Origin of the sequence: Kaistia granuli DSM 23481, assembly GCF_000380505.1 — a bacterium.
GTDB lineage: Bacteria > Pseudomonadota > Alphaproteobacteria > Rhizobiales > Kaistiaceae > Kaistia > Kaistia granuli.
This window is the reverse complement of sequence record NZ_AQYH01000001.1, coordinates 1-230686: the sequence shown is the minus strand read 5'-3', so window position 1 is coordinate 230686 and position 230686 is coordinate 1. Positions and strand designations below refer to the sequence as shown.

The window sequence follows — 230686 nt, the reverse complement described above, 5'->3', positions numbered from 1 at the left end:
GAACCGCCCATGGTGAGCGCCGAATTGCCGTCGTTCACGACCACCTGACCGTCATCGGCGATGGTCAGAACGCCCGCGCCTCTGGTTCCCAGAGTCATCGTGTTCGCGCTAAGTTCCGACCCTTCGCCGGAAACAAGCACGCTGAAAGTGGGGAGATTGGGATTGCCCGTGGACGCAATACTCATCGTTGCGCCGGACACGACGCCACCATCCAGGACCGAGAGCGAGCCCTGATACATGGAAAACGCTGTACCGGTATCCCAGCGCGATCCTTCACCGGACACCTCAGCGGTCACCCGCGCGGTGAGATAGGTGGCATTTCCCACGCCGCCGAATGAGGTGGCACCACTGATGTCGACCACGCCACCATTGCTCACGTTGATGGTGGTCGTGCCGTTCGAGGAAATGAACGAGCTGGCCTCGAGTGTCGAACTGGCATCCCGGACATTGATGTTGGCAATGCCTTGGGAGCTCGTCGTATGAACCCTTATGGCGCCCGTCGTGCCGTAGATGGCGCCTCTTTCGATGGTCAGCGTCGACTGACTTCCCGCTCCAGCACTCAAATCCGTACCGTCGGAGCCGGTCGCGATTAGCCGCGTTCCTGCTCCGGAGAGCGTCAGGCTCGCGACCTGGCTTGCCCCACTTGCGATGTCCAGTTGAGCTACGGCGCCGTTGGTTGAAGTCCCGAAGGTGATCTCGCTGCCGCCGGTGATGAACGTGTCGCCATTGTCGAGGCCGATTCTGGTGACGCCCGATCCGGTCACGCCATCAAGGATGAGATCGCCCGCGCCCGCCTTGGTGATCGCGCCCGGATTCAGCGTGGTCGGGCCCTGGATCTGGCCGGAAAGCGTCAGGCTCGCGCCGCTGGCGACGTCGAAAAGCCGTGCCGTGCCATAGGAGAGTGTGTTGGCGCCCGTCTCGATGGAGATCGCCTTGCCGGCGATCGCGGGGAGCGCGGTGGTAAGCGCGAAGCTGCCAGTCAACGTGATCGTCGACGCCGCGTCGGGATGCGCCTGGGCATCGGTGATCGCCTGGGCGAGCTCGACCTCGTTCGAGGCGCTATAGTTTGCAGCCTGCGCCGCGGAGCCGAGGACGACCGCCAATCCGGCGCCGAGCGCAAGATGCGACGCGCCGGAGCGAACTACACTTCCGGCCGCGCGCAATCCGACCAGCCGCGCGCCGCGCCCTGCCATTCGATGTCATGGATACAAGCCCCGATGCCGCAAAAGTCAGCGCGGCACCGCCCCCGACAACAGAGTTGGTTCAATACTTGAACCCGCTCTCTGTCCTTGGGCAAATTCGGCCCCGTGCCCCAACTGCCTCCACCATATGTGCGCGTTTCAATCAGGTAAACTGACAAACTACATCTCGATGCAACCTAACTCTGCTGTTGCATCGGCGCTACATATGTCGGCAGGGCACCGCCAGACGGTGGTCCGACGGCCTCGGCAAAGCCCTTGCCCGTCGCTATCATGATGCGCTGAAGCGATCGGCGATCGAGCGCGAGGGAATGATGTCAGATGCTGCCAGCCGCGAGTTCATGACGCCGCGCGACGATCAACTGGGCCTCAGGACGCTTGCCAACGGCGCCGGCCTCACCATATCCGCGCTGCCGAACGGATCGATCTACGCCATCACGCACCGCGACGGCAACCATCAGACGATGATCAACCAGATCCTGGGCTCGCCGATCGAGGGCGGCGTCGGGCGGATCTGGCTCCGCGTCGGCGGCGAGACCCCGTTCATCACGCAGCTAGTCGGGCCCCGCGCCAGGGTGGATTTCGCCGCGAGCGAGAGCCGGTTCACCTGGAACGGCGAGACAGGCGGCATCGCGCATCGCGTCACGCTCCGCCTGGATCCGCAGGCGTCGTGCTGGTTCTGGCATGTCGAGCTCGAGAACCATGGCGAGGCGGCGCTCCCCTGCGACATCATCCTGGCGCAGGATCTCGGCCTCGGCGGCCGCGGCTTCCTGATGGGCAGTGAAGCCTATGCCTCGCAATATCTCGACCATCGCGTCGCGCAGCATCCTGCGTTCGGTCCGGTGGTAATGAGCCGGCAGAACTTGCAGCAGGCGGGGCGCTATCCCTGGCATGCGCTCGGCTGCGTCGAGGGCGCGACGGCGTTCTCGACCGATGCGATCCAGCTGTTCGGCACGCCGTTCCGCGTCCTCGACGAGATCGGGCTCGGCTTCGGCCAGGACCTCGCCAATATCGTCTGGCAGCACGAGCTCGCCTGTCCGGCGCTGCAATCGAAGCCGACGCGACTGGCACCGGGCGCCAGGACGGAAAGAACCTTCTTCAGCCATTTCGTCGCCGACCACCCGGCGGCTTCCGACAATAGCGATCTCGCGCGGCTCGACGACATGGCGCAATCCGCCGCCGCCGGTGTGCCGGAGCCGCTCGATCGGCTTCCTGCGGTTCGAGGTCTGTTGCAGGACGCGCCGCCGCTCACCGTGCTGCCGCTCGACGCGGCGCTGCTCGACCAACTCTATCCCTCGCGCGAGCTGGAGGAGGGAAACGAGGGTTCGCTGCTCTCCTTCTTCGTCGCCGACGGCGCGCTGAACCGCCATGTCGTGCTGGCCGAGAAGGAGCTGCTGGTCGCCCGCCGGCACGGCGCGATCCTCCGGAGCGGCCAGTCGATGATGCCAGACGAGGCGACGCTGGCGGCGACCTGCTGGATGCACGGCGTGTTCGCGGCCCAGCTGACGATCGGCAACACCTCGTTCCACAAGCTGTTTTCGGTCTCGCGCGATCCTTACAACATCACCCGCGCCAGCGGCCTGCGCATGCTGATCGACACCGGCGACGGCTGGCGCCTGCTGGCCGTCCCCTCCGCCTTCGACATGGGCTTGAGTGACTGCCGCTGGATCTACCGCCTCGCCGATCGCGTCGTCACGGTGAGCGCGACCGCCTCGGGCGGAGACGCCGCCATGCAATGGCGGGTGGAAGTCGAGGGACCGGCGGCGCGCTTCCTCGTTTTCGGCCAGATCGTGCTCGGCGAGCGCGAATACGAGCAGAGTGGCCGGATCGTCATCGACGCGGACGCCAAGCGCCTCAGCTTCCGGCCGGGGACGGACTGGCTGTGGGGCCAGCGCTTTCCGGACGCCGTCTATCACCTCGTCACCAGCACGCCGGGGGCCGTCGAGGCGATCGGCGGCGACGAGTTCCTCTACGAGGACGGCGTGGCGCGCGGCGGCGGTCATGTCGCGATCCGGAGCTTGGCGACGAAGCGGCTCGGTTTCGCCGTCGTCGGCTCGATGACGGACGCGGCCGAGGCGGCGCGGCTGGCGGATCTCTATGCCGGCGGCCTCGATGATGAGGCGCTGCTGGAACCGGCGCATCAATATTGGTGCCACGTCACGCGCGACCTTCGCGTTCCCGGCGGCGGCGACGGGCTGACGGCCGAGCAGGCGATCCTGCCCTGGCTGGCGCATGATGCGATGGTGCACCTGACGGTGCCGCACGGGCTCGAACAATATACCGGGGCGGCCTGGGGCACGCGCGACGTCTGCCAGGGGCCGCTCGAATTCATGCTGGCGCTGCGCCACGACGCAACGGCGCGCGCCATCCTGACGACCCTGTTCGCCGAGCAATACCGGACGCGGGGCGACTGGCCGCAATGGTTCATGCTGCCGCCCTATTCCAACATCCGCGCCGGCGAGGCGCATGGCGACATCATCGTCTGGCCGTTGAAGGCGCTCTGCGACTACATCGAGGCGACGGGAGATTTCGCCATCCTCGATGTCGCCCTGCCGTGGCGGCGTGACGACAATCTGGAAGCGACAGCCGAGCAGGGCTCGATCCGCCAGCATGTCGAACTACTGCTGGCGACGGTCCGCGAGCGTTTCATTCCCGGCACGCATCTGATCCGCTATGGCGATGGCGACTGGAACGATTCCCTGCAGCCGGCCGATCCGCATCTGCGTGACTGGATGGTCTCCTCCTGGACGGTGGCGCTGCTCTACGAGCAGGTCCGGCGCTATGCCGTCATTTTGGAGCGGACCGGCGCGAGCGACGAGGCGACGGCGCTCGCCTCGCTGGCGGAGGCGATCCGCGTCGACGTCAACCGCCATCTGATCCGCGACGGCGTCATCGCCGGCTACGGTCTGTTCGACCCCGGCCATGACCAGGTCGAACTGATGCTGCATCCGAACGACCGGCGGACCGGCCTCTCCTATTCGCTGATCCCGATGACGCAGTCGATCCTCGGCAAACTGTTCACGCCGGAGCAGACGCGCCGCCATCTCGACTTGATCGAGAAGCATCTGCTGCATCCGGACGGCGCCCGGCTGATGGACAGGCCCGTCGCTTATCATGGCGGCATCGAAACGCTGTTCCGCCGGGCCGAATCCGCCGCCTTCTTCGGCCGCGAGATCGGCCTGATGTATGTCCACGCCCATCTGCGTTATTGCGAAGCGTTGGCCGCCAGCGGCGATGTCGACGGCGCGCGGGTGGCGCTGGCCTTCGTCAATCCCATCGCCGTGACGGAGCTGCTGCCGCAGGCGTCGCTGCGCCAGCGCAACACCTATTTCAGCTCCAGCGACGCCGCCTTCTCAGACCGCTATCGCGCCAGCGCGGAGTGGGACCGGGTCCGCAACGGCGACATAGCGGTCGATGGAGGCTGGCGCATCTATTCGAGCGGCCCGGGCCTCTACACGCAGCTGTTCGTCCGCCAGATCCTCGGCATGCGGCGGGATTTCGGGGTCGAAGTCGGGCCGTCCTAGTCCAGCTTCAGCGCCGGCTTCAGCCAGGCGAGGATGGCGTCGAAATCGGTCGGCTGCGTCGTGTCGACGTCGAAGCGCGGTCCGCGGTCGATCGGCGCGGCGCGTTTGGCAAGTTCGATCAGTTCGGGAAGGAAGGCGGCGCCGGGGTGACCGGCATGGCGTTCGCCGAGCCGGTCGCCATAGCGTTTCGCGAGCAGCTCCGGCGGCGCGTGGCACCAGATCTCGGCGGTCGCGCCGACACCGGCGCGCTCGATATGCGCCTCCAGCACTTCGCTCGGCTGGAAGCCGAACCAGGCATCGATGAGGACCGTGGTGCCGTCGGGCGCATCGCGGACAATCGACCAGATCGCATGGTAGCTCGCCCGGCCGAGCGCCCGGTTGAACTCGCGGTCGCCGACGCCGAGCTGGTCGAAGAACGGCTCCTTGATCGTGTCGAGCGTCAGGATGATCCAGCCCATCCGTTCCGACAGGGCGCGGGCGACCGTGCTCTTTCCCGTGGCGGGAACACCGTTGACGAGGACAGCGCGCTTCATGAAATCAGGCAGGCCTCTCGAGTACCGGCAATTCGGCCGCGACCGGCGGCGGCATGACGGTCCGATGCTCGATCAGGGCGCAGACGGCAGCGCCGATCATACCGGCATCGTCGCCGAGCTCCGCCGCCTCGACCGGATACTGATACCACGGCGCCAGCGCCGGCACCTTGCGCAGCGCCCGCCAGGCGGCCTTGCCGAGGCCGCCGCCGAGCAACACCACATCGGGATCGAAAGCGGCCGAAGCGCTGTCGATGGCCGCGCGCAGGGGCCTTACCCAGAGATCTAGCACCCGACGGGCCGCCGCATCGCCCCTGCCGGCGCGGCGGACAATGTCGTCGATCGCTGTCCCGGCCGGCAGCCCCGCCTCGGCGACATGGCGGGCGAGCGCCATGCCCGAGCTGGTCGTCTCGACACAGCCGCGCCGCCCGCAGACGCAGGGCGCACCGTTGACGTCGACGGTGATGTGGCCGAGCTGGCCGGCGGTGCCGCGGCCGCGGACGATCTGGCCTTCCTGGACGATGGCGCCGCCTATGCCGGTGCCGATCGTGAACATGACGACGTTCTCGCGCCCTCGCCCGGCGCCGACCGCGATCTCGGCGACCAGCGCCATGTTGCAGTCATTGTCGATGACGACGGGCTTGCCCGTTATGCGTTCGACCCGCTCCGCCAGCGCCGTGCCGGCGAGGTTCAGATAGCCGCCCGACAGCACCGCGCGGCGGCGCGCGTCGACGCGGCCGGGCACGCCGATGCCAATCGCCGTCACATCCGGCCGGTCGAGCTGGCGCACCAGCTCGACGATGCGGCGGACGGCGCCGTCGGCGTCGCGGTCGATACGCTCGGAGACACGTTCAAGGATGCCCCCGACGCTGGAAACGCGGGCGGCGCGGAGATTGGTGCCGCCAATGTCGATGCCGATGGCCGTTGACGTCTCAGGCATGATGCACCGTCTCGCGGGCTGAGGGACTAGGCTGCCTTGCGGGCGCTGGCCGAATAACGCTGCAGCACCGCCTGGATCTGGCGCAGCCGCGGCACGGCGATGGTCGTCAGCCGCTCGCGCTGGATGTCGCGATCCAGGTGGATGCAGTCCTTCCAGAGCGCACGACCGGCGATGACGCCCGAGGCGCCGTTCTGCATGGCGATCTCGACCTGGCTGAGAAACGTCTCATGATCGACACCGGCGGAAAGCACCGCCCACGGGACTTCGCCCGCCATGGCGGAGATCCTGGCGCAGGATTCAGTCGTACCCGGATAGGGCAGCTTCAGCACCTTGGCGCCCAGTTCGAGCGAGATGCGCGTGCCCTCCTCGATCAGCCAGGGGGTCTTCGCCTTGTAATCTTCCTTGCTCTCGCCTTCGAGCGGATAGGTCAGGAACTCGACGACCAGCAACAGGTCCTCGCGCGAAAAATCCTCGATCGACCGGCGCAGGATCTCGATATTGGCAGTATTCGCCTCCGGCCTGTCGGCCCGGAGATAGACCATGATCTTGCCGCCCGTGCCGCCCAGTTCACGGACACGGCGCGCGGTGACGCCCGGTACCAGCTTCGACAGCCGGTAGCCTTCCGGCGACGTATCCCAGCCCGAGGCGTCGAGGCCGATCAGCAGGGCCGTATCGCGCGCCAGCGCGCCGTTCTCGATGACATGCGGCACGGCGCAGAGCGGATCGAGCAGCACGCAGGAGGCTTCGTTGGCGAGGAAGCGGGTGATGTCCGACTTGGTGTCGCCCAGCACGTCGTTGCTGATCTTCGCCTGCTCTTCCGGATCGGCAGCGAGGATGGTGCGCATGCCGCCGCGCTGGTCACAGGCGATCACCATCATGGCGCCGTCGCGCCCGCAGATCTGCTGGTAGCCCCGGAATTCCGACGTCGACATTCTGGTCATGCTGAACGGTCCGATCTGGCGCCGGACGAGGCCGGGCGCGGGCGAAGTTCCTCAAGCCACCGAAGCCGGCAATTCTACCGCAAACCGCGGAAGATTCCCGTTCCTTCATCGAGACCGTCGCTTTTATGGACCGCCACGGCCCGAATGATTTATGCACGGGAAGGCTGGCGGTTCGAGCACGCGGCGTCGCTGCGGTAGCTCCCTCAAGCTGATGCGTGTATGTGTATCATCTTTCAGAAAGGAATTTCAAGCTGTCCTCTTCCTCGTCCCAGGACACCGCCGCGACGCGCGCCATGCTGCACACCGTCGCCAAGCTGCACTACGAGGCCGACCTCTCGCAGGTCGAGATCGCCCGGCGGCTGAATGTCTCGGCGGCGACGATCTCGCGCCTGCTGCGGCGGGCGCGTGAGGAAGGCGTCGTGCGGATCGAGATCCCTGACATCGCGACGCCGGAGGCGCTGAACCAGCGCCTTGTCGAGACGCTCGGCCTGAAACACGCGGCCGTGGTGGATGCTCCCGAGGCCGGCGCCCTCGCGGCGCTGGCTGGCCCGGTCGGGCAGCTCCTGCGCGACGCCGGCCTCAAGCAGGATTCGGTGCTGGCGATCGGCTGGGGCCGCGCCGTGCGCGAGGTGATCCTGGCAGGACTGCCGCGCCTGCCTGGAATCATCACCGTGCCGGCGACCGGCGGCATGCAGCAATCGGCGCCGCATTTCCAGATCAACGAATTCGTCCGCCTGGCGGCCGAGCAACTGGGGGGCACCCCGCATTTCATCCACGCGCCCTACCTGCCCTCGCCCGAATCCCGCGACGCCTTCCTGAGCGACCCGATCATCCGCGAGAACGTCGCGCTCTGGGAGCGGCTCGATGCGGCACTGGTCGGCATCGGCCTCACTCACGCCGTCGACCCGGCGCAGGGCGCGTCGTCGGCGACGCCGGACGAGCAGGCGCTGGCGCATGCCGCCGGCGACGTCGTGCGGCACTATTTCGACGTTTCGGGCCATCTAGTGCCCTGGGACGGCGAGAGCCGGCTGATCGCTGTCTCGCCGGAACAGCTCCGCGCGACGCCGCTCGTCATCGGCGTGGCGATTTCGGCCGCCAAGGTGCCGGCCATCCTCGGCGCCATCCGCGCCGGCCTGGTCAACGCGCTGGCGACCGATGTCCGCACAGCGCAGGCAGTGCTGGAGGGCGCCTGAGCGCCCTCCTCAGAGTCGGCCTAGCCGCCGACCATCAGCTTGACGATCTCGTCCGGATTGGTCTCGGAGATCTTGCGTTCGCCGGCCAACGTGCCGCGTCGGAGCACGACGATGCGGTCGGCGACGGCGAAGATGTCCTGCAGATTGTGCGAGATAAAGATGATCGCCCGCCCCTGCGCCTTCAAATTCTGGATCAGCGAGACAACCTTGCGCTGCTCGGGCACGCCGAGCGCCGCTGTCGGCTCGTCCATGATCAGGACGCGGGCGTTCCAGTAGATCGCCCGGCCAATCGCCACCGCCTGGCGCTGGCCGCCCGAGAAGCGGCCGACAGGGGCGTCGAGCCGGTTCACATGGAAGTCGAGCCGCGCCATCGTCTCCTTGGCCGCCTTCGCCATCGCCGGCCGATCGAGCACCGGGATGAAGCCCAGCACCCGCTTCATCGGCTCCCGGCCGAGGAAGATATTGGCGCCGATCGACAGATTGTCGGCAAGCGCCAGGTCCTGGTAGATCGTCTCGATGCCATGGGCGCGGGCGGCTTCCGGCGAAGCGAAATGAACCGCTTCGCCGGCGAAGCGGATCTCGCCACCATCGGCGCCGTGAACGCCGGAAATGGTCTTGATCAGGGTCGACTTGCCGGCGCCATTGTCGCCGGCGAGCGCCACGACTTCGCCCGGATAGAGCGACATCGACACGTCCTTCAGAGCCTCGACGCCCCCGAAGCGTTTCGACACGGAACGAACGTCGAGGATCGGCTCCTGCGACTGCGGCTGGGATTGCACGGACATCACTGACGATCCCCACCGAGCTTGCGCTGCGTCTGGTCGACGAGCACGGAGATGATGATGACGACGCCGACGGCGACGAACTGCCAGAACGGCTCGACATTGATGAAGACGAGGCCGTACTGGATGACGGCGATGACCAGCGCGCCGGCGACGGTGCCGAGGATCGTGCCGGAACCACCGAACAGGCTAGCGCCGCCAATCACCACCGCGGCGATCGAGTCGAGCAGCAGGGGCTCGCCGGCCTGGGCGGCGCCGGCCGTGAAGCGGGCCGCATAGAGCACGCCGCCGAGACCCGCGCAAAGCGCCGAGAGCAGGTAGAGCCTGCGGATATGGCGCGGCACGTTGATGCCGGAGCGGATCGCCGCCTGCTCGTTGGCGCCGATGGCATAGGTATGCTGGCCGAAGCGCGTCTGCGACAGCACGTAGTGCATCAGCAGCACGAACAGCACCGTGATGATGACGATGATCGGAAAGCCGAAGACCCGGCCATTGCCGAGGGCGGCGAACCACGAATTCGAGACGGGGACCGTGGTGCCGCCGGCGAGCAGGAAGGCGACGCCGCGCGCCACGCCGAACATGCCGAGCGTGCCGATGAAGGGCGGAACCTTCAGCTTGGAGATCAGCACACCGTTGACGAAACCCGGCCCGAGCGCGACGACCAGGCCCGCCGTGATGCCGACCAGCATGGCGGCGAAGGGCGGCAGCGACTGGCCGGCGAGATTGGTGGCGTGGGCGGCAATGACGGCGGCGAGGCCCATAATGAATCCGACCGAAAGGTCGATGCCGCCTGAAATGATGACAAAGGTCGATCCGAGCGCCAGCAAGAGCGGCGCTACCGCGAAGATCGCGATCGACTGGGCATTGTAGCTCGAGAACAGGAAGGTCTGGCCATAGCTGACCCGCGACCAGGTCTCGAAGAAGATCAGCAGCAAAGCGAGAAACAGCCAGGCGCGCAGGGCCGCGATGCGAACGATCAGCTGACGTGACCGGGACTGGGTGGGGTCCGCGCGCGATTCCGTAGAGGTATGGGCGGACATGCGCCACTCCGTACAGGTATCGTTGAGGGTGGAGGCGCCGCCGGGCGCGAGGCTCGGCGGCGCTGGCGGATTAGTCCGTGTAGATGAACTGCGCGATTTCCGGCTTCGCGACGTTGTCCTTGTCCATCACGGTGAAGCCGGTGCCGATCGCCGTCGGGATCGACTGGCCGGTCAGATGGGCGAAGGCCGACATCACGCCGAAGAAGCCGATCTCGGCCGGATGCTGGGCAATGGCGATATCGACCAGGCCGGTCTTGAGGTTGTCGACGATCGAGGGCGGCGCGTCGAAGGCAACGACGCGGACCTTGCCGGTCTGGCCGGCCTGCTGGACGCCATTGGCGGCGCCGAGCGCGGAGAACAGGTTCGCGCCGAAGACCCCGGCGAGATCCGAGTTGCGGGCGAACACCGACTGCATCTGCGATGCAGCCTTGTTGGAATCATTGTCGTTGAACTGCGTTTCCAGGACTTCGATGCCCGGGAAGTTCTTCATCTCGGCCTTGAAGCCCTCTTCGCGCTGGTCGGTCGTCGAGATGCCCGGCTTGACGTTCGAGACATAGACCTTGCCCTTCTCGCCGATCGCCTTGGCCAGCGCACGAGCGGCCATGCGTCCGCCGAGCACGTTGTCGGAAGCGATGTAGGAGAGCGGGAAGTCGGCATCGCCGGCGCCCGTCTGGTAGTTGCCGGTGCCGATGAAAGTATCGACGGTGATGACCGGAATGCCGGCGGCGTGCGCCTTCTTCAGCGGTTCGACCAGCTGCACCTTGTCGGTCGGCGCGATCAGGATGGCGTCCGGCTTGCGGGCGATGATGGCGTCGAGCACCGGTACCTGCAGGACCGGGTTGAATTCCGGCGCGCCCTGGAAGACGAGCTCGGCTCCGACCGCCTTGGCGGCGGCCTCGGCGCCGCGGCGCATGGTGATGTAGAACCCGTCCGTGGTCAGGCCCGGGATCAGGGCGATGGTGAACTTCTTGTCCTGCGCCTGGGCGGCGACGGTGCCGGCTAGAACAGACACACCGACAGCCAAGGCTGCTAGTGCTTTGGCGACTTTCTTCATGGCGTTCCCTCGTTTTTACTTTGGATGTGTTGCGTGGCAACGGTGTCCACCCGTCGAGGCCCTTCTCTGGAGCTTTTCGAGCAGGTGCTCTCGGCCGGGTCCTGGCGCTTTGGGCTGCCGTCGCGGCCTAGATCGGATGCCGGCGCGCCAACGGGGCGCACCCAAGTCAAATTCGAGCGGAAACGGAGGCTTTAACAAGAAACGACGTCGCGAAACGCCAAATTCGACAAGTCACAAGCCATCGATCGCACCCGCGACGCGGGTAACGCAACATTTCCACCGGTACACCTGGCTGATGGCCCTGACGGACCAAGCCCTCCCATTTATTCTTGCTGATCGAAGCCTAGTTGCGGCCCCGGACAAGGTCAATCCGATATTTTACGCAAGCTAAGTTTGCTTTCGTACCCTTACGTAAGAATCGCGGAAAAGCGCTGTTTTTGGTTCCACAGCATAAGGTCAGGTGAAGTCCCGGATCCCCTGCGCGCAATGCGACGCGGCCGATCGAAACGTGGCTGCGCAGTCGGCGCGGGAGGCGGCGACGACCTATCCGACAGGACAGGACAGGGGTCCTTTGCCGACCACCCCGCCCCGAAGCGGACAAGCAAACGAGCCCCCTATTCTGCTGGCGCGAACGAAGGGACGCTCAGATGTCCTGGTTCTGCGGCAGGATCACGAGGTCGCGGATGGTGACATTGGCCGGCCGGGTCAGCATGAACAGCACCGCGTCGGCGACATCCTCCGACAGCAGACCCTCACGTGCCTCTGCCTTGGCGGCGATTGCCTCCGGATCGGAATAGCCCCAGAGCTCGTTCAGGACGACGCCCGGCGCAACGGCTCCTATGCGAATGCCGTGCGGCGCCGCCTGGCGGCGCATTCCATGGACGAATGCCTGCACCGCATGCTTGGTGGCGCTGTAGACCGGCTCCCATTGCAGGGCCTGGTGGCCGGCGATCGAACTGGTGACGATGATGTCGCCGGAGCGACGCTCCATCATCCCCGGCAACACGGCCCGCACGGCGCGGAACACGGCGTTGACGTTGACGCTGATCACCTCATCGAATCGATCGGCGTTGCAATCGACGAGATCGCCCGGAAGATAGAGGCCCGCATTGGCGAGCAGAATGTCGATCTGGCCGAAGCGGGCGATGGTCTCGGCAATGGTGCGCTCGACTTCGGCGGGCTTGTTCAGATCCGCCGCGATGACCAGCGCGTCGGTGACTGGAAACTCGGCCCGCACGGCCTCCAGCCGCTCGCCCGATCGACCGACCAGCGCCAGCCGCGCCCCCTGCCCTGCCAGCATGCGCGCCATGGCGCGACCGATGCCGGAACTCGCGCCCGTCACCAGCGCGACCTTGCCCTTGAGATCACGGCTCATGCATATCCTCCCCAGGATCGACCTCGCCGGCGTGCAGCAAAATGCTTCAGCGACTTCGCGATGCGATGATGAACACTTGTTGCTGACGGTCCGCGCGCGAATACCGGCATTTCGCCGCCTCGCGCGTCCTCCCGGCCCGCCCAGCCAATTCCTTTACGAAGGCTAGCACTCCGCCCGAGCGCGTCAACTTGGAAATTTGCACGCGTAAAGCACTGTGTTAGCTTGACGGGGTGGTTCGCTGCTGCCGAATTGACGATCGACTTGAAGAACATCCACCATGCCGCGACGGGAGCCGTATCCGGTCCGCCCTCACGACGGGAGCGGGTTCATCGCCAGATGGATCCCCGACAGGTTTGAAAGAGCACGATGGCGGATCGCACGATCAAGAACATGGCGGAATTCTCGGAGCTGAGCGGCATCTCGCGGCCGACTGTCTCCAAATATTTCAACGATCCCGGCAGCGTCCGCAAATCGACCCGCGCCCAGATCGAAAAGGCGTTGGCGCAGTATGAATACCGTCCCAACCTGTTCGCGGTGAACCTCAACAAGAAGCGGCCGAAGATCATCGGCGTCATCGTGCCGGATACGGGCGATACTTTCTTCTCCGAGCTGGTGCGGCGGATCGAGATCCGCTGCGTCGAAAGCGGCTATCTGGCAATCGTGCTGTCGTCGCGCGGCGACGCCCAGTTGGAGGCGCGCGCGATCGAGACGCTGCTGTCGCTGAAGATCGCCGGCGCCATCGTCGCGCCGCTCGGCGTGCATTCCGATCGCGCGCTGATGCGCAGCCTCCGGGCCCGAATTCCGATGGTGTTTCTCGATTCGAGCCTCGACGAGGAAACGCCCTTCGTCGGCACCGACAACTTCCAGAGCGTGCCGCTGATCACCGAATATCTGTGCCGCAGCGGCGAGCCACCGACCTATTTCGACATGCCGGCCGTCAACCACAACGCCTCCGAGCGGAAGCGCGCCTATGTGACGACGATGGAACGGCTTGGACTCACGCCGCAGGTGGTCGCCGTCACGCCGCAGAACGACTGGCGCTTCGAGGACATCGCCTTCGAAGCGGCCCGCCGCATGCTGGAGGGGCCTGGTTTCCCGACCCGCACCATCCTCTGCGCCAATGATCGCTGCGCCGTCGGCGTCATGGCGGCCGTCTATCAGCACGGCCTCAGGATCGGCCGCGAACCCGGCTGCGACATCCGCATCGCCGGCCATGACGACCAGCCGCACAGCCGCTATGGCTGCCCGCCGCTGACGACGGTGGCGCAGGATTTCGAACGGCTGGCGCAAGCTTCCGTCGCCATCCTGCTCGACAGGGTCGAGCGCGACGATCCCCTCGATGCGCAGGAGCCCGAGCAGGTCCGGCTGGAAGGCAAGCTGGTGATGCGCGCCTCGGCTTGAGGTGCGCGATGCCGCTACCGGGCCTCGGCCGTGGTGTCGATCGGATCGACATAGGCGTGCACGCGATTGCGCCCGGAAACCTTCGCCTGATAGAGCGCCTCGTCGGCGCGCCGGTAGAACTCGCTGAGCGTATCCTCGGCCCGGCTGGCGGTAAGACCGGCCGAAAAGGTGTACGAGAATTCCGGATACTGGGCGAGCGGGCACGACGCCCGGACTACGGACAGCATCCGCTCGAGGATCAGTTCGGCGTGTTCGAGCGAGGTCGCGGGAAGCGTCAGCGCGAATTCCTCGCCGCCCATGCGGCCGAACGAGTCCGAGCGGCGCAACAGGCTTTGGATCTGGTTGGCGAAGTCGCGCAGGACGAGATCACCGGTCTGGTGGCCGAAGCGGTCGTTGACCAGCTTGAAATGGTCGAGGTCGATGACGACGAGGCAGCCCGGGGCGCCGCCGGCGCGATGATCGGCCAGGATCTGCTCGATGCGCGCGGTGAGAAAGCGCCGGTTCGACACGCCGGTCAGGTCGTCCGTATAGGACGCCTTGATGGCGACGTCGCGATCCTGTCGGATGGCGCGCTCATCGGCGCGGATATGGCTAATGTCGCTGGCGATGCACAGCATCCAGCCATCGGCCTGCACCGTCTCCGTCATCCAGAGCCAGCGGCCGTCGCAAAGATCCGTCTCGAAGGCCCGAAAGCCGGTCTTTCCGCGCCGGGACTGGGTCGAGATCAGCCAGGCTTCGAGATCGTCGACCCGCAAGACGGTGCCGCGCCCGAAGGCGTGGTTGCGTCGCATGATCTCCGCCCAGGTTGGATCCTCGTCGGCGGCGACGAAATAGGCGTTGCGGAACGCCCGATTGGCATAGCGGATGCGGTCGAAGCCGTCATAGACCGCGACGAGGACATCCGACGCCTCATAGAGCTTGCCGATCCGCTCGCCGACATCGTCGTCCAAGCCAATGTCTCCATCGCTATTCGCCCTCGCCTCTGCCGGGCAGAGCGAAAGCGACCAAGGGAGACGAAGCTAGCCGAACCAGGCGCGTGATCCAATGATCGGCGTCCTTGCGCGACGGCAAAAATTGAGCTTGGCGACGTGCGCCGATCGGTTTGGCAAGCCGGGTCTTCCCCTACGGCACTCAGGCCTGGGCAAAAGCCGCGGTCAGCACGTCGTTTTCGGTCAGGCCCTGGTTGGCCGCGAGCATCGTCTGCCGCCCACGCGACAGCACCATGACCGTTGAGGCGAGCGCCAGGACCTCCGGCAGCTCGGACGAGACGAAGATGACGCTCATGCCCTTCTTCGCCAGGTCCTGGATCTGCTTGTAGATGTCGGCCTTGGTGCGGACATCGACGCCATGCGTCGGCTCGTCGAGGAACAGGATGTCGGGCTCCGAGGCGAGGCAGCGGGCGAAGATCACCTTCTGCTGGTTGCCGCCCGAAAGACGCCGGATCGGCTGATCGGGTCCGGACGAGACGATGCCAAGGGAATCCCGGAAGCGAGCAAAAAGCGACTTCTCCGCGCCCAGATCCAGGATTCCGCCGCTCTTCTGGCGTTTGGCGACGGCGACATTCTCGGCAAGCGACAGGCTGGGCAGGATGCCGTTGGTCTTGCGACCTTCGGGCAGCAAGGCCAGTCCGCTCTTCCAGGCCTCCGTCGAATTGCCCGGCACGACGCCATCCGGGCGCATGATGCTGCCGACGGCGAGCGGGCGGATGCCGCAAAGAAGCTCCAGCAGCTCGGTCCGGCCGGCGCCGACGAGACCGAAGATACCGAGAATCTCGCCCTTGCGAAGATCGAAGGAGACCGGGCCGACGCGCCCCTTGTCGGCGATCGCCTCGGCCTTCAGCCGGATCGGCGCGTCAGCGGAGATAGCGGGCCTGTCGAGCGCATCGAAGGTAAAGGCGCGACCGGTCATGTCGGCAATGATTCCGGCGCGCGTCGTCTCGGCCACCGGCCGATCGCCGACGACGCGTCCGTCGCGCAGCACCACGACGCGGTCCGAAATCGCGAACACCTCGTCGAAGCGGTGGCTGATGAAGATGATGGCGACGCCATTGGCACGCAGGTCGCGGACGATGGCGAACAGCGCCTCGGCCTCGTGCGGTGTCAGAGAGGCGGTCGGCTCGTCGAGGATCAGCAGGCGGGCATTGCGGGCGAGCGCCTTCGCGATCTCGACGATCTGCTGCTCCGCGGTCGAGAGCGAGCCGGCCTCGACGCGCGGATCGATATGCGCGGCGCCGACGCGGGCGAGCAGCTCGCGCGCCCTGGCGGCCAGAGCCTTGCGGTCGATAAAGCCGGACCTGCCGGTCATGTAGTCGCCGATGAACAGGTTCTCCATCACCGAAAGCGAGGAGATTAGCGACAGTTCCTGATGAATATGGATGATGCCGGCATCGAGCGCCGCGCGGGTATCCCGGAAGACCGTCTCCTCGCCGCTCCACCGGATCGTGCCGCCGTCGCGCGGCAATGCGCCCGATAGGATGTTGACGAAGGTCGACTTGCCGGCGCCGTTCTCGCCCAGAAGCGCAACAACCTCGCCGGCGGAGATGTCGAAATCGACACCATGCAGGACGCGGTTCTGGTCAAACGATTTCGCGATGCCGCGGGCGGAGAGAAGGCAGTCGGTCATGGGGCTCTCAAATCAGGAACAAGGCCCTCCCCCGCTTGCGGGAGAGGGTTTCGTAAGGGGCTCTTGGCGCCGGACTTAGGTCTTGGCGCCCTTGCCGAGCGCTACCGGCGCATCGACGGCGATATCGGCCGGATAGGTGGCGCCGAAGCCCAGCATGTTGTGCAGCATGACGATGCTGTCGAAGGCCTGGCGCGCCGGGGCCTGATCGATGAGCGCGAGGATCTCGCCGCCGTCCTTGTACTGCTGCTTCTCCGGCAGATCGTCATAGCCGACGACGCCGACCTTGCCCGTCGCCTTGGAATCGCGGACCGCCTTGGCCGCGGCCTCGGAACCGCCGGCCGTGACGTAGAGGATCGACAGGTCGGGGTTGGAGGTCATGACGTCGGTCGCCTGCGAATAGGCGGTGGCGTCGTCGTCCTTGCACTCGAACGGTCCGACGATGGTGATGTCGGGATAGTTCTTCTTCAGAAGATCGAGCGCGCCGTTCATGCGGGCGTCGTGCTGGGCAGCGCCGAGATAACCGGTGATGACGGCGATCTTGCCCTTGCCGCCGAGCTGCTTGGCCATGAACTCGCCCGCCTTGGCGCCGGCGTCATAGGCCAGCATGCCGATCGAAACGGTGCGGTTCGACTTCTCGGCCGAGTCGGCGATGAAGGAGACGAACGGGACGCCCTCGGCGACGACTTCGTTCACCTTGGCGACGGTGCCGTCGAAGATCGGCACGGCGGCAATGCCGTCATACTGCTTGGTCAGGGCGCCATCGATGCCGGCAACCATCACTTCGGCCGTCAGGCCGGTGCCGAGCTGGATATAATCGACCGTGGTGTTGAGCGGCTTCAGATAGTCGGCGGCGGCGGCGATGCCCTTGTCGGCGGCTTCCCAGAACGACGAGCCCTGGAACGAGAGCACGGCGATACGGAGCGGCTTCGGAGCGGCGCCCTGGGCGGCGACGGCGCCACCGACGGCCTTGGCGCCTTCCGACAGCGCAACCTCTTCGGCGAGCGCCAGGCCCGGCATCAGCGGCAGGGCCAGTCCTGCGGCCGACAGCATCAGGAAGCGGCGGCGATCGAATGTCGTAGTCATGGTTTCCTCCAGGTTTGGATCGGGATCGGTTGGGGAGACGGCTCGGCGAGCCGCCTCAATCTTCTTCGCTGCGCCGGTTCAGACTGTCCGCGCCGACGGCGAGGATGACGACGAGACCGATGGTGATGGTCTGCCAGTAGCCCGAGACGTTGAGCAGGACGAACGCGTTGCGGAGCAGGCCAATCAGCGCCGCGCCGATGACGACGCCGCCGATCGAGCCGCGGCCACCGGAGAGCGCGACGCCGCCGAGGATGACCGCGGCGATGACGTCGAGCTCGTAGCCGAGGCCGAGATTGGGGTTGGCGTTGGTCAGCATGCCGCCGAGCAGCAGGCCGCCGAGACCGGCGAGGCTGCCCGAGACGGTGAAGACGAGGATGCGGGTGCGCGCCACGTCGATGCCGGCGAGGCGTGCGGCGCGGGCATTGTCACCGACCGCGTAAACGTTGCGGCCCCAGCGCGTGCGGGTGGCGAACAGCCAGACCAGGATGGTGAGCGCGACGAGCAGGATGAACTGCACCGGCACCCCCGCTATCTTTCCATAGCCCAGATAGGCCGCCCAATTATCGAAGCGCTGCGGATTGCCGTTGGTGATCAGCAGCGCCGCGCCGCGCGCGATCGACAGGGTGCCGAGCGTCGTGATGAACGGATTGATACGCAACTTGGTGATCAGCACGCCATTGGCAAAGCCGATCGCCATGCCGATGCCGATCGCGCCGGCGATGCCGACCGATGGCATACCGGTCATGGCCGAAACAATGGCGGCGGTCACGGCGGAGAGGCCAATGACCGAGCCGACGGAGAGATCGATGCCGCCGGCGATGATCACCAGAGCCTGGCCGAGCGCCACGATGCCGACGACCGAGATCTGGCGGGCGACGTTCGACAGATTGCGTCCGGTCAGGAAGAACTCGCTGGCGAAGGTCAGGCCGATGAAGACAAGGATGAGCATCGCGAGGACAGTCGCCTCGCGGCGCGTCCGCACGAAGCGGACGACGGTGGAACCGGTCATACGTTAGCGTCTCTTGAAAATGGGCTGGCGCTTTTCCTTGAACGCGGCCCTGCCTTCGGCGGCGTCCTCGGTGGCGAAGCAGATGGTCTGCAGGTCGCGCTCGTATTCGATCGCCTGATCCTGCGGGACGGTGAAGGCGGCCTGAAGATTGAGCTTGGCCGTCTCGGCGGCGATCGGCGCACGGCTGGCGATCACGTCGGCGATGGCGCGGGCGCGGGCTAGAAGCTCGGCCTGCGGCACGACTTCCGAGACCAGCCCCCAGGCCAGCGCCTTTTCGGCAGGGATCGGATCGCCGGTCATGATCATCAGCGCCGCGTTGGACGGGCCGACGGAATGGGCGAGGAAGGTCGCCATGCCACCGCCGCCAATCCAGCCGAGCTTGATCTCGGGTGCCCCAAACTGCGCGTTGTCCGAGGCGATGCGGATGTCGCAGCTCATCGACGTCTCGAGCCCGCCGCCGAAGGCATAGCCGTTGACGGCCGCGATGGTCGGCTTCAGTAGCTTGCGGATCGCGTCGCAATAGTCGGCACGATTGCGGAACTGCCAGGGCGACGCATAGGTGTCGAGCTCCTTGATGTCGGAGCCGGCGCAGAAGGCGCGCTCGCCCGCGCCCGTCACGATGACAACGCGGATCGTGTCGCTGTCATTGCACTCTCGCACGGCGGCGACGATCGCCTTCGACATCTCCGGCGTGACCGCGTTGAGCTTCTGAGGCCGGTTCAGCGTGATCGTCGCGACGTGGCCGTCGACGGTGAAGAGGATATCGTCGGTCATTCCAGCGCCTCCTTGGCCGTGCCGTCCATGACGGCGCCCTTCGCGACGAGCGCGTCGATCGCGGCCTCGTCGAGGCCGGCTTCCCGAAGCACGTCGCGGGTGTGCTCGCCGGCGAGCGGCGCGCCGCGGTCGACCTTGGACGGCGTCTTCGAGAACTTGATGGCGAAGCCCGGCGTCTTCACGTGGCCCTCGGTCGGATGGTCATATTCGACGAAGGTGCCGTTGTGCTTGATCTGCTCGTCCTCGACGAGGTCGGCATAGCCATAGACGGGGCCGCACCAGATATCCGCCGCGCGCAGCAGTTCCAGCCATTCTGCCGAGGACTTGGTCTTCAGCTTCTCGCGCGTCTTGGCGAAGATCTCGTCGCGCTTCTCCCAGCTGTCGACCTCGTCGTCCATGGTGAGGAAGCTATCCTCGCCGATCACCTGGCCGAGCGTCGCAAGCTTCGGGAACGAGACGATGATGTAGCCGTCCGTCGTGGCGAACGCGCCGTAGGGGGCGCGGATATAGACATGGGCATGCGGCTCGACCGAGCGGGTCTGCGGCTTGCCGGCGACGGTGAAGACCGAGAGCTCCTGCATCTGGATCGTCGTGATCGCGTCCAGCATGTTGACCTGGACCAGCTGGCCCTCGCCAGTCCGCTCGCGATGCAGCAGCGCCGCCAGCGCGCCCTCGAACGCCGTATAGGCGGTGATGGCATCGACCAGATACTGGCCGGCGGCGTTCGGCGGCTCGCCCTCGCGGCCCGCCGACAGCATCGCGCCGGACATGCCCTGCAGGACCAGATCCTGGCCGGGACGGTTCAGATAGGGACCGTCCTCGCCATAGCCCGAGATCGAAACGTAGATCAGCTTCGGATTGATCTTCGACAGGCTCTCATAATCGACGCCGAGACGCTTGGCGACGCCGGGGCGATAGTTCTGCAGGAAGACGTCGGCGGTCTTCACCAGCTCGAGCAGCAGCGCCTTGCCCTCTGGATTCTTCAGGTCGATGGCGAGCGAGCGCTTGTTGCGGTTGAGCGACAGGAACGAGACGTTGACCTTGTTGCCGCGCGCGCCGCCGGCGGCGACATGGCGCTGCCACTCGCCATTCAGCGGCTCGACCTTGACGACGTCGGCACCGAGATCCCCCAGACGCTGGGCAGCGAAGGGGCCGGCCATGGCGATCGAGCAATCGAGCACGCGGTACCCGGAGAGAATGCCCATCATTCAGTATCCTTGTTTGGCAGACGGTCGCGAGACCGTTCGAAGAAGCAGCTGGCCGGTTCGGCCGACGAAAGGGCTGGCCGGGACGTCACGCCATCCACCAGCCGCCATCGACATTGAGCGTCTGGCCGGTCACGAAGCCGGAGCTGTCGGAGGCGAAGAAGATCAGCGCGTTGGCGATGTCGGCGGGCTCGCCGCGGCGCTTGACGGCCTGGCGGTCGAGGACGTGGCGATTGTAGCCCTCGGGATCGGGATGGATCTTCTCGGCATCGGTCGGGAAGGCGCCGGGGGAGATCGCGTTGACCGTGATGCCGTAGGGACCGAACTCGCGCGCCCAGGCCCGCGTCAGGCCGACCAACGCGCCCTTCGACTGGATATAGGGCGAGAGATTGGCCCAGCCGCCCGAGAGCGTCACGCTGGTGATGTTGATGATGCGGCCGAAGCCCTTTGCCCGCATCGACGGCAGCGCCACCTGGACGCAGACGATGCCAGCATCGACATTGATACGCTGGACGGCCTGATGCTCCTCGATCGTGTAATCCTCGAACGGCTTCGAGGGATAGATCGCGGCATTGTTGATGACGATGTCGAAGCCGCCGACCTCCGCCGACAGCGCCTCGAGCGCCGTCCGCAGCCCGGCGAGATCCGAAAGGTCGAGAGACTGGAAGACGAGCCGGTCGAAGCCGGCCGCGCGGGCCGCCGATTTCAGCGCCTCGCCCTTGGCCGGGTCATTGTCGATCGCCACGACGGTGGCGCCAGCCTCGAGGAACGCCAGCGTCGCCGGCAGGCCGAGCCCGCCGGCGGCGCCCGTGTAGAGGATGGTCTTGTTCTGGATGGTCATGGGAGGTCCAACTCGGAAACAGTTGCCCCGGGCCAGGGCCCGGAACAACGAAGCGGATTTCGGGCTCAGCGGCCGGTGATCGGCCGGTGGTTGCCGGTCGGCGTCGGGTATTCTTCCATCGGCTGCTGGGCGAGGCCGCGGATGCGCTGCTCCAGCGCCGCCGTCGCTTCCTTGCCGGCGTGGACGCGGAAGGTGGTGTCGTAGCGACGCTCGTCGCCATGCTCGAGCCAGATCAGCTCATCGTGCTCGCGCGCATAGGTCTGGCCGAGCACATGGTTGGTCGAGGGCTCGAGGCCGACCGCGTACTGGCCGGCCTGCAGGTTCTGCCATTCGAACTGGCAGGGGAACTGGTCCTGACGGGTCTCGACCTCGAAGGCGAGGCCGAGGCGGTCGTTGACGAGCGCCACCGGCACCAGCCCGTTGGCGTCGGCCTTCATCTGGTGCTGCCACACCTGCTCGTGGAAGTTCCGCTGCGGCGCCGGCATGGTGCGGTAGCCGACACCCTGCTTCTGGTAATCCGCGCCAGCATGCGCCGCCCAGACCACTTCCTCGATCGGCGCGACATAGCGGGCGCCCTGTTCGAGCAGCGGAGCGGCCGGATTGATGTGGTAGCAGTACATGTGCGGCGTCTTGTAGAATCCGTGGTTGACGACGCGGTCGACGAGCTTGATCTCGTTGCTGCCCACCTTCGCCTCGATCCGGCGGATCAGATGCAGGTCCTCACCGAAGACGGCCGACTGCTGGACGATGCCTTCCGCCCACAGCGTGCACTCGTCGCCGTCCCACGTCTCGCCATAGCCGGTGAGCCGGGCCGGGATCGTGCCGACGCGGCCATGCAGCGAATGCTTCACCGTCTGGCGCGGCCCGTAGACATAGCTGTCGGCCGGAGCCTCGTGCATGAACAGCACATGGTCGAGGCCGCAGGTGACGAGCATGCCGGAGAAGGAACGCAGCCAGGCCAGCCCGCCCTCGCCCTCATATTCGTGCAGGAACGCATTCTTGAAGCCGGCCGGCGAATGCCAGCCGATCGAGGTGCCCTGGTAGTCGAGGTCGCCGATATCCATCGCGCGGTCGACGAGGACGGTGAAACGCAGGCCGGTCCCGGTGCGGAACTCGAGCATGCGGATGCCGCGCTCGACGCCATCGCCCAGCGTCATCAGCCGGACGCCGGCGAATTGCGACAGCATCCCGGAATGTTCCGCCAGCTCGCGCCGCGAGAAGGTCCGCCCGAAAAGTTGCACCATGGTCGTATCCTGATTGTCCTGTTTCACTGAGGGCGAGGAAGCTCCCTGCCCCACCTCCCCCGCAGTCGGGAGAGGAGATTTCTTCCGGCGCTCTTGCATCAAGGCGAGCGCTCCCTCTCCCGCTTGCGGGAGAGGGTTGAGGTGACGGCCTCTTTACAGCCCGTTGGCGCGGAACTTGTCGTCGAGGAACTTCTTCGCCCGCGGAACATCGTCTTCCGACAGATGCTCGATGATGACCGGGATGTTCGGGTGCTTCTCGGCCAGGCGCTGCAGGTAGAGGTCGTAGTTGAGCGAACCGGTGCCCGGCGCGTTCAAGACCATCTCGCCGACGCCGCGGAAGGTGTGCGAGGCGAGCGCGTCGTCATCGCCGATATCGGCGTGCTTCTCGCTCTTGTCGTCGCCGGCGCGGGCGACGTCCTTGGCATGGGCGATCTTGATCTTGTCGGCCAGCGTGTCGAACACCTGGTTCAACACCTTGTCCATGTTGTCGATGTTGTGATCCTCGAAGTAGTTCGTCGGATCCATCAACAGGCCGAGACCCGGGTGATCGACCTGCGCGAACATCCGCACCGTCTCCTCGACCGAGCCGACGACGTTGTTCACATAGGTCTCGAGCAGGAACATCGAGCCATGGTCATAGGCTTCCTGCGCCAGCTCCGCGATCACGGCGCGGCACATCTCGAAGCCTTCTTCCGACTTGTTCTTCGGATCGCTCATCCACTCGCTCTCGGTATTGTAAGTACCGGTCTCGGAGATGACGTAGGGCGAGCCGAGATCCCGCGCGTTGCGGATGATTTCCTTCAGCCGCTCGACATTGGCTTCGCGGTGCGCCAGGTCGGGATGGATGATGTTGGTGTAGCCGGAGATGCAGCAGATCGGCAGGTCATGGTCGCGGAACGTGTCGCGGACGGTCTTCGCCTTCGCCTTGGTGATCTGGCCGGCGCCGAGGTCGATATCCTTGAAGTGAAGATCGAGCTGCACGGTGTTGAAGCCGTGGCCACGGATCTTCTTGGCCGTCTCTTCGAGGCCGTAGGGGAAATAGCCGGTGAAAATGCCGGACTGCATCATGATGAGTTCCTCCCTGGAATTCAGATGGCGATTTCGGAAAGCTTGACGGCGCGGCCCTCGGCGATCGAGCGGTAGCCCGCCTCGACCAGCGCCACGGTCTTGACGTTGTCGGCGACGGTGAGCGCAGGGGCCTCGCCCGTCTTCACCGCGTATTGCAGCTGCTCCATCACGCCCTTGAAGGCATGCGGGAACCACATCGTGTTCCATTCCGGCGTGACCCATTTGCCGCCGGTCGTGCGCTTGGAGGCATAGCTCAGCGTCGAGGCGACTCCGGTCGGCCAGCCGATCGTGCCCTGGGCGACGCCCTCCGTGCCCTCGACCCGCCATTTGATGTAGATGTCGCTGTCAAAGCCCTCTTCGCGCGGGCCGGACCAGACATCCTCCATCGACACCGCCATCACGCCGGACGGGAACTTGATCGTCGAGACGGTGATGCCGTCGGTATGCTCGAAGGTGGTGCGCGGATCGGTGCGGGCGGCCGTGTAGATCTCGTCCGGCTCGCCGAACAGGAAGCGCAGCACGTCGAGGTGGTGCACGCTCATGTTGGAGAGCGTCAGCCGGTCATATTGCTCGAGGAAGGTCTGCCAGTGCGGGATGGCGCGCATCTCGATGGTGGCGATGACAGGCGTGCCGAGTTCGCCCTTGTCGAGGATCTGCTTCAGCACGCGCATCGACTGGTCGTAGCGCATGTTCTGGTTGACGGAGAGGATCTTGCCAGCGGCCTTGGCCTCGTCGCGCAACGCGATGGCATCCTCCAAGGTCAGCGCCAGCGGCTTCTGCGCCAGTATGCCCTTGATATGCTTCTGCTTCAGCGCGTGACGGATCAGCGCCGGCTGCTGGTCGGGCGGAAAGGCGAGATCGACGATCTCGACGGTCTCGTCCTCGATCAGCGCTTCCGGCGTCTCGTGCACGGTCGGGATCGACCAGCGCGTCGCCACCTTGGCGGCGTTCGCCTTGGTGCGCGAGGCGATCGCCACGACCGGGAAGCCGGCCTCGTGATAGGCGGCGAGATGGCATTCGGCCATGATCATGCCGGCGCCGATGGCGCCGATTCTGAGATCGTTGACCCGGATCTCCGGATCGGGCGCGAAGCCCTTCGAGTCAGCCATGGTTTCCTCCGTCTTCTTATGGGTTCGCGCGGGTGACGGCCGAGCCGTCCGCCGCGAAGAAGTGAATGTCGGCCGGATCGACCGAGAGGGTGATCTTCTCGTCCGCCGCGAATTTCGGCTGGCCTCGCAGCAGCGCCCGCAGCCGCTCCTCCCCCGCCGTCAGCGTCACCACGGTGAAGCCGCCGAGCGGCTCGACCTCGAAGATGCGGGCGGCGGCCCCGTCGCCATCGCGCCAGGGCGCGAGCTTCAGGCTTTCCGGCCGGATGCCGAAGGCGGTCGCCCGCTCCGGTGCGGCGGCGAGGGGCAGGCGGATAACACCCTCCGCCGCTGTTAGCCTTCCGTTAACCGTATCGACCGTTCCGGTAAGCAGGTTGATCGTCGGCGCGCCGACCAGACCCGCGACATAGCGGCTGGCCGGCCGGTCATAGATGGCACGCGGCGTATCGACCTGGCGGATGGCGCCGCCATCGAGGATCGCCATCCGATCGGCGACCGACATCGCCTCTTCCTGGTCATGCGTGACATAGACCAGCGTGTGGCCGAGCTCCTGCTGCAGCCGCTTCAGCTCGACGCGGGTTTCCTCGCGCAGCCGGGCGTCCAGGGCCGAGATCGGGTCGTCCATCAGATAGGCGGCCGGATCGCGCACCAGGGCGCGTGCGATCGCCACGCGCTGGCGCTCGCCGCCCGACAATTGCGCAGGCGGCTTGTGCAGGATGTGGCCGATATGGAGCTTCTCGGCGACCGAGGCGAGCTTGGCCGCGATCTGCGCCTCCGGCACCTTCCGCTCGACCAGCGGAAAGCGGATGTTCTCCCGCGCCGTCATATGCGGGAACAGCGCCAGGTTCTGGAAAACCATGGCGACGTTGCGCGCCGCCGGCGACACCTCGTTTACCCGCTTTCCGCCGATCCGGATCTCGCCCTCGTCCGGCGTCTCCAGCCCGAGGATCAGGCGCAGGATCGTCGTCTTGCCGGAGGATGGCGGGCCGAAGAAGCAGAAGAACTCGTTGTCGCGGATGGTGAAGGAGGCGCGGTCGAGCGCCAGCACGTCGCCATAGCGCTTCGAGACGTTTTCGAAGGTGATCTCGGCCATGCTCAGGCTCCCCGGATCGCGGCGGTCGAGGCGGCGTCGAACAGGCGGACAGCCCCAGGCGCCGGCACGATCGTGACCGCGTCGCCGACCGCGAAGCCGACATCGTTCTCGGTGACGATCTTCACCGGCTGGCCGCTCTCGGCATGGACGATGGTGCGGGCGCCGATGCGCTCGACGAAGGTGACGCGGGCGCGCAGCCCCTGCCCTTCGGAGGCAAGCGTCGCCTCCTCCGGCCGGAAGCCGTACTGCACGGCCCGGCTGCCGGCTGCCCGCGCCGCGTTGGCGAGATCATCCGGCAACGGCGGCGAGAGGCCCCAGGGCCCGAGGTCGACGGCGAGGCCGCGATCGGTCTCCGCCAGTTCGCCGGCGATCAGGTTCATGCCCGGCGAACCGATGAACTTCGCCACGAAGATGTTGGCCGGGTTGTTGTAGACCTCGAGCGGTGTTCCGACCTGCTGCAGCACGCCATGGTCCATCACGGCGATACGGTCGGCCATGGTCATGGCCTCGAGCTGGTCATGCGTGACATAGACCATGGTCTGCTTGAACTGCTTCTGCAGATGCTTAAGCTCCGTCCGCATCACGGCGCGGAAGGCGGCGTCGACATTCGACAGCGGCTCGTCGAGCAGGAAGATCGCCGGCTCGACGATGGCCGAGCGGCCGATGGCGAGGCGCTGCAGGATGTTGACCGAGAGCTTGGCGCTCTTCTGGTCGAGCATCGGTGTCAGCTGCAGGAAGTCGGCGATGTTCTTGACCCGCCGGTCGATCTCCGACCGGCTCATGCCGCGCATCTTCGGGCCATAGGCGAGGTTCTGGCGAACCGTCATATGGGTGAAGATGGCGTAGTTCTGGAACACGAAGCCGACGCCCCGCTTGCCCATCGGCACGCCGTTCATGTCGCGGCCGTCGAACAGGATGCGGCCGCCGGAGGGTTCCTCCATGCCGGCGATCATGTTCATGGTCGTCGACTTGCCGCAGCCGGACGGCCCCAGCAGAGCCATGAACTCGCCGTCGCGGATCTCGAGATCCATCGTCTTCAGGGCGGTGAAGTCGCCGAAGCGCTTGACCAGGTTTTCAAGCCGGATCGTGGTCATGCCCGCGCTCCCTTCCGAGCGACGGCATCGCCATTCCTGGCCGCCTCCATCCGCTTCATGGCGAAGACGGCGACAACGGAGAGCGCGATCAGGATGACGAGGGCGATGGCCGCGACATAGCCCCAGATCAGGTCCTGGGTCGTGACCTTGTAGATGTAGACGGAGATCGTCTCGGTCGCGACGCCGGGGCCGCCGCCGGTCATGATGTAGAGCGTGTCGAAGATCTTGAAGATCTCGATGACGCGGATCGCCAGCGCGATCACCATGATCGTCTTGATGCGCGGCAGCATGATCGTAAAGAAGCGCTGCCGCCAGCTGGCGCCGAGCAGGGTCGCCGCCTTGAGCTGGTCCTCCGGCACGCCGACGAGGCCGGCGAGCAGGATCAGGAACATCAGGGGCGTCCATTGCCAGATGTCGGCGACCATGACGGCGACCAGCGCCAGAGTCGGATCGGAGAGCCAGGCGATCTTGATGTCCATGCCGGACAGCGCCGACAGGATGCCGTTCAGCGGTCCGCCGGACTGGAACAGCATGAAGAACATGTAGCCGGCGACGGCGGGCACCACCATCATCGGCATCAAGAGGATCGAGTAGAAGATCTGCTTGCCGGGGAAGTCGTCCATGAACAGCGTGGCGAGGCCGAGCGCGAGCAGGAACTCGGCCGGCACGCAGACGAGCATGATGATGAAGGTGCGCCAGAGCGCGCCCCACCAGCGCCGGTCCTCGAGCAGGTCGGTGTAATTGGCGAAATTGTTCCAGGACTGCCAGGCCTTCCACCAGCCGACGCCGTCGAGCGGCGACCAGTCGGTCAGGCTGATATAGAGCTGCATCAGCAGCGGGAAGACCGCGATGAACAGCACGAGGAGCTGGGTCGGCAGGGTCAGGCGGAAGCCGAGCCGGCGCGATTCCCGGTCGACGGGCGGCAGGGTGCGTGGCGCCGCCGCGGCGGTCGCGGCGATGGTTTCGGTGGCGCTCATTGCTTCAGCGCTCCGAAGGTCAGGCCGCGGACCAGATGCTTCTGGATGGCGATGCCGAGGATGACCGGCGGGATCGCCGCGAGCAGGCCGAGCGCCGCCTTGGCGCCATAGAGCTGGCCCGTCATCGAAGATGACAGCGACGCCATGTAGACCGGGATCGTCACCCAGTTCTTGGTCGTCAGCAGCAGCGCGATCAGATAGTCCGACCAGTTCAGGATGAAGACGAGCAGCGCCGAGGAGGCGAGCGGCGCCCGCATCACCGGCAAGGTGATCTTCATGAAGACGCGGAAGCGCGAACAGCCCTCGACCAGCGCCGCTTCCTCGATCTCGCGCGGCATCTCGTCGAAGAAGGTCTTCATCAGCCAGAAGGCGAAGGGCAACGTGACGATGCCGTAGATCAGCGCCAGGCCCCACCATGTATCGATCAGGCCGAGGAAGGCCCACATGATCATGACCGGGATCATCACCGCCATCGGCGGGAACAGGCGAAGCTGGATCAACGCCAGCGGCAGGTTCTTGCCGGAGCCGAAGCGCGACAGGCCATAGGCGGCAGCGGTGCCGCAGACCATGGCGATCAGCGTGCCGAACACGGCCGACAACAGCGACGACAGGATCGGCCGCCAGGCGGTGCGCTCGAGCGCGACGATCAGGTCGGACGTGCTCTCGCCGAAGACGAAGCGGAAATTGTCGAGCGTCGGGGCGCGCGGAATCCACGTCAGGTCAGCGCCGGTGGCGGACCATTCCGGGATCGGCTTGAAGGCCATCGACACCATCCAGAGGATGGGCAGCAGCGTCAGCGCGAGCGCAAGCGCGATCGCGGCATAACGGAAGGTTTCGAAGGCGGGTGAACGCCGCATGCTCATTCCTCTCACGACCCTGCGTCTTGTCGCCGGCCGTCCAACCAGCTCGCCGTCATCCCTGCGAAAGCAGCGCCCCCTTCGGCTTCCCCAGAACGGGGCCGAATGGATCCCGGCGTCGCCGGGGATGACGGAGCGCGCTGGCGCTCCGTTTCCTTGAACCAACCGAAAGACCCTCGCCCCACCCACCCATTGGGGGGTAAGCGACGGCATTTCGGATCCCCTCCTCCGTCATCCCCGCGAGGCATCCATTCAGCCGGTACACTTCACGGCTGAATGGATGCCGGGTCTTCGCCCGGGATGACGGCGGATGGGTTCGGCTACGTCACGACCGGATCGAGCACGGTCGGCCACGAGGCCTTGTTGCTGCGGATCGCGTCGAGGAGCTTGTCCTCGCCGATGCGGCGGGCAATCCGCTTCCATTCGCGTTCGGTGTCGGCCATCGCCTGCTCCGGCGTCTTCGACTTGGTGCAGGCGGCGACGAGATTCTCGTCGAGCGCGTTGTGGAAGGCGGTCGCGCCCGGATAGTTGATGGTCGGCACCGTGCGGGCGACGACCTCGCGCAGATTGTCCATGTGGTAGGCGTGATACGTCTCGCGGACGAGCGGATCGGAGAAGTTCGACAGCTGGAAGGGGTCGAAATAGCCACCCGGATTGGCCGTCATCCAGGAATAGATCCGGCTCGAACCGAGCCACTGCAGCAGCAGGTAGCACGCTTCCGGATGCTGGCTCTGGGCCGAGATCGAGGCAGAGAGGTTGAGCCACAGGACGGAACGGCGGACCAGCTTGTCGTCGATGACGCGGCCCGGCGGCAGCATCGAACCGATCTTGCCGGTGACCTTCGAGCCGTCATTCGCCTTGTTGTCGAGGAATTTCGGCAGGTTCGAGAAGGCGCAGGTCATCGCCGCGCCGCCATTGCCGAAATTGCCGTATTGCTCCGGCCAGCCCCAGGAGATCGCGTCCGGCGAATGATGGGCGAGGCTGTCGACATATTCCGTCGTCGCCAGGATGCCATTGGCCGAGTTGATCAGCGGCGCGCCGTTGTCGTCGAACAGGAACTGGTTGGGCGAGGCGGTCGAGACGAAGCGCTGGTACCAGTTGGTGTAGCCCCAACCCTGATTGCGCAGGTCGGTCGAGCCGAACAGGCCCTTGTCCGGGCGATGGAAGTGCGAGGCGATGTCACTGTGCTGCTTCCAGGTCGTGGGCGGCGCCAGGTCGTAGCCGAACTTGTCCTTGAAGGCCGACTGCTCGGCCGCATCGCCGAACAGATCCGTGCGGTAGACCCAGCACTGGTAATCGCCGTCGAGCGAGACGCCGTAGACGGAGCCGCGATAGCGGTTGAACAGGCTGACGCCGGCGTCGCCGCCCGGATAGCCGCGCTCGGGACTGTCCCATTCCGGCTTATACTGGGCGACGAAATCGTCCATCTTGACGAGGCCGTTGGTCTCGGCGAGGTCGCCGAGCCGGTTCCACTCGACGGCGTAGATGTCGAACGCGCCGCCCTGGGTGGAGATGTCCTGCATCGCCTTGGTGAATTCCTGACCGTTCGGCTGGCCGACGATCTCCAGCGTGATGCCGGTTTCCTTCTCCCAAAGGTCCTTGATCGACGGCGCCCCTTCCGGGAACGGCTTGGTCAGCTGGCCGATCGAGCCATCGGACAGGCCGAGCACGATCTTGGCCGGCGCCTTGCCGGCGGCCTTCAGCGCCTTGATGCCCTCGACGGCGCGGCCTTCCGGCGTATCGGCGCCATACTGGTAGCGCTCCGCACCCGGGAAGCCGGTCGGTCCGCCGATCATGCCGGGCGACAGCGCCGTGTCGGCGAAGGCCGGGCGCAAGAACTTCGGCGCGATGCCGACGGCGGCCGTCAACGCGAAAGCCGAACCGCCCGCCTTCAGCAGGCGACGGCGAGAGACGCCGGACGAACCGGCGGACGAACCGCGCATGGACATGTTTTCCCCTCCCAAGGACCAGCAGGTCTTTTTGACCCGTCACATCAGGCAGGATGATTGATATTGATTTGTTTCGATGTCAACAGGCGATGCAGCGCATCATTATTCACAGTATAAAATGATGCGTCGCAGCATGCCGTCGTGCGGCATCGTGCCGGTTTATCGCGCCGCAATGACTCAAACCCGTCACTTCGCACGCCGTTCGGGGCCTCCAAAGGCGAAGAGGATTGGTCGAGCTATCGATTCACACACAGGAATCAGTCAAACTGAACAATTCGATACCGACCTCATTGACATCATTTTACATCAAAGACATCATTTTCTGATGCGGCGGCGCGGACGCTTCCAGTCGACGGATCAATCGGCGTAGCGTGCGGCTTTCTTCGACCCTGGAACGACTCGGACAGACGGAATGCGGACGACGCTGACGGACATCGCAAGGGAGGCAGGCGTTTCGACCGCGACGGTCGATCGCGTGCTCAACAATCGCGACGGTGTCCGCGAGCGGACGCGCGAGCGCGTGCTGTCGATCGCCGCCAACCTGGGCTATCTGGAAGAGGCGATCCGCCCAGCCCTCCTGCCGACGGGCCAAGCCTTCCTGCCGGGCGGCATCGTCGACATCGACATCGTGCTGCCGGGCGGCACCAACACCTTCATCAACAATCTCGCCGACCGCTTCGCCGACATCGCGGCGATCCGGCCCGACGTCAATCTGCGCGTCCACTCGATCGAGGGCTTCGAGCCGGTGCTGCTGGCGGAAAAGCTCGAAGCGTTGCGGGGAAACAGCCAGGGCGTCGGGCTCATCGGGCTCGATCATCCCGTCGTGCGCGAGGCGATCCGCTCGCTGGCCGGCTCCGGCGTGCCGGTGATGACGCTGGTTTCCGACATCAGCCACGTGCCGCGCATCGGCTATGTCGGTATCGACAACCGCGCCGCCGGCCGCCTCGCCGGCTATCTGCTCGGCCGCTTCATGAAGGCCGAGACCGGCAAGGTGGCCCTGTTCGCCGGTTCGCTCTCCTATCGCGGCCACGAGGAGCGCGAGATGGGCTTCCGCCACATGCTGCGCGAGGAATATCCGGGCCTCTCCATCGTCGAACTGCGCGAGATCCGCGACGACACCGAGCGCGCCTACAGCGAGGCGGTGGCGCTGCTCGCCCGCCATCCCGATCTCGCCGGGATCTACAACATCGGCGCGGGAAATCGCGGCATATCGCGGGCGCTGCAGGAGGCGGGGCGCGAAAAATCCGTCGTCTTCGTCGGCCACGAGCTGACCGAGCACACGCGCCGCTTCCTGATCTCCGGCACGATGGACGCGGCGATCGACCAGAATCCGCGCGTCGAGGCGCGCGAGGCGGTCGACCGTCTCGCCCGCGCCGCCCGCGGCGAGGAGAACCCGACCGGACCGGCGACGCGGTTGCAGGCGATCTTCAAGGAAAACATCCCGGAGGTGTGAGCGCGCGATCGCCGCTCTCCATCCGGCCGGGGCGGCTCGCACCCCTTCGCGATGCGCAGTCGACTGTCAAAACCGTATCAGTCGGCTGGCGTTTCGGGATTGGCGTGGCGGGCGAACAGCCCCTATCCTCGCGGCCCTGATCCACGAAGCGGGCGCGTTCGGACGAGCTGCCCGCAATCCCTGCGGAGGCCCCGATGTTTCAATCGCGCACGATGACGGCGATCGTCTGCCACGGACCGAAGGACTATCGCGTCGAGGCGGTCGGCCGGCCGGAGCCGCGCCGGCGCGAGCTGGTGCTGAAGATCGACGCCTGCGGCATCTGCGCCAGCGACTGCAAGTGCTGGTCCGGCGCCAACATGTTCTGGGGCGGCCAGAACCCCTATGTGAAGCCGCCGGTGATCCCGGGCCACGAGTTTTTCGGCCGCGTCGACCAGATCGGCGAGGAAGCGGCCGAGCATTTCGGCGTCGCGGTCGGTGACCGCGTCATCGCCGAGCAGATCGTCCCCTGCGACAAGTGCCGCTACTGCCGCTCGGGCCAGTACTGGATGTGCGAGATCCACAACATCTTCGGCTTCCAGAAGCAGGTCGCCGATGGCGGCATGTGCGAATACATGCGCATCCCCGAGACGGCCCGCGTCCACAAGATCCCTGAAGAGATCTCGCTCGACGACGCGGCGATCATCGAGCCGCTCTCCTGCGCCATCCACACGGTCAATCGCGGCGACATCCAGCTCGATGACGTCGTGGTGATCGCCGGTGCCGGCCCGCTCGGCCTGTTCATGACGCAGGTCGCCCACCTGAAGACGCCGAAGAAGCTGGTCGTCGTCGACCTCGTGCCGGAACGACTCGCTCTCGCGAAGTCGTTCGGTGCCGACGTGGTGATCAACCCGCGCGAGGAAGACCCGATCGAGGTGGTGCGGGCCTTGACCGACGGCTATGGCTGCGACGTCTATATCGAGACGACGGGCGTGCCGGCCGGCGTGACGCAGGGGCTGGAGATGGTGCGCAAGCTCGGTCGCTTCGTCGAGTTCTCCGTCTTCGGCTCGGAGACCAGCGCCGACTGGTCGATCATCGGCGACCGCAAGGAACTCGATATCCGCGGCGCCCATCTCGGCCCCTATTGCTACCCCATCGCCATCGACCTGCTGCAGCGCGGCCTCGTCACCTCGAAGGGCATCGTCACCCATCACTACGGCCTGAAGGATTGGGACGTGGCGATCGACAAGGCCTATGGCCTCGACTCGATCAAGGTGCTGCTGCGCCCCGGCTATGGCGCCGACGCGGCCGGCTGACACCGAAACAGGGACCGTTTCATGAGCTTCTTCATCGGCATCGATGTCGGCACCGGCAGCGCACGGGCCGGCATCTTCGACGCGGACGGCGTGCTGAAGGCCTCGGCCAAGCGCGAGATCACGCTCTGGCACGAGCCCGGCGACGTGGTCGAGCAATCGTCCGAGAACATCTGGCAGGCGATCACCGCTTCGGTGCGCGAGGCGATGGCCTCGGCCGGCGTCGCGCCCGACGCCGTCGCCGGCCTCGGCTTCGACGCCACCTGCTCGCTGGTGCTGATCGATGCCGACGATGCGCCCGTCACCGTCAGCCAGTCCGGCGACCCCGCCCGCAACATCATCGTCTGGATGGACCACCGCGCCACCGAGCAGACGCGCCGGATCAACGCGACGAACCATCCCGTGCTCGCCTATGTCGGCGGCGTCATCTCGCCGGAGATGGAAACGCCGAAGCTGCTCTGGTTGTCCGAAAACCTGCCGGCAAGCTTCGCCAAGGCGAAGCATTTCTTCGACCTCTCCGACTGGCTCACCTATCGCGCTACCGGCAGCCTCGACCGTTCCGTCTGCACCGTCACCTGCAAATGGACCTATCTCGCGCATGAGAAGCGCTGGGACGAGGGCTATTTCCGCCAGATCGGCCTCGGGATCCTGGCCGACGAGGGCTTTGACCGCATCGGCACCCACGTCGTCGACCCCGGCACGCCGCTCGGCCGCGGCCTGACGCAGAAGGCGGCGGACGAACTGGGGCTGAAGGCTGGCATCCCGGTCGGCGCCGCCATGATCGACGCGCATGCCGGCGGCATCGGCTCGATCGGCGCCCGCGACACGGCGGACCGCGCCACCGACGCCAAGCGCCAGATGGCCTACATCTTCGGCACCTCGGCCTGTGCCATGACGACGACGGTCGAACCGCGCTTCGTGCCCGGGGTCTGGGGTCCGTATTTCTCGGCCATGCTGCCGGGCCTGTGGCTGAACGAGGGCGGCCAATCGGCGGCGGGCGCTGCGATCGACCATCTGGTCAAGCTGCACCCGGCCCATGCGGAAGCCAGCGCGAAGGCCAAGGCCGCCGGCAAATCGCTGCTCGGCGTGCTCGAAGCGCGCGTCGGCGCGCTGGCCTCGACGCCGGAAGCGCTCGCCCGCCTGGCCGCGACGATCCAGGTCGTGCCGGAATTTTTGGGCAACCGCTCGCCCAACGCCGATCCGCAGGCGCGCGCCGTGCTCGCCGGGCTTGACATGGACGAGGATCTCGACAGCCTGGCGCGGCTTTATCTCGCCGGCCTCTGCGGCCTCGGCTATGGCGCGCGGCAGATTGTCGAGGCGCTGGCCGAACAGGGGGCGGAACTCGACACCATCGTCGTCTCCGGCGGCGCCGGGCAAAGCCCGCTGGTGCGCCAGATCATGGCCGACGCCACCGGACTCACCATCGCCATTCCGGAAACCGGCGAGCCGGTGCTGCTCGGCGCGGCGATCCTTGGCGCTGTGGCGGCCGGCGCCTATCCGGACGCGGTGGCGGCGATCGACCGGATGTCCCGCCTCAGCGCCGAGCAGAAGCCCTCGGGCGGCAAGACGTCGGCAATCCACGACGCCAAATACAAGGTGTTCCTGGCTCTGCAACAGGCCGACCGCGCGGCGCGGAAGCTGGTGGCGGCGGCGCTCTGAAGGCGATGAAACCGGGCAAAGCCCTACTTCTCACCTCTCCCTGAGGGGATCTACGCGCAACACCGCCTTCATCGCGCGGGTCGGGTCTTGCCACCTCCCACCGTCATCCCGGCGAAGGCCGGGATCCAGACGCACCGGCCTGCGAAGGATGGGCTGCACCAAGCTTTCTCGCCAGTGTTCATGGGCCCTGGCCTCCGCCGGGGCGACGGAGCCTTGCCCACAAAGCGTGGGCCTTACGGCGACCTGAGTGTTCTGCAAAGGTCTCCTCACGGAGAGGTGAAGAAGAAGCCATTCCTGCCGTGAAGAGCCCGGGATCTCGCGATCCCGGGTCTTCTCTTGCCTCAGGCCGGCTCGAACAGCGTCTGGATCGCCATTTCCGGCACCAGCACCAGGCCCTTGTCGGTGATGCGGATTTCGGGGATCACCGAGAGCGGGATCAGGTTGAAGCCCATATAGGGGATCGAGCAACCGGCCTTCTCCCATTCGACTTTCAGCGCCCGCGTCTCCTCGGCCACCTCGGTGACGCGCTTGTCCGAAAGCAGACCGGCGATCGGCAGGTCGATCTTCGCCAGCACCTTGCCGTCGGCGACAACGCAGACGCCGCCCTGCGTTTCCGCCACCGTGTCGAGCGCCAGCTGCATGTCCGGTTCGTTGGTGCCGGCGACGATGATGTTGTGGCTGTCATGGCCGACCGACGAGGCGACGGCGCCGCGCAGCAGGCTGAAATTCGACAGAACGCCATGCGCGACATTGCCGGCCGATTTGCCGTGCCGCTCGACGACGGTAACGAAACAGAGGCCGTGCCGCTCGAACAGGGTCTGCCAGTCGTTCGCCGCCTCGATCTCGATTTTCTCGTGGCCGAGTGTGATGCCGGGAAGCTCGGTGCGGATCGCGTGCAGCGTGCCGGGGCCGGCCGGCAGCTCCGGGGTCAGCTTCAACCCTTTCGGCAGCTTGACCGTCTGGTAGGCGGCCTTCGGATACTGGTAGCGATCGGAAAGCGCCGCATCGAGGATCGGCGTGATCTTGGCGCCGTCGACGACCAGTTCGCCGCCATACCAGGTCGATTGCGGGTCGAGATCGTCGCCCATCAGCACCAGATCGGCGCGGCGGCCGCCGCCCATGCCGCCGATCTCGTTCTCCTGGCCGAAGCGTGTGGCGCCATGCAGCGAGCCCATCGACCAGGCCTGTTCGGGCGACATGCCGGCCTTGACCGCCTCGCGCACCACCCAGTCGAGGCCGAAATGCATCAAATCGTCGGCGTCGCGGTCGTCGGTGCACACCGCGATGCGCTTGTGCGAGGAACCGAGCTCGGTGATCGTCTTGATCGCTTCGGGGAGCGAATGCCACGGCGTCGTCGGCGGGCCACCGCGCAGGAACAGCCAGATGCCGGCCTCGAGCATGTCGTCGGCGATGTCGCGGTCGATCGCCTCATGCGTGTCGGTGACGCCGGAGGCGGCATAGGCCGCCACGAACTCGCGGCCATAGACGTGACCCGAAACCGGCCGTCCGCGCGATAGCGCCGCCGCGATGATGGCGTGGCTGCGTTCGTCGCCCATGGCGACGGGAACAAAATCCATCTTCTCGCCAAGCGCGACGGCTTCCGGCCATTTGTCGAACAGTGCCGCGATCTTGTCCGGCGTCAGGTCGCCGCCGGCCGTCTCCAGCTCCGGCGAGGTGGCCGGCACGGTCGATGGGACCGTCAGGAAGATCGAGAGCGGCGCGACGCGCGCATCCTCCAGCATCGCCTCGACGCCCGCGACGTCCATGACGTTGCCGATCTCGTGGCTGTCGCAGAAGATCGTCGTCGTCCCGTTCAGGAGCGCCGCCTCGGCATAGGCGCAGGCCGTCACCATCGACGATTCGATGTGGATATGCGGATCGACCAGGCCGGGAGCGATGATGCCCCCCTTCGCGTCATAGATCGCCCTGGCGCCGCCCTTGTGCGTGCCGGAGGGCTTCACCGCCGCGATGCGACCGCCGGAGATCCAGATCTCGCGCTCGGCCAAGATCCGCTCCGAATAGGTCGAGAGCACGCGCGCGCCCTTGATGACGAGGTCGGGCGCGGTGCGGCCGGAGGCCACGTCGGCGAGACGCCGTGTCATGGTCGCGAGCGGCGCGACGGAGAAGCGGGTGAGCCTGGTCATGCGATGTCTTCGCTCCTTGCGAAACGCGCCCCTGCGACGCGCTCTGCCAATCGGTGAATTCTGGTTGCGATCCCGGCGATTGTCACGCCTCGACGCCTTCGGCGGATCGACGCAGCGGGCCACCCGACCGCGCCACGGTCCGAAGCAACAAATGTCCCGAGTTTTGGCTTGAAATGAAAAGATGTTCCTTTATGCCCGACGCGAGAACGCTAGCTTGGCAACCAATTGTGACGGCGGGCATCACCGGTGCCTCTCGCGCCGTCGCAGAGTTCGATCCTTGAAACGGGGGTATGGGACATGGGCAAAAAAATTCTTTCGCTCGCGCTGGCCGCGGGCCTGACGGCGCTTTCTTCCGGCGCGTTCGCTGAAGGCATCGCCGGCGCACCGGCGCCGTTCGACAAGGGCGGCGTCAAGATCGCCGTCATCAGCTTCCTTGGCTCGGGCGACTGGCTGCAGGCCTTCGAGGCCGGCGTGAAGCGTCAGGCCGAAGCGCTCGGTGTCGAGGCCAATCTCTCGCAGGCGCGCAACGACATCAACGCGCAGCGCGAGCTGATCCAGCAGGCGATCAATCTCGGCGTGAAGGGCATCGTCATCAACAACGGCCAGCCCGAGGCCCTGAAGGACGTCGCCCAGGCGGCCCTCGACGCCGGCATCCCGGTCGTCGCCTATGACGTCAATCTCGACAACGAGAAGATCCCGCAGATCGAGCAGTCCGACGCCGACATGGCGCGCCTCGTGCTCGAGCAGGCGGTCAAGGAACAGGGCGAGACCTTCGACGGCGGCGCCGTCTATGTCGCCGGCTTCGCGCCGCTCGACCGCCGCTACGCCGTCTGGAAGGACTTCGGCAAGAAGTATCCGGGCATCAAGGAAGTCGCGACCTGGGGCGTCGTCAACGACAGCGTTCCGGCCTCCGTCGCCGACCAGACCAAGGCCGTGCTTGCCGCCAACCCGACGCTCTCCGTCGTCTTCACCCCCTGGGACGAATTCGCCCGCGGCGTGAAGCTCGCCATCGACGAGGCCGGCGTCGCCGACAAGGTCAAGATCTACGGCGTCGACATCTCGACCTCGGACATCCAGGCCATGCTCGAGCCGAACAGCCCCTGGGTCGCCACCGCCGCCACCAACCCGGCCGTCGTCGGCGAAGTCTCGGTGCGCGCCCTGGCGCAGCTGATCGCCGGCCAGGATCCCGGCCGCTCGGTGCTGATCCAGCCGACGCTCGTCACCAAGAAGGACCTCGTCGACAACAACATCAAGACGATCGAGGAACTGCAGGACAAGTTCCCGGCCTTCAAGGACAGCGACGCCGCCAAGGCCGACTGGATCCCGACCGCGAAGTAAGGCCTGCAGACGGTTTGACGTCATCCCGGGCCAGGCCCGGGATCCATTCAGCCGGGTTGGGTCTCGGCTGAATGGATCCCCGCCTTCGCGGGGATGACGGAGAGGGCTGTGAATGCCGAATTGCCGGGCCCGCGCCCGGCAATGCCATGATCGACCAACCGAAAAGCCATCGACGCCATGACGCTGCCGACGCCCGACTATGCCAAGAACATCCGCCTGATCGGCCATTCCGACCAGGGCGGCCGGCCGGATGCGCTGCAGGTCATGGTGCATCGCGGCTTCGCCTATGTGGCGCATCCCTGGTCGCAGGGCTTCTCCATCATCGACGTGCGCGATCCGAAGAACCCCGGCGAGACCGTGTTCGTGCCGGCGCCGCCGAACACCTGGACGATCCACCTGCAGACGCATGACGACCTGCTGCTCGTGATCCATGCGCGCGACCTTTTCGCCGACGCCGCCTTCGCCGTCGACGAGAAGGTCTACTACACGAAATCGGTCGGCGAGACGGTCGGTACCGCCGCCGGCAGGGTTTCGCGCAACTGGTCGGCCGGCATGGCGATCTACGACATCTCGAAGCCGACGGCGCCGCGCCAGATCGGCTTCTTTCCGGTCGAGGGCGTCGGCATCCATCGCATCTGGTATGTCGGCGGCCGCTACGCCTATGTCTCGGCGCTCCTTGACGGCTACAGCGACTACATCTTCCTGATCGTCGACCTGCAGGACCCGACCAAGCCGGTCGAGGCCGGCCGCTGGTGGATCCCCGGCATGCATCTCGCCGGCGGCGAGCAGCCGACATGGGGAGAGGGCCGGCGCTACGCGCTGCATCACGGCCTGGTCGAGGGCGACACGGCTTATGCCTGCTGGCGCGACGGCGGCCTCACCATCCTCGACATCGCCGACAAGTCGGCACCGAAGCTGATCACGCACCGGAACTGGTCGCCGCCCTTCGGTGGCGGCACGCATTCCGCCCTGCCCCTGCCGAAGCGCGACCTCCTGATCGTCGCCGACGAGGCCGTGCTCGACCACGAGGAAGACGGCCGCAAGCGGACCTGGATCTTCGACATCCAGGACAAGGCGAACCCGATCTCGATATCGACGCTGCCGACGCCGTCCGAAGCCGACTACACCGCCAAGGGCGGCCATTTCGGCCCGCATAACCTGCATGAGAACCGGCCGGGCAGTTTTGTCTCCGACACGCTCATCTTCGCCACCTACCAGAACGCCGGCGTGCGCGTGTTCGACATTTCCAATCCGTTCGAGCCGAAGGAGACCGGCGCGCTGGTGCCGGCGGCGCCGGAGCGCATGGTCGACAAGCGGGCCAATCGTCCGCAGGTGATCCAGTCGGCCGATCTGTTCGTCGACGCCAACGGCATCATCTATTCGACCGATTACAATGCCGGCCTCGCCATCATGGAATATGAGGGGTGAGCTGAGCCTGGGCGCGACACCTTCTTCCCCCCTCCCCCTTGCGGGGAGGGTCGGGGTGGGGGTACCAGCGCCGAAAAGAATGAACGCCAAGGGGTGGTGGCTCTCCGGAGAGACCGAGCCGGTACCCCCAACCCTAACCCTCCCCACAAGGGGGAGGGAATTCCGCCTTAGCCCGTCAACATCCAGCCAGCGCGAAGCCCAGCTACCTTGCCAGCCTCCCCTAACCAGATCGTCGTCTCCGTCAGGGCAATCGAAAAATCCTTCGGGCCGACGCGGGCGCTCGCCGGTGCGGATCTTGTCGTCGAGGCCGGCGAGATCGTCGCCCTGATGGGAGCGAACGGCGCCGGCAAGTCGACGCTGGTCAAGATCCTCTCCGGCTCGATCAGCGCCGATGCCGGCACCATCCTCTTGAACGGCAAAATCGTCTCTTTCGCCTCGCCGGGCGAAGCGCAGGCGGCCGGCATCGCCACCGTGCACCAGGCGACCGACCAGGCCGGCGCGGCGGGGCTGACGGTCGCCGAGAATCTGACGCTGAACGAGCTCTGCGGCACCGGCAGCTTCTTCGTCTCGCCGCGCTCGACCCGCAAGCGCGCCAAGGAAATCGCCGCGCTGATCGACCTCGACCTGCCGCTCGACCGCGACTTCATCGATCTCCGCCCGGCCGAACGCCAGCTGATCGCCATCGCCCGCGCCGTCGCCGCCAAGGCGTCGGTGCTGATCCTCGACGAGCCGACCTCGAGCCTCTCGGCCACAGAGGCGGATCGGCTGTTTGCCGTGCTGCGCCGGCTGAAGGAAAGCGGCATCGCCATCCTCTACATCTCGCACCGGACCGGCGATCTCGCCGCGATCGCCGACCGCGCGGTGGTGCTGCGCGGCGGCAAGGTTGTCGCCTCCTTCGCCAGGCCGATCGATTTTTCCGCAGCCATCGCCGCCATGATCGGCCGCACGCTGGATGCCAGTGCGCATGCCGGCACGCTCTCGACCGCGCCGATCCTCGCCTCGATCCGAAAGGCCCGCATCATTCCGGGCGCCCGGCCCTTCGACCTCGACCTCCGCTCCGGCGAGGTGGTGGCCATCACCGGCACGCTCGGCTCGGGCAAGAGCCGGCTGTTGCGCGCATTGTTCGGACTGGAGACCCTCGTCGAAGGCTCCTTCACGCTCGATGGCAAGCCGTGGCTCTCGAACGGGCCGGCCCGCTCGATCGAGAACGGCGTGTTCATGGTGGCCGAGGACCGCTGGGCCTCGTCGCTGCTGCCGCCCGAAATCCCCGGCGCGTCGATCGCCGGCACCATCGCGCTGCCGCATCTGCCGCGCTGGTTCCCGCTCGGCATCCTGCGCGAGACGCGCGAGCGGCTGGTGGCGTCGGAAGCGATCGGCCGGCTCGGCATCAAGGCGCAGAGCCCTGACGACACGCTCGACCAGCTTTCCGGCGGCAACCAGCAGAAGGTGGTGCTGGCGCGCTGGCAGGCCGCGCCCTGCCGGCTGCTCTTGCTCGACGAACCGTTCCAGGGCGTCGATGTCGGCGCCCGCGCCGATCTGATCGCCGCGATCCGCAACAGCCAGTCCGGCTCGGCGACGCTGATCGCCACCAGCGACACCGAAGAGGCGCTCGAGGTTGCCGACCGCATCCTCGTCATGCGCGACCATTCCCTCTACGAGGCCGACGGCAGCCAGGAAGGCGGCCTCGCCGCCGTCATCGGCAGCGTCGAAAGCGCCGAGACCCGGGCCGACGGCACAGGACCAACATCATGACTGATCACGCCGCATCCTCGTCGAAGCCAGCTTCGACCTTCGCCGAGACGGCGCGCAAATATGCGCTGTTCGTGCTGCTGGCGCTGATGCTGGTCGGCTTCTGGTACGCCCAGCCCGCCTTCATCAACTCGGCCAATCTGTTTTCCATCCTGCAGGCGGTCTCGGTCGTCGCCATCCTCGGCGTCGGCGTCTCGATCACCATGTCGGCCGGCGGCTTCGACTTGTCCGTCGGCAGCGTCGCCGCCTCCTCGGTGATGGCGGCGAGCTATGCCATGGTCGTGCTGCAGATGAACGCCTTCGAGACGCTCGGCCTCGTGCTGCTGATGGGGGCCTTCATCGGGCTCGTCAACGGCCTGCTGATCGTGCGCGTCGGTGTGCCCGACCTGTTGGCAACGCTCTCGACGATGTTCCTGCTCGCCGGCCTGCAGCTGATCCCGACCGGCGGCCGCTCGATCACCGCCGGCATGATGCTGCCGAATGGCACCACCGCGACCGGCGCCTATGACCCGGCCTTCCTCATCCTGGGCCGTGGCCGGCTGTTCGATACCGTCCCCTACCCCGTCATCGTCATGGCCGTCGTCGCGCTGCTGGCCTGGTTCCTGATGGAGCGGACGCGCTGGGGCCGGGTGTTCTACGCCATCGGCGGCAACGAGACGGCGGCGCATCTCGCCGGCGCGCCGACCAAGGCCTACCGCCTCTGGGCCTATGTGATCTCCGGCACGCTCGCCTCGCTGGGTGGCCTGATCGTCGCCTCGCGGGTTGGCCGCGGCGACGTCTCGGCCGGCAATTCGCTGTTGCTCGACGCCGTCGCCGCCGCGCTGATCGGCTTCGCCGTGCTCGACAAGCGCCGGCCGCATGTGCTTGGCACCGTGCTCGGCGCGATCTTCGTCGGCGTGCTGCTGAACGGCCTCACCATGCTGAACGCGCCCTATTACACGCAGGACTTCGTCAAGGGCGTCGTCCTCGTCGGCGCGCTGGCGCTGACCTTCGGGTTAGGCAAGAAGAAGCGGTAGTCCGGGCGCTTCATCGGCCTGGCGAACCCGCGGCAACGCGGGTCGCGCGCATTCTTAACGCAAATCGCTGGGCCGCCGCTGCAATCAGCACTAGCTCTGGCAGCAATGATTCGTTATGCAACCTATTGCAAACACTGGACAGTCAGGTCATCTCAGCGGATCTTGCCGTCCAGGCAGGCCTCCGTCGACGAGTGTCGGCGATAACATCGGAAAAATCGGACTGCCCCGGAATGATCATCGTCAGCGCAGGCGACAACAAATTCGTCCCGGGCATGATGGTGCTCATCTACTCGGCCTGGATCAACAACCGAGACGCGCAGTTCTATGTCGTCGATGCCGGAATCAGCCCTGAAGGTCGCGGCAGGCTGTTGGCCTTCTGCCGGGCTCACGGCATTTCTTGCAGCATCGTGCAAGTCGATCCACGCCTTCTCGCCCGACTGCCGGCAAGCGCGAACTGGTCTTCGGCCATGTATGCGCGGCTGTTCATTCCCGATCTTCTTTCCGAACACAGCCGAGCCATCTACATCGATGGCGACGCCGTGGTCAATTCGGACATCTCCGAGCTCTGGCATCTCGATCTGGGCAACAATCTCGTTGCCGGCGTCCTCGACGGACTGATGCGCCCGGCATTCCTGAACCAGATCGGACTTCGTGCCGAGCAATACATCAACTCGGGCGTTCTCGTCATGAATCTGGATCGCTGGCGCGCCGAACAGACCGGCAACAAGACGATCCAGCTTCTTCTGAGCCGGCCCAACCTGAAATTTCCAGATCAGACGGCGATCAACCTCGTCGCGCGCGACCGAATTCTCTACATCGACCGGAAGTTCAACTTCTTCGCGCGCGAATACACCCACTTCCCGAAAATGACCCCTCGCATCATCCACTACGCTGGCCCCGACAAGCCCTGGAACAACCAGAGATCGCCGCTGGCGGAAATCTTCGACGCCTATCGCGAGGTCTCGGGATCGGACATTCCCAAGCCGAGCCGCGGCTGGCAGTTCAAGACCTTCCGGCGGACCATCATGGGCCTGCTTTCGCTGCGGCCCAAATACTGGCGGCAGCTCGACTATCGACTTCACTATCAGTCGAAGTTCATCGTTCCGCATATCCGCGAGCTTCGCGCCCGCGCCGGCCGCATGCAGGGCACGGAGGCCAGCAGGGCCTGAGGCCCGGCCGAGCCGGGGCTGCTCAGATCGACTTCGCCGCCGCGACGATGTCTTCCGGCGTCCGGAAACTCTTTGGTTCAAGCAGGAACTGGCGGGCGAGCTCGGCCGTCTTGGTCTCGAGCGGCGCCCGGCGGGCCGGGTCGGCGATACGCTCGAAATCGGCATTGTGGGCGAAGCCGAGGATACGGCGGATCGTCTTGACGCCAGCATAGCCGATCGAATCCGCGAAGATCTGGTCGAGGAAAGCTTCGCGCCGCGCCGAAAGCGCCGCCTGGTCGGCCGGATTGGCGAACATCGTCGCCGGATAGGCGTCGCCACGCGCGCTGGTCTCCCAGAGCGCCAGGAAGCGCCGCTTGAACGTGTTCCAGAACACCGGCACCTGATCGAGCACCCAATCGGCATGCTCGCGCCGATCATCGGCGGCGCCAGCATGGCCGGGCTGCGCCAGATAGTTCATCACCAGATTGGCGAGGAACGCGCCGGTGTCATAGCCGATCGGCCCGACAAACGAGAATTCCGGGTCCATCACCCGCGTGTCGGTCTCGGTCACCATCACCGAGCCGGTATGCAAGTCGCCATGGATGAGCGCCTGGCCGCTGGTCAGGAAGCGCCAGCCGAAATCGGCGACGGCGCCCTTGAGCGCGGAATCGGCGCGGAAGCGCGCAGCGAGGCCGTCGAGCTCGGGGCTGGTCCAGCGATTGCGCGGGGATTCGCTCAGCGGATCGGAGAACACCACCTCCGCCGTGATGCGGATCAGCGAGGTGTTCCTGGCGAAGCTCGCCGTCCACTCCGCCTTCTCCTCGATGGTCGCGCCGATGTCGGAGGTGGCAAACGTCGAGCGCGCGGCGAACTCGCCGACATGCTCCGCGACATGCGGATAGCGGCGGCCCTCGATCAGGCCGCGCCGCAGGATGATATGCGGCGACAGCTTCTCCATCACGAAGGCGTAGAGCAGCGGGTCATAGTGGTAGAAGCGCGGCGCCAGCCCTTCGACATGCGCGCCGACCGCCCGGTAGTAGGACTGCTCGAAAAAGGCGCGGTCGAGCGGCAGCGGCCAGCTCTCGCCGGCGGCGCGCACATAGGGCAGTGACTGCTTTACGCAGACCGAACCATCCGGCCCGTCGACCAGGAAGACGAGGTTGAGATTACCGTCGCCGACCTCCTCGACCGTCCAGCTCTCCGGCGCGCCGCCGAGCTTGGCGCGCATCTCCGGCAGCCCGTCGAGGAATGCCAGGACCGAGTGGTTGTCGAGGGCCTTGTAGCCGGCGGGGGTGGGAAGCGACATGGAACCTGCTCTTCAAGTCTGGGAATGCGTTCGGCTGCTGGAAGGGGAACGGCTATTTCCAGCCGTAGCGCGTGGCGGCGGTGCCGACCAGCGCGGCATAGTCGACGCCGATGGCATCGAGCGTCTTGACGAGGTCGGAACCGGAGCCGCCGAGACGCGCGACATGGGCCTCGCCGGCCGGCTGCGACTTCCAGTCGTTCTCGATGAAACGGGCGACCGCCTTGCCATTGTTGGTGACGGTCGGCTTCAGCGGACCAAAATCCGCCGCCGCCTTGGTCAGGCCGGCGAGGAAGGCGGCGTGGTCGAGGCCGCTATAGGGCTTGCCCTCGCCATCCGCGACATTCAGGAAGATCTGGTTGTCGCCGAAGGCGGTGTATCCGCCGCCCAGCCCTGTCTCGACCGAGGCCGCCTTCTCGAAGAAGGCCTGCGCGACGGCGGAATCAAGCTTGTCGCGCGGGAACGATACGGTGACGAAATCGGTCTCGCCGGTGGGTTCGTCGAGGCGCGAGACCAGCACGCTCTGCTGGCGGAAAACATAGCCGAGCGCCGCGGCGAAGCGGTCGGCGGCGGCATCGTCGAGATCGGCCATGGTCTGCAGCGAGGCGTTGGTCTTCAGGAGATAGCCGCCCGGCGTCACCTCGCTGGCCATCTTGCGGTCGTCGACGCCGACGGCATCGGCGATCTTCGGCACGACATCGGCCAAAGCCTGCACGGCAAAGGCAGCGCGCACGGCATAGCTCGCCTTTTCGAGTTTCGGCAACTCGAAGCCCGATGACGGCGCCGCCTCATACGAGATCAGGACCGGCTCGGCCGCCTTGGCGGTCTCCAGGGCCATCACGACGAAAGCGGCCCCGAGGGCCGCTTTCGCGAACAGGCTGCGCATCGGCAGGCTCATGCGTCTGTTTCCATTCGTCTACTGTGTCGCGACGGGGATCCAGCTGGCGGTCGCCGCGTCGCTCTTGCCGAAGGCCGGCAGCTTCACGTTGAGATCCTCGACCGTCTTGATGGCGTTGTCGCGCAGATCCTTTTGCGTGATCAGCACCGGCTTCACAACAATGTTGTGGCCCGGATCCTCGCCGGCGATCAGTTTGGCGACGGCGCGGACGGAGACTTCGCCGACGACGGCCGGATTGGTGGCAGCGGTGGCGACCCAGGGGCTGCCCTCGGCGGCGATCTCGGTGATGTCGGCGGTCGAGACGTCGGCCGAGTAGATCTTCACCTTGTCGGAGATGCCGAGTTCGTCGGTCGCGAGCTTCACGCCGCGGGCGAACTCGTCATAGGGAGCGAAGACGACGGTGATGTCGGGATTGGCCTGGAAGGCGGCCTTGGTCTGGTCGGCGGTCGACGATGCGGTGGTGTCGTTCACCGCGCCCCAGCGTGCCTTCTCGACGATGCCGGGATTGGCCTTCTTCGTCTCTTCCCAGACCTCGTTGCGGCGGTCGAGCGGCGCGAAGCCGGCGACATAGACATAGCCGGCATTGAACGCCGTGCCGTGGTCGGCGATCGCCTGGCCGAGCGCCGCTTTGGCGAGCTCGTGGTCCGACTGCTCGACCTGCGGGATGGCGGGATTGCCGAGGTCGACGTCGAACGCCACCACCTTGATGCCGGCGTCGAGCGCCTTCTGCGCCACGTCTTTCAGCGATTCCGGCTGGCCGTGGTCGATGATGATGCCCTGGACGCCGAGATTGATAGCCTGTTCGACCTGCTCGCGCTGGGCGGCGGCGTCCTGGCGACCGGAGAAGATCTGCAGGTCGATGCCGAGGGCCTTCGCCTGCTTCTGGGCGCCGGCCTGGTAGGCCTGGAAGAAATCGCCAGCCGAGATGAAGGTGACCAGAGCCACCTTGACGCCGCCCTTGTCGAACGGCGCCGGCGCACCGGCGAGGCCCTCGCCATAGGCGGGAGCGCCGATGAGGCTGGTGGCCAGCAGGCCAGCGCCGGCCAGACCGAGTGCAAAACGCTTCATGTCAAACTCCCCAAGATGCCCATCCAGACCGGCTGCGACCCGACAACGCGCTGCAATCCGGCGGCTTAGCTGCAATATAATTCTGATAGCGCGCCGCCCGAGGAGGGCGGAACGAAGGATTTTCTCTTTCATCGGGCGGGATTGGGAAATTTGATCTCCCGCGCGCCTGTGCGCGTGTTTTAGCTAGTATGGTGGCGGTCCGGCGTGCCGGATGACCCAATTCGAGACGGAGAAGCGCGGTTGACGCAGACGATATCCCTGAAGGCCGAGACCGATGCGGCCGCCCATGAAAGCCGCGTCGCCCGCGCCGTCGAAGGCGTCATCACCGTCGGCCGGACCGCGGCGCTGCGCCACTGGGTGCCGGCGACCTCGGGCAATTTCTCCGTCCGCATCGATGCCGGCAGCATCGCGATCACGCGCTCCGGCGTCGACAAGGGCAATCTGATCGCCTCCGACATCCTGATCCAGCCGCTCGACCAGCCGCTGCTGCCCGGCTCTTCCGCCGAGGCGGAGCTGCACACCGCGCTCTACCGGCAACGGCCGGAACTGGGCGCGATCTTCCACGCCCACAGCCCGGCCGCGACCGTGCTGTCGCGCCTCGCTCTCGACGAAGGCACGTTGCGGCTGACCGGCTGGGAGCTGCAGAAGGCGCTCGCCGGCGTGCGCACGCATGAGGCGATTGTCGAAGTGCCTGTCTTCGCCAATGATCAGGACATTGCCGCCCTCTCGAAGCGGGTCGAGGCGCGCCTGGCGCAGCCAACGACCGTCTCGGGGGCCCTTTCCGCGCCCGGCTATCTCTTGGCCGGACACGGCGTCTATGCATGGGGCGCCACCGAAGGCGATGCCGCCCGTCATCTCGAAGCGCTCGAAACGCTGTTCGAATTCGAGCTTTCCTACAGGAGGTTCACGCCATGACCACGCTGACCATCTATCCGGACAAGGATCCGGCCAACCCCGTCACCGTCACGTCCGATCCGGCCGAGATCGCCGCCGAGCTAAACAAGATCGGCGTGCTGTTCGAGCGCTGGAAGGCCGGCGCGGAACTCGCCGCCAACGCCAGCCATGAAGACATCCTCGCCGCCTACAAGGCCGAGGTCGACCGGCTCTCCGCCGCCGAGGGCTACCAGACCATCGACGTGATGCGCATCACGCCGGACAATCCGAACAAGCAGGCGATCCGCACCAAGTTCCTTGACGAGCATACGCATGACGAGGACGAGGTCCGCTTCTTCGTCGAAGGCTCGGGCGCGTTCTACCTGCATCTCGGCGACAAGGTCTATCGCGTCGTCTGCACGCGCGATGATCTGCTCTCCGTGCCGGCCGGCACGCTGCACTGGTTCGACATGGGCCCGGAGCCGAACTTCACCTGCATCCGCCTGTTCATCTCGCCGGATGGCTGGGTCGCCAATTTCACCGGCGACAAGATTGCCTCGACCATCCCCGCCTTCGGCGAAGGCGTCGCGGCCTGAGGCCGGCGACGATCGAAACCAAAGACCCTCGCCCGCCGGGCGGGGGTCTTTTTGTTTCAGGGTCGGGGCGAAGTCACACCACCTGCCAGGCCACTCGCTTGAACTCTGCCTTCGGCGCCAGCGTCGCCAACAGATTGGGCAGATCGCGGGAATAGTCGACGGCGCCGCCCTCGACACCGCCGAGCACGGCCAGCTCGATCTCGTCATAGGCGCGGCCGGCGGCGATCCAGTTGACCAGCGCCACCTGCAACGGGCCGAGGCTCGGATTGAAGGCCGCATTCTCCAGCGCGGCGCCGGTGACGATGCTGCCATCGGCGGCGACTAAAGCCACCGCCGACGGCGCCCGGCTGTAGGGGACGTAAGCCCGCCTGCCGGCTGCGACCAACGCCTCCAGCGCATCGCCCACTTCCGAGCGCAGCACGGTCAGCTCCTGCCGGGCCGAGCCCGTTGCCAGCGGCGTCACGCCCGCCTCACCGAGATCGGCCGGCGAAAACGCCCAGGGCAGCAGGTCGCGTAGCCCGATGCGATGTCCCTTCAAGGTGAGGATGTCGAGGTCGAGCCCGTGCTGGAACTCGGCCAGGAACTGGCGGCAATGGCCGCAGGGCGGCGCGGCCTCGAGTGCGATCGCGGCGATCGAGGTGCCGCGCGAAAACACCCGCGCCGACAGGAATTGCTCGCCATGGATGGCTTCGCCGAGATTGGCGCCGGGAAACTCGACATTGCCGCCGATGACGAGAGCGCCGGTCTCGCGCTCCAGTGCCACGGCGCCGATGAAGAAGTTCGAGATCGGCGGACGCGCGACGGTGCGGGCGAACGGCACCAGCAGCAGCATCAGTTCGCTGATGTCGGCGAGGCCATGGCGCTCGACCAGTTCGGCGGCGATCGCGGCCGGAATGACGAGGCCGTCGCGCGGGTTGCGCCGGGGCGCGAGAATCGCCGCGACCTCGGCGGCGAGCGCCGGTTCGACCGCCTCGATCAAAGCGTCGCAACGAAGGCCGATGGCGGTATCCGGCTGGAACCGGTCGAGTAAAATCACGCTGTACTCCTGGAGCGGCGACGATCGTGCCGCAGTCTAGAGCGTTTTCGAGTGAAGTGGATACCGGCTCATGGGAAGAAGGCGCGATAGGACAAAGAGTTAGAGCTTGTGCCCCCGAAGCAAGTCGCCTCGATGCCGGCGCAAGGATTGCGTGCGAGATCGCCCTTTCCTTCATCCTTTTGACGAAGCCGCGCACTCCCGGTTGATTTGAGGGTCCGAACTAATTCATCCTGCGAAACGGACGTCGCTGCGGGATTTGCAACCCCCGCGCGCCGGCTGACGGAACGGGGTGCGATGAACGACAAGCAGGATCCTCGGAAGAACGCGACGCTGAAGGACGTGGCGGGGGCGTGTGGCCTCTCTGTGGCGACCGTCTCGCGCTATCTCAACCACTCGATCAAACTGCCCAAGGCGACGACCGACCGGATCGACGCCGCCATTGCCGCCTTGAGCTACCAGCCCAATCCGCATGCGCGCAGCCTGAGCCTCGGCCGCTCCGAGACCATCGGCCTGGTCGTGCCGGATATCTCCAACCCCTATTTCGCCCATCTCGCCGCGGCGGTCGAACGGGCGGCCTCCGAATTCGGTCTCGGACTGGTGCTCTGCCCGACCCTGAGCCGGACCGATCGCGAGCTGGATTATCTCGGCCGCCTGTCGCGCCGGCATGTCGACGGCCTGCTGTTCATTACCAACAATGGCGACGATCCGGCCTTAGCGCGGGCGCTGCAGGGCGCCACCACCGTCGTGCTGGTCGACGACGATATCGACGGCGCGATCGCACCGACCATCATGGCCGACAGCGAACAGGGCGGCTATCTCGCCACCGCGCATCTGATCGAGGCCGGACACCGCAAGCTCGCCTATGTCGGCGGTCCGGCCCGCCTTACCAGCAGCCGGAGCCGCGTCGGCGGCTTTCGCCGCGCCATCGCCGAATCCGGCCTGGAGATCTCGATCTCGGCCGAGCTCGCCGGCGACTATTCCTCGGCGCACGGACGCGCGGCGGCGAACCGAATCCTCAGCCTGGACGAGCCGCCGACCGCGATCTTCGCCGCCAGCGACGAGATCGTGCTCGGCATGCTGGCCGTCTTCAAGCAGCGCGGCGTCAAGGTCGGCGCCGATATCTCCGTCGTCGCCTTCGACGATGTGGGGCCGCTGGAGCTCTTCGATCCGCCGCTGACCGCCATTCGCCAGCCGGTGGCCGCCATGGGCCGGCGCGCGGTCGAGCGCGTGCTCGGCCTGATCAAGGGAGGCACGCGCGAACCGGAGACCGAGATCCTGCCGGTCGAACTGATCATCCGTGAATCCGTCAAGCCGCCACGCAATTGAGAGCGGCCTCCACAAGGGAAGAAGAATGTCCAAGAAGAAAGTCCTGCTCGTCGGCGAAAGCTGGATGTCGAGCGCCACCCACTACAAGGGCTTCGACCAGTTCGGCAGCGTCACCTTCCATCTCGGCGCCGAACCGCTGGTGAAGGCGCTGAAGGACAGCGAATTCGAGCTGACCTACATGCAGGCGCATCAGGTGCCGACCGAGCTGCCGCTGACGCTGGAAGGGCTCGACGCCTATGACGCGATCATCCTTTCCGATATCGGCTCCAACTCGATCCTGCTGCATCCCGACGTCTGGCTTCAGGGCAAGCCGATGCCGAACCGGGTCAAACTGCTGCGCGAATGGACGAGGAAGGGTGGCGGCCTCGTGATGATCGGCGGCTATCTGACCTTCCAGGGCATCGACGGGCGCGGGCGCTGGGCGCGCACGGCGGTCGAGGACGCGCTGCCGGTCACCTGCCTGCCGCATGACGATCGCATCGAGGTTCCCGAGGGCTTCCGCGCCGAGGTGGTCGGCGACCGCGCGCATCCGTTGCTCGCCGGGCTCGACGGCGAGTGGCCGATCCTGCTCGGCGCCAACGAGGTCCGGCTCCGCGACCGGCCGGACGTCGAGCTCCTGGCGCGCCTGCCCGATTCCGAAGGCGGCCATCCGCTGCTCGTCGCGGGCGAATTCGGCGAAGGCCGCAGCGTCGCCTGGACGTCGGATATCGGCCCGCACTGGCTGCCGAACAGCTTTGTGGAGTGGCCGGGCTATGCGCGCCTTTGGAAGAATGTCCTCGGCTGGGTCACCAAGGCGAGCTGAGACCTTTCTTCCCCTCCCCCCCTTGGAAGAGGGTGAAAAGAACAAGCCCCTCGCCCGACCCTCGCCCGCCTGCGGGAGAAGGACAGGGTGAGGGCTCTGTCGAGCTTCAGAAAATCCCGAGCGTCCGCTGCAGCGCGTTGGAGAAATGCGATTGCAGCGCCGCCTCGGCGCCGTCGGCGTCGCGCGCCTTGCAGGCGTCGAGCAGAACCAGATGCTCGCGCAGCGTACGCAGCACGATCGGCGTCGTCAGCGTACGGTCGAGACGGATCAGCTGCAGATAATTGTGGACGCGCTGATAGGTCGATCCGATCAACGGATTGCCCAGCGCGCCGATGATCTCGAAATGCAGGGCGGAGTCGATCGCCACCATCTCGGGCGCGACCTCCGGCGAGAAGCCAACGCTCTCCAACGTCGCGATACCGCGATGATGGCGCGCGATGATGGCGTCGAGTAATTCGACCGACGCCGTCTCGGCGAAGACCCGTACCGCCGGCCGCTCGAGTATGCCGCGCAGCTGATAGGTATTCCGCGCCAGTTCGAAATCCGCCTTCAGAAAGCGGATGCCCGAGCGCGGATGGATCGTCAGCAGCCCCTCGGTCTGCAGCACGCGCAGCGCATCGCGCAGCGGCGCCACCGGCACGCCGATCAGCTTGACCAGATCGTTCTGCGACACGAAGGCGCCGGCCGGCAATTCGCGTCCGAACAGCCGGTCCAGAATCCGCTCATAGGCGACCTCGCTCAACGAGACGGTGACGCTTTCCGCCTCACGCTCGGCTGCCTCGGAAGCGGCGCCGGCTTGCGGTGAAATCAGATCTGATCTATCAGATCGTCTACGTGACATATCAACACTCACTTTTGATCGATTAAGCGAGCATAGCATGCGTATCGTGGATTTCCGAATTGTCCGCTTCCAGTTCGCCCGCGACCGGGTCATCGGCGACAGCCAGGTCCGCATCGCGCATGCCCATGTCGCGACCGTGGAGCTGATCGCCGACAACGGCCTGGTCGGCCTCGGCTTCGTCGCCTCGCTGTTCAATCCGCTGCCGTCGCAGGCCGAGATCGAGCGCATCTTCCGCGCCGAGATCTGGCCGGGCCTCGAAGGTCAGGAGCCGGCGGCGCTGGTTCACAAGGTCCGTCGCCCGCGCGGCGGCAACATCCGCGGCGCCTCGCTTCCCTTCGGCGAAGGCATCGACCAGGCGCTCTGGGACCTGACGGCCAAGGACCTGAAGATGCCGCTCTGGAAGCTGCTCGGCGGCACCAAGCCGCGGGTCAAGGCCTATGCCAGCGGCCTCGACTTCCATCTTTCCGACGACGATTACTGCGCGTTGTTCGATCACGCCGCGTCGATCGGCTACAAGGCTTTCAAGATCAAGGTCGGCCATCCCGACATCGAGCGCGACCTGCACCGCCTTGACCTGCTGGTGAAGACGGTCGGCAAGCCCGAGGCGATCATGATCGACGCCAATGAGGGCTGGTCGCCGCAGCAGACCGTCCGCAACATGAACAAGATCAAGGATGCCGGCTTCGACATCCTCTGGATCGAGGATCCCTGCCTGCGCTACGATTTCGAAGGCCTGAAGATGATCCGGGCCGGCTGCCCGTTCACGCTGGTCAATTCGGGCGAGTATTTCGACGCGCACGGCAAGCGCCAGCTGATCGAAGCGCGCGGCACCGACATGATCAATGTGCACGGCTTCGTCTCGGAAGTGATGCGGATCGGCTGGCTCGCCGCCGAGCACGGCATTCCCGTCAGCCTCGGCAACTCCTTCCTGGAGATTGGCGTCAACATGGCGATCGCCCTGCCCGAGGTCGAATGGCTCGAATATTCGTTCCAGAATTTCGACCATCTGGTCGAGACGCCGTTCGAGATCCGCGATGGCTGGATCCATGCGCATGACCGCATCGGCCATGGCCTGGTGCTTTCGGACGCTGCCCGCAGCGAATGGGCCGTCCCCGAGGTGATGGCAAACGAGGACCTGCCGCCGGCACCGGTGAACACGCGCCTGCCGCACTAGGCGGGCGTCCAAACGAAAATGCCCGCCACCGCGCTCGCCGGCAGCGGGCAAGGGAGAGATATGCGAGGGAGGAGACTAGGATGAAGACGACCAAGAGGTTCCTGCGCACCGGCACGATGCTCGCCGCCGGGCTCGCCATCACCATCGGGTCCCTGGGCATGGCCCAGGCCGAGGACGCCACGCTCACCGTCTGGGACTGGAAGTCGGGCGATCCGACGACGGCGCCCTACTACGACAAGGTGAAGGCCGATTTCGAGGCCGCCCATCCCGGCGTGACGGTCAAGTTCGTCATGCAGCCGCATGATCAGTACTACACGCTGCTCGGGACGGCGATCGCCGCCAGCAAGGGCCCGGACGTCGTGCTGGTGCATGGCGGCTCGCAGGCCAAGGAGCGCATCGCCGCGCTGACCAACCTCAGCGACAAGGTCGCCGACATCAAGACGCGCGTCGCCGGCTGGGACGAGTTCGCCGGTCCCGACGGCAGCCCTTATGCCGTGCCGATCTCGATCCAGGGCCTCGCCGTCTACTACAACAAGGAACTCTACAAGAAGGCCGGCCTCGATCCGGAGAAGACGCCGCAGAACTGGGCCGAGCTCAAGGAGATCTGCGCCAAGCTGAAGGCCGCCGGCACGACCTGCTTCGCGCTCGGCAACAAGGAAGGCTACGGCGCCGACTTCTTCTATTCGTCCGCCGCCGCCAACGCGCTGACATCAGCGCAGCAGGCCGCCTGGACCGCCGGCGACCTGAAGTGGTCGAGCCCGGAGATCAAGGCGATCGTCCAGGCCTGGGTCGATACCCAGAAGGACGGCTGGTACGCGGAAGGCGCCAATTCGACCGCCAAGTTCATGGACGAATACCAGAGCTTCGAGCGCTCGGAGAACGCCAACACGATCGGCCTCCTGTCCGACGTGGCGCACTGGAAGGAATTCGACGAATTCCTCGAGCCGGAGAATGTCGGCGTCTTCGTCATGCCGCCGGTGACGGCCAGCGTGAACGAGAAGCTGCTCATGCCGCTCGCCGGCGGCATCGGCTACGGCGTGACCAAGTTCTCGCCGCACCAGGACCTCGCCATCGCGCTCGCCAAGAGCTTCGCCGACACGCCGGCGATGCAGATCTTCTTCGAGGCCGCCGGCGCGGTGCCGTCGGATACCGCCGTCGACACGTCGAAGGTCGAAAGCCCGTCGGCCAAGGTCGTGCTCGGCTCGCTCTCGAACGGCGCGGCGCTGCTGCACAACAACACCTCGACGGCCGAGACCGAGGAATGGCATCGCCAGAGCCAGATGCTGTTCACCGGCGAGACCACGGTCGACAAGGCCGTTGCCCGCCTCGACGAAGTCCAGGCCCAGGCCAAGAAGAAGTAGTCTTCGGCCCTGAAGCCGCAGAGTGCATCCACACGCTCGCCGTCATCCCGGGCTTGACCCGGGATCCATGCAGCCGGAGTCCCATCGGATTCGGCTGGATGGATCCCCGCTTTCGCGGGGATGACGGGAGCGCGATGTCCTGGCGGCTTCATCTCCCTTCACCTCTCCCTGAGGGAGAGGTCGACGGCCGGAGGCCGGCGGGTGAGGGTTTAGGGAACCATCCGGTGAGGCCGTAAACCCTCACCCGGCGCTTTGCGCCGACCTCTCCCTCAGGGAGAGGTAAGGAACTTCCCCGCCTTGATATCGAGTGTCGCCTGCGGCGGCGCTCTCTTTCACAAACCGGATGCACCGCTCCGCGCCGGAACGGAACCATCCTCTGCTAGAGGCCCTCGCATGACCGAGACCCTTCCCGCGACCGCCGCCAAGCGCCGCAAGGCGACTGCCGCCGCGCATGCCGATCCCGGCAGCCGCGGCATCGAACGCCTCGCCTATCTGTTCGTGCTGCCGGCGCTGGCGCTCGTGGTGGTGTTCCGCATCATTCCGCTGATCTGGGGCCTCGGCTATTCCTTCACCGATTATGACGGCATGTCGGCGCCGCGCTTCGTCGGGCTCGACAACTATATCGGCATCGCGCACGACCCCGTCTTCCTCGACAGCCTGGTCAACATGCTGATCCTGCTGGCGACGCTGCCGATCTGGATCGGCCTGCCGCTGGTGCTCGCCATCCTGATCCACCAGGGCGTGCCGGGCGGCAAGATCTTCCGCGCCGTCTATTTTTTCCCGGCCGTGCTCTCCTCCGTCATCGTCGGCGCCATCTTTAACGTGCTGCTGCGCTATGACGGCTCGTTCAACCTGTTCCTGAAGGCGCTCGGCTTCTCGGCCGTCGACTGGCTCGGCAATTCGTCGACGGCGCTGTTCAGCCTGATCGCCGTGCAGCTCTGGTCGACCTTCGGCATGAGCCTCCTGATCTTCATCGCCGGCCTCTCGACCGTTTCCTCCGAAATGCTGGAGGCGGCCAAGCTCGACGGCGCCAAGCTGATGCAGACCTGGTGGTATATCGTCATCCCGTCGATCCGGCCGATCATCGAATTCGCCGCCGTCGTCACCACGATCGGCATGCTGACCTCGATGTTCGGGTTGATCTACGTGCTGACGGCCGGCGGCCCCGGCACCTCGACCATCCTGCCGGAATTCCTGATCTGGCTTGAGCAGGGCAAGATGAACCGCCCCGGCTATGCCAGCGCGATCTCGATGGTGCTGTTCGTGATGATGGCCGGCCTCGCCGCCATCCAGATCCGCATCATGTCCCGCAACGCGGACATCTAGGAAAGTCGGCGTCATGGCTGAAGTCAAAACCCGCGAGAAGCGCATTCTCTGGATCGTCTCGATCCCGATGGCGCTGCTCGCCCTCTCCGCCGTCTATCCGGTCTTCTTCGCCATCAACGCGGCGCTGAAGACGCGAAAAGGCTATGTGCTCGACCGCTTCGGCCTGACGACCAATCCGACCTTCGTCAATTTCTCGCAGGCCTGGAACCAGTCACGGCTGTCCGAATATTTCACCAATTCGGTGGTGGTGACCGTCGGCGCGGTGCTGGTGCTGCTGGTCGTCGCCTCGATGGCCGGCTTCGCGCTCGCGGTCCTGCGCTTCCGCGGCCGCCGGGTGATCTTCATGATCATCCTGGTGTCGCTGATGATCCCGGTGCAGGTCGTGCTGGTGCCGTTCTACCGGACCATGATCGGCCTCAACCTGATCGACAGCCGGCCCGGCCTGATCATCGCCTATACGGCGTTCTTCCTGCCGTTCAGCGTCTATCTGATGACCGCCTTCTACGCCCGTCTGCCGCGCGAGCTGTTCGAGGCGGCGCAGATCGACGGCGCCAACCTGCTCCGGGTCTGGTGGCACATCATGCTGCCGATGGGCAAGCCGGCTCTTGTGACGCTCGGCATCCTGAACACGCTCTATTGCTGGAACGACGTACTGATCTCGCTGCTCGTGCTGCAGGACCAGCGCACCCTGATGGTCGGCATCGCGGCCTTGCGCGGCGAATACACCACCAACGTGCCGCTGCTCGCCGCCGGCATCTGCCTCGCCGCCGCGCCGATTGTCCTCATCTACGTCATCTTCCAGCGTCAGATCGTCAACGGCATCGCCGTCGGCGCGGTGAAGGGATGAGTTCCGGGGACCTGACCCCTATCTAGAACCTCCCCTTGAGGGAGGGTTCAAGTCGAGCGGCAGACATCAACGACCGAGCCAATCCGGAAGGAACGAAAATGCAGCGCATGGGCATGGTGATCGGCGTGAAGCCCGAGGCTATCGCCGAATACAGGCGGCTGCACGCCACCGGCTCGGCCGAGGTCAACGCGCTGCTCTCCGCCTGCGGCGTCAGAAACTATTCGATCTACCTGCGCGAGCCGGAAAACCTGCTGTTCGGCTATTGGGAATATCACGGCGCCGACTGGGCGGCGGATGCTGCCCGGCTGGACCAGGAACCGGCGATCCGGGCATGGCTCGGCCAGACCGATCCCTGCCAGCAACCGCTCGCCTCGGCCAAGGCCGGCGAGTGGTGGTCGGAGATGGAAGAGGTCTTCCATATCGACTGACGCCTCGGCCGCGCCACAGGACGAGAGCCGCCCCATTTGATCGCGGGGGTTGCAGTTTTGCACCCCGAAGCAAAAGCCGATGATTGCCGCGTCTTGTGGCGATCGCGTTTCTCCGACGCGTCAGAAAACGGCCCTGACCGTCTCCGGCGCGACTGAATGCACCCTTGATAAGGGGCATTGAACCGGATTTGATGCGCGTTTTGCGGCGGGCAGTCGCGGGGGCAGCGAATTTCGGGCAATGCCAACCTCTCCAAGACCGAGCGGGGCACCTGGCGGGATTTCATTCCGGCCGGGCTGCTTTTGCTCGTCAGCGTGTTTGCGATCTTCGTCGGCTCGATGACGGCGGACGCCGGGACCAAGGAGGTCGCCGTGCTGGCCCCGGTCTGGGCCAGCGCCGCGGAAACGGCCGAGATCGTGGCGCGCTCGGGCGGCAGCATCGTCGCCGGCGCCGGCGTCGCCAACGTGATCATCGCCCGATCCGACAATCCCGATTTCGTCTCGACGCTCTACAGCGCCGGCGCCTGGCTGGTCCTCGACGCCGTCAAGCTGCGCGGTTGCCTGTCTGTGTGAACGGCGCCGACGCGCCGCTGGTTGTTCAAGGAATGCATGATGGCCGAACTCGATAGGCTGCGACATCATTTCGGCCTGTTCCTGGTGGTCCTGACCTGGGTCCATGTTCCGTTCGTGGCGCTGGTAGCGTGGTCGATCGGCCGCGACGCCCTGGCGCCGACGCTGCTGGCGGTGGGACTGGCGACCGCTCTGCAGGCCTCCTGGCTGCTGCGCGGACCGGCGCCGGTGACGCGCTACGTCTCGGCCGTCGCGCTGATGGGTCAGCCGGCCCTGCTCGTCTACCTGTTCTCGGGACATCCGTGGCAGATGGACATGCACATGTACTTCTTCGCCACGCTGGCACTGGTCATCGGCTGGTGCGACTGGCGCCCGGTCGTGGTCGCGGCCGTCGCGGTCGCCGCGCACCATCTGATGCTGAATTTCGTCTTCCCCTACGCGGTGTTCCCGCTCGGGGCCGACCTGCCGCGCGTCTATCTGCATGCCTCGATCGTCGCCTTCCAGACGGCGGTCCTCGTGTGGCTGAGCATCACGCTCAGCGCCAGCTTCCGCCGCATCAAGGCGATGAGCGACGAGATCGTGCGCTACAACGGCACGCTGGAGGTGAAGTCCCGCGAAGCCAACGCCGCCAGCATCGCCAAGAGCCTGTTCCTGGCCAATATGAGCCATGAGATCCGCACGCCGATGAACGCGATCCTCGGCTTCAGCCATCTGGCGCTGCGGACCGACCTGACGCCGAAGCAGGCTGATTATGTCAGCAAGATCAAGGCGGCCAGCACCGCGCTGCTCGGCCTGATCAACGACATCCTCGACTTCTCCAAGGTCGAGGCCGGCATGCTGACGCTGGAAAACACCCATTTCGACATCCGCGAGACGATCGAGAACGCCACCGCCATCTCGGCCGTCAAGGCGGCCGAAAAGGGCGTCGACATCCGCATCGCCGTCGACGACAACGTGCCGGCGACGCTGCTCGGCGACGCGCTGCGGCTGAACCAGATCATCCTCAACCTCGTCTCGAACGCGGTGAAGTTCACCGAGCGCGGCGGCGTCATCCTGTCGATCCGCGCCCTCGAGCGCCACGACCCGGACCTCCTGCTCGAAGTATCGATCCGCGATACCGGCATCGGCATGACGGCGGAGCAGCAGAAGGGCCTGTTCCGCTCGTTCAGCCAGGCCGACAGCTCGATGACGCGCCGCTTCGGCGGCACCGGTCTCGGCCTCGCCATCAGCAAGCAGTTGGTCGAGCTGATGGGCGGCTCGATCCGCGTCGACAGCGTGCCGAACGCCGGCAGCACCTTCACCTTCACCGTGCGGATGCAGATCGGCGACGCGGCCCAACTCGCCAGCGCCGCCCATGTCGAGGAACTGCGCGGCCTTCGCGTGCTGATCGTCGACGACAACCCGGCCTCGCGCGAGATCCTGCACAATCTGTTCGAGAGCTGGTCGGTCCAGGCCGATCTCGTCGCCTCCGGCACCGAGGCGATCGCCTTCCTCGAGGCGGCCAACGCGCGCGGCACCAATTACGACCTGATGCTGATCGACTGGAAGATGCCCGGCATGGACGGCATCGAGGCCGTCGAGGCGATGCGGGCGAGCGAGAAGCTCGTCCGCCTGCCGACCATCATGATGGTGAGCGCCTATGCCCGCGAGGAGGCCATGGCCGACGCCCGCGAGGCCGGCATCTCCGCCTTCCTCGTCAAGCCGATCGATCCCGCGGTGCTCCTGTCGCAAATCACCCAGTTCATCAGCCTCGACCGCAAGCCGGACGCCGATTCCCCGGCGCTTCCCGCCGTGCCGATGGTGGCGCCCGAGCTGCGCGGCGCCAGCGTTCTCCTCGTCGAGGACAACGAGATCAACAGCGAGGTGGCGTTCGAGATCCTGCGCGACGGCGGTCTCAGCGTCGAACTGGCCGCCAATGGCCGCATCGCCTGCGAGCTGGTGCTGGATTCGGGCCGGCACTACGACGTGGTGCTGATGGACATCCAGATGCCGGAAATGGACGGCATCACCGCGACGCGCCGCATCCGCGAACGCGTGCCCTCGCAGGCCCTGCCGATCATCGCCATGACGGCGCATGCCTATGAGCAGGAGCGGCAGAACTGCCTCGACGCCGGCATGAACGACCATGTCGCCAAGCCGGTCGACCCGGCGCTGCTGATGCGCACGCTGGAACGCTGGCTGAAGCCTGGCGCCGGCGCGCCCGACGCGAAGCCGGCGGACAGCGCGACGCCGACGGCAGGGCTCTCGGCGACCGAATTGCCGGCGGACCTGCCGCCCTTCGACATCCCCGTCGCCCTCCATCGCGTCAACGGCAAGACCGCCCTGCTCCGCAAGCTGATCGTCAGTTTCGGCGTCAAGTATCGCGGCCTCGTCGCGACGCTGCGGGAGGACATCGACTCCGGCGCGCTGGACGAGGCGCGCCGCCTCGCCCATACGCTGAAGGGCGTCGCGGGGTCGCTGGAGCTGCGCAAGGTGGCCGAAGCCTCCCGCCAGCTGGAGGATGCCCTGGCGCATCGCGAGCTGATGAACATCGACGAGCTCGTCGAGCGGCTCGACCAGGCGCTGCAGCCGGCCCTCGCCGCGGCGCGCTCGCTGCAACCGGCCGAGGCCGTGGCTCCGGCAGCCGTCGAAGCAAGGCTCGACGACGCGGGCCGCGCCGAGGCGACGCGGCTGCTGGCCGAGCTCCGCCAGCAGCTCGCCGTGCGCAGCATGCGGGCCCGCAAGACCTTCGAGGCCCTGGAGGCGGCGCTCGCCGGTGCGAGCGAGGCGAAGCACCTCGACGCAATCCGCGACCCGATCGCCCGGCTCGATTTCGTGAACGCCCTGGCCGGGCTCGACGCCATAGAACGTCAGTTCGTCGATACCAAGGAAATACTGAATTGAATAAGCGGCCATCGATCCTCATCGTCGATGACGAAGTCAGCAACATCGAGATCCTGAGCGCCGTGCTCGAGGAGGATCACGATATCTATTTCGCCACCTCGGGCGATGAGGCGCTGGAAATCGCGCGGTCGGCCTTGCCCGATCTGATCCTGCTCGACGTGCTGATGCCCGGCACGGACGGCTACGAGGTCTGCGCCCGGCTGAAAGGCGATGCGCTGCTTGCCGACGTACCGGTGATCTTCACAACCGCGCTCGGCGACCAGGAGGCCGAGGTCAAAGGCCTGACGCTCGGCGCCATCGACTACATCCACAAGCCGATCTCGCCCGTCATCGTCCGTGCCCGCGTGCGCAACCACCTCGAGATGAAGCGCCTGCGCGACGACCTCGCCAAGATGGCGGTAACCGACGCGCTGACCGGCCTCGGCAATCGCCGCCGGCTGGAAAAGGCCCTCAACGTCGAGACCGCCCGCCTCGCCGCCAGCGGCGGGCTGCTGTCCGTCATCATCCTCGACATCGATTTCTTCAAGCGCTTCAACGACCTCTACGGCCATACCGCCGGCGACCGCTGCTTGACGATGGTCGCCGCTGCGCTGAACCGCGCCGTGCACCATGCCAGCGATCTGACCATCCGCTATGGCGGCGAGGAATTCGCCTGCGTCCTGCCGGAGACGCAGCATGAGGACGCCATGGTGATCGCCCAGGGCATCCGCGAGCGGGTCGAGGCGCTGAGCATCCCGCATTCCGGCTCCGACGTCGCGCCGACCGTCTCGGTCAGCGTCGGCGTCGCCACGGCGCCCTGCGTTCCCGGCGCTTCGCCGGAAGCCTGGATCCGCGCCGCCGACAAGCAGCTCTATCTCGCCAAGGCGGCCGGCCGCAACGTCGTCTCCGGCACGACCTTCGAGGCGCCGGTCGCCACGTCGGCCGAGAACCTCCGCCCGGTTTCGTCCTCCGCATGGACCGCCGGCTCAGAAGTCTGAAGACAATCCCGGCCGCCTGTGCTTCGATCATGACAGCCCGCACCGAATCCCAGAGACGGGCGTCATTTCGGGAGGATGATCGTGGGAATTGCACTCGTCACCGGCGCTTCACGCGGGCTTGGCGCAGCGATCGCAAAGGGGCTGGGCGCCGCCGGATGGACGGTCGCGGTCAACTTCGCGCATGACGATATCGGCGCCGGCAGCGTCGTCGACGCCATCACCAGCGCCGGCGGCCAGGCGGCCGCCTTCAAGTTCGACGTCACCGACAAGGCGAGCGTCCGCCATGGCATCGCCGAGATCAGCCGCCAACTCGGCCCCGTCGACGTCATCGTCAACAACGCCACCGGACCGCAGCCGCTGATCCCGATCGAGGACCAGACCTGGGACGATCACCTCGACCAGCTGCGCTTCTTCGTCAAGGCGCCGCTGCTGCTGCTGCAGGCGGTGCTGCCGGACTGGCGCACGCGCCGCGCCGGCCGCGTCATCAATATCGGCTCGGAAGTGGTCGACATGGGCAATCCGATCTTCGGCCACTATGTCGCCGCCAAGGCCGCCATGGTCGGACTGACGCGCTCCTGGGCGCGCGAGCTGGGTCCCGAGGCGATCACCGTCAACCTGGTGGCGCCGGGCTTCATCCCGGTCGAGCGCCATGCCGACACCACGGCCGACGAGCTCGAGGACTATCGCCGTCTGGTGCCACTCGGCCATCAGGGCGTGCCGGAGGATATTGCCGGCATCGTCACCTTCCTGGCCTCGCCGGCTGCCGATTTCATCACCGGCCAGACCTTCGCGGTGAATGGCGGGCGCACCCTCGCCTGATCGACGATTTCGAGCGCCCGGACGGCCGCCGCCCGGGCGTGACCTGCCATCGAATGGACTTTCCATGTCACTTCCGATCCGCGGCGACTTCCGGCTGCGAAAGGCCGATTTCGCCGATCTTCCGGCCGTCTACCGGGTCTGTCTCCAGACCGGCGATGCCGGCAAGGACGCCACCGCGCGCGAGGACGATCCCGACGCGCTCGGCCACATGTTCATCGGTCCCTATCTGGTGCTGGAGCCCGACTTCGCCTTCGTGCTCGAGGGCCCGCGCGGCGTCGCCGGCTATGTCATGGGCGCGCTCAACACGCCGGACTTCTACCTGCGCATGGAGCGTGACTGGCTGTCGGAAGTGCGCAAGCGGATCCCCGATCCGGGCCCGGACGAAAGCCGGTGGCGCGGCAGCGACTGGATCCGTCACCGCATCCACAATCCGCCCTACCTCTATCCGCCGGCCCTGCACGCCTTTCCCTCGCACGGCCATATCGACTTCCTGCCCGAGGCACGCGGTGTCGGCTGGGGCCGGCGCGGCTTCCAGCACCTGATGAACGCGCTGGCGGAGGCGGGATCGCCGGGCATGCATCTCGACGTCAGCCCGCAGAACGACCCGGCGATCGCCTTCTACGAAAAGCTCGGCTTCGCGCCGGTCCTCTCGGACGACATGCCGGCCGGCTCGCTCACCATGGCGCGACGGTTCTGAGCCGGCCTAGACCGACGCCCCGACCCGCAGGCTGCGCAGATAGGCCACCAATTCGCCGCCGGACTGCTCGATCGGGCGGTCGTTGACGATCGTGAGGTCGGGATCGACCTCGCGCGCGCAGACCGCCTCGCGCTCGAGCCGCGCGGCGACGCCTGCTTCCGTCTCGCGGCCGCGTGCGATCAGGCGGGCCGCCAGAACCGCATCCGGCGCGGAGATCGCCACCACGCGCACGGCGGCAAAGCGCTCGCGCGCTGCGGCAATGGCCCCGCGTGAAAAATTACAGATGACGACGGCGCCATTGTCGATCGCCTCGCTGGTCGCGGCCGGCAGCGCATAGCCGAGGCCATGCGCCCGCCAGGACACCGGGAAGCTGCCGGTCTCGACTCCTCTGGCGAACGCCGCCTCGTCCAGCGTGTCGTGATCCTCGAAGGCGTTCTCGTCCCGCGTGACGAGCCGGCGCACGAAGACGAAACCGTCATCCTGCGCCAGCGCCGCCTTGGCGTGGCCGATCAGCGTATCCTTGCCGACCCCGCTCGGGCCGACGACCGCCACCAGAACTCCGCTGCTCATCGCCGCCTCACGAGACCCGCTGCCCTTCGCGCCAGACCTGGCGCACGATCGGCGTCGGATTTCCCGAAGCCGCGCCGCTGACATGGACCCGGACCAGATCCGCGCGCAAGCCCGTTTCGAGCGCGCCGCGATCGGCAAGGCCGGTCGCCTGCGCCGGCGTCAGCGTGACGGTACGGATGGCGGCGGCCAGGTCGATGCCGGGAATCCGGCGCGGCAGTTCGAAGGCGGACATCAGCAGACTCGCAGGCACATAATCCGACGACAGAATATCCAGAACGCCGGCGCGTGCGAGGTCTTCGGCTGCGACATTTCCGGAATGCGAGCCGCCGCGCACGACATTCGGCCCGCCCATCATGACGCGGATGCCGGCCCGGTTGAGCGCCTCGGCCGCCTCGATCGTGGTCGGGAACTCGGCCAGGGCCACCCCATTGCCGACGGCTTCCGCCGCATGCGCCGCGGTGGCGTCGTCATGGCTCGCCAGAACCGCGCCCTTTTCGGCCGCGATGGCGACCAGCCGGAGACGATTCGGGCCGGCATTGTTGGCGTGCAGCTCGAGCCGGTTGGCGATGAAGCTGTTCGCCTCGGCATCCGACATCGGCTTCTTGCGCATGTAGTAGCGGCGCCAGGTCTCGAGATCCTTGAACTGGCGCTGGCCGGGCGTGTGGTCCATCAGCGACATCATGTCGACCGGGTACAGCGCGGCATAGGCTTCGACATGCTCGATGACGTCGTCGCAGGCGATCTCGCAGCGCAGGTGCGTCTTGTGCTCGACGCGGAGATGGCCGGTGGCGCGCGCCTCCTCGATCGCCGCCGCCAGCAGCGCAAGGTCGGTGCCGATCGAGGCCGAGTCGGCGTCGGAGCCGGCGCGGAGCGAGTCGAACACGGTGGTGATGCCGGCCGCCGCGATCTGCGCATCATACGCCATGACGGAGGAGAGCGCGTGCCAGCGCACATGCGGGCGCGGCGCGAAATGCGCCTCGAGGTGGTCCGTATGCAGCTCGACCAGGCCCGGCACGATGATATCGCCGGCCATGTCGAGGCCGCGCTCCGGCGCCTTGCCCTCGCCGATCTCGGCGATCTTGCCGTCGGCGATGGCGATCCAGCCCTGCTCCACCACCCGATCGGGCAGGACGAGGCTGGCATTCTCGATCAGGAATTCGGTCGGTTCGGTCATTTCGATCTCGTTTGCGGGAATGCGGTTGCGGTTCAGGCCGCCTTCGAAGCAGCGAATTCCGTCACGTCGACGATGCGATCAGCCACCTGCTGGCGCACATCCTCGTCATGGAAGATGCCGATGATGGCGGCGCCCGCCCGCTTCTTCTCCTCGATCAGCCGCACCACGACGGCGCGGTTGGCGGCGTCCAGCGAGGCGGTCGGCTCGTCGAGCAGCAGCACCGGCCGGTCGGCGGCAAGGCCGCGGGCGATATTGACGCGCTGCTGCTCGCCACCCGAGAAGGTCGCCGGCGGCAGACTCCAGAGCCGCTCCGGCACATTCAGGAGCGTCAAGAGCCGCTCGGCCCGCGCCCAGGCTTCCGCCTGCGCCACACCGCTGTCGGCGGCCGCGCCGGCGACGATGTCGAGCGAGGAGACGCGCGGGATCACGCGCAGGAACTGGCTGACATAGCCCATCACGGAGCCGCGCAGCGCCAGGATGCGGCGCGGCTCGGCGGTGGCGACGTCGATGTCCTCGTCGCCGTCGCGCACCAGGATGCGGCCGTGATCGCAGCGGTAGTTGCCGTAGATCATCTTGAGGATCGACGATTTGCCGGCGCCGGAAGGGCCACCGAGCACGACGCATTCGCCGGGCTTCACGGAAAAGGAGACGCTGTCGACGACGCTGATCTTCAGCCCGTCGCGCAGATGCAGGGTGAAGGCCTTCGAGACGCCTTCGAGGGTGACGAGGTTCTGGGTCATGCTGCGAGCACCGAAGAAACGAGAAGCTGCGTGTAGGCCTCGCGCGGGTCGTCCAGCACCTGGTCGGTGAGGCCGGTCTCGATCACCCTTCCCTGGCGCATCACCATGATGCGGTGCGACAGCAAGCGAGCGACGGCGAGGTCGTGGGTGACGATGATGACCGCGAGGCCGAGTTCCGAGACGAGGCCGCGGATCAGGTCGAGCAGGCGGGCCTGCACCGAGACGTCGAGGCTGGATGTCGGCTCGTCCATGAAGACGAGGCGCGGATGCGTGACCAGGTTGCGGGCGATCTGCAGGCGCTGCCGCATGCCGCCGGAAAAGCTTTTCGGCAGATCGTCGATCCGCTCGGGCTCGATCTCGACGCGGTTGAGCCAGTCGCTCGCCGTGTCGCGAATGCGGCCATAATGCCTGCCGCCGACCGCCATCAGCCGTTCGCCGACATTGCCGCCGGCGGAGACGCCCATGCGCAGTCCGTCGCGGGCATCCTGACGGACAAAGCCCCAGTCGGTGCGGAGCAGGAAGCGGCGCTCGGCCTCGGACAGGTCGAACAGGTTGCGCGTCTCACCGTCGCGCATCCGGTAGTTCACGGCGCCCGCCGTCGGCGAGAGTTCGGTCGCCAGCAGGCCAAGAAGGGTCGACTTGCCGGAGCCGGACTCGCCGACCACCGCCAGAACCTCGCCCTCATAGAGATCGAAATTCACATCGCGGCAACCGAGCCGCTGGCCGTAATGCTTGCCGAGATTGCGGGCGGAAAGCAGCGGCTTGTCGTTCAGCTTCGCCATCATGATGCGGCTCCGTCGATGAGTTCAACCTGCAGGGCGCGATCGCCGGAAACCGGCTCCAGCCGGAAGCTGAAGCCGTACTTCTCGAAGCCGAGGCTTTCGTAGAATGCGTGCGCCTTGGTCGACTTGATGTTGGAGGAGAGCGCCACCTTGTAGGCGCCCTTCGCTTCGGCCAGCCGGAACGCCTGCCGGATCATGGCGCGGCCGATGCCCCCGCCCTGATGGCCGTTCGCCACGACGACATTCTCGACCAGCGCCGACGACATGCCCCAATGGGCGAGATTGTCGATCACCATCAGCGAGAAGGTGCCGACGATCTCGCTATCGATCTCTGCGCAATAGGCGGCGAAATCGGGATAGGTCGCCATACGAGCGAGCGTCGCCTTCGCCGCGTCGAGCGTGGTGACGCGGCCATTGTTGAAGTCCGGCTGGGCATAGAGCGAAAGCAGGATCGGCAGGTCGGCTTCCGTCGCCTTGCGGACAGAAACGTCGGTCATCACGCCGCTCCCCCGACAAGGTGCGGCGCCTCGCCGGAAAGTTCGCCGCGATGGCCATCGGCCCGGCGTTCCTCGCAATAGTCCGAGTCCGAGCAGACGAACATCCGGCCGCCGCGGTCATCCAGCACGACCTCGTCGAGATAGACGTTGGTCGCCGCACAGAGCGCGCAGGGCTTGTCGAAGCGCTGCACCTCGAACGGATGATCCTCGAAATCGAGGCTGCGCACCTTGGTGAAGGGCGGCACGGCATAGATGCGCTTCTCGCGACCGGCGCCGAACAATTGCAGCGCCGGCGACATGTGCATCTTCGGATTGTCGAATTTCGGCGTCGGCGACGGGTTCATCACATAGCGATCCGCCACCTCGACCGGATAGTCGTAGGTCGTGGCGATATGGCCGTGGCGCGAGATGTCCTCGTAGAGCTTCACATGCATCAACCCGTAATCGGCCAGCGCATGCAGCTTGCGGGTCTCCGTCTCGCGCGGTTCGAGGAAGCGCAGCGGTTCCGGGATCGGCACCTGGAAGACGATCGTCTGCTTTTCCGTCAGCTGCCGCTCCGGGATGCGGTGGCGCGTCTGGATGATCGTCGCGTCCTTCGTCTCCGTCGTCGTCGCGACGCCGGCGGTCTTGGCGAAGAACTTGCGGATCGAGACGGCGTTGGTGGTGTCGTCCGAGCCCTGGTCGATCACCTTCAGAACGTCGGCCGGGCCGATGATCGCCGCCGTCACCTGCACGCCGCCGGTGCCCCAGCCATAGGGCATCGGCATTTCGCGGCTGGCAAACGGCACCTGGTAGCCGGGGATGGCGATCCCCTTCAGGATCGCGCGGCGGATCATCCGCTTGGTCTGCTCGTCGAGATAGGCGAAGTTGTAGCCGCTCGCCTGCGGCGCTGCCACGGCGCTCATTCGGCCGCCTCCTTCAGCTCTTGCTGACGCGCCGCATATTCGGAGCGCATCTGGCGGACGAGCCCGAGCTCGGCCTGGAAATCGACGTAGTGCGGCAGCTTCAGATGCTCGACGAAGCCGGTCGCCTGGACGTTGTCGCAATGCGACAGCACGAATTCCTCGTCCTGTGCCGGGGCGGTGACATCCTCGCCGAACTCGCGCGTGCGGAGCGCCCGGTCGACCAGCGACATCGACATCGCCTTGCGCTCGCTCTGGCCGAAGACGAGGCCGTAGCCCCTTGTGAACTGCGGCGGCAGCTCGGCCGAGCCGTGGAACTGGTTGACCATCTGGCATTCGGTCAGCGCCACGGGGCCGAGCGGCACGGCGAAGCCAAGCTCCTCCGGCACGAACTCGGCCATCACCTCTCCAAAGCGGATCTCGCCGACGAAGGGATGGGTGCGGCCATAGCCGCGCTGGGTCGAATAGCCGAGCGCCAGCAGGAAGCCTTCGTCGCCACGGGCAAGCGCCTGAAGGCGGAGATCCCGGTCGGCCGGGAAATCGAGCGGCGCGCGGGTGAGATCGCCCACCTCGACTGTGTCATCGCGCAGCTCCTGCTCGATCAGCCCTTCGCCGTCGAGCAGATCCGTCACGCGCGGTGTCGCCTCGTGCTCGGTCTCGACTTCGGCAGGCAGCGGCGGCGTGACGCCGGCGGCGAGCATGAAGTCGATCAGCCGGTGCGTATAGTCGAAGGTCGGCCCGAGCACCTGCCCGCCGGGCAGGTCCTTGAAGGTGGCCGAGATGCGGCGCTCGATCGCCATGGCGCCGGTCTCGACCGGCTCGCCATTGCCGAAGCGCGGCAGCGTGGTGCGGAAGGCGCGGACGAGGAAGATCGCCTCGATCAGATCGCCGCGCGCCTGCTTGATGGCGAGCGCCGCCAGCGCGGGATCATAGAGCGAGCCCTCGGCCATGACGCGGTCGACGGCGAGCGCCAGCTGGGTCTCGATCTGGTCGGGAGAAAGGTCGGGGATCGAGATGGGACCGCGCCGCTCATGGGCGAGCAGCCCATGCGCGTTGTCGATCGCTTCCTCGCCACCCTTGACGGCGACATACATGATCAGACCTCCGAAACGTGCGTCGTGCGCGGCAGCGCGGCGACCTGGCCGGCCGCGACAAGAACGAGATCGACGCCGCGCGGGAACTGGGCCCGGTTGGCGGCGAGCTGGGAAACGAAATCGCCCGGCCAGGGCTCGACGCCGAGCGAGGCGCGCGCCTCGATGCCGGGACCGGTCAGCTCGAGGCCACCGGAAGTGGCGAGCGCCGCGACCGCGATGACGATGGTGGTCGAGCGATCCGGATATTCGTCCGTGCCCTGGCCGAATTCGGCGAGGCGCGGCATGGCGCCAGCATCGGCGACCAGCGCGAAGGCGGCTTCGGCCGGGTCGGCGACAATGCGGGCGCCGGTGTGGAAGCGCAGATAGTCGAGGACCGGCTTCGATCCGGCGAGCGTGGCGTCGAGCCAGAGCGTCGCCTCGTGATCGACCAGCGTCAGGGCCAGGGCGGCCAGTTCCGGCGTCAGCGGCGCCGGCGCGTCGACGGCGGCCGGAAAGGCATGGACGGTGCCCGGACGCGCCAGCGCGTTCATCAGCGAATGGAAATGCGCCTGCGCCTCGATGACGGGATCGGCGAAACCGGCGGTGATAGCGAGGGCGGACATCAATCCTCTCCGCGGACCATGGTGAAGAAATTGACGCGGGTCGCGGCGACGCGGCGCGCCTTGGCGGCGGCCTCCCCGGCGATGCGGTCGCGGATCGGCGCCAGCGCCGCTTCGACGGCGGCACGCTCCGGGCCCTGCCAGAGCGCGTCGAGAATGGCGGCGGTGCGGGCCTTCGCCGCATCGCGACCGAGCTGGTAGGCGAAGCCGGTGCGGCCATCCGGCAGCCGGATGGCGGCGCGCGTCACGGTCGCCTCGCCGAGATTGAACGGGTTGCCGTCGCCGCCCATCCGGCCGCGCAGCATGACGAGACCCTGCTCCGTGCCGCGCAAATCGGTGGCGGCCGGAACGTCGCCGAGCCCGGCCAGCGCCTGCACGAGTTCCGCCGGGCTGGCGCCGGCGCAGGCCGCCATCACGGCCTGGCGAAGGGCGATACCGGGTGCTGGGGAAGTCGGCGGAGCGCCGGAAGCTTGGTGTCGCATGATCAGATCCATCAGTGGCTTCTCATTGGATTTGTCTAATGGTATAGACAACTACATGAACAGGTCCAGTGACGATTTGATGACAGAGACAATGCGCCCGGGTGACGACAGCAGCGTGACGGAGATCGCGCGCGGCCGCGGTATTGCCGCCTGGCGGCAGATCACCGACGAGATCGAGGCGGATATCGGCGCCGGACGGCTACGCCCCGGCATGCAGCTGCCGACCGAGGCGCAGCTCGCCGTCCGCTTCGCTGTCAACCGCCACACGGTGCGGCGAAGCCTCGCCGAATTGTCGGCGCGGGGCCTCGTTCGCACGACGCAGGGGCGCGGCACCTTCGTCGAGGAACGGCCGCTCGCCTATCCGATCGGCGCCCGCACGCGCTTTTCCGAAAACGTCTCCCGCGCCGGGCGCGAGGCCAGCGGCAAGCTGCTCGACGGCTACGAAACGCTGGCGGATCCGGTTGTCGCCCAGGCGCTTGGCCTCACAGAGGGCTCGCCGGTGGCAAGGCTGGATACGGTCCGCATGGCGGATGATACGCCGATCTCGCTCGGCAACGCCTATTTCCCCCTGCCCCGCTTCGCCGGTTTGATCGAGGCTTATCGATCGCTGGGTACCGTCACGCAGGCGCTGGAAGCCTGCGGCATCCCCGACTACCGGCGGCTGGAGACGCGGATCTCGGCCCGTCCCGCCGGCACGGAGGAAGCCGCGAAGCTCGATCTGGCGCCGGGCCGGCTGCTGCTCACCGTCGACAGCATCAATGTCGACCCCGACGGCGTGCCGATCCAGTTCACCCGGGCGATGTTCTCCGTCGACCGGGCCGAGATCGTGGTCGAGAGCTGAGGGCTCGAACGAAGCGCGCCGTCTTGAAGCGCGTAGGGCCAGAACCCTCCCCTTGAGGGAGGGGCTGCTTGGCTCGATGCCGGAGCGGCGCAGGCATCACCCCTCCCGAAAACGCCAGGGCGCTTCGACCTCCCCTCAAGCGGGAGGTTCAAGGAACTCACACCATCTTCGACTTGCCGATCACCGCCATGCGCAGCTTCGACGAGATGAAGTCGATCACGGCGACGGTGATGAGGATCATCAGGATCAGGAAGGCGACCTGCTTCAGTTCCAGCACGCGGATCAACTCGGTCAGATAAGCGCCGACGCCGCCGGCGCCGACAATGCCGATGATGGTCGCCGAGCGGACGTTCGACTCGAAGAAGTAGAGCACCTGGCTGGCGATCACCGGGAAGACCTGCGGCACGAGGCCGAAGCGGACCTGATGCGCCTTGCTGCCGCCCGAGGCGGCGATGCCCTCGGTCGCCTTTCCGTCTGTCGCCTCGATCGCCTCGGAGAACAGCTTGCCGAAAGCGCCGAAATCGGCGCAGGCGATCGCCAGCACGCCGGCGAACGGGCCGAGGCCGACGACATTGATCCACATCAGCGCCCAGATCAGCGTGTCGACCGAACGGAAGACATCGAAGGCCCGGCGCATGCCGAAATGCACGAAGATGTTCGGGATCACGTTCTTGGCCGCCAGGAAGGCGACCGGAAAGGCGAGGATGGCCGCCGTCAGCGTGCCGAGAAAGGCGATCGCCAGCGTCTCGCCGAGCGCGATCGAGAAGGCCATGAACCGGCCTTCCGGCGCCGGCGGGATCATCAGCACGGCGAACTGGCCGAGCCGATGCAGGCCGTTCCAGATCCGGACCAGCGAGAAATCGAGCCAGACCATGGCACCGAGCGCCAGAAGCGCCGCGGCGAGCGGCAGGCCGATGGCGAGCGCCCGCTTGGTGGCGGACGAGGCGAAGGCGGCGGGATGGCGGCGCTTCAGGCCATCGATGTCGGCGAGCGCGGTCGAGCGGATCGCCCGGGTGCCGGGGGAGACCGTTGCGGAGGCCGTGTTCATCGCATGCGCTCCATGCCGATCAGTCGGTGGCGGATTCGTTCGGTGCCGAGATCGATGAGGATCACGGTGACGATGATCATCAGGAGGATGGCGCTGACGTCGGTGTAGTAGAAATTGCGGATGGCGATCAGGAACTCCTGGCCGATGCCGCCGGCGCCGACGAAACCCATGACGCCGGCGCCGCGCACGTTGATCTCGAAGCGCAGCAGGCCGTAGGAGGCGAAGCCGGACGAGACTTGGGGCAGCACGCCGAAGCGGACGATCTGCAGCCAGGAGGCGCCGGTCGCCGAGAGCCCCTCGACCGGCTTCATGTCGATGTTCTCGACCACCTCTGCGAACAGCTTGCCGAGTGCGCCGACGGTGTGGATGGTCAGCGCCAGCACGCCCGCCATCGGTCCGAGCCCGAAGGCGATGACGAAGATCAGCGCGAAGACGATGTCGGGAACGGTGCGGCAGAACTCGAGGAAGCGCCGGGCGACAAAGCGCGTCGTCTTGTTGCGGACGAGATTGGCGGCGGCAAAGAAGCAGAGGCAGAAGGCGAGGATGCCGCCGAGGAAGGTGCCGAGATAGGCGATCAGGATCGTCTCGACCAGCAGGCGGAACCAGCCGCCGAAATTCCAGTACCAGGCGCGGATGTCGGCGAAGAAATTGTCGAAGGTGATGGTCGGCAGAGTGCGGACGATGTAGCTGCCGAAATTGCCGATATTGGCGACGAGCCTGGCCGGCCGGACATCGGCCATCTGCGCGCTGATGACGATCAGCACCGCCAGGATGGCGAGGACGGCGAGCGTTTTCATCCGCCTGGCCGAAACGGACTGGGCATAGGCGCGCCCGAGGGCGGCGGCCTGCTGGTCCGGAAGCTTTGCTATGGCGGTCGCCAAGAGACAATTCTCCGCTTGTTTCCTTCATTCCCGCAGGAATGAACCGCGACACGCGGCGGTTACGAAAAAGGCGGCCGGATCACCGGCCGCCTCTCGAAAGGCTGGAAGAGGCTCAGGAGCCCTTCTTGCGCTGCTCGTCGTTGAACTTGACCATATCGATGATCGGCTGCAGGGCGGCCGGCTCGACGGCGACGAATTCCGTGTCCTTGCCGTCCGACAGCGCGGCGAAGCCCTTGGCGTCGTTCTTCGGCATGTCGAGGAAGGCCTGCTTGATCTGGGTCTTCAGCTCGGCCGGCAGCGAGGAAAGGATCGAGTACGGGCCTTCCGGCAGGAAGTCGGACTTGAAGACGATGCGGAAGTCTTCCTTCGTCATCGGCTTGCCGTCGGCATTCTTGAGAATGCCCTTGGAGATCATGCGGGTCAGGTTGGAATCGTCTTCCGAGTTCCAAGAATTGGCGGCGGCGTCGACGGTGCCCTGGGCCAGCGCGAGGACGGCGTTGTCATGGCTGCCGGCGAAGATCGCCTTGCCGAAGAAGCTATCGACGTCCTTGCCGTCGCGATGCAGGAAGAAGCGCGGCGCGTTGTTGCCGGAGGTCGAGTTGGAATCGACCAGGGCCAGCGTCTTGCCCTTCAGGTCGTCGATCGTCTTGTAGGGGCCGTCGGCGAGCGTGTAGACGACCGAATAATAGCCTGTGGCGCCGTTCGAATGACGCGGCACGACGACCGGGTCGATCTCGACGCCGGTCAGCACGGCACGGGCATAGGAAGCCGGACCATACATGGCGATCTGGGCATTGCCGGCGCGCTGCGCCTCGATGACGGCGGCGTAGTCGGTGGCAACGGCCAGCTTGACCGGAACGCCGAGCTGCTTGCCGAGATAGTCGGCCAGCGGCTGGTAGCGGTCGGCGGTGGTCGAGGCGTTCTCGGCCGGGATGACGGCGATCGTCAGTTCCGGAAAATCGCCCTTCCAATCGGCGAAGGCGGGCGTTGCGACACCGGCAAGCGCGAGGCCTGCGACAGCGGCGCCGATCAGGGTGCGGCGGTTCAACATCGGTAGTCTCCAGCGGTTGGCAGCGCCGATGCGGCGCCATTTCGAATGCGGAAAGGCAGGCTTCAGGCCGCGGCGGCGATGGCGCCGGGCAGACGGTCCGGCAACGTGGCCGGCTCGAAATCGAGGACGTCCTCGGCCTCCAGGCCGTAGAGGTCGCGGGCGACGTCCTCGGTCAGCTCCGCCGGCACGCCGTCGAAGACGACACGGCCGGCCGACATGCCGATCAGCCGGTCGCAATAGGTGCGGGCGAGATCGAGCGAATGCAGATTGCACATGACCGTGATGCCGTAGTGCCGGTTGATGCGCAGAAGCGCATCCATCACGACCTTGGTGTTGCGCGGGTCGAGCGAGGCGATCGGCTCGTCGGCGAGGATGATCTCCGGCTCCTGCACAAGAGCGCGAGCGATGGCGACGCGCTGCTGCTGGCCGCCGGACAGGCTGTCGGCGCGCTGGGCGGCGAGCCCGGCGATGTCGAACTGCTCCAGCGCCGAGAGCGCCACGGCGCGGTCCTCGTCCTTCCAGAGCTGCAGCAGGGAGCGCGGCGTCGAAACGGTATTGAGGCGGCCCATCAGCACGTTGGTCAGCACATCGAGGCGGCCGACCAGGTTGAATTGCTGGAAGATCATGGCGCAGCGGGCGCGCCAGTCGCGCAGCGCCTTGCCCTTCAGCTTGGTGACGTCGACATCGCCGTAGCGGATCGCGCCGGAGGTCGGATCGACCAGGCGGTTGACCATGCGCAGCAGGGTCGACTTGCCGGCGCCGGATCGTCCGATCACGCCGACGAAGCTTCCCGAACCGATCGTCAGGCTGACGTCGCTGACCGCAGCCTTGTGGTTGAAATGTCGTGCGACGCCGTCCAGAACCAACATGTCATGATCTCCCGATTGGGCAGATCATGCAATTTCGAAGCAAAGCTTTTGTGACAGTCGAAGACCCCTGTGAATCACTGCGCGACTGCCGGGTTTTGCTGGCGTAATCTGGTTTGCCGGCTCAGTCATCGTTGTGTCATCAAGCATCTCGACGTTCGCCGACCCCGGAAAACGCTGGAGATTCCACCATGCCGCTCGGCCACGAGGCGTTGCTGGAGAAATACGAGGGCTGAGCCCTAGGAGAGCTGGGCGTCCTCGACCGCGCCGGCGATCGCGGCGGATATGTCCGTCGCGGCCTTGTTCGCCGCGACGCGCACGTCGGCGATCGGCCGCCGGCTGTAACTGGTCGCGACATAGGGAACGGTCAGCGCCGCGACGACGCGCCCATCGCGACTGAAGATCGGGAAGACGAGATCGGTGATGCCGGGCTGGAGGCCATCCGCCTCTTCCTCGTAGCCCTGCTCGCGCAGGACGGCGAGGCGCGCCGGCATCGTCGCCCGCACGGCGGCATCCGCGCCATCGAGCCAGGGCCGCACCTTTTCCTCCGGCTCGAACGCCATCAGAAGCCGCCCCGTCGCGCTCTCGAACAGCGGGAAGGTCGCACCGGCGCGCACCCGGAAGCCAAAGGCGCTGGGGCTGTCGATCTGCGCGATGACGACGACGCGGCCGGCATCATGGAGGCTCAGATTGCAGGATTGCCCGATCGCCTCGCTCAAAACCCGCATCGCCGGCAGCGCCATATCGATCAGGCCGCGCATCGGCTCCTGCCGGTGGGCCAGCTCGAACATCATCAGCGACAGGAAATAGAGCCCGGACGGACGCGCCCGGAACAGGTAGCCGCGCCGTTCGAGCGTCACCAGCGTGCGGTAGATCTGATTGATCGAGCGATCGACCGCCGCGGCGATCTCGCCGAGCGTCTTGCCCTCGCGACTGCCGGCCAGGAGTTCGAGGATGTCGAGCGCCTTGTCGAGCGCCGGCACGCCATAGTTCGGGCTCTCGCCAGTCGCCTCGACCCTCATCCGCTTGCTCCGCTCCTCGATCGCTCCGCGCGGCAACACGACGCCCGGAGCGATGGCTTTTAAAGATCGACGGTCATCTCGGCCACCATGCGGCGGGCGATCGTCTCGTTGATGTCGGCGGGAACGGGCTGGGCGCCCGGCACCAGCGCCGCGCGACCAGCGCCGGCCACCCGCGCCAGCGACAGCGCCTGCAGCATGAAGCCGATATCCATCGATTCGATCGAATTGCCCTTCGGCTCGCGGCCGGCGAGATTGAACATCCGCCCGTCCGCCACCAGCACGACATGCCGGCCGTCGGCGAGTTCGATCCGCTCGAGCGAATCGTCGACGAGCGCGGATCCGACGGCCGTCTGGCGCAGCGCCGCGACGTCGATCTCCCAGGGGAAATGGCCGGAATTGGCGAGGATGGCGCCGGAGCGCATCTTGGCGATCGCTGCCGCGCCGATCACGCCCGGCCGGCCGGTCGCGGTGATGAAGACCTCGCCCCAGGGCGCCAGCTGGTCGATCGTGCCGCCGCGATAGCCGTCGAGCGCCGCTTCCAGCGCCTTGATCGGATCTTTCTCGACCACCGCGACGCGGCCACCGAGCGCATCCAGATATTGCGCAATGCCGCGCCCGCACCAGCCATAGCCGACGACGACGAAACGGCGGCCGGGGATCATCAGATTGGTGATCCGCATGAAGCTCTCGACGATCGACTGGCCGACCGCGTGGCGATTCTCCGCGATCTGCTTCAGCGGACTGTCGTTGATGACGATGACCGGGAACGGCACCTTGCCGGCGAGTTCGTCGCGCAGCCGGTCGCCGCCCGAGGTGGTCTCCTCGGTGCCGCCCCGGATTGAGCCTTCCGTGCCCGCCTCGATCGCGAGCGCGGCGAGGTCGGCGCCATTGTCGAGCAGGATGTCGGGCTTCGCCGCGACGACGCTCCGGACATTCTTCAAGTGCTGCGTGAGATCGTCGTCGCGCTTGCCGTAAAGCCGCATGCCCTGCGCCTTCAGCACGGCGACGATGTCGTCCTGCGTCGAGCCGTGATTGCCGGTGCCGACGATATCAGCCCCGCCCGCCTGCAAGGTCTCGAGCAGCACGGCCGTCTTCGGTTCCAGATGCAGCGACACGCCGATCGTGAGGCCGGCGAAGGGCTTTTCCCGCTCGAAATCGGCGCGCACGCCGGCGAGCAGCCGCATCCGCGACCGGATCCAGTCGATCCGCTTGCCGCCCCGCTCGACCAGATCGCTTTCCACCAGGGTCGCCGTCGTCATGTCCCGATCTCCGATTTTCCTATGCAAAAATCTTTTTCATATTTGTGGAGATGGAGTCAAGACGGCCCTTGAGCGTCGCGATAGAGAACGCTTTCAGCCGGAGCGCGGACCAAAAAGGTCGATCGTTTCCAGCGTCCGGCTGCGGTTGAAGGTGTGCAGACCGAGATTGTCGCCCCAGGGCAGCGCCGTGACGGCGAGGGTTTGCGCATAGTCGGTCGGGGTCAGCGAACGGATCTCGGCGAAGCCGAGCGCCGCGCCATAGAGGCCGTCGCAATTCTGCACCGGCCGCATCAGCCGGCCGTCGACGTCGAGGATCCGGCCGGCCGGGCGGGCGGCGTGGAGATCGACCAGGACCGGATTGCCGGGATGGGCCTGCCATGGCCCGAAGGGCGACGGGGCATGGTAGAGCGACAGCGCGTCCCAGCTCGACGTCCAGCGCTCGCGCGAGCCGGCAAACATCCACCAACTGTCGCCGACCTTCTGCAAGGTCGCGTCGCCGAGATCGACGCCCTCGAGCAGCACCGAATGCAGCGTCCAGCTCTCCGGGAACGGGTCGGCGCGATAGAGCTCGACGGTGCGGCGGGACGAGGTTTCCGGAATCATCCAGATCGCCCCCTCATGCTCGAACAGGAATGGATAGGAGAGATGGCAATCCGTCTCGAAGATGACGCGCGGCGTCTCGACCTTGCCGGCCGCGTCGATCTCGGAAAGGGAAAGGACGCCCTTACCGGTCGCATAGGGAAATTCCTCGACGAAGAGGAAGCGCCGGCCGTCCTGCTCCCAGAGGAACGGATCGGCGTAGAAGCGCGCGCCGTCGTCGGCAAGGCGGCGAAATCCGCTCGGGCCGATCACCGGCAGCGCGTCGGAGGCATCCGTGCGATCGCGCCAGGCGACATACCAGTTGGGCGCCTTCCCAAGCTGGCGGGCGATCCGGCCCTTGATGCGGGAAGCCAGCGAGGCGGCGAGGAACCCGGCGGCGGAACGATGCGGCGCGGACGGAACGGGCGCGGCGGCGAGGCTGCCGGGCAGAATGCCCTCGGCGAGCCGGACGGCCTCCTGCACCAGCATATGGGCGGCGCGGCCGAGCAGCATGCCGAGCGCGGCGGTGGCGCTGCGCGGGTTCTCCACCGCCGGCCGCCAGGCCGACAGGATGCGGGTCCCCGTGTCGATCGCAAGCACCGTCTCGAAGACGGGCGCGCGCTCGTCGAGCACGGCCAGCAGCGCACCCGCCTCGATATCCCTGCCATCGCAGCGGAGCGTGAGTACCGGCGCCACTTTCGTGCCATCGCCGCAGAGATCGATCAACAGGTCCGGCGCGATGCCATCGGCCTCCGGTACGCGGAGGTCCGCCCAGGCGATGCCGCCCGCCAGCGCACCATGCTCGGCGTGGAACAGGGTGCGCTCCAGCATGAACAGCATGTCGGCGCCCTGTGGTAGACGGACCGCCGCCACTCCCCGCACGAGCCGGATCTCGCAACCCGGCAGCGTCGCCAGCCTCGTGACGATCTCCTTGTGCCAGCCGCGCAAGTTCGTCGGGTCGAGCCGGATATCGATCCGCATGGCATCTCTCTCCTTGGCGCGGAGCGCATCAGGCATTAGGGCTCGGAGGCGAACGACTCCGGGCGGGTGGATTCGAGGCTAATGGAAAAGCGTAAGTATCTGTTTTACACGCGATCGCTCGCCGGCGGCGGCGGCGCGGAGCGCGTCTGGGCGCTGCTCGCCTCGCATTTCGCTTCCAAGGGTGACGACGTCATCCTCGCCGTCGATGGCGCCGGCGACCAGGCTGGTCCGATCGATCCGGCGGTCCGGATCGAGGTGCTGCCGCAGGGCAATCGCGCGCAGATCGCGGCTCTCGCCCAATTGCTGCGACGGTTCCGACCCGATGTCGCGCTCTCGGCGCTTTCGGCCAACGCCACCAAGCTGGCGCTGGCCAGACTGTGGGCGCGTTCCTCCGTGCCGCTCGTCGTCTCGTTCCACGGCTTCGAGGAATACCGCACCGGGAAATTGAGCGCCGCCGCCTATTACGGCATGCCGATCCTGACCAAATTCTGCAGCCGGATCGTCTGCGTGTCCGACACGCTCCGGACGGTGATGGTCGACCGCTGGGGCGCCGAGGCCGACAAGACGGTGCGGATCTATAATCCGGTGCCGGTGCCGCTGCCGGATGTCGACCTCGACGCGGCGAGGCTGGCGGCCCGCCCACCCGAGATCGTCTCCGTTGGCCGGCTGTCGCGCGAAAAGGGCTTTGACGATCTGCTCGCCGCCTTCGCCCTCGTCACGCACCGCGACGCGACGCTGACGATTGCCGGCGACGGGCCGGATCGCGCCGCGCTCGAGGCGCAGGCCGGCGCGCTCGGCCTCGCCGGCCGTGTCCATTTCGCAGGCTTCACCGATCCGGCGCCGCTCTATGCCCGCGCAAGGCTCTGCGCGATCCCGTCGCGAACCGAGGCGTTCGGCATGGTGGCGGTCGAGGCGCTGGCAGCCGGCCTGCCCGTCGTCTCGACCCGCTGCGCCGGCCCGCGCGAGATCCTCGACGGCGGCCGCTTCGGCACGCTGGTTCCGATCGGCGATGCGGCGGCGATGGCGACGGGCATCGACGCCGCGCTGGCGGATCCCGGCGATCCTGCGCTGCGGATCGCCCGCGCCCGGCATTTTTCCAGCGAAGCAGGCTTCGCCGCCTGGGCGAGGCTGCTCGACGAGGTCGTGCGGAAGGGCTGAGAGCTTTTCGAGCGAAGCGGAGACCGGTTCGCGTCAAGAAAACGCGACCCGAAAAAGTCTACGCGCGCGCCAGTTCGCGGTGCCGCTCGAACAGCTTCGGCATCTGCACCTTGGTCGAATAAGGAACCGCTTTTGCGCGGATCGCCGCCGGGTCGAGGCGACCGGAGCGGACATCGTCAAAGAGTTTCAGGAAGGCCGCCGTCATCTGCTCGGCAGCCGCCGCCGGATCGGCCGGACGCTCTACCAGGAAGCCGCTCTCGCCATCGACGATTAATGGATCGAATTGCGGCAGGCGGATCGCGCCGATCGGGCGGCCGGTCGACAGCAATTCCAGGAGGTAGCAGGGCATGCCCTCGAAGAACGAGGTCAGCACGCCGGAATGGCACTGCCGCAGGATCGCCGCGACCCCGTCGGAATTCTGGAAGCCGTGCCGGATGGTGAAGGACTCGATGGCGGCGAATTCGGCGAAGCGGTGGGGGTCGCTGGTGCCGATATAGTGGAACTCGAAACGACCGTCGCGCGCCTGATGCAGGCGGCGCATCGTCTCGAACATCAGCGGCGGATCCTTGAAGGTGTCGAGGCGGCCGGCGAAGACGATGCGGAAGACATCGTCCTGCGGGAACGGCGCTAAGGCGAAGCGGTCCATGTCGACCGAGACGGTCAGGAGCTCCGACTTCGCCACGAATTGCGGCATCACCTTCTTGAAGCGCTCGATGATGTTCTGGTTGACGCAGACGATGCGGCTGGCGAGGCGGAGCGCGATCCGTTCGTTCATGGCGTTGATGTACCAGAAGCGCTTGATCAGCGAATCCATCTGGTCCTTGCGGCTGCCCTCGCCATGCACGAGCTGCACGACGGGCCGGCCAAGCATCCGGCCGATCGGCGCGAATTCAAAACGCTGCAGCTCCGTCGTCGCCAGCGGCGCGGCGCCGAGTTTGCGGATCGTCGGCAGGTAGCGCAGCGCGCCGAGCGCGAAGCGGAGCGTCACCGACTCCCAGAGCTTCTTGGCGGCGCCGTGGATCTCTTCGTCCGGGATGTGCACGACCGGCAGGAAGTCGATCGTATGGTCGCCGACCGGCAGCTTGACCACCTTGCCGAGCTCCAGATCGCCCCGCTCGTCGACGCCGACCAGCAGCACGGAGAAATCGGGCGGATGGCGCTCGAACATCAGGCGGACATGCGTTTCGATGCCGCCGACCTTGGAGCCGCGCGGATCGATCGGATGCAGCATGGTCAGCCGATGCGTCATGGATGAAACCCTCAGCCGCGCCCGTCGCGGGGCTTTTCGGGTCCTTTTATCAGGTAGCCGAGGTAATACGCCATCGAGCGCGCGTAGCGCATGCCGAGCCGGCGCGGCTCCTGGATGAAGCGCCAGACCCATTCGGTGCCGGTGCGGCGGAAGAGGACCGGCGCGCGCTTGCTGCGGCCGGAGATGAAATCGAGCGCCGCGCCGATGCAGACATAGGTGACGCCGCCCGGCTGCCTGGTGGCGGCATGGGCGAAGAGTTCCTGCTTCGGCGCGCCGAGCGCCACGAAGCAGATGCCCGCGCCCGATGCCTCGATCCGCCCGGCGGCTGCCTTCGCCGCCTCGCCTTCCGGATCGAAGCCGCGCGGCGGCGATTCCGAGCCGGCGATGACCAGTCCGGGAATGTCGGCGACGAGCTTCGCGGCCGCCTCGTCGCGAATGGCGTCCGAGGTACCGAACAGATGGATCGAGACGCCGGCGGCGGCGGCGGCCCTGCAAAGCGGCACGACGAGATCGGCCCCGGTCACCAGATCGACCGGCGCACCCTGCCGGCGCGCGATCTTGACCACGGGCGAGCCGTCGGCGCTGACATAGGTCGCCGCATCATAGGCGGTGCGGAAGCCGGCATCGCTGCGCAGCTTGACGAGATGATCGAGGTTGAGCGTGAAGACGGTTCCGCCCCGGCCGGCCTTCGCGTCGGCGATGATGCGGTCGATCAGATCGGCCTGGGTGCCGATGTTGACGCGTCCCTCGCCGATCCGCACCAGATCCTTCGGCACGTCGGTCCGGGAACTGTCAGGACTTGCCATCATCACGACCTCGCATTCCCATGATTCGTTGAGCGCATCCGACGCCTCCGCCCCGGCAGTCGCTCGCCTTGCCCGATACCGATATAGCTGAGAGGTTAAAAAGACCGGAACCAAAGCAGGGTTGGAGCCTCGTGAAGCCGTCTCGCCGCGATTTCCTTTGCGCCGGCGCCGGCCTGTCCGCCGCGCTGCTTCCGCTCGGCCTGCAGCCGGCGGCCGCGGCCGACGCCACGCTCGGCGGCGTCGCCGCCCGCGCCGGCGTCACCTTCGGCACCTCGATCGCCGCCGACACCCTGCGGATCCCGGCCCAGGCGGCTCTCTACCATCGCGAGGCGCGGATCTACACGGTCGACTGGGCTCTCACCTTCAGTCATTTGCGCCCGCGCGCCGATCAGTTCCACCCCGGCGACGCCGAGGCGATCCTCGCCTTCGCGACGCCGGCCGGAATTCCCGTGCACGGCCATGCGCTCGCCTGGAACGAAAGCCGGCCGGACTGGCTGATGAAGCTCTCCAACGCTGGCAAGCGAAAGGCGCTCGACCGCCATATTGACGAGACCGTCGCCCATTTCGCCGGCCGCCTGCCCTCCTGGAACGTCGTCAACGAGCCGTTCTGGCCAGGGCATGGATTGCCGGGCGATTTTCGCGACGGACCGTGGTTGCAGGCGTTCGGACCGGGCTATGTGACGCGCGCCTTCCAGCGGGCGCAGGCCGCCGACCCACGCGCCAGGCTTGTCCTCAACGAGGCGATGACCGAGGTCTGGACCGAGGACGGCGCGAAGATGCGGCGCGGCCTGCTGACGCTGGTCGACCGGCTGCAGGACGATGGCGTGCGGCTCGACGCGGTCGGCCTGCAGGGCCACCTGGACCCGGGCCGGCCCTTCGACGACGCCGGCTTCGCGGATTTCCTGCATCAACTCGGCGAGCGCCGGGTCGATATCTGGATCACCGAACTCGACGTCGACGACCGCGCCTTCCCGGATGACATCGCTTCGCGTGACGCCGCCGTCGCGGCCCGCTATCGCGATTTTCTCGATGCTGTGCTCGCCGTGCCGGCCGTCAAGACGGTGATCACCTGGCAGCTCGCCGATTCCGCCAGCTGGTACAACCATGCCGCGCGCCGGGCGGATCCGGATGCGAAACGGCTGCCCCGCCCCCTGCCCTTCGACGATGCCTTCGCGCCCAAGCCGGCTGTCGACGCCATCATCGCGGCGATGAAGAAGCGTATCGGCTAGCGCAGCGATGCCAGCCGGGCGCCGAGGCGGTCGATCAGCACCGCATGGTCCCGGTCGGCGGCGGCGTTCCAACGCTCGAGATTGGCCTTCGCCTGGGCGGCGGCGGCGACCAGCGCGTCCGGCTGCGCCAGCCGCTCGCGGATGATGGCGGCGCTCGCCACCGGGTCGGCCGGATCGATCATCCAGCCGGAGGGACCAAGCGCCTCGCGGAACACCTTGATGTCGGAAGCGATGGCGCCGAGGCCGCCATGCTGGACCTCGAGCGGCGTCAGGCCGAGGCCCTCGTCATGCGAGGTCGAGATCAGCGCGTGGGCGGCGCCGATCAGGGCGCGGACACGATCCGGCTCCTGATAGCCGTGCAGGGTCACATGGGGCGACGCCCGCAGCGCCTCCGCTTCGTCGCCCCAGCCGAGCCGGCCGACGACATCGAGATGCGCGTCGAGGCCGCCCGCCTGCAGCGCGTCAACGATCGCCGCCGCGGCGCGCAGGTTCTTGCGCGGCTCCACCGTGCCGATGGCGATCAGCCGCAGCGTCTCGCCGGGCGCCCAATGGCGCGGCCGGGACGCCTGCCCGGCAATGCCGAAGACATCGCGGACATGCGGCCGGTAGAGCGAGATCTCGGCATCAGGGCGGGCGAAGCCGGCGAGCTCGCCGCGCGTCGTTTCGGAATTGACCAGCAGCCAGGGCAGCCGCTTGAGCGCAAAGGCGAAGGCCGGGACCATGTAGCGGCGAGCGCGCCAGTTCAGGTCCTGCGGCCGGGTCAGGAGGAAGGTGTCATGGATATAGGGGATGACCCGATTGCCGAAATGCGACAGCGGGATCGAGGGCGGAAAGCCAGGGCAGAGCGCCAGGGCGCGGCGGTTAAGCGCCAGCCGCCACGGCAGCCGCACCGTCTGCGCGGTGATCATGCCGCGAATGCCCGAGGCCCGCACGCGCTCGACCGATAGCGGCGCCAGCGCCTTGGCCGAAAACAGCTCGAGCGTGATCCGCTCCAGCCCCGTCACATGGCGGCCGAGATGGCTTTCGTCGATGATGAGCACAGATGGACGCGCCATGGTCAGGCCTTCGCTGCGGTCTCTAGGAGGAAGTCGCCCGCACCGCTACCATGCCGCGCAGTTCCGGCACCAGTTCGCGCAGATCGCCATAGGCGGCGACGATCGCGTCCGTCCCCGCCTCTTCGGCATCGACCACCATGACGGCATCGTCGGCGATCGCCAAGAGCGCATTGAAAAGCGCCGGCGGGCAGGACGGCCCGAGATCCACCACCACCCGCTCGAAGCCGTCGGCCACGTCGTGGATGGTCTGGACCAGCCGGTCGCCGTGATCGCCGATCTCGTGCCGCCGCTGCGCGCTCGCCGCCGGCAGCAGCACGATCGAGGCATCCTTCAGCCTTGTGCCGATCGCCGCCGGATCCATGTCGCTGAGCGTGACGTCGAGAATGCCAGGTGCATCCTCGCCGATCAGCGCCGTGCCGGTCGTCGCCGCGCCGGTATTGGCGTCGATCAGCAGGGTCTCGACCGCACCCTCCGCCATGGCGCGGGCGAGGCCATAGGCGACCGAGGCGATGGCGCCGCTGGCGGCCGTGCCGAACAGGATGTGGACGGCGGGCCCCTCCGTCTCGGCCGGCGGGGTGAGCTTCGCGGCGAGCGCCCGGAACTCGGCCTGCGCGGCGTGGGCAACATTGCTGATCCGCGCGCCGGCGACGGTCTCGGTCAGCACTTCGCCACTCGCCAGCGAGCCTGGAACGGCGATCTCCGCGAGGATGTCTCCGGCCCGCGACGCGATCGACGTGGCGGCGGGGGCCAGCCTGGCTGCATGATCGACCGGCCCATCATCGGCAGGCGCGGCGGCGACGGTCACGGGGGCCGGCTCGGTGATCGGCCCAAACAGGGGTTCGACCGGCGCCACCTGCCGCGGCGGGACGAGCAGGCGCGAGCGGCCGCGATAGAGCGCCAGGGCGATGCCGACGCCAAGCCCGCCAATACCGGCCAGGCCCAGAATGATCTTCTTCTTCGGCGAGGACGGATAGAGCGGGATCTGCGCCGGGCTGATGATGCGGGCATCGGAGACCTGGAGGTTCTCCTGCAAGCCGGTTTCCTGGGCGCGCGCGACGAAGGCGCGATAGGCGTCCCGGCGAATCGCCGCCTCGCCCTCAAGCTCGCGCAGCGCCACGCTGGCATCGCTGGTGTCGTTCACCTTGTTGGTCGCGGCGGCCAGCGCCGTGGCCGTGCTGGCGACCTGCGACTTGGCCAGATCCGCCTCGACGCGCGCCTTCGCCGCCAGGGCATCCAGCTCCTGCGTGATCAGGCTGCGGCTGCGGGCCACGTCGGCCGCCGCCGTCTGCATGCGCGGATGACGGCCGCCGAGCGTCTCGGCGAGCTCGGTCTGCTGGCGCAGCGCGGCGGCATAGTCGAGCTTCAGGCGGGCCAGAACGGGCGAATCGATCGTCGACAGGGCGGAGGCGAGATCGCCGCCGCTGGTGCGCGCGATCGAATCGAGCTGCGCCAAGCGGGCCGAGGCTTCATCGGCCCGCAGCCGCGCCGTGACATTGGCCTCGTTCAGCTGGCGGAGCGTCTGCTCGTCGACAGGGCGGCCGTCGACCTGCACGAAGCCGAATTTCTTGCGATAGGCTTCGAGCCGTTCGTCGGCCTGGCGCGATTTCGCCTGCAGATCGTCGACCTGGCGCGCGATCAGCAGGTTGGCCTGCCGCGCGGCGTTCTGCTTCGCTTCCGTCTGGCTGACGACGAAGGCCTCGGCGACGGCGTTCGACAGCAGCGCCGCCTTTTCGGCCGAGGTCGAGGAGACGATGACGTCGATGACATAGGTCTCGGCGGCGCGCTCGGCGCGCACATGCTTGGCGAGGGAATTCAGGACCGTTTCGAGGTCGGCCCCCTCGCCGCCGCCGAATTCGGGATCGTTGATCAGGTTCTCGCTGTCGACCACCTTGCGAAGGGTCGCCGAGGCAGTGACGAGATCGACCTGCGTCTCGATCCAGGAGAGATCGACGCCCTGGGTCGGTCGGACCACCTCGGGACCGACGAGCTGCTTGTCGCGCGGATCGAGCAGGACGCGCGTCGTCGCCTGATAGACCCTGTCGGCGAAGGTGACATAGGCGAAGGCCGCGCCGAGGAACAGCGCGAGCGTCAACAGGATCAGCAGCCATTGCCGGAGCAGCAGCGCGAACAGGGCGGAGAGGTCGATCTGATCCGAGCCCGGATCAAACGCCGCCCCACGCTCGGCAACCGTTTCCGGTGGTCGCGTGATCGAAAAATTGGCCCTGGCCGCCATTGTCTTCCATGGACGAGATCGTGATGCGCATGACTCGAAAACGGCCGGTCCGCCCACCCGGCACCAAGGACTATGGTGCCCGCCAGATTAAGGATATGTAAACGATAATGATCACGCGTAAACTGAAAATCTAGAGAACACCCGGCATGACTTCCGGATAGAGATGCTTCGTTAATCCATCAGCATCACGGTGCAATTCTCGTCGCATTCCGGACTTTCTGTATTCATTACCTGTCGGAATGAATTGATTAACACTGTCGTCAAAAACTGGCACGCTGCAGCCGAAATGGCTCTATAGCTGCCGCGCGCATGCGTGTGCTGTGTGCGACCGAGCGAGTTGAGTGGCATGGCGACAAGTCCCGCGCGAAAAGACAAGCATCTCGAGACCTTGCGCGGAATGGCCTGCGTCCTGCTGGTCGCCTACCACGTCATCGGCAATGATCCCGCGCATGGCATGCACATCGACGCGCATGACAATTGGCGGCTCTTCACCGAGCTGTTCATCCACATCCGCATGCCGCTGTTCTCGTTCCTGTCCGGCTACGTGTTCTCGGCCATCGTCGCCGACCGGGCCGGTCTCGCAACAGCGATCGGCAAGAAGCTGCGCCGGCTCGGCATTCCGCTCGTCGTCGTCTCGACGCTGTTCTATCTCTGCTTCGGCCTGATCAACGGCGGTTTTGACGGACCGATCTGGCAGATCTACGTGCTGCCCTACCAGCATTACTGGTACTTGCAGGCAACGCTGCTGATCATGATCGGCGTGCTCGTCGGCTGCCATATCGCCGGCCGCCAGACGCGCATCTTCATGACGGCGCTGTTCCCGCTCGCCTGCGCCGTGTTCATTGCCGCGCCGGTGTTCGAGCCCGACGTCCTCGCCATCAGCTCGGCGTTCTATCTGCTGCCCTTCTTCCTGCTCGGCCAATTGCTGCGCGTCTGGTCGGCGGAGCGCGAGATCCGCGCCGTGCCAGCCCGCCGGGTGCCGCTCGTCCTGCTGTTCGGAGCGGTGGTCGCCATCCTGTTCGTGCTCGACCTGGCGCAATATGAGGGCTTCAACCAGCTCAATTTCGACCGGCAATCGGCACTCGGCCTGTTGTTCGGCGTGAGCGCCTGCCTGTTCCTCTATCTGTCGCGGATCGAATGGCGGCCGCTCGAATTCATCGGCGCCTACTCCTATTCGATCTATCTCTTCCACGTCTTCTTCACGGCCGCACTCAGGAGATCGCTCGGGGTCATATTCCCAGGCATCACGAGCGGCGTGTTCTTCGTGTCGGCGCTCGTCGCCGGCCTGTTCCTGCCGATCGTTGTCCACCAGGTGCTGATCCGCTGGCGCTGGACGGCGCTGCTGTTCCTCGGCATCAGCCGGCCGAAGCGGCCACCGACCGCGACGGGCGCGGAGAGTGAAAATGGCCACGCGGTGATGTCATGAGCCTGACCCACGCAGCCCCGGCCCGCCGGCCGATCCGGATCACCCGGCCGGTCGGCCTCGCCAGCGCGCTCACCGTGCTCTGCCTGATCGTGCTCTTCTTCGTCTCGTCCAAGGTGCTGGAAGCCGCCGGCATTCCCTATGGCTCGCCCGGCGGTTCGGCCCTGACCAAATTCCACCCCGCCACCTTCCTGGCGCTGGCGGCTCTCGGCGTCTGGGCGATCGCGATCGGTCCCGGACGGCTGCTGGCGACGCTGGCGGCCAAGCGGCCGGGCACGCTCATCTTCGCCCTTGCCATCCTGCTCCTGACCTTCCAGACGGCCGTTGTCCAGAAGCTGCCGATCTCGGCCGTGGTCGACACCTTCGTGCTGCCGCTGGCGCTGTTCGTCTCGATCTCGGCGCTGCGGGCGCCTCTGGCCGAACGGCTGCTGATTGGCCTGCACCTGTTCTTCCTGCTGAATTCGACGATCGGCTATCTCGAATATTTCACGCCCTGGCGTCTGACGCCGAACTATGAAGGCGGCGTCCACGTCACCTATGACTGGCGGGCCACGGCGCTGCTCGGCCATCCGCTCGTCAACGCGCTCTCGACCGGCATCTACCTGCTGATCCTGACCGGGCCGGGCGGACGACGCTTCGACGTGCCGATCCGCGCCTTCCTGCTGCTCTACAATCTCGGAGCAATGGTGGCCTTCGGCGGCCGCGCCGCCACCCTCGTCCTGCTCGGGCTGCTCGCCAGCCGCGCCGGCTTCGGCATCGTGAAGATCCTCGCCGGGCGGCCGTTTCGGCGACGCGACGCGCTCGTCATCATCGTGATCCTGACGGTGGTGGCGACCATCGGCTCGCTACTCGTCCAGGGCGGCGTTCTCGACAGCTTCATCGGTCGCTTCGAGGATGATTCCGGCAGCGCCGCCACCCGCGTCGCCATGTTCTCGATCTTCGACGGCATGGCGCTGCGCGACGTCTTCTTCGCGCCGGACCTCGCCCACATCGCCTCGAACCAGCGCCGGCTCGACCTCGGCATCGGCATTGAGAGCTTCGTGGTCGCCTTCTTCGCCTATTACGGCATCGTGACGACGGTGCTGTTCTTCGCCGGCCTGATCGCCTTCACCGCCGAGATCGTCCGCTCGGTCGGCAGCGCCGCGCTGCTGCCGCTCGGCTATTATTTCCTCGTGTCCTCGACCTCGACCGGCATCGCCAACAAGACCATCGACTTCGCCCTGGTCATGGCGATGATCCTGATCCTGCTCGACCCCCGCTTCATCCCGAAGCCGGCAGCCGGACCCACCGCATGCTGATCCGCCAGACGATCCGCTACCTGCCGGCGCAATTGCTGTCGCCGGCGTTCCAGCTGCTTTCGATGGTGGTGTGGACCTATTTCCTACCGCCGGCGGAAATGGGCTCCTACATGCTGATCACGGCGACGCAGGAATTCGCCTATCTGATCGCGCTGTCCTGGTTCTCCGTCTACGCGCTGCGCTTCATGCCGTTCGAGCGCGGCCGAGCGGAGCGCAGCGCCTTCCTGCACACGGAATCCGCCATTATCTGGGTGTCGCTGCCGATCAGCCTCGTCGCCGCGGTCGCCACGATCGCCATCATCGACGTCACCCATCTGACCTGGCAGACCGTGGCGGTGATCGCGTTCTTCTTCGCCACCCGCGGCATCAACACCCATTATTCGGAGCGCGCGCGGGCGCAGTCGAACATCCTCGCCTATACGATGCTGCAGATCCTCGGCCCCATCCTCGGCTTCGGCATCGGCCTGGCCCTGCTGACCTGGTGGCGGCCGACCAGCGAGGCGCTAATTCTCGCCTACGGCGTGGCCCAGATGATTGCCAATCTCGTCGCCGCGCCGATGATCGGCATTGCCCTGCTGCCGCGCCGGATCGATACTGCCATCCTGAAGGCGGCCTTCGCCTTCGGCGGACCGATGCTGATTCTCTACGGCCTTGGCTGGATCGCGGAGAACAATTTCCGCTATGTCGTCAGCCATGTCTCCGGCGCCGCCGTCTTCGGCCTGCTCGCCGTCGGCTGGGGGCTGGGGCGGCGCTGCGCCTCGTTCGGCGCCATGCTGGTGGCCGCCGCCGCCTTCCCGATCGCCGCCCGGCTGCTGAACGAGGGCAAGCGCGAGGAAGCGCTGCGACAGCTCTCCACCAATGCGGCACTTCTGATCGGCGTGATGGCGCCGACCGTCGTCGGCATCGCCATGATCAGCGCTCCGGCCACCGACCTGCTGATCGCCGAGCCCTATCGCGAGATGACCAAGGCCATTCTCGGCCTGTCGGCGCTGGCTGCCGCCATCCGCTTCTTCCACGTGCATGTCAGCGACCAGATCTTCGTCCTGGAAAAGCGGCTCCGCTATGCCGGCATCGTCGACGTCGTCGAGATCGTCGCCGCAGTGGGGCTGACGGCGGCGGGCCTGCTGCTCCACGGTCCCGTCGGCGCCGTGATCGGCACGGCGATCGGCTCGACGCTGGCGGCGATCGTTAGCCTCTATCTCGCAATGGGGAAGCTCGATTTCCGGCTGCCGCTCCGCGACATCGCCAAGGTAGCAGCGGCGACGGCCGCTATGGCGCTGGGCCTCGCCGTCATCCCGGTCGCCAGTAGCGCCACCGGGCTGGTCCTCACCATCCTGTTGGGCATGGTCGTCTATGCGGCGGCTATCACCATCGGCTATCGCGGCGAGGCGCGCGGCATTCTGGAGCGCCGGCTAAGCCGCCGGGCCCAGGCTTCCGCCTGATCCGGCCAGACTAGGCGGCGCGGCGCAGGACGCGGCGCGCCAGACGCTCCAGCCCGGGATGCCGCTTCACGAACGCCTTTGCGCCCTCATAGCCGATCGTCGGCCAGGCCCGCCAGGACGCGCCTTCATAGATGTTGACCAGCGGGATGTTGTCGACCTCGAAGCTGCGCTTGTGGCCGTAATCGCCGATGGTGAAATCGAAGGTGCGGAAGCCCTGGCGATAGAGCGCCTCCATCGTCCGCTCAATGACAAGGCGGCCGGGCGAGCAATTGGCCCAGGCCCCCCCTGCCGTGCTGATGCGCACCATCGAATAATGATCGCCCTTGGCGACGCCGTAGAGCCCCGCCACCAGTTCGTCGCCGGCCATCAGGGCGGTGAGGCGGGCCGATCCGTCCTGCAGTCCATCGAGGACCAGCGCCCGATAGAACGCGTCATAGTCGGGCTCGTCCAGCAGATAGGGCAGGCCGAGCGACGCGATCCGTTCGCTCTGCTGGGCGGTCAATCCGGCATAGATGGTCTCGACCATGGCGGGTGTCTCGGCGAGGACGAAGGTTGCCCGCTCGTCGCGCGTGAAGACGCGCCAGAAGCGGCCGAGCTCCTTGCGGTTTTCCTTGGAAAGGCTGCGCAGCCAGCCTTCGTAATCCGTGTCGATCCGGAGATAGTTGCCGAACAGGTTCGACACCTCGCCGCCGAGCGCCAGCACGATCGGATTGGGCCGTTCGCCGATCGCGCGCACCACCTTGGTGAATTCGAACAGGTCAGCGGCCGGCAGGGCGGCGCGAATGGCGCGCCAGAGCGCCCGCGAACCGGCCTCGTCCATCGGCGCCAAAGGGCCGAGCAGCGGCGCGTTGTAGTCCGTGATGCCGAGATCGGCGAATTCGATCACGCGCAGACGGTCGCGCCGCAGGATCAGCGGCAGCGCCATCACATCGACGCCGTTCTGGTCGGCGACATGCACCAGCAGCGGCTCGATATCCGGACGGACGCCGAAGCGCTGATACCAGTGCGACAACCAGGAGGCACCCTGGAAGGGCGAGAAAACCGGGCCGTCGAGAAGCGCCTGCCAGCGTGGCAGGGCGGCGTCCCAGGACCGGTCGATGGTAACACGGTAACGCATCGGCGCGGTCCCTGCCCTGTCGGAGCGGCTCACCGCGTATAAGCGGGAATGTCGACGATCGCGCCCGGGTTCTCGCGCGACAGGCGGAAATCGATCGGCCGGCGGTTGCGGCGCGCGCGCTTCATCCACGGGCTGCGGCGCCATCCCGCCTGCAGGGCGGCCTTGGCCCAGAAGCCCGGACCATCGAGCGAGCGACTCTTCGGCGTGACGCCGAAATGCTGGCGCAGGATGCCGTTGGCCACCGTCACCATCTGCGAGCGGCGGATGTCGTCGGTCCAGTGTTCGGTGGTGACGGAAACATTCAGCACGTCGTAGTTCTCGACGCGGTGCGGGCCGTTCAGCGGCCAGGTCAGCATCTGCCCGGGTTCGAGATCGAAGACCAGCGCGTCGCGGTCGTAGACCGGGTCGTAGCGCATGTCGACCTCGACACCGTAGAGGGCGATCTTCTCGAGCTCGTCCTGCGGTAGATAGGGCTCCTCGGTCGGATAGATGTAGATCCGCTTGCGCCCCATGATCTGCCAGAGCGACTGGCCCGGCAGATCGCAATGATAATAGACCTGCGCGCCGGGCGAAGAGACGAGAATGCCCATGCCGCGATTGAAGGTCTCGAAGCCGGGAACCTTCTCGGAGAATTCGTCGAAGATCTTGTCGAGCAGCGCGCCATAGCGATCGTCGACCATCTTCACGTTGCGCATGTTGAGCCACATGCGGCCGGCGCTGATCGCATCGATCACTTCCTGGCCGGAGAAATCACCGACCTCGCCTTCGCGCCAGGTCTTCTTGCTCTCGCCGCGCTTGCCGGTATGGACGAGGGCGTAGTGCTCGACAGGATAGCGCTCGATCAGGCCGGCGAGCGCCTCGCGTGAAAAGAGCGGGTTCTGATGCAGCGTATGCTCGATCAGCAGCGGCTCGTTGCCCCAACGAGCCGCATTCCCCTTGTCCCAATTCCTGAGAACCGCATCAGACATTTCGCGCGCCCCTTGGTTCGCTCTCGCCCTGTGCGCGGAAACTAGGCGACTTCGCTTGCGAATACCAACAGTTCGACAGGTTAGGGTAAACCGCCCAGAGCCCAGACTTCCTGAAAAGGGGTTAACGCAAATTAACCCTGCGCGACGCCTTCAGCCGTCCACCGTCTCGACCAGCAGAACGGCCGAGCGCGACGGCATCGTGAGCCCTTCCTCCGACATCTCGATCTCGGTGCTCTCGGCCGCCTTGCGCCAATGCCGGCCCGGTCGCGGCGCGGGCAGTTGGATTTCGACGACAGCGGCGCCACCGCCGTTCAGCATCAGGCAGACACGATCGTCTGAATTCGGCTCGAACAGCACCATGCCCAGCGTTCGATTCGACGGGGCGGTCCACCCTTCCGGCGTCAGCGCATCCCCCTCGCGACCAATCCAGACGACGTCGGGAACACCGCCTTCGCCGACCGGCAGCCCGGTCAACGGGCGTGGATCCCGCAGGGCCGGATGAGCCGCCCGCAGGGCCAGCAATTGCGCGGTGAAGTCGATCCGTTCGGCGTTGGCGGTCGCCCAGTCGAGCCAGGTGGCGGCATTGTCCTGCGCATAGGCGTTGTTGTTGCCCTGCTGACTGCGACCGAGCTCATCACCCATCGAGAGCATCGGCGTGCCGCGCGAGAGGATCAGCGTCATCAGCAGTGCGCGGACATCCGCCGCGCGCCGGGCCTGAATAACCGGATCGGTGGTCTCGCCCTCGACGCCGTTGTTCCACGACTTGTTATCGTCGGTGCCGTCGCGGTTCGCCTCGCCATTGGCGTCATTGTGCTTGCGCTCGAAGGCGACGAGATCGGCGAGGGTGAAGCCGTCATGCGCGGTGACGAAATTGACGCTTCGGCTGACGTCTCGATGGCGTGGCGCGAAGACATCTGCCGAGCCGGCCAGCCGGGTGGCGAGCTCGCCGATCATGCCGGCGTCGCCGCGGAAGAAGCGCCGGACCGTGTCGCGGTAACGGTCGTTCCACTCGCCCCAGGCCGGCGGAAATTGGCCGAGCTGATAGCCACCCGGCCCGATGTCCCACGGCTCGGCGATCCGGACGAGATCGCGCAGCAACGGATCCTGCTCGATGGCGGCCAGGAAGGGCGCCGCCGAATCGAAGCCGTCGGCGCGCCGCGCCAGCGTGGTGGCGAGGTCGAAGCGGAAACCGTCGACGCCGGTCCGCTCGACCCAGGTCCGCAGCGCATCCATGACGAGGCGCATGACCGGGGGCCGGTCGCAGGCGAGGATGTTGCCGGTGCCGGCGTCGTTGACATAGCGCGACGCATCGCCCAGCTCGAGCCGATAGTAGCTCGCATTGTCGAGCCCGCGCATCGAGACCGTGGGCCCCAGATGGTCGCTCTCGCCGGAATGGTTGAAGACTACGTCGAGGACGACGGCGATGCCGGCATCGTGCAGCGCGGCGACGGATGCCGCCACCTCGGCGAAACCGCCCGGCGCCAGGCGCGGGTCCGGTGCCATCCAGGCGATCGGGTTGTAGCCCCAGTAATTGGAGAGGCCGAGCGGCGGCAGATGGCGCTCGTCCAGCCAGGCGGCGACCGGCAGCAGCTCCACCGTCGTCACGCCGAGCCGCTTCAGATGCGCGATCGAGGCGGGATGGCCGAGCCCGGCGAAGGTGCCACGAAGGGCCTCCGGCACGGCGGGATTGAGTTTCGAGAACCCGCGCACCGGCAGCTCGTAGATCACCTGCCGGTCCCACGGGATTGGCGGATCGAGAGGCGGCGCCGGGCGATCCGCCGCCGCCATGACAATCGCCTTCGGCACGACGGGCGCGCTGTCGCGATCGTCCCGCGCTTCCCCCAGCCGACGCGCGTCGAACATCGCGTCGGTCAAAGTGAAAGGTCGGTCGAGCGCCAGCGCATAGGGGTCGACAAGAAGCTTGGCGACATTGAAGCGCTGGCCCTTGTCAGGCTGCCACAGCCCTTCGGCGCGCAGGCCGTAGCGGTCGCCCGGCATGATGCCGTCGATATGGCCGTGATGGACATCGCCGGAGCGCGCCGGCAGGCGGATGCGGCGAAGCTCGACCTCACCCGCCGCGTTGAATAGACAGAAGTAGATCGCCTCGGCATGGGCGGAAAAGACAGCGACGTTGACGCCCGTCGCCGTGGTTGTGACGCCAAGCGGCTCTGGCGAGCCGTCGCCCGGCCGCGCGCCGACCGTCATCCAGCGCGTCCGGACGCGAGATCCCGATAGAGCCGCGCATAGGCGGCAGCCGGCCGCGTCCACGAAACATCCGTCTTCATCGCGTTCTTCTGCAGCTTCTTCCAGCTCGGCCGGTCGCGCCAGAGATCGAAGGTCCGCAGCAAGGCACCTTCGAGCGCATCGCCGGAAACCGGGCTGAACTGGAGGCCGGTGCCGACGCCGGCGGCGAGCGCCACCTCGTTGGCGTCGATCACCGTATCGGCAAGGCCGCCGACGCGGGCGACCAGCGGCAGCGCGCCATAGCGCAACGCGCAGAGCTGGGTCAGGCCGCAGGGCTCAAAGCGCGACGGCACCAGGATGACGTCGGAGCCGGCCTGGATCAGATGGGCGAGCGCCTCGTCATAGCCGTTGACCATGCCGACCTTGCCGCCATGCACGACGGTTGCGCCAGCGAAGCCGTTGGCGAGCCCCGGCTCGCCGGAGCCGAGCAGCGCCAACTGGCCGCCGCCGGCGACCAGCGACGGCAGGCGCTCGAGCAGCAGGTCGAGGCCCTTCTGCCAGGAGAGCCGGCTGACGACGCCGAAGACCAGCGCGTTCGGATCGACGTCGAGGCCGAGCTTCTGCTGCAGCGCCTTCTTGTTGGCCGCGCGCGCGGAGACATGCGCCACATCGTAGGGCGCGGCGATCATCGGGTCGGTGGCCGGGTTCCAGACGCCGGTGTCGATGCCGTTCAGGATGCCGGAAACGGCGGCGCCGCGGCTCCGGAGCAGGCCGTCCATCCCCATGCCGCCCTCCGGCGTGCGGATCTCGGCCGCGTAGGTCGGAGAGACCGTTGTCACGCGGTCGGACAGCTGCAATCCGGCCTTCAGGAAGCCGATCGTGCCGTAATATTCGACGCCGTCGATGGCATAGGCGCGCGCCGGCAGGCCGAGCGCCGGCAGCAGATCGCGGCCATACTGGCCCTGGAAGGCCATATTGTGCACCGTCATCACCGTCGGCACGGCCTGACGATCCGAATAGCGCAGATAGGCGGCGACCAGCCCGGTCTGCCAGTCATGCGCATGGATGACGTCCGGCGTCAGCTTCGGCACCAGCCCCTGCCCCAGCTCGGCGGCGACACGGGAGAGGGCGGCGAAGCGGAGCGGGTTGTCGATCCAATCTTTGCCGTTGGCGTCGACATAGGGATTGCCGGGCCGGTTGTAGAGATGCGGCGCGTCGAGCACGAGCAGATCGAGCCCCTTCGCCTGCGCCTTCAGAAGCCGCGCGTCATGGCCGAACAGCCCCGCGAAACTGTGCACCACTTCCGGTTTCTTCAGCGCTGCCATCACGGCCGGATAGCCTGGCACCAGCGTCGTCACGGCGACGTCCTCGGCCACGAGCGCCCCCGGCAGCGCGCCGGCGACGTCGGCGAGGCCGCCCGTCTTCACCAACGGATAGATCTCGGAGACGACAGCGAGGATTTTCAGGGTCATGCGGCACGCTCTCGAAGGGAAGTGAAGACCCTCACCCCAACCCTCTCCCGCAAGCGGGAGAGGGAGCGCCAATCACAGGCCTCGCAGCCGATGAAGGGAAAGTCGCGGAGCCCTCGCCCGCTTGCGGGAGAGGGCTGGGTGAGCGTTCTTGTCGGCATCACGTATTCAGCGCGTCGATCATCGGCTGGGTGATCAGGCAGATGCCGTTGGCCGAGCGGTGGAAGCGCTTGGCATCCAGCTCGGGATCCTCGCCGACGATTAGACCTTCCGGGATCTGCACGCGCGCGTCGACCACGACATTGGAAAGCCGGGCGGCGCGGCCGACCTCGACATAGGGCAGGATGACGCTGTTCTCGACATGCGAGAACGAATTGCAGCGGACACCGGTGAACAGCAGCGCCCGTTCGAGCGACGCGCCGGAGACGATGCAGCCGCCGGAGACCAGCGAAGACAGGGCATAGCCGCGGCGATGATCCTCGTTGTGAACGAACTTCGCCGGTGGCGTCACCTCGCTATAGGTCCAGATCGGCCAGTTGCGGTCGAACAGGTCGAGATCGGGGACGATGCTGGTCAGGTCGATATTCGCTTCCCAATAGGCATCGACAGTCCCGACATCGCGCCAGTAGCTGATCGATTCCTGGCTCGAGCGCACACAGGAATCCTCGAAGTGATGGGCGACCGCCTTCCCGTTCTTGACGATATTCGGGATGATGTCCTTGCCGAAATCGCGGCTGGAATTGGGATCGTTGGCGTCGCGCTCCAGTTCCTCGATCAGGAACTTGGTGTCGAAGACATAGATGCCCATCGAGGCCAGTGCCATGTCCGGCTTGCCCGGCATCGCCGGCGGATCCTTCGGCTTCTCGACGAATTGCAGGATGCGATCCTTGTCGTCGACATGCATGACGCCGAAGCCGGTCGCTTCCATGCGCGGCACTTCCAGACAGCCGATCGTCACGTCGGCGCCTGAGTCGACGTGCTGCTGCAGCATCAACTCATAGTCCATCTTGTAGATATGATCGCCGGCCAGGATGACGAAATACTTGGCGTCGTAGTCCTTGAGGATGTCGAGGTTCTGATAGACCGCATCGGCCGTGCCGCGATACCAGGCGTCCTCGGAAACGCGCTGGCTGGCCGGAAAGACGTCGAAGATCTCGTTGCGCTCGGGGCGGAAGAAGTTCCAGCCGCGGTTGAGATGGCGGATCAGGCTGTGCGCCTTGTACTGGGTCGCGACGCCGATCTTGCGGATGCCGGAATTGACGGCATTGGAGAGCGCGAAATCGATGATGCGCGACTTGCCGCCGAAATAGACGGCCGGCTTGGCGCGCCGGTCCGTCAATTCCATCAAGCGGCTGCCGCGTCCACCCGCCAGCACGAAGGCCATGGCATTACGCGCCAGCGGCGCATTGGTCTGCGGCCGTTCCATCCTCAGTCCCTCCCGAAACGCTCGTTGCCCTGCAGTGTTTTTCTCAAACCAGCCCCCGCCAGCGATGCCGTCACGGTTCGAACTCGAAGAACACCGTCGAGAGCGGGGGTAGAACGATCGCGGCCGAGGCCGGAAAACCATGTGCTGACACGGCTGTCGCCTCGACGGCGCCGAGATTGCCGACGCCCGAGCCGCCATAGATCGCCGCGTCCGAATTCAGGATCTCGCGCCAGCGTCCTACCTCGGGCAGGCCGATGCGGTAGCCGTCGCGGACCACGGGGGTGAAGTTCGAGACGACGAGGACCGGCTTGTCGCCCGGCGTGCCGAAGCGCAGGAAGGCGAAGACAGACTGGTCCTTGTCGTCGGCCACCACCCAGCGGAAGCCCTCGCCCTCGCAGTCCCGCGCATGCAGCGCCGGGTGGTCGCGATAGGCGCGGTTCAGATCGCGGACGAAATCCTTGACGCCGGCATGCGCCGGCTCGCCGGTCAGGTGCCAGTCCAGGCTCTGGTTGAAGTTCCACTCGCTGCGCTGGCCGAACTCCTGGCCCATGAACAGCAGCTTCTTGCCGGGATGGCCCCACATGTAGCCGTAATAGGCGCGCAGATTGGCGAATTGCTGCCAGCTGTCGCCCGGCATGCGGCCGAGCACAGAGCGCTTGCCATGCACCACCTCGTCATGGCTGAGCGGCAGGACGAAATTCTCCGAGAAGGCGTAGAGCAGGCCGAAGGTCAGCTTGTCGTGGTGATAGCGGCGATGGATCGGCTCGAGCGACATGTAGTCGAGCGTGTCGTTCATCCAGCCCATGTTCCACTTGAAGCCGAAGCCGAGTCCGCCCTCATGCACCGGCTGCGAGACGCCAGGCCAGGAGGTCGATTCCTCGGCGATCGTCGCCGTGCCCGGATGCTCGCCATAGCAGAGCTGGTTGACCCGGCGCAGAAAGGCCACCGCGTCCTTGTTGTCGTTCGAGCCATCCGGATTGGGCAGCCACTCGCCGGCTTTTCGCGAGTAGTCGAGATAGAGCATCGAGGCGACGGCATCGACGCGCAGGCCGTCGACATGGAAGCGGTCGAGCCAGTAGAGCGCGCTGGCAGCAAGGAAATTCGCCACCTCGGCGCGGCCGAAATCGTAGATCGCCGTGTTCCAGTCCGGGTGGAAACCGCGGCGCGGATCGGCATGCTCGTAAAGCGGCTTGCCGTCGAAATGGGCGAGGCCGTGCCGGTCGGTCGGGAAATGCGCCGGCACCCAGTCGAGGATGATGCCGAGGCCGGCCTGGTGGGCGCGGTCGACGAAGCGGGCGAAGCCGGCCGGTTCGCCGTGCCGGCGGGTCGGCGCGAACAACCCGATCGGCTGGTAGCCCCAGCTATCGTCGAGCGGATGCTCGCTGACCGGCAGCAGTTCGAGATGGGTGAAGCCCATCTCGACTGCATAGGGGATCAGCCGGTCGGCCAACTCGTCATAGGAAAGGAACGAATTGCCGTCGCCGCGCTGCCAGGAGCCGAGATGCACCTCGTAGATCGCCATCGGGCGGCGGCGCGCCTCGCCCTCGCCGCGCTGGGCGAGATAGGCCTGGTCCGCCCAGGTGAAATTGTCGGTACGCGCCACGACCGAGGCGGTGGAGGGACGCATTTCGCCGGCAAAGCCGACCGGGTCGGCCTTGAGCGGCTGCACGATTCCGTCAGCGCCGACGATCTCGTATTTGTAGATCGCGCCCTCGCGAAGGTCCGGTGCAAAGATTTCCCAGAGGCCGCTATCGACGCGCTTGCGCATCTGGTGACGGCGGCCATCCCAGCCGTTGAAATCGCCGACCACCGAGACGCGCAGTGCATCCGGCGCCCAGACGGCGAAATGCACGCCCTCGACGCCCTCATGCCGCATCAGATGCGCGCCGAGCTTCTCGTAGAGCTGGCGGTGCGTCCCCTCGACCAGCAGATAATCGTCGGTGGCGCCGAGCACGCCGACGAAGGAGTAGGGATCGTGGAAGGTCCAGCCGCCGCCGGCGTTTTCCGCCCGCAGGCGATAGCCGAAGCGGGACTTGCGGCCCGGGATCAGGCCCTCGAAGAAATCGGTACCCGGCCGCCGCTCTAGCGGCGCCACGCGCTTGCCGTCGAGATCCTCGACGGCAAGCGTTTCCGCGTGGGGCATGAAGGCGCGGATGGACAGGCCATCCTTGGTTTCATGCGGCCCGAGAAGCGCGAAGGGATCGCCATGGCGCGCGGCAATCAGGGATTCGACATCCGATTCGCTGGCCCGCCACCCCGTCATTCCAACTCCCTGTCCGCGTCGCCTATCCGGCCGGTCTGACGGGTACATCCCAGATCTCCCCGGCATATTCCGCGATGGTGCGGTCCGAGGAAAACCAGCCGACCCGAGCCGTGTTAAGGAGGCTCGCTTTCCACCATGCTGCTCTGTCCAGCCACAGGGCGTCAACGTCTCGTTGCGCGGCATAGTAAGAATCGAAGTCGGCGGTCACGAGGAAGTAGTCGTGATGGCGCAGCGCCGTGGTCAGGGCTGCGAAGCGCGCCGGCTCGCCGGGCGAGAAGATGCCCGTCTCGATCGCCTCCAGAACGTCGGCCAGCATCCGCGATTTCGCGATCGTCTCCTGCGCGTCGATGCCGGCGCGGCGACGCGCAGCGACCTCGTCGGTGGTCAGGCCGAAGATGAAGATGTTGTCGTCGCCGACGCGCTCCTTGATCTCGACATTGGCGCCGTCGAGCGTGCCGATGGTGAGCGCGCCGTTCAGCGCCAGCTTCATGTTGCCGGTGCCCGACGCTTCCATGCCGGCGGTCGAGATCTGCTCCGAGAGGTCGGCGGCCGGGATAATCATCTCCGCCAGGCTGACATTGTAGTTCGGCAGAAACACAACCTTCAGAAGATCGCGCACCGTCGGGTCGCTGTTCACCACCTGCGCCACGTCATTGGCGAGCTTGATGATCAGCTTGGCCTGATGGTAGCTCGCCGCCGCCTTACCGGCGAAGATCTTGACGCGCGGCACCCATTCCTTGTGCGGCTGGGCGCGCATCGCCTGATAGAGCGCGATCGTCTCCAGTATGTTGAGCAGCTGGCGCTTATATTCGTGGATGCGCTTGATCTGCACGTCGAACAGCGCGTTCGGATTGACGCGGATGTCGAGCCGGTCCCGGATCAGCTTGGCCAGCGCCACCTTGTTGGCGCGGCGGACGGCGCCAAACTGCTCATGCAGGCCGGTGTCGCCGACACGCGGCTCGAGCTTGGACAGCACCTCGGCATTGTCGAGGATCGCCGGTCCGCAGGTATCGACCAGAATGCGGGTCAGGCCGGGATTGGCCTCGTGCAGCCAGCGGCGGAAGGTGATGCCGTTGGTCTTGTTGTTGAGCCGGTTGGGATAGACCCGGTCGAGATCATGGAAGATCGTCTTCTGGATAAGCTCGGAATGCAGCGCCGAGACGCCGTTGATCGAGTGCGAGCCGATGAAGGCGAGATGGCCCATGCGAACGCGGCGGCCATTGTTCTCGTCGATCAGCGACACCGAGGAGAAGAAGCCGTCATCCGCGCCCTGGAGCTTCTTCGCCTTCTCGAGATGGATCGCGTTGATCAGGTAGATGATCTGCATCTGGCGCGGCAGCAGCCGCTCCAGAAGCGGCACCGGCCAGGTCTCCAGCGCCTCGGGCAATAGGGTGTGGTTGGTGTAGCCGAGCGTGCGGGTGGTGATGTCCCAGGCTTCCTCCCACGGGATTTCGCGCAGGTCGACGAGGATGCGCATCAGCTCGGCGACGCTGATCGCCGGATGAGTGTCGTTCAGCTGGATCGCCACCTTGTCCGGCAGCGAGCGGATGTCGCCATAGGTGCGGGTGTGGCGATGGATCAGGTCCTGCAGCGAGGCGGAGACAAAGAAATACTCCTGCCGAAGGCGCAATTCCTGGCCGGCCGCGCTCTCGTCGCTCGGATAGAGGATCTTCGAGATCGCCTCGGCCCGCACCTGCTCGACCAGCGCGCCGATGTGATCGCCGGAATTGAAGGCGTCGAGGCGGAGCGGATCGACGGCGCGCGCCGACCAGAGGCGGAGCGTGTTGACATGACGACCGCGCCAGCCGGGGATCGGCGTGTCGTAGGGCACAGCCTCGATCGTCTCGGAAGGATGCCAGACATAGCGGGTGACGCCGGAAGGCGTCATCATCGCCTCGACCGTGCCGCCGAACTGGATGTCGTAGACGACTTCGGGCCGCTCGAACTGCCAGGGGTTGCCGAAGGAGAGCCAGGTCTCCGGATATTCCTGCTGCCAGCCGTTCTTCACCACCTGGCGGAACAGGCCGTGGTCATAGCGGATGCCGTAGCCATAGGCCGGGATCGACAGCGAGGCCATACTGTCCATGAAGCAGGCGGCGAGGCGGCCGAGGCCGCCATTGCCGAGCGCTGCGTCCGGTTCGACGGTGCGCAGCCGCTCCATGTCGACGCCGAGATCCCCCAGAGCGGCGCGAAAACTCTCGGTCAGGCCGAGATTGTTCATCGCGTCGAACAGAAGCCGGCCAATCAGGAATTCGAGCGACAGATAGTAGACGCGCTTGCGGCTCTCGGCATAGGTCGCCTTGGACGAGGCGATCCACGGATCGACCATGCGGTCGCGCACGGCGAGCGCGGTGGCGACGAACCAGTCGCGGTCGCTGGCAGTGACGGCGTTCTTGCCGACGGCGTAGGTCAGCTTGGCATTGATCGCGTCGCGCGCGGCGGCGACATCGTCAGCGGAGACGGGCGCCGCCGACGGGCGCGCCGGCTTGCCGATCTTGCCATCCCCGACCCTGGCTTCTGCACCCTTGGCATCCTCGATCTTGGCATCCCCGCTCGGTGTCGGCTTGACGGCATCATGCATCGAAATGGCCTTGTCCTGGCTCGCCGCGCGTTCTTCCGTCCCCGGCCCCACGGCGATCGCTCGGGCCGGCTCCTGATCCATGCAACAAAGATGCCGGAGCGTCAGCGGATCGCGGACCGGGTCCGGAACCGCCCAACGCGGCGCTTCATCACGAAGGCACCTTATGCCACAGAGCGTTTCGATACGACGACAGCCTATTTTTTCGGCGATCCGGCGCGCCCTCGCGCGCGGCCACAGAGGCAAGCGGCCGGCCGGACTTTGACGACCGGCCGGCCGCTCGATCAGGCAACCTCCGCAAGAGTGCCGAAACGATCGAGTACCTCGGCAAGCGGCAGATGCCCGCGACACGCTCCCGACCCGGCCGGCTGCTCGCCGGCTTCGATGGCGGTCGCGAAGATCACCGCCGGATCCTGCTCGATGCGTCGCCTAAGCGCCGCCAGCCTCGGCCAGCGCGCCGGCGTGTCGACCTCGTGAAACTCCAGCCAGCGGGCAACGCCCACCAGCACGCCGTCGGCAAGGCTCGGACGGTCTCCCACCAGGAAGGCCGTATCGCCGACGATGCCCTCCAGCGCGTCATGGCGCTCGATGACGGCCGCCCGGCCCCAGCGGCGCAGTGAATTCTGCAGGAGGGGATCCGGCGGATCCATCTCGAGCGCCGACCAGAGAGGGGAGAAGGCACCCGTGAAACCGGTATTCAGGAACGCCATGAGCTGGTGCATGCGGTCCGCTTCCGGTGAGCCGGGATCGAAGCTGATGCGGCGCTCCGGATCCCGCGCCTCCAGCCAGGCGGCGATCGCCATGGTCTCGGTCAGCGGGCGGCCCGCCTCCGTGATGAAGGCCGGTGTCTCGTGCCGGGCATTGATGCGAGCATAGGCAGGGTCGCGCATCTCGCCGAGCATGTCGACGCGGCAGAGCCGGTATGGGCGCCCGAGCCACTCAAGCGCGGCCACGAGGCCCATGGAACTACCCAGCGGGTAGCCATAGATAAGGATCGGTTCCAAGTTTCATCTCCGTAGTCGAGAATGGATCGCCGCGCAGCGAAACTGGAACTTAGGCGATGCTCCGCCGGAGTAAATTACGCACATTTTTGTAACCATCGGCGGCACAGGACCGTGCGTTTCGGGAGTCTGACGAATGAAGGATCTGGTTTCCACCTGCCCGATCGAGGACGTTATGCGCGTGCTCGGCGGTCGTTGGCCGACGCTTCTGCTCTATTATCTCAAGGATGGCACAAAGCGCTTCAGCGACCTGCAGCGTGACAATCCGACCGTGTCGCAGCGGATCCTCACGCTTGAGCTGCGCAAGCTCGAAAGCGCGGGTCTCGTGCAAAGGACGGTGTTCGACGGTTATCCGCTGCGCGTCGAATATGCACTGACCGCAACGGGACGCGAGCTCTTCCCCATGGTCGACGCATTGGGGGACTGGTGGGAGCAGGTTGCGACCGCCCGAACAAGAGGCGATGCGCGCCCTACCCGCGATTCGGCGCGCGCGAAATCGGCGCCGTCCCCGACGAAGGGCGAACCCTCTTTCCCGCGAAACGGATCCGCCCGTCCGCTTCAGGTGGGGCGGGCGGCCAGCGGCCGCCCGATCGGCTGACGCCCGTCTCAGGCGTTGGCGAAGCTGTCGCGGAACAGCAGGTTCAGCTCGGCGACCAGCACCTCGCCCGGCTCGCCGGCCTGCAGCGCGACGTTGATGCGCTTCGCGGCCGCGTCCTGGAACGCCATGTAGCCGTTGTGGCGCGGGCGCAGCCAGGCGCCTTCCAGCGTCGGCCGTGTGTTCTCGTAGAAGCCGTGCGTCGGCGCGTTGACGGCCGGATCTTCCCAGGCGACCGCATGGCCGGGCTGACCACCATTCGAGGCGTAGATGCCGCGCTGGATGTCGGCGCTGGCGAGCCAGTACGCGAAGTCGATCGCCGCGTCGCGGTTTTCGGAATAGGCCGAGACCGCGATGCCGGTGCCGCCGAGCGCCGAGCCGACCGGGCCGTTGGTGCCGAGCACCGGCATGTCGGCGAAGGCGAGCCGGTTCGGGCGGAAGCCGTCCGTGGCGTAGCTGACATAGCCGTAGAGCAGCGGCGCGACGGCAATGGTCGAGCCTTCCGCCGCCAGCTTCTCGAAGACCTGGATTGGGTCGCTGTCGAAATCGGCCATGCCGTTCGCCGCGAGCTTGGCCAGAAGGTCATAGACGCGGACGCCGACGGTCGGATCGATCAGATCGCCGTCGCCGGAGACGTCGCAGGGACGGCCGAGATTGGCGGCGAGCGTATAGAAGCTCATCAGCGAATGCGGCGCGCGGAACGGCACCAGCGCCTTGCCCGCGCCAAGTGCCAGCACCTCGTCCCAGTTCGTCGGCGGCGTCTCGATCAGATCCGGCCGATAGGCCAGCACCGGCGTCGCCGCATCGATCGGGAAAGCCCACTGATGGCCCTGCCAGGCGTAGCTCTTGTAGGAAGCGCCGACGGAGCCGGCAGCCAGCGCCTCGCGGTCCGCCTCGCGGCCCGGCACGTCGAGCGGCGCCAGGCAGCCTTCCTTAGTGATCTGGCCGACATGCGGATGATCGATGACGATCATGTCATAGGCGCGCGCCAGTTCCTCGACCGGGAAGCTCTCGAAATCCTGCAGCGAGCGCTTGTCCCATTCGACCCGGACACCCGTCTCCTTCAGATAGAGTTCGGCGCAGGCGACGACCGGGTCGTAGCCGCGCGGATGGCTCCAGGTCATGCCCTTCAGCGTGATTGGCTTGGTCACTGTCTTTCTTCCCCCTCGGACAGGATCGCCCGCTTCGTTGCGCGGATCCTGGCTGGCAATGAACATCTCGGCCGGTGGAGCGGCCACCCCCGCGCCGCCCTCGCCTCTCCGTCCGGGAGGCGGGGCGAAAGCGCGGGTGCTAGAGGCCGAACTCGGCCCGGATCGCGTCGGTGTGCTCGCCGATGCGCGGCGCGGCGACCGAGTTGGGCGGCCGCTTGCCGTCGACGCGGATCGGCGACCGCGTGGTGACGACGCGGACATTGTCGGCCCGCTCGACCGTCTGCAGCATGTCGAGCGCGGTGAAGCCCTCGCTCTTCAGGAGCTCCGGCCATTCCAGCACCTTGGCGCACCAGATATCGGCCGGCTCGAGGATCGACAGCCAGTGGTCCGTCGTCTCGGTGGCGAGCTTGGCGGCGATCAGGCGCTTGATCGCGTCACGCTCCGAGAACCAGCTCTTCGGCTGATCGCGATAGGGTTCGAGCTCCGGCATGCTGAGCAGGTCGCCGAGCTTCGGCACCGGCATCATGGCGACGGCGAGGAAGCCGTCCTGCGTCGGATAGATGCCGTAGGGCGCCGAGAGATAGGCATGCGCGCTGCGGAAGCTGGCGCGCGTCGGCTTGCGGCCGCCATCGTTCAGGTGCGTCGTCAGCACCTCGAACTGGAAGTCGACCAGCGCCTCCATCAGGCTGGTCTCGACATGCGAACCCTTGCCCGAAATGCCGCGCCGGACCAGCGCCGCGAGGATGCCCTGGCAGAGGGCTGCGCCCGCCAGCATGTCGGCGATGGCGAGACCGAACGGCACCGGACCCTGGCCCTCGTCGCCGTTCAACCAGGTCACGCCGGAGCGCGCCTGCGCCAGCAGATCCTGGCCCGGCCGCGTCACCCACGGCCCCTCGTCGCCATAGCCGGTGATCGAGCCGTAGACGATGTCCGGATTGATCGCCTTCACCGTCTCGTAGCCAAGGCCGAGGCGGTCGATGACGCCGGGGCGGAAGTTCTGCATGACGACGTCGGCCTTGGCGAGCAGCGTCTTCAGGCTCTCCAGCTCGGCCGGGTTCTTCATGTCGACGGCAAAGCTCTCCTTGTTGCGATTGATCGCATGGAAGAGCGTCGAATCCCCGCCGATCTCGGTGTCGGTCAGATAGAGGCGGCGGCAGAGATCACCACCATCCGGGCGCTCAATCTTGATGACGCGCGCACCGAGATCGCGCAGCCGCAGCGCGCAATAGGGGCCGGACAGGAACTGGCTGAGATCGACGACGAGCAGGCCGTCGAGCGGCAAATCGGACTGGGACATACTGGACCTATTTCTTCTCGACCAGACCGGCAAAGGCGGCGGGATCGCGGTAGGCGACGGTCTGCAGATGCTCGCAATAGAGCACCAGCTCGCCCTCGCCCTTGTAGACTTCGTAGGAGGCGCGGATCAGGCCCATCTTCTCGTATTTCGGCCGCTTATCCAGATTGGTGCGGACCGTGTAGATGGTGTCGCCGATGAAGACCGGCTTGATGAAGCGCAGCTTGTCATAGCCATAGGAAAAGGCGTTGACGCAGTTGGTCGCGACCAGGCCGAGGCCGGCCGAGAAGACGAAGGCGCCCGCCACCAGCCGGCGGCCGAACACACCCTCGCTCTCGGCGAACATCTGGTCCTGCACATAGGGATGGATGTCGGTGACGAGGGTGTTGAAGAGGTGGGATTCACCCTCGCCGATGGTGCGGCGGAGCGAGCGGATCTTCTGGCCGACCGGCCAATCCTCATAGAGCCAGTTCTCGGCGTTCCAGACCGGCAGGTCGGCATGATCCTTGGGCATGTCCTTCGGATGCGTCGATTCCACACCGACGGTCGGCGCAAATGTCTGGGCTGCCATGGCTCATCCTCCCTCAATACAGCATTCATATATCAATCATTCGCTCATCCACAAATCAAGTTTCGATCTGCCAGACGCATTGATTGATTTGATCAGGCCGCCTATTCGGGCAGCTGCGGCACCAGCGTCGCCGGTGCGGCGGCGGATCGGAACGCCGCCTCGACCAGCGCCATCGTATGCCAGGCGTCCTCGACCGCGGTGACGAGGGTAGCGTCCTCGCCGGCCGCCACGCGCTGCAGGTTTGACATCACGCCGGCGAAAGCGTGCGGGAACCAGCCGCCGGCGAGCGGCACCTGTTGCCATTCGGCGTCCGCCCCGCGGCCCGCGGTGATCCAGAGCTCGTCCGGCTCCCCCGCCGGATAGTTCAGGAGCAGGCCGAGCTTGACCGACGCCGCGCCCTGATCGCCCTCGAAGCGGAACGTCGCGTCCTGGAACCGGCGGCCGAAATCATGGTCGTGGTTGATCGACAGCGTGCAGCGGACATCGGGCGCGAAATCGAGCATCGCCGTGGTGCGGGTCTGCGCCAGCTCGTTGCCCGGATGACCGAGCGTGCGGGCATGCACGCCGGTCGGGTTGCCGAGCATCCCGCGGATCAGGTCGAGATAGTGGATCGAGTGGACGGCTATCTCGACCCGCTCCATGCCCTTCAGGAACGGGAACAGATGCCAGGGCGTGACGAGGTTCAGGTGCATCTCGACATCGACCAGCCGACCGAGCAGTCCCCGTTCCAGGGCGTCGCGAACGGCCAGCATCATCGGCGAGAAGCGGAGCTGGAAATTGACGGCCGCCGTGAACTGGCGCTCGCGGCAGAGCTTCAGGATCGTGGTCGCCTCGTCGAGGTCGCGCCCCATCGGCTTCTGGATCAGCACCGTCGCGCCCTTGGGCAGGCGGCGCAGGATTTCGAGATGTGCCACGGGCGGTGTCGCCAGGTCGAACACGCCGTCCCGCACCGCCACCGCCTCGTCGAGCGTGCGGAAGAACGGCACGCTCCACTGCTCGGCCAGCGCCTTGGCGCGTCCGACGTAGCGATCGAAGATGCCGGCGACCGGGAAACCGGCCAGCGCATAGGCCGGCAGATGGGCGTCATTGACGATGCCGCCGGCGCCGATGATGACGATCGGGCGCGGCGCCGTCGGAAGCGGCCAGGCCTGGGCAAGCGATGCGGGATCGAAGGACGTCATGCAGAACCTCGGTTGGATCGGTCCGGGGCGTGCCCCGGACTTTTGTGCGGATGGAACGTGACGGCGCAGCCTCAGTCGGTGTGGAAGACTTCTTCCATCTCGGCCCACCACTCGCCTTCCTTGCGGCTTTCCAGCGGCTCCTGCATCGGCCCGCAGACCTTCCACCAGTCCTGCGTCGTCGGATCCGCCGCCATCTTGGCGCTGTCGGCGGCGAAATCGGTGCCGTGATATTCGAAATAGGCGAAGAGGAGGTTTTCCGGCTCCTTCAGGAAGATCGAGTAGTTCCGAATGTTGCAGTCGGCGATCTTGGCCAGCACGCCGGGCCAGACGGCCGCGTGCAGGCGCTTGTATTCGGCGATGTCGGCCGGCTTCAGCCCGATGACCGATCCCATGCGCTGCATGACATTTGCTCCCGTTCGATTTCTGTAAGGCTCTTGCCGCGGTTTTCTTGCCGTCATCCCAACGAAGGTGGGGATCCGTTCAGCATCCGGCGGCAAGCGGCTGCATGGATCCCGGGTGTCCGCTTCGCCCGGGATGACGACCCAGTACTGGAAATCAATCCAGCCGGTAGATCCGCTCGGCGTTGCGGTGCAGCAGCTTCGCCTTCTCGTCGTCGCTGGCACCCCGGATGATCTCGTGCGTCGCCGCGACCCAGCGGCCGAGATCGGCCGTCAGCGTGCAGACCGGCCAGTCCGAGCCCCAGACGACGCGGTCCCAGCCGAAGGCGCCGATCGTGTGCTCGACGAAGGGGCGGAGATCGTCGACCGTCCAGTTGACGGGATCGCCATAGGCGATGACGCCCGACACCTTGGCGGCGACGTTCGGCAATTCGGCGATCGCCGACATGTTGGCGCGCCAGGGCTCGAAGGCCTTGTCCTTGACGTTCGGCACGCCGCAATGGTCGACCACGAACTGCACGTCCGGCGCCGCCTTGGCGATCGCAAGGGCGATAGGGATCTGGTGCGGCAGCACGCAGAAGTCGAAATTCAGCTTGTGCGCCGCGAGCCGCTTGATGTTCTCGGCGAAGATCGGCCGCTGGCCGAGCTCGTCCGACGACTGGTGCAGGATGCGGCGCAGGCCCTTCACCTTCGGGTTGGCGGCGAGACGCTCGAGCTGGCCGGCAAACTCGGCGCTCTCCGGCCGGCAGGCGGCGATGGCGCCGATGACGCCCCGGCCGAGGCCAGTGACGAATTCGGTCTCGGCCTCGATATCCTTCTCGGCGACATCGACCTCCATGTGGATCATGTCGGTGATGCCGGCGGCCCTCGCCTGCGGAAGGTAGTCATCGAGGGTGAAATTGCGGTTGAGCGCCGGTGCGCCGCCGAGCCATGGATAGGAGAACCGCTCCTGATAGACCAGGTGCAAGTGGGTATCGATCATCCGCATGGCATCTCTCTCCCTCGGACCGGATCGCCGTCCGGCTCATTCATATGCGAGCGCATCATTCACAGTGTACGGGGACTGGCAAGCGTCGACTTGCCTCGCCTGGTCGCTCAATCCTCGGCGCCGCCGCGCCCCACGACATGCGACAGGTCGCGGCTGGCGGCGATCAGGATCGCCAGCGCCTCCTGCAGATCGGGGACGTTCGGCCGGTCGATCCGGGGCAGGAACGGACAGGTCAACGCGGCCAGCGCCGTATCGTTGGCGCCCAGCACCGGCACCGACAGATTGTAGACCGATTGCGACTGCGCGCTCGGCGTCGATTCATAGCCACGCCGACGGATCTGGATGAGGCGCTCGTCGAGATTGTCGGGACGCGACTTGTCCTCGTCTTGCTCCTCGCGTTCGGCCTCCATCATCACGCGCTCTTCCGGCGTCGCGAAGGCGAGCAGCACATGGCCCGAACCAGTGTTGTACAGACTGACCCGCGCGCCGACACGAATCGAATAACTCCAATAACTTGGCGCATCCATCTGGGCGACGACGACGATCCGGCCGCGGTCGTAGACGGCGAGATGGCAGGCCTGCTCCGAATCGCGCGAGAACTGCCGCATCACCGGCAGCGCCTGGCTGACGAGCCGGCGGACGGGGGCATGTTGATGCGCCAGCGCGAACAGCCGGAGCGTCAGCTCATAGCGATCGCCATGCACGCGGGCGACATAGCTGCGCCGTACCAGACGGTCGAGCATGCGGTAAATCTCGTTCGGCGAACGATTGAGCGCCTTGGCGATCTCCGCCTGGGTCATGCTCTCGTCGGTGGCGGCGAGCAGCTCGAGAATGTCCAGCCCCTTGTCGAGGGCGGGCGCCCGGTACCGGTCATTGGCGTCATCAGTCATGCAGTGGCTCCCCCCGGCCCACCTCCGGGCTGTGACAAGTTAGACATTGACTCGATCCAGTCAATTTAGCTTATATACGAATACTCCATTCAGTGGTGGAGAATGTGGCGTCCTTGAATCAGTGCGGTTCGGGCGCTCTCTGGGAGGAATCAGACACATGAATTTTGTGCGCGGCATCCAGGCCGCTCTTTTTTCGTGCGCGGCCCTTGGCGCGCTGACCGCTGTCGCCTCGGCTGAAGACGCTGCCAACTGGGGTTCGTTCCCCGGCTACACCCTGAAGGTGAAGCTCGTCGGCGGCACCCAGTACGAGAAGCTCTACACGCGCATTCCCGAATGGGAGAAGGCGACGGGCGCCAAGGTCGAGATCGTCTCGTCCAAGAACCATTTCGAGCTAGACCGCGAGATCAAGCAGGACATCGCGTCCGGCACGATCACCTGGTGCGTCGGCTCCAACCACACCAGCTTCGCGCCGCAATACGGCGACCTTTATGTCGACCTGAAGACGCTGATCCCTCAGGCGACGCTGGACGAATTCGTCCCCGGCACGCTCGCCGCCTCGATGGTCGACGGCCGTCTCGTGCAGCTGCCGCGCGTCACCGACGTGTCGAACCTGTACTACCTCAAGGACCTGTACGAGAACGCCGACAACAAGGCGAAGTACAAGGAGAAGTTCGGCACCGAGCTCGCTCCGCCGACCACCTATGACGAGCTGAAGCAGCAGGTCATCTTCTTCGCCAGCCCGCCGAACCTGTACGGCACCGCTTTTGCCGGCAAGGACGAGGGCATGACCGGCCGGTTCATGGAAATCGTGCGCGCCAATGGCGGCGACATGTTCGACGAGAACTGGAACCCGATCTTCAACTCGCAGGCCGGCATCGACGCCCTGCAGTGGTTCATCGACATCTACAACGCCAAGGCCGTTCCGGCCGGCACGGTGAACTATACCTGGGACGACATCGGCCAGGCGTTTGCCGCCGGCACGCTGGCGGTCGACCTCGACTGGCCGGGCTTCGCAGCTTTCTACAACGACCCGGCCAAGTCCAAGGTCGCCGGCAAGGTCGGTTTCGCCCTGTCGCCGCTCGGCACCGCCGGCAAGCGCGGCGGCTGGTCCGGCTCCCACTCCTTCTCCGTCACCGAAGCCTGTGACAACAAGGAGGCCGCCGCCAGCCTCGTCAACTTCCTGACCGACTACGACTCCGCCATGATGGAAGCCCGCGCCGGCAATCTGCCGACCCGCACCAAGGCCTTCACCGACGTCGTCGAGGAATTCAAGAAGAGCGACACGCCGTACATGGCCGAGATGTTCGCGGTCTGGGGCCAGTCGCTCGCCGACGCCCGCACGCCGCCGCTCGTTCCGCAGTGGATCGAAGTGTCGAACGTGATCTGGCCCGAGCTGCAGGCCGCCATCGTCGGCCAGAAGACGGCGAAGGAAGCCCTCGACACCGCCGCCAAGAAGGCGACGCAGATCATGGAGGACGCCGGCGTCCTCCAGTAGGACCCGCGCCTCCCGCGACAAGCAATGTCCTCACCCGTTCGCGGGTGAGGATCGGGTGAGGGTCTCGCGCCATCGATGCCGGATGCCCTCGCCCAGCCCTCTTCCGCCATCGGGAGGGGAGACGGATAGCCCTCGCTGTCCCAGCCAATCAACGGCTCACGGAATCCCTTCATGCGTTTCTTCCGAAGCCGGCTTTCGCCTCCGATCCTGCTCCTGATGCCGGCCTTCGTCATCATCGCGCTGGTGGTGGCGGTGCCGCTCCTCTTCTCGCTCTATACGAGCTTCACCGGCTATCGCCTGGTCAAGCCGGACTCGCTCTGGCAGTGGGTCGGCCTGCGCAACTACCAGCGCCTGCTTTCCGACGTCGACTTCTGGTGGGCCTTCGGCCGCACCTTGGTCTTCCTGACGGTCGCGCTCAATCTGGAACTGGTTCTCGGCCTCTGCATCGCGCTCCTGATCGACAAGCTGACCGCCGGCCAGCGCGTCATCCGCACGATCATGATGTTCCCGATGATGTTCTCGCCGATCCTCGTCGGTTTCCAGTTCAAGTACATCTTCAACGACAATGTCGGCCTGGTGAACAACGCCATCCAGTCGCTCGGCTGGTCGGATGTCACCATTCCCTGGCTCGTCAATCCGGTCACCGCCAACCTCGCCATCCTGATGGCAGAGGTCTGGATGTCGACGCCGATCTTCGCGATCCTGCTGCTGGCGGGCCTGATGGCCATGCCGCGCGATCCGATCGAGGCGGCCAAGGTCGACGGCTGCAATCCGTGGCAGGTGTTCCGCCACATCACGCTGCCCTACCTGATGCCCTTCGTCTACATCGCCATGGCGATCCGCTCGCTCGACGTCGCGCGCGCCTATGACATGGTCAAGATCATGACCAATGGCGGCCCGGCGGGACGCACCGAACTGCTGTGGACGCTGATCGCCCGCACCGGCTACCAGGACGCCCGCATGGGCATGGCCAACGCCATGTCCTACGCCTCGATCCTGCTGTCGGTCTATTTCACCGTCTATTTCTTCCGGAAGCTCGCCGCCGCGCGACGCACCATGGGCGGAGTCGCTTAAATGGAACGCTCCTGGCAACGCTGGCTCATCCGCTTCGCCGTCTTCATCGTCATGGCGATCATCTGCATTCCGGGCCTCTGGATCGTGATGACGGCCTTCCGCGACAATGTCGAGGTGATGGCCCGTCCCCCGGTCTGGATCCCCGAACGCTGGACGCTCGACAATTTCCGCGCCATCCTCGGCATGTCCGAGAGCCAGCAGGGCATCCCGGTCGCCCGCTACTTCCTGAACTCGGTCATCATCTCGGTGACGAGCACGGTTCTGGCGGTGCTGATCGGCATGATGGGCGGCTATGCCTTCGCCCGCTACCGCTTCAAGGGCAAGAACGTCGCCTTCCTCTGGCTGATGCTGTCGCGCACCGTGCCGGGCATCTCGCTGTCGCTGCCGGTCTTCATGATCTGGAGCCGCGTCGGGCTGATCGACACTGATTTCGGCGTCATCCTGGTCTATCTGGCGCTCAACATCCCGTTCACGATCTGGCTGATCGACGGCTTCTTCCGGCAGATCCCGCTGTCGCTCTCGGAAGCGGCGCAGGTCGACGGCTGCACGCGCTGGCAGGCGTTCTGGAAGATCGAGTTCCCGCTCGCGAAGTCCGGCATCGCCTCCGCCGGCATCTTCGCCTTCCTCACCTCGTGGAACGAATTCGCCCTCGCCTCCCAGCTCACCCGGACCACGGCGTCGAAGACGCTGCCGGTCGGGCTGATGGATTTCACCGCACAGTTCACGGTCGACTGGACCGGCATGTGCGCCATGGCCGTGATCATCATCGTGCCGGCGCTCATCCTGACCTTCATCGTGCAGAAACATCTGATCGCCGGTCTCACCTTCGGCGGCGTCAAAGGATAATTCGATATGGCAGAGGTCAGACTCGAAAAGCTCGTCAAGAGCTACGGCAATGTCGGCGTCGTCCACGGCATCGATTTGACGATCGCGCATAATGAATTCGTCGTGCTGGTCGGCCCGTCCGGCTGCGGCAAGTCGACGACGCTGCGCATGATCGCCGGTCTCGAGGACATCACCGGCGGCACCATCTCGATCGGCGACCGGGTGGTCAACGACCTGCCGCCGCGCGCCCGCAACATCTCGATGGTGTTCCAGAACTACGCGCTCTACCCCCACATGACGGTCAAGGAGAACCTCGGTTTCTCCTTGAAGATCGCCAAGCAGGACGAGGCGACCATCGAGAAGCGCGTCGCCGAGGCGGCCGAGATCCTCGGCCTGACGCCGCTGCTCGCCCGCACGCCGGGCGAACTCTCCGGCGGCCAGCGCCAGCGCGTCGCCATGGGCCGCGCCATCGTGCGTCACCCGGACGTCTTCCTGTTCGACGAGCCGCTCTCCAACCTCGACGCCAAGCTGCGCGGCCAGATGCGCGTCGAGATCAAGAAGCTGCACCAGAAGGTGAAGACGACAATCGTCTACGTGACGCACGACCAGGTCGAGGCGATGACACTCGCCGACCGCATCGTCATCATGAAGGACGGCCATATCGAGCAGGTCGGCACGCCGGCCGAGGTGTTCGAGCAGCCGAAGAACACCTTCGTGGCCTCCTTCATCGGCTCGCCGCCGATGAACCTGCTCGACGCGACGGTGGCGACCGAGGCCGGCCGCAAGGTCGCCAGGCTCACTGACGGCGTGACGCTCGCGCTCCCTGCTCCGGCGGCGGAGAAGGTCACCGACGGCCAGGCCATCACCATCGGCTTCCGCGCCGAGGCGTTCTCGCCGGTCGGCTATGGCCTCTATGGCGACAATGAAGTGGCGACGATCGAACGCACGGTGATCCTGCCGGAGCCGCTTGGCACCGAAACCTTGCTTTACACCGAGCTCGGCGGCAAGGAAGTTCAGGGCAAGATGCTCAACCCGCGCTTCGTCAAGCCGGGCGAGCAGCTGACCTTCAATCTCGACCTCTCGCGCCTGCATGTCTTCGACAAGGCATCGGGCAAGAGCGTGCTGGTCTAAAAAGAGAGCCCCGGGGGAGAAAATGGCAAAGATCGTACGTGTCGAAGGCCTGATGGTCGACCTGAAGCCGAAGGTGAAGCGGGTCGACGCGATCCAGTCCTTCGTCAGCCAGGAAACGCCGATCATCCGCATCACCGATTCCGACGGCGTCGTCGGCACCGGCTACAGCTACACGATCGGCACCGGCGGTCCGGCGATCATGTCGCTGATCGAGAAGACGCTGGCGCCGGCCCTGATCGGCCGCGAGGCCGGCATGATCGAGCAGATCTGGCGCGACCTCCTGTTCATGACGCATGCGACCTCGGTCGGCGCCATCACCTCGCTGGCGCTCGCCGCCATCGACACGGCGCTCTGGGATCTGAAGGCGCGCAAGGCCGACCTGCCGGTCCACATCCTGGCCGGCGGCGCGCAGGAGAAGATCCGCCTCTACACCACCGAAGGCGGCTGGCTGCATCTGCCGGTCGAATCGATCATCGAGGATACGCTGCGGGCCAAGGAGAACGGCTTCGGCGGCGCCAAGATGAAGGTCGGCCGGCCGATCCACGAGGACGTCGCCCGCTTGACCGCTGTGCGCGACGCCGTTGGCCCCGGTTTCGAGCTGTTCACCGACGCCAACCAGGCCTTCTCGGTCGACGAGGCGATCCGCCGCGCGCGCCACTATGAGGCGGCCGATATCGGCTGGCTCGAGGAGCCGCTGACCGCCGATGATGTCGACGGCCACATCCGGCTCTGCGAATCGACCTCGATCCCGATCGCGGTCGGCGAGAGCCTCTATTCGAGCCTGCATTTCCGAGACTACCTGCAGCGCCGCGCCTGCTCGATCGTCCAGGTCGACGTCGCCCGCATCGGCGGCATCACGCCCTGGCTCAAGGTCGCGCACCTGGCCGAGACCTTCAACGTCGTCGTCTGCCCGCATTTCCTGATGGAACTGCATGTCGCGCTCTGCGCCGCCGTGCCGAATGCGCGCTGGGTCGAATACATCCCGCAATTGGACAGCCTGACGACAAAGGGCATGACGATCGCGGACGGATATGCCATTCCCAGCGCCGAGGCCGGACTCGGCATCGCGTGGGACTTCGACGCCATCGGCCGCCAGACGGTCGAGGGCTCGAATTTCCTGACCACATGATTTGACGACGAACTGAAGGGACTGACGACAATGGGCGGCAAGCTCGCAGGCAAGGTCGCGCTGGTCACGGCAGCGGCACAGGGTATCGGACGTGCGGTCGCCGAACAGGCCGCGGCTGAAGGCGCCATCGTCTGGGCGACCGACATCAACGAGACGGTGCTGGCCGAACTCGATGGCGTCCCGAACATCACCACACGCAAGCTGAACGTGCTGTCGAACGACGACGTCAAGGCGCTGATCGCCGAGATCGGCACCATCGACGTGCTGTTCAACTGCGCCGGCATCGTCCATGCCGGCACGCTGGAAGAGGCCACAGAAGCCGATCTCGACTTCGCCTACGATTTGAACGTCAAGTCGATGTGGCGCACGATCTCGGCAGCGCTTCCGGGCATGCTGGCGCAGAAGGACGGCTCGATTGTCAACGTCTGCTCCGTCGCCGGCTCGATCAAGGGCGTGCCGAACCGCTTCGCCTATGCCGTGACCAAGGCGGCGACCGTCGGCCTCACCAAGTCGATCGCGGCCGACTACGTCACCAAGGGCATCCGCTGCAATGGCATCTGCCCCGGCACGGTCGAGAGCCCGTCGCTGCAGCAGCGCCTGCGCGACCAGGGCGACTATGAGGCTGCCCGCAAGGCCTTCATCGCCCGCCAGCCGATCGGCCGCATCGGCCAGCCGAGCGAGATCGCCGACCTCGCCATCTACCTGGCGACCGCGACCTACACGACCGGCCAGATGCACATCATCGACGGCGGCTGGGTCAACTAAGACACTTACCCTGCCCTCTCCCGCACCTAGCCGATCGCTGCTGCTGCGGGCGAGGATTCTTCGACCGGCGGAGGCGGATATCCCTGCCCCCGCCGTCACCCCCGCGACAGCGGGGATCCACCAGCCGAGGCCCTATCCGTTCCCGCTTCGGCTGAAGGGATCCCGGGCCTTCGCCCCGGGATGACGCAGCAATTTCCGGCGCCCACGTTGCGACCGGCTGCCAAGGACCAGACCCATGATCGTCGAGCAGTTCTTCGAAGACTACGAGATCGGCTTCAGCCGCCACACCATGGGCCGCACGATCACGGAGGCCGACATCGTCATCCATGCCGGCCAGACCGGCGACTTCTTCCCGCACCACATGGACGCCGAATGGTGCGCGACGCAGGACTTCAAGCAGCGCGTCGCCCATGGCACGCTGATCCTCTCGGTCGCGGTCGGCATGACGGCGACGACGATCAACCCGCACGCCATGTCCTATGGCTACGACAAGGTGCGGTTCGTGAAGCCCGTCTTCATCAACGACACCATCACGGTCGAGGCGAAGATCGTCGACAAGCGCGATCACCCGAAGCGAGCAACCCACGGCATTGTTTCCGAACTGGTGACGGTGACGAAGCAGACTGGCGAGACGGTTCTGGCCTGCGAGCACATCTACCTGGTCGCCAGGAAACCGGCGACCGCCTGAGCCGCAACCGGACGCGCACAGCGCGGAACCAAGCTCCAGCTTCGACGTTGACCTTGCATGAGTTCGACATCATGGAGGAAGACGATGGAACATACGCACGTTTCCAACTCGCTGATCGGCGCCACCAAGGTTGATGGAACCGCAGTTTACAATACTGCGGGCGATCGCCTCGGCGATATTCATGACATAATGATCGACAAGCAGACCGGAAGGGTCGCTTATGCGATCATGTCCTTCGGCGGCTTCCTGGGCATGGGCGAGAAATACCATCCGCTGCCGTGGAACACCTTGAAGTACGACACCGCCCAGGGTGGCTATGTCGTCGGCCTGACCAAGGAGCAGCTCGAGGGCGGCCCCGCCTATGACGAGGGCGACGAGCCGGCCTGGGGCGACCGCGACTACGAGAAGCGCGTGCACGACTATTACGGCATGCCGCCCTACTGGATGATGTGATCCGGCATAGCGGCCGTTCACGAGAAAGGCCCCGGAGCAATCCGGGGCCTTTTGTCATTTCGGTAGCGCTCCCCCGTGGGAGAAACAAAGCAGGACGATCAGAGCGTGATCTGCAGCTTGACGTCGTTCGGGTTGGCGGAAGCGGCGCGCTCGAAAGCGGCGATCGAATCCTCGAAATCATAGACGCCTGTGATCAGCGGCTTCAGGTCGACCTTGCCAGAGGCGATCAGGGCGAGCGCGCGATCGAAGACGTTGGCATAGCGGAACACCGTCTCCATCTTCACCTCCTTGGCCGAGGCCGAGACGATGTCGAGGGCGATCGGCTCGACCGGCAGGCCGACGAAGACGATCGTGCCGCCGGGGCGGACAAAGTTGAAGATGCCGTCATAGGCACGCGGGCTGCCCGAGGCCTCGAAGACGATGTCGACACCCCAGTTCTCCGTCTCCGTGGCAATCTTCGCCTTCAGGTCGGTCTCGCGGACATTGACGGGAATGACGCCGTCATAGCGGCCGGCGATGGCAAGCTTCTCGTTGACGAGATCGGAAATGTAGACGCGGCTGCAGCCACCCGCGAGCGCTGCCAGCGCCACCATGATGCCGATCGGGCCGGCGCCGATGACCAGCGCCGTATCGCCGGGCACGATCTTCGCCTTGGTCGCCGCCTGCATGCCGATGGCGAAGGGCTCGACCATGGCCCCTTCGGCGAACGAGACATTATCGGGCAGCTTGTAGGTGAAGGATTCCGGGAAGACGACTTCCGGCGTCAGGCAGCCATGGACCGGCGGCGTTGCCCAGAAGGTGACGCTCGGATCGACATTGTAGATGCCGAGCTTCGAGGCCTTCGAGGTCAGGTCCGGGATGCCCGGCTCCATGCAGACGCGGTCGCCGACCTTCAGGGACTTCACCTCGGAACCGATCTCGACGACCGTGCCGGCGGCCTCGTGGCCGAGCACCATGGGCTCCTTGACGATGAACGGGCCGATGGCGCCATGCGTGTAGTAGTGCACGTCCGAGCCGCAGACGCCGACCGTGTGGATGGCGATGCGGACGTCGCGCGGGCCCACCTCCAGCGGCAGATCGATGTCACGGAGCGAGAGCTTCAGCTTTTCTTCGAGGACGAGGGCGCGCATGGCAGCAATCCAGATTGGCGTCGGGACTGCCGTTCTAGCCGAGGGGCGCCCCTCACGCTACGAGTCCGACGCCGCCGACCTCACACTTCTTTGCAAGCTGGCCCTACCCTTCCCCGTCCACGACCTGAAATCCGGCCCAGAACGGGTCGCGATCGTCGACGAAAATGGTGTTGTAGCCGGTGACGCGGGCCCAGCCCTCGATGGTCGGGACGATGGCCGGCAGCCGGCCGACCGTGGTGGTGCGGGCGACGCGGCCGGTGAAGGTCGAGCCGATGATGCTCTCATGCACGAAGGCCTCGCCCTCCTTGAGGCGGCCCGTCGCATGGAGTTGGGCGACGCGGGCCGAGGTGCCGGTGCCGCAGGGCGAGCGATCGATCGCCTTGTCGCCGTAGAAGACGGCGTTGCGCGCCGAGGAGCCGGCGTTCTTCGGCCTGCCGGTCCACAGCACATGGGTGAGCTTGTCCAGCGCCGGGTTTTCCGGATGTACGATGGCATGACGCGCATTGAAGGCGGCGCGCAGTTTTGGCGACAGGCGGACGATGTCGGACGGCTCCAAATTCGAGAGATCCGCATAGTTCGGCTGCGGCTCGACGATCGCATAGAAATTGCCGCCATAGGCGACGTCGACGGTGAGCGCGCCGATGCCGTCGACCACGACCTCGTAGCCGCGCCCGAGCAGGAAGGAGGGCACGTTGGTCAACGTCACGCTGTCGACATAGGGCCCGTTCTGGACATAGCGCGCCTCGACCAGGCCGGCCGGCGTCTCCAGCCGCAGCAGGCCGGGCGTCTTCGGCGTGACGAGACCGTGCTCGATGATCGTCGTCACCGTACCGATCGTGCCATGGCCACACATCGGCAGACAGCCCGAGGTCTCGATGAACAGGATCGCCACGTCGTAGTCGTCGCTCGACGGCGGATAGAGGATCGAGCCCGACATCATGTCGTGGCCGCGTGGCTCGAAGCAGAGCGATTTGCGGATCCAGTCGAACTCCGCCAGGAAATGCTGGCGCTTGTCGAACATGGTGGCGCCCTTCAGCACCGGGATCGAACCGCCGGTGACGACGCGGACCGGATTGCCGCAGGTGTGGCCGTCGATGCAGACGAAGGTATGCCGCGCCATGTTCCGTGCCTCTTGCTCAGTGCTTCTTGCCAAAACGTTGCGGAGAATAGGGGGCGAGATCGATCGGCGGCCGTCGATCGGCGATGAGCGCCGCAACCAGCTCTGCCGTCGCTGCGGCCTGGGTCAGGCCGTGATGGGCGTGGCCGAAGGCATAGACGACACGCGGATCGCCGCTCGCCGTCCCGATCACCGGCAGGGAATCCGGGATCGACGGGCGGAACCCCATCCAGCGGTCGCCACCGGTCAGGTCGGCCTCCGGCAGGAAGCGCCGCAACCGGCCGAGAATGGCGTCGACCCGCTTGAAATTCGGCGCCGCCTCGAGGCCGGCGAATTCGACGCTGCCGCCGACGCGGTCGCCGCTGTCGAGCGGCGTGGTGACGAAGCCCTCGCCTTCGAACATGACGGGGCGGGTCAGGCCGAGCCGGCCGGACGGCAGGGTGACGTTGTAGCCGCGCTCGGTATCGAGCGGGATCGCGTCGCCAAGCGCCGCCGCCAGCGGCTTCGACCAGGCGCCAGTGGCAATGACAACGCGGTCATAGAGCGCCAACGTGTCGAAGCTGGTGCGGATGGCGATCTCGCCGCCGCGACCGCTGACGCCGATGATCTCGAATTTGCGCAGATGGGCGCCGCGCTGCAGCGCCGCTTCGCCGAGCGCGCGGGTGAATTGGAGCGGATCGGAGACATGCCGGCCCGAGGGATAGAGCGCCCCGGCGACGGCGCGCGGACCAAGCGCCGGCTCGAGTGCCCTGAGCGAGCGCGCATCGAGCGTCTCGACCGGAATACCCAGCGCCCGCTGGCGCTCGATCAGCTCTCCGGCGGCGCGAAAGGCGCGTTCGTCCGCCCAGACGGAGAGCAGGCCCCTGTCGCGGAGATGGTTACCGAGGCCGAGCGAGGCGAGCCTCGTTTCCCAGGCCGCCAGCGCGCGTCCGTTCAGCGTCGCGATCGCCCGGATCGAGGCTTCGATGCGGGAGGGCTGGCTCGCCGCGACGAAACGGGCGAGCCAGGGCAGCAGGGCCGGCAGATAGGCCGGGCGGATCGCCAGCGGCCCGAGCGGATCGAAGGCCCAGCGCGGCAGGTTGCGCCAGACCTTCGGCGAGGCGAGCGGGAGGATGTCGAGATGGGCGATCCAGCCGGCATTGCCGGCCGACGTGCCCGCCGCGATCCCCTCGCGGTCGATCAGGTCGACCTCATGCCCTTCGTCGAGCAACGCATGCGCGGTCGCGACACCAACGATTCCGGCTCCGATGATGCCGACACGCATGCGTTCTCCCTCAGGCTGCCAGCGGCAACCCCACATCCGGAAGGTTCGGGCGCGTCGCCAGAGCCTTCTTCATGATCGCCTCGATCTCGGCCGTCTCGGCCGCATCGAGCCCGAGGCGCGGCGGACGGCAGAGATCCGTACCACGACCCGCGATCTTCTCGCACAGCTTGATCGCCTGGACGAGATCGGTGCGGGCGTCGAGATGCAGGAGCGGCATGTACCAGTCGTAGATCGCCATCGCTTCCTCGTAGCGGCCGGCCTTGGCCAGGCGGAACAAGGTCTCCCCTTCGCGCGGGAAGATGTTGGACATGCCGGAGACCCAGCCGACGGCGCCGAGCATGACGCATTCGAGCACGACGTCGTCGAGGCCGCAGAAGGGAATGAAGCGATCGCCCGTCATGTTGCGGACGTCGACGATGCGGCGCGTGTCGCCGGACGAGTCCTTGAAGGCGACGATCGTCTCGAACTCGGCCAGCTCCGCCAGCATGGCCGGGGTCACGTCGGTCCGGTAGGAGGGCGGATTGTTGTAGATCATGATCGGCAGATCGGTCGCCTTGGCGATCGTCGCGAAATGATCGCGCGTCTCGCGCGGCTTGGCCGGATAGACCATCGCCGGCATCACCATCAGCCCGTCAATGCCGGCCCGCGCCGCGTCGCGCGCATAATCCGAGCCGAAGGCGCTGGTATATTCGGCGACGCCCGAGATGACCGGCACCCGCCCCTTCGCTGTCGCCGTCGCCATTTCCAGCAGCGAGATCTTTTCGGCGCGCGTCAGGGCCGGATTCTCACCGACCGTGCCGCACATGACGAGGCCGGAGATACCGTCGCGGATCAACGCCTCGATGACCTTGGCGGTCGCCTCGAGATCGACCGAATAGTCGGCGCGCAACTGCGTCGTAACGGCGGGGAAAACGCCGCTCCAGTTCACCTTCGGGTTCGCCATCGCATCCTCGCATCGGGTCGCAGTGTTAATGTGTACAATCTGTATACATTCAACGTGACAGCAGCGCAAGCGAAGCTGACGCGGACGTCAACGGCCGTCGCGCAGCCAGACCAGCATGGCGCCGGGCTCCCGATTGGCCCAGGCGAAATAGGGAATGGCGGTGATCGTCCCGGCGACGGTCGCGGTCGGCTCGGGCCGGTAGAGCGTCTCGCTCCAGTCGGCCGTCTGGTCGATCGTGCCGGGGACGGCGAGCGTCACCACGCCGCCAAGAAGCTCGGGCTCGAACTGCGCCGTCGCCGCCTCGGGCAGCAGCCGAAGGCGCTGCGGCGGCGCCGCATTATCCGCCTCTTCGACGCAATAGATCACCGGGCCGCGCCGCAGCGCGACGCGGTCGGCATCCATGCCGACATCGGGATGGGCGCGGAGCCGCTCGACCGGCATGGCGAACGCCAGGCGGATCTCGTCGCCGGCGGCCCAGTCGCGCTCGATGCCGCAATAGCCCTTGCGGGTCAGCCGGGCGACATCAACCGGCGCCCCATTGACGGTGATCGTCGCGCCGCGGCACCAGCCAGGAATGCGCAGCCAGAGCGTCGCCGGCACGGGCTCGGCAGCCTCGACCTGAATGCGGATATCGCCGTCCCAGGGATAGGCGGTCTGCTGGGTCAGCCGCAGCGCCCTGCCCGCGACCTCCAGATCGATCGTCGACGCCGCATAGAGATGGATCGCGACATTCGCATCGTCATGGCTCGCGACATAGCCACCGAGCGAGGCGACGAGGCGCGCGAGATTGGTCGGGCAGCACGGACAATAGTGCCAGAGCCAACGCCGGTGCTGGCCGTGGCTCTCAAGTGGATTCTCGTAGAAATAGCGGTCGCCAGCCAGCGAGACGCCGGAGAGCGCGCCATTGTGGAGCGCCAGCTCCATGTGGTCGGCATAGCGGCCGTCGAGATCGATCTCGGCCATGCGATGCGCCCAGAACACCAGCGAGACGGCGGCGCAGGTCTCGGCATAGGCCGTCTCGTTCGGCAGGTCGAACGACCGCGTAAACCCCTCGTTCTCGACTGCCGGTCCCATGCCGCCGGTGACATAGAGCTGGCGGCTGGTCAGGTGCTTCCAGAGCTTGTCGAGCGCCGCCTTCAGCGCCGCGTCGCCGTTCTCGGCGGCGAGATCGGCCATGGCGCTGTAGAGATACATGGCGCGGACGGCGTGGCCGACGACCTCGTCCTGCTCGCGCACCGGCTTGTGCGACTGGCTGTATTCGTAGGTGCCGAAATTGAACGGCTTGCCGCCCGGATGGGCCTTGGCCTCCTCGTCGAAGAAATGCGGATCCTGCGTCCCGCGCTCGTCGACGAAATAGCGGGCGAGATCAAGGAAACGGCGCTCCCCGGTGGCGCGAAAAAGCTTCACCAGCGCCAGCTCGATCTCCTCATGCGCGTCGTAGCCGCGCAGCTTGCCCGGCTCGCGGCCGAAGCGGCTGGCGATATGGTCGACGCAGCGGATCATCACGTCGAGGAAGCGGCGCTTGCCCGTCGCCTGGAAATAGGCGACGGCGCCCTCGACGAGATGCCCCATCGAGTACATCTCGTGCCAGTCGCGCAGATTGGTCCAGCGCTTGTCGAGATCGCGGCGGATGAACCAGGTGTTCAAATAGCCGTCGGCGAGCTGGGCATGGTCGAGCTTCTCGACCAGAAAATCGATCTTCGCCTCGATCGCCGCATCGGGATGAGTGGCGAGGCTGTAGCTCGCCGCCTCGATCCATTTGCCGAAATCGGAATCGAAGAACATCTGCATGGAGAGGCCGTATTCGTTGATCGGCCGGACCAGCGGCTTCGGCGGCTGGTCGACGTCGAGCACCTCGATGAAGCCCTCCTCCTCCAGCCGCTGGAACTGGGTCGGAATGGTCACCTCGCGGTTGATGCGGGTGCGCTCGGCCCAGAAGCCGTCGCCAAAGACGACGCTGGTGTGCGGGACCGGCTTCAGGCGGCGGAAGGCGCTCTTGTCGGCAGGCATCTCGGTCATTTCCCTCGCAGCCTCGCCCCGGCGCGACGGTCCCAACCCACATCCGGCGAGACCATTCAGCCTGAGAAAAGCTTTTCTCAATGGATCCGGATGCAATCTGGACGATTTGTCGACATACTGCACGCAGAAAATCGCGTGCGCTGGGATCGGGGTGCGCGTCGGGCCGCTGCTGGTCGCAACGCGACCGTCGACAGCCGAAGCCGGCGAGCCCTATAAGGCTCGGACCTTGCGAGACAAAGGGGCGGATCGTGGCGAAGGACGGAAAGCGACAGCCGGGCGATCCGGCAGGCGAAACGGCGCGTCGGCGCGGCTTCGGCGTGTCGACAGTCTATGACGCGCTGAAGCGGGACATCCTCGACATGGCGATCGCCCCGGGCGACCCGCTCGACGAGGTGGGATTGTCCGCCCGCTTCGGGCTGTCGCGGACGCCGGTGCGCGAGGCGCTGGTCAAGCTGGTCGCCGAGGGGCTGGCGACGACGCTGCCCAACCGCAACACGATCGTGTCGATCATCGACTATGCCGGGCTGCCGGACTATCTCGACGCGCTGATGCTGATGTACCGGGTGACGGCGCGGCTGGCGGCGGAGCGGCGCGACGATGCCGATCTCGATACGCTTCGGCAGTGCCAGCGCGATTTCGTCGCCGCCGTCGCCGGTTCCGACGCCATCGGCATGATCGAGACCAACCGCGCCTTCCACCTCGCCATCGCCGAGGCTGGCGGAAATCGCTACTACACCGACCTGTTCGCCCGCCTGCTCAACGAGGGCACGCGCCTGCTCCGGCTCTACTACCTCACCTATGAGGACCACCTGCCGCAGGAATTCGTCGACGAGCACGAGGCGCTGATCGCCGCCATCGAGACGCGCGACCGCGACCGGGCGGAATCGCTCGGCCGCGACCACGCCGCCCAGATCGTCCGGCAGATCCAGACCTTCCTGGCACCGACGGCCGGGGCCGAGATCGGGCTTTAGGGGGCCGAACCCCCACAAACAAAAAAGGCCGGCCACCCATCGGGCGACCGGCCTTTGTCTTCAGACTGCGTTCGATCAGGCCGGGACGCCGGCCTCGAGGCGCTTGGCGATCAGGGCGCGGAGCGCGCGCAGGTCCTTGGCGAACAGGCGGATGCCTTCCGAGAGCTTCTCGGTCGCCATCTGGTCCTCGTTCATCGCCCAGCGGAAGCTCTTCTCGTCCGACGCGACCGTCGCGATCTTCTCGCCGGTATTGGCCGGGTCGAGCTTGCGCACCAGCGTGCCGTTGTCGGCGGCGAGCTTCTCAAGCAGCGCCGGCGCGATGGTCAGGCGGTCACAGCCGGCCAGAGCCTCGATTTCGCCGGTCGAGCGGAACGACGCGCCCATGACGACGGTCTCGATACCGCGCTGCTTGTAGTAGCTGTAGATCTGGCGGACCGAGAGGACGCCCGGATCCTCTTCCGGCTCGAACGTCTTGCCCGAAGCCTTGACGTGCCAGTCGAGGATACGACCGACGAAGGGCGAGATCAGGAACACGCCGGCCTCGGCGCAGGCAGCGGCCTGGGCGAGCGAGAACAGCAGCGTCAGATTGCAGTCGATGCCTTCCTTCTGGAGGATCGCCGCAGCGCGGATACCCTCCCAGGTCGAGGCCAGCTTGACGAGGATTTTTTCACGCGGAACGCCGAGAGCATCGTATTCGGCGATGATGTCGCGCGCCCGCTTCACGGACGCTTCCACGTCGAAAGAGAGATCGGCGTCAACTTCGGTCGAGATGCGGCCGGGGACGAGCTTCGACATCTCGGCGCCGAAAGCGACGGCGAGACGATCGGCGACATGCGCCGCGACCGCGTCCTGCGTGCCGCCCTGCTTGCGGCCCCAGGCGATGGCGCTTTCGATGACGTCCTGGTAGGCGGGCAGCTCGGCCGCCTTGAGCACCAGAGACGGGTTGGTCGTGCAATCGACCGGACGATAGGTCTTGATGGCCTCGAGATCGCCGGTGTCGGCAACGACAACGGTCATGGCTTTGAGCTGATCAAGTTTCGAGGTCATCGGACACTCCTCCAATCTGACTGCCGCGCATTCGCACGTTTGTACCTGGCATATGAGCATCCCGGCCGACAAATGGAAGCTCGAATTTATGTTCGTAACTCGAAATCAGAGCCCGATCGCGGTTGCCACAAAGTCAGCCGTTGCAATCGCGGCCGATAGCCGTGACGCTCCGCAACCCTGATCGCCTGCGCTAAGGATCTGCCTTGATGTCGAAACTCTCGCTCGCCGGTTCCTGGATGCTCTCCAACGGTGACATAGATGCGCTGGGACCATCAGAGGTTCCCGGCGACGTGCATTCGGCCCTCGTCGCGCTCGGCCGGATCGAAAGCCCCTATGCCGGCATGAACGAAGCGGACCTGCAATGGGTCGGCGAGACGAGCTGGGAGATCCGCCGCGACTTCGAGGTCGCAGGCTCCGATCTCGCCGATCGCTGGGCCGTGCTGGAGCTGGAATTCGTCGATACCTTCGCCGAGGTCTTTCTCAACGGCGCCGCCGTGGCGACGCTCGGAAGCTGCTTCCTGCGCCATCGCATCGACGTCACCGACGCGCTGAGGCCCGGCAGCAACGAAATCCGCATCCGCTTCTCACCCGCCGGGGCCGAGGCGATCGCGCGGGCGAAGAAACAGCCCTTTCCGATTCCCTGGAGCGTCTCCAACAACCGCGTTCCCGACCTGAACATGATCCGCAAGCCGCAATGCCATGGCGGCTGGGATTGGGGTCCCTGCCTGATGGTCGCCGGCATCTATGCCGAGCCGATCCTGCATCTCTATGACGCGGCGCGAATCGAGGCGGTGCAGATCCGCCAGCGTCACCATGCCGACGGCACGGTGACGGCGATCGCCGAGATCGAGCTTCTGACGCAGGCCGACGTCACGGTTCCCGTCACCTTCGAGCTCGCCGGCGAAACCATCCGACAGACCGTCAAGGTCTCGGCCGAGCATGGCGGCAAGGCGGAGCTGGCGCTCGATATCGGCAAGCCCGAGCTCTGGTGGCCGGCAGGCCATGGCGAACAGCCACTCTATGAGGCTGTCGTCGGTATTCCTGGTGACAGCGTCCGCCGCCGGATCGGCTTTCGGACGCTGGAGGTGGTGACGGAAAAGGACGAAGTCGGCGCCTCGATGTTCTTCCGCGTCAACGGTGTCGACATCTTCGCCAAGGGCGCCAACTGGATCCCGGCCGACGCACTGCCCTCAGCCATCACCGCCGAACGGATCGACGCGCTGCTTTCCGCCGCCGTCGAGGCCAACATGAACATGATCCGCGTCTGGGGCGGCGGCTTCTACGAGTTCGACGCCTTCTACGACGCCTGCGACCGGCTCGGCCTGCTGGTCTGGCAGGACATGATGTTCTCCTGCTCGCAATACCCCTCGACGCCCGATTTCCTGGCCGAGATCGACGCGGAGCTGCGCTACCAGATCAAGCGGCTCTCCAGCCGGCCTTCGATCGCGCTCTGGTGCGGCGACAACGAGGTGATCGGCTCGCTCAACTGGTTCGAGATCTCGCGCAACAATCGCGACCGCTACCTCGTCAACTATGACCGCTTCAACCGCGTCATCGACAAGGCCGTGCAGGACACCGATCCCGATCGCCGTTTCTGGCCGTCCAGCCCGTGCAACGGCGACATGGACTATGGCGACGCCTGGCACGACGACCGCTCGGGCGACCTGCACTTCTGGGACGTCTGGCACTCGAACAAGAATTTCGAACACTACTACACGGTGAAGCCGCGCTTCTGTTCCGAGTTCGGCTTCCAGTCCTTCCCGTCCATGACCGGCATCCGCGCCTTTGCCGGCGGCCGCGAGAACTGGAACGCGACCGCACCGGTGATGGAATTCCACCAGCGCGACGGTGCCGGCAATTCGCGCATCATCGACACCATGGCGCGCTATTTCCGCGTGCCGGGCGACTTCGAGAGCTTCGTCTACCTGTCGCAGTTGCAGCAGGCCCTCGCGATCGAGACGGCGGTGCGCTACTGGCGCAGCCTGAAGCCCCACTCAATGGGCGCGCTCTACTGGCAGCTGAACGATGTCTGGCCGGCCGTCTCCTGGTCGTCGATCGACCACTCGCTCGCCTGGAAGACGCTGCACTATCACGCCAAGCGCTTCTTCGATCCGGTGGCGCTGGCCGCCCGGCTCCTCGACGGCGAGCTAGTTGTCCGCGCCATCAACGACCGTCATCAGGCCGTGGTGATCGAGACCCGGTTGCGCAGCTTCGAGCTCGACGGCACGCTGATCGACGAGCGCCACGCCAGGACCAGCGTTCCCCCGGACCGCGCCGTCGAGATCATGACGATCGCGGCGCCGACGGCGCAGGATCGCTTCTACGTCATCGACGCCAAAGTCGACGGCGTCGCCGCGCCGGAGCGGCAGATCGTCGTGCTGCCCGACATGCCGAAGCGATTCGATCTGCCGGCAGCGGAAATCAGCATCGACGAAGAAGGCCCCGGGCGCTTCACCCTGTCCGCCAATGCTCCCGCCTTCCATGTCCGCGCCGAGGCAGAGGGCATTCCCGGCCATTTCGACGATGCGAGCTTCCTGCTGCTGCCCGGCGAGCCGCGCAGCGTCACGTTCAAGGCGGAAGCCGGAGGCCGCCGGCCTACCACCGCGGACCTGACCATTCACCACCTGCGCGCGACGTATCGATAGTTCGCCTCGCCAAAAGAAAACGGCGCGGAAATCCGCGCCGTTCGAGCCTGAAATCAGGAAGCTGCTCAGCGGTGCCAGCCGCCCGGGACATAGACCCAGCGGCCGTTGCGCCAGACCCACTGCGAATTGCGGTGATGCCAGCCCGGACGCGCGCGCACCCAGCGGCCGCTCATCCAGACATAGCGGCCACGGCGCCACTCCCAATGACCGGGCACCCAGACATAGCCACGGCGCGGCGGCGGCCGGCGCTCATGGCGCGGCGGCGGCGGCCGGCGATTGGGGCCAGGCCCGGGGCCTCCCCACGATTGCGCTTCAGCCTCTCCCGGGGCGATCGTCGCGAGCGGCGCCGCAACGGCCGCGGCCAGAAGTCCGGCCAATAGAGAACGTCGAGAAAGCATAGTCATCCATCCCATCACTTGTGGACGCGAAACCGCACCCGAATGCCACCCGCATGGGCTTTAACGCACGACGTTCGCGATTCCGTCGCTCGGCCATAAAATAAAATCAGAACGTGTAACCATTCTGGTCGAGAAACAGCTTCAGCCGTTCGGGGAACTTCAGAACTTTCAGGTCCTGCTTGCGGCAGGCGTCAATATCTGGCCCGGTCAGGCAGACCTCCTCGCCCTCATCCGTCTTGCTGTCCCACCGCTTCTGCAGTGCCAGGAACGCCTGCTCGCCCTCGCCAGCGCGAATGCTCTGTGCCACCCAGCCGGCCAGGAAGCCCGGCGACTTCCAGCGCTGGTCGGGATCGGCGCCCTCCTCCAGCTGCTTCAGCCAGTCGCGATGCGCGCTGGCGAAGCGCGGTTCCTTCGTCAAGTCGACGACCGCGCCGTCGCGCACCGTCTGGATCACCAGCGGTGCCGCGCTGCAGGCATAGCAGTCGAAGGCGTAGAGGAACTTGTTGTCGACGGTGACGATCTCGGCGACGCCGTCATTGTCGAGATCCTGCAGATAGTCGCCATCGCCGTCGAAAGCGCCGACCGGCACGGCGACCCAGCCCTTGGCGGTCTTCTCGGCGACGACGATCTCCGAGCAGCAATGTGCACCGCCGGTATAGTTGCTCAGATAAACTTCCTTACTGTCATTTGTCGGGTCGATCTCGACGATCGAGGCGCTCATGCCCGGCATCGACATGCCGGAGGCGGAGCCGACATGCTCAAGCACCAGCTTGCCGTCGACGCTGACCTGAAACACCGGCACGTCATCATCGGGATCGATCTTCGGCCGTCGTTCCTGGAACACCCGGACGGTGATGCCGCCGTCGCTGACGGTCGCTTCCCTGGCGCCTTCGGCATATTCGGTCGTCGGATAGGGCGAGAGCGTCGCGGCGGAGTCCTCTGACTCGTCCTGCGCGAAGACCATGCCGGCCGAAGCCGCCATCGCCGCCGCCGCCACCATGCCGACAATCGCCGACGACCCGAAAACTGATCCGCTGCGCACTTTTTTATTCCTAGACCTGGCCCCGACGCCGTCAGTCTAGCGGCACCGGCTTCCGCCGAACAGAAGTTGATGCCACCATCCCCTTCCAACAATGCGCCCGGTTCGGCGCAATCCCTTCCGCCATCGCCTTACGCAAGGATCTCCCTATGTCCGACGTCGTTTCGCCCCGCACCGGCGGCCGCCTCCTCGTCGAGGCCCTGGAAGCCAATGGCGTCGAGCGGGTGTTCTGCGTGCCCGGCGAGAGCTTTCTGGCCGTGCTCGACGCGCTGCATGATTCGCCCATCCCCGTCACCGTCGCCCGCCACGAGGGCGGCGCGGCGATGATGGCGGAGGCCTGGGGCAAGATGACGGGCCGTCCCGGCATCTGCTTCGTCACGCGCGGACCGGGCGCCACCAACGCCGCCTCGGGCCTGCATGTCGCCATGCAGGATTCGACGCCGATGATCCTGTTCATCGGCCAGGTCGGCCGCTCGATGCGCGAGCGCGAGGCGTTCCAGGAGATCGACTACCGGCGCATGTTCGGCGACGTCGTCAAATGGGTGGCCGAGATCGACGAAGCGGCGCGGATTCCGGAATTCCTGTCGCGCGCGTTCCATGTCGCGACCTCTGGCCGCCCCGGCCCGGTCGTGCTGGCGCTGCCGGAGGACATGCTGCGCGAGTTGGCCGCCGTCGCCGCGGTCGGTGCGTCCGAGCCGATCGAGACCTATCCGGGCCTGACGCAGACGGCGCAGTTGCAGAAGCTGCTCTGGAAGGCGGAGCGGCCGCTGCTGGTGCTCGGCGGATCGCGCTGGAGCGATCCGGCGATCGCCTCGATGCAGCGCTTCGCCGAGCGCTTCGACCTGCCGGTCGGTGTCTCGCTGCGCCGGCAGGGCCTGTTCGACCACGAGCATCCGAATTTCGCCGGCGAGGTCGGCATCGCCATCAATCCGGCGCTGGCGAAGCGGGTCAAGGAAGCGGACCTGCTGATCCTCGTCGGCGGGCGGATGAGCGAGATGCCCTCCTCTGGCTACACGCTGCTCGACATTCCCGAGCCGAAGCAGACGCTGGTGCATGTGCATGGCGGCGCGGAGGAACTCGGCCGCGTCTATCGCCCGGCGCTCGCCATCAACGCGACGCCGAACGGTTTCGCAGCCCAGCTCGAAGCCGTGCACCCGCCGGCGACCATTCCCTGGAGCGCCGAAACACGCGCTGCCAACGCGGCCTATCGCGCCTGGTCCGACCCGAAACCGCGCGAAGTCGGCGGCGTCGAGATGGGCGCCGTCATGCTGACCTTGCGCGATGTGCTGCCGAAGGATGCCGTGCTGACCAACGGCGCCGGCAATTATTCCAACTGGGTGCATCGCTATCATCGCTTCCGGGGATCGAGGACACAGCTTGCCCCGACCTCGGGCTCGATGGGCTACGGGGTACCGGCGGCCGTCGCCGCCAAGCTGCGCTTTCCCGAGCGCACGGTCGTCGCCTTCGCCGGCGACGGCTGCTTCCAGATGACGGGACAGGAATTCGGCACCGCCGCGCAGGAGGGGGCGGCGATCCTCGTCATCGTCGTCGACAACGGCATGTACGGCACCATCCGCGCCCATCAGGAGCGCAATTATCCCGACCGCATCGAGGCGACGAAATTGGTCAATCCCGACTTCGCCGCCTTCGCGCGCGCCTATGGCGGCCATGGCGAGACGGTGGAGCGGACGGAGGATTTCCTGCCGGCCTTCGAACGAGCCGAGGCGAACGGCAAGCCGGCGATCCTGCATCTGAAGGTCGACCCGCAGGCGATCTCCCCCGGTTCGACCATCGCCGAAATCAAGGGCAAGCGGCTGAAGGAATAGGATCGGTCTGCGGCGATCCGATTCGAGCGTCACCGCCCGGCAAGGCGAAATAGTGGACCCCGAGTCAGTAGCGCGGAAAGGACGAAGTCCTAGAACAGGCTTTCCTGCGTCGGCGGCTTTGGCTTGGCGGCACGCTTCGGGCGCGGTTCGGCGGCGCCGCCGGCGGCGATGGCGCCAATCTTGCCGTCCTGGAACTCGATCGTCAGCGCCTCGCCGCTCGCGACTTTCGCTGCGGCGCGGACCGTCCTGCCCTCGGCATCCGTCACCAGCGCGAAGCCGCGCGCCAGCACGCTGCGATAAGAGAGCGTCTCGGCCAGCCGCCAGGCGCGGTCGAGACGGTCGCGGTTTCGCTCGACGATGCGGATGAAGGCGCGGCCGCCGCGGCCGTCGATATCGGCGATCTGCACGGCGCCGCGCGCAACACGCTGCGACAGCGGCTCGATCCGAAGACGGCCGGCGACGCGGGCGAAGAGCGCGCGCTTGCGCTCGGCATGCACCTCCAGCGCCCGCCCCTGCCGCTCGCCGAGCGCGTTTAGGCGGTCGCGAGCGCGAAGGGTGAGGCGGTCCAGGGAAGACAGCGACAGGCGGCCGGCGGTCCGCTCCAGCTTGCCGCGATGCGCCAGCGTGTTAGCCCCGAGCGCGCGGCCGATGCGAGCCGACAGCTCGTCGAAGGAGCGGCGCGGTATCGCGAGCAGATCGTCGAGGCGCGGCAAGGCCCGGGCGGCGGCGCGAAGCTCGCGCCGGCGTGCCTCGACCAGGCGCAGCATGGCGCCGTCGAGCCGGCGGCCGAGATCGCTGACCGTGCCCAGCAGCTCCGAGCGCACCGGCACAGCCATTTCGGCAGCACCCGTCGGCGTCGGCGCGCGCAAATCGGCGGCGAAATCGATCAGCGTCGTGTCGGTCTCGTGGCCGACGGCGGAGATCAACGGAATCGACGAGGCGGCGGCCGCGCGGACGACGATCTCCTCGTTGAAGCCCCAGAGGTCCTCGAGGCTGCCGCCGCCGCGCGCGACGATCAGCACGTCGGGACGCGGGATGGCGCCGCCAACGGGGAGCGCGTTGAAGCCGGCGATCGCCGCAGCCACTTCCGCCGCCGACGTCTCGCCCTGCACGCGCACCGGCCAGACGAGCACGCGGACCGGAAAGCGGTCGTCGAGGCGATGCAGGATGTCGCGGATGACGGCGCCGGTCGGCGAGGTGACGACGCCGATCACGCGGGGCAGGTAGGGGATCGGCCGCTTGCGCCCCGAATCGAACAGACCTTCGGCCGCGAGCTTGCGCCGGCGCTCCTCGAGCAGCGCCATCAGCGCGCCGACGCCGGCCGGCTCCAGTGCCTCGATGACGATCTGGTATTTGGACGAGCCCGGGAAGGTGGTCAGCTTGCCGGTGGCGATGACCTCCATGCCCTCTTCGGGCCGGAAGCGCAGCTTGCCGAAATTGCCCTTCCAGATCACCGCCTCGATCTTGGCGCGGTCGTCCTTCAGCGCGAAATAGGCGTGGCCCGAGGAATGCGGCCCGCGATAGCCCGATATTTCGCCCCGCACGCGGACAAAACCGAACGCGTCCTCGACGGTGCGCTTCAGCGCCATCGAGATTTCGGAGACGGAATATTCGCCGGCGTTATGGACGGGATCGGTCAAGTCGGTCGCGGCCCTTCTTCATGCCGCCGAGACGTGCCGACGGGAATTGCCGGTCCTGAATGCCCCCGCCGCCCGTCCCGGTCAAGCCGGCAGCCGCGCCACCTTGCGGCCTGGCCGGGCTCCGCGCTATCGAGACGCATGTCGCGCTATGATTTCACCACCCAACGCCTGTTCATCGATGCCCCGCTCAACGCGGGCGCCCGCATCGTCATGGACAAGGGCCAGACCAACTATCTCGTCAACGTGCTCCGCATGCGCGAGGGCGACCCGGTGCTGATCTTCAACGGTCGCGACGGCGAATGGCGCGCCACGCTCGCCGAGGCCGGCCGCAAGGGCGCCGTGCTGACGGCCGACGCGCTGTCGCGCGAGCAGACACCGCCCTCGACGCTCCACTATCTGTTCGCGCCGATCAAGCAGGCGCGGCTCGACTACATGGTGCAGAAGGCGGTCGAGATGGGCGCCGGGCTGATCCGGCCGGTGATCACCCGCCGCACTCAGGTTTCGCGCCTGAACGACGACCGCCTCGTCGCCAACGCGATCGAGGCGGCGGAGCAATGCGGCGTGCTGTCGATCCCCGAGATCGCGTCGGCCGAACCGCTCGCCGCCCTGCTCGCGCGCTGGCCGAAGGACGAGCCCGAGCGGCGGATCATCTTCTGCGACGAGGACGAGACCGGCGCCGATCCGCTGTCGATCCTGCGGGCACTTCCAAAGGGCCCGCTCGCCGTGCTGATCGGCCCCGAAGGCGGCTTCTCGCCGGAAGAGCGCGAGATGCTGCACGCGCTCCCCTTCGTCACAGCGATCCCGCTCGGGCCCCGCATCCTGCGCGCCGATACCGCCGCCGTCGCGGCGCTGGCGCTGGTCCAGGCAGTCGCCGGCGACTGGGTCGAGACTTAGTCCACCGGGGCAACGGTATTTCTCGGGATACGCTGTTCACAGAAACGTGAGGTCACTTGATCGCAGCCCGGCGTCAGTCCGGTCTCTTTCATTCCAAGAGGAAGCGAGATGATCTAGAGTCATTCCATTCTAGAACATCGAGATCGGGCCGAGTTGTCGCGCCGACTTCTATTGACCTCTACTCGCGATGATGGGATGCAGCCGGCGTTAGTCGCCGTGATCCACGGCGGCCAGGGTTCCGCCCCCTCGATGAACGGAGATCACGACGATGCTTAGCCTCGCCCGCCTTGCCGCCGCCGCCGCGCTGCTGGCAACCACCGCGCTGCCCGCCCTCGCCGAGGGTGAAGTCAACGTCTACACGACGCGCGAACCCGGCCTGATCCAGCCGCTGCTCGACAGCTTCAGCAAAGAGACCGGCATCAAGGCGAATGTGATCTTCGTCAAGGAAGGCCTTGCCGAGCGCGTCGCCACCGAAGGCGCCAATTCGCCGGCCGATCTGCTCTCCGTCGTCGATTTCGGCAATCTGATCGAACTCTCCGATCGCGGCCTGACCCAGCCGATCAAGTCGGCGGCGCTGGAAGAGGCGATCCCCGCCAATCTGCGCGACGCGGACGGCCAGTGGTTCGGCCTCTCGATGCGCGCCCGCGTCATCTATGCCTCAAAGGACCGGGTCAAGGACGAGACGCTGACCTATGAGGACCTGGCCGATCCCCGCTTCAAGGGCAAGATCTGCATCCGCTCGGGCCAGCATCCCTATAACACGTCGCTGATCGCGGCCGTCATCGCCAAGGACGGAGCCGATGCCGCCAAGGGCTGGCTGACAAGCGTCAAGGACAATCTGGCCCGCAAGGCCGGCGGCGGCGACCGCGACGTCGCGCGCGATATCCTCGCCAATCTCTGCGATGTCGGCATCGCCAATTCCTACTATGTCGGCCTGATGCGGTCCGGCAAGGGCGGCCCCGAGCAGGTCGAATGGGGCAACGCGATCCGCGTCATCCTGCCGACCTTCACTGACAAGGCCGGCACGCATGTGAACGTTTCGGGCGCCGCCGTCGCCAAGAACGCCCCGAACAAGGAAAACGCCGTCAGGCTGCTGGAATACCTGGCCTCCGAGCCGGCCCAGGAGATCTACGCCAAGGCGAATTTCGAATATCCGGTCCGCGCCGGTGTAGCCGCCGACCCGATCATCGCCGAACTCGGCACGCTGACGGTCGATCCGACGCCGCTGACGGCGATCGCCAAGGAACGCAAGCAGGCGAGCGAGCTGGTCGACGTCGTCGGCTTCGACGGCTGATCCTGCCGATGCGCCGCCCAAACGGCATCCCACGCTGTTTCTCATGCCCCGGATCTTCCGGGGCATGACCGTTTCCATGGCGCCCGCGGGGCGGCTCCGGGCGGCTCCCGCCCGCTCCGACAGGCTCTGGCTGGTCGGCGGCGCGCTGATCGCGCTGCTGGCACTGGCGCCGATCGTCGGCCTCGTCTTCTTCGCCTCCCGCGGTTCCGGCGAGCTCTGGCCGCACCTCATCGCCAACGTCCTGCCGGTCGCGGCCCGCACGACGGCGCTTCTCCTCCTCGGCGTCGGGCTGATGGTCGCCGTCATTGGGATCGGCACAGCCTGGCTGGTCACGGCCTACCGCTTTCCCGGCCGCCGCCTGTTCGAATGGGCCCTGCTCCTGCCGCTCGCCATGCCGAGTTATGTCATGGCCTATGCCTATCTCGACGTGGTGCATCCGGTCGGACCGCTGCAGACCAGCCTGCGCAGCCTGTTCGGCATCACCGATCCGCGCGGCCTGCCCTTCCCCGACATCCGGTCGCTCGGCGGCGCCATCCTCCTGCTCGGCCTCATCCTCTATCCCTATGTCTACCTGCCGGTGCGGGCGCTGTTCGTGATGCAGTCGGCCTCGATGCTCGAGGCTTCGCGGACCCTCGGCGCCGGCCGCTTCCGCGCCTTCCGCACCGTGGCGCTGCCGCTGGCGCGCCCGGCGGTCGCCGTCGGCGTCAGCCTCGCGCTGATGGAGGCGCTGAACGACATCGGTGCGTCGGAATTCCTCGGCGTCCGTACACTGACGGTGGCGATCTACACCACCTGGGTGACGCGCTCCTCGATCGAGGGCGCGGCGCAGATCGCGCTCGTCATGCTGGCCATCGTCTTCGCGCTGGTGCTGCTCGAACGGCTCGGTCGGCGTGGCATGAACTATTCCGGCCCGCGCGGCGGTGCCCAGGCGATGGCGCAACCGCTCGCCGGCGGCCCCGCTCTGCTCGCAATCCTCGCCTGCGCGCTGCCGATCCTGCTCGGTTTCCTCGTGCCGGCGAGCTATCTGGTCGTCCAGGCGACGCGGCGGATCCGGCTCGGCGGATTACCGGCCGACCTCTGGAGCTGGACCGGCAACAGCGTGCTGTTCGCGACTGTCGCCGCCATCCTCACCGTCGCCATCGGCCTGTTCCTGGCGACCGCCGGCCGCATGTCGCGGCGAAAGTCGCTGCACGGCATGATCCGGCTTTCCGGCATCGGCTACGCCATTCCCGGCACCGTGCTCGCCGTCGGGCTACTGGTGCCGATCGCCGGCCTCGACAACTGGATCGCCGACGCGGTGAAGAGTGTCGTTGGACGCTCACCCGGCCTGATCCTGATGAGCTCCGGCGCCGCGCTGGTGCTGGCCTATTGCCTGCGATTCCTGGCGATCTCGATCGGCGGCATCGAGGCAGGCTTCACCCGCATATCGCCGTCGATCGACATGGCGGCGCACAGTCTCGGCGCCGGCACCGGCCGGCTGATGGCCGGCATCCACGTACCGCTGCTGTCGCCGGCGCTGGCGGCGGCCGGACTGCTCGTCTTCGTCGACTGCATGAAGGAATTGCCGGCGACGCTTCTGCTGCGGCCTTTCAACTTCGAGACGCTTGCCACCTATGTCTATGGCGAGGCGGCGCGCGGCACCTATGAGGACGGCGCCGTGGCGGCGCTCGTCATCGTCATCGTCGGCATGCTGCCGGTAGCCCTGCTGGCCCGGGCCGGAACGCGGGAGCGGCGCGGACCGACGATCGGATAGGGCCCTCTAGACCGCCAGTTCCGGCAAGTCGCGGAACAACGCCAGCGCCTCGGGGTTTGCCAGGGCCTCCTGGTTCTTCACCGGCCGGCCATGCACGACCTCGCGAACGGCCAGCTCGACGATCTTGCCCGACTTGGTGCGCGGGATATCGGCGACGGCGACAATCCTGGCCGGGACATGGCGTGGCGACGCCCCGGTGCGGATGCGACCGCGGATCACCTTCTCCAGCGCCTCGTCCAGCACGACGCCGGCCCGCAGCCGCACGAACAGCACGACGCGGACGTCGTTGTCCCAGTCCTGTCCGATCGCCAGCGCCTCCAGAACGTCGGGGATTGGCTCGACCTGGTTGTAGATCTCGGCCGTGCCGATCCGCACGCCGCCCGGATTGAGCGTCGCGTCCGAGCGGCCATGGATGACCAGCCCGCCATGCACCGTCCATTCGGCGAAATCGCCATGGCACCAGACATTGTCGAAGCGGTCGAAATATGCGGCGTGATAGCGGCTGCCGTCGGCATCGTTCCAGAAGCCGAGCGGCATCGACGGAAAGGCCAGGCTGCAGACCAGTTCGCCCTTGCCGCGCGGCATCGGCTTACCGTCCTCGTCCCAGACGTCGACGGCGAGGCCGAGCCCCGGCCCCTGGATCTCGCCCTTCCACACCGGCTTCCCCGGAATGCCGAGCACGAAGCAGGAGACGATGTCGGTGCCACCCGAGATCGAGGCCAGATGGATGTCGTGCTTGATGCCGTCATAGACGAAGGTGAAGCTCTCCGGCGCCAGCGGCGAGCCGGTCGAGGTCATCATCTCAAGCGTCGACAGGTCGTGCGTCTCGATCGGGCGCAGGCCTGACTTGTGGACGGCATCGAGGAACTTGGCCGAGGTACCGAACAGCGTCATCCGCTCGGCATCGGCATAGTCGAACAGGATGTTGCCGTCGGGATGAAAGGGCGAGCCGTCATAGAGCAACAGAGTTGCTCCGGTAGCGAGGCCGGAGGCCAGCCAGTTCCACATCATCCAGCCGCAGGTGGTGAAATAGAACAGCCGGTCGTTCTCGCCGATGCCGGAATGGAGATGGATCTCCTTGATGTGCTGCAGCAGCGTGCCACCGGCCGAATGGACGATGCATTTCGGCACGCCGGTCGTGCCGGACGAGAACATCACATAGAGGGGCGCGCCGAAGGCCATCGGCGTGAACGCGACCGGCTGGTCTTCGAACGGCGCGATGAAATCCTCCAGCGCGAAGCCATGCGGGAGCTTCGCTGCGGTGGCATTGGCGGTGCCGATATACGGCACAATCACCGTCGCCCGGACCGAGTGCAGGCTCGGCACGATCTCGGCGAGCTTGGCGGCGATGTCGATCGTCTTGCCGCCGTAGAAGTAGCCGTCGCAGGCGAAGAACACGGTCGGCTCGATCTGGCCGAAGCGGTCGAGCACGCCGCGCGGGCCGAAATCCGGGGAGCAGGATGACCACACCGCGCCGATCGAGGCGGTCGCCAGCATCGCGGCAACGGTCTCCGGCATGTTCGGCATCATGGCAGCGACGCGGTCGCCGGGCCCGACGCCGGCCGCGACGAGCGCCTGCTGCAGCCTCGAGACCAGCGCGTGCAGCGCGTCCCAGGAAAGGCGACGCTTCACCCGCTCCTCGCCCCAGAACACCAGCGCGTCGCCGTCGCCCGTCTTCCGCAACAGGTTTTCGGCGAAGTTCAGCGTCGCGTCCGGAAAGAAGCGCGCGCCCGGCATGCGGTCGCCATCGACGAGCCGCCGTTCGCCCTTGTCGCCGACAACACCGCCAAAATCCCAGACCAGATCCCAGAAGGCGGCGCGGTCTTCGATCGACCAGCGATGCAGGGCGTCATGGTCAGCGAGCTCCCGCCCGGCCCGCTCCGCCGCCGCCGCACGAAAACGCGTCATCGGATGCCCGGCCATGCGGGCAGCGGACGGTGTCCAGAGAGGCGTCTCGGCAGAGTTCACGGCAGTGTCGAGCGTCATGGCGGCAACGGTCCTCCCCGGAATGGTTGCAGTGCGGCAAAAATGCGCCGACAGGCCATGGATATCCGCAGCATCCCGCCAAGTCACGCCCGAAACGTCACCGGAAACAACGAGAAAAGCCTTGCGAAATCACGGAATTCTGCCTATCGGGAAGCCATTCGGTCGTAGCACCTTCCGAAACGTTAGGGGCAGTCGTCACCGGGTCATATGAAAAAAATCCTGCTAGCCATCCTGGCGATTCTGGTGATCTGCGTCGGCTTCGTGCTGATCGCGCCCAAGCTCGTCACCATCGAGGCCGTCCGCCGGTCCATCACGCGCGAAGTCGCGGGCTGGAGCGGACGGGCGCTGACCTATGACGGCACGCCGACCGTCGCCTTCACGCCCTACCCGACAGTCACCTTCGAAAAGGTGCAGATCGGCTCGGGCACGGGCGCGCAACCGCTCGTCGTGATGGAGTCGCTGCAGGCCGAACTGAGCCTGGTGTCGCTCCTGGTCGGCCACGTCCGACCCTCGCTGCTGGAGCTTGAGAAGCCGGTCTTCCATTTCACCGTCGACGATAAGGGAACGCCGAACTGGACACTGCCGCGATCGCTGCGCGGCGGCTCCGAGCTCGGTCGGCTGATCGTCCACGCCGGCACCGTCCACTATGCCGCCAGGGGCAGGCCCGAAATCGTGCTGTCCGGCGTCAATGCCGACATCAACTGGCCCGACCCGTCCGCGACCGCCAGCCTCAAGGGCAGCGCCACCTGGCAGGACGAGAACATCGATTTCAACGGCTCGATCGGCACGCCGCTCGACCTCGTCGCCGGCAATTCAACCGCGCTGCGGTTCGCCATCGCCTCGACGCCGCTGCGCGCCTCGTTCAACGGCATGGTGCGCAACCTCGTGCAGCCGGAGGCCGAGGGCAAGCTTTCGGTCACGACACCGTCGATCCGCCGCCTCGCCGGCTTCTTCGACGTGACGATGGGCGAAGGCTCGACGCTCGGCAGCGCCTCGATCGAATCCCAGGCGAGCCTGGCGCTCAACACGCTCACCTTCTCGGACGCCAAGATCAGCGTCGACGGCAATGAGGGTGAAGGCGTGCTGTCGCTCGGCTTCAACAAGGGCCGTCCGGCGATCCAGGGCACGCTCGCCTTCGACAGCCTTGACCTGTCCGCCTATGCGGAAAGCCTGGCGAGCGCGGTCGCGGCGGCGCGGGCAGCGCCCGACCAGCCCTTCCCGGTCAGCGCGCTCAACGAGGGCGATGTCGATCTTCGCGTCTCTGCCTCGCAGGTCCTGCTCGGCAGCGCCCGGCTCGGCCGCACGGCGGCGTCGGCGACCATCCGCGACGAAAGGCTGACGCTGTCGGTCGGCGAGGCGCAGCTTTATGGCGGCCGCCTGTCCGCCAGCCTCTCCGCCTCGCTGCAGGACGAGACGGCGTCAACCTCGCTGCAGGGCCGCGTCGACGGGCTGCCGGTGCGGGCAGCGCTGTCCGACCTCTTCGGCATCGGCCATATCGACGGCACCGGCAGCGGGACGGTCAACCTCTCGGCGCATGGCACGAGTTGGAACGGTATGATGGCCTCGCTGTCGGGCAGTGGCCGCGCCACCATCGCCGACGGCTCGTTCGACGGCGTCAACATCGGCGCGCTGTCGCAGAAGATCACGGCCGACGGCACGATCAGCGGCAATCTGCTGGGCGGCTCGACCAAGTTCGCCCAGGCGGACGGCAACTTCACCATCGATGCCGACCAGGTCACCGCCTCGTCGATCGTCGTAAAGGGCACCGGCTACACGATCGAGCTGTCGGGCGAGGCGCCGCTGCAGGCCCCCACCCTCAGCGCGCGCGGCGATCTCGTCATCGAGCGCAGCACCACCGGCACGGCCAGCACGTCGATCAATGTGCCCTTCGTCGTCGGCGGCAGCTGGGACCATCCGACCCTGGTGCCGGATTTCAGCGGCCTGTCGCGCCGCAGCGGCGGCACCGACCTCAAGCCCGCCATGGGTCCGATCCGCAAGTTCGCCCGCTCGATCCTGCCGACCCTGCGCTGACGGCAGCGGGCAGCTTCCGCCGCCCGTCAGCCACTGTCTCAGACCATCCGCCGGATCGTCTTCTTGCGCCAGACGAACTGGTAGTAGCTCGCCTGCAGCATCAGCATGACGAGGTAGGCGATCGGATAGGCCATCCAAACGCCGTTGATGCCGTAGAGCCCCGATAGAAAATAGGCGACCGGCACCTCGACGACGACAATCGCGACGATCGAGATCAGGGTCGGCACCAGCACCGTGCCGCTCGCCCGCATCACGCCGGCGAGCACGCTCGACATGCCGAAGAGAATGTAGCCCCACAGCACGATGTGCAGCAGCGTCTGCGCCAGCTCGATCACCGGTTCCGAGGTGATGAAGAAGCCGATCAGGGTGCGCGAGAACAGGTAGCAGATCGCCACCAGGCCGCCGGTGATCATCAGGGTGAGCTGCAGGCCGGTCTTGGTGATGACGCCGAGCGTCTCGACCCGGCCGGCGCCGATCGCCTGGGCGCCGAGGATCGACACGGTGATGGCGACCGAGATCGCCGGGAACTGCACGTAGTTGATCACCATGTTGACGGTGCCATAGGCGGCGGTCGCGTCGGAGCCGAAGGAATTGACCAGCGCCAGCACGGCGATCTCCGCCAGCGAGACGAGGATCAGCTGAACCCCGGAAGGAATGCCGATCTTCAGCACCGAGCGCAGCAGCTTCCAGTCGATGCGCAGGTGACGAAGCAGCACCGTATCCGGCGCCAGAGGATGATTGCGCCGCCGCATGTAGAAGGCGAGCCAGGCGAGCGCCACCAGGAAGGACAGGATCGACGCGTAGGCGCCGCTGACGACGCCGAGTTGCGGCAGCCCGAACCAGCCTCGGATCAGCGCCGGCGTGACCAGGAGGCCGGTTACCGTCGAAAGCGTGAGCGCGTAGAGCGGCGTCACCGTATCGCCGACGCCGCGCATCATGGACGTCATCAGCAGGAAGACGAACAGGCCCGGCATGGCGATCAGCATGATGCGGGCATAGGCGGTGGCATCCGGCAGGATGTCCGCCGGCGTACCGACCAGCTTCAGGACCGGCGCGGTGAAGGCGCCGCCGAATACGGCGACCAGGGCGCCGAACAGGATCGAGACGGTCAGGGTGGTTCCGGCGACGGCCTTGACGGTCTCCAACTTCTGCGCGCCGTAGGCCTGGCCGATCAGCACCGAGGCGCCAGCGCCAAGGCCGATGGTGAAGGAGATGAACAGGAACAGGATCGGGAAGAAGGCGGCGACGGCGGCGAGCGCGCCGACGCCGAGCATCTGGCCGAGATAGATGTTGTTGAGCGTGCCCGACAGCGCCTGCAGCACATTGCTGAGGATCATCGGCCCGAGGAAGACGAGGAACGTCCTCCAGAGGGGCGGCAGCGACATGGAATTCTCCGAGGAACGGATCAGGCAGCTTCGAAGGCGGGACCGGCGAGCTTTTCGATATGGTCCCGGACGTCAACCGGCCAGCCCTCGATCAGTTGCCCGAAGCGGGTCCGATCGCCGGCGAACAGCGCCCGTGTGGCGTCCTCATAGCGGGGCAGGTCGCCGGCCATCGCCGTCATGAAGCGAAGCGTCGCCTCCTGCGCCTGCCGGACACGGTCCTGGCCCTCCGAGGCGCGCCGGGCCTCGTCGACCAGTCGGCGCAGCGTGACGGAGGCGCCGCCGGGCTGGCGGGTCAGCCACTCCCAATGACGCGGCAACAGCGTGACCTCGCGCGCCACGACGCCGAGTTTCGGCCGACCGGGACCGCGCGCGGGGGAGGCAGCCTCCGCCGGCTGGGTGGATTCCGCCGAAGCCTCCTGCAGGCGCGCCAGCACATCGCTGGACGAACCGCGAAAATCGACCTCGATCGGCCGGCTGGTCTCGTCGTCGAACAGCAGGATCGGCTCGCCGCCCTGCTCCATGGCTTGCTTGCTCTTCAGCGCCACCTCCGGCAGCACGCCGGAGGCAATCCGCGTCAGGCCCTGGAAGGCCGTGCAATAGATGGTCCTGGCGACGCTCATTTTCATACCCTCTGAATGACAGGGGCAGAATTTACCCGGATATAATCAAATCGTCAATATTACCCGGGCAAAATAGTTGGCGGTGCGTCAACCGATCTGCAAGGCGAGGCGTTCGGCCCGCTGGCGCTCGACTTCGCGGCGCTTGGTGACGATCGAGGCGATGATGACGCCGGTGGCGACGATGCCGATCAGGATCGAACAGATGGCATTGATCTCCGGCGTCACGCCGAGCCGGACCTGACTGTAGATCTTCATCGGCAGCGTCGTGGCGCCTGGTCCCGTCGTGAAGCTCGAGATGACGAGGTCGTCAAGCGACAGGGTAAAGGCGAGCATCCAGCCCGCCACCACGGCCGGGAGGATCAGCGGCAGCGTGATGGTGAAGAAGGTCTTGAACGGCGGGCAGCCGAGATCGAGCGCCGCCTCTTCCAGGCTGCGGTCGAAGGTGATCAGGCGCGACTGCACCACCACGGCGACGAAACACATGGAAAAGGTGATGTGGGCCAGCGTCAGGGTCCAGAACCCGCGCGCAAAGCCGATGGCGACGAACAGCAGCAGCATGGCGAGGCCGGTGATCACCTCGGGCATCACCAGCGGCGCATAGACCATGCCCGAGAACAACGTGCCACCGGGAAAGCGGCCAAAGCGCACCAGCGCGATCGCCGCCAGCGTGCCGAGGACGGTCGCCAGCGTCGCCGACAGGAGCGCCACGCGGATCGTCACCCAGGCGGCGTCGAGCAGCCCCTGGTTCGACAGCAGCGAGACGTACCACTTAGTCGAGAAGCCACCCCAGACCGTCACCAGCTTGGAGGCGTTAAAGGAATAGATCACCAGGAGGACGATCGGCAGATAGAGGAAGGCGAAGCCGAGCGTGATCGCCGTGATGTTGAACCAGGACGGGCCGCGCCTCATCGCGTCTCTCCCCGCCAGTTCGGTCCCGGAAGACCGGACGAAAGCGAACTTGTCAGCATGGGCCTACTCCGACGCTTTCTTCTGGGCATTCTGGAACAGCATGATCGGCACCACCAGGATCGCCAGCAGCACGACAGCGACGGCGGACGACACCGGCCAGTCACGATTGGAGAAGAACTCGGCCCAAAGCGTCTTGCCGATCATCAGCGTATCGGAGCCGCCGAGCAGATCCGGAATGACGAACTCGCCGACGGCCGGGATGAAGACCAGGAAGCAGCCGGCGACGACGCCTGGGATCGAGAGCGGGAAGGTGATCTTCCAGAACGCCTGGATGGGCGGGCAGCCGAGGTCGGCGGCGGCCTCCAGCAGCGTCTCGTCGAGCTTCTCCAGCGTGGCGTAGAGCGGCAGGATCATGAAGGGCAGGTAGGAGTAGACGATGCCGATATAGACGGCGAGCGTCGACGGCAGGATGTTGAGCGGCTCGCTGATGACGCCGAGGCCGAGCAGCATCTGGTTGAGCAGGCCCTCCGGCTTCAGGATGCCGATCCACGCATAGACGCGGATCAGGAACGAGGTCCAGAACGGCAGGATCACCAGCATCAGCAGGGTTGGTCGCCACTCGCGCCTGGCCCGCGCCATGCCATAGGCGATCGGATAGCCGACGAGCAGGATCAGGAAAGTCGAGATCGCCGCGATCTTCAGGCTCGACAGGTAGGACTGGAGGTAGAGCGAATCTTCGGTCAGGAAGATGTAGTTGTCGAAGGTGAATTCCTGGATCTGCTCCCAGAGCGCTCCCAGCCCGGCCGAAAGGTCGAGCGCCGGCGTATAGGGCGGCATGGCGATTGCCGTCGTCGAGAACGAGATCTTCAGGACGATCAGGAACGGCGCCAGGAACAGCACGATCAGCCAGAGATACGGAATCGCGACGACCAGCCATCGGAGCCAGCCGCGTCCCGGAGCGCCCGTCGTCGTCATTGCCATCCCATCACCTCGTCAGCACGACGCCGCCGTCACGCGACCATGTCAGCCAGACCTTGTCCTCCCACGTAATCGGCCGCGAGACGAGGCGGGTGGTGTTGGTGATCGTCGACTTGACCGTCGCGCCGGTGGCGAGGCGGATATGGTAGATCGAGACATCGCCCAGATAGCCGATGTCCCACACCTCGCCGGAGACGGCGTTGACGGAGGGGTCCTCCGGCGGTGTCAGCGAGATGCTGACCTTCTCCGGCCGGATCGCGAACCAGGCCTCGTCGCCCAACTTGGCGCCGCCATCCTGGGTCACCTGCACCTTGGCGCCGGTGCCGATGCAGTCGAGCGTCGCGACGCCACCCTCGGTCGAGGTGACCTTGCCTTCGAGGATGTTAATGTCACCAATGAAATCCGCGACATAGCGCGAATTCGGCTGCTCGTAGATCTCGCCGGGCGTCGCGATCTGGACGATCTTGCCCTGGTCCATGAGGGCGATGCGGTCGGCGACGGTCATCGCCTCTTCCTGGTCGTGCGTGACGATGACGAAGGTCATGCCGAGCCGGACCTGCAGGTCGATCAGCTCGAACTGGGTCTCCTCGCGCAGTTTCTTGTCGAGCGCGCCGAGCGGCTCGTCGAGCAGCAGGACCTTCGGCTTTTTGGCCAGCGAGCGGGCGAGCGCGACGCGCTGCTTCTGGCCGCCGGAGAGTTGGTGCGGCTTGCGCCGGGCAAATTTCTCGAGCTTGACCAGCGCCAGCATCTCGTCGACGCGGGTCGCGATATCGGCCTTCGCCATGCCGTCCTGCTTCAGGCCGAAGGCGATGTTGTCCCAGACGTTCATGTGCGGGAACAGCGCGTAGGACTGGAACATCATGTTGGTCGGCCGCCGGTAGGGCGGCACGCCGACGAGATCCTGTCCGTCGAGCATGACATGGCCGCTGGTCGGCTCCTCGAAGCCGGCGATCATGCGCATCAGGGTGGTCTTGCCGCAGCCCGACGGCCCGAGCAGCGCGAAAAACTCGCGCTCGTAGATGTTGAGCGAGAGATCGTCGACGGCGGTGAAATCACCGAATGTCTTGGTGACGTTCTGGAACTGGATGAAGGGCTTGGCCGCCGGATCGTTCCAGGGCGCAAACGCCCGCCGGACAGGTCCGAGCGATTTGCCGGCCGTTAGCGACTTCCCTGCCATGAGGCCTCCAGCTCGCGTTCCATTCCTATCGTGAAGAGGCCCGGTACTAGACCGGGCCTCTTTTGTCCACTGGGTCAGGTGCCGCTCTTGATCTTGGTCCAGAGCCGGGTGACCACCCGCTGGACCTTCGGGTCGTTCGGCGTCGTGGTGTAGAGCTTCTTCATCACGGCTTCATCCGGGTAGATCGTCTTGTCGTCGAGGATCTCCTTGCTGATGAAGGCCTGGGAATCCTTGTTGCCGTTCGCATAGGAGACGTAGTTCGTCGCCTTGGCGATCACTTCCGGCTTCTGGATGTAGTTGATGAAAGCGAGCGCCGCCTCGGGGTTCGGGGCGTCCTTCGGGATGGCCATCGAATCCATCCAGAGCAACGCGCCTTCCTTGGGGATCGAATAGGCGATCTCGACCTTGTTGTCGGCTTCCGCGGCGCGGTCGCGGGCCTGGATGACATCGCCGGAATAGCCGAAGGCCAGGCAGATATCGCCATTGGCGAGGCCCTGGATGAATTCCGACGAATGGAACTTGCGGATATAGGGACGGATCGACATCAGCAGCTCGCCTGCCTTCTCGATCTCGGCCGGATCCTTGGAATCCGGTGGCAGGCCCAGATAGCTGAGGGCGGCCGGGATCACGTCATCCGGCGAATCCAGCATGTAGACGCCGCAATCCTTGAACTTCGACACCACTTCCGGCTTGAAGAACATGTCCATGGAGTCGACCGGCGCGTCCGGCATGATCTCCTTGATCTTGTTCACATTATAGCCGGTGCCCGTCGTGCCCCACATGTAGTTCACGGCGATCTCGTTGCCGGGATCGTAGGTGGCGAGACGGTTCGTGATCTCGTCCCACATGTGGGAGAGGTTCGGGATCTTCGACTTGTCGAGCGGCTGGAAAACGCCGACGTCGATCAGGCGCTTCAGATTGCGATCGGTCGGCACGACGATGTCGTAGCCCGAACCGCCGGCCAGCATCTTCGTTTCGAGGATTTCCATCGAATCGTAGACGTCATAGACGACCTTGATGCCGGTTTCCTTGGTGAAATCCTCGATGATCGACGTGTCGATATAGTCGGACCAGTTGAAGATATGGAGTTCCTTGTCAGCGGCCTGCGCGACGTTTGAAACTCCGACTGCCAGCATCGCTGAAAGAGCGACGCCACTAAGGGCATGCTTGATCATTGACTTCCCCAAGACGGACCGGGCAGCACCAACGAGCCGGCCACAAAACCATTCTAAGATTCAGACGTTAGAAGGCTTTTTCCGCTACCTCAACCGTTTATCGCGTCCGTCCGCAACGACCTGAAGCCGCATGTCAAACCGTGGCGAGTTGACTAAGCTTCAGCCGTGGCGACACTCCATCGACGGTCGCATGAGAGCCGAGGGAATATCGTGGCAAAACGGAAGAAGGGCGCCAAGGCGGCCGATGGCAGTGTCCGCGGCGTCAAATCGCTGGACGAGGCACGGGACTGGCTCAAGGCGCGCGGCATCGAGGACATCGAATGCGTCGTCCCGGATCAGGCCGGCGTCGCCCGCGGCAAGATGATGCCGGTGCAGAAGTTCCTGGCCGGGCCGACCATGTCGATGCCGGGCTCGATCCTGAACCAGACCATCACCGGCGACTATCCGGACGACGATGACCGCTTCCAGAGCGACGCAGCCGATCAAGACGTGATGTTCGAGCCGGACCTGTCGACGCTCTGTGTCGTGCCGTGGGAGACCGATCCGACGGCGCAGGTGATCCATGACGGTTATCATCGCGACGGCCGTTCGGTCGAGACGGCGCCGCGCCAGGTGCTGCGCCGCATCGTCGAGCTCTATGCCCATCAGGGCTGGCAGCCCGTGGTGGCGCCGGAGCTCGAATTCTACCTGGTCAAGCCGAACACCGACCCGGACTACCAGCTCGAGCCGCCGACCGGCCGCTCCGGCCGGCCCGAGGCGGCACGGCAGTCCTATTCGATCGCCGCGATCAACGAATTCGACGATTTGTTCGACGATATCTACGATTTCTCCGAAGCCCAGGGCCTCGAGATCGACACGCTGATCCACGAGGAAGGCGCGGCCCAGATGGAGATCAATCTCCTGCATGGCGACCCCCTAGCACTCGCCGACCAGGTCTTCCTGTTCAAGCGCACGATCCGCGAGGCGGCGCTGCGGCACGACATGTACGCCACCTTCATGGCGAAGCCGATGTCGCGCGAGCCGGGCTCGGCCATGCACATCCACCAGTCCGTCATCGACGTGGCGACCGGGCAGAACATCTTCTCCGACGAGGAAGGCAACCCGACCTCGAAGTTCTTCGCCTTCATCGGCGGCTCGCAGAAATATCTGCCGGCCGTGCTCTGCATGCTGGCGCCCTATGTGAATTCCTACCGCCGCCTGGTGCGCTCGTCGTCGGCGCCGGTCAACACGCAATGGGGCTACGACAACCGCACCGTCGGCCTGCGGGTACCGAACTCCAACCCGGCCGGACGGCGTCTCGAAAACCGACTTCCCTCCTCCGACGCCAACCCCTATCTCGCCATCGCCGCGTCGCTCGCCTGCGGCTATCTCGGCCTGATGGAAGGACTGAAGGTCGGCGACCCGGTCACCGGTTCGGCCAATTCCGACGAGATCGACCTGCCGCGTGGTCTGCTCGAGGCGGTGGCGCTGTTCGAGGAGCAGGAAGAGCTGGCGGAGATCTTCGGCGAGCGCTTCGTCGCCACCTATGGCGCGATCAAGCGCGCCGAATACGAGACCTTCATGCAGGTCATCAGTCCGTGGGAACGCGAATTCCTGCTGCTGAACGTCTGAGGGCGCCCGCGCCAACCCAGACTCTGCCGTTGCCGGCCGCTGCCGGCAACGGATCGGGATTTCCGCAACCGGACCGACCCACATGACGCAATCGAACGTCACCGCCGACTACCGCGCCCGCGACGCAGCGCACCACATCCACGCCTTTTCCGACATGAAGAGCTTGAACGCCGAGGGCAGCCGCGTCGTCGTGCGGGCCGAAGGCTCCTGGATCTGGGATTCCGAGGGCAACCGCATCCTGGACGGCATGGCCGGGCTCTGGTGCGTCAATATCGGCCACGGCCGCAAGGAGATCGCCGACGCCGTGCAGCGGCAGATGAGCGAGCTCTCCTTCTACAACACCTTCTTCAAATCGACCCATCCGCCGGCGATCGCGCTCAGCGAGAAGCTCGCCCAGATCACGCCGCCGCAGTTCAACCATGTCTTCTTTGTCGGCTCCGGCTCCGAGGCGAACGACACGGTGATCCGCATGGTCCGCCACTACTGGGCGAGCCTCGGCAGGCCCGACAAGACGGTGCTGATCGCCCGCCACAACGCCTATCACGGCTCGACGATGGGCGGCGGCAGCCTCGGCGGCATGACGTCGATCCACAGCCAGGGCGGCCTGCCGATTCCCGGCATCCACCACATCGCCCAGCCCTATTGGTTCGGCGAGGGCGGCGAGATGAGCCCCGACGAATTCGGCCTCTTCGCCGCACGCGAGCTGGAGAAGGCGATCGACGAAATCGGCGAGGATAGGATCGCTGCCTTCGTCGCCGAGCCGATCCAGGGCGCCGGCGGCGTCATCATCCCGCCCGCAACCTACTGGCCGGAAGTGAAGCGCATCCTCGCGGAGCGAGCGATCCTGCTGGTCGCCGACGAGGTCATCACCGGCTTCGGCCGCACCGGCAACTGGTTCGGCTCCGAGACCTTCGGTATCGAGCCGGACCTGATGCCGATCGCCAAGGGCCTCTCCTCCGGCTACCTGCCGATTGGCGGCGTCATGGTCGCCGACAAGGTGGCGGATGTCCTCTACGCGGCGGGCGAATTCCACCACGGCTTCACCTATTCCGCCCATCCCGTCACCGCCGCGGCGGCGCTGGAAAACCTCAGGATTTTGGAAGACGAGAAGCTGGTCGAGCGGGTGCGCGACGACATCGGCCCGTATCTCCAGAGCCGTTGGCTCACGCTCGCCCATCACCCGTTGGTCGGCGAAGCGCGCATGACCGGGCTGATGGGCGCCTTGGAGTTGGTGCCCAGCAAGCCGTCGCGAACGCAGAAATTCGCGGATACCGGCAAGGTCGGCACCATCGCGCGGGACATCTCGCTCAGGAACGGTCTGGTGATGCGGGCGGTGCGGGATTCGCTGATCATCGCCCCGCCGCTCACTCTCTCGCACGAGGAGGCGGAGATCCTGATCGCCTCGGCGCGCAAGACGCTGGACGACACGCAGACGGAACTGAAGCGGCTGGGACTGGTATGATGGCGGCGGCAACCCCGCCCGACGGACAACGCGCATGAACCACCCCCACGCCCCGTCCTGGTATGCCGAGACGGCGGACAAGGCGCTCGCCTTCGCGCCGCTCGACGGCGACACGCGCGCCGATGTCGCCATCATCGGCGGCGGCTATACCGGGCTGTCGGCGGCCTTGCATCTCGCCGAGGCGGGCATCGACGTCGTGTTGATCGAGGCGGAAAAGGTCGGCTGGGGCGCGTCGGGCCGCAATGGTGGCCAGTTGCATTCCGGCCAGCGCCGCGACCAGGACTGGCTGGAGCGGCGGCTCGGCAAGCCCGCCGCGCACGATCTCTGGCAGCTAGCCGAGGAAGCGAAGACGCTGGTCCACCAGCTGACCGAGAAGCACGGCATCGATGCCGAATGGCGGCCGGGCCTGATCGAGGCGGTGCACAAGGCGCGCCTCGTCGACGAGGAACGGCACTATGTCGACAAGCTGAACCGTGACTACGGATACGCGCCAGCGGAATGGATCGACCGCCGGCGGCTGGCGCCGATGATCGGTTCCGACGCCTATTTCGGCGGACGGCTCGACCGCACGGCCGGCCACCTGCACCCGCTGAAATTCGCGCAAGGGCTGGCAAAGGCCGCGGCGAAAGCCGGCGCCCGCATCCATGAGCAGACGGCGGCGAAGAAGCTCGTCGACGGCGAGTCGCCTGTGATCGAGACGCTGCGCGGACGGATCAAGGCCGAGATCGTCATTCTGGCCGGCAACGGCCTGCTCGACGGCATCGACCAGGAGACCGAGACCCGCGCCATGCCGATCAAGAACTTCATCCTGACGACGGAGCCGATCGGCGCCGGCGGCCCGGGTGGCCTGATCCCCGGCGGCGAGGCGGTCTCGGATTCGCGCTTCGTCGTCTATTACTGGCGCCCCACCCCGGACGGCCGTATCCTGTTCGGCGGCGGCGAGACCTATACGCGCTCGGACCCGGCCGATGTCGCCGCCTTCGTGCGGCGCCATCTCGTCAAGATCTATCCGGCGCTCGACAAGGCCCGCATCGACCATGCCTGGGGCGGCACGCTGGCCGTCACGGTCAACCGGCTGCCCTTCCTGCGCAAAGTCCGCAGCGGCGTCTATGCGGCGTCGGGCTATTCCGGTCAGGGCGTGGCGCTGGCGCCGTTCGGCGGCAAGATCATCGCCGACGCGATCCTCGGCGACCCGGCGAAGCTCGACGCCTTCGCCGCCCTGCCCTGCCCGCGCTTCCCGGGCGGCAAGCTGTTGCGCTGGCCGGCGCTGGTCGCCGGCATGAGCTGGTACGCGCTCCGCGACCGGCTTTGACATGACGCCGCGTCCCGAAGACCTTTCTGGACGCTTCCCTTGCGTCCTACCGGCGACCATCTGTCGCAGTTCCAGTTGAGCACGGCGGCCGGTTGTGCCACTCTCCGGTCGGACCGCAGCCGCGACGGATCGGAAGACACCTCCGACCGGGCGACCTGCGCGCCGCTCACAGGCGGCGGAACGGCAGGATAGCCGTGGTCATGGGGCGACAAGATCCATTGGGAGGACTCATGTTCAAGAAGCTTGCGATACTTCTGTCAGGCGCAATGCTAGCGCTAGCAATTCCCGCGGTGGCACAGGCCAAGACGTTCTACTGGATCTCGCACGGCACGTCGGCCGATCCGGTCTGGACCTACTTCCTCGCCGGCGCGCAGCAATGGGCGAAGGATACCGGCAACACGGTCAACACCTCCTTCCACCAGGGCAATGTCGCCTCGCACCAGGAAGCTGTGCGCGCGGCGATCGCGGCCAAGGCGGATGGCATCGTGACGACCAGCCCCGACCCGGGCAGCCTCGTCGAGGTGGCGAAGGAAGCCAATGCGGCGAAGATCCCGATCATCAACTTCAACACGCCCGATCCGTCGGCCAGCTTCGACGCCTATGTCGGCGGCGACAACGTCGTGTTCGGCCGCGCCTGGGCGCAGTACCTGGTCGACAAGGGCCTTGTGAAGAAGGGCGACTTCGTCTGGATGCCGGTCGAGATCCCGGGCGCCACCTATGGGGTGCAGGAAGAGGAAGGCATCAAGAGCGTGTTCGGGCCGCTCGGCATCAACTACGAGGTGACCGAGGCGACGCTCGACCAGGCCGAGGTCATCACCCGCATGGTCGACTACCTCACTGCCAACCGCGCCAAGGTCACGGCGATCATCGGTCTCGGCGACCTCGTCACCGGCTCGATCAAGCGCGTGTTCGACCAGGTCGGCGTCAAGCCGGGTGAAATCCCGGTCGTCGGCTGGGGCAATTCGCTCGACACCACCCAGGAAGTCCTGACCGGCTACGTCAATGCCGGCCAGTGGCAGGACCCGCAGGCGACCAGCTATGTCGCCCTTTCGCTGGCCAACATGGCGGCGAGCGGTATCCCGCCGGGCTTCAACGTCATCACGGGTGCCCTGTACGAGAAGGACACCGCCCAGCTCTACGACGACATTCTCTCGGGCAAGTAGGCCCTTCCGAGCGGACATCCGCGGCCCTGGCCGCGGATGTCCGACCCATCGACGGCGAGACCGCCCATGCGCGCGGCGCCGGCCTGCCTGTCCTCATGCCATTTCGGTCTGCTCGTGGAACAACGCTCGCTCATTCAGCGCTTCGTCGCGAAGCCCGAGTTCGGTCCCCTCGTCCTGCTGGTCGCGGAAATCGTGGTCTTCTGGTCGATCAACCCGGACTTTCTCTCGGCGCTCAACATCTCCAACACGCTGTCCTTCACCGTCGAACTGGGCCTGATCGCGCTCGCCATGACGCTGCTGATGACGGCAGGCGAATTCGACCTGTCCGTCGGCTCGGTCTTCGGCTTTGCGCCGGTGCTGATGTGGACCCTGTTCAATTCCGGCATCACGTCCCTCGAGGTCGCCTTCGTGATCGCGCTCGTCGTGGCGGCGCTGATCGGGCTCGCCAACGGCCTGTTCGTGACGCGGATCAAGATCTCCTCCTTCCTCGTCACGCTCGGCATGCTGCTGGTGGTGCGCGGCGTCGCGCTGTTCATCTCCGATGGCTTCCCGCAGCGGACCTGGAGCGCCGGCCAGCATTGGCTCGCCCAGGCGCTTGTCGGCGATTTCTATGTCGGACCCTTCCGCATCTACATGTCGCTGTTCTGGTTCATCGGCGTGGCACTGGTGCTCGGCTACGTGCTGACACAGACCAAGGCCGGCAACTGGATTCAGGCGACCGGTGGTAATCCCGGCGCGGCGCGGGCGCGCGGCGTCAACGTCAACCGTACCAAGGTGGCGCTGTTCATGCTGTCGGCGACGATGGCGTCCTTCGCCGGCGTGATCAGCTCGATCCGCACCTCCGCCGCCAATCCGAACAGCGGCGCCGGCTATGAGCTGGAGGTCATCGCCATGGTGGTGATCGGCGGCACGGCGCTTATGGGCGGTCGCGGCACCATCATCGGCACCGTGCTCGGCGTGTTCATCCTGCGCGTCATGCGCAACGGCATCGTCCTGATCGGCGTGCCCGGCCTCGCTTACAACATCTTCATCGGTGCGATCATCCTCGGCATGATGACGCTGCACTCCATCCTCGAGCGCCGCCACCACGCAGGAACCTGATCCATGACCGACCTCATCCGCATGGAGCGCGTTTCCAAGGCCTATGGCAGGATCCAGGCGCTCAAGGACGTCGACTTCACCGTCCAGGAGAACGAGATCGTCGGCCTGCTCGGCGACAATGGCGCCGGCAAGTCGACGCTGATCAAGGTGCTGTCCGGCGCCGTTCCGTCGACCAGCGGCGACATCTATGTCCGCGGCCAGAAGGTGAGCATCCGCTCGACGACGGACGCCATCGCCAACGGCATCGAGACGATCTACCAGGACTCGGCGCTGGTCACGCAGCTGTCGATCGCCCGCAACCTGTTCCTCGGGCGCGAGCCGGTCAAAGGCCCGCGCTTCCTGAACCGGCTCGATCATGCGGCAATGGATGCGGTAACCCGCGATCTGCTGAAACGCGTCGGCATCAGCAAGAACATCCCGCCCTCGACTCCGGTCGGCTCGCTGTCCGGCGGCGAGCGGCAGGCGGTGGCGATCGCGCGAGCCATGTATTTCGAGAGCGACCTGATCATCCTCGACGAGCCGACCAACAATCTCGGCGTCGCCGAGACCCAAGGCGTGCTCCGCTTCGTGCGCAATGCGCGCAAATCCGGACATTCCTGCATCTTCATCGCGCATAACATCCATCACGTGTTCCAGGTCGTGGACCGGATCGTGGTCATGCGCGGCGGCCGTGTCGTCGCCGACGACATCAATCCGAAGCAGTCCAGCGTCGAGGATGTCGAACGCATCATCACCGGCATGTCGGACGAAGAACTGGAGCGCGCGCTCGGCGCCAACGAGCACTGAGGTCTGGGCCCCTCCCCTCTGAGGCAGGGTCAAGACCGCCTCCACGGGCTCGGGAAGAGGTTCCTCGTCGGGCTTGTCGCGCGGCGTGGCCCTCGCCTCCTCGGCGACGACGGCGAGGTTGCGACAGGCGCTTTTGTTGGATCAGGCCCTTCGCATGTCGGCCATGAGGGAGCTGTGTCCCCAAGCTCTCCCTCAGGTAAGCGTGAGAGTTCTCCCGCCTCACCCCAGCTTCGCTAGGGCCTCGGCCGCCAGTTTTCGCACCAGTTCCCCCGCCGGCATGGGGCGGGCGAGCCGCGCCGCCTGTCCTGACCAGAGCGGCATGAAATCGCGCGATCCAACCGGTTCGGTCTCGGCCCGCAGCGGCGCCAGAGCGCCGCCGGCCAGCGGGAATTGCGGGGCATCCGAGGAAAACCGTCCGAGTTCGCGCATCAGCCGGTTGACGACGCCCCGCGCCGGACGGCCGGTAAAGACATTGGTGATCGCCGTCTCGTCGGCCTCGGCGGTCTCGAGTGCGCGGCGATGCTGCGGTGCAATCCTGGCCTCGGGCGACAGCAGGAAGGCGGTGCCGATCTGCACGGCCGAGGCGCCGAGTGCCAGGGCGGCGACGACGCCGCGCGCATCGGCGATCCCGCCCGCCGCGATCACCGGCAGACCGACGGCGTCCACCACCTGCGGCACCAGCGCGAAAGTACCGATCTGGCCGGAGATGTCCGAGGTCAGGAACATGCCGCGATGGCCGCCCGCCTCCGCCCCCTGGGCGATGATCGCATCGCACCCCTCCCCCTCCAGCCGGCGCGCTTCCGGCACCGTCGTGGCCGAGGCGATCACCCTGGCGCCGGTCGCCTTGACACGGTCGAGCAGCCGCCGTTCCGGCAGGCCGAAATGGAAGCTGACGATCTCCGGACGATGCGCCTCCACCACCGCGCAGAACGCGTCGTTGAACGGCTCGCGGTTCGACGGGGCGACCGGCATCGCCGGATCGAGGCCGAGCTCCCGATAATAGGGCGCGAGCCGCGCCCGCCAGGCCGCCTCGCGGGCGGGATCGGCGACCGGCGGCTGGTGGCAGAAGAAGTTGAGATTGACCGGTTTTTTCGTCGCCGCGCGAAAGCTGGCGAGGTCCTGTCCCGCCTGCTCCGGCGTGATCGTGGCCGAGGCCAGCGCGGCGAGGCCGCCGGCTTCGGCCACCGTGATCGCCAGCGCCGGCGTTCCGAAGCCGGCCATCGGCGCCAGCAGAATGGGATGCAGGATCCCGAACAGATCGAGGATGCGGCGATCCGGCCAGTTCGTCATGACGTGTTCTCTCCAGAGCCCGCGGTGCCAACAAGGAAGCATAGCATCGGGTCGCGGACCAGAAACATGCTCGAAGGTCACTCGAAATCCACCGCTACTCTGGTTTGGCCGGGCGCTTGCGCTAACATCGGCGCAAAGCAATTCGGGGGAAATGACGATGACGCGCGTGGTGGTGATCGGAGGCAGCGGCCATGTCGGTACCTATCTGGTGCCGAGGCTAGTCGAGGCCGGTTTCGAGGTGGTGAACGTGACCCGCGGCGCCCGCGCGCCCTATCAGCCGCATGCGGCGTGGCAGCAGGTCGAGACGGTCACGATCGATCGCGAAGCCCTGGACCGGGCGGGAACCTTCGGCGCGACGATCGCCGACCTGAAGCCCGACATCGTCATCGACATGATCTGCTTCACCATGCGAAGCGCGGAGCTGCTCGCCGACGCGCTCCGGGGGCGCGTACAGCATTTCCTGCATACCGGCACGATCTGGGTGCACGGACCCAGTGTCAGCGTGCCGACCACGGAGACGGCGAAGCGCCGCCCGTTCGGCGACTATGGGACGCAGAAGGCGGAAATCGAAGCCTATCTGCTGCAGGAGGCGCAGCGGAACGGCTTTCCGGTGACCATCGTGCATCCCGGCCATATCGTCGGCCGCGGCTGGGCGCCGCTCAATCCCGCCGGCCATTTCGACCCGGCGGTCTTTTCCGCGCTGGCGCGGGGCGACCAACTCCTGCTGCCGAATTTCGGCCTGGAGACGGTGCATCACGTCCACGCCGACGACGTGGCGCAGATGTTCATGAAGGCGATCGCCCATTGGAGCCAGGCGGTCGGCGAAGCCTTCCATACCGTCTCGCCCCAGGCCGTGACGCTGCGCGGCTATGCGGAGACAGTCTCCTCCTGGTTCGGCCACGAGGCGAACCTCGCCTATCTGCCCTGGGAGGAATGGAAGCTGCAGCACAGCGCGGAGATCGTCGAACAGACCTACGACCACATCGCCCATAGCCCCAGCTGCTCGATCGACAAGGCCCGCCACCACCTCGGCTACCAGCCGCGCTTCAGCTCGTTCGAAGCCGTGCGCGATTCGCTCGACTGGCTGATCGAACAGGGCATCGTCACCACCGGATGACCGGAAAGTGCATTACAGATGGCTCAGCTGGCATTTTGTATGCCGGCTAAGCATCAGCGCATGCGCTAAATAGTTGATTCAACACACCATAAGGTCAACATATCGACCAGAAGGGCGACGACTGCGAGACAGCCCTACCCCGAAGAGGCAGATTCGCTTGGGGATTCAAGGAACGCAGCGCAAGTGCCCTACGAAGAATTTTAGTCCTGCATAAATTCAGTCATTCGATTGACGCCGTCGCGACTTTGAACAATCTTGCCGCGTGGAGGCCGGGGAGTGAAACGCATGACGACAGGATGGCGGACACAATGAACCTTGAGCAACCGAACCTGGAGGCTGCCTCCTTCGACGACGCCATCGCCGTCGAGACGTCGCAACTGCCCGCATCCCGGCATTACCGTCGCGCCCGCCAGGATCGTGGCGCCGAAACGCGGCAGAAGCTGCTACTCGCCGCGCTCGATGTGTTCGGCCGCTACGGCTTCGAAGGCGCGGCGACGCGTGACATCGCCAAGCGGGCCGAAGCCAATCTCGCTGCCATCGTCTATCACTTCGGCAGCAAGGATGCGCTGCATCGCGCCGTCGCCGAATATGTTGTCGAGCAGATGTCGTCGCGGATGAGCGGCAGCATCGATCTGGCGGCCAAGGCGCTGGAAGGCGATGTCGATCGCCCGACCGCCCGCCGCCTGCTCCAGCAGATCGTCGATGCCAATATCAGCTCGATGCTGGGCGAGGCCGAGGCCGAGCTCTGGGGCCGCTTCATCATGCGCGAGCAGATGGAACCGTCCTCCGCCTTCGACGTCATCTATGACTACATGATGCGGGGCCAGGCCACGACTACGCACCTGGTCGCCATTTTGCTCGGGCTCGATCCGCGCTCGGAGGAAGCTTCGTTGCGCGCCTTCGCGATCAGCGGCCAGTTCGTCATCTTCTGCGTCGCTCGCCCGATGGTGGTGAAAAAGCTCGGACGGGATACGCTGGTCGAAGCGGACCACGAGGAGATCCGGCGGATCGTTGCCGGCAATATCGACAATCTGGTCGGAGAGACGCTGCAGCGCGAGGGATGACATGACGGCCGGCCGGGCGTTTCCGATCGTCGCGTTGTTGCTGCTGGCCGGATGCGGCAAGGGTGGCGACGCGGCGGTGTTGCACGGCTATGTCGATGCCGACTATGTGTTGGCCGGTGCCGAGAGTGGCGGCCGGCTGACAGGGCTTTCGGTCAAGCGCGGCGATCCGGTCACGGCAGGTGCCCTGCTCTTCACGCTCGACGACCGCGACGAGCAGGCGGCGCTGGCCGAGGCAAGGGCGCAACTGGAGCAGGGCAAGGCAAGCCTCGCCGATCTCCAGACCGGCAAGCGACCCGAGGAAATCCGCGTGCTGGATGCGCAGCTGGCCGACGCCGAGGCGTCGCTGACCGTGGCGCAGAAGACCTATGATCGCAATCGCGACCTTTCCACCCGCGCCGTCGTCGCCATCGCCACGCTCGACCAGTCAAAGGCGGATCTCGATTCGGCCGCAGCCCGCGTCCGGGCGGCGCAGGAAAACCGCGCTGTCGCCAATCTGGCGGCGCGGCCGGACCAGATCGCCGCCGCCGAACAGCAGGTCGAGGCGCTCGCGGCCGCTGTCCGATCGGCCGAGACGAAGCTGGCGCGTCGGACCCAGTCCGCCAGCGCCGGCGGCCGGATCGAGGAAGTCTTCTACCAGGTGGGCGAAGTAGTCCCCGCGGGCCAGGCGGTCGTCTCCCTGCTTCCGGACGGCGCGCGAAAAATCCTGTTCTTCGTGCCGGAGGCGACCCGCTCGACCGTCCGCCCCGGTCAGCGCGTCGGCATCGCCTGCGACAGCTGTGCCGCCGGCCTGGCGGCAACGGTCGCCAGCATCGCCACCGAAGCCGAATTCACGCCGCCGGTGATCTATTCGAAAGAAAGCCGCGCCAAGCTGGTCTATCGCGTCGAGGCGCGGCCGGAGGGCGAGGCCGCGAGGCTCGATCCGGGCCAGCCCGTCGACGTCCGGCTCGGGGCGGAGTAGCGCGGAAATGGCGGATGGCAGGCCCGAAAACGTCGTCATCGACATTCACGGCCTGACCAAGCGCTTCGGCGACAAGACCGTCGTCGATGACGTCTCGCTTGACGTGAGGCGCGGCGAGATCGTCGGCTTCCTCGGCCCCAACGGCTCCGGCAAGACCACGACCATCCGGATGATCTGCGGCCTGCTCCGGCCCGATGGCGGCAGCGGCACCTGCCTCGGCCTTGACATCCTGAGGGATGCCGACCGGATCAAGCGCCAGGTCGGCTACATGACTCAGCGCTTTTCCTACTATGAAGACCTGACGATCCGCGAGAACCTCGACTTCGTGGCACGGATCTATGACCTGCCCGACCGGGTGGCGGTGGTGAAGCGCACGCTCGAGCGGCTCGGCCTCTATCAGCGCCGTGACCAGCTGGCCGGTGCGCTGTCGGGCGGCTGGAAACAGCGGCTGGCGCTCGCCGCCTCGGTCATGCACCAGCCGAAGCTGCTGCTCCTCGACGAACCGACCGCCGGCGTCGACCCGCAGGCGCGGCGCGAGTTCTGGGACGAGATCCATGATCTCGCCACCGACGGCCTGACCGTGCTGGTCTCGACCCACTACATGGACGAGGCCGAGCGCTGCCACCGCATCATCTACATCGCCTATGGCAAGATCGTCGCCCGCGGCACGGTCGACGAGGTGATCCAAAGCTCCAGCCTCTCCACCATGATCGTCAGCGGTCGCGATGTCGGCGCCATCGCCAAGGCGGTGCGCGACCAGCCGGGCGTCGAGCAGGTGGCGCCGTTCGGCAATGACCTGCATGTCGTCGGCCCCGACCCGGCCCTGCTGAAGACGGCGGTCGAGGCGGCGCTGGCCGCGTCCGGATCGGACGCCGTCGCGACGGCAGGCGAGACCAGCCTGGAGGACGTGTTCATCCGTCTGATGCAGACCGCACAGGCCGCCGACCAGCCGGGGAATGGCAAAGCCAAGGGTGAAGCGTCACCATGAGCGCCGGCTTCTCGCTCTCCCGCGTCGCGGCGCTGATGGTGAAGGAATTCATCCAGATGCGGCGCGACCGGCTGACCTTCGCCATGATCATCGGCATTCCGATCATCCAGCTGGTGCTGTTCGGCTATGCGATCAATCTCGACCCGAAGCGGCTGCCGACGCTGATCGTCGCCGCCGACAGCGGGCCCGCCTCGCGCGCCATCGTCGCGGCGATGGAGGCTTCCGGCTATTTCCAGATCGCCCCGGGGCTCGCCAGCGAGGCAGAGGCGAACGAGGCTCTGATCGACGGTTCGGCGAGCTATGTCGTCACCGTGCCGGCCGGCTTCGAGCGCGATCTGGTGCGCGGCACGCGGCCGCAACTGCTCGTTGAGGCCGACGCCACCGATCCCGCTGCCACCACCAACGCGCTGGGCGCCCTGCCCCAGATCCTGGCGAGCGCGCTGAAGCGCGAACTCACAGGGCCGCTGACGACCCAGCAGAGCGTCCCGGCCGCCGTCGAGCTGGTGATCCAGCGCCGCTACAATCCGGAGGGCATCACCGCCTACAACATCGTGCCGGGCCTGCTCGGCACCATCCTGACCATGACGACCATCCTGATGACGGCCTTGGCGCTCACGCGCGAGATCGAGCGCGGCACGATGGAAAACCTGATGGCGATGCCGGCGACGCCGTTCGAGATCATGATCGGCAAGATCGTGCCCTACATCGGCTTCGGTCTCGTGCAGGTCGCCGTCATCCTCGTCTGCGCGCAGATCCTGTTCCATGTGCCGATGATGGGATCGTTCGCCGTGCTGCTCGGCGTTACCTTCCTGTTCATCGGCTGCAACGTGACGCTCGGCTATACGTTCTCGACGATCGCCCGCAACCAGATGCAGGCGATGCAGATGACCTTCTTCTGGTTCCTGCCGTCGATCCTGCTGTCAGGCTTCATGTTCCCGTTCCGCGGCATGCCGGACTGGGCGCAGGTGATCGGCAGCGCCCTGCCGATCACGCATTACATCCGCTCCGTGCGCGGCATCATGCTGAAGGGTAGCGGCCCGGCCGACCTCGTCGGCGAGATCTGGCCGCTCGTCGCCTTCTGGCTGGCGGTAGGCACGCTGGCGCTGTTCCGCTATCGTCGGACGCTCGACTGACGGGGCTGGGCCGCCGGCCTCAGGCCGCCAGTTCTTCCGGCTCGCTGCCGGGGGCGAGGCGCAGCCGGAGACCGTCGAGCTCGTCGGACATCAGCAGCTGGCAGGACAGGCGCGAGTTCGACTTGACGGCCATGGCGTCGTCGAGCCGCTCTTCCTCTTCATCCGTCATCGGGATCAGCCGGTCGATCCAGTCGGCATCGACATAGACATGACAGGTGGCGCAGGCGCAGGCGCCGCCGCATTCGGCCTTGATGCCGACATTCCAGTCGCGAATGACTTCCATCACCCGCCAGCCCTCGAGGGCTTCGAGCTCGTGCTCCTCGCCGGCATGGTCCGTGACGAAGATCTTCATGACGCTATCCCTATTCAACCGGCCTTGCCGTCGGCCGCCGCGCCCAGGGGCGCGTTCCGGCCGGCACTTCGCCATTGTCGGCGACGGGCTGCAAATATTCGGTCACTTCCGGCCAGCGACCATCCCGCAAACCCTTTAGCACAAGCGGATCGTCCGTCGAAAAGGCGTCGAAGCCGACCCGCTTCAGGAAGGGGATCTGGTCGAGGAAAAAGGCGCCGACGGCGCGCAGCTCGCCCTGAAATCCGTCCCGGTCGCGCAACAGCCGGCCGATCGAAAAAGCGCGGCCATCGGCGAACTTCGGCAGGTCCGCGGCCACCACGGCGAGGCGCGGCAAATCAGCGACGATGTCCGACCAGTCGGCGCCCGGCTCGATCACCACGCCGAGCGGCGCGTTGCGAGCGACCAGAACGTCGCGCTCGGCGCGGAAACGCGCGAGGCTGACGATCACGGCATCCGTGTCGGCGATCGGCTCGTCGTCGGCCACCCGCCGGAAGGCGTCGTCGACAAAGGATCCATTTTTCCAGAGGCTCATGTCAGATGCCGCTTCCGTCGTTCTCGAGACCTAGATGGATGCCGCATTCGGTCTTGTCCAGACCTCGCCAGCGGCCGGCCCGGGCATCCTCGCCCGGCTTCACCTTGGATGTGCAGGGCACGCAGCCGATCGAGGGATAGCCGGCGGCGACCAGAGGGTGCGGCGGCAGATCATGCTCAACCACATAGGCCTTGAGGTCGTCGACCGACCAGGTGGCGAGCGGATTGACCTTGATGCGGACCCCATCCTGCTCGAAGGACTGGATCGCCGCCCGGGTCGACGCCTGAAAGCGCTTGCGGCCGGTGAACCAGGCGTCGAAGCCCTCCATGGCGCGGGCCAACGGCTCCGTCTTGCGGATGCGGCAGCACGCGTCGGCATCCGTCATCCAGAGCGCCTTGTGCGGATCGGCGGCGGCGAGCTTCTCGGCATCCGGCTGGATCGTGCGCAGATCGGTCAGGCCGAGGCGATCGGCCAGCGCATCGCGATAAGCGAGTGTTTCTGGAAACAGACGCAGCGTATCCATGAACACGACCGGGATGGTGCGGTCGATCGAGGCGACGAGATGCAGCAGCACCGCCGATTCAGCGCCGAAGCTTGATACCAGCGCGATCCGGCCGGGAAAGATCTCGGTCAGCGCGCGCCGCACCAGCTCGCGGGCCGGCAGTCCGGCGAAGCGGGCATTGAGAACCGCCGCCTCCTGCAGGCCGGCGCTTTCGTGGTCGAAGCCGAAGGCGACCGGGTCAAGCCGTGCCATAGAGAGCTTCCTTGAAGGGTGCCTGGCCAAGGCGGCGATAGGCGGCAAGGAAGGTTTCGTCAGGGGTCTCACGGCGGGAAATGTAGGTATCGACCAGCGTCTCGACGGCATCGACGATTTCGTCGGTGGAGAAGCCGCGGCCGATGATCTCGCCGATTGACGAGTTCTCGTCGCCGGAGCCGCCGAGCGAGATCTGGTAGAATTCCTCGCCCTTCTTCTCGACGCCCAAGATGCCGATATGGCCGACATGGTGATGGCCGCAGGCGTTGATGCAGCCGGAGATCTTGATCTTCAGATCGCCGATGTCGCGTTGGCGGGCGATGTCGCCGAAGCGCTGCGAGATGCGCTGCGCGACCGGAATCGAGCGGGCATTGGCGAGCGCGCAATAGTCGAGGCCCGGGCAGGCGATGATGTCGGTGACGAGGCCGGCATTGGCGGTGGCGAGGCCCGACACCAGCAATTCGTCATAGATCGCCCTTAGGTCGCTCTTGGCTACATGCGGCAGGATCAGGTTCTGCTCGTGGCTGACGCGGATCTCGTCGAAGGCGAGACGCTCGGCGAGGTCTGCCACGAGGTCCATCTGCTCGGCCGTGGCGTCGCCCGGCGTGCCGCCGATCGGCTTCAGCGATATCGTCACCGAGACATGGCCCGGAACGCGGTGCGGATGCGTATTGCGCTGGACCCAGGCGTCGAATTCCGGATCCTTGGCCCGCTCGACCGCCAGCGCCGGGCTGGGCGGCAGCGGCTGCAGCGTATCGGGCGCCGCGAAATATTCGCGGATGCGCTCGACCTCGCCCTGCGGCAGCTTGAGCGCGCCGTGGCGAATGCGCTCCCACTCCTCTTCGACCTGGCGCGAGATCTCGTCGGCGCCCGTCTCGTGCACCAGGATCTTGATGCGGGCCTTGTACTTGTTGTCGCGACGGCCGTTCAGATTGTAGACGCGCAGGATCGCCTCCGAATAGGAGAGCAAGTCCTCCTCGGGGAGGAAGTCGCGAATCTTCTTGGCGATCATCGGCGTGCGGCCCTGACCGCCGCCGATATAGACGGCGAAACCGAGCCGGCCCGCGGCATCCTTCTTCAGATGCAGCCCGATGTCGTGCACCTGGATCGCGGCGCGGTCGCGCTCGGCGCCGGTGACGGCGACCTTGAACTTCCTCGGCAGGAAGACGAACTCCGGATGCAGCGACGACCATTGCCGCAGGATTTCGGCATAGGGGCGCGGATCGGCGACCTCGTCCTCGGCGGCGCCGGCGAAATGGTCCGCCGTCACGTTGCGGATGCAATTGCCCGAGGTCTGGATCGCGTGCATCTCGACCGAGGCGAGCTCGGCCAGCGCGTCGGGAATTTCGGAAAGCTTCGGCCAGTTGAACTGGATGTTCTGACGCGTGGTGAAATGGCCGTAGCCGCGATCATACTTCCGCGCCACATGCGCCAGCATCCGCATCTGCGCGCTGTTCAGCGTGCCATAGGGCACGGCGACGCGCAGCATGTAGGCGTGCAGCTGCAGATAGACGCCGTTCATCAGCCGCAGCGGCTTGAACTGGTCTTCCGTCAACTCGCCGGAGACACGGCGGCCGACCTGGTCGCGGAACTGGGCGACGCGGGCGGTCACGAACTCATGGTCGAACTCGTCGTAGCGATACATCACTCAACCTGCATACTTCGAAGGGCGGCGCGCTCGGCGATCTCGGCCACGCCATAGGTCACGGTCGGGCCGCCGGCGGCCCGGATCTTTTCGCGCAGGCGGACCGGCACGGGGACGCCAGCCTCGACCGTCGCCTCGATCTCGTAGGGATCAACGACGATCTGCGCCTCGTGCTGCGCCTTGGCGTGACGCAGAGCGTCCTCGAGCTCGGCATCCGGAATGACGCGCGCGTCGGCGAGCTGGTAGGACCAGCCGCCCTCGGCGGTCAGGAAAACGACGAGCCCGTCGCCGAGATGGTTCGCCGTGATGAGCTTGTCGGTCATTGCAATTCCCTCACGCCGCCATGGCCATGAGCGGCAGCGGCGAGACGCCGAGCGCGCTTTCGGCGACCACGCGGCCGACAATGATGACGACCGGGCCGTCGAGTTCGGGCCGGTCGGCGATTTCAGCCAGTTCGTCGAGCCGGCCGGCAAAGGCGCGGCGATCGGCACGCGAGGCGTTCTCGATGACGGCGACCGGCGTCGACGGCGCCAGGCCGTTGTCGATCAGCCGACCCGCGACCTTGGTGGCGACGCTGCGGCCCATATAGACGGCGACCGTCGCGCCGGAGAGCGCCAGGCCCGCCCAATCCGGCAGCGTGTCGCCGCGCATGTCGTGGCCGGTGGCGACGACCAACGTCGAGGCGACGTCGCGCAAGGTCAGCGGGATCTCGTTCTCGGCAGCGGCAGCGATCGCGGCGGTGATGCCGGGCACGATGTCGAACGGCACACCAGCAGCACGCAACGTCGCCATTTCCTCGCCGGCCCGGCCGAAGATCAGCGGATCGCCGGATTTCAGGCGGACGACGCGGCGGCCATCCTGCGCTTCGCGGACCAGGATGGCGTTGATCTCGTCCTGGCTCGCCGCGTGCGCGCCCTTGGCCTTGCCGACATAGATACGCAGTGCGTCGCGACGGCCCATGGCGACGATCGCTTCCGGCACCAGCTTGTCATAGACGATCACGTCGGCTTCCTGCAGCAGGCGCTGGGCGCGCAGCGTCAGGAGATCCTCCGCGCCCGGACCGGCGCCGACCAGGCTGACATGGCCGACGCTGGCGACGCGCGATGTCTCGGCGGCGCGGTCGATCGCAGCGACCGCGTCGATCTCGCCTTCCTCGATCTGGCCGGCGAGCACCTTGGCGGCGGTTGGCCCGGTGAAGAAATGCGCCCAGAAGCGGCGCGCCTCGCCCTTGCCGATCTTGGCGGCGACCTGCGCCCTGAGCCGCTCGGCCAAATCGGCGAGATCGCCGAGACGAGGGGCGAACATCGCCTCGATGCGAGCGCGGACATGGCGGGCAAGCACCGGCGCAGCACCCTCGGTCGAGATCGCGATCGATAGCGGGGCGCGATTGACCAGCGCCGGGGTGAAGAAATCGCAGAGATCGGGGCGGTCGACGACATTGATCGGCACGCCGGCGGCCTTGGCGAGATCACGCACGGCGCGGTCGGCATCCAGGTCACCCGTCGCGGCGAAAACGAGCGCGGCGTCGGCGAGGTCGGCCACGACAGGGAAACGGGCTTGCAGCGTCGCGCCGGCCGCGTCGAGATCCCGGCGCGCCTCCGGCTCCAGATCGGAAGCGAAGACGACGAGTGCGGCGCTGGTCTCGGCCAGCAGCCGGATTTTCGCGGCAGCTTCGTCGCCACCGCCGACGATCACGACCTTTCGCCCCTCTACCCTGTGGAAGGCGGGAAACGTGCCAAGCTTGCGATGCGCGCTGCGTGTGGCCGGGGCCATCCGTCTCTCCTCGGGCACGATCAAAAAAAGGACCGTGCGAAGTCTGGAACGATTGCAGACTTTCTAGAGACTTAACCGGCCTCGTACGACGTCGGCCGTTCCAATCTCGCGAAGAGGCATGGAAAAACATTCCACGCAGGGCGACGAACGTGACGAAGCTGCGTATTGCCCGTACGCCTGTTCGTTGCATCCCGATGTTTGGGCGAGCCTTGATCACCCTCTTCTTGGCCTCGCCGCCGGCGAGACCAAGAAGAACAGGTAATACACGACCTATTATATCGTATTTATCGTGATATTGACGGCGCGCCTAGAAAACGCCCGCGCCCAGCTCGGCCGGGGCGGCACTCGCGCGGAACATCGCGAACAACTCGCGGCCGAGACCGAACTCATTGCCGGAGAGGTCTTCCTCGACGAGCGGCCGGGCGGCGAAGGTCGCCGCGTCAACCAGCACTTCGAGCGTGCCGTTGACCGCGTCGACACGGATCCGGTCACCGTCGCGCACCTTGCCGATGGCGCCGCCCGCCGCCGCTTCCGGCGTGACATGGATGGCGGCCGGAACCTTACCCGACGCGCCCGACATGCGCCCGTCGGTGACGAGCGCCACCTTGAGGCCGCGGTCCTGCAGCACGGCGAGTGTCGGCGTCAGCTTGTGCAGTTCCGGCATGCCGTTGGCCCGGGGACCCTGGAAGCGGATGACGGCGATGAAATCTTCCGTCAGCTCGCCGGCCTTGAACGCGGCGATCAGCGCGTCCTGGGTGTGGAACACGCGCGCCGGCGCCTCGACGACGTGGCGTTCGGCCTTCACCGCCGAAACCTTGATGACGGCGCGACCGAGATTGCCGGAGAGCAGCTTGAGGCCACCGGTCGGCTGGAACGCTTTTTCCACCGGCGCCAGGACCTTCTCGTCGAGGCTCTCGTTCGCCGCCTCATGCCAGTGCACGGCGCCGTCCTCGCCGAGTTTCGGCTCGACCGTATAGCCGGAAAGGCCCGTGCCCCAGACGGTGGAGACGTCCTCGTGCAGCAGGCCCGCCTGCAGCAGCTGGCGGATGAGGAAACCCATGCCGCCGGCGGCATGGAAATGGTTCACATCGGCGATGCCGTTCGGATAGACGCGGGTCAGGAGCGGCACGACATCGGAAATGTCCGAGAAATCGTCCCAGGTCAGCTGGATGCCTGCCGCCTTCGCCATGGCGACGAGGTGCAGCGTGTGGTTGGTCGAACCGCCGGTGGCGTTGAGGCCGACGACGCCGTTCACCACGGCCTTCTCGTCGATGATCTCGCCGATCGGCGTAAACTCGTTGCCGAGCGCCGTAATGGCGAGCGCCCGCTTGGCGGCGGCGCGGGTCAGCGCCTCACGCAAAGGCGTGTTCGGATTGACGAAGGACGAGCCCGGCAGGTGCAGGCCCATGATCTCCATCAGCATCTGGTTGGTGTTGGCGGTGCCGTAGAACGTGCAGGTTCCGGGGCCGTGATAGGAGGCGCTCTCGGCTTCCAGGAGATCGGCGCGGCTCGCCTTGCCCTCGGCGAAGAGCTGGCGGATGCGGGCCTTCTCGTCGTTCGGCAGGCCGGAGGTCATCGGGCCGGCCGGGATGAAGACGGCCGGCAGATGGCCGAAGGTCAGCGCCGCGATCAGCAGGCCGGGCACGATCTTGTCGCAGATACCGAGGAAGACGGCGGCATCGAAGGTGTTGTGCGACAGGCCGATCGCCGCCGACATGGCAATGGCGTCGCGCGAGAACAGCGACAGCTCCATGCCGGTCTGGCCCTGGGTAACGCCGTCGCACATCGCCGGCACGCCACCGGCGACCTGTGCCACGCCGCCGACCTCGCGCGCTGCCTGGCGGATGAGCTCCGGATAGGTCTCGTAGGGCTGGTGGGCGGACAGCATGTCGTTATAGGCGGTGATGATGCCGAGATTGGGCACCACGTCGCCCTTCAGGGCCGCCTTGTCGGCCGGGCCGCAGGCGGCGAAGCCGTGGGCCTGGTTGCCGCAGGCGAGCGCCGCGCGGCGGGGGCCAGCGTCGCGGGAAGCGGCGAGACGATCGAGATAGAGGCCGCGCGATTTCTCGCTGCGAGCCCGGATCCGATCCGTCACTTCGAGGATCTTCGGATGGATGGACATGACGTGGTGTCTCCTGGGCAACCGTAACCTGCGGGAGAAGCAGGATGGCGCCTGCCCTCTTCGAACCCCTCTCCCACGCCCTCCCGTGGACGGGAGAGGGTTTTCCGTCCGGTGGTCATTCGTTGGCAGCGGCGCTGCTTCGCCTTCGGCCTGAAGGCAGCCGAGGTTTCTCCTCAGGCGCCTTCTTCGTGCCAGGTGCGACCGTCGCGTTCGATCAGGGCGATCGACGAGGACGGGCCCCAGGTGCCGGCGGTATACGTCTTCGGCGCCTCGCGCGAAGCCGCCCAGCCGTCCAGGATCGGATCGATCCACTTCCACGCCGCCTCGACCTCGTCGCGGCGCATGAACAGCGTGGCGTTGCCGCGGATCACGTCCATGATCAGCCGCTCATACGCCTCGGGGCTGCGCACCTTGAAGGTCTCGGCGAAGCTCATGTCGAGCGGCACATGGCGCAGACGCATGCCGCCCGGGCCCGGATCCTTGATCATGAGCCACAGCCGCACGCCCTCGTCCGGCTGCAGGCGCATGATCAGCTGGTTGGAAGCGAGCTGGCCGACGGCGTCGCCGAAGATCGAGTGAGGGATCGTCTTGAAGTTGACGACGATTTCGGAGAGGCGCGTCGGCAGGCGCTTGCCGGTGCGGATGTAGAACGGCACGCCGGCCCAGCGCCAGTTCTCGATCTCGGCCTTGATGGCGACGAAAGTCTCGGTGGTAGAATCGTCGCGACCGAGCTCTTCCAGATAGCCCGGAACCGGCCCGCCGGCCGAGGCGCCGGCCTTGTACTGGCCGCGCACGGTGACCGTGTCGACTTCGCCGTCGACGATCGGCTTCAGCGCGCGCAGCACCTTCAGCTTCTCGTCGCGCAGCGCATCGGCGTCGAAGCGGCCGGGCGGCTCCATGGCGACGAGGCAGAGCAGCTGCAGAATGTGGTTCTGCACCATGTCGCGCAACGCGCCGGCGGTGTCGTAATAGCCGGCACGCCCCTCGACGCCAAGGCTCTCGGCGACGGTGATCTGCACGTTGTCGATGTGGCCGGCGTTCCAGATTGGCTCGAACAGCGCATTGGCGAAGCGCAGCGCCATCAGGTTCTGCACCGTCTCCTTACCGAGGTAGTGATCGATGCGGTAGATCTGGCTTTCCTTGAACACCTTGCCGATCGAATCGTTCAGCTCGTTGGCGGAGGCGAGGCTCTTGCCAATCGGCTTCTCGATGATGACGCGGGTCTTCGGCGTCACGAGGTGGTGCGCGCCGAGGCCTTCGCAGATGATGCCGAAGAGGTCGGGCGCCACGGCGAGATAGAAGGCACGGATGCGATCCTTGCCGCCCTCGAGCGCCTTGGCGAGTTCGGGCCAGCCGGCCTTCTCGGCGGTGGCATCGACGGCGACGTAAGAAATCCGCTTCAGGAAGGAGGCGACCATCTCCGGCTCGCGCTCGTCCGCCGGCACGAACTTCTCCAGCGCCGCTTCCGTCAGCTTCTGATAGGCCTCGTCGCTCATCGGGCGGCGCGAGGCGCCGATGATGCGGGCGACCGGAGGGATCTGGCCGTCGCGATGGCGATGATACAGCGCCGGCATCAGCTTGCGGTAGGCGAGATCGCCGGTGGCGCCGAAGACGACGAGATCGAAGGGGTCGACGGCGATGATACGACTGGTCATGAAATCCCTCTTTCCGGTCTCAGCCGGACCTCAACTGGTCTGCCCTGTGTCCTAATCAAGTCCGCGTCATAAGTTGAGGGAAAAAATTAGAGCACCGAAATAAAATCTTTGCGACAAGATTCGCGTGAGATTGCGTTTGGCGCACGCTAAGCGAATTCAGCCATTTGGACGAGACCCGTCGTCGACGGGCAAGGGGGAAATCACAATGACCGATCCAGTTTGCGTTGTACCGGCCGGCGATCGCTGTGGAGAAGGCGTCCTCTGGAACGCTGCCGAGCAGGCCGTCTACTGGACCGACATCAACCGCTACCTCATCCATCGCTACGATCCGGCGACGAAGTCGACGCATCACTGGCTGTTCGACGAACCGGTGACGACGCTGGGCCTGACCGACCGGCCCGGTACACTGGTCGCGGCGCTCGGCTCGAAGGTCATCCTGTGGCAGCCGGCAAGCGACACGCGCACTGATTTCGCGACGCCGGAGCCAAACTGGCCGAAGGTCCGCTCCAATGACGGCCGGCCCGATCCCTTCGGCAACCTCATCCTCGGAACGATGTTCAACAACGTGGCCCCGGATGGGTCCGGCGTCGACATCACCGACAACCAGGCCGGCAGCTTGTACCGTGTCGACGGCAACGGCGCCGTGACCACGATCAAGTCGGCGATCGGCATTACCAACACCATGTGCTGGGACGTCGTGCGCAAGCGCTTCTACACCGGCGACACGATGAAGAACGAGATCTGGCAGTTCGACTACGATCCCTCGACCGGCGCCGTCTCGAACGACCGGCCCTGGTTCTCGGGCTTCGAGCGCGGCTCGCCGGACGGTTCGCAGATCGACAGCGAAGGCCATGTCTGGAACTGCCGCTATCATGGCGGCTGCGTCGTTCGCGTCTCGCCCGATGGCAAGGTCGCCAGCGTCCTCGACATGCCGGTCTCGAACATCACCAACTGCACCTTCGGCGGCGCCGATCTGAAGACGCTCTACATCACCACCGCCCAGGGTGGCGACGGCCCGCTCGAGCGCCTCGCCGGCGGCCTGTTCGCCGTTCGGACGGACGTGCCGGGCGTGGCGGAGAACGTGTTCCGGCTCGATCGCTGAACCCTTTCGACCCGGAGTGCGGGGCTCGTCGAGCCCCGCCATTGCCGACAGGGAGGCGGGAATGACGATCGTCGACATCGACCATGTCCAGCTCGCCATGCCGGAGGGCCGCGAGGAAGCGGCGCGCCGCTTCTACGGCATGGTGCTCGGGCTGCCCGAAGTCCCCAAGCCCGCCAATCTCGCCAAGCGCGGCGGTGTCTGGTTTCAGGCCGGCGCGCGCCGGCTGCATCTCGGCATCGAGGCCGAGTTTCGGCCTGCCCGCAAAGCCCATCCGGCCTTTCGGGTCGTCGACCTCCCGGCGCTGCGGAAGCAGCTCGTCGCCAGCGGCTACGTCCCCAAAGCCGACGAACCGCTGGCCGGCTATGACCGCTTCTACGTCGATGACCCGTTCGGAAACCGGCTGGAGTTTCTGGAGCCCGAACGCGAGAGCGGCCGAGAATAGCGATCGGGGATTCGAGCGAGCCTCGCGCCGAGAACAAGCGGCAAGCGTGGTTCGCAGCGACGCAGATTACGCAACGTCACGACTCGCGTAGAGTGACAGGCGGGTCGCCGCCCGGTGCGGCGCTCTTCACGTTCATGACGGGAGAGATCGTATGTCGACCATCCGCCTGCCTCGCCTCCACATCGCCGCGCTTCATGGAGCCGCCGCGCTTGCCGCCATCCTCACGGTCTGTCTGTCGAATGGCGCCCTCGCCCAGACGCCGACCAAGGCCCAGCAATCGGCCATCCGCTCGGCTTGCTCCACCGACTATCGTAGCTATTGCGCCAGCGTGCCGCCGGGCGGCAAGCCCGCGCTCGACTGCCTGCAGCAGAACGCCGCCAAGCTCTCCGACGCCTGCCGTGGCGCCGTGCAGGCGGCGGGTGGCAGCGCAGCGGCGACACCCGATGCCGCCACGCCAGCGGCCGGGAAGCCCGCCGCCGATAGCGCGAAGAGCACGTCCGCCCCGGCAGCCAAATCCGCGCCGGCGGCCCCGGCCGCTCCCGCCGCGGCCGCGCTTTCACCGCGTCAGGAACTGGCGCTCGTGCGGCAGTCCTGCGCCGCCGATGTCCGGGCGCACTGCCGCGGCGTCCCGATCGGCGGCGGCAATGTCGTCGCCTGCCTGAAAGCGAACGCCGCCTCGCTCTCGTCGCGCTGCCAGAGCGCGCTGGCTCCGTTCGCGCGCTGATCCACACCGGGCGTGCCCGCCCGCCGATCCTGACGGCCCTAGGTGCGCTGGTAGGCGACACCCTTGGCGTCGAAAACCTGCAGGTGCTTCAACGGCGAGGTGAGCGCGATCGGCTGCCCTTTCACGAAGGGAATGTCGTTTTCGAGCTTGGCGACGATCGGCTCTTCCGTGCCGATGTCGACATAGATCAGCGTCACCTCGCCGAGATGCTCGATGATGTCGATCGTGCCGCGGAAGATGGCGTCGTCGCCGGTGGTGACTTCGAGATCCTCGGGGCGGACGCCGAACGTGCCCTTGCTGCCGACCGCGCTGTCCGGGATCGTCGCTTGCACCGTGATCGGCGAGCAGCCGGCCGGCGTAACGCGCGGATTGGCGCCGCCGGCGTCGATCACGCAGGGGATGGTGTTCATAGAGGGAGAACCAAGGAACTTCGCCACGAAGAGATTGTCCGGGTGGTGATAGAGCTCCATCGGCGCGCCGACCTGTTCGACCCGGCCGGCATTCAGCACGACGATACGGTCGGCAAGCGTCATCGCCTCGACTTGGTCATGCGTGACATAGATCATCGTCACGCCTTCCATCCGCTCATGCAGCTTGTTGATCTCGATGCGGGTCTGCACGCGCAGAGCCGCGTCGAGGTTGGACAGCGGCTCGTCGAACAGGAACACCTTGGGATCGCGCACGATGGCGCGGCCGATGGCGACGCGCTGGCGTTGGCCACCGGAAAGCTGCTTGGGCAGGCGATCGAGATAGGGCGTGATCTGCAGGATGTCGGCCGCCTCGCGCACGCGCCGATCGACCTCTTCCTTGCCGCCGCCGCCGAGCTTCATGCCGAAGGCCATGTTGTCGTAGACGGTCATGTGCGGATAGAGCGCGTAGCTCTGGAACACCATGGCGATGCCGCGCTTCGACGGCGCCAGCTGGTTCACAACCTTGCCGTCGATCTGCAGCGTGCCGGAGGTGATGTCCTCGAGCCCGGCGATCAGGCGCAGCAGCGTGGACTTGCCGCAGCCGGACGGACCGACGAAGACAATGAACTCGCCCGACTTGATGTCGAGGTCGATGCCGTGCAGCACCTTCACATTGCCATAGGCTTTCTTGATGTCACGTAGCAGCAAGCCGGCCATGTCTGTTCCCTTCCCGTGCCCGTTACTTTTCAGGCAATCTTGCCGAAGAATGCGTCGCGCCCGCCCAGGGTGACGATGCGCCCTGCCGTATCGAGCGACGCAGCGAAACCGTGGCCGTCGAGCGCTGCGACCTTCAGCCCCGCCGGAAGCGCGAAACGCACGCCCGAGCCGGCCAGATTGAAGGCGCAGAGGATCTTCTCGCCGCCCTGCTCCCGAAGGAAGGCGAGCACGCCATCGGGTGAATCGACGAAAGCGATCGATCCGTCCCGCAGCGCCGGATGGGTCTTGCGAAAGGCGATCATCTGGCGGTAGTGCGCCAGTACCGAGGACCGGTCCGCCGTCTCGCGGTTGACGGCCCTGGCGATATGCTCCTGCGGCACCGGCAACCACGGCTTGGCCGACGAGAAGCCGGCATGGGCGCCGTTCGATTCCCAGACCATCGGCGTGCGGCAGCCGTCACGGCCCTTGTATTCGGGCCAGAAGCGGATGCCGTAGGGATCCTGCAGATCCTCATAGGCGATATCCGCTTCGGTGAGGCCGAGCTCCTCGCCCTGGTAGAGACAGACCGAACCGCGCAGCGACAGCAGGATGCCGGCGGCGATCCTGGCGACGCCGTCGTAATCGCCATCGGTCGTCCAGCGCGAGACATGGCGGACGATATCGTGGTTGGAGAAGGCCCAGCACGGCCAGCCGTCGCCGACGATCGCCTCGAACGCCTTGATCCGGTTGACGAAGTGCTCCTTCGTGAAGATCGGGCTCAGGAAGTCGAACGTGTAGCACATGTGCAGCTTGTCGCCGCCGGCGGTATAGGCCGCCATCGTCTTCAGCGAGCGCGGACCATCACCGATCTCGCCCACCGTCGTCTGGCCGGGATAGCGATCGAGCAGCGCGCGCAGGCGCTTCAGGAATTCGAGATTTTCCGGCTGGCTCTTGTCGTGGATATGGTCCTGCCAGTTGTACGGATTGACCGCCGGCGCCTCGGGCGAGTTGCGGTCCTCCGGCTTCGACGGCGGATTGTCCTCGAGCCCCTGCGAGTGGACGTAGAAGTTCACCGTATCGAGGCGGAAGCCGTCGACGCCACGCTTCAGCCAGAACTCGACGCTGTCGAGCAGCGCGTCCTGGGCGGCCATCGAATGGAAGTTGATGTCCGGCTGCGTGGTCAGGAAATTGTGCAGATAGTACTGGCAGCGGGTCGTGTCCCACTCCCAGGCTGAGCCACCGAAGATCGACAGCCAGTTGTTGGGCGGCGTGCCGTCCGGCTTGGCGTCGGCCCAGACGAACCAGTCGGCCTTGGCATTGGTCTTCGACGAACGGCTCTCCTTGAACCAGGCATGCTGGTCGGAGGTGTGCGACAGCACCTGGTCGATGGTGACCTTGATGTTTCTCGCATGTGCCTCGGCGATCAGGTGGTCAAAATCCTCGAGCGTGCCGAACAGCGGATCGACGGCGCAGTAGTCCGAGACGTCGTAGCCGAAATCCTTCATCGGCGACTTGAAGAAGGGCGAGATCCAGATCGCATCGACACCGAGCGAGGCAATGTGGTCGAGCCGGCCGGCAATGCCCTTGAGATCGCCGACGCCGTCGCCGTCCGTATCCTGGAAGGAGCGCGGATAGATCTGGTAGATCACCGCGCCGCGCCACCAGTCGGCATCGGCGGCACGCGTCGGGGATGTCGCGCCGCCGGAAACTGTTTCGGTCATCGTCAGCCCTTTACGCCGCCGGCGGTCAGGCCGGAAATGATCTTGCGTTGGAAGATGAGCACCAGCACGACCAGCGGCACGGTGACGATCACCGACGCGGCCATGATATTGCCCCAGGGAATCTCGTACTGGCTGCTGCCCGAGAGCAACGCGATCGCGACTGGCACGGTGCGGGTCGCGTTGGACGAGGTGAAGGTCAGCGCGAACAGGAACTCGTTCCAGGCGGCGATGAAGGCGAGCAGGCCCGTCGTCACCAGCGCCGGCCACATCAGCGGCATGAACACCTTGGTGATGATCACCCAGGGCGAGGCGCCGTCGACGATCGCCGCCTCCTCGATCTCGATCGGCAGGTCGCGCATGAATGTCGTTAGCACCCAGACCGTGAAGGGCAGCGTGAAGATCATGTAGGCGAAGATCAGCGCGAAGGGCGTGTTGAAGATGCCGAAGAAGCGGACGATCTCGAACAGGCCGGCGAGCACCGCGATCTGCGGGAACATCGACACCGACAGGATGGTGAAGAGCAGCAGCGAGCGGCCGCGGAAGCGGACGCGCGCCAGCGCGAAGGAGGCCGTGATCGCCAGGAGCAGCGAGATGGCGACGACGACGGTCGAGACCAGCAGCGAGTTGCCGAGATTGCGGACGAAACTGCCCGTGGTCAGCACCGCGATGTAGTTGTCGAGCGCGAAGGATTTCGGCCAGTAGTCGATCCGGAACAGATCCGTGCCCGATTTGAACGAGGTCAGGATCGCGTAATAGAACGGAAAGACCGAGATGAAGACGATGAGGATGACCAGCGCGTAGAAGGCGGTCCGCTTGGCGAGGGTCCAGAGCATCAGCGGCCTCCGTCGAAATTGACGCGTCCGACGACGATGTAGACCACCGTGATCACCGCGAGGATCAGGAACAGGAAGGTCGCGGCGGCCGAGCCATAGGCGAACTTGTCGAAATCGAACAGGTTCTCGCGGGCATAGACCGACATCGTCTTGGTCTGGGAGTTGTTCGGCGTCAACACGTAGATCAGATCGAAGATGCGCAGCGCGTCGAGCATGCGGAAGATCACCGCGACCATCAGGGCCGGGCGGATCAGCGGCAGCGTCACCTTGAAGAACACCTTGACCGGATGCACGCCATCGATCTTGGCGGCCTCGTAGATATCGCCCGGCACCATCTGCAGGCCGGCGAGGATCAGGAGGGCCATGAACGGCGTCGTCTTCCAGATGTCGACCAAAAGCACCGCGAACATCGCCGTGTCCGGATTGGCCGTCCAGGCGATCTTCTGGCTGATGATGCCGAGATTCATCAGGATGTCGTTGATGATGCCGAACTGGTCGTTCAGCATCCAGCTCCACATCTTGGCGGAGACGACGGTCGGGATCGCCCAAGGAATGAGGATGGCGGCGCGGACGATGCCGCGGCCCTTGAATTCGGCGTTGAGAACGAGCGCGACGATCGTGCCGAAAATCGTCTCCAGCGTCACCGAGACAATGGTGAACTTGACGGTGTTCCAGACGGCGCGCCACCAGATCGGATCGACCAGCAGTCCGTCATAGAGGACCTTGCCGCTCTTCAGCGTCGTCATCGACAGGTAGTTGTCGAAGCCGACCCATTGCGCCGCCTCGATATTCGCCAGCGACGCGTCGGTGAACGAGAAATAGATGCTTCGCACCAGCGGCCAGCCGGCGACCAGCGCCAGCACCGCCAGCATCGGGGCGAGGAAGATCCAGGCCGAACGGATGCGCTGGCGCATCAGGTCCGATCGCATACCCTCGACCGGCGCGGCAATTGTTTCGGCTACCGCCATGTTCTCGGCTCTCGCTGGTTGGACCGATGCCTCGGCCGACGCTGGATCGTGATGGCGGCAACAAGCCTATCCGCCACGCGAAAGAATCCGATGGCCCTGCCGGTATCCACACGGATACCGGCAGGGCCTGTCGATGCTACCAGTTGGCGCCCTTGAGCTTGGTCAGCTTGGCCTCGAGCATTTCGAGGTTGTCGGCTGCCGAGCCATTGCCGCTCAGCGTGTCATGCGTGGCGGTCCAGAAGTTGGACGACACTTCGTTGTACTTGACCTTGGCCGGAGCCGACGGACGCGGCACAGCGTTCTGGAAGACGTCCTTCCAGCGCGGGATGATCGACTGCTCCTTGGCGATGTCTGCATCGTCATAGAGAGCCTGGACGGTCGGCAGGTTGGAGGCCTTGAGGGCCTTGAACTTCTGCATCTCCGGCGAAGCGAGGAACTTGACCAGATCGATCGCCTCGGTCGGGCTCTTGGAGTATTTCGAGACAGCGAGGTTCCAGCCGCCCAGCGTTGCCGCCGACTTGGCGCCTTCGCCCGAGCCTGCCGGCAGCGGCACGACGTCGAACTTGTCCTTCACCGCCGAGTCGGCACCGTTGCCGAGACCGTAGGCATAGGGCCAGTTGCGCATGAACACGGCATTGCCGGTCTGCCAGACGCCGCGCGCCTCCTCTTCCTGATAGGCGAGCACGCCCGGCGGGGAGATGGTGTTGACCCAGCCCTTGGCACGATCGATCGCCGCGGCCGCCTGCGGATTGTTGATAGAGATCGAGCCGTCGGCCTCGATGATCTGGCCGCCGCCGTTCGACTTGACCCATTCGAGCGCGTTGCAGGTCAGGCCTTCATAGGAATTGCCCTGCCAGACGAAGCCCCAGATATCCTTGGAGCCGGCTTCGCGTTCCTTGTCCTGGATTTCCTTCGCGGTGGCCGCGAGTTCGTCCCAGGTCTTCGGCGGCGTCTTGCCGTACTTTTCGAGCAGGTCCTTGCGGTAGTAGAGCGCCGGCGCGTCGGTGAAGAGCGGCATGGCGACCAGCTTGCCGTTCACCGTCTGCGATTCGACGATCGACGGGAAATGGGCGCCGATCACGTCCTTGGTGGCGTCGGTCAGGTCGAGCAGCTGGTCGGCCAGCTGCGGCGCCCAGATGACGTCGGTCTGGTAGACGTCGATGTCGGAATTGCCGGCGGCGAGCCAGAGCTTGTACTGGCCGAACTGATCGCTGGTCGACGACGGCATCGGCACGATCGTGACCTTGTTGCCGGTCGCCTTCTCGAAGGCGTCGAGCTGCTCGCGCAGCACGGCAAGGCCGTTGCCGGTATCGCCGGAAACGATCGACAGATTGGCGGCGTTGGCGGCCCCGCCCATGAGGACGAGCCCGGCCCCGAAGGCCAAAAGCGCAGAGCGCAAGTTCATTACGAAAACCTCCCTGAGAGACGATCCGTGACGGAAGCTCAAGGCCGCGCGGCCCGCCGGTGCAACGCACCCGGGCCATCTGGCCTCCCGCCTCCTCCAAGCGCCCCCGGCGAAGGCCCTGCCTCCGCACTGTCCTCAAAGCGCTTTGAAGGCAATCTCATCAGCAAGCCCGGCCCCTGTCAACCCCGCCGCCGATCGGTCCAAATGTGCACTGCAATATGATAATCTTTCAATTTCATACGATAAATCAGGGTAGTTTCTTGATTTATCGGCCTGTTTGCTGCCATGGACATTTGCCGCATCGCAGCAGACCCGTCATGCCGGGACAGGCTCGACGACAGCGCGCTTGCAAGGTCGATTGAAAGCGCTTTGAATGATTTCGGGAGGATGCGTTTCCACATGAGACTCAAGGAACTGGCGTCGCATCTCGGACTGTCGCAAACGACGGTGAGCCGGGCGCTGAACGGATACCCCGAAGTCAACGAGGAGACGCGCCAGCGCGTGCTGGACGCGGCGCGGCGCTATGACTATCGCCCCAACGCCAGCGCCCGCCGCCTCGCGACCGGCAGGTCCGGCGCCATCGGAATCGTCCTGCCGACCGACCGCAACCTGCTGCTCGACCCACACTACGTGGAATTCCAGGCCGGGCTCGGCGAAAGGCTGATGAAGGACGAGATCGACATCGTGCTGTCGCCGTCCCGGGCCGGCGACGAAATGGCGACCTATCGGCGCATGGCGGTCAGCTCGCGGGTCGATGCCGTCATCCTGTCGAGCCCGACGGTCGGCGACCCGCGCGTCGCGCTGCTGACGGAGCTCGGCCTGCCTTTCGTCGTGCATGGACGCGCCGACAGCCCGATCGACCATGCCTGGCTGGACATCGACAATGAGGGCGCCTTCCGCCACGCCACCAAGCATCTGCTCGACCTTGGCCACCGGCGCATCGGCCTGATCAACGGCGAGACCCGCCAGACCTTCGCGATCGACCGCGAGCGCGGCTTCCGCAACGCGCTGGCCGCCCACGGCGTCGCCGCCGACGAACGGCTGATCGCCGAAGGCATCATGACGGACGAGACGGGATATCGCCTGACGGCGCGTTTTCTGGCAGAGGCCCCGCGTCCCACCGCGCTGCTCGTCTCCTCGATGATGATGTCGCTCGGCGCGCTGCGCGCCATCCGCTCTGCCGGGCTCGTGCTCGGCCGCGACGTCTCGATGATCGCCCATGACGACGTCATTCCCTTCCTCAATCCGGACGCCATGGTGCCGACTATGTCGACGACCCGCTCCTCGATCCGCGCGGCAGGCACGCGCGTGGCGGAACTCTTGATGGAGATCGTCGCCGACGGCCGCGCCCCGGACAGCATCCACGAACTCTGGCCGGTGGATCTCGTCATCCGCGGTTCGACCGGGCCGGCGCCGCGGGATTGACCGCGACACCCGATCGGGTGGAAATCACGGACGGTGATTTGCCCGAGCGGAGTTGAACGCGATGCGCCCCATCTTGGCTGGACTGCTGCTTCTGGCGGCGAGCGTCCTGTCGACACCAGCTCCGGCGCAGGAGGGCGAGGATAAGCCCGACCCGATCGACGCGGCGCTGGCGAAATGCCTCGATCAGCCCGATTCCAGCTCCACCGTCGGCATGGTCGCCTGCTTCGATACCGCGCGCGATGCCTGGGAACGGGAAGTGGTTCGCGCCTACACGGCCCTGTCCGCAACGCTCGATGCGCGCTCGCGCGGGATCCTGCGCGGCACGCAGAAGCAATGGGAAGCCTATGCCGCCGGCGAACGCCGTTTCCAGACGGGCCCCTGGACCCGCGACCGCGGCACGCTGATCGCGGTCACCATCGCTTCGCAAAATGTCGACCTGTTCAAGAACCGTGCGCTGACGCTGCGCCACTACCTGGCGAACTAGCTAGCCGCGCCCTCGGGCCGCCTTGACAGCGCCGCCCGATCGTCGAACAACCGTTCCATCTTACCCGAAATTAGAACTTACGGACCGAGAGAAGAATGCCCGCCGCTCCCTTCGCCAATGCTGCCCTCATCGCCGTCGACTGGGGCACCACCCGCTGTCGCGCCATGCTGCTCGACAAGGACGGCGCCGTTCTGGCCGAGGCGGACAGCGCGGACGGCATCGGCGCGCTCGGGGGCGTCGGTCACGAGGAGGCCTTCCAGTCGCTGGTCGCCCACTGGCCGAAGGTGCCCACCATCATGGCCGGCATGGTCGGCAGCCGCCAGGGCTGGCACGAAGCCGCCTATGTCGCCGTGCCCACCTCGCCGGACGGCCTCGCCAGCGGGCTGCTCGAGTTCCAGACCAGCGACCATCGCCCGATGGCGATCGTGCCGGGATTGGTGCTGCGGTCGGAGGCGCGCGACGGCGACGTCATCCGCGGCGAGGAGACCCAGCTGGTCGGCCTGATGGAGGAAGAGCCCGATTTCAACGGCATCGCCATCCTGCCCGGCACCCATTCCAAATGGGCCGCCATCGCCGACGGCAAGATCACCACGTTCCAGACCTTCCTGACCGGCGAAGTCTTCGATCTACTGGCCCGCAAGTCGCTGCTGCGCCACTCGGTCGCCGAGGATTCCGACGACATCGCCGGCTCCGCGCACTTCGCGCTCGCCGTCCGGCGCAGCGTCGTCGAAGGCCTGCCCTTCCTCGGTGCGATCTTCTCCGTCCGCGTGCGCCAGCTGCTGGACGGCGTCTCCGGCGATGACAATCTCGCCTATCTCTCCGGCCTCGTCATCGGCGGCGAGATCGCCGCGGCGCGCCAGATCGGCCTGCTCGACGCGGAACGACCGATCCGCGTCATCGGCTCGCGCACGCTCGCCCGCTCCTACGACGCCGCCTTCCGCGTCGCCGGCCACAAGGCCGAGACCCGTGACGGCTCCGCCCTGGTCCGCCGGGGCCTCGTCCGCCTCGCCCGCGCCAACGGCCTCCTCTGAACGACACCGGAAATGAACACCATGACCCATCCCCTGTTCGGCTCGAGCATCCCGATCATCGCCATCCTGCGCGGCATCACGCCGCCGGAGGCCAATGATGTCTTCGACGCGCTGATCGATGCCGGCATCACGCTGATCGAGGTTCCGCTCAACTCGCCCGATCCCTTCGTCTCGATCGCCGCGATGATCAAGCGCGCCGACGGCCGCGCCAAGATCGGTGCCGGCACGGTCCTGACCGAGGAGCAGGTCGTCGCGGTCAAGGACATCGGCGGCACGCTCATCGTCTCCCCGAATGCCGATCTGGCGGTCATCCGCAAGACCAAGGCGCTAGGCATGGAGTCCTATCCGGGCGTGTTCACCCCGAGCGAAGCGTTTGCCGCGCTGGGCGCCGGCGCCGACGCGCTGAAGTTCTTCCCGGCCGAGTTGATCGGCACCTCCGGCATCAAGGCGATGAAGGCGGTGCTGCCGAAGCACGTTCCGGTCCTCGCGGTCGGCGGCGCCAACGAAACCAATTTCGGCGATTTCATACAGGCCGGCTGCGCCGGCTTCGGCATCGGCTCGAACATCTACAAGCCCGGCATGACGGCGGCCGAAGTCGGCGAGCGCGCCCGCAAACTGGTCGCGGCCTTCAAGGAAGCAACTCGCGTCGCGTAAGCTTACCTTCTCATTGGTATAATGAAAAAACATATTTGTTTTCAATGACTTGATTCGAATCTATACCGCCCGGCAGACCATGCCGGGCGATTTGTTTCAAATCCCGGCGCATTTCGTAACCGGGGTTTCCGACCATGCGATCCTCCATGATCGCGGCGCTTCTCTGCGCTGCCTCTTCCCTCGCTATCACCGCCGCCGCCAAGGCCGACGCCATCGGGCCGACGGTCGAAATCACGCTTGGAGGCGGCCAGGAAAACGGCGCCGTCGGCGGCTTCGACATCTTCCTGCCCTTCGCTCTCGGCGAGGGCTCGATCGGCTTCGGCGACCTGCGCGGCCACATGAACAACGACCAGATGACGCAGGCGTCGCTCGGTCTCGGCTGGCGCATGAACCTCGACGGCGTCTGGACCGTCGGCGCCTATGGCTACTACGATTATCTGCGCACCGGCCGGGACAATGATTTCCACCAGATTTCGGCCGGCGCCGAGCTGATCTCGCGCGACATGGTCTTCCGCATGAACGGCTACCTGCCATTCGGCGACGCCTATGGCTCGGCCAGCGACGCCAACGCCGCGATGATCGAAGCGGGACGACTGGTGTTCCGCGCCGGCCAGGAGCACGCGCTGGCCGGTGTCGACGCCGAGGCCGGATTCCGCCTGCCGATGTTCGACGCCAAGTCCGCCACCCAGATGATGCTCTATGGCGGCGGCTACTGGTACGACGGCGACAAGCTGGACGACATCACCGGCATCAGCGCCCGGGCCGAACTGTCCTTCGCCGACCTGCCCGGCTTCACGCAGGGCTCCACTTTCAGCCTGTCCGCCGGCTTCACCTATGACAATGAGGACAAGGCCGAGGCGCAGTTCCTGGCGCGCCTGCGCATTCCGCTCGGCAAGGCTGGGCCTGCCCTCGCGGCGCGCGATCCGCTGATGCAGCGCGTCGAGCGCGCCAATTTCATTCGCACGGCCGTCGGCGCCACCGGCGACGCCGAAGCGGCGATCTACGCCGATACCGGCCGGGAAGTCGGCGCCGTCGTCCATATCGCGCCCGGATCCGCCGGCTCGCCGACAGGGCGAGGCGCCCTCCCCGGCGATTCCGCCCTGATCAATGCTGCCCTCGAGGCCGCTGGCGAGAACGCCCTGATCATCGCGGACGGTGTTTTCCAGATCGACCAGACCGTCCTGCTGCAAACGGGCCAGTTCATCGTCGGCAACCAGGGCGGGCTCGAGATCGTCGGCGCGCGCAGTGGCGGCAGCGCCATCTTCACGGCCGGCTCGACGGCGACGCTCTCCGGCACCAATTCCAATGCGGACGTGCTCGCCATGGCCGATGACAGCGGCGCGGTCGGCCTGTCGATACGCGGCGGTCGCGACGGCGTCGCGGCGAAGGGTGTCGAGAACGTCACGCTGCGCGGCCTCGACATCGCCGAGACGGCCAGCCACGGCATCTTCCTGAGCGAAGTCGACGGCGCGCTGATCGAGAACACGAGCATCCACGACCTCGCGATCTGCGCCAACAACACCACCTGCGAATTCTCGATCTTCAATCCCGACCGGAGCGTTCCCAATACGGCGATTTCGCTGTTCTCGGCCCGGGATGTGACGATCCGCGACGTCGAGATCCGGGACGTCACCTATGGCATCTTCGCCAATGCGGCCTTCGAGGACGATGACGACTGGAAGTCCTATGCCCCGAACCCGAGCAGCGGGCTGACGATCGAGAACGTTTCGATCACCAATACCCGGCGCGAGGCCATCCAGTTCGTCGGCGTCCAGGGCGCCACCATCCAGGATCTCACGATCGACAATTCGACGGTCGGCCGCACGATGGATCTGATGGTCATCATGTCATCGAGCGGCATCAGCATGGACGGGCTGACCCTGCTCGGCGGCGTCAACGCCCTGCAGTTCATCGGCCCCTCCGGCTTTGCCGACCCGGCCAGCGACATCCACGTCTCGAATGTCGTCATCGACGGACCGAGCCGCAGCGGTATCATGCTCAACATGGGCGCGAGCGACATCCACTTTTCGAACATCGTGATCCGCAATGCGGAGGACCACGGCGTCTATCTCTACGGACCGTCGATGAGCTTCTTCATGCCGACCGAAAACGTCAGCTTCGACAATGTCGTGGTGGAGAGCTCGGGCCTGGAGGCGGTTCACCTGAGCGGCATCCTCGGCAACATCACCGGCAATATCGAGGTTCGTCAGGCGGCCGGCGACTGCGTGGCAGATACCGGCCAGTGGACGCCGACCAAGCTGGAGCAGGATTCCGGCTCAAGCTTCGCCGTCGCGGGCACAGTGATCTCGCCCGGCACATTGGCTGCCAGCTGCCGGTAAGCTTCGACGGCAAAGCAACAAGTAGGGTTCACGACGGTGTCGTCCCGTCGCCTCAAGCGAAAGTGAACCCTGCTTGTGACCTCCGTCATAAAATCCGCACAGAGATCAGCTTAGTATGCGGACTATGAAGCGAGATCAGGAGAACCGTCATGGACGTTTCCACCGCCTGCTTCCCACGGGAGGCTTCACTGAACGAACTGCTGCATGAACCCATCATCGCGATGCTGATGGCAAGCGACGGCGTGCATTCGGACGATATCCGCGCGCTCTATCACAAGATGGAACGCCGGACCGAGACGCGGCACAATCGCGCCCGTGATCTCGAGGCGATGGAGCGTTGCTTCATACGGTGAGATGGGCGCGGACTTGTTCCGAGCCCATTTCGGATTGCGTGCCCGAGACCACGATCTCGCCGCGATCCATCACAGCGAAACGATCGGCCAGTTCATGTGCGAAATCGAAATATTGCTCGACCAGAAGGATCGCCATGGTCCCCTGCGCGCGCAGCCATTCGATCGCACGGCCGATGTCCTTGATGATCGACGGCTGGATGCCCTCCGTCGGCTCATCGAGGACCAGGAGTCGGGGCCGCATCACCAGCGCGCGCCCGATGGCCAATTGCTGCTGCTGACCGCCTGACAGGTCGCCGCCGCGCCGGCGAAGCATGTCCTTCAGCACCGGAAACAGATCGAACACATAATCGGGAATGTTGCGCTCGCGACGCGCGAGCGGCGCATAACCCGTTTCGAGATTTTCCTTCACCGATAGGAGCGGGAAGATTTCCCGCCCCTGCGGCACATAGGCGATGCCGGCCTTGGCGCGCTCGTGCGGCGCCATGCGGCCGAGTGGCTTGCCCTCCCACAGGATCTCACCGCCCGAGATCGGCTTCTGGCCGACGATGGCGCGCAACAGGCTCGTCTTGCCGACGCCGTTCCGGCCCATCAGGCAGGTCACCTTGCCGGTTTCGGCCGAAAGCGAGACATGGCGCAGCGCCTGCGCGGCTCCGTAAAAAAGATCGACGTTCTTCGCTTCGAGCATGATCAGCCCCTCTCGCGGTCTGGTTTGTTCGCTTGCGCCATGCGCGCCATCGCCTGGTTCCAGGCGGCCGACCGGCGCGACCCGCGCAGCCCGGACGGCGTTTCCTGCGGCGCCTCCGGCAGCGGGCACGCGTCGTCAGCGGCGGATTTGACGGGTTTCCTCATCGCCCCAGATAGACCTCGATCACCTTCGGATCGGCCGAGACGACGTCGAGCGAGCCCTCCGAGAGCACCGAGCCCTCGTGCAGGACGGTCACCTTGACGCCGAGGTCGCGCACGAAGGTCATGTCGTGCTCGACCACTACCACCGATTTGGTCTTGGCGATCTCCTTCAGCAGGATCGCTGTCTCAGCCGTCTCGGAATCGGTCATGCCCGCCGCCGGCTCGTCGACGAGCAGCAGCTTCGGCTCCTGCGCCAGCAGCATGCCGATCTCCAGCCACTGCTTCTGGCCGTGCGAGAGGTTGGCGGCGAGCCAGTCGCGCTTGTCGGAAAGGCGTATGGTTTCGAGGATCTCCTCCACCCTCGCAATCTCCGCCTTCGAGGTGCGGTGGAACAGCGTCGCGAACGGCTTGCGGTCGCCTGCCAGCGCCAGGTCGATATTGTCCCAGACCGTGTGGCTCTCGAAGACGGTCGGCTTCTGGAACTTGCGGCCGATGCCGAGCGAGGCGATCGCCGCCTCGTCGAGGCGGGTCAGGTCGGTGTCGCCTGCGAAATAGACGTCGCCCGAATCCGGCTTGGTCTTGCCGGTGATGACGTCCATCATCGTGGTCTTGCCGGCGCCGTTCGGGCCAATGATCGCGCGCATCTCGCCGGGCTCGATCACCAGCGACAGCCCCCGCAGCGCCTTGAAGCCGTCGAAGGAAACGCTGACGCCGTCGAGATAGAGCAGCGAATCCTTGGCCTTGGCGTTCGCAATCTGTGCATTTGCCGTGTTCATGGGGCTCACTCCGCTGCCTGGCCGACGGCGCCCGGCGCCACGACGTCCTCGATCGGCTTCTCCACCGGCTTCTTCCGGTCCCGGGCCAGAAGCGTGCCGACAACGCCCTTGGGCAGGAACAGGGTGACGAGCACGAACAGGCCGCCGAGCACGAACAGCCAGTATTCGGCCAGCATGCCGCTGGTGAACCAGGTCTTGCCGAAATTGACGAGCAGCGCACCGACGATCGGGCCGATCAGCGTGCCGCGGCCGCCGACCGCCACCCAGATCACCGCCTCGATCGAATTGGCCGGCGCGAATTCGCCGGGATTGATGATGCCGATCTGGGGCACGTAGAGCGCGCCGGCGACGCCGGCCATCATGGCCGACAGCGTCCAGACGACCAGCTTGTAGCCCTCGACCCGGTAGCCAATGAAACGAGTCCGGCCCTCGGCGTCGCGGACGGCGACCAGCACCTTGCCGAACTTCGAGGCAATGACCGCGCGGCAGATCCAGAAGCCGGCGGCGAGCGCCAGCGCCGAGGCGAAGAACAGCGCACCGCGCGTCGCGTCCGCCTGGATGTCGAAGCCCAGAATGTCCTTGAAGTCCGTTAGCCCGTTGTTACCTCCGAAGCCCATGTCGTTGCGGAAGAAGGCGAGCAGCAGCGCATAGGTCATCGCCTGGGTGATGATCGACAGATAGACGCCGGTGACGCGAGAGCGGAAGGCGAACCAGCCGAAGACGAAGGCGAGCAGGCCCGGCACCAGCAGCACCATGATCGCGGCGAACCAGAAATGGTCGAAGCCGGTCCAGAACCAGGGCAGTTCCTTCCAGTTCAGGAAGACCATGAAGTCGGGAAGGAGCGGATTACCGTAGGTGCCGCGGTCGCCGATCTGGCGCATCAGGTACATGCCCATGGCGTAGCCGCCGAGCGCGAAGAAGGCGGCGTGGCCGAGCGAGAGGATGCCGCAGAAGCCCCAGACCAGGTCGACCGCGAGCGCCAGCAGCGCATAGGTCAGATACTTGCCGAGCAGCGTCAGCACATAGGTCGGCACATGGAACGGGCTTGAGGGATCCATCGTCAGGTTGAGCACCGGCAGCAGGATGCCGACGCCGAGGATCGCGATAAGGACGATCGCGGTGCGACGGTCGAGCGCGCGCAGGAGGAAGGCGGTCACCATGTCTGGAGCCCTTTCTTCGCCTCTCCCTGAGGGAAAGGTCGGCTCGAAGAGCCGGGTGAGGGTTTGGCGGCTGCCGCCGCAATCGCAAGCATCCGGGCGATCATGCCTCCACCGCCCGGCCCTTCAGCGCGAACAGGCCGCGCGGGCGCTTCTGGATGAACAGGATGATGAAGACGAGAACCAGGATCTTGCCGAGCACGGCGCCGGCATAGGGCTCGAGGAACTTATTGGCGATGCCGAGCGTGAAGGCGCCGACCAGCGTGCCCCAGAGATTGCCGACGCCGCCGAACACCACGACCATGAAACTGTCGATGATGTAGCCCTGGCCGAGATTGGGGCTGACATTGTCGATCTGGCTGAGCGCGACGCCGGCAATGCCGGCAATGCCGGAGCCGAGGCCGAAGGTGAGCGCGTCGACCCAGGGCGTGCGGATGCCCATGGAGGACGCCATCGGCCGGTTCTGCGTCACCGCGCGGGTCTGCAGGCCGAAGGCGGTGCGCTTCAGCACCAGCATCAGCGCCGCGAACACCACCAGCGCGAAGACGACGATCCACATGCGGTTGTAGGTGATGGTGAGGTTGCCGAGCTCGAAGGCGCCCGACATCCAGGAGGGATTGCCGACCTCGCGATTGTTAGGGCCGAACCAGGTGCGGACGGCCTGCTGCAGGATCAGCGACACGCCCCAGGTGGCGAGCAGCGTCTCGAGCGGCCGGCCGTAGAGATAGCGGATCACCATGCGCTCGATCAGGACGCCGACCAGGCCGGCGACGAGAAAGGCGAGCGGCAGCGAGATGGCGAGCGACCAGTCGAACAGCCACGGCATGTTGTTGCGGATGAGTTCCTGCACGACGAAAGTCGTGTAGGCGCCGAGCATGACCATCTCGCCATGCGCCATGTTGATGACGCCCATGACGCCGAAGGTAATGGCGAGCCCGATGGCCGCGAGCAGCAGCACCGAGCCGAGCGAGATGCCGTAGAGGATGTTCTGCGCGCCGTCCCAGAGTTGGAGCGTTCCCTGGATCGAGGTCAGCGCGCTCTGCGCCGCGGCCTTGACCGGACCGTCCGCCGAGGCGGCCTCGATCGTCGTCAGTTGGGCGAGCACGTCGCGGCCGCCCTTCGCCTGCAGCACGCCGATCGCCGCGATCTTGTCGGCGTCGGAGGCTTCCGATTTGAGCACGGCGGCGGCGCGCGCCATCTGCAGAGTCGTCGCGATGCCGGGATCGGTCTCCTTGGCGATCGCCTCGTCGAGCAGCGGAATCTGGGCCGGGTCGCCGTTCCTGAACATGTCGGCCGCCGCGGCGCGACGCTTGGCGATATCGGGACTCATCAGCGTCAGCGAGCCGAGCGCGGTGGTGACCGCCTCGCGGATCGCATTGTTGACCCTGATCTTCTCGACGTCGCGCGAACCGGCCGTGCCGGCATCGGCGCCGGTCAGCGGATCCCTGAGGCTGAAGCCGCCATCCGCCTTTACCGCCGCGAAGACGGCGCGATCGGACTTGCGCACATAGAGATCGCCGGCGCCGAGCGCCTGCAGCACGGGCGCCACGGCCGGATCGCCGGTTGCCGCCAGCGCGCCGACGGCCTCGCGCAGCGCCGCATAGCCATTCTTGCCGAGCCCGTCGACCAGCGGCTTCAGATCATCCGCGCGGGCCGGCATGGCAGCAACGAGGACGAGAGCCAGGATGGCGAAAAGGGCCTTGCAGCGTTGGATCATGTCGACCACGGATTTGTCCTCGGTAGCTGGACAGGAGTTGGCGGGCCGCCCGTCGGTCGGGGCCCGCGCAAACGCGGCGGAGAGTTCGTCCTTGCCCGACCCCTCCCCGAAAACGCGAAGGGCGTTTTCGACCCTCCCTCAAGGGGAGGGTTCAAGCGGAGCCCAACCCGGCGATCCGGTCTCGCGATTCACCAGCCTCGCGAAATCGCTCCGCCCTGAACCCTCCCCTTGAGGGAGGGTCAAAACCGACATGGCCGGTTTTGGGGAGGGGGCATTTCCGCTGATGAAGCCAGTCCGGGAGGCGGACGCGCCGCCTCCCGACTTCTTGGGACGTGAGGATCGGGTCAGGAACCCTTGCCGCCGCACTTGCCGGTCGCGACGTTGAAGTTGCCGCAGGCCATCGGAGCGCGCCAATCCGCGATCAGGTCCTTCGAGTCCGGCAGGTAGTCGGACCATTCGTCGCCGACCACGAGGCCGGGGGTCTGCCAGACGACATCGAGCTGGCCGTCTTCCTGGATTTCGCCGATATAGACGGGCTTGGTGATGTGGTGGTTCGGCATGATGGTCGAGAAGCCGCCGGTCAGGTTCGGCACGGAGACGCCGATCAGGCCGTCGATCACGGCGTCAGGCTCGGTGGTGCCGGCCTTCTCGACCGCCTTCACCCAGGCGTTGAAGCCGATGACGGTCGCTTCCATCGGGTCGTTGGTGGTGCGCTTCTCGTTGCCGATGAAGGCGCGCCACTTCTTGATGAACGCCTCGTTCTCCGGCGTGTCGACGGACTGGAAGTAGTTCCAGGCGGCGAGATGGCCGACCAGCGGCTTGGTGTCGATACCGGCCAGTTCTTCCTCGCCGACCGAGAAGGCGACGACCGGAATGTCGGTCGCCTTGATGCCCTGGTTGCCGAGCTCCTTGTAGAACGGCACGTTGGCGTCGCCGTTGACGGTGGAGACGACGGCGGTCTTCTTGCCGGCGGAGCCGAACTTCTTGATCGCGGCGACTTCGGTCTGCCAGTCGGAGAAGCCGAACGGCGTGTAGTTGACCATGATGTCCTCGGCGGCGACGCCCTTCGACTTCAGATACGCCTCGAGGATCTTGTTGGTGGTGCGCGGGTAGACGTAGTCGGTGCCTTCGAGCACCCAGCGCTTCACGGCGCCGCCGTCCTCGCTCATCAGATAGTCGACGGCGGGGATCGCCTGCTGGTTCGGCGCGGCGCCGGTATAGAAGACGTTCCGCTCGCTCTCCTCGCCCTCATACTGGACGGGATAGAACAGGATCGAGTTCAGCTCTTTGAATACCGGCAGCACCGACTTGCGGGAAACCGAGGTCCAGCAGCCGAACACGACCGAGACACCGTTCTGGCTGATCAGCTCGCGCGCCTTCTCGGCGAAGAGCGGCCAGTTCGAGGCCGGGTCGACGACGACCGCCTCGAGCTTCTTGCCGAGCACGCCGCCCTTCTTGTTTTGCTCGTCGATCAGGAAGAGGACGGTGTCCTTGAGCGTGGTTTCGGAAATCGCCATCGTGCCCGACAGCGAATGGAGGACGCCGACCTTGATGGTCTCCTCCGCGGCGACGGCGCTGGTCACGCCGGCGCCGATCATGGCTGCCGTCGCGAGCGCGCCGATGGTCCGGCTGATGTAGCTCATCGGTATCAATTCCCCCTGTTCGGCCCTTGGTCCGGCGGGTCGCGCCGGATGGAGCGGTTTCTGTTCGAACATCGTGGAACGGGATCGGCGGGATTTCGAAAGCGGGCCGATCCCGTTCTTGGGGGCAAGTGTCGGCAGTTTTGGCAGTGCAGCATATACGTCGATTGACGTAGGTGGGCGCGGGCAGAGAGGCTGGGCTGGACGGATGCGTCCCACCCTCGGCCGTCATCCCGGCGAAGGCCGGGATCCAGACGCGCCGGCCGGCAGCCAGAAGGCTGGGCCAAGGCTTCTCTGGCCCAAGACTTCCTGGCCGGTGTTCATGGGCCCGGCCTTCGCCGGAGCGACGGTGCCTTGCCCATGGGCCCCGGCCGCATGGCGACCCTTCGGTGTTGCGCGAAGGTCAGCAAAAACGTGAAAGGCCTGGCAACCCGGTGGAATGGGCCCCGCCTCGGGGCCGGGGTTACGGCGGAGGAACGCCTCCAATTTCGCCACCTTCCACCTTGCGCCGCCCCACGGGATCGCGCATCTTCGCTTAATTCCTAGGCACGCCCAGAAGATGAGCAGAGACGCGATGGCCGGACGACAGCGGATCCTCCCCGTCCGCCGCGACTACAACCGCTGGGTCGCGAACCAGACGCTGGAGGACTACGCGCTCCGCTTCACCGCGAAGAGCGCCCGCCGCTGGACCACGCCGCGTGTCGCGCAGACGGCGATCGGCGCCATCTCCTTCCTGGCGCTGGAGGCGATCGGCGGCGCCATCACCTTGTCGCACGGCACGGTCACCACCCTCTACGCTACCGCGATCGTCGGCATCGTCCTGCTGCTGACCGGCCTGCCGATTGCCCGCTACGCCTCGCGCTACGGTGTCGACATCGACCTTCTGACGCGAGGCGCAGGCTTCGGCTATATCGGTTCGACCGTCACCTCGCTGATCTACGCCACCTTCACCTTCATCCTGTTCGCGATCGAAGCCTCGATCATGACAACGGCGCTGGAGATCGCCTTCGGCATCCCGATCTGGCTCGGCTACATATTGAGCGCCGTCATCGTCATTCCGCTGGTGACGCACGGCATCACCTGGATCAGCCGCTTTCAGATCGTCACCCAGCCGCTCTGGATCATCCTCAACATCCTGCCGGTCGGCTTCATTCTCTGGCAGGAGCCGGGCGCCGTCGCCGCATGGCTCGCCTTCGAGGGACCGGCGCCGACCGAGGCGAGCCCGGCCTTCGGGCTGATCTCGCTCGGCGCCGCCTGCTCGGTCATCCTCGGCCTGATGCCGCAGATCGGCGAACAGGTGGACATCCTGCGCTTCCTGCCGGCCCAGGGCCTGGAAGGAAAACGCGGCCGCATCGCGACGCTCTTGGCCGGCGCCGGCTGGATTCTCGTCGGCGCGCCGAAGCTGCTGTTCGGCTCGTTCCTCGCCGTGCTGGCGCTGCGGCACGGGGTGCCGGCCGAGCACGCCGCCGAGCCGGCGCGGATGTATGTCGTCGCCTTCGGCTATGTGCTGCCCTGGCAAGATGCGGCCCTCTTCCTGACCGCCGCCTTCGTCGTCGTCTCGCAATTGAAGATCAACGTGATGAATGCCTATGCGGGCTCGCTCGCCTGGTCGAATTTCTTCTCGCGTCTGACGCACAGCCATCCCGGCCGTGTCGTCTGGCTGATCTTCAACGTCGCCATCGCGCTGCTCCTGATGGAGCTCGGCATCTATCGGGCCTTGGAGCAGACGCTCGGCCTGTTCTCCGTAGTCGCCGTCGCCTGGCTCGGCACGATCGTAGCCGACCTCGCCATCAACAAGCCGCTCGGCCTGTCGCCACCGGGGATCGAATTCAAGCGCGCCCATCTCTACGACATCAACCCGGTCGGCGTCGGCGCGATGGCGATCGCCACCGCGCTCGGCCTGATGGCGGCAGTCGGTCTCGCCGGGGCGGTGGCGCAGGCCTTCGCCCCGTTCATCGCGCTCGGCGTGGCGCTCGTGGCGGCCCCCCTGATCGCCTGGGGAACGGGCGGCCGCTACTATCTCGCGCGAAAACCGCGCGCGCATTGGCACGCGATGAAGGAGATCCGCTGCACGGTCTGCGAACACTATTTCGAGCCGGAGGACAGCGCCTATTGCCCGGCCTATTCCGGGCCGATCTGCTCGCTCTGCTGTTCGCTCGACGCCCGCTGCCATGACCTCTGCAAGCCGCATGCGCGGCTGCAGAACCAAGTCAGCATCGCCGTGGCCAAGGTATTGCCGACCGAGGTCGCGGCTCGCGTCGGCCCGCGCGTCGTGCAATATGCCGGCGTGCTGATCTTGTTCATGACGGTGATCAGCCTGGTGCTTCTGCTGATCCACGTGCAGGCGACGTCCTATCAGAACGTGCACGAGAGCGGCTTTGGCGACATCATCGGCCAGACGCTCTGGGCGGCGTTCTTCATCCTCTTGATCGTCTCCGGCATCGTCGCCTGGTTCCTGGTGCTCGCCAACGAGAGCCGGCATGTGGCGCAGGAGGAATCGGCGCGGCAGACGACACTGCTGCTGCGCGAAATCGAGGCGCACCGGAAGACGGACGCCGAATTGCAGCGCGCCAAGGAAGTCGCCGAATCCGCCAACCAGGCGAAGAGCCGTTACCTCGTGGGCCTCAGCCACGAACTGCGCACGCCGCTCAACGCCGTCTTCGGCTATGCCCAGATCCTGGAGCGCGACGAGGCGATCCCGCCGACGCGCCAGGGCAATATCAGCGTCATTCGCCGCAGCGCCGAGCACCTCTCTGGCCTCATCGACGGCCTCCTGGAGATCTCGCGCATCGAGACGGGGCGGCTACGGCTGCAGCGCGACGAGATCCGGCTCGGCGACTTCCTCAACCAGCTCGTCGACATGTTCCGCTTCCAGGCCGAGACGAAGGGCCTCGCCTTCCGCTTTGAACGACCGGAGCAGCTGCCGGAGGTAGTGGCGACCGACGAAAAGCGGTTGCGCCAGATCCTGGTCAATCTGCTCTCCAACGCGATCAAGTTCACCGATCAGGGCGGCGTCACCTTCCGCGTCGCCTATCGCAGTCAGATCGCGACCCTGACCGTCGAGGACACCGGCCCGGGCATCGCCGCCGAGGATCTCGACCGCATCTTCGAGCCGTTCGAGCGCGGCAGCGGCGCGCAGGCGCTGGCAGCCCCCGGCACCGGGCTCGGGCTCACCATCACCAAGATGCTGGCGCAGCTGATGGGCGGCGACATCCGGCTCACCAGCCGCCCCGGCGCCGGCAGCCGGTTCGAGGTGCGCGTCATGCTCACCGCCATCGACCGGCCGGCGCCGCTGCCGTCGCCGGCCAAGCGGGTCTTCGGCTATCAGGGCCCGCGCCGCGTCATCCTCGTCGCCGACGACGACCCCGATCATCGCGAGTTGGTGCGGCAGATCCTGGAGCCGCTCGGATTCACCGTGCTTGCCGTCGCTGACGGCCCCGCCTGCCTCGCGCTGACCGCCGACATAAGGCCCGACCTCTTCCTGCTCGACATCTCGATGCCGGGCATGACCGGCTTCGAGCTGGCACGGAAGCTCCGGGACAACGGTCACGCCGCGCCGATCGTCATGCTGTCGGCGAGCCTCGGCGAGATGCAGCCGGAGCCGGCCGAGGACGCGGCGCATGACGCGGCGCTGCCGAAGCCATTCGACATGCGCCAGCTGCTCGACCGGATTCAGGTGCTCCTGCAGCTTGACTGGATCGACGAGCCGCCGGCGCCGAATCCCGAACCGCAAGCGGCGCCGCTCAGGAGCCCCGGCGCCGACCATGTACGCGAGCTTCTCGACCTCGGCCAGATCGGCTATGTCCGCGGCATCGAGGCGAAGCTCGACGCCCTTGCCAGCGAGGCGGACAACCAGCCCTTCGTGGCGGCATTGCGCGCGCATCTCCGCGATTTCGATTTCGACGGATACCAGGCGACGCTGGAAGAGGTGAGCGAGCATGAGTGAGACGACGCACGGCCGCGACATCGTCCTCGTCGTCGACGATTCGCCGGAGACGCTGAGTTTTCTCACCGAGGCGCTGGAGCGCTCTGGCGCCACCGTGCTGGTCGCGACCTCGGGCACGCGGGCGCTGACGCTGGTCGAGCGGATCACGCCGGACATCGTGCTGATGGACGCCGTCATGCCCGGCATGGACGGCTTCGAGGCCTGCCGGCGGCTGAAGGCGAACACGGCGCTGGCGCATGTGCCTGTTATCTTCATGACCGGCCTGTCGGAGACCGAGCACGTTCTCGAGGGGCTGGAGGCGGGCGGCGTCGACTATGTCACCAAGCCGATCGTGCTCGATGTGCTGCTCGCCCGCATCCGCGTCCACCTCGCCAATGCCCGCACGGCACAGAGCGCCCGCCTGGCGCTCGACACGGCAGGGCGCTATCTGCTCGCCGCCAATCGCGAGGGCGAGATCCGCTGGTGCACGCCGCAGGCGGTGAAGCTGCTCGAAACCACTCTGCCGAGCTCGGACGGCCATATCCGCCTGCCCGAGAGCATCCGCATCTGGCTGCGCGTCTCGGCCGGCGAGCGCGGCAGCGGCACCAGCCAGCCCGGCCCGATCCCGGTCGAGGGCGGACGGCAGTTGCAGCTCGCCTTCGTTGGCAAGACCGGCGAGGACGAGTTCCTGTTCCGCCTGTCGAGCGAGGACGACAACGGCCAGGAGGCGCTGCTGCGCCGCCAGTTCACCGTCACCCAGCGCGAGGCCGAGGTTCTGCTCTGGATCGCGCGCGGCAAATCGAACCGCGACATCGCCGAGATCCTCGGCCTGTCGCCGCGCACCGTGAACAAGCACCTCGAGCAGGTCTACCAGAAGCTCGGCGTCGAGAACCGCGCCTCGGCCGCTGTCACCGCGCTCGCCGCACTCGGCGAACGCTAGATCGCGCGATCCCAACTCTGTGATCGCCATCACACGGCACGGCTTTCGTGGCTAATTTCCATTGTTTCCAAAATACTTAGCGTTGTGATCTGGCGTCCGCCGCCGCTTTACGGCGAGGGACGCGCCCCGTAGACTGCCGCGCTAATCGAGACGGCGGCGAACGGAGACGATCATGCGCGGTGTTGGCGGGATACTGGGGCTCGTGCTCGGCCTGACCCTCTCCCTCGGCGGCCTGGCGACACCAGCCAGCGCGCAGGAGAGCGGACCCCGACGCGTCATCATCAGCCGCGACGCCGATTATCCGGGCTTCGATTACCAGACGCTGAAGGACGTCGAGCAGAAGGCCTGCGCCACGGCTTGCGCCGACGACCAAAGCTGTAAGGCGTTCACCTACAACACCAAGGCGAAGTGGTGCTTCCTGAAGAGCGATTTCGGCGCGCTCGCGGTCGCCTCCGGCGCGAATGCCGGCCGCATCGTCACCGCCAAGGCGCTCGACAAGAGCATCGAGGAGAAGCGCATCGAGGAACTCTCGTTCCTCGGCCCCTCGCCCTTCGACGAAGCGAAGCGCCAGCTCGGCGCTCTCCCCAGCGACTATCCCTCGCACGGCGTCGGCTACGACACGATCCGCCAGGGCGCGGAACGCTCGCGCCAGACCGGCAACGTCACCGAGCTGGCGCGCGATCTCGGCGCCATGCTCGCCATCGCCCCGGACGACCCGGCGCTCTGGCGCGCCTTCGCCGCGGCGCAGCTACAGCGCAATCCCGACGATTATGGCCAGCGCCAGCAGGCGATGACCGCCGCCTCGTCGGCCGCGATCAACGCTTATCTCCGCGCCGACGGCGCCGGCGAACAGGCGCAGGCCCTCGCCCTGCTCGGCCAGGCGCTGGAAAAACGGGAGATGTGGAAGGCGGCGATCAAGGCCTATCGCCTGAGTCTCGAATACAAGCAGGATCCGCAGCTGCGCGCCGCCTTCGACAAGCTCATCGCCGAGCGCGGCTTCCGCATCGTCTCCAACACGGTCGACGCCGACGCCACCTCGCCGCGCATGTGCGTCGTTTTCTCTGACCCCCTCCCCGTTTCCGATCCGACGCTCTCCGACTTCGTCGTCGTCGAGGGCGGCAAGGGTCTCGCGGTCGAGCCGCAGGACAACCAGATCTGCATCGACGGGCTGAAGCACGGCCAGCGCTACACCATGCGCTTCCGCGCCGGTCTGCCTTCCGCCGACGGCGAGAAGCTGCAGCAGATGGCCGAGGTGACGAGCTATATCCGCGACCGCGCGCCGTGGGTCGGCTTTGCCGGCAATGCCTATGTGCTGCCGGCCGGCCAGGGCGCCTCGATCCCGATCGATAGCGTCAACACCGATCTGATCGACGCCGAGGTCTACCGCATCGGCGACCGCGCGCTCGCCATCGCCGTGCGCGATGGCAATTTCCTGCGCCAGCTCGACAGCTACTCCGCCAGCCAGATCGCCGGCCAGTCCGGCATCTCTGTCTGGAAGGGCCAGATCGAGGTCGCGAACAAGAAGCTGAACGAGAGCATCACCACGGCGATCCCGATCGGCGACGCGGTCAAGACGATCGAACCCGGCGTCTATGTCATCACCGCCAAGGCGGCGACCAAGGGCTCCAGCGACGGCGGCTACGATTCCTCGCTCGCGACCCAGTGGTTCATCGTCTCCGACCTCGGCCTTTCGGCGCTTTCGGGCAATGATGGCGTCCATGCCGTCATCCGCTCGCTGAACACCGCCAAGGCGCTGGCCGGCGTCAAGGTGAAGCTGGTCGCGACCAATGACGAGATCCTCGGCGAGGCGACCACCAACGCCGACGGCTACGTCCATTTCGAGCCGGGCCTCGCGCGCGGCACGGGCGGCATGGCGCCCCAGCTTCTGGTCGCGCAGACGGAAGCCGGCGACTACGCCTTCCTCGACATGAAGAAGACGGCGTTCGACCTGACCGATCGCGGCGTCGACGGCCGTCCGGCGCCGGGCGCGCTCGACACGTTCTTCACCTCCGAGCGCGGCATTTATCGCCCCGGCGAGACCGTGCATCTGACGGCGCTCTTGCGCGACAGCCAGGCCAAGGCCGTCGCCGGCCTGCCGCTGACGCTCGTCGTCGACCGCCCGGACGGCGTCGAGTTCCTGCGCACCAAGCTCGATGACGAGGGCCAGGGCGGCTACAGCCAGGACGTCGCCATCCCCGATGGCGCCCAGCGCGGCGCCTGGCGCTTCCAGCTCTATGCCGATCCCGATGGCGCGGCGCTGACCGAGATCTCGGCGCTGATCGACGATTTCGAGCCGGAGCGGGTCGCCTTCGAACTGAAGACCACCGCCGAGCGGTTGACCTCGGGCGGCACCTTCCCGATCGAGCTCACCGCGAAATATCTCTACGGCGCCAACGCGATCGGCCTCGGCGTCGACGGCGACATCATCGCGACGCCGACCAGCGTCAGCCCGGACTATCCGGGCTATTCGTTCGGCCTGTCCGACGATCCGGTCGAGAGCATCAGGGATTCGCTCGGCGCCAGCGCCGTCACCGACGAGGACGGCCGTGCCAGCTTCGACGCCACCGTGCCGTCGCTGCCGGAGACCACAAAACTCTTCAACGCCGAGATCATCGTCCGCGTCACCGACACCAACGGCCGCGCGGTCGAGCGGCGGATGACGCTGCCGGCCGACGGCACCAAGCCGCATATCGGCATCAAACCGAACTTTGATGGCAGCGTTCCGGAAGGCGGCGCCGCGTCCTTCGAGCTGATCGCCATCGGCCCGGACGGCCAGCGCATCGACGCGGATGGCGCGACCTGGTCGATCGAGAAGCTCGACACGAACTACCAGTGGTATCGCCGCGACGGCGCCTGGAAATACGAGGCGATCACCACGGCGACCCGCGTCGCCAACGGCACCGTCGATCTCACGGCCGGCAAGCCGGCGACGGTCGAGAGCAAGGTCAACTGGGGCCGCTTCCGCCTGACGGTTGCGCTCGCCGGCGACGCGCCGACCTCGTCGAGCTATGCCTTCGACGCCGGCTGGTATGTCGATGCCAGCGCTGCGTCCGAGACGCCTGATATGCTGACCGTCTCGCTCGACAAGAAGAACTACAAGCCCGGCGAGACCGCCAAGCTGCGCCTCGATCCGCGCTTCCCCGGCATTGCCCAGATCATGGTGATCGACGACCGCGTCATCGACATGAAGACGGTCGAGGTGCCGGAGGGCGGCACCACCGTCGACCTCGACGTGACGACCCAATGGGGCCCGGGCGCCTATGTGACCGCCACCCTGTTCCGGCCGATGGACGTCGAGGCGAAGCGGATGCCGTCGCGCGCGCTCGGCCTCGCCTGGGTGCCCGTCGATCCGGCTGACCGCCGCATCGATGTCCAGCTGGGCGCCGAGGCACAGATCCGGCCGCGCGGGCCGCTGACCATCCCCGTCACGCTCGCCAATCTGAAGGCAGGCGAGGACGCCTATGTCACGGTCGCCGCCGTCGATGTCGGCATCCTCAACCTGACCCAGTTCAAGACGCCCGATCCGGATGGCTGGTATTTCAGCCAGCGCCGGCTCGGCATGGAGATCCGTGACCTCTACGGCCTGCTGATCGACCGCATGCAGGGCGTTCCCGGCCGTCTCCGCTCCGGCGGCGATGGCGGCGCGGCGGGGCTGAAGTCGCCGCCGCCGACCGAGAAGCTGATCGCCTATTATTCCGGCGTGGTGAAGGTCGACGAAAACGGCAAGGCGACCATCACCTTCGACCTGCCCGACTTCAACGGCACGGTCCGTGTGATGGCGATGGCCTGGTCGAAGGAAGGCGTGGGCCATGCCGAGCAGGACATCATCGTCCGCGACCCGGTCGTGCTGATGGCGAGCCTGCCGCGCTTCATGACGCCGGACGACCAGAGCCGCATCCTCGTCGAGGTCAACAATGTGGAAGGGCCGGCCGGCGACTACCGCCTCTCCGTCGACGCGCCGGGCGTTACCATGGATCCCGGCGACGCGGACAAGCAGGTTCGGCTGGAAAAGGCCGGCCGCGCGACGATCGCGCTGCCGATCAAGGCCGTCGACATTGGCGACCACGAGATCACCGTCAGCCTGGCGAGCCCGGAGAGTGGGCGGACCTTCGACCGGACCTATCAATTGGGCATCCGGCCGGCTGGCCAGCCGGTCTCGCGCCGCTCGCTGATCTCGATGGCACCCGGCAACACGCTGAGCGTCGACCGCTACGCCTTCGCCGAGTTCGTTCCGGGCACGACGAGCGCCACGCTCGCCGTCGGCGGCACGGCCAAGCTCGACGTCGCGGCGATCCTCGCCTCGCTCGACCGCTACCCCTATGGCTGCACCGAGCAGATCACCTCACGGGCCATGCCGCTGCTCTACCTGAACCAGGTGGCGGCGACGATCGGCATCGCGCAGGACAGCGAGCTGCGCGAGCGCATCCAGGCCTCGATCGGCAAGGTGCTCGACAACCAGTCCTCGGCCGGCTCGTTCGGCCTCTGGGGGCCGGGCTACGACGACCTCTGGCTCGACGCCTATGTCACCGACTTCCTGACCCGCGCCAAGGCGGCCGGCTATCTCGTTCCCGAGGTCGCGTTCAACAACGCGCTCGACAACCTCTCGAACAAGGTCGGCTACGCCTCCGACTTCGACCGGGGCGGCGAGGCGATCGCCTATTCGCTCTATGTGCTTGCCCGCAACGGCAAGGCGGCGATCGGAGATCTGCGCTACTACGCGGAGACGAAGCTGAGCAACTTCGCGACCCCGCTTGCCCAGGCGCAGATCGGCGCGGCGCTGGCGCTCTATGGCGACAAGGCGCGCTCGGGCTCCGTGCTCGGCGTCGCCATCGACAATCTCCGCCGCGCCACCAGCCAGCAGCTCGCCGGCCGTGAGGACTATGGCTCGGGCCTGCGCGACCAGGCGGCAGTGCTCACCCTCGTCGCCGAGAGCGGCGAGAAGAGCATCGACGTGAAGAGACTGGTGAACGAGGTGGCGACCACCCGCGACAACCGCCGCTATCTCTCCACCCAGGAACAGGGCTGGATGCTGATGGCAGCCGCCGCGATGATGTCGGACCTGAAGCAGGCCTCGATCGAGATCGACGGCCACAAGGGCGAGGTACCGCTCTACCGCAAGCTCCTTGGCTCGGACGTCGACAACCAGCCGCTCGTCATCGCCAACACCAGCGACGTGGCGCTCGATGCGGCACTGACGCTGACCGGCATTCCGGCATCGCCGGAGCCGGCCGGCGGCGAAGGCTTCACCATCACCCGCAGCTACTTCAACACGGACGGCAGCGAGGCGGACCCATCGACGGTCGCGCAGAACGACCGGTTGGTGGTGGTGCTGAAGGTGACGGCCGATCAGGCCCGGTTCGGACGGCTGATGGTGGTCGATCCGCTGCCGGCCGGCTTCGAAATCGAGAACCCCAACATCTCGCGCTCGGGCGACACCTCGTCCTATGCGTGGCTGCAGGGCACGACCAGCCTGGCGCATACGGAGGCGCGCACCGACCGCTTCGTGGCGGCGCTCACCCGCTCGTCCGGCGATCCCTTGGAGTTCACGGTCGCCTATGGCGTCCGCGCCGTCTCGCCGGGCACCTTCGTGCATCCGGCCGCGACGGTCGAGGACATGTACGACCCCGAGCGCCAGGCCCATACCGACACCGGCTCGGTCGAAATCGTCGGGCCGACGACGACGAAGTGAGGCCCTGAGCGACGATGTCGATGGAGCACGACGGCCAGCCCTCTCCCCCCTTGCGGGGGAGAGTTGGAGAGGGGGGTACCGCCTCCCTCTCTCCGGACACGTCCGATTCGCCCCCGACGCTCCCCCTCCCCGGCCCTCCCCACAAGGGGGAGGGAGAAGGACGCAAATGGCCTCGCCGCGCCGCTATCGCCGGTGTCGTGCTCGGGCTCGCGGGCTTCTTCGGCTATGCGGGGCTTTCCGACGCCGTGCGCCAGATCGAGACGACTCTTCCGCCGGTGCCCGATCCGGCGACGGTGCCGACCTCGCAGATCGTCGTCGACCGCGCCGACACGCTGCTCCGGCCCTACACCATCGCCGAGGGGCGTTGGCGGCTGCCGGTGAAGCTTTCCGACGTCGACCCGATGTTCGTCACCATGTTGAAGGGCTACGAGGACCGGCGCTTCAACGAGCACCACGGCGTCGACTGGCGCGCCTTTGCCCGCGCCGCCGCGCAGATCCTCCGCAACGGCCATGTCGTCTCGGGCGGCTCGACGCTGACCATGCAGGTGGCGCGGCTGGTGCAGGGCGGCTCGACCCGGCAGGCGGAGAGCAAGCTCCGGCAGATTGTTCACGCGCGAGCGTTGGAAGACCGGCTCGACAAGAACCAGATCCTGTCGCTCTACCTGACGCTCGCGCCCTATGGCGGCAATCTCGAAGGCATCCGCGCGGCGACGCTTGCCTATTTCGGCAAGGAGCCGCGCCGGCTGACGATCGCCGAGGCCGCGCTGCTCGTCGCGCTGCCGCAATCCCCGGAAGCGCGGCGGCCGGACCGTGATCCGAAGGCGGCAAAGGCGGCGCGCGACCGCGTGCTCGACCGGCTGGTTGCGGCCGGCATTCTCGACGAGGAGACCGCGACGTCCGCCAAGACTGAGCGCATCCCCGAGGGCAGAAAGCCTTTCCCGATGCTGGCCGCCCATCTCGGCGACCAGGCTCGCAAGCGCCATCCGGCCGAGCCGGTGATCCGGCTCACCGTCGACGGGAGGCTGCAGGCGAAGCTCGAAGCGCTCGCCGGCGCCCGCGCCGCCGCGACCGGGGCCAAGGCCTCCGTTGCGATCCTCGTCGCCGACCATGTCACCGGCGACATCCTCGCCTCCGTCGGCTCGGCCGGCTTCATGGACGGCACGCGCAACGGCTTCGTCGACATGACGGAGGCGATCCGCTCGCCCGGCTCGACGCTGAAGCCCTTGATCTACGGCCTCGCCTTCGAGCAGGGCCTCGCCCATCCGCAGAGCCTGATCGAGGACCGGCCATCCGCCTTCGCGGGCTACGCGCCTGTCAATTTCGACGGTTTCTATCGCGGCACCGTGACCATCCACGATGCGCTGACCCAATCGCTCAACGTGCCTGCGGTGCAGGTGCTCGACGCGGTCGGTCCGGCGCGGCTGATCGCCCGCATGAAGCGCGCCGAGGCGAGCCCGCGCCTGCCCGACATGTCGGCCGCCGGCCTAGCCGTCGGCCTCGGCGGCGTCGGCATCTCGCTCCGGGATCTCGTTTCACTCTATGGCGCGATCGCCCGTGGCGGCCGCCCCGTGACGCTGCACACCGAGCCGGCGCCCCGCACGCCGACAGCGGAGCCCGCCCCCGTGCTCGAGCCCGTCGCCGCCTGGTATGTCGGCAACATCCTCGCCGACGTGCCACCGCCCACCATCGGCGCGCGCGGCCGCATCGCCTACAAGACCGGCACCTCCTATGGCTATCGCGACGCCTGGTCGATCGGCTTCGACGGCCGCACGGTGATCGGCGTCTGGGCCGGCCGGGCCGACGGCGCGCCGGTCTCGGGCCTTTCCGGCATCGGCACGGCGGCGCCGATCCTGTTCGAGGCGTTCGACAAGCTGGGCGGCGACCGCGCCCCGCTCGCGCCCGCCCCGCGCGGCGCGCTGATCGCCGCGAATGGCGACCTGCCGGCGCCGCTGAAGCGGTTTCGCGGGAGCGAGATCCTCACCAACAAGGCGCCGGACACGCCTCAGATTGCCTTCCCGCCGGACGGCGTCCAGGTCGACCTCGGCATCCGCGCCGGCGACCCGATGCCGCTGATGATCAAGATCCGCAACGGCCAGCCGCCCTTCACCTGGTTCGCCAATGGCCTGCCGATCGCGAGAACCCCCTTCGCCCGTAGCGAAAGCTGGGCGCCCGACGGTCCCGGATTTGTTACGCTGTCCGTGGTTGATTCGGCCGGCCGGTCGGATCGCGTCACGGTATTCGTCGAATAGACCAGAAGGCGGAGCGCGCCGATTTCCTTCTTCCAGCGCCACTGGCACCAGCACACCCATTTCTATCAGTCCGTTGTCGTGGCGGTCGTGGCGTATTTCGTCATCCGCCTGATCGTGCCCGAATTCGCCGTGATCGCCGCCGGCGACTTCTTCTTCATCATCTACCTGTTCTTCCTGATGCGCATGGCCAACCAGTCGAGCATCGACAAGTTGCGACGCCGCGCCCGCATCCAGGACGAAGGCATGGTGCTGATCTTCACACTGACGATCGGCGCCATCGCCTTCTCGTTCTACTCGATTTTCGCGGTCCTGAACGGTTCCAACACCTCAGCCGCCCATCTCGCGACCGCGATCATCAGCATCCCGCTCGGCTGGACCGTCTTCAACACGCTGTTCGCATTTCACTACGCTAGGCTCTACTATGCGCCGGCCGGCACCGACGGCAATGCTGACGGCAAGGAGGACGATGTCGGCGGTCTGATCTTCCCGGACACGCCCGAGCCGGTGATCTGGGACTTCTTCTATTTCGCCTTCTGCCTCGGCGCGACGTTCCAGACCTCCGACGTCAACGTCCGGACGACGGACTTCCGAATGGTGATGATGTTCCATTCGATCGCGTCTTTCATCTTCAACACGACCTTGCTGGCGCTTGCCATCAATCTGGGCGCCAGCGTCCTGACCTAGACCCCCATCGCTCCGCCGACCCGCTCAGCCGGAGTCCTCGGTCCTGTCCGGATGGCCCTTCTCCCCTTCCGGCAGCAATTGCCGGAGCAGCCAGTTCTCGATGCGCTTGGCGACGATCAGGATGAAGAAGACCAGCAGAACCCCGATCAGGACGATCGGCCAGGCGCCCATGCCGCAGGCGATGCCGAGCGCCGCCGACACCCAGACCGTGGCCGCCGTCGTCACGCCCTGAACGTTCTCGCCCTGCCGGCCGAGACGCATGATGGCGCCGGCGCCGATGAAGCCGATGCCGGCGAGAACACCCTGGATCACGCCCTGCAGCACCCGGCTCATCGAATCCGGCTCGGCGCCGAAGCCGGGGATCCAGAGCGCCGTCAGGGTGGCGATGGCCGCGCCGAGCGCTACCAGCGCCAGCGTCCGCATGCCGGCAGGCTTCTCGTGCGCATCACGGTTGATGCCGATGAGCAGGCCGCAAAGCGCCGCAGCACCCAGCCTTGTCGAAGCCTCGAAATACAATTCCAGATCCAAGATGCAGAACCTCCCTGGCCGACTGCCGACGGGCGCGTCAGTGCCCTGCCCGTGCATTGGGCCGTCCCATGAAAGACGCGCCAAGGTCGCGATGGTTGCGTCGGGAAGCAGGAGCGCGCCGCGGGCGTGTTCAGCTCAGCAGCGTTCGGTCAACTTCGATGCCGAGATCGGCGAAGGCCTGCGTTAGGCCCTTCATCCCATATGGCTTGCCGAGAAACCCGACACGCGGGTCGCCGACGAGCGTGCCGTCGAGGACGCTCTCGTCATAGCCGCTGGCGATGACGATCGGGATGTCGGCCCGCCGGCCGCGAATATCCTTGGCGAGTTCCGCACCCGACCGATCGGGAAGGCCGACGTCGATGATCACCGCCGAGTAGCCAGTCCCGGCGGCAACGACATGTGCCATCGCCTCACGCGCCGATCCAACCGTCTCGACGCGAAATCCCATGTCCTCAAGCAATTCCGCTGCGGCCAGACGCAACATCGCCTCGTCTTCGACCAGCAGGATCAGAGGGGCGTGATCGGTCATGGCAGCATGCTCCGCTCGCGCAACGTACCAGCCCGCATCCGTTGCGGCCCCGTCCGAAACACCCAATCGCGTCGCCACGCTCGGCGGCGTGTATTCGCCGTCCTGCCGGTCATGAGGCGCCTCGCCTCTGCCCGGGCATCTGTGAGCCCCTCCACAGGCCCGGCCCTGCAACCTTACCGTCAAGTCAGGCATTCGCAAAGTGCACAGCGCGTTGGCGCGACGCGACAACGCGCAGCATGGCGCGGCGGCCACCCACCGCCTATGTCTGACGCCGCGCGCTCCTTCCCGCGCCTTGCGTGCCGGAGTTTCCGATGTTCCGTCCCCATGCCCTTGCCGTCGCTCTGCTCGCGATCGGTGCCTCGCTGACCACCGCCGCGACGGCCCTCGCCAAATCGCACGACATCGAATTGAAGCTCCGGATCGCCGCGCCGCCGCCCGGTCCGCGCGTCGTTGCGCTGACCTTCGACGCCTGCTCCGGCACGATCGACCGGCGCATTCTCGACATGCTGGTGAAGAACCAGGTGCCGGCGACGCTGTTCGTCACGCATCGCTGGCTGAAGCGGAACCAGGAGACCACCGCCGTGCTGCTGGCGCATCCCGAGCTGTTCGAGATCGAGAACCATGGCGATCAGCACGTGCCGGCGATTACCGATACGGCGCGGCTCTACGGGTTGAAGACGGCCGGGTCGCTGGAAGAAGTCCGCAAGGAAGTCGACGGCGGCGCCTCCGCCGTCCTGAAGGCGACCGGCAAGCCGCCGCGCTGGTTCCGCGGCGCCACCGCCGTCTATAGCCAGGACGCCCTGGAGGCGATCCGGTCCGCCGGCTATTCGATCGCCGGCTTCTCGCTGAACGCCGACATGGGCGCGTCGCTGCCGGCCGCGACGGTGGCGAAGCGCATCGCCGCCGCCCGCTCGGGCGACGTCATCATCGCCCACATCAACCAGCCGGGGCATCCGGCCGGCAAGGGTGTCGTCGAAGGGATCCAGCGCCTGATCGACAGGGGCACCGTCTTCGTCAAGCTCGACGACATGCAGACCGAAGCGAGCCGCTAATCAGGGCAGCCGATACCAGTCCCGCGCATTGCCGGCGAACATCGCAGCCTGCTCGGCCGGGGTGAATGCACGCACCGCCTGCTTGAACACGGCGATCCATTCCGAGAGGCCGATATGCAGGGCGGCGACGGGATGGTCGGTCGCAAAGATCGAGCGATCGGCACCGAAAGCATCGATGCAGGCGTCGATCACCTCGGTGAGGCTCGCCGGCGTCCAGTCCGGGTCGTAGGCGACCGGATCGGAGATCTTGATCGCGACATTTTCCGCGCCGGCCATCAGCACCAATCCCTCGCGCCAGCGCCGCATGCCCTCCGCGTCGCGATCCATCGGGCTGCCGCAGTGATTGACGAGGAAGCGGATTTCGGGGAAGGCGTCGGCGAGGCGGCGCGCCGACTCGTGCTGGTGCGGCGAGATCAGGAGATCGAAGCTGAAGCCCAGATCGCGAAAGCGGGCGAGATTGGCGCGCCAGCGCGGATCGTCCATGCGGTCACTGTCCGGCATGCGGCGCTTGGCGGGATCGGGATGCCAGCTCAGGATCTCGCGGATACCGACGACGCGCGGATTTTCGGCATGCCGCTGCAGGATCTCGGGCGCGTTGGCATCGGCGAGCGCGGCATAGGCGACGTAGCGGCTGGCAATGCCCTCGCTTCGCGGCAGACCGTCGAGCCAGACGCTCTCGCCCGGCGGATCGGCCGGATCCCAGTCCGCCTCGATATGGACGCTGGCGACGATGTTCTCCGGCCGCGCCAGCGCCTCGTAGTCGACCGGCAGGAAATTGCGGCGGATCGGCGCCAGTTCGTCGCCTGGCGTGCCACCGGCGAGCCAGCCATGCTTGCCGAGCCCGAGGTCCCAGAAGTGATGATGGGCATCGATGATCGGCCCGCTATAGAGTTCGCCGGACATTTTTCTTCCAGTTCCGTGGGAGTATCGAGGGAGCGGCGGTCAGATCGTCGTCCTGACATGCGGGTCACGGCCGTAGAACGACACCAGCACGACGATGACGACGCCGAGCACGGCCTGCACCAGCGACGGCTGCAGGCCGAGGCCGATCAAGAGCGTGTTGATCTCGGTCAGCACCAGCGCGCCGGCGACGGTGCCGAGATAGGAGCCGCGCCCGCCGACCAGTGCCGTGCCGCCGATGACGACGGCGGCGATGGTCTGGAACAGATAGGGCTGGCCGACCTCGCCATAGGCCGAGCCGGTGAAGCCGAGCAGCAGGATGCCGGTGACGGCGGCGAACACGGCGCTGACGCCGAACGTCACCGTCCACATCGCCACCGGATTGATCAGCGCCAGAGGCGCGGCGCGCGGATTACTGCCGAGCGCGAACAGTCGCCGGCCATAAGGCGTTCGCGCCAGCGCCACGGTGACGATGGCCGCCAGCACGACGAAACACGGCACCAGCCAGGGCACCGGCAGGAAGCCAACGGAGCCACCGATCGACACGAACTCTGTGACCGTGTCCGGCGCCGAGCCGGACGGGAAGCCGCCGGTCCACAAGAGCACCGAACCCTGCACGATGGTGCCGATGCCGAGCGTCACGATGAGGGGATGCAGGCCGAGGCTGGACGAGATCAGCCCGTTCAGCGCACCGATCCCGAAGGCGAGGCCGACGACGATCAGACAGACCAGGCCGAAATCCATGCCGCCGCCATAGAGCTGGGCGGTGACGACATTGGCGAAGCCGATGACGAAGGGGATCGAGAGGTCGATGCCGCCGATGATCACCACCAGCGTCTGGCCGATCGAGGCGATGGCGAGCAGCGAGGCGAGCACCAGCATCGCCCGCATCGAGAACTCGCTCGAATAGCCCTGGATCAGGGCCGTGCCCGTCAGATGGAGGGCGACGGCGACCATCAGCGCGCCGAGGACGCGCGCCTGGTCACTGCTGAAGCGCGGCATCAGCGAGCCTCCCTGGAACGGCCGAGCCAGCGGTCCTGCAGCGCCGTCAACACGATGGCGATGACGAGGATCGAGCCATAGGCGATCTGCAGCACGAAGGTCGAGAAGTTGAAGTAGGTCAGCGCGCTCTGCAGCAGGAAAATGTCGATCGCGCCGATGGCGGCGCCGATCAGCCCGCCACGGCCGCCGGCCAGGCTGACGCCGCCCAGCGCCACGGCCGAGATCGCGATCAGCGTATAGGTCGGGCCGATCGACGGATCGGCCGAGCCGATCAGCGCCGTCATCATCAGCCCCGCCACGCCGGCGAACACGCCGGTGATGACATAGGAAAGGAAGCGCACCAACGTGACCGGGATACCGGCTGTATAGGCGGCGCGGTCATCGCTGCCGACCGCCATCAGATGATCGTAGTAAGGCAGGCGGCGGATCCCGAACCAGATCAGAAACACCGCGCCGAGCGGCAGGATCGACAGCGGCCCGCCGAGCGCCTTCAGCCATACCGGCACCGTCCCGGTCGGCGCTGGCAGGATGGTCAGCGTCGTGCCGACGAGCAGGAGATAAGTGCCGAGCGTGGCGACAATCGGCTGGATGCGCAGGATCGTCGCCAGGAAACCGTTCAGCACGCCGACGAGGCCGCCGATCGCGACAGCCGCGCCGACGACGATCCAGGGCGAGGTCAGGCCGAGCTTCTGGATCAGCACCAGCACGACGATGGCGTTGACGAAGCCCATGATCGGGCCGACCGAGATATCGATGCCGCCGCGCCCGCCGAGGATGGCCGGGGCCGAGGCGATCGCGGCGCCGATCAGCGGCGCGGCGAGACCGATCAGCGTTCCCCAGGCGGAGGGTGCGAAGCGGGCCGGATTGATGAAGATGTTGATGGCGAGCAGGATGATGAACAGGATCGGCGCGAAGCCGGTCTGCCGCCAGATCGCCTTCAGCGCCGGCGCGCGGCCGGCGGCGGAGGATGAGGTCGCGAGAACAGTCATGCCGCCCGTCCGAACATGGTTGCGATGATGCGCTCGGACGAGCGCGCGACGCCTTCGAGCGGCGCGGCGAGTTCCTGCTCGCGAAAGACGAGGATGCGGTCGCAGAGCACCAGCGCCTCCTCGATCTCGGTCGAGAGCACCACCAGCGCCATGCCTTCATTGGCCAGCTCGCGGAACACCGAATAAAGGACTCGGCGGGTGGCGATGTCGACGCCGCGGGTCGGATCGTTCAGCAGCAGCACGTCCGGCTTGTGCGCCAGCGCGCGGGCGAGCAGCACCTTCTGCTGGTTGCCGCCGGAGAGCGTGGTGATCAGGTTGCGGCCCGGTTCGGGTGCGACGATCGACAGGCGCTCGCGGTAATAGTCGTAGCGCTTGCGCCGCTCGGCCGGGCTGATCAGCCCGAGCCTGCGGTCGCGCCCGACGGTGGCGATCGCGAAATTGTCGAGGATCGACATCGACGGGAAGATGCCGGTGGCGCGGCGGTCGCGCGGCAGATAGGCGATGCCGCTCTGCACCGCACGGCGGAAGCTGGTGATCGCCCGCTCGCCACCCTTCGCAAGCGGCGCCGTCACGCTGCCGGTCACCGGCGCGCGTAAACCGGCCAAAGTCTCCATGAACGCGTCCTGGCCATGGCCGTCGAGCCCGGCAAGACCAACGATCTCGCCGCGCCGGATGTCCTGGTCGAACGGCGCGGCGCCCCGCTTCAGCGACAGCCCCCGCGCGGAAAGGGTGATCGGACTATCCGACATGGTGCAGCTCCCGCGCCGTCTCCGGCGCCATTAGGGCGAGCAGGTCGTCGGGAACGAGTTCGCCCTTCTCCAGCGTCCTCACGACCTGGCCGCTGCGAAGCACCGTGACCCGGTCGGACAGGCCCGTGACCTCGTCCATGCGGTGGGTGATGAAAAGGATCAGGCAACCCTCACGCGCCAGCCGCCGCATCAGTGCGAACACCGCCTCGCGATCGGCGAAATCGAGCGCCGCTGTCACTTCGTCGAGGATGAGCACGCGCGGCTTCCGCGTCAGCGCGCGGGCGAGCACGATCAGCTGCTGCGCGGCCAGCGGAACGTTGCCGGCTGGCTCGTCGAGCGGCACACGGGTCGTGGCGAATTCCGACAGCACGCGCCCGGCGAAGGCGCGACGCTCGCCGCGCGGCACGCGGCGGCGGATCAGCCCGTCATAGCCGAGCAGGATGTTGTCGGTGACGCTGCGATCCGGCGCGATCAGAACTTCCTGGAACACGGTGGCGAAACCGGCGGCGCGAAAGTCGGCCGGGTCGCGGCCGAGGATCGGCCGGCCCTCGAAGGTGATCGTGCCGCGATCCGGCGAGACGATGCCCGAGAGCAGCTTGACCAGCGTGCTCTTGCCCGAGCCGTTCTCGCCGAGAATGGTGTGGATCGTTCCGGGGGTGAACGAAACATCGGCGCCATCGAGCGCGATCGTCTCGCCATAGCGCTTCGAGAGATCCCGGATCTCAAGCATGGATAGTCGATCTCCCGTCCGGATGCGGAGACGGGAGAGCCGGCGCGGCCGGCCCTCCCGCTGTGTCGGCTGGATCCTACTTGGCGCAGGGGTCCGGCGTCTGGGCGTAATCGAACAGCGCCGTATGCGCCGGCTTGGCAAAATAGGCGTCCATCAGATCTTCCGGCATCGGATCCTGCGGCGCGACCGGGAAGATCGAGACGGCATCCTTGGTCATGCACTCGCGATGCCACTTGCCGAGCTCGTCCGGCTTCACGGCCGGAACCGGGATCATCAGGATGTTGAGCTTGGGCTGCTGGCCCTCGAGCACGCGGACGCCGACGCGGAACAGAGTCTGCGCCGTCCAGGACGGCATCAGCGCGCCGCCGGTGAAGCGGAACGTGTCCTGGTTCTCCTTCCAGAAGCCGAGCGCGTCGCCCGAGATCGAGCCGGAGACGACCGGGATCGGCCGGCCAGCCTGGCCGAACGCCTCGGCGACGATGCGCGACTCCGAGCCCGAGGTCCAGACGCCGTCGATCGGCTGCGGCGTGGTGGCGAGCACCTGCAGAGTCACCGTCTTGGTGACGTTGGGCGACCAGTTGCCGTTGACGTCGCGGACGACCTTGACGTCGGGCGCCTCGGCGAAGGCCTTGTCGGCGCCGGCGCGCTGCTGGGCGACCAGCGGGCTGCCGGCGATACCCTCGATGCGCAGCACGTTCCCCTTGCCGCCGATGCCGTCGATGACACCCTTGGCGACGTCATAGCCGAACTTCACGAAGTTCGAATCGACGTTGATCGCATAGGGGCTGGTGACGGCGCCCGAGCCGGTGACGAAGGGAATGCCGGCCTTGAAGGCGGCCTCGATCACCTCGTTCAGCGCCGTCGACGAGCCGGCGAAGGAGGTGATGATGCTGCACTTCTTGTCGATGAAGGCGCGGATCTGGGCGATTTGCTGGCCGGTGTCGCCGTTCGAATCCGACATCTCGAAATCGGAGATCCAGCCCTTCTCCTTGTAGAGATTGACCAGCCGCTCCAGCTCGTGCGTCACGGAAACGCGCCACGGATTGCCCTGGTAGGATTCCGAATGGCACCACTTCCAGGGCTTCGCAACCGGGCCGAAATTGTCATAGGCCGACGGCTGGATCGTCTCCTCGACGCCCAGATAGAGCGCCTGGATTTCCGCCGGCAGCGTCTTGAACGCCGGCGGCAGCTCGGCCGCCTGCGCCAGGCCCGCACCGCTCATCAGGGCGACGGCGCCAGCAGCGGCCGCCAGACCTGTCTTCATCCTGTTCGCCAGTGTCATCTGTCTCTCCCTGTGATCGGGAAAACGGAACTCCGCCTCCCGCCTCTCCCTCGATCCAGGTCTCCCCAAGCCGTCCGTCGCCCGATTGGCCCGCTCGATCGCATGGCCCGGATCTCGACTTTTGTATTTGAGACCTATCGTTCATATCAGATAGCAAGCGGCATCCCTGTCAACTGGAAATCGGCCGCCGGACACGCCGGTTCCCCCCGTGGCAGGGACATAGCGGCCCGGACCGCCGGGCACGCGTACGCCGGATGCTCGCAGTGGTGGCGCCGGCGAGCGGCTTCGACTAACAGATCGATCCGATGCGCCGCTCCGGCGGCACCGACGCAACCTGACCAAGGAGACCTTCGTGGAGATCAAGAGACTGGAACCGGACCTGCGCTGGTGCGAGACCGCCACCCATGACGGCGTCGTGCATGTCGCCGGCCAGGTCGGCCCGGCCGGCACCGACATCCTGACCCAGACGCGCGGCGCGCTGGCGGAAATCGACCGCGTGCTCGCCCTGTCCGGCACCGACAAGTCGCGCCTGCTTTCGGTGACGATCTGGCTCGCCGACATTGGCGATTTCGACGCCATGAACAGCGTCTGGGACGCCTGGGTCGATCCCGCCAACACGCCGGCGCGGGCGACGGGCCAAATCCCACTCGCCAACCCGGCCTACACGATCGAGATCACGGCCGTCGCTGCCCTGCCCTGAGCCGATCCCGGCGCCGGTCGTCGCGGCCGGCGCTACCCCTTCAGCACGGCGCTGCGGAAGCGCATCAGCGACAGCGCGAAATAGACGCCGCCGAAGCCGACGAAGATCAGCAGATACTGCCAGACCAGCGAGAAGCCGCCGCCGCGGAACAGCACGGCCTGCGTGAACGACACGAAATGCGGCGTCGTCGTCAGCGTCTGCATGGCGTAGCGCAGCCAGACCGGCATGCTTTCCATCGGCGTCATGCCGCCGGATAGCAGGTTCAGCACAATCAGTACCGGGATCGCCAGCAGGCCGAACTGCGCCATCGAGGTCGAAAAGGTAGCGACCAGGATGCCCATCGAGGCGATCGACAGCGTGTAGATCGTCGTGCCGAGCAGGAACAGCAACACCGAGCCCTGGATCGGCACGCTGAGCAGCAGATGCACGACGACGACCAGCGACAGGATCGCCGCCACGACGATGACGAGGCCATTGGCCAGGATCTTGGCGAGCACGATCTGGCCGGCGCCGACCGGCATGACGAGCAGATGCTCGACCGTGCCGCGCTCGCGCTCGCGGATCAGCGCCGCGCCGGAGAGAATGAGCGTCAGCATGGTGATGTTGTTCATCACCTGCATCAAGGCGCCGAACCAGACCGAATTGAGGTTCGGGTTGAAGGCGCTACGCATCACGAGATTGACCGGCGCCGTCGACGCGAGGCCGCCGCCATAGCGGAATTCGGAGATCTCGTTGGCGATGACGTTCTGCAGCGCGACGGAGCCGTTGCCGGCAAAGACGATGGCCGTCGCGTCGATCTCGACCTGCAGTTCGGCCGGCCTGTCGGCCAGCACGTCGCGCTCGAAATTGGGCGGGATATCGAGAACGAACACGTAGCGCCCCTCGTTCAGCGCCATATCGGCCTCGCGCGCCGAAATCTTCACCGCCTCCTGGAAGATCGGCGGCTGCAGCGCGCTGATGATCTTGCGCGACAATTGCGAATCGTCCTCGTCGACGACCGCTACGGCCAGGTTCTTCAGCTCCGTCGAGGCACTGGTCGACACCGAATAGACCGCAAGCGTGAACGCGTAGAGCACCAGGACCAGCATGATCGGATCCGCCTTGATGCTGCGGAGTTCCTTGATGAAGAGCTGGAAGAGATTGGCAAGCCAACGGAGCCGATTGCGCATGATCAGGCGTCCTGTTTGCGCAACAGGAGCAAGGAGAGGACGAAGAACAGGATGCAGAAGCCTCCCAGCGCCAGCATGTTGGGCCACAGATCCCCCCAGCCGAGCCCCTTGGTGAAGGCTCCGACGCTGATCGGCTGGTACCAGGCCGGCGGGAAGGCAAGGCCGAAGGCGCGCCCCATTCCCGTCAGCGACGAGACAGGGATGATCAGGCCGGAGAAATTGACCGCCGGCACGATCGAGATGATCGCCGTGGCAACAACCGCCGCGACCTGGGAGCGCGTGAAGGTGGAGACGAGCTGGCCGAAGCCGGTCGTGGCGATGAGGTAGAGCAGCGTACCCAGGGCGAACAGGCTGAACGAGCCCTTGAGCGACAATTGGAACAGGAACACCGCCAAAAGGAACAGGACCGCCGCGCTCACCAGCGAAACGCCGATATAGGGCAATTGCTTGCCGAGCAGAAACTCGGCCTTGCTGATGGGCGTCGAGTGGAAATTGGCGATCGAGCCGGTTTCCTTCTCGCGCACGATGCCGATCGCCGACATGATCGCCGGGATCAACACCAGCATCAGCATGATGACGCTCGGCACCATGGCGTTGACGCTCTTGAAGGCCTGATTGTAGCGGAAGCGGGTCTCTATCGAGATCGCCGGCACCGACTGGCCGCTCTGCCGCATCAACTCGCTCGCATAGCCCGTCGCCAGCCCGGTGACATAGCCCTTCGCCGTCTCGGCCCGGAACGGCATGCTGCCATCGACCGTCACCGAGACTTCGGGCTGCCGACCCGCCTTCAGGTCGCGGCCATAGCCGGAGGGGATCTCGATGGCGATATTGACCTCGCCGCTCTTCAGCCGGTTCTGCAACTCGGCGCTCGACCCTATATCCGGCCGCTCGCTGAAATAGCGCGAGGCGGAGAATTTCTCCAGCAACTGACGACTCTGCTGCGTCTTATCCTGGTCGAAGGCGGCGAAGGTCAGGTTCTCGACGTCGAACGAGATGCCGTAGCCGAAGGTGATCATCAGGATGACGGGGCCGAACAGCGCGAACCAGAGCCGGATCCGGTCGCGCAGCAACTCCATCGTCTCGCGCCGGGCATAGGCCCAGAGACGGCCGGGATCGAAATGGCGCTGCCGCATCGGCGCGGCATGCGCCGGCGACAGCGCTGTCTCCACCGCCGCCTTTTCCGCCGCTGTCGAGGCCGGTGCGTCCTCCGGAATGCCGGACGCCTCCTTCAGATAGGAGACGAAGGCGTCCTCGAGCGTCGGCTTGCCGCGCCGCTCGGCCAGTTCCTCCGGCGTGCCGACGGCAAACACCTTGCCGGCATGCATCAGCGAGATGCGGTCGCAGCGCGCCGCCTCGTTCATGAAATGGGTCGAGATGAAGATCGTCACCCCGTCGTCGCGCGCCAGCCCGATCAGGGTGCGCCAGAACGAATCCCGCGCCACCGGATCGACGCCCGAGGTCGGCTCGTCGAGGATGAGGATCGACGGACGGTGGATGACGGCGACCGCAAGCTGCAGGCGCTGCCGCATGCCGAGCGGCAGGCTGTCGGGCAACGCGTCCGCGACCTCGGTGAGATCGTAGCTGGTCAGCATCTCCTGGATGCGCGCGTCGATCTCGCCGGCGGGGATGTGGAAGAGATGGGCGTGCAGGTCGAGGTTCTGCCGGACCGTCAACTCGGTATAGAGCGAGAATGACTGCGACATGTAACCGACGTTCTGCTTGATCTCCATCTCGTTGCCGACGAGCGACTGGCCGAACAGCTTGGTCCAGCCCTCGGTTGGGGTGATCAGGCCCGTCAGCATTTTCATCGTCGTCGACTTGCCGCAGCCATTCGAGCCGAGGAAGCCGAAGATCTCACCCTTGGAGATGCAGAACGAAACATTGTCGACGGCGGTGAAATTGCCGAAACGACAGGTCAGTCCCTCCGCCTCGATCGCCGGAATTTCGTCCGGCGCGACGACGCGCGGCGGTACCACGACGCTCTGATAGCCGCGACGTTTCTCCTCGGGCAGCAGCGCGATGAAGGCTTCCTCCAGCGAAGCTTTGCCGGCCCGGCCCCGCACCTCGTCCGGCGAGCCCACGGCGATGAGCTTGCCGTCATCCATCGCCGCCAGCCAGTCGAAGCGCTCGGCCTCCTCCATATAGGCGGTGGCGACGATCACGCTCATCTGCGGCCGTCGCCCCCGGATCGTGTCAATCAGATCCCAGAACTGCTGCCGTGACAGCGGGTCGACGCCGGTCGTCGGCTCGTCGAGGATCAGGAAATCGGGGTCGTGGATCAGCGCGCAACAGAGGCTGAGCTTCTGCTTCATACCGCCGGAAAGCTTGCCGGCGGGCCGATCCGGGAACGGGTCCAGCCCGGTCGCCGTTAGCAGGTCGTGGATGCGCGCCTGTCGCTCGGAAGCGCCCTGGCCGAACAGCCGGGCGAAGAAGTCGAGATTCTCGAAGACCGTGAGCGTCGGATAGAGATTGCGACCCAATCCCTGCGGCATGTAGGCGATGCGCGGCGAGGCCTCGTCGCGGAAGCGCTTCTCCGCCATGTTGCCGCCGAGCACCTGCACCGAGCCGGCCTGCAGCTTGCGCACACCGGCGAGCAGCGCCAGCACTGTCGACTTGCCGACGCCGTCCGGGCCGATCAGGCCGGCCATGCAACCGGCCGGAATGGCGAGGTTCAGCGCGTCGACGGCGAGCCGCTTGCCGTAGCGATGGGTGACACCCTCGAGCCGGGCGACGGCTTCCATCATTGCGGAACGTTGACCTTGAGGTTCTCCGGCCATTCGGCGTCGAGCGAGGTGCGCACGAAGCCGGCGCCCCGCACGCCCACCTTGACCTGCTTCTCGAAGCGCTGGACCAGATCGCGCGGGATCTGGATCTTGACGCGGAACATCAGCTTCTCGCGCTCATCCTTGGTCTCGACCGTCTTCGGCGTGAACTGCGCCTCGCCGGAGACGAAGGTGACGGTGGCGGGAATGACGTAGTCGGGGATCGGATCGAGGATGATGCGCGCCTCGTCGCCGATCGCGATGCCGGCGACGTCCTTGGCCGGCAGGTAGATCGACATCGAGATGTCGGAGAGATCGAGCAGGGTCAGCACCCGCGTCCCGGCGCCGACGACTTCGCCGGCCCGCGCCAGCTCGTACTGCACGCGGCCTCGCCGCGGCGCCACCAGAACCATGTCCTCGAGGATGGCATTGAGCCGCGACACATCGGCTTCCGCCACCTTGATCGCCGACTCGGCCTGCGCCCGCGCCGCGACCGCGGCCTGGTAGGCGGCGGTGGCGACCCGCAGCTTGTTCTGAGCCTCGTCGCGCATCTGCGCGGTCGCATGGCCCTTCTTGAACAGCGCGTCGATGCGGTCGAAGCTCGCCTGCGCCAGCGCCACGTCACTGTCACGCTGGGAAATCTGGGCGTCGACCTCGCTCAGCGCGCTCTCGGCGCGCAGCACCTGCGCCTGGGCGCCAAGCAGCTGCGCGCGGTATTCGCGATCGTCGATGCGGGCGAGCACCTGGCCGGCCTCGACCGTATCGCCCTCCTGCACCTCGACCGAGGCCAGGCGGCCCGGATATTTGCTGGAGACGTCGATCTCCTGGCCTTCGATGCGGCCATTCGACTGGGCGATGCCAGGCGGCAGCGGATTGCCGCGCAGCCGGTCGATCAGGCTCTTCAGCTTGTTCTGGGCGGTCGCTTCCGAGACGAATATCGGGCCGGGGCCGATATGGGTGGAGAGCGCATCGGTACCGAGGATCGCCAGACACGCGATCAGCGCCGCTCTTGGCCAAGGGTGACGCATCGCTCAATACCTCGCATGACGGACGCAGACTCAACCGTCAGTATCAAGCACCGTGCCGATTTGGGAAAGGCATGATCCGCCAGCGGACCGAGGCTCCGGCCCGCGTCGGATTGTCCCGTTGTACCGCCACAACCCATGAGGATCGCGGCGACAGGGACGACTAGAGCACGTATTTCCGGCTGATTTCCGCGACATTGGCGGTGCCGGCGATCATCATCGTGCGTCGGAGCTCGGCCTGGATCTGCCCGAACACGCTCTCCACGCCTTTCGCGCCGCCGAGCGCCAGACCGTAGAGAACGGGCCGTCCGAGCGCGACCGCATTGGCGCCGAGCGCGATCGCCTTGAACACATCCGTGCCACGACGGACGCCGCCATCCATGATGATCGGCACCCGGCCCTTGACGGCGCCCGCCACCGCCGGCAGCGCGTCGATCGCCGCCTGCACGCCGTCGAGCTGGCGGCCGCCATGGTTCGAGACCTGAATGCCGTTGACTCCGCGCTTGATCGCCTTCTCGGCGATGTCGGGCGAGAGGACGCCCTTGAGTATCAACGGAAGATCCGTCGTTTCCTTGATGAAATCGACATCCTCCCAGCTCAGGCTCGATTTGAACGTCGCCGTGCCGCTGTTGACGAGTGGCAGGCTCGGCGGAAAGGCGAAGCCGAGACGGGCCGTCTCGTCCGACGCCCCCGGGGCGAAGGCGTCGATGGTGAAGACGATCGCCGAATAGCCGGCCTTCTCGGCCCGCTGGATCAGCCCGCGCGACAAGGCGCGGTCCTCCTGCAGGTAGAGCTGGAACCATTTCGGCCCGGTCGACGCGGCGGCGACGTCCTCGAGCGTCTTGTTGGCGGCGGTGCTGACTGTCATCAGCGTGCCGGCGGCGGCGGTCCCGCGCGCCGTGCCGATCTCGGCGGTGACGTGCGCCAGCCCGTGCGCGCCCATCGGCGCGGTGATCACCGGCATGCTGAGATCCTGGCCGAACAGGGTGACGGCCGTCTCGGGAGCGGGTTTGCCGACCAGATAATGCGGCCGGAGCTGGATGCGCTCGAAGGCGGCGAGGTTGTCGCGCAGGGTGACCTGATTGTCGGCGCCGGCCGAGATATAGGCGAAGCCGCCCTTCGGCAAGACCTCGGCCGCCGCGACCTCGAGATCGTTCAGATTGACGATCTTCAGCGCGGCTTCGCCGACGGGCTGCTGGTAGCCGGCGTCCGCCGGAGCCGCGGCCTTGGTGCCTTTTGCGGCTTTGGGGGCGGCCGCATGGGCCGCCGATTGAGCCAAGAATACTCCCGCACCCGCGACCGCACCCACCCTGACGAAATCGCGCCGCGAGACTTCTGAACTCATCATCCACCCTTCCATCCGGGATCCATGCGCCTAGCCCAAGCCAAGATAGGTGCGTCGATCCAAGAGGTTAAGGCACAACCGGGTAGAAATGAGGGCGGCCTGCGGCAGGATTGGGGAAAGGCGTCACAGCCACACCCCAGCTGTGTCACGCCGCTCGCCACGCGGACTGAAACAGTAAGGCTGCCCTACGTCACGCGATGCCGCCCGCGAAGGCGATTTCATCCCCACCTAAGTCGATCACAAGAACGTGATCGACGGGCTGGAACCTTGCGCCCTGAGGGTCAGCCGCCTGACTTGGCGGCGAGCCGCCTCATCGCGCTGGCATATTGGGCGTCGGCCTGCGCCTGCGTCAGCTGGCGGCTGTCGACCTTCTTGGCGAGGTTCAGGCGCAGCGCCTGCTGCTGCTCCAGCAACCGCTTGTCGGCGAAATCGTCCGGGTACTTGTTTTCCGCCTGGCTCAGGCAATTGGCCCGCCCTTCGCGGGTGGTGATCCTGCCGCTGTCATAGGCGGCCTGGCACGCTCGACGCGCCTGTTCCAGCCCGCTTCCCGCCGTCATAACTGGCTGGGTCGTGGTGCATCCCGCGACCAGACCGATCAGCGCCAATACTGCCTTGCGCATTTTCGCCTCCCGTTTTGCGCAGCATTCATTCCATAGCTAACAAATTCCTCCGCTACTTTCCCTAACGGAATAACAGCCGTTTGAACGCAATGAATTGATTTGCATCGCGCGAGATAGCGTGTCGATGAAGATGACCTTGAGGCTACGAGCCATGGCCTTGCTTGCGATGCTTTTCTGGCCACCTTCAGCGCATATCGAAGAATTCCTGGTGGAACCTCTGTTCTGCGGGAAACCCATGCGAGGCAAAGTCCCGTTTCAGCGCCGCGCCGAACTCGGCGGGACCGCAGAACCAGATGCTGGCCTCCCGCCAATTCGGAACTGCCTCGCGAATGCGGGCACCGGTCAGCCGACCGTCGCGCGCGCTGATCAGCAGGTGCAGGCGCGCCCCGGCCGCCTTGGCATCGGCGTCGAGCCTGGCAAGCGCCGCCGCATCCACATCGCTGGTGGTGTGGAACAGATCGACTTTCTGCCCTTCCGGCCAATCCGGCGCCGCGGCGCACAGGGCCAGATGCTTCATGCGCGCGATGAAGGGGGTAATGCCGATGCCACCACCGACCCAGATCTGATGGGTGCAGTCGTCGTCGAAGGTGAAGCAGCCATAGGGCCCCTCCACTCGCACCTCTTGCCCCACCCGGAGCCGTTCCCTGAGCCGGCTGGTATGGTCACCCAGCGCCTTGGTCACGAACGTGATTCGCGGACGGTCCGGCTGCCAGTCCGAGGCGATGGTATAGGCATGCGCCCCCTCGGCGGCATCCGACATCGCAAAGGCAAACTGGCCAGCCCGATGCCCCGGCCAGCCGGCCGCCAGATCGATGGTGGTTTCGAGCGACTTCACCCCGGGATAATAGTTGAGTTCCGCAATTCTTCCCGTCACCTGCCGCGCGCGCCCCACCCGACGCAGCAGCACGATGATCGCGGCGAACGTGCCGCCGGAAAGCAGCACCGCCATCGCGAGTCCGAGCGGCGTGATCCAATCGGAGAACCTGATCAGCACCACCGTGTGGAACACCAGCGCCAGATAGGCGACCGCCAGCACCCGGTGGGTCTTGTAGAACCATCGGTAGGGAAACACGCGGATCAGCGCCAGCAGGATCAGCGCGACGACCACGTAGAAGGCCCATTCGCCGATGTCCTCGGCCGTGCCGCGCAGGCCCAACAGGAAGGCCTCGATCGGGTTTTCAATCGGCAGACGGGGGCCACGCGCGGGGCGCTCCAGCAGACCCCAGCCAACGGCCCATTTGGGACCGCGGGACCACAGCCAGTGGAGGATGGCGACGATGAGGGCGGTGACGCCAAGCCATTTGTGCAGGCGGTACATCTTGTCGAGCCCGCCCATCCAGCGCTCGGGCCAGCGCGGCCGCAAGGCCAGCATCATCGCAACGCTCATCGCAGCGATGGCGAGAACGCCGGTGTATTGCACCGCTAGGGTCCGGATCGGGAACAGCCCGCTCACCTTGAGGAACCCGGGCTCCGCCAAGATCCAAAGCAGGGAGATGAGAACGAGGATGCCGACAAGGGCTAGCTGGATGTGTCGCATGGGTCCGGCTCCATACAGGCCACGACAATCTGTCGCTGGCCCTCAAGCCAGTAGCATGGGCTCGCTTGCTCATCCACGATGTGAAAGCAAAAGCCTACCCACCACCATCTCCCCGCCCGTCTTCGACTACGTGTTCAGGATGGCGGCTTGAGGAAAACCGCCCACCGCGCTCCCCGACCGCCTCGTCATTCATTGCGCGTTCAGGTTGAATCAGCGAGCTTGACGCTCGTTGGTATCCACGAGAACCGTCCGCTATACGCGGGCCTTAGGGGAATCATGAAGAAACTAGCTCTTACCGTCGCAGCCGCTTCGGCGTTAGCCATGGTGTCGAACGCAGCTTATGCGCAGTGCATGATCTATTCGCAGCCAAACTACCAGGGCGCCGCAGGAATCATCCAGCCGAACGATGTCGTATTTTTTCATAGCAACGGAACGTCTGGTCTTGAAAAGGAATACCGAGCTTTCAACGATCCGAGCTGGCTCAATAACCTTAAGTCGAGCAAGGTCGCTGGCTCCTGCAAGCTGATAATTTACGAGGACGCCAAATTCCCGAGCACTAGGAGCGACTATAGGGGCGAGACGCCGAAGCACAAATATGACGAAGCTGGCGTAGCAGTCTGCGACTGCAAATAATTCTCGGGTGGCAAAGCCCGGCTCTGTGTTCGTACGGGGCCGGGCTTTTTCGTGGCCAGAATTCAGACCGCGCTACCCCGAACCATGTCGCATCGATGTCGCGTGGATTTGCGGGGGTCTGTTGGGAATCGTTGGAAGCAAGCCATCCCGTGGCGCATTCCATGTGCCATCCATGTGCCATTGGTTCGCCGGGGGCGGTGGTGGGGTGGTGTATTATCAAGGGGTTAGCCGTGGCACATGGCGGCCCACGCGGCGATCAAGTCGCAAACTTTGCGACTTGGTAAGTATTTGATTTCATTAGGAGAAAGGGTGGTGCCCAGACGCGGATTCGAACCACGGACACGCGGATTTTCAATCCGCTGCTCTACCAACTGAGCTATCTGGGCCCAGCGATTGACCCGGAAAACGTGGGTCAGTCGCGAAGTCACGGCCTTATAGGCGACGCTTCAGAACGTGTCCAGAGGGCGGGAGCCAGAAGATCACAGCCTGTGAACAAACTCCGGATTTTATCCGGGCCGGCGGAATGGCCGGTCGGCCAGCCTCAATCATCCTCGTCATTGCCGGCGTCCCGCTCGACGACCGGGATGGCATAGGCGCCCGACAGCCAGCGATGCAGGTCGACATCCTTGCAGCGCTTCGAGCAGAACGGATAGAAGGCGCGAACCGTGTCCTTGCCGCAATTGGCGCAGGGTCGCGGGGCGCGCAAAGGCAGGATCTCCGCGACCTTCGGGGCAGCGGGCTTGTTGTCGTCAGTCATGGGTATCTGTCCTTGTCAGGCCGGCCCGAGCCAGCCCTTGCGAACGGGGAAGCCTTCCCCGTCGAGCATGGCAATCGTCTCGTAGAGCGGCAGGCCGACGACGGATGTGTAGGATCCGACCAGCTTGACGACGAACGTGCCGGCGAGGCCTTGGATGGCATATCCGCCCGCCTTGTCGCGCCATTCTCCTGAACCAAGATAGGTATCGATCTCCGGCCGGCCAAGCCGCTTGAAGCGCACCTTGGTCTCGACCAGGCGCTGGCGGACGGCGCCCTTCGGCGTCAGCAGGCAGACGGCGGTGTAGACCCGGTGCGAGCGGCCGGAGAGCATGCGGATGCACTCCGCCGCCTGGTCGTGGAACTCCGCCTTGGGCAGGATGCGCCGGCCGACGGCGACCACCGTATCGGCGGCGAGAATGTAGCTGTCGGCGAAATCGGGCGTGCGCGCCGCCATGCCCCGCGCCGCGTCCGCCTTGGTGCGGGCGAGCCGCTTGGCGAGGCTGCGCGGCAATTCGTTCTTGAGCGGGCTTTCGTCGACCGAGGTCGGCAGCAAACTGTCCGGTTCCAACCCTGCCTGGGCGAGGAGCTGCAGCCGTCGCGGGCTGCCCGATGCCAGCAGGAGTTTGGGAGTGCCTGTCATTCTTCCGTCCGGTCGAGAGTCGAGAGATACCGCGCGGGGCGGCGGCCGGACCGTAGCCGAATTGCCCGAGCAAGGAAACAGGAGCGCGGCGCGCAGCCGCCCTTCCCTAGCCGCTCGGCAGCGGCGTCCAGCCGAAGCGTTCCTTGATGCGCGTCCGCAGCTGGTCGCGGACATCGCGATAGGCGTCGAGGATCTGTTCGCGCGTGCCGCTGACCAGCGTCGGATCCGGTGTCGGCCAATACTCGACCATGACCGCCATGGTGCGCGTGAGCTCCAGCGCGCGGTGATGCGCCTGCGGCGACAGCGTCACCACGAGATCGAAATTCGTGTCCTCGAGCTCCTCGATCGTATGCGGTCGGTGGCGCGCCAGATCGAGACCGCTTTCCTCCATGACGACCGTGACGAAGGAATCGGGATCGCCCTTGCGCACGCCGGCGGAGGCGACATAGAGGCGGGGAAACAATTGCGCCGTGATCGCCGCCGCCATCGGCGAGCGGATGGCGTTCATGCCGCACATGAACAGCACGGAGGCCGGTGGCCGCGCATCGCGGGGCTGGAGCACACCCGGAGCATCGGCTGCGGCCAAGGTTCAGCCTTTCCAGTGCAGCGCGCAGATCAGCGTGAACAGACGCCGCGCCGTCTCGAAATCGACCAGGATCTTGCCGGCGAGACGCTGCATCAGCAGGCGCGAGCCGTCGTCATGCACGCCGCGCCGCCCCATGTCGATCGTCTCGATCTGGCTCGGCGTCGCGGTCCGGATCGCGGCGTAATAGCTGTCGCAGATCAGGAAATAGTCGCGCACGATCTTCCGAAGCGGCGTCAGCGACAGCGCGTGCAGGATCAGCGGCGCGTCCCCCTCGTCGCGGACGTCGAAGACGAGCCGGTTCTCGAGGATGGCGAGATGCAGTCGGTAGCCGCTGGCGGGATGATCCGGCAGCGTGAAGCGGTTGTCCTCGACCAGATCGTAGATGGCGATCCGGCGCTCGTGATCGACATCGGCCGAGGCACGGCCAAGGGTCGCGCCATCGAGGTCGACGGCAACGAGCTTGCCGGCGATCTCAGGCTCGGAAGCGTTGGCCATGTCGGGTTCCGCGTTCATCGATCGGCGGCTCGATCCTGCTACAGATTGAGCCGGATCGCCACCGAGCGGGCATGGGCGCCCAGCCCTTCGGCCTCGGCCAAGGCGATCGCCGCCGGTCCGAGCACGCGAAGCTGCTCCGGCCCGGTCCTGAGGATCGAAGTCCGCTTCATGAAGTCGAGCACAGAGAGGCCGGACGAGAAGCGGGCCGAGCGCGCCGTCGGCAGCACATGGTTGGATCCGCCGACATAATCGCCGATCACTTCCGGCGTCGTCCGGCCGACGAAGATCGCGCCGGCATTGCGCACCTTCTCGACCAGCGGCTCCGGATCGGCGACGGCGATTTCGAGATGTTCCGGCGCCATGCGGTCGGACAGCGGCACGGCGTCCTCGAGCGAGGCGACAACGATGATCGCGCCATAGTCGCGCCAGCTCGCCGCCGCCGTCTCGCCGCGCGGCAGGCTCTTGAGCTGGCGTTCGACCGCCTGCTCGACCGCGTCGGCGAGCTTCGGATCATCCGTCATCAGGATCGACTGCGCCGCCGTGTCATGCTCGGCCTGCGCCAGAAGATCGGCGGCGATCCAGTCGGGATCGTTGTCGCCATCGGCGATCACCAGCACTTCCGACGGGCCGGCGATCATATCGATGCCGACCGTGCCGAACACCTGGCGCTTGGCCGCCGCGACATAGGCATTGCCCGGGCCAACGATCTTGTAGACCGGCTTGATGGTGTCCGTGCCATAGGCGAGCGCGGCAACGGCCTGGGCGCCACCGATGCGGTAGAGCTCGTCGACACCGGCGAGCCGGGCCGCGACCAGCACCAGCGGATTGACCACGCCATCGGGCGTCGGCACCACCATGACGAGCCGATCGACGCCGGCGACCTTGGCCGGCACGGCGTTCATCAGCACCGAGCTCGGATAGGAGGCGGTGCCGCCCGGCACATAGAGGCCGACGGCCTCGATCGCCGTCCAGCGCGAACCGAGCTCGACGCCGAGCGCATCGGTGTAGCGATCGTCGACCGGCTTCTGGCGGGCGTGGTGCGACTGGATGCGGTCGCGCGCCAGGACGAGGGCGGCGCGGGTGCGGTCGTCGACGAGCTTGTCCGCCGCCTCGAACTCGGCGTCCGAGATGCGCAACGCCCCGGCCGCAAGCTCCAGCCGGTCGAAGCGCGCCGTATAGTCGAGCACGGCGGCGTCGCCGCGCGCCCGAACATCGGCCAGGATGCCGCGCACCGTGGCGTCGACATCTTCCGAGACCTCGCGCTTGGCGGCAAGCAACGCGCGGAAGCGCGCCTCGAAATCGGGATCGGTTTGGGACAGGCGAATGGCCAAGACGTCGGCTCCTCAGATGCGAGCGTCGTCTCTAGCGCGGTTCGGGCGGAGGGGAAAGGCCGCAAAAGGCAGCAGGCGGGAACACCGGCTCGCCGAAGCTGAACGGGGCGGACGCGTCAGGCACGCCCGCTCCCCGCCATCCGCGTCGTCAGGCGGTGGTTTCTTCGCCGAGGCTGTGCTCGGGGCAGCAATGGGTCGACCAGGCGGGACCGAGATCGCGGACAGCCGCCTCGATGCACTCGACGTCGAGCGCGATGGCGCCGCCGCCGGCGAAGATCAGCGTGATCGTGCCGGCCGGTTCGTCGCCGGGCTCGAAGGCGATGGCGAGAAGATCGAGAACGGCGTCGGGCCGGCTGCGGTCGATGCCGCTCGAACGGACCGCGAGGACGCGGTCAAAATGGAAGCCCGAACGACGTCGCTCCCAGTTCTTCTTGCTCGACGGGCCCTCCGCCTGCTTTTCCCAGACGAAGCGGTTGATGACGCCGGCAAAACGCTTTTCCTTCGGAATGAAGGCGATGTCGCCAACCTTCAGTACCGCGTCCTGAACGTGAGCGGAAACGACGGCGAGGTCCTCGGCGTCGAACGCGGCGAGTTTAAGCTGATCCATGGTGACACCTGTCGGCCTGTTTACTTGATCCGACAGGTAGGGACTGTGTGGCTACTCCGCAACAGGTCGTTTGCGGAAAGCCGCCAGTTGACCCGTCGCGCCGGCAATCAGCCCGAAATCCGCTCGATCGTCGCGCCGCAGCGCGACAGCTTGTCCTCGAGCCGCTCGAAGCCGCGATCGAGATGGTAGACGCGGTTGACGATCGTCTCCCCCTCGGCCACCAGGCCGGCGATGACGAGCGACACGGAGGCGCGCAGATCGGTTGCCATGACGGGCGCGCCCTTCAGGCGCGGCACACCGACAACGGTGGCGTTCTGGCCGTCGAGATGGATCTCGGCGCCGAAGCGGGCGAGTTCCTGCACGTGCATGAAGCGGTTCTCGAAGATCGTCTCGCGAATCACCGAGGTGCCCTCTGCCCGCGTCACCAGCGCCATCAGCTGCGCCTGCAGATCGGTCGGGAAGCCCGGGAACGGCTCGGTCGAGATATTGACCGGCTTCAGATCGGCGCCGTTGCGGTAGACGCGCAGGCCCTCATTCGTCTCGGTGATCTCGGCGCCGACCTCGCGGAGGATTTCAATCGGCCGCTTGAGATCGTCGGCGCGGGCGCCTTCGAGCAGCACGTCGCCGCCCGTCATGGTGACGGCCATGGCATAGGTGCCCGCCTCGATGCGGTCCGGCATGACCGAATGGCGCGCGCCGTTCAGGCGGGTGACGCCCTCGATGCGGATGGTCGACGTGCCGGCGCCGGTGATCTTGGCGCCCATCTTGATCAGGCACTCGGCGAGATCGACGACTTCCGGCTCGCGCGCCGCGTTCTCGATGATCGTCTCGCCCTTGGCGAGCGTCGCCGCCATCAGCGTCACATGGGTGGCGCCGACCGAGACCTTCGGGAAGGTAACATGGGCGCCCTTGAGGCCGTCCGGGGCGCGGGCGATGACATAGCCGCCCTCGATGTCGATTTCGGCGCCCAGCGCCTGCAGCGCCTCGAGGAACAGATCGACCGGACGGGTGCCGATGGCGCAGCCGCCGGGCAGCGAAACCTTGGCGAAGCCCTCGCGGGCGACGAGCGGGCCGATCACCCAGAAGCTCGCCCGCATCGCCGAGACCAGCTCATAGGGCGCCGTCGTGTCGACGATGGTGCGGGCGGTCAGATGCACCGTCTCGCCGGAGAGCTCCGCTTCGCCGAGGCGCTTGCCGGCCACCGTCATGTCCACGCCGTGATTGCCGAGGATCCGCTTCAGCTGGGCGACGTCGGCGAGCCGCGGCAGATTGGCCAGCGTCAGCGTCTCGTCGGTCAACAGGCTCGCGATCATCAGCGGCAAGGCCGCGTTCTTGGCGCCGGAGATCGGGATCGTGCCGTTCAGACGCGCGCCACCGACGATGCGGATTCTGTCCATGAGCAGCCAAGCCTTTCGAAGCGAAGGTGTCGAGCAGCGGCGAACATTGAATGCGTGCCCCACCCCGGATGGTAGTCGCTCTAATGCAGGAATGCGGCTGATACAAGGAAAAGCCGGCTTGATTTTCGCTCAGGCGTCGGGATCGTCGGCATCGGTTTGCTGCCCGGCCTGACGGGCCGCGCGCGACGCCGCCTTCCGGCGGGCGAGATTGGCGCGGAGCGCCGCCGCGAGCCGATCCTCCTGCGCCTTCGCCGCGCGGGCCACCGAGGCCTTGGCGGCGGAAGGCTTGCCGGCGGCGGACACATCTCCCGGCGCGGCCACGGCATCCGAAGCGTTCGCTTCATCCGCAGCCGGTGCTGACGCGCCGGTGGAAACGCCAGAAGGCATTGCGGTCGGGACGGCCTCGCCGAAGCCTTCCGCGCCCGCCGGGATCGTCCCGGCATCCGGTGCCTGGGTGTTCGCGCTCTCGCCGGCGGAGGTCGCGGCGATGGCAGCCTTCAACTTGGTTTTGTCGGCAGCGTCGGGATCGGTCATGAAGGTCTGGATCGTCTTGTGTTTCTGAGTCTTTGAACTTGCGGCTTTGAAGTCTGAGGCTTGGGCCTTCCGGCAATTCGGCCCGGAGTGACAGTTTCGGTCTGGCTAGCTCTGAGTTTTGCCTGATCGTATCCGGCTGGTTCGTCCCGCGTCTCGCGATTGTAGGCCGGCTTCTTCCTGCTCCGCTTTGCACTTCGGCCCCTGCGGCCGATCGCGAGGGACGTAGCACAACCTCGCCCATCGAGGCGACGGCGTGATCGGACCACTATAGATCAAATCCTGGCAGAGCTGTCCTCGCATGCGCCTCCGGCTCGACAGCCGGCTGCCTCATCCCGAGCGTCCGGTCTGCCGCCGCCCGGCCCGTTGCGATAGACTCTGCGTTGGCAGAGCCGTGGTTCCGCGCCGGTCCTCGCCCGCTGCAAGTCCGATTTCCGGTATTTATTCGCACATTTCGCACTTCTTGGACGAAAGGCTGGGGAGCAAGGCGAGAGCGGCTTGATCCGGCCGCTTCGCTGTGGCAGTAAGACCGCCGTCCGGGGACGTTGCCCCGCAGCGCTGCAGTAGCTCAGTGGTAGAGCACTCCCTTGGTAAGGGAGAGGTCGAGAGTTCAATCCTCTCTTGCAGCACCATTTCCCTCAATAAAATCAAATACTTACTGCCAAGCTAGAAACGCCCTA

196 protein-coding genes and 2 tRNA genes (1 of these 198 cut by a window edge) are annotated in these 230686 nt (G+C 66.3%); 76 read left to right on the top strand and 122 right to left on the bottom strand.

Annotation, left to right across the window (positions count from 1 at the left end; genetic code table 11):
* Nucleotides 1–1193, bottom strand: the beginning of a protein-coding gene (locus tag G342_RS25070; protein WP_051094032.1) for an autotransporter family protein. It extends 1663 nt beyond the left edge of the window; 1193 of the gene's 2856 nt are visible here — the first part of the coding sequence; its start codon is at nt 1191–1193; its stop codon lies off the left edge, out of view.
* A 320-nt stretch (nt 1194–1513) separates the two neighbouring features.
* On the opposite strand from G342_RS25070, the gene G342_RS22835 reads away from it, so the two are divergent.
* Entirely contained in the window at nt 1514–4723 is a 3210-nt protein-coding gene (locus G342_RS22835) for a GH36-type glycosyl hydrolase domain-containing protein (RefSeq protein WP_245557192.1), read from the top strand.
* Here G342_RS22835 and G342_RS26360 read toward each other — a convergent pair.
* Genes G342_RS26360 through G342_RS0100975 form a run of 3 tightly spaced genes read right to left on the bottom strand, consistent with a single transcriptional unit; the run spans nt 4720 to nt 7134 of the window.
* Nucleotides 4720–5256, bottom strand: coding sequence for a P-loop nucleotide/nucleoside kinase family protein (locus G342_RS26360; RefSeq protein WP_245557189.1), 537 nt, complete (start codon nt 5254–5256; stop codon nt 4720–4722). The genes G342_RS22835 and G342_RS26360 overlap by 4 nt on opposite strands.
* Before the next feature lie 4 nt (nt 5257–5260).
* Nucleotides 5261–6193 (bottom strand): ROK family protein, encoded by a 933-nt coding sequence (locus G342_RS26355; RefSeq protein WP_040877950.1) that lies wholly within the window; start codon nt 6191–6193, stop codon nt 5261–5263.
* 26 nt (nt 6194–6219) lie between these two features.
* Entirely contained in the window at nt 6220–7134 is a 915-nt protein-coding gene (locus G342_RS0100975; RefSeq protein ID WP_026303990.1) for a tagatose-bisphosphate aldolase, read from the bottom strand.
* Nucleotides 7135–7427: 293 nt separating this feature from the next.
* On the opposite strand from G342_RS0100975, the gene G342_RS0100970 reads away from it, so the two are divergent.
* Nucleotides 7428–8327 (top strand): sugar-binding transcriptional regulator, encoded by a 900-nt coding sequence (locus G342_RS0100970; protein ID WP_026303989.1) that lies wholly within the window; start codon nt 7428–7430, stop codon nt 8325–8327.
* Nucleotides 8328–8347: 20 nt separating this feature from the next.
* Here G342_RS0100970 and G342_RS0100965 read toward each other — a convergent pair whose 3' ends face one another.
* The 4 genes from G342_RS0100965 to G342_RS0100950 form a co-directional block, all read right to left on the bottom strand.
* Entirely contained in the window at nt 8348–9112 is a 765-nt protein-coding gene (locus G342_RS0100965; RefSeq protein WP_018181228.1) for an ATP-binding cassette domain-containing protein, read from the bottom strand.
* Nucleotides 9112–10149: an ABC transporter permease subunit gene (locus tag G342_RS0100960; protein ID WP_018181227.1), complete on the bottom strand. Its 1038-nt coding sequence runs from the start codon at nt 10147–10149 to the stop codon at nt 9112–9114. Before G342_RS0100960 ends, G342_RS0100965 begins: the two co-directional genes overlap by 1 nt.
* Nucleotides 10150–10219: 70 nt before the next feature.
* Nucleotides 10220–11203, bottom strand: a complete 984-nt coding sequence (locus tag G342_RS0100955; protein WP_026303987.1) for an ABC transporter substrate-binding protein — start codon at nt 11201–11203, stop codon at nt 10220–10222.
* 643 nt (nt 11204–11846) lie between these two features.
* Complete coding sequence (locus G342_RS0100950; protein ID WP_018181225.1) at nt 11847–12578, bottom strand: SDR family oxidoreductase; 732 nt, start codon at nt 12576–12578, stop codon at nt 11847–11849.
* Nucleotides 12579–12944: 366 nt separating this feature from the next.
* Between G342_RS0100950 and G342_RS0100945 the strand changes: the two genes are divergently transcribed.
* Nucleotides 12945–13979, top strand: coding sequence for a LacI family DNA-binding transcriptional regulator (locus tag G342_RS0100945; RefSeq protein ID WP_018181224.1), 1035 nt, complete (start codon nt 12945–12947; stop codon nt 13977–13979).
* Nucleotides 13980–13993: 14 nt separating this feature from the next.
* Here G342_RS0100945 and G342_RS22820 read toward each other — a convergent pair whose 3' ends face one another.
* The 15 genes from G342_RS22820 to G342_RS0100870 form a co-directional block, all read right to left on the bottom strand.
* Nucleotides 13994–14929, bottom strand: coding sequence for a sensor domain-containing diguanylate cyclase (locus tag G342_RS22820; protein ID WP_018181223.1), 936 nt, complete (start codon nt 14927–14929; stop codon nt 13994–13996).
* A 181-nt stretch (nt 14930–15110) separates the two neighbouring features.
* Nucleotides 15111–16601 (bottom strand): sugar ABC transporter ATP-binding protein, encoded by a 1491-nt coding sequence (locus tag G342_RS0100935; protein WP_018181222.1) that lies wholly within the window; start codon nt 16599–16601, stop codon nt 15111–15113.
* Nucleotides 16602–16676: 75 nt separating this feature from the next.
* On the bottom strand, nt 16677–17684 hold the full coding sequence (locus G342_RS22815; RefSeq protein ID WP_018181221.1) for a substrate-binding domain-containing protein: 1008 nt from the start codon (nt 17682–17684) through the stop codon (nt 16677–16679).
* A gap of 55 nt (nt 17685–17739) precedes the next feature.
* Nucleotides 17740–18693, bottom strand: coding sequence for an ABC transporter permease (locus tag G342_RS0100925; protein WP_018181220.1), 954 nt, complete (start codon nt 18691–18693; stop codon nt 17740–17742).
* 3 nt (nt 18694–18696) lie between these two features.
* Nucleotides 18697–19467 carry an enoyl-CoA hydratase/isomerase family protein gene (locus tag G342_RS0100920; RefSeq protein ID WP_018181219.1) on the bottom strand — a complete coding sequence of 257 codons (771 nt, stop codon included), beginning with the start codon at nt 19465–19467 and terminating at the stop codon, nt 18697–18699.
* Entirely contained in the window at nt 19464–20672 is a 1209-nt protein-coding gene (locus G342_RS0100915; protein WP_018181218.1) for a CaiB/BaiF CoA transferase family protein, read from the bottom strand. Before G342_RS0100915 ends, G342_RS0100920 begins: the two co-directional genes overlap by 4 nt.
* 88 nt (nt 20673–20760) lie before the next feature.
* Nucleotides 20761–21513 carry an SDR family NAD(P)-dependent oxidoreductase gene (locus G342_RS0100910; protein ID WP_018181217.1) on the bottom strand — a complete coding sequence of 251 codons (753 nt, stop codon included), beginning with the start codon at nt 21511–21513 and terminating at the stop codon, nt 20761–20763.
* 65 nt (nt 21514–21578) lie between these two features.
* Nucleotides 21579–22757: an aldose 1-epimerase family protein gene (locus tag G342_RS0100905; RefSeq protein ID WP_018181216.1), complete on the bottom strand. Its 1179-nt coding sequence runs from the start codon at nt 22755–22757 to the stop codon at nt 21579–21581.
* Nucleotides 22758–22910: 153 nt separating this feature from the next.
* A complete protein-coding gene (locus G342_RS0100900) occupies nt 22911–23825 on the bottom strand; it encodes a sugar phosphate isomerase/epimerase family protein (RefSeq protein ID WP_018181215.1) in 915 nt (304 codons plus the stop codon).
* A gap of 20 nt (nt 23826–23845) precedes the next feature.
* Nucleotides 23846–24934, bottom strand: a complete 1089-nt coding sequence (locus G342_RS0100895; protein WP_018181214.1) for a Gfo/Idh/MocA family protein — start codon at nt 24932–24934, stop codon at nt 23846–23848.
* Between the two features lie 16 nt (nt 24935–24950).
* Nucleotides 24951–26024, bottom strand: a complete 1074-nt coding sequence (locus G342_RS0100890) for an ABC transporter ATP-binding protein (RefSeq protein WP_018181213.1) — start codon at nt 26022–26024, stop codon at nt 24951–24953.
* 2 nt (nt 26025–26026) lie between these two features.
* Nucleotides 26027–27118 (bottom strand): ABC transporter ATP-binding protein, encoded by a 1092-nt coding sequence (locus tag G342_RS0100885; protein ID WP_018181212.1) that lies wholly within the window; start codon nt 27116–27118, stop codon nt 26027–26029.
* Nucleotides 27115–28095 (bottom strand): carbohydrate ABC transporter permease, encoded by a 981-nt coding sequence (locus G342_RS0100880; protein WP_018181211.1) that lies wholly within the window; start codon nt 28093–28095, stop codon nt 27115–27117. The genes G342_RS0100885 and G342_RS0100880 overlap by 4 nt, the downstream gene beginning before the upstream one ends.
* A complete protein-coding gene (locus tag G342_RS0100875; RefSeq protein ID WP_018181210.1) occupies nt 28092–28952 on the bottom strand; it encodes a carbohydrate ABC transporter permease in 861 nt (286 codons plus the stop codon). The genes G342_RS0100880 and G342_RS0100875 overlap by 4 nt, the downstream gene beginning before the upstream one ends.
* 320 nt (nt 28953–29272) lie before the next feature.
* Nucleotides 29273–30895: an extracellular solute-binding protein gene (locus G342_RS0100870; protein WP_018181209.1), complete on the bottom strand. Its 1623-nt coding sequence runs from the start codon at nt 30893–30895 to the stop codon at nt 29273–29275.
* A 418-nt stretch (nt 30896–31313) separates the two neighbouring features.
* Here G342_RS0100870 and G342_RS0100865 point away from each other — a divergent pair, with 418 nt between their 5' ends.
* From G342_RS0100865 to G342_RS0100855, 3 genes are all read left to right on the top strand, one after another.
* Entirely contained in the window at nt 31314–32354 is a 1041-nt protein-coding gene (locus tag G342_RS0100865; protein ID WP_018181208.1) for a LacI family DNA-binding transcriptional regulator, read from the top strand.
* A 194-nt stretch (nt 32355–32548) separates the two neighbouring features.
* Entirely contained in the window at nt 32549–33646 is a 1098-nt protein-coding gene (locus G342_RS0100860) for an erythritol/L-threitol dehydrogenase (RefSeq protein WP_018181207.1), read from the top strand.
* A 21-nt stretch (nt 33647–33667) separates the two neighbouring features.
* The gene (locus G342_RS0100855) at nt 33668–35302 is read left to right on the top strand and encodes an FGGY-family carbohydrate kinase (protein ID WP_018181206.1); all 1635 of its coding nucleotides are present in this window, start codon (nt 33668–33670) and stop codon (nt 35300–35302) included.
* 341 nt (nt 35303–35643) lie between these two features.
* Here G342_RS0100855 and G342_RS0100850 read toward each other — a convergent pair whose 3' ends face one another.
* Nucleotides 35644–37446, bottom strand: coding sequence for an adenine deaminase (locus tag G342_RS0100850; protein WP_018181205.1), 1803 nt, complete (start codon nt 37444–37446; stop codon nt 35644–35646).
* A 297-nt stretch (nt 37447–37743) separates the two neighbouring features.
* On the opposite strand from G342_RS0100850, the gene G342_RS0100845 reads away from it, so the two are divergent.
* The 5 genes from G342_RS0100845 to G342_RS0100825 all read left to right on the top strand — a co-directional run bounded on the left by G342_RS0100845 (nt 37744) and on the right by G342_RS0100825 (nt 44146).
* Entirely contained in the window at nt 37744–38784 is a 1041-nt protein-coding gene (locus G342_RS0100845; RefSeq protein WP_018181204.1) for a substrate-binding domain-containing protein, read from the top strand.
* 177 nt (nt 38785–38961) lie between these two features.
* Nucleotides 38962–40212 (top strand): LVIVD repeat-containing protein, encoded by a 1251-nt coding sequence (locus G342_RS0100840; RefSeq protein ID WP_018181203.1) that lies wholly within the window; start codon nt 38962–38964, stop codon nt 40210–40212.
* A 207-nt stretch (nt 40213–40419) separates the two neighbouring features.
* Nucleotides 40420–41964, top strand: a complete 1545-nt coding sequence (locus G342_RS0100835; RefSeq protein WP_018181202.1) for a sugar ABC transporter ATP-binding protein — start codon at nt 40420–40422, stop codon at nt 41962–41964.
* Entirely contained in the window at nt 41961–42977 is a 1017-nt protein-coding gene (locus tag G342_RS0100830) for an ABC transporter permease (protein ID WP_018181201.1), read from the top strand. Before G342_RS0100835 ends, G342_RS0100830 begins: the two co-directional genes overlap by 4 nt.
* Before the next feature lie 230 nt (nt 42978–43207).
* Nucleotides 43208–44146: a glycosyltransferase family 8 protein gene (locus G342_RS0100825; RefSeq protein ID WP_018181200.1), complete on the top strand. Its 939-nt coding sequence runs from the start codon at nt 43208–43210 to the stop codon at nt 44144–44146.
* A 22-nt stretch (nt 44147–44168) separates the two neighbouring features.
* Here G342_RS0100825 and mtnK read toward each other — a convergent pair whose 3' ends face one another.
* Genes mtnK through G342_RS0100810 form a run of 3 tightly spaced genes read right to left on the bottom strand, consistent with a single transcriptional unit; the run spans nt 44169 to nt 47394 of the window.
* Nucleotides 44169–45431, bottom strand: coding sequence for an S-methyl-5-thioribose kinase (gene mtnK / locus G342_RS0100820; protein WP_018181199.1), 1263 nt, complete (start codon nt 45429–45431; stop codon nt 44169–44171).
* Between the two features lie 52 nt (nt 45432–45483).
* Nucleotides 45484–46326: a hypothetical protein gene (locus G342_RS0100815; RefSeq protein WP_018181198.1), complete on the bottom strand. Its 843-nt coding sequence runs from the start codon at nt 46324–46326 to the stop codon at nt 45484–45486.
* A gap of 18 nt (nt 46327–46344) precedes the next feature.
* A complete protein-coding gene (locus G342_RS0100810) occupies nt 46345–47394 on the bottom strand; it encodes a substrate-binding domain-containing protein (RefSeq protein WP_018181197.1) in 1050 nt (349 codons plus the stop codon).
* A 240-nt stretch (nt 47395–47634) separates the two neighbouring features.
* On the opposite strand from G342_RS0100810, the gene mtnB reads away from it, so the two are divergent.
* Nucleotides 47635–48309 (top strand): methylthioribulose 1-phosphate dehydratase, encoded by a 675-nt coding sequence (mtnB, locus tag G342_RS0100805; protein ID WP_018181196.1) that lies wholly within the window; start codon nt 47635–47637, stop codon nt 48307–48309.
* A complete protein-coding gene (locus tag G342_RS0100800) occupies nt 48306–48863 on the top strand; it encodes a 1,2-dihydroxy-3-keto-5-methylthiopentene dioxygenase (RefSeq protein WP_018181195.1) in 558 nt (185 codons plus the stop codon). Before mtnB ends, G342_RS0100800 begins: the two co-directional genes overlap by 4 nt.
* Nucleotides 48864–48936: 73 nt before the next feature.
* On the opposite strand, the gene cdd is transcribed toward G342_RS0100800, so the two are convergent.
* Nucleotides 48937–49899 (bottom strand): cytidine deaminase, encoded by a 963-nt coding sequence (gene cdd / locus G342_RS22805; protein WP_018181194.1) that lies wholly within the window; start codon nt 49897–49899, stop codon nt 48937–48939.
* Between the two features lie 294 nt (nt 49900–50193).
* On the opposite strand from cdd, the gene G342_RS0100790 reads away from it, so the two are divergent.
* Together G342_RS0100790 and G342_RS0100785 are read left to right on the top strand one after the other, a co-directional pair.
* The gene (locus tag G342_RS0100790; RefSeq protein ID WP_018181193.1) at nt 50194–51225 is read left to right on the top strand and encodes a LacI family DNA-binding transcriptional regulator; all 1032 of its coding nucleotides are present in this window, start codon (nt 50194–50196) and stop codon (nt 51223–51225) included.
* Nucleotides 51226–51250: 25 nt separating this feature from the next.
* Nucleotides 51251–52027, top strand: coding sequence for a glutamine amidotransferase (locus tag G342_RS0100785; protein ID WP_018181192.1), 777 nt, complete (start codon nt 51251–51253; stop codon nt 52025–52027).
* Nucleotides 52028–52133: 106 nt separating this feature from the next.
* Here the strand turns inward: G342_RS0100785 and G342_RS0100780 are convergent, their stop codons facing one another.
* The gene (locus G342_RS0100780) at nt 52134–52769 is read right to left on the bottom strand and encodes a GntR family transcriptional regulator (protein WP_018181191.1); all 636 of its coding nucleotides are present in this window, start codon (nt 52767–52769) and stop codon (nt 52134–52136) included.
* Nucleotides 52770–52905: 136 nt separating this feature from the next.
* Between G342_RS0100780 and G342_RS0100775 the strand changes: the two genes are divergently transcribed.
* The 10 genes from G342_RS0100775 to G342_RS0100730 all read left to right on the top strand — a co-directional run bounded on the left by G342_RS0100775 (nt 52906) and on the right by G342_RS0100730 (nt 63947).
* Complete coding sequence (locus G342_RS0100775; protein WP_018181190.1) at nt 52906–54042, top strand: mandelate racemase/muconate lactonizing enzyme family protein; 1137 nt, start codon at nt 52906–52908, stop codon at nt 54040–54042.
* An 80-nt stretch (nt 54043–54122) separates the two neighbouring features.
* Nucleotides 54123–55403, top strand: coding sequence for an ABC transporter substrate-binding protein (locus G342_RS0100770; RefSeq protein ID WP_018181189.1), 1281 nt, complete (start codon nt 54123–54125; stop codon nt 55401–55403).
* 393 nt (nt 55404–55796) lie between these two features.
* The gene (locus G342_RS0100765; RefSeq protein WP_018181188.1) at nt 55797–56729 is read left to right on the top strand and encodes a carbohydrate ABC transporter permease; all 933 of its coding nucleotides are present in this window, start codon (nt 55797–55799) and stop codon (nt 56727–56729) included.
* A gap of 13 nt (nt 56730–56742) precedes the next feature.
* Complete coding sequence (locus G342_RS0100760; protein WP_018181187.1) at nt 56743–57576, top strand: carbohydrate ABC transporter permease; 834 nt, start codon at nt 56743–56745, stop codon at nt 57574–57576.
* Between the two features lie 98 nt (nt 57577–57674).
* On the top strand, nt 57675–58004 hold the full coding sequence (locus tag G342_RS0100755; protein ID WP_018181186.1) for an L-rhamnose mutarotase: 330 nt from the start codon (nt 57675–57677) through the stop codon (nt 58002–58004).
* Nucleotides 58005–58304: 300 nt separating this feature from the next.
* The gene (locus G342_RS22800; RefSeq protein ID WP_018181185.1) at nt 58305–58574 is read left to right on the top strand and encodes a hypothetical protein; all 270 of its coding nucleotides are present in this window, start codon (nt 58305–58307) and stop codon (nt 58572–58574) included.
* 36 nt (nt 58575–58610) lie between these two features.
* Nucleotides 58611–61454: a hybrid sensor histidine kinase/response regulator gene (locus G342_RS0100745; protein ID WP_156830738.1), complete on the top strand. Its 2844-nt coding sequence runs from the start codon at nt 58611–58613 to the stop codon at nt 61452–61454.
* Nucleotides 61451–62431: a diguanylate cyclase gene (locus G342_RS0100740; protein WP_018181183.1), complete on the top strand. Its 981-nt coding sequence runs from the start codon at nt 61451–61453 to the stop codon at nt 62429–62431. The genes G342_RS0100745 and G342_RS0100740 overlap by 4 nt, the downstream gene beginning before the upstream one ends.
* A 75-nt stretch (nt 62432–62506) precedes the next feature.
* Nucleotides 62507–63250, top strand: a complete 744-nt coding sequence (locus tag G342_RS0100735) for an SDR family oxidoreductase (protein ID WP_018181182.1) — start codon at nt 62507–62509, stop codon at nt 63248–63250.
* A 64-nt stretch (nt 63251–63314) separates the two neighbouring features.
* Nucleotides 63315–63947: a GNAT family N-acetyltransferase gene (locus G342_RS0100730; RefSeq protein WP_018181181.1), complete on the top strand. Its 633-nt coding sequence runs from the start codon at nt 63315–63317 to the stop codon at nt 63945–63947.
* Nucleotides 63948–63953: 6 nt separating this feature from the next.
* Here the strand turns inward: G342_RS0100730 and phnN are convergent, their stop codons facing one another.
* From phnN to phnG, 9 genes are read right to left on the bottom strand one after another with little or no spacing between them, the layout of a single operon-like run.
* A complete protein-coding gene (gene phnN, locus G342_RS0100725; RefSeq protein ID WP_018181180.1) occupies nt 63954–64517 on the bottom strand; it encodes a phosphonate metabolism protein/1,5-bisphosphokinase (PRPP-forming) PhnN in 564 nt (187 codons plus the stop codon).
* A gap of 7 nt (nt 64518–64524) precedes the next feature.
* Nucleotides 64525–65691 (bottom strand): alpha-D-ribose 1-methylphosphonate 5-triphosphate diphosphatase, encoded by a 1167-nt coding sequence (locus tag G342_RS0100720; RefSeq protein ID WP_018181179.1) that lies wholly within the window; start codon nt 65689–65691, stop codon nt 64525–64527.
* 32 nt (nt 65692–65723) lie between these two features.
* Complete coding sequence (gene phnL, locus G342_RS0100715; protein ID WP_018181178.1) at nt 65724–66431, bottom strand: phosphonate C-P lyase system protein PhnL; 708 nt, start codon at nt 66429–66431, stop codon at nt 65724–65726.
* Nucleotides 66428–67216: a phosphonate C-P lyase system protein PhnK gene (gene phnK, locus G342_RS0100710; protein ID WP_018181177.1), complete on the bottom strand. Its 789-nt coding sequence runs from the start codon at nt 67214–67216 to the stop codon at nt 66428–66430. Before phnK ends, phnL begins: the two co-directional genes overlap by 4 nt.
* The gene (locus tag G342_RS22795; RefSeq protein ID WP_018181176.1) at nt 67213–67710 is read right to left on the bottom strand and encodes a GNAT family N-acetyltransferase; all 498 of its coding nucleotides are present in this window, start codon (nt 67708–67710) and stop codon (nt 67213–67215) included. The genes phnK and G342_RS22795 overlap by 4 nt, the downstream gene beginning before the upstream one ends.
* Nucleotides 67710–68615, bottom strand: a complete 906-nt coding sequence (locus G342_RS0100700) for an alpha-D-ribose 1-methylphosphonate 5-phosphate C-P-lyase PhnJ (protein WP_018181175.1) — start codon at nt 68613–68615, stop codon at nt 67710–67712. The genes G342_RS22795 and G342_RS0100700 overlap by 1 nt, the downstream gene beginning before the upstream one ends.
* Complete coding sequence (locus G342_RS0100695; protein ID WP_018181174.1) at nt 68612–69706, bottom strand: carbon-phosphorus lyase complex subunit; 1095 nt, start codon at nt 69704–69706, stop codon at nt 68612–68614. Before G342_RS0100695 ends, G342_RS0100700 begins: the two co-directional genes overlap by 4 nt.
* Before the next feature lie 2 nt (nt 69707–69708).
* Nucleotides 69709–70308, bottom strand: a complete 600-nt coding sequence (gene phnH, locus G342_RS0100690; RefSeq protein ID WP_018181173.1) for a phosphonate C-P lyase system protein PhnH — start codon at nt 70306–70308, stop codon at nt 69709–69711.
* Complete coding sequence (gene phnG / locus G342_RS0100685) at nt 70308–70718, bottom strand: phosphonate C-P lyase system protein PhnG (protein ID WP_026303978.1); 411 nt, start codon at nt 70716–70718, stop codon at nt 70308–70310. The genes phnH and phnG overlap by 1 nt, the downstream gene beginning before the upstream one ends.
* A 160-nt stretch (nt 70719–70878) precedes the next feature.
* Between phnG and phnF the strand changes: the two genes are divergently transcribed.
* Nucleotides 70879–71628 carry a phosphonate metabolism transcriptional regulator PhnF gene (gene phnF / locus G342_RS0100680; RefSeq protein WP_018181171.1) on the top strand — a complete coding sequence of 250 codons (750 nt, stop codon included), beginning with the start codon at nt 70879–70881 and terminating at the stop codon, nt 71626–71628.
* A gap of 157 nt (nt 71629–71785) precedes the next feature.
* Here the strand turns inward: phnF and phnE (G342_RS0100675) are convergent, their stop codons facing one another.
* The 7 genes from phnE (G342_RS0100675) to G342_RS22785 all read right to left on the bottom strand — a co-directional run bounded on the left by phnE (G342_RS0100675) (nt 71786) and on the right by G342_RS22785 (nt 79315).
* Entirely contained in the window at nt 71786–72676 is an 891-nt protein-coding gene (gene phnE, locus G342_RS0100675; protein WP_018181170.1) for a phosphonate ABC transporter, permease protein PhnE, read from the bottom strand.
* On the bottom strand, nt 72673–73557 hold the full coding sequence (gene phnE, locus G342_RS0100670) for a phosphonate ABC transporter, permease protein PhnE (RefSeq protein ID WP_018181169.1): 885 nt from the start codon (nt 73555–73557) through the stop codon (nt 72673–72675). Before phnE (G342_RS0100670) ends, phnE (G342_RS0100675) begins: the two co-directional genes overlap by 4 nt.
* Before the next feature lie 112 nt (nt 73558–73669).
* The gene (gene phnD / locus G342_RS0100665) at nt 73670–74608 is read right to left on the bottom strand and encodes a phosphonate ABC transporter substrate-binding protein (RefSeq protein ID WP_018181168.1); all 939 of its coding nucleotides are present in this window, start codon (nt 74606–74608) and stop codon (nt 73670–73672) included.
* A 62-nt stretch (nt 74609–74670) separates the two neighbouring features.
* Nucleotides 74671–75477, bottom strand: coding sequence for a phosphonate ABC transporter ATP-binding protein (gene phnC / locus G342_RS0100660; protein ID WP_018181167.1), 807 nt, complete (start codon nt 75475–75477; stop codon nt 74671–74673).
* Between the two features lie 236 nt (nt 75478–75713).
* Nucleotides 75714–76496, bottom strand: coding sequence for an IclR family transcriptional regulator (locus G342_RS22790; RefSeq protein ID WP_018181166.1), 783 nt, complete (start codon nt 76494–76496; stop codon nt 75714–75716).
* 59 nt (nt 76497–76555) lie between these two features.
* Nucleotides 76556–77755, bottom strand: a complete 1200-nt coding sequence (locus G342_RS0100650; protein WP_018181165.1) for an adenosylhomocysteinase — start codon at nt 77753–77755, stop codon at nt 76556–76558.
* Nucleotides 77756–77848: 93 nt separating this feature from the next.
* Entirely contained in the window at nt 77849–79315 is a 1467-nt protein-coding gene (locus G342_RS22785) for a glucosamine inositolphosphorylceramide transferase family protein (protein WP_018181164.1), read from the bottom strand.
* Between the two features lie 81 nt (nt 79316–79396).
* Here G342_RS22785 and G342_RS25060 point away from each other — a divergent pair, with 81 nt between their 5' ends.
* On the top strand, nt 79397–80473 hold the full coding sequence (locus G342_RS25060; protein WP_018181163.1) for a glycosyltransferase: 1077 nt from the start codon (nt 79397–79399) through the stop codon (nt 80471–80473).
* Nucleotides 80474–80531: 58 nt separating this feature from the next.
* Here the strand turns inward: G342_RS25060 and G342_RS0100635 are convergent, their stop codons facing one another.
* The gene (locus tag G342_RS0100635; RefSeq protein ID WP_018181162.1) at nt 80532–81722 is read right to left on the bottom strand and encodes a glycosyltransferase; all 1191 of its coding nucleotides are present in this window, start codon (nt 81720–81722) and stop codon (nt 80532–80534) included.
* An 11-nt stretch (nt 81723–81733) separates the two neighbouring features.
* The gene (locus tag G342_RS22775) at nt 81734–82531 is read right to left on the bottom strand and encodes a WecB/TagA/CpsF family glycosyltransferase (RefSeq protein ID WP_018181161.1); all 798 of its coding nucleotides are present in this window, start codon (nt 82529–82531) and stop codon (nt 81734–81736) included.
* 128 nt (nt 82532–82659) lie between these two features.
* Between G342_RS22775 and G342_RS22770 the strand changes: the two genes are divergently transcribed.
* A complete protein-coding gene (locus G342_RS22770; protein WP_018181160.1) occupies nt 82660–83757 on the top strand; it encodes an endo-1,4-beta-xylanase in 1098 nt (365 codons plus the stop codon).
* On the opposite strand, the gene G342_RS22765 is transcribed toward G342_RS22770, so the two are convergent.
* Together G342_RS22765 and G342_RS0100615 are read right to left on the bottom strand one after the other, a co-directional pair.
* Nucleotides 83754–84812 carry a glycosyltransferase gene (locus G342_RS22765; protein ID WP_018181159.1) on the bottom strand — a complete coding sequence of 353 codons (1059 nt, stop codon included), beginning with the start codon at nt 84810–84812 and terminating at the stop codon, nt 83754–83756. The genes G342_RS22770 and G342_RS22765 overlap by 4 nt on opposite strands.
* A 22-nt stretch (nt 84813–84834) precedes the next feature.
* The gene (locus tag G342_RS0100615) at nt 84835–87045 is read right to left on the bottom strand and encodes a Wzz/FepE/Etk N-terminal domain-containing protein (RefSeq protein ID WP_018181158.1); all 2211 of its coding nucleotides are present in this window, start codon (nt 87043–87045) and stop codon (nt 84835–84837) included.
* Nucleotides 87046–87391: 346 nt separating this feature from the next.
* Between G342_RS0100615 and G342_RS0100605 the strand changes: the two genes are divergently transcribed.
* From G342_RS0100605 to G342_RS0100595, 3 genes are read left to right on the top strand one after another with little or no spacing between them, the layout of a single operon-like run.
* Entirely contained in the window at nt 87392–88471 is a 1080-nt protein-coding gene (locus G342_RS0100605) for an acyltransferase family protein (protein ID WP_083930991.1), read from the top strand.
* Nucleotides 88468–89766, top strand: a complete 1299-nt coding sequence (locus G342_RS0100600) for a VpsF family polysaccharide biosynthesis protein (RefSeq protein ID WP_018181155.1) — start codon at nt 88468–88470, stop codon at nt 89764–89766. Before G342_RS0100605 ends, G342_RS0100600 begins: the two co-directional genes overlap by 4 nt.
* Nucleotides 89760–91208, top strand: a complete 1449-nt coding sequence (locus G342_RS0100595) for a lipopolysaccharide biosynthesis protein (RefSeq protein WP_018181154.1) — start codon at nt 89760–89762, stop codon at nt 91206–91208. The genes G342_RS0100600 and G342_RS0100595 overlap by 7 nt, the downstream gene beginning before the upstream one ends.
* Nucleotides 91209–91218: 10 nt before the next feature.
* Here G342_RS0100595 and G342_RS22760 read toward each other — a convergent pair whose 3' ends face one another.
* The 8 genes from G342_RS22760 to G342_RS0100555 all read right to left on the bottom strand — a co-directional run bounded on the left by G342_RS22760 (nt 91219) and on the right by G342_RS0100555 (nt 104217).
* Nucleotides 91219–92325: a GNAT family N-acetyltransferase gene (locus tag G342_RS22760; RefSeq protein WP_018181153.1), complete on the bottom strand. Its 1107-nt coding sequence runs from the start codon at nt 92323–92325 to the stop codon at nt 91219–91221.
* Between the two features lie 29 nt (nt 92326–92354).
* A complete protein-coding gene (locus G342_RS0100585) occupies nt 92355–93293 on the bottom strand; it encodes a hypothetical protein (protein WP_018181152.1) in 939 nt (312 codons plus the stop codon).
* A gap of 150 nt (nt 93294–93443) precedes the next feature.
* Nucleotides 93444–95498: a glycogen debranching protein GlgX gene (gene glgX, locus G342_RS0100580; RefSeq protein ID WP_018181151.1), complete on the bottom strand. Its 2055-nt coding sequence runs from the start codon at nt 95496–95498 to the stop codon at nt 93444–93446.
* Entirely contained in the window at nt 95495–96949 is a 1455-nt protein-coding gene (gene glgA, locus G342_RS0100575) for a glycogen synthase GlgA (RefSeq protein ID WP_018181150.1), read from the bottom strand. Before glgA ends, glgX begins: the two co-directional genes overlap by 4 nt.
* Before the next feature lie 157 nt (nt 96950–97106).
* Entirely contained in the window at nt 97107–98372 is a 1266-nt protein-coding gene (gene glgC, locus G342_RS0100570) for a glucose-1-phosphate adenylyltransferase (protein ID WP_018181149.1), read from the bottom strand.
* 70 nt (nt 98373–98442) lie between these two features.
* Nucleotides 98443–100635: a 1,4-alpha-glucan branching protein GlgB gene (gene glgB / locus G342_RS0100565; RefSeq protein WP_018181148.1), complete on the bottom strand. Its 2193-nt coding sequence runs from the start codon at nt 100633–100635 to the stop codon at nt 98443–98445.
* A 22-nt stretch (nt 100636–100657) separates the two neighbouring features.
* Nucleotides 100658–103216, bottom strand: a complete 2559-nt coding sequence (locus G342_RS0100560; protein WP_156830737.1) for a glycogen/starch/alpha-glucan phosphorylase — start codon at nt 103214–103216, stop codon at nt 100658–100660.
* Nucleotides 103217–103497: 281 nt separating this feature from the next.
* The gene (locus tag G342_RS0100555) at nt 103498–104217 is read right to left on the bottom strand and encodes a glutathione S-transferase family protein (RefSeq protein WP_018181146.1); all 720 of its coding nucleotides are present in this window, start codon (nt 104215–104217) and stop codon (nt 103498–103500) included.
* Nucleotides 104218–104350: 133 nt separating this feature from the next.
* On the opposite strand from G342_RS0100555, the gene G342_RS26605 reads away from it, so the two are divergent.
* A complete protein-coding gene (locus G342_RS26605) occupies nt 104351–104812 on the top strand; it encodes a winged helix-turn-helix transcriptional regulator (protein ID WP_018181145.1) in 462 nt (153 codons plus the stop codon).
* Between the two features lie 8 nt (nt 104813–104820).
* Here the strand turns inward: G342_RS26605 and G342_RS0100545 are convergent, their stop codons facing one another.
* The 7 genes from G342_RS0100545 to G342_RS0100515 all read right to left on the bottom strand — a co-directional run bounded on the left by G342_RS0100545 (nt 104821) and on the right by G342_RS0100515 (nt 111282).
* Entirely contained in the window at nt 104821–105933 is a 1113-nt protein-coding gene (locus G342_RS0100545; protein ID WP_040877968.1) for an extracellular solute-binding protein, read from the bottom strand.
* Between the two features lie 166 nt (nt 105934–106099).
* The gene (locus G342_RS0100540) at nt 106100–107257 is read right to left on the bottom strand and encodes a CaiB/BaiF CoA transferase family protein (protein ID WP_018181143.1); all 1158 of its coding nucleotides are present in this window, start codon (nt 107255–107257) and stop codon (nt 106100–106102) included.
* A gap of 7 nt (nt 107258–107264) precedes the next feature.
* Nucleotides 107265–107825: a MaoC family dehydratase gene (locus tag G342_RS0100535; protein ID WP_018181142.1), complete on the bottom strand. Its 561-nt coding sequence runs from the start codon at nt 107823–107825 to the stop codon at nt 107265–107267.
* A gap of 101 nt (nt 107826–107926) precedes the next feature.
* Nucleotides 107927–109006 carry a Gfo/Idh/MocA family protein gene (locus tag G342_RS0100530; protein WP_018181141.1) on the bottom strand — a complete coding sequence of 360 codons (1080 nt, stop codon included), beginning with the start codon at nt 109004–109006 and terminating at the stop codon, nt 107927–107929.
* Nucleotides 109007–109077: 71 nt separating this feature from the next.
* The gene (locus G342_RS0100525) at nt 109078–109407 is read right to left on the bottom strand and encodes an L-rhamnose mutarotase (protein ID WP_018181140.1); all 330 of its coding nucleotides are present in this window, start codon (nt 109405–109407) and stop codon (nt 109078–109080) included.
* Between the two features lie 154 nt (nt 109408–109561).
* The gene (locus G342_RS0100520) at nt 109562–110392 is read right to left on the bottom strand and encodes an amidohydrolase family protein (protein WP_018181139.1); all 831 of its coding nucleotides are present in this window, start codon (nt 110390–110392) and stop codon (nt 109562–109564) included.
* A gap of 107 nt (nt 110393–110499) precedes the next feature.
* The gene (locus tag G342_RS0100515; protein ID WP_018181138.1) at nt 110500–111282 is read right to left on the bottom strand and encodes an IclR family transcriptional regulator; all 783 of its coding nucleotides are present in this window, start codon (nt 111280–111282) and stop codon (nt 110500–110502) included.
* 166 nt (nt 111283–111448) lie between these two features.
* On the opposite strand from G342_RS0100515, the gene G342_RS0100510 reads away from it, so the two are divergent.
* The 8 genes from G342_RS0100510 to G342_RS0100475 all read left to right on the top strand — a co-directional run bounded on the left by G342_RS0100510 (nt 111449) and on the right by G342_RS0100475 (nt 118842).
* Entirely contained in the window at nt 111449–112777 is a 1329-nt protein-coding gene (locus G342_RS0100510; RefSeq protein WP_026303973.1) for an extracellular solute-binding protein, read from the top strand.
* Nucleotides 112778–112948: 171 nt separating this feature from the next.
* A complete protein-coding gene (locus G342_RS0100505; RefSeq protein WP_018181136.1) occupies nt 112949–113851 on the top strand; it encodes a carbohydrate ABC transporter permease in 903 nt (300 codons plus the stop codon).
* Nucleotides 113852–114697, top strand: a complete 846-nt coding sequence (locus G342_RS0100500) for a carbohydrate ABC transporter permease (RefSeq protein WP_018181135.1) — start codon at nt 113852–113854, stop codon at nt 114695–114697. It begins immediately after the preceding gene.
* Between the two features lie 6 nt (nt 114698–114703).
* Nucleotides 114704–115807 carry an ABC transporter ATP-binding protein gene (locus G342_RS0100495; RefSeq protein ID WP_018181134.1) on the top strand — a complete coding sequence of 368 codons (1104 nt, stop codon included), beginning with the start codon at nt 114704–114706 and terminating at the stop codon, nt 115805–115807.
* Between the two features lie 22 nt (nt 115808–115829).
* On the top strand, nt 115830–116936 hold the full coding sequence (locus G342_RS0100490; protein ID WP_018181133.1) for a mandelate racemase/muconate lactonizing enzyme family protein: 1107 nt from the start codon (nt 115830–115832) through the stop codon (nt 116934–116936).
* 30 nt (nt 116937–116966) lie between these two features.
* Nucleotides 116967–117701 carry an SDR family oxidoreductase gene (locus tag G342_RS0100485; RefSeq protein ID WP_018181132.1) on the top strand — a complete coding sequence of 245 codons (735 nt, stop codon included), beginning with the start codon at nt 116967–116969 and terminating at the stop codon, nt 117699–117701.
* A gap of 235 nt (nt 117702–117936) precedes the next feature.
* On the top strand, nt 117937–118389 hold the full coding sequence (locus tag G342_RS0100480) for a MaoC family dehydratase (RefSeq protein WP_018181131.1): 453 nt from the start codon (nt 117937–117939) through the stop codon (nt 118387–118389).
* A gap of 84 nt (nt 118390–118473) precedes the next feature.
* The gene (locus tag G342_RS0100475) at nt 118474–118842 is read left to right on the top strand and encodes a PRC-barrel domain-containing protein (protein ID WP_018181130.1); all 369 of its coding nucleotides are present in this window, start codon (nt 118474–118476) and stop codon (nt 118840–118842) included.
* A gap of 98 nt (nt 118843–118940) precedes the next feature.
* Here the strand turns inward: G342_RS0100475 and G342_RS0100470 are convergent, their stop codons facing one another.
* From G342_RS0100470 to G342_RS0100450, 5 genes are all read right to left on the bottom strand, one after another.
* Complete coding sequence (locus G342_RS0100470; RefSeq protein WP_018181129.1) at nt 118941–119972, bottom strand: NAD(P)-dependent alcohol dehydrogenase; 1032 nt, start codon at nt 119970–119972, stop codon at nt 118941–118943.
* A gap of 103 nt (nt 119973–120075) precedes the next feature.
* Complete coding sequence (locus G342_RS0100465) at nt 120076–121092, bottom strand: 4-hydroxyproline epimerase (RefSeq protein ID WP_018181128.1); 1017 nt, start codon at nt 121090–121092, stop codon at nt 120076–120078.
* 16 nt (nt 121093–121108) lie between these two features.
* Nucleotides 121109–122353 (bottom strand): NAD(P)/FAD-dependent oxidoreductase, encoded by a 1245-nt coding sequence (locus G342_RS0100460; RefSeq protein ID WP_018181127.1) that lies wholly within the window; start codon nt 122351–122353, stop codon nt 121109–121111.
* A gap of 10 nt (nt 122354–122363) precedes the next feature.
* Complete coding sequence (locus G342_RS0100455; RefSeq protein WP_018181126.1) at nt 122364–123296, bottom strand: dihydrodipicolinate synthase family protein; 933 nt, start codon at nt 123294–123296, stop codon at nt 122364–122366.
* 87 nt (nt 123297–123383) lie between these two features.
* Nucleotides 123384–125315, bottom strand: a complete 1932-nt coding sequence (locus tag G342_RS0100450; RefSeq protein ID WP_018181125.1) for a glycoside hydrolase family 127 protein — start codon at nt 125313–125315, stop codon at nt 123384–123386.
* Between the two features lie 248 nt (nt 125316–125563).
* On the opposite strand from G342_RS0100450, the gene G342_RS0100445 reads away from it, so the two are divergent.
* Nucleotides 125564–126286 (top strand): GntR family transcriptional regulator, encoded by a 723-nt coding sequence (locus G342_RS0100445; RefSeq protein WP_018181124.1) that lies wholly within the window; start codon nt 125564–125566, stop codon nt 126284–126286.
* Nucleotides 126287–126361: 75 nt separating this feature from the next.
* Here the strand turns inward: G342_RS0100445 and tal are convergent, their stop codons facing one another.
* Entirely contained in the window at nt 126362–127333 is a 972-nt protein-coding gene (tal, locus tag G342_RS0100440) for a transaldolase (protein WP_018181123.1), read from the bottom strand.
* A gap of 206 nt (nt 127334–127539) precedes the next feature.
* Here tal and G342_RS0100435 point away from each other — a divergent pair, with 206 nt between their 5' ends.
* On the top strand, nt 127540–129978 hold the full coding sequence (locus G342_RS0100435) for a beta-mannosidase (protein WP_018181122.1): 2439 nt from the start codon (nt 127540–127542) through the stop codon (nt 129976–129978).
* A gap of 65 nt (nt 129979–130043) precedes the next feature.
* Here the strand turns inward: G342_RS0100435 and G342_RS0100430 are convergent, their stop codons facing one another.
* Together G342_RS0100430 and G342_RS0100425 are read right to left on the bottom strand one after the other, a co-directional pair.
* Entirely contained in the window at nt 130044–130376 is a 333-nt protein-coding gene (locus G342_RS0100430; protein WP_026303972.1) for a YXWGXW repeat-containing protein, read from the bottom strand.
* A 106-nt stretch (nt 130377–130482) separates the two neighbouring features.
* Nucleotides 130483–131418 carry a hypothetical protein gene (locus G342_RS0100425; RefSeq protein ID WP_156830735.1) on the bottom strand — a complete coding sequence of 312 codons (936 nt, stop codon included), beginning with the start codon at nt 131416–131418 and terminating at the stop codon, nt 130483–130485.
* A 146-nt stretch (nt 131419–131564) separates the two neighbouring features.
* On the opposite strand from G342_RS0100425, the gene G342_RS0100420 reads away from it, so the two are divergent.
* Nucleotides 131565–133241: a thiamine pyrophosphate-binding protein gene (locus tag G342_RS0100420; RefSeq protein ID WP_018181119.1), complete on the top strand. Its 1677-nt coding sequence runs from the start codon at nt 131565–131567 to the stop codon at nt 133239–133241.
* Nucleotides 133242–133330: 89 nt separating this feature from the next.
* Here G342_RS0100420 and xseA read toward each other — a convergent pair whose 3' ends face one another.
* On the bottom strand, nt 133331–134881 hold the full coding sequence (xseA, locus tag G342_RS0100415; RefSeq protein WP_018181118.1) for an exodeoxyribonuclease VII large subunit: 1551 nt from the start codon (nt 134879–134881) through the stop codon (nt 133331–133333).
* A 138-nt stretch (nt 134882–135019) separates the two neighbouring features.
* Here xseA and G342_RS0100410 point away from each other — a divergent pair, with 138 nt between their 5' ends.
* The 3 genes from G342_RS0100410 (at nt 135020) to G342_RS0100400 (ending at nt 138822) form a co-directional block, all read left to right on the top strand.
* Nucleotides 135020–135775: a 16S rRNA (uracil(1498)-N(3))-methyltransferase gene (locus G342_RS0100410; RefSeq protein WP_018181117.1), complete on the top strand. Its 756-nt coding sequence runs from the start codon at nt 135020–135022 to the stop codon at nt 135773–135775.
* A gap of 268 nt (nt 135776–136043) precedes the next feature.
* Nucleotides 136044–137069: a Fe(3+) ABC transporter substrate-binding protein gene (locus G342_RS0100405; RefSeq protein ID WP_018181116.1), complete on the top strand. Its 1026-nt coding sequence runs from the start codon at nt 136044–136046 to the stop codon at nt 137067–137069.
* Nucleotides 137070–137133: 64 nt separating this feature from the next.
* A complete protein-coding gene (locus G342_RS0100400) occupies nt 137134–138822 on the top strand; it encodes an ABC transporter permease (protein WP_018181115.1) in 1689 nt (562 codons plus the stop codon).
* A 6-nt stretch (nt 138823–138828) separates the two neighbouring features.
* Here G342_RS0100400 and G342_RS0100395 read toward each other — a convergent pair whose 3' ends face one another.
* Nucleotides 138829–140745, bottom strand: coding sequence for an acetoacetate--CoA ligase (locus G342_RS0100395; RefSeq protein ID WP_018181114.1), 1917 nt, complete (start codon nt 140743–140745; stop codon nt 138829–138831).
* A gap of 270 nt (nt 140746–141015) precedes the next feature.
* Here G342_RS0100395 and G342_RS0100390 point away from each other — a divergent pair, with 270 nt between their 5' ends.
* On the top strand, nt 141016–142839 hold the full coding sequence (locus tag G342_RS0100390; protein WP_018181113.1) for an AsmA family protein: 1824 nt from the start codon (nt 141016–141018) through the stop codon (nt 142837–142839).
* 38 nt (nt 142840–142877) lie between these two features.
* Here the strand turns inward: G342_RS0100390 and G342_RS0100385 are convergent, their stop codons facing one another.
* The 6 genes from G342_RS0100385 to G342_RS0100360 all read right to left on the bottom strand — a co-directional run bounded on the left by G342_RS0100385 (nt 142878) and on the right by G342_RS0100360 (nt 149044).
* Nucleotides 142878–144224 (bottom strand): MATE family efflux transporter, encoded by a 1347-nt coding sequence (locus G342_RS0100385; RefSeq protein ID WP_018181112.1) that lies wholly within the window; start codon nt 144222–144224, stop codon nt 142878–142880.
* A gap of 20 nt (nt 144225–144244) precedes the next feature.
* Nucleotides 144245–144844, bottom strand: a complete 600-nt coding sequence (locus G342_RS0100380; protein ID WP_018181111.1) for a DUF2239 family protein — start codon at nt 144842–144844, stop codon at nt 144245–144247.
* A gap of 87 nt (nt 144845–144931) precedes the next feature.
* Nucleotides 144932–145753, bottom strand: a complete 822-nt coding sequence (locus tag G342_RS0100375; protein ID WP_018181110.1) for an ABC transporter permease — start codon at nt 145751–145753, stop codon at nt 144932–144934.
* Between the two features lie 63 nt (nt 145754–145816).
* Nucleotides 145817–146734, bottom strand: coding sequence for an ABC transporter permease subunit (locus G342_RS0100370; RefSeq protein ID WP_018181109.1), 918 nt, complete (start codon nt 146732–146734; stop codon nt 145817–145819).
* Nucleotides 146735–146738: 4 nt separating this feature from the next.
* Nucleotides 146739–147908: an ABC transporter ATP-binding protein gene (locus G342_RS0100365; protein WP_018181108.1), complete on the bottom strand. Its 1170-nt coding sequence runs from the start codon at nt 147906–147908 to the stop codon at nt 146739–146741.
* A gap of 74 nt (nt 147909–147982) precedes the next feature.
* Nucleotides 147983–149044 carry a polyamine ABC transporter substrate-binding protein gene (locus tag G342_RS0100360; RefSeq protein ID WP_018181107.1) on the bottom strand — a complete coding sequence of 354 codons (1062 nt, stop codon included), beginning with the start codon at nt 149042–149044 and terminating at the stop codon, nt 147983–147985.
* A 249-nt stretch (nt 149045–149293) separates the two neighbouring features.
* Between G342_RS0100360 and G342_RS0100355 the strand changes: the two genes are divergently transcribed.
* The 6 genes from G342_RS0100355 to G342_RS0100330 all read left to right on the top strand — a co-directional run bounded on the left by G342_RS0100355 (nt 149294) and on the right by G342_RS0100330 (nt 156518).
* Nucleotides 149294–150694: a glutamine synthetase family protein gene (locus tag G342_RS0100355; RefSeq protein ID WP_018181106.1), complete on the top strand. Its 1401-nt coding sequence runs from the start codon at nt 149294–149296 to the stop codon at nt 150692–150694.
* An 82-nt stretch (nt 150695–150776) separates the two neighbouring features.
* Nucleotides 150777–152156, top strand: coding sequence for an aspartate aminotransferase family protein (locus G342_RS0100350; RefSeq protein WP_018181105.1), 1380 nt, complete (start codon nt 150777–150779; stop codon nt 152154–152156).
* Between the two features lie 34 nt (nt 152157–152190).
* The gene (locus G342_RS0100345; RefSeq protein ID WP_018181104.1) at nt 152191–153468 is read left to right on the top strand and encodes an NAD(P)/FAD-dependent oxidoreductase; all 1278 of its coding nucleotides are present in this window, start codon (nt 152191–152193) and stop codon (nt 153466–153468) included.
* A gap of 230 nt (nt 153469–153698) precedes the next feature.
* Nucleotides 153699–154631: a substrate-binding domain-containing protein gene (locus tag G342_RS0100340; protein WP_026303969.1), complete on the top strand. Its 933-nt coding sequence runs from the start codon at nt 153699–153701 to the stop codon at nt 154629–154631.
* A 114-nt stretch (nt 154632–154745) separates the two neighbouring features.
* Nucleotides 154746–155732 (top strand): ABC transporter permease, encoded by a 987-nt coding sequence (locus tag G342_RS0100335; protein WP_026303968.1) that lies wholly within the window; start codon nt 154746–154748, stop codon nt 155730–155732.
* Nucleotides 155733–155735: 3 nt separating this feature from the next.
* A complete protein-coding gene (locus tag G342_RS0100330; RefSeq protein ID WP_018181101.1) occupies nt 155736–156518 on the top strand; it encodes an ATP-binding cassette domain-containing protein in 783 nt (260 codons plus the stop codon).
* A gap of 219 nt (nt 156519–156737) precedes the next feature.
* Here G342_RS0100330 and G342_RS0100325 read toward each other — a convergent pair whose 3' ends face one another.
* Nucleotides 156738–157808: an NAD(P)H-dependent flavin oxidoreductase gene (locus tag G342_RS0100325; RefSeq protein ID WP_018181100.1), complete on the bottom strand. Its 1071-nt coding sequence runs from the start codon at nt 157806–157808 to the stop codon at nt 156738–156740.
* 157 nt (nt 157809–157965) lie between these two features.
* On the opposite strand from G342_RS0100325, the gene G342_RS0100320 reads away from it, so the two are divergent.
* The 5 genes from G342_RS0100320 to G342_RS0100300 all read left to right on the top strand — a co-directional run bounded on the left by G342_RS0100320 (nt 157966) and on the right by G342_RS0100300 (nt 163068).
* Entirely contained in the window at nt 157966–158925 is a 960-nt protein-coding gene (locus tag G342_RS0100320; RefSeq protein WP_018181099.1) for an NAD-dependent epimerase/dehydratase family protein, read from the top strand.
* Between the two features lie 308 nt (nt 158926–159233).
* The gene (locus G342_RS22750; RefSeq protein ID WP_018181098.1) at nt 159234–159989 is read left to right on the top strand and encodes a CerR family C-terminal domain-containing protein; all 756 of its coding nucleotides are present in this window, start codon (nt 159234–159236) and stop codon (nt 159987–159989) included.
* Between the two features lies 1 nt (nt 159990).
* The gene (locus tag G342_RS0100310; protein WP_018181097.1) at nt 159991–160947 is read left to right on the top strand and encodes an HlyD family secretion protein; all 957 of its coding nucleotides are present in this window, start codon (nt 159991–159993) and stop codon (nt 160945–160947) included.
* Between the two features lie 7 nt (nt 160948–160954).
* Nucleotides 160955–161935 carry an ABC transporter ATP-binding protein gene (locus G342_RS0100305; protein WP_018181096.1) on the top strand — a complete coding sequence of 327 codons (981 nt, stop codon included), beginning with the start codon at nt 160955–160957 and terminating at the stop codon, nt 161933–161935.
* On the top strand, nt 161932–163068 hold the full coding sequence (locus tag G342_RS0100300; protein ID WP_018181095.1) for an ABC transporter permease: 1137 nt from the start codon (nt 161932–161934) through the stop codon (nt 163066–163068). Before G342_RS0100305 ends, G342_RS0100300 begins: the two co-directional genes overlap by 4 nt.
* Nucleotides 163069–163087: 19 nt before the next feature.
* Here the strand turns inward: G342_RS0100300 and G342_RS0100295 are convergent, their stop codons facing one another.
* From G342_RS0100295 to zwf, 8 genes are all read right to left on the bottom strand, one after another.
* Nucleotides 163088–163420, bottom strand: coding sequence for a 2Fe-2S iron-sulfur cluster-binding protein (locus tag G342_RS0100295; protein ID WP_018181094.1), 333 nt, complete (start codon nt 163418–163420; stop codon nt 163088–163090).
* A 10-nt stretch (nt 163421–163430) separates the two neighbouring features.
* Nucleotides 163431–163952, bottom strand: coding sequence for a DUF934 domain-containing protein (locus tag G342_RS0100290; RefSeq protein ID WP_018181093.1), 522 nt, complete (start codon nt 163950–163952; stop codon nt 163431–163433).
* A 1-nt stretch (nt 163953) separates the two neighbouring features.
* Nucleotides 163954–164706 (bottom strand): phosphoadenylyl-sulfate reductase, encoded by a 753-nt coding sequence (locus G342_RS0100285; RefSeq protein ID WP_018181092.1) that lies wholly within the window; start codon nt 164704–164706, stop codon nt 163954–163956.
* Nucleotides 164693–166351: a nitrite/sulfite reductase gene (locus tag G342_RS0100280; RefSeq protein ID WP_018181091.1), complete on the bottom strand. Its 1659-nt coding sequence runs from the start codon at nt 166349–166351 to the stop codon at nt 164693–164695. Before G342_RS0100280 ends, G342_RS0100285 begins: the two co-directional genes overlap by 14 nt.
* On the bottom strand, nt 166351–166674 hold the full coding sequence (locus G342_RS0100275) for a DUF2849 domain-containing protein (RefSeq protein ID WP_018181090.1): 324 nt from the start codon (nt 166672–166674) through the stop codon (nt 166351–166353). The genes G342_RS0100280 and G342_RS0100275 overlap by 1 nt, the downstream gene beginning before the upstream one ends.
* A gap of 10 nt (nt 166675–166684) precedes the next feature.
* On the bottom strand, nt 166685–168124 hold the full coding sequence (gene cysG, locus G342_RS0100270; RefSeq protein ID WP_018181089.1) for a siroheme synthase CysG: 1440 nt from the start codon (nt 168122–168124) through the stop codon (nt 166685–166687).
* Between the two features lie 307 nt (nt 168125–168431).
* Nucleotides 168432–170246 (bottom strand): phosphogluconate dehydratase, encoded by a 1815-nt coding sequence (gene edd / locus G342_RS0100265; protein ID WP_018181088.1) that lies wholly within the window; start codon nt 170244–170246, stop codon nt 168432–168434.
* A 173-nt stretch (nt 170247–170419) separates the two neighbouring features.
* Nucleotides 170420–171901: a glucose-6-phosphate dehydrogenase gene (gene zwf, locus G342_RS0100260; RefSeq protein WP_018181087.1), complete on the bottom strand. Its 1482-nt coding sequence runs from the start codon at nt 171899–171901 to the stop codon at nt 170420–170422.
* A 205-nt stretch (nt 171902–172106) separates the two neighbouring features.
* Here zwf and G342_RS0100255 point away from each other — a divergent pair, with 205 nt between their 5' ends.
* The 3 genes from G342_RS0100255 to G342_RS22745 all read left to right on the top strand — a co-directional run bounded on the left by G342_RS0100255 (nt 172107) and on the right by G342_RS22745 (nt 174169).
* Nucleotides 172107–173003 (top strand): SMP-30/gluconolactonase/LRE family protein, encoded by an 897-nt coding sequence (locus G342_RS0100255; protein WP_018181086.1) that lies wholly within the window; start codon nt 172107–172109, stop codon nt 173001–173003.
* A 61-nt stretch (nt 173004–173064) separates the two neighbouring features.
* The gene (locus tag G342_RS0100250) at nt 173065–173445 is read left to right on the top strand and encodes a VOC family protein (RefSeq protein ID WP_018181085.1); all 381 of its coding nucleotides are present in this window, start codon (nt 173065–173067) and stop codon (nt 173443–173445) included.
* Nucleotides 173446–173596: 151 nt separating this feature from the next.
* A complete protein-coding gene (locus G342_RS22745; RefSeq protein ID WP_018181084.1) occupies nt 173597–174169 on the top strand; it encodes a hypothetical protein in 573 nt (190 codons plus the stop codon).
* 38 nt (nt 174170–174207) lie between these two features.
* Here the strand turns inward: G342_RS22745 and G342_RS0100240 are convergent, their stop codons facing one another.
* The 5 genes from G342_RS0100240 to G342_RS0100220 all read right to left on the bottom strand — a co-directional run bounded on the left by G342_RS0100240 (nt 174208) and on the right by G342_RS0100220 (nt 180202).
* Nucleotides 174208–175296, bottom strand: a complete 1089-nt coding sequence (locus tag G342_RS0100240) for an ABC transporter ATP-binding protein (RefSeq protein ID WP_018181083.1) — start codon at nt 175294–175296, stop codon at nt 174208–174210.
* Nucleotides 175297–175325: 29 nt separating this feature from the next.
* Entirely contained in the window at nt 175326–176996 is a 1671-nt protein-coding gene (gene bglA, locus G342_RS0100235; RefSeq protein ID WP_018181082.1) for a beta-galactosidase BglA, read from the bottom strand.
* 2 nt (nt 176997–176998) lie between these two features.
* On the bottom strand, nt 176999–177829 hold the full coding sequence (locus tag G342_RS0100230; protein WP_018181081.1) for a carbohydrate ABC transporter permease: 831 nt from the start codon (nt 177827–177829) through the stop codon (nt 176999–177001).
* A complete protein-coding gene (locus G342_RS0100225; protein WP_051094026.1) occupies nt 177829–178797 on the bottom strand; it encodes a carbohydrate ABC transporter permease in 969 nt (322 codons plus the stop codon). Before G342_RS0100225 ends, G342_RS0100230 begins: the two co-directional genes overlap by 1 nt.
* 136 nt (nt 178798–178933) lie before the next feature.
* Nucleotides 178934–180202, bottom strand: coding sequence for an ABC transporter substrate-binding protein (locus tag G342_RS0100220; protein ID WP_026303965.1), 1269 nt, complete (start codon nt 180200–180202; stop codon nt 178934–178936).
* A gap of 399 nt (nt 180203–180601) precedes the next feature.
* On the opposite strand from G342_RS0100220, the gene G342_RS0100215 reads away from it, so the two are divergent.
* The 6 genes from G342_RS0100215 (at nt 180602) to G342_RS0100190 (ending at nt 186488) form a co-directional block, all read left to right on the top strand.
* Nucleotides 180602–181627 (top strand): substrate-binding domain-containing protein, encoded by a 1026-nt coding sequence (locus tag G342_RS0100215; RefSeq protein WP_026303964.1) that lies wholly within the window; start codon nt 180602–180604, stop codon nt 181625–181627.
* A 61-nt stretch (nt 181628–181688) separates the two neighbouring features.
* Nucleotides 181689–182111: a lysozyme inhibitor LprI family protein gene (locus G342_RS0100210; RefSeq protein WP_018181077.1), complete on the top strand. Its 423-nt coding sequence runs from the start codon at nt 181689–181691 to the stop codon at nt 182109–182111.
* A 95-nt stretch (nt 182112–182206) separates the two neighbouring features.
* Entirely contained in the window at nt 182207–183142 is a 936-nt protein-coding gene (locus tag G342_RS0100205) for a 2-dehydro-3-deoxygalactonokinase (RefSeq protein ID WP_018181076.1), read from the top strand.
* 12 nt (nt 183143–183154) lie between these two features.
* Nucleotides 183155–183796 carry a 2-dehydro-3-deoxy-6-phosphogalactonate aldolase gene (locus tag G342_RS0100200; RefSeq protein WP_018181075.1) on the top strand — a complete coding sequence of 214 codons (642 nt, stop codon included), beginning with the start codon at nt 183155–183157 and terminating at the stop codon, nt 183794–183796.
* A 134-nt stretch (nt 183797–183930) separates the two neighbouring features.
* On the top strand, nt 183931–186135 hold the full coding sequence (locus G342_RS0100195; protein ID WP_026303963.1) for an inverse autotransporter beta-barrel domain-containing protein: 2205 nt from the start codon (nt 183931–183933) through the stop codon (nt 186133–186135).
* A 149-nt stretch (nt 186136–186284) separates the two neighbouring features.
* The gene (locus tag G342_RS0100190; protein ID WP_018181073.1) at nt 186285–186488 is read left to right on the top strand and encodes a hypothetical protein; all 204 of its coding nucleotides are present in this window, start codon (nt 186285–186287) and stop codon (nt 186486–186488) included.
* Here the strand turns inward: G342_RS0100190 and urtE are convergent.
* From urtE to urtA, 5 genes are all read right to left on the bottom strand, one after another.
* Complete coding sequence (gene urtE, locus G342_RS0100185) at nt 186478–187173, bottom strand: urea ABC transporter ATP-binding subunit UrtE (protein ID WP_018181072.1); 696 nt, start codon at nt 187171–187173, stop codon at nt 186478–186480. The two genes, G342_RS0100190 and urtE, sit on opposite strands and share 11 nt — an antisense overlap.
* A 160-nt stretch (nt 187174–187333) precedes the next feature.
* Nucleotides 187334–188110, bottom strand: a complete 777-nt coding sequence (gene urtD / locus G342_RS0100180) for an urea ABC transporter ATP-binding protein UrtD (RefSeq protein ID WP_018181070.1) — start codon at nt 188108–188110, stop codon at nt 187334–187336.
* A gap of 5 nt (nt 188111–188115) precedes the next feature.
* The gene (gene urtC / locus G342_RS0100175) at nt 188116–189270 is read right to left on the bottom strand and encodes an urea ABC transporter permease subunit UrtC (RefSeq protein WP_018181069.1); all 1155 of its coding nucleotides are present in this window, start codon (nt 189268–189270) and stop codon (nt 188116–188118) included.
* Between the two features lie 100 nt (nt 189271–189370).
* Nucleotides 189371–190984 carry an urea ABC transporter permease subunit UrtB gene (gene urtB, locus G342_RS0100170; RefSeq protein WP_040877960.1) on the bottom strand — a complete coding sequence of 538 codons (1614 nt, stop codon included), beginning with the start codon at nt 190982–190984 and terminating at the stop codon, nt 189371–189373.
* Nucleotides 190985–191328: 344 nt separating this feature from the next.
* The gene (gene urtA / locus G342_RS0100165) at nt 191329–192582 is read right to left on the bottom strand and encodes an urea ABC transporter substrate-binding protein (protein ID WP_198010715.1); all 1254 of its coding nucleotides are present in this window, start codon (nt 192580–192582) and stop codon (nt 191329–191331) included.
* 616 nt (nt 192583–193198) lie between these two features.
* Here urtA and G342_RS0100160 point away from each other — a divergent pair.
* The 5 genes from G342_RS0100160 (at nt 193199) to G342_RS22740 (ending at nt 206111) form a co-directional block, all read left to right on the top strand.
* Nucleotides 193199–196570, top strand: a complete 3372-nt coding sequence (locus G342_RS0100160) for an ATP-binding protein (protein WP_018181066.1) — start codon at nt 193199–193201, stop codon at nt 196568–196570.
* Complete coding sequence (locus tag G342_RS0100155; RefSeq protein WP_018181065.1) at nt 196563–197489, top strand: response regulator transcription factor; 927 nt, start codon at nt 196563–196565, stop codon at nt 197487–197489. Before G342_RS0100160 ends, G342_RS0100155 begins: the two co-directional genes overlap by 8 nt.
* A gap of 172 nt (nt 197490–197661) precedes the next feature.
* Nucleotides 197662–203178 (top strand): alpha-2-macroglobulin family protein, encoded by a 5517-nt coding sequence (locus G342_RS0100150; protein ID WP_018181064.1) that lies wholly within the window; start codon nt 197662–197664, stop codon nt 203176–203178.
* 20 nt (nt 203179–203198) lie between these two features.
* Nucleotides 203199–205427: a penicillin-binding protein 1C gene (gene pbpC, locus G342_RS0100145; RefSeq protein WP_198010714.1), complete on the top strand. Its 2229-nt coding sequence runs from the start codon at nt 203199–203201 to the stop codon at nt 205425–205427.
* Nucleotides 205428–205514: 87 nt separating this feature from the next.
* Nucleotides 205515–206111, top strand: a complete 597-nt coding sequence (locus G342_RS22740; protein ID WP_210162351.1) for a DUF1345 domain-containing protein — start codon at nt 205515–205517, stop codon at nt 206109–206111.
* Nucleotides 206112–206135: 24 nt separating this feature from the next.
* Here G342_RS22740 and G342_RS0100135 read toward each other — a convergent pair whose 3' ends face one another.
* Together G342_RS0100135 and G342_RS22735 are read right to left on the bottom strand one after the other, a co-directional pair.
* Nucleotides 206136–206639: an MgtC/SapB family protein gene (locus G342_RS0100135; RefSeq protein ID WP_040877938.1), complete on the bottom strand. Its 504-nt coding sequence runs from the start codon at nt 206637–206639 to the stop codon at nt 206136–206138.
* A gap of 130 nt (nt 206640–206769) precedes the next feature.
* Nucleotides 206770–207168, bottom strand: a complete 399-nt coding sequence (locus G342_RS22735; RefSeq protein ID WP_018181060.1) for a response regulator — start codon at nt 207166–207168, stop codon at nt 206770–206772.
* Between the two features lie 311 nt (nt 207169–207479).
* On the opposite strand from G342_RS22735, the gene G342_RS0100125 reads away from it, so the two are divergent.
* Nucleotides 207480–208220 (top strand): polysaccharide deacetylase family protein, encoded by a 741-nt coding sequence (locus G342_RS0100125; RefSeq protein WP_018181059.1) that lies wholly within the window; start codon nt 207480–207482, stop codon nt 208218–208220.
* Here the strand turns inward: G342_RS0100125 and G342_RS22730 are convergent, their stop codons facing one another.
* The 6 genes from G342_RS22730 to G342_RS0100095 all read right to left on the bottom strand — a co-directional run bounded on the left by G342_RS22730 (nt 208221) and on the right by G342_RS0100095 (nt 213872).
* Complete coding sequence (locus G342_RS22730; protein ID WP_018181058.1) at nt 208221–209123, bottom strand: amidohydrolase family protein; 903 nt, start codon at nt 209121–209123, stop codon at nt 208221–208223.
* 39 nt (nt 209124–209162) lie between these two features.
* Complete coding sequence (locus G342_RS0100115; RefSeq protein ID WP_018181057.1) at nt 209163–210122, bottom strand: ABC transporter permease; 960 nt, start codon at nt 210120–210122, stop codon at nt 209163–209165.
* Complete coding sequence (locus G342_RS0100110; RefSeq protein WP_018181056.1) at nt 210122–211111, bottom strand: ABC transporter permease; 990 nt, start codon at nt 211109–211111, stop codon at nt 210122–210124. Before G342_RS0100110 ends, G342_RS0100115 begins: the two co-directional genes overlap by 1 nt.
* Nucleotides 211108–211860: an ATP-binding cassette domain-containing protein gene (locus tag G342_RS0100105; protein ID WP_026303959.1), complete on the bottom strand. Its 753-nt coding sequence runs from the start codon at nt 211858–211860 to the stop codon at nt 211108–211110. The genes G342_RS0100110 and G342_RS0100105 overlap by 4 nt, the downstream gene beginning before the upstream one ends.
* Entirely contained in the window at nt 211850–212590 is a 741-nt protein-coding gene (locus G342_RS0100100) for an ATP-binding cassette domain-containing protein (protein WP_026303958.1), read from the bottom strand. The genes G342_RS0100105 and G342_RS0100100 overlap by 11 nt, the downstream gene beginning before the upstream one ends.
* Nucleotides 212591–212666: 76 nt before the next feature.
* A complete protein-coding gene (locus G342_RS0100095) occupies nt 212667–213872 on the bottom strand; it encodes a substrate-binding domain-containing protein (protein ID WP_018181055.1) in 1206 nt (401 codons plus the stop codon).
* Nucleotides 213873–214224: 352 nt separating this feature from the next.
* On the opposite strand from G342_RS0100095, the gene G342_RS0100090 reads away from it, so the two are divergent.
* On the top strand, nt 214225–214572 hold the full coding sequence (locus G342_RS0100090; protein WP_018181054.1) for a RidA family protein: 348 nt from the start codon (nt 214225–214227) through the stop codon (nt 214570–214572).
* A gap of 32 nt (nt 214573–214604) precedes the next feature.
* Here the strand turns inward: G342_RS0100090 and G342_RS0100085 are convergent, their stop codons facing one another.
* From G342_RS0100085 to G342_RS0100060, 6 genes are all read right to left on the bottom strand, one after another.
* On the bottom strand, nt 214605–215741 hold the full coding sequence (locus G342_RS0100085) for an ABC transporter permease (RefSeq protein ID WP_018181053.1): 1137 nt from the start codon (nt 215739–215741) through the stop codon (nt 214605–214607).
* A 2-nt stretch (nt 215742–215743) separates the two neighbouring features.
* Nucleotides 215744–218485 carry a ribosome-associated ATPase/putative transporter RbbA gene (rbbA, locus tag G342_RS0100080; protein WP_026303956.1) on the bottom strand — a complete coding sequence of 914 codons (2742 nt, stop codon included), beginning with the start codon at nt 218483–218485 and terminating at the stop codon, nt 215744–215746.
* Nucleotides 218482–219531 (bottom strand): HlyD family secretion protein, encoded by a 1050-nt coding sequence (locus tag G342_RS0100075; protein WP_018181051.1) that lies wholly within the window; start codon nt 219529–219531, stop codon nt 218482–218484. The genes rbbA and G342_RS0100075 overlap by 4 nt, the downstream gene beginning before the upstream one ends.
* Nucleotides 219532–219691: 160 nt before the next feature.
* Entirely contained in the window at nt 219692–220807 is a 1116-nt protein-coding gene (locus G342_RS0100070) for an alpha-hydroxy acid oxidase (protein ID WP_018181050.1), read from the bottom strand.
* A gap of 347 nt (nt 220808–221154) precedes the next feature.
* Nucleotides 221155–221493 (bottom strand): hypothetical protein, encoded by a 339-nt coding sequence (locus G342_RS0100065; RefSeq protein WP_018181049.1) that lies wholly within the window; start codon nt 221491–221493, stop codon nt 221155–221157.
* A 184-nt stretch (nt 221494–221677) separates the two neighbouring features.
* Nucleotides 221678–223030 (bottom strand): ferredoxin reductase family protein, encoded by a 1353-nt coding sequence (locus G342_RS0100060; protein WP_018181048.1) that lies wholly within the window; start codon nt 223028–223030, stop codon nt 221678–221680.
* A 276-nt stretch (nt 223031–223306) separates the two neighbouring features.
* On the opposite strand from G342_RS0100060, the gene G342_RS0100055 reads away from it, so the two are divergent.
* Nucleotides 223307–223663 (top strand): hypothetical protein, encoded by a 357-nt coding sequence (locus G342_RS0100055; RefSeq protein ID WP_040877937.1) that lies wholly within the window; start codon nt 223307–223309, stop codon nt 223661–223663.
* Between the two features lie 310 nt (nt 223664–223973).
* On the opposite strand, the gene G342_RS0100050 is transcribed toward G342_RS0100055, so the two are convergent.
* From G342_RS0100050 to G342_RS0100010, 9 genes are all read right to left on the bottom strand, one after another.
* Nucleotides 223974–224049: transfer RNA gene (locus G342_RS0100050), tRNA-Phe, on the bottom strand.
* Between the two features lie 155 nt (nt 224050–224204).
* Nucleotides 224205–224420: a DNA gyrase inhibitor YacG gene (yacG, locus tag G342_RS22725; RefSeq protein WP_018181046.1), complete on the bottom strand. Its 216-nt coding sequence runs from the start codon at nt 224418–224420 to the stop codon at nt 224205–224207.
* 15 nt (nt 224421–224435) lie between these two features.
* A complete protein-coding gene (locus tag G342_RS0100040; protein ID WP_026303954.1) occupies nt 224436–225059 on the bottom strand; it encodes a Maf-like protein in 624 nt (207 codons plus the stop codon).
* A 106-nt stretch (nt 225060–225165) separates the two neighbouring features.
* Nucleotides 225166–225576 carry an arsenate-mycothiol transferase ArsC gene (locus G342_RS0100035; RefSeq protein ID WP_198010713.1) on the bottom strand — a complete coding sequence of 137 codons (411 nt, stop codon included), beginning with the start codon at nt 225574–225576 and terminating at the stop codon, nt 225166–225168.
* A 72-nt stretch (nt 225577–225648) separates the two neighbouring features.
* Nucleotides 225649–226140, bottom strand: a complete 492-nt coding sequence (locus G342_RS0100030; protein WP_026303952.1) for a UPF0262 family protein — start codon at nt 226138–226140, stop codon at nt 225649–225651.
* Nucleotides 226141–226178: 38 nt separating this feature from the next.
* Nucleotides 226179–227471: a histidinol dehydrogenase gene (gene hisD / locus G342_RS0100025; RefSeq protein WP_018181042.1), complete on the bottom strand. Its 1293-nt coding sequence runs from the start codon at nt 227469–227471 to the stop codon at nt 226179–226181.
* Nucleotides 227472–227619: 148 nt separating this feature from the next.
* Complete coding sequence (locus G342_RS0100020) at nt 227620–228078, bottom strand: DUF2948 family protein (RefSeq protein ID WP_018181041.1); 459 nt, start codon at nt 228076–228078, stop codon at nt 227620–227622.
* Nucleotides 228079–228185: 107 nt separating this feature from the next.
* Nucleotides 228186–229475 (bottom strand): UDP-N-acetylglucosamine 1-carboxyvinyltransferase, encoded by a 1290-nt coding sequence (gene murA / locus G342_RS0100015; RefSeq protein ID WP_018181040.1) that lies wholly within the window; start codon nt 229473–229475, stop codon nt 228186–228188.
* A 129-nt stretch (nt 229476–229604) separates the two neighbouring features.
* A complete protein-coding gene (locus G342_RS0100010; protein WP_018181039.1) occupies nt 229605–230009 on the bottom strand; it encodes a hypothetical protein in 405 nt (134 codons plus the stop codon).
* 554 nt (nt 230010–230563) lie between these two features.
* Here G342_RS0100010 and G342_RS0100005 point away from each other — a divergent pair.
* Nucleotides 230564–230638 (top strand) — tRNA-Thr (locus G342_RS0100005).
* Nucleotides 230639–230686: the final 48 nt, after the last annotated feature.

Coding starts and splice junctions, on each gene's coding strand:
- G342_RS0100435 (WP_018181122.1), top strand. CDS start 127,540: ATGTCGAAACTCTCGCTCGCCGGTTCCTGGATGCTCTCCAACGGTGAC.
- phnN (WP_018181180.1), bottom strand. CDS start 64,517: ATGAGCAGCGGAGTTCTGGTGGCGGTCGTCGGCCCGAGCGGGGTCGGC.
- G342_RS0100020 (WP_018181041.1), bottom strand. CDS start 228,078: ATGGATCAGCTTAAACTCGCCGCGTTCGACGCCGAGGACCTCGCCGTC.
- G342_RS0100210 (WP_018181077.1), top strand. CDS start 181,689: ATGCGCCCCATCTTGGCTGGACTGCTGCTTCTGGCGGCGAGCGTCCTG.
- G342_RS26355 (WP_040877950.1), bottom strand. CDS start 6,193: ATGCCTGAGACGTCAACGGCCATCGGCATCGACATTGGCGGCACCAAT.
- G342_RS0100525 (WP_018181140.1), bottom strand. CDS start 109,407: ATGCAGCGCATGGGATCGGTCATCGGGCTGAAGCCGGCCGACATCGCC.
- G342_RS0100300 (WP_018181095.1), top strand. CDS start 161,932: ATGAGCGCCGGCTTCTCGCTCTCCCGCGTCGCGGCGCTGATGGTGAAG.
- G342_RS0100935 (WP_018181222.1), bottom strand. CDS start 16,601: ATGACCGACTGCCTTCTCTCCGCCCGCGGCATCGCGAAATCGTTTGAC.
- G342_RS0100730 (WP_018181181.1), top strand. CDS start 63,315: ATGTCACTTCCGATCCGCGGCGACTTCCGGCTGCGAAAGGCCGATTTC.
- G342_RS0100695 (WP_018181174.1), bottom strand. CDS start 69,706: ATGTATGTCGCCGTCAAGGGTGGCGAGGAAGCGATCGACAACGCGCAT.
- G342_RS0100040 (WP_026303954.1), bottom strand. CDS start 225,059: ATGACAGGCACTCCCAAACTCCTGCTGGCATCGGGCAGCCCGCGACGG.
- G342_RS0100060 (WP_018181048.1), bottom strand. CDS start 223,030: ATGCGACACATCCAGCTAGCCCTTGTCGGCATCCTCGTTCTCATCTCC.
- bglA (WP_018181082.1), bottom strand. CDS start 176,996: ATGACCGAAACAGTTTCCGGCGGCGCGACATCCCCGACGCGTGCCGCC.
- G342_RS0100250 (WP_018181085.1), top strand. CDS start 173,065: ATGACGATCGTCGACATCGACCATGTCCAGCTCGCCATGCCGGAGGGC.
- G342_RS0100110 (WP_018181056.1), bottom strand. CDS start 211,111: ATGACTGTTCTCGCGACCTCATCCTCCGCCGCCGGCCGCGCGCCGGCG.
- G342_RS0100810 (WP_018181197.1), bottom strand. CDS start 47,394: ATGAAGCGTTTTGCACTCGGTCTGGCCGGCGCTGGCCTGCTGGCCACC.
- G342_RS0100755 (WP_018181186.1), top strand. CDS start 57,675: ATGCAGCGCATGGGCATGGTGATCGGCGTGAAGCCCGAGGCTATCGCC.
- urtB (WP_040877960.1), bottom strand. CDS start 190,984: ATGATCCAACGCTGCAAGGCCCTTTTCGCCATCCTGGCTCTCGTCCTC.
- G342_RS25060 (WP_018181163.1), top strand. CDS start 79,397: ATGGAAAAGCGTAAGTATCTGTTTTACACGCGATCGCTCGCCGGCGGC.
- mtnK (WP_018181199.1), bottom strand. CDS start 45,431: ATGTCGCTTCCCACCCCCGCCGGCTACAAGGCCCTCGACAACCACTCG.
- glgB (WP_018181148.1), bottom strand. CDS start 100,635: ATGACGGGGTGGCGGGCCAGCGAATCGGATGTCGAATCCCTGATTGCC.
- G342_RS0100700 (WP_018181175.1), bottom strand. CDS start 68,615: ATGAGCGCCGTGGCAGCGCCGCAGGCGAGCGGCTACAACTTCGCCTAT.
- G342_RS0100585 (WP_018181152.1), bottom strand. CDS start 93,293: ATGTCTGATGCGGTTCTCAGGAATTGGGACAAGGGGAATGCGGCTCGT.
- G342_RS0100275 (WP_018181090.1), bottom strand. CDS start 166,674: ATGACCGACAAGCTCATCACGGCGAACCATCTCGGCGACGGGCTCGTC.
- G342_RS0100455 (WP_018181126.1), bottom strand. CDS start 123,296: ATGGCGAACCCGAAGGTGAACTGGAGCGGCGTTTTCCCCGCCGTTACG.
- G342_RS0100735 (WP_018181182.1), top strand. CDS start 62,507: ATGATCGTGGGAATTGCACTCGTCACCGGCGCTTCACGCGGGCTTGGC.
- G342_RS0100475 (WP_018181130.1), top strand. CDS start 118,474: ATGGAACATACGCACGTTTCCAACTCGCTGATCGGCGCCACCAAGGTT.
- G342_RS0100530 (WP_018181141.1), bottom strand. CDS start 109,006: ATGACGTCCTTCGATCCCGCATCGCTTGCCCAGGCCTGGCCGCTTCCG.
- G342_RS0100460 (WP_018181127.1), bottom strand. CDS start 122,353: ATGCGTGTCGGCATCATCGGAGCCGGAATCGTTGGTGTCGCGACCGCG.
- G342_RS0100880 (WP_018181211.1), bottom strand. CDS start 28,095: ATGAGCGCCACCGAAACCATCGCCGCGACCGCCGCGGCGGCGCCACGC.
- G342_RS0100055 (WP_040877937.1), top strand. CDS start 223,307: ATGAAGAAACTAGCTCTTACCGTCGCAGCCGCTTCGGCGTTAGCCATG.
- G342_RS0100845 (WP_018181204.1), top strand. CDS start 37,744: ATGGGCAAAAAAATTCTTTCGCTCGCGCTGGCCGCGGGCCTGACGGCG.
- G342_RS0100010 (WP_018181039.1), bottom strand. CDS start 230,009: ATGACCGATCCCGACGCTGCCGACAAAACCAAGTTGAAGGCTGCCATC.
- G342_RS22750 (WP_018181098.1), top strand. CDS start 159,234: ATGAACCTTGAGCAACCGAACCTGGAGGCTGCCTCCTTCGACGACGCC.
- G342_RS0100480 (WP_018181131.1), top strand. CDS start 117,937: ATGATCGTCGAGCAGTTCTTCGAAGACTACGAGATCGGCTTCAGCCGC.
- G342_RS0100600 (WP_018181155.1), top strand. CDS start 88,468: ATGAGCCTGACCCACGCAGCCCCGGCCCGCCGGCCGATCCGGATCACC.
- G342_RS0100830 (WP_018181201.1), top strand. CDS start 41,961: ATGACTGATCACGCCGCATCCTCGTCGAAGCCAGCTTCGACCTTCGCC.
- G342_RS0100485 (WP_018181132.1), top strand. CDS start 116,967: ATGGGCGGCAAGCTCGCAGGCAAGGTCGCGCTGGTCACGGCAGCGGCA.
- G342_RS0100535 (WP_018181142.1), bottom strand. CDS start 107,825: ATGGCAGCCCAGACATTTGCGCCGACCGTCGGTGTGGAATCGACGCAT.
- G342_RS0100850 (WP_018181205.1), bottom strand. CDS start 37,446: ATGACCAGGCTCACCCGCTTCTCCGTCGCGCCGCTCGCGACCATGACA.
- phnH (WP_018181173.1), bottom strand. CDS start 70,308: ATGTCCGCCCTCGCTATCACCGCCGGTTTCGCCGATCCCGTCATCGAG.
- G342_RS0100875 (WP_018181210.1), bottom strand. CDS start 28,952: ATGCGGCGTTCACCCGCCTTCGAAACCTTCCGTTATGCCGCGATCGCG.
- G342_RS0100350 (WP_018181105.1), top strand. CDS start 150,777: ATGACGCAATCGAACGTCACCGCCGACTACCGCGCCCGCGACGCAGCG.
- zwf (WP_018181087.1), bottom strand. CDS start 171,901: ATGACCAGTCGTATCATCGCCGTCGACCCCTTCGATCTCGTCGTCTTC.
- tal (WP_018181123.1), bottom strand. CDS start 127,333: ATGACCTCGAAACTTGATCAGCTCAAAGCCATGACCGTTGTCGTTGCC.
- G342_RS0100390 (WP_018181113.1), top strand. CDS start 141,016: ATGAAAAAAATCCTGCTAGCCATCCTGGCGATTCTGGTGATCTGCGTC.
- G342_RS0100295 (WP_018181094.1), bottom strand. CDS start 163,420: ATGAAGATCTTCGTCACGGACCATGCCGGCGAGGAGCACGAGCTCGAA.
- glgC (WP_018181149.1), bottom strand. CDS start 98,372: ATGGAACGGCCGCAGACCAATGCGCCGCTGGCGCGTAATGCCATGGCC.
- urtA (WP_198010715.1), bottom strand. CDS start 192,582: ATGATCGGCGCCGGCGTGACCAGCGCCGTCGCCGCGGAGGAGACCATC.
- G342_RS0100490 (WP_018181133.1), top strand. CDS start 115,830: ATGGCAAAGATCGTACGTGTCGAAGGCCTGATGGTCGACCTGAAGCCG.
- G342_RS0100240 (WP_018181083.1), bottom strand. CDS start 175,296: ATGGCCGGCTTGCTGCTACGTGACATCAAGAAAGCCTATGGCAATGTG.
- phnF (WP_018181171.1), top strand. CDS start 70,879: ATGCGCCCGGGTGACGACAGCAGCGTGACGGAGATCGCGCGCGGCCGC.
- G342_RS0100125 (WP_018181059.1), top strand. CDS start 207,480: ATGTTCCGTCCCCATGCCCTTGCCGTCGCTCTGCTCGCGATCGGTGCC.
- G342_RS22760 (WP_018181153.1), bottom strand. CDS start 92,325: ATGCGTTACCGTGTTACCATCGACCGGTCCTGGGACGCCGCCCTGCCA.
- G342_RS0100760 (WP_018181187.1), top strand. CDS start 56,743: ATGGCTGAAGTCAAAACCCGCGAGAAGCGCATTCTCTGGATCGTCTCG.
- G342_RS0100890 (WP_018181213.1), bottom strand. CDS start 26,024: ATGGCCGAGATCACCTTCGAAAACGTCTCGAAGCGCTATGGCGACGTG.
- G342_RS0100155 (WP_018181065.1), top strand. CDS start 196,563: ATGAGTGAGACGACGCACGGCCGCGACATCGTCCTCGTCGTCGACGAT.
- glgX (WP_018181151.1), bottom strand. CDS start 95,498: ATGACGGTCGGCGCGCGGCCGGGCGACGGCTCGCCAGAGCCGCTTGGC.
- G342_RS0100910 (WP_018181217.1), bottom strand. CDS start 21,513: ATGACCATCCAGAACAAGACCATCCTCTACACGGGCGCCGCCGGCGGG.
- G342_RS0100360 (WP_018181107.1), bottom strand. CDS start 149,044: ATGCTGGCAGTCGGAGTTTCAAACGTCGCGCAGGCCGCTGACAAGGAA.
- G342_RS0100230 (WP_018181081.1), bottom strand. CDS start 177,829: ATGCTCTGGACCCTCGCCAAGCGGACCGCCTTCTACGCGCTGGTCATC.
- G342_RS26360 (WP_245557189.1), bottom strand. CDS start 5,256: ATGAAGCGCGCTGTCCTCGTCAACGGTGTTCCCGCCACGGGAAAGAGC.
- G342_RS0100340 (WP_026303969.1), top strand. CDS start 153,699: ATGTTCAAGAAGCTTGCGATACTTCTGTCAGGCGCAATGCTAGCGCTA.
- G342_RS0100190 (WP_018181073.1), top strand. CDS start 186,285: ATGGACGTTTCCACCGCCTGCTTCCCACGGGAGGCTTCACTGAACGAA.
- G342_RS22835 (WP_245557192.1), top strand. CDS start 1,514: ATGTCAGATGCTGCCAGCCGCGAGTTCATGACGCCGCGCGACGATCAA.
- murA (WP_018181040.1), bottom strand. CDS start 229,475: ATGGACAGAATCCGCATCGTCGGTGGCGCGCGTCTGAACGGCACGATC.
- G342_RS0100960 (WP_018181227.1), bottom strand. CDS start 10,149: ATGTCCGCCCATACCTCTACGGAATCGCGCGCGGACCCCACCCAGTCC.
- G342_RS0100540 (WP_018181143.1), bottom strand. CDS start 107,257: ATGTCCCAGTCCGATTTGCCGCTCGACGGCCTGCTCGTCGTCGATCTC.
- G342_RS22730 (WP_018181058.1), bottom strand. CDS start 209,123: ATGTCCGGCGAACTCTATAGCGGGCCGATCATCGATGCCCATCATCAC.
- G342_RS26605 (WP_018181145.1), top strand. CDS start 104,351: ATGAAGGATCTGGTTTCCACCTGCCCGATCGAGGACGTTATGCGCGTG.
- G342_RS0100500 (WP_018181135.1), top strand. CDS start 113,852: ATGGAACGCTCCTGGCAACGCTGGCTCATCCGCTTCGCCGTCTTCATC.
- G342_RS0100150 (WP_018181064.1), top strand. CDS start 197,662: ATGCGCGGTGTTGGCGGGATACTGGGGCTCGTGCTCGGCCTGACCCTC.
- G342_RS0100770 (WP_018181189.1), top strand. CDS start 54,123: ATGAAGACGACCAAGAGGTTCCTGCGCACCGGCACGATGCTCGCCGCC.
- G342_RS0100220 (WP_026303965.1), bottom strand. CDS start 180,202: ATGAACTTGCGCTCTGCGCTTTTGGCCTTCGGGGCCGGGCTCGTCCTC.
- G342_RS0100900 (WP_018181215.1), bottom strand. CDS start 23,825: ATGATGCAGTCCGGCATTTTCACCGGCTATTTCCCCTACGGCCTCGAA.
- G342_RS0100595 (WP_018181154.1), top strand. CDS start 89,760: ATGCTGATCCGCCAGACGATCCGCTACCTGCCGGCGCAATTGCTGTCG.
- G342_RS0100075 (WP_018181051.1), bottom strand. CDS start 219,531: ATGCGTCACCCTTGGCCAAGAGCGGCGCTGATCGCGTGTCTGGCGATC.
- yacG (WP_018181046.1), bottom strand. CDS start 224,420: ATGACTGACGACAACAAGCCCGCTGCCCCGAAGGTCGCGGAGATCCTG.
- G342_RS0100105 (WP_026303959.1), bottom strand. CDS start 211,860: ATGTCGGATAGTCCGATCACCCTTTCCGCGCGGGGGCTGTCGCTGAAG.
- edd (WP_018181088.1), bottom strand. CDS start 170,246: ATGTCCATCCATCCGAAGATCCTCGAAGTGACGGATCGGATCCGGGCT.
- G342_RS0100615 (WP_018181158.1), bottom strand. CDS start 87,045: ATGGCGGCCAGGGCCAATTTTTCGATCACGCGACCACCGGAAACGGTT.
- G342_RS0100320 (WP_018181099.1), top strand. CDS start 157,966: ATGACGCGCGTGGTGGTGATCGGAGGCAGCGGCCATGTCGGTACCTAT.
- G342_RS0100095 (WP_018181055.1), bottom strand. CDS start 213,872: ATGACACTGGCGAACAGGATGAAGACAGGTCTGGCGGCCGCTGCTGGC.
- G342_RS0100205 (WP_018181076.1), top strand. CDS start 182,207: ATGCCCGCCGCTCCCTTCGCCAATGCTGCCCTCATCGCCGTCGACTGG.
- phnC (WP_018181167.1), bottom strand. CDS start 75,477: ATGTTGGTTCTGGACGGCGTCGCACGACATTTCAACCACAAGGCTGCG.
- G342_RS0100035 (WP_198010713.1), bottom strand. CDS start 225,576: ATGTGCGGCATGAACGCCATCCGCTCGCCGATGGCGGCGGCGATCACG.
- urtD (WP_018181070.1), bottom strand. CDS start 188,110: ATGAACACGGCAAATGCACAGATTGCGAACGCCAAGGCCAAGGATTCG.
- G342_RS0100375 (WP_018181110.1), bottom strand. CDS start 145,753: ATGAGGCGCGGCCCGTCCTGGTTCAACATCACGGCGATCACGCTCGGC.
- G342_RS0100785 (WP_018181192.1), top strand. CDS start 51,251: ATGTCCAAGAAGAAAGTCCTGCTCGTCGGCGAAAGCTGGATGTCGAGC.
- G342_RS0100745 (WP_156830738.1), top strand. CDS start 58,611: ATGATGGCCGAACTCGATAGGCTGCGACATCATTTCGGCCTGTTCCTG.
- G342_RS0100115 (WP_018181057.1), bottom strand. CDS start 210,122: ATGCCGCGCTTCAGCAGTGACCAGGCGCGCGTCCTCGGCGCGCTGATG.
- G342_RS0100470 (WP_018181129.1), bottom strand. CDS start 119,972: ATGCGCGCCCTCGTCCTCGAAGAAAAGCTGAAGCTCTCGCTCCGTGAC.
- G342_RS22775 (WP_018181161.1), bottom strand. CDS start 82,531: ATGATGGCAAGTCCTGACAGTTCCCGGACCGACGTGCCGAAGGATCTG.
- G342_RS0100720 (WP_018181179.1), bottom strand. CDS start 65,691: ATGACCGAACCGACCGAATTCCTGATCGAGAATGCCAGCCTCGTCCTG.
- G342_RS0100975 (WP_026303990.1), bottom strand. CDS start 7,134: ATGACCAGAATGTCGACGTCGGAATTCCGGGGCTACCAGCAGATCTGC.
- G342_RS22795 (WP_018181176.1), bottom strand. CDS start 67,710: ATGACCGACGTTTCTGTCCGCAAGGCGACGGAAGCCGACCTGCCGATC.
- G342_RS0100545 (WP_040877968.1), bottom strand. CDS start 105,933: ATGACCTGGAGCCATCCGCGCGGCTACGACCCGGTCGTCGCCTGCGCC.
- G342_RS0100380 (WP_018181111.1), bottom strand. CDS start 144,844: ATGAGCGTCGCCAGGACCATCTATTGCACGGCCTTCCAGGGCCTGACG.
- G342_RS0100840 (WP_018181203.1), top strand. CDS start 38,962: ATGACGCTGCCGACGCCCGACTATGCCAAGAACATCCGCCTGATCGGC.
- G342_RS0100860 (WP_018181207.1), top strand. CDS start 32,549: ATGTTTCAATCGCGCACGATGACGGCGATCGTCTGCCACGGACCGAAG.
- pbpC (WP_198010714.1), top strand. CDS start 203,199: ATGGAGCACGACGGCCAGCCCTCTCCCCCCTTGCGGGGGAGAGTTGGA.
- G342_RS0100560 (WP_156830737.1), bottom strand. CDS start 103,216: ATGCATGATGCCGTCAAGCCGACACCGAGCGGGGATGCCAAGATCGAG.
- G342_RS0100915 (WP_018181218.1), bottom strand. CDS start 20,672: ATGGGCATTCTCTCCGGGTACCGCGTGCTCGATTGCTCGATCGCCATG.
- G342_RS0100520 (WP_018181139.1), bottom strand. CDS start 110,392: ATGCGGATGATCGATACCCACTTGCACCTGGTCTATCAGGAGCGGTTC.
- phnG (WP_026303978.1), bottom strand. CDS start 70,718: ATGGCGGCCTGCGCCGGCGCCAGCCCGGCGGAACTCGTGCAGGCGCTG.
- G342_RS0100195 (WP_026303963.1), top strand. CDS start 183,931: ATGCGATCCTCCATGATCGCGGCGCTTCTCTGCGCTGCCTCTTCCCTC.
- G342_RS0100885 (WP_018181212.1), bottom strand. CDS start 27,118: ATGACCACGATCCGGCTTGAAAACCTGGTCAAGCGCTTCGGCGACTTC.
- phnD (WP_018181168.1), bottom strand. CDS start 74,608: ATGTTGAACCGCCGCACCCTGATCGGCGCCGCTGTCGCAGGCCTCGCG.
- G342_RS0100865 (WP_018181208.1), top strand. CDS start 31,314: ATGCGGACGACGCTGACGGACATCGCAAGGGAGGCAGGCGTTTCGACC.
- G342_RS0100815 (WP_018181198.1), bottom strand. CDS start 46,326: ATGAGCCTGCCGATGCGCAGCCTGTTCGCGAAAGCGGCCCTCGGGGCC.
- urtE (WP_018181072.1), bottom strand. CDS start 187,173: ATGCTCGAAGCGAAGAACGTCGATCTTTTTTACGGAGCCGCGCAGGCG.
- G342_RS0100635 (WP_018181162.1), bottom strand. CDS start 81,722: ATGACGCATCGGCTGACCATGCTGCATCCGATCGATCCGCGCGGCTCC.
- phnK (WP_018181177.1), bottom strand. CDS start 67,216: ATGATGGCGAAGCTGAACGACAAGCCGCTGCTTTCCGCCCGCAATCTC.
- G342_RS0100305 (WP_018181096.1), top strand. CDS start 160,955: ATGGCGGATGGCAGGCCCGAAAACGTCGTCATCGACATTCACGGCCTG.
- G342_RS0100650 (WP_018181165.1), bottom strand. CDS start 77,755: ATGACGACGGCGACCCTGGTGGAAAGCGATCTGGTCGAGCGGGGCGGC.
- G342_RS0100605 (WP_083930991.1), top strand. CDS start 87,392: ATGGCGACAAGTCCCGCGCGAAAAGACAAGCATCTCGAGACCTTGCGC.
- G342_RS0100505 (WP_018181136.1), top strand. CDS start 112,949: ATGCGTTTCTTCCGAAGCCGGCTTTCGCCTCCGATCCTGCTCCTGATG.
- G342_RS0100920 (WP_018181219.1), bottom strand. CDS start 19,467: ATGACCGACGATATCCTCTTCACCGTCGACGGCCACGTCGCGACGATC.
- G342_RS0100255 (WP_018181086.1), top strand. CDS start 172,107: ATGACCGATCCAGTTTGCGTTGTACCGGCCGGCGATCGCTGTGGAGAA.
- G342_RS0100410 (WP_018181117.1), top strand. CDS start 135,020: ATGTCGCGCTATGATTTCACCACCCAACGCCTGTTCATCGATGCCCCG.
- G342_RS0100465 (WP_018181128.1), bottom strand. CDS start 121,092: ATGGCGCGGCATACCTTCGTCTGCATCGACGGCCACACCTGCGGCAAT.
- G342_RS0100515 (WP_018181138.1), bottom strand. CDS start 111,282: ATGACTGATGACGCCAATGACCGGTACCGGGCGCCCGCCCTCGACAAG.
- G342_RS0100965 (WP_018181228.1), bottom strand. CDS start 9,112: ATGTCCGTGCAATCCCAGCCGCAGTCGCAGGAGCCGATCCTCGACGTT.
- G342_RS0100345 (WP_018181104.1), top strand. CDS start 152,191: ATGAACCACCCCCACGCCCCGTCCTGGTATGCCGAGACGGCGGACAAG.
- G342_RS0100290 (WP_018181093.1), bottom strand. CDS start 163,952: ATGAGCCTCTGGAAAAATGGATCCTTTGTCGACGACGCCTTCCGGCGG.
- G342_RS0100870 (WP_018181209.1), bottom strand. CDS start 30,895: ATGCGCGGTTCGTCCGCCGGTTCGTCCGGCGTCTCTCGCCGTCGCCTG.
- G342_RS0100370 (WP_018181109.1), bottom strand. CDS start 146,734: ATGGCAATGACGACGACGGGCGCTCCGGGACGCGGCTGGCTCCGATGG.
- G342_RS0100280 (WP_018181091.1), bottom strand. CDS start 166,351: ATGTATCGCTACGACGAGTTCGACCATGAGTTCGTGACCGCCCGCGTC.
- G342_RS0100955 (WP_026303987.1), bottom strand. CDS start 11,203: ATGAAGAAAGTCGCCAAAGCACTAGCAGCCTTGGCTGTCGGTGTGTCT.
- G342_RS0100790 (WP_018181193.1), top strand. CDS start 50,194: ATGAACGACAAGCAGGATCCTCGGAAGAACGCGACGCTGAAGGACGTG.
- G342_RS0100395 (WP_018181114.1), bottom strand. CDS start 140,745: ATGGCCGGGCATCCGATGACGCGTTTTCGTGCGGCGGCGGCGGAGCGG.
- G342_RS0100065 (WP_018181049.1), bottom strand. CDS start 221,493: ATGCGCAAGGCAGTATTGGCGCTGATCGGTCTGGTCGCGGGATGCACC.
- G342_RS0100895 (WP_018181214.1), bottom strand. CDS start 24,934: ATGGCTGACTCGAAGGGCTTCGCGCCCGATCCGGAGATCCGGGTCAAC.
- G342_RS0100495 (WP_018181134.1), top strand. CDS start 114,704: ATGGCAGAGGTCAGACTCGAAAAGCTCGTCAAGAGCTACGGCAATGTC.
- G342_RS0100950 (WP_018181225.1), bottom strand. CDS start 12,578: ATGAGCCGTGATCTCAAGGGCAAGGTCGCGCTGGTGACGGGCGCGAGT.
- urtC (WP_018181069.1), bottom strand. CDS start 189,270: ATGGTGACCGCCTTCCTCCTGCGCGCGCTCGACCGTCGCACCGCGATC.
- G342_RS0100775 (WP_018181190.1), top strand. CDS start 52,906: ATGCGTATCGTGGATTTCCGAATTGTCCGCTTCCAGTTCGCCCGCGAC.
- G342_RS0100405 (WP_018181116.1), top strand. CDS start 136,044: ATGCTTAGCCTCGCCCGCCTTGCCGCCGCCGCCGCGCTGCTGGCAACC.
- G342_RS0100855 (WP_018181206.1), top strand. CDS start 33,668: ATGAGCTTCTTCATCGGCATCGATGTCGGCACCGGCAGCGCACGGGCC.
- rbbA (WP_026303956.1), bottom strand. CDS start 218,485: ATGATGGAAGCCGTCGCCCGGCTCGAGGGTGTCACCCATCGCTACGGC.
- G342_RS0100925 (WP_018181220.1), bottom strand. CDS start 18,693: ATGACCGGTTCCACCGTCGTCCGCTTCGTGCGGACGCGCCGCGAGGCG.
- G342_RS22745 (WP_018181084.1), top strand. CDS start 173,597: ATGTCGACCATCCGCCTGCCTCGCCTCCACATCGCCGCGCTTCATGGA.
- G342_RS0100400 (WP_018181115.1), top strand. CDS start 137,134: ATGACCGTTTCCATGGCGCCCGCGGGGCGGCTCCGGGCGGCTCCCGCC.
- phnL (WP_018181178.1), bottom strand. CDS start 66,431: ATGACCCAGAACCTCGTCACCCTCGAAGGCGTCTCGAAGGCCTTCACC.
- glgA (WP_018181150.1), bottom strand. CDS start 96,949: ATGACCCTGAAAATCCTCGCTGTCGTCTCCGAGATCTATCCGTTGGTG.
- cysG (WP_018181089.1), bottom strand. CDS start 168,124: ATGGCCCCGGCCACACGCAGCGCGCATCGCAAGCTTGGCACGTTTCCC.
- G342_RS0100225 (WP_051094026.1), bottom strand. CDS start 178,797: ATGGCGGTAGCCGAAACAATTGCCGCGCCGGTCGAGGGTATGCGATCG.
- G342_RS0100030 (WP_026303952.1), bottom strand. CDS start 226,140: ATGGCCAACGCTTCCGAGCCTGAGATCGCCGGCAAGCTCGTTGCCGTC.
- G342_RS22785 (WP_018181164.1), bottom strand. CDS start 79,315: ATGCGGATCGATATCCGGCTCGACCCGACGAACTTGCGCGGCTGGCAC.
- G342_RS0100420 (WP_018181119.1), top strand. CDS start 131,565: ATGTCCGACGTCGTTTCGCCCCGCACCGGCGGCCGCCTCCTCGTCGAG.
- G342_RS0100160 (WP_018181066.1), top strand. CDS start 193,199: ATGGCCGGACGACAGCGGATCCTCCCCGTCCGCCGCGACTACAACCGC.
- G342_RS22790 (WP_018181166.1), bottom strand. CDS start 76,496: ATGAGGGTCGAGGCGACTGGCGAGAGCCCGAACTATGGCGTGCCGGCG.
- G342_RS0100285 (WP_018181092.1), bottom strand. CDS start 164,706: ATGGCACGGCTTGACCCGGTCGCCTTCGGCTTCGACCACGAAAGCGCC.
- G342_RS0100100 (WP_026303958.1), bottom strand. CDS start 212,590: ATGCTTGAGATCCGGGATCTCTCGAAGCGCTATGGCGAGACGATCGCG.
- G342_RS0100200 (WP_018181075.1), top strand. CDS start 183,155: ATGAACACCATGACCCATCCCCTGTTCGGCTCGAGCATCCCGATCATC.
- phnE (WP_018181170.1), bottom strand. CDS start 72,676: ATGAACACGGCCTCCGCAACGGTCTCCCCCGGCACCCGGGCGATCCGC.
- G342_RS0100800 (WP_018181195.1), top strand. CDS start 48,306: ATGACCACGCTGACCATCTATCCGGACAAGGATCCGGCCAACCCCGTC.
- G342_RS22735 (WP_018181060.1), bottom strand. CDS start 207,168: ATGACCGATCACGCCCCTCTGATCCTGCTGGTCGAAGACGAGGCGATG.
- G342_RS0100450 (WP_018181125.1), bottom strand. CDS start 125,315: ATGACCGAGATGCCTGCCGACAAGAGCGCCTTCCGCCGCCTGAAGCCG.
- G342_RS0100385 (WP_018181112.1), bottom strand. CDS start 144,224: ATGTCGCTGCCGCCCCTCTGGAGGACGTTCCTCGTCTTCCTCGGGCCG.
- G342_RS0100905 (WP_018181216.1), bottom strand. CDS start 22,757: ATGGTGCAACTTTTCGGGCGGACCTTCTCGCGGCGCGAGCTGGCGGAA.
- G342_RS0100970 (WP_026303989.1), top strand. CDS start 7,428: ATGCTGCACACCGTCGCCAAGCTGCACTACGAGGCCGACCTCTCGCAG.
- G342_RS0100325 (WP_018181100.1), bottom strand. CDS start 157,808: ATGACGAACTGGCCGGATCGCCGCATCCTCGATCTGTTCGGGATCCTG.
- G342_RS22815 (WP_018181221.1), bottom strand. CDS start 17,684: ATGACTACGACATTCGATCGCCGCCGCTTCCTGATGCTGTCGGCCGCA.
- G342_RS0100430 (WP_026303972.1), bottom strand. CDS start 130,376: ATGCTTTCTCGACGTTCTCTATTGGCCGGACTTCTGGCCGCGGCCGTT.
- G342_RS0100365 (WP_018181108.1), bottom strand. CDS start 147,908: ATGGCAGGGAAGTCGCTAACGGCCGGCAAATCGCTCGGACCTGTCCGG.
- G342_RS0100215 (WP_026303964.1), top strand. CDS start 180,602: ATGAGACTCAAGGAACTGGCGTCGCATCTCGGACTGTCGCAAACGACG.
- G342_RS22765 (WP_018181159.1), bottom strand. CDS start 84,812: ATGGCGCGTCCATCTGTGCTCATCATCGACGAAAGCCATCTCGGCCGC.
- G342_RS0100825 (WP_018181200.1), top strand. CDS start 43,208: ATGATCATCGTCAGCGCAGGCGACAACAAATTCGTCCCGGGCATGATG.
- G342_RS0100310 (WP_018181097.1), top strand. CDS start 159,991: ATGACGGCCGGCCGGGCGTTTCCGATCGTCGCGTTGTTGCTGCTGGCC.
- G342_RS0100085 (WP_018181053.1), bottom strand. CDS start 215,741: ATGCGCAATCGGCTCCGTTGGCTTGCCAATCTCTTCCAGCTCTTCATC.
- G342_RS0100330 (WP_018181101.1), top strand. CDS start 155,736: ATGACCGACCTCATCCGCATGGAGCGCGTTTCCAAGGCCTATGGCAGG.
- G342_RS0100765 (WP_018181188.1), top strand. CDS start 55,797: ATGACCGAGACCCTTCCCGCGACCGCCGCCAAGCGCCGCAAGGCGACT.
- G342_RS0100945 (WP_018181224.1), top strand. CDS start 12,945: ATGGCGGATCGCACGATCAAGAACATGGCGGAATTCTCGGAGCTGAGC.